201 protein-coding genes, 3 tRNA genes, 1 other RNA gene and 1 pseudogene (2 of these 206 only partly in view) are annotated in these 229974 nt (G+C 67.2%); 118 read left to right on the top strand and 88 right to left on the bottom strand.

Translation table 11 applies throughout. The features are described from left to right. The 3 genes from HLH36_RS02050 to HLH36_RS02040 all read left to right on the top strand — a co-directional run. Positions 1–244, top strand: partial view of an LOG family protein gene (locus HLH36_RS02050; RefSeq protein WP_182984802.1) — the final stretch only. Its footprint begins 338 nt before the window's first position; only the last 244 of its 582 coding nucleotides appear in the window; the start codon falls outside the window, past its left edge; its stop codon occupies positions 242–244. A 119-nt stretch (positions 245–363) separates the two neighbouring features. After that, positions 364–440: transfer RNA gene (locus HLH36_RS02045), tRNA-Pro, on the top strand. Positions 441–655: 215 nt separating this feature from the next. Next, complete coding sequence (locus tag HLH36_RS02040; protein ID WP_338030371.1) at positions 656–1825, top strand: glycosyltransferase family 61 protein; 1170 nt, start codon at positions 656–658, stop codon at positions 1823–1825. A gap of 20 nt (positions 1826–1845) precedes the next feature. On the opposite strand, the gene HLH36_RS02035 is transcribed toward HLH36_RS02040, so the two are convergent. Together HLH36_RS02035 and HLH36_RS02030 are read right to left on the bottom strand one after the other, a co-directional pair. Further along, the gene (locus HLH36_RS02035) at positions 1846–3324 is read right to left on the bottom strand and encodes a sodium:solute symporter family protein (protein ID WP_182984801.1); all 1479 of its coding nucleotides are present in this window, start codon (positions 3322–3324) and stop codon (positions 1846–1848) included. After that, positions 3324–3500 (bottom strand): DUF3311 domain-containing protein, encoded by a 177-nt coding sequence (locus HLH36_RS02030; RefSeq protein ID WP_182984800.1) that lies wholly within the window; start codon positions 3498–3500, stop codon positions 3324–3326. The genes HLH36_RS02035 and HLH36_RS02030 overlap by 1 nt, the downstream gene beginning before the upstream one ends. Positions 3501–3766: 266 nt before the next feature. Here HLH36_RS02030 and ppdK point away from each other — a divergent pair, with 266 nt between their 5' ends. From ppdK to HLH36_RS02010, 4 genes are all read left to right on the top strand, one after another. Further along, the gene (gene ppdK, locus HLH36_RS02025) at positions 3767–6451 is read left to right on the top strand and encodes a pyruvate, phosphate dikinase (RefSeq protein ID WP_182984799.1); all 2685 of its coding nucleotides are present in this window, start codon (positions 3767–3769) and stop codon (positions 6449–6451) included. A 139-nt stretch (positions 6452–6590) separates the two neighbouring features. Further along, positions 6591–7442 (top strand): pyruvate, water dikinase regulatory protein, encoded by an 852-nt coding sequence (locus HLH36_RS02020; RefSeq protein ID WP_182984798.1) that lies wholly within the window; start codon positions 6591–6593, stop codon positions 7440–7442. Between the two features lie 100 nt (positions 7443–7542). Next, positions 7543–8139 carry a hypothetical protein gene (locus HLH36_RS02015; RefSeq protein WP_182984797.1) on the top strand — a complete coding sequence of 199 codons (597 nt, stop codon included), beginning with the start codon at positions 7543–7545 and terminating at the stop codon, positions 8137–8139. 155 nt (positions 8140–8294) lie between these two features. Next, positions 8295–8660 carry a hypothetical protein gene (locus HLH36_RS02010; RefSeq protein ID WP_182964739.1) on the top strand — a complete coding sequence of 122 codons (366 nt, stop codon included), beginning with the start codon at positions 8295–8297 and terminating at the stop codon, positions 8658–8660. Between the two features lie 46 nt (positions 8661–8706). On the opposite strand, the gene hemH is transcribed toward HLH36_RS02010, so the two are convergent. The 3 genes from hemH to mutY form a co-directional block, all read right to left on the bottom strand. Then, positions 8707–9744 carry a ferrochelatase gene (gene hemH, locus HLH36_RS02005; RefSeq protein WP_182984796.1) on the bottom strand — a complete coding sequence of 346 codons (1038 nt, stop codon included), beginning with the start codon at positions 9742–9744 and terminating at the stop codon, positions 8707–8709. Positions 9745–9836: 92 nt separating this feature from the next. Continuing rightward, on the bottom strand, positions 9837–10010 hold the full coding sequence (locus HLH36_RS02000) for a hypothetical protein (protein ID WP_182984975.1): 174 nt from the start codon (positions 10008–10010) through the stop codon (positions 9837–9839). Between the two features lie 174 nt (positions 10011–10184). After that, entirely contained in the window at positions 10185–11249 is a 1065-nt protein-coding gene (gene mutY / locus HLH36_RS01995) for an A/G-specific adenine glycosylase (RefSeq protein ID WP_338030370.1), read from the bottom strand. A 9-nt stretch (positions 11250–11258) separates the two neighbouring features. Here mutY and HLH36_RS01990 point away from each other — a divergent pair, with 9 nt between their 5' ends. Both HLH36_RS01990 and HLH36_RS01985 read left to right on the top strand, forming a co-directional pair. Next, a complete protein-coding gene (locus tag HLH36_RS01990) occupies positions 11259–11756 on the top strand; it encodes a DciA family protein (protein ID WP_408871828.1) in 498 nt (165 codons plus the stop codon). Between the two features lie 171 nt (positions 11757–11927). Then, positions 11928–12299: a hypothetical protein gene (locus HLH36_RS01985; RefSeq protein ID WP_182984793.1), complete on the top strand. Its 372-nt coding sequence runs from the start codon at positions 11928–11930 to the stop codon at positions 12297–12299. Here the strand turns inward: HLH36_RS01985 and HLH36_RS01980 are convergent. The 3 genes from HLH36_RS01980 to HLH36_RS01970 are packed head-to-tail and all read right to left on the bottom strand — an operon-like array spanning position 12284 to position 13984. Continuing rightward, entirely contained in the window at positions 12284–12931 is a 648-nt protein-coding gene (locus HLH36_RS01980) for a phosphoribosylanthranilate isomerase (RefSeq protein ID WP_182984792.1), read from the bottom strand. The two genes, HLH36_RS01985 and HLH36_RS01980, sit on opposite strands and share 16 nt — an antisense overlap. A 4-nt stretch (positions 12932–12935) precedes the next feature. After that, entirely contained in the window at positions 12936–13643 is a 708-nt protein-coding gene (gene pyrF / locus HLH36_RS01975) for an orotidine-5'-phosphate decarboxylase (RefSeq protein ID WP_182984791.1), read from the bottom strand. Continuing rightward, on the bottom strand, positions 13640–13984 hold the full coding sequence (locus HLH36_RS01970; RefSeq protein ID WP_182984790.1) for a LapA family protein: 345 nt from the start codon (positions 13982–13984) through the stop codon (positions 13640–13642). The genes pyrF and HLH36_RS01970 overlap by 4 nt, the downstream gene beginning before the upstream one ends. 140 nt (positions 13985–14124) lie before the next feature. Between HLH36_RS01970 and HLH36_RS01965 the strand changes: the two genes are divergently transcribed. From HLH36_RS01965 to HLH36_RS01945, 5 genes are all read left to right on the top strand, one after another. Next, the gene (locus tag HLH36_RS01965) at positions 14125–14415 is read left to right on the top strand and encodes a hypothetical protein (RefSeq protein WP_182984789.1); all 291 of its coding nucleotides are present in this window, start codon (positions 14125–14127) and stop codon (positions 14413–14415) included. A gap of 256 nt (positions 14416–14671) precedes the next feature. Next, positions 14672–15163: a protein-export chaperone SecB gene (locus tag HLH36_RS01960; RefSeq protein ID WP_182984788.1), complete on the top strand. Its 492-nt coding sequence runs from the start codon at positions 14672–14674 to the stop codon at positions 15161–15163. A gap of 96 nt (positions 15164–15259) precedes the next feature. After that, a complete protein-coding gene (locus HLH36_RS01955) occupies positions 15260–16690 on the top strand; it encodes a dipeptidase (protein ID WP_182984787.1) in 1431 nt (476 codons plus the stop codon). A gap of 1 nt (position 16691) precedes the next feature. Beyond that, the gene (pdxA, locus tag HLH36_RS01950) at positions 16692–17678 is read left to right on the top strand and encodes a 4-hydroxythreonine-4-phosphate dehydrogenase PdxA (RefSeq protein ID WP_182984786.1); all 987 of its coding nucleotides are present in this window, start codon (positions 16692–16694) and stop codon (positions 17676–17678) included. Next, complete coding sequence (locus HLH36_RS01945; RefSeq protein WP_182984785.1) at positions 17675–18427, top strand: pyridoxine 5'-phosphate synthase; 753 nt, start codon at positions 17675–17677, stop codon at positions 18425–18427. The genes pdxA and HLH36_RS01945 overlap by 4 nt, the downstream gene beginning before the upstream one ends. A gap of 55 nt (positions 18428–18482) precedes the next feature. On the opposite strand, the gene HLH36_RS01940 is transcribed toward HLH36_RS01945, so the two are convergent. Next, the gene (locus HLH36_RS01940) at positions 18483–19994 is read right to left on the bottom strand and encodes a DHA2 family efflux MFS transporter permease subunit (protein WP_182984784.1); all 1512 of its coding nucleotides are present in this window, start codon (positions 19992–19994) and stop codon (positions 18483–18485) included. Between the two features lie 201 nt (positions 19995–20195). Between HLH36_RS01940 and HLH36_RS01935 the strand changes: the two genes are divergently transcribed. The 9 genes from HLH36_RS01935 to HLH36_RS01895 all read left to right on the top strand — a co-directional run bounded on the left by HLH36_RS01935 (position 20196) and on the right by HLH36_RS01895 (position 34866). Continuing rightward, on the top strand, positions 20196–20681 hold the full coding sequence (locus HLH36_RS01935; protein WP_182984783.1) for an FUSC family protein: 486 nt from the start codon (positions 20196–20198) through the stop codon (positions 20679–20681). Between the two features lie 25 nt (positions 20682–20706). After that, positions 20707–22014 (top strand): DUF1800 domain-containing protein, encoded by a 1308-nt coding sequence (locus tag HLH36_RS01930; RefSeq protein ID WP_182984782.1) that lies wholly within the window; start codon positions 20707–20709, stop codon positions 22012–22014. A gap of 2 nt (positions 22015–22016) precedes the next feature. After that, a complete protein-coding gene (locus HLH36_RS01925; protein WP_182984781.1) occupies positions 22017–23219 on the top strand; it encodes a DUF1501 domain-containing protein in 1203 nt (400 codons plus the stop codon). Positions 23220–23337: 118 nt separating this feature from the next. Further along, positions 23338–24324 carry a lysophospholipid acyltransferase family protein gene (locus HLH36_RS01920; RefSeq protein WP_220792658.1) on the top strand — a complete coding sequence of 329 codons (987 nt, stop codon included), beginning with the start codon at positions 23338–23340 and terminating at the stop codon, positions 24322–24324. Positions 24325–24623: 299 nt separating this feature from the next. Further along, the gene (locus HLH36_RS01915; protein ID WP_182984780.1) at positions 24624–26117 is read left to right on the top strand and encodes a cytochrome P450; all 1494 of its coding nucleotides are present in this window, start codon (positions 24624–24626) and stop codon (positions 26115–26117) included. A gap of 341 nt (positions 26118–26458) precedes the next feature. Continuing rightward, entirely contained in the window at positions 26459–28984 is a 2526-nt protein-coding gene (locus HLH36_RS01910; protein ID WP_182984779.1) for a TonB-dependent receptor domain-containing protein, read from the top strand. A 123-nt stretch (positions 28985–29107) separates the two neighbouring features. Beyond that, on the top strand, positions 29108–30979 hold the full coding sequence (locus HLH36_RS01905; RefSeq protein ID WP_182984959.1) for a CocE/NonD family hydrolase: 1872 nt from the start codon (positions 29108–29110) through the stop codon (positions 30977–30979). A 96-nt stretch (positions 30980–31075) separates the two neighbouring features. Beyond that, the gene (locus HLH36_RS01900) at positions 31076–32107 is read left to right on the top strand and encodes a redoxin domain-containing protein (RefSeq protein WP_182984778.1); all 1032 of its coding nucleotides are present in this window, start codon (positions 31076–31078) and stop codon (positions 32105–32107) included. 320 nt (positions 32108–32427) lie between these two features. Further along, positions 32428–34866, top strand: coding sequence for a TonB-dependent receptor (locus HLH36_RS01895; RefSeq protein WP_182984777.1), 2439 nt, complete (start codon positions 32428–32430; stop codon positions 34864–34866). A 147-nt stretch (positions 34867–35013) separates the two neighbouring features. Here HLH36_RS01895 and tldD read toward each other — a convergent pair whose 3' ends face one another. Continuing rightward, positions 35014–36474 carry a metalloprotease TldD gene (gene tldD, locus HLH36_RS01890; protein WP_182984776.1) on the bottom strand — a complete coding sequence of 487 codons (1461 nt, stop codon included), beginning with the start codon at positions 36472–36474 and terminating at the stop codon, positions 35014–35016. Between the two features lie 232 nt (positions 36475–36706). Between tldD and treA the strand changes: the two genes are divergently transcribed. Beyond that, positions 36707–38512 (top strand): alpha,alpha-trehalase TreA, encoded by a 1806-nt coding sequence (gene treA, locus HLH36_RS01885; protein ID WP_456305448.1) that lies wholly within the window; start codon positions 36707–36709, stop codon positions 38510–38512. A gap of 195 nt (positions 38513–38707) precedes the next feature. Here the strand turns inward: treA and HLH36_RS01880 are convergent, their stop codons facing one another. Further along, positions 38708–39808 (bottom strand): COX15/CtaA family protein, encoded by a 1101-nt coding sequence (locus HLH36_RS01880; protein WP_182984775.1) that lies wholly within the window; start codon positions 39806–39808, stop codon positions 38708–38710. A 164-nt stretch (positions 39809–39972) separates the two neighbouring features. Between HLH36_RS01880 and HLH36_RS01875 the strand changes: the two genes are divergently transcribed. The 4 genes from HLH36_RS01875 (at position 39973) to HLH36_RS01860 (ending at position 45309) form a co-directional block, all read left to right on the top strand. Beyond that, positions 39973–40665 (top strand): TVP38/TMEM64 family protein, encoded by a 693-nt coding sequence (locus tag HLH36_RS01875; protein WP_338030368.1) that lies wholly within the window; start codon positions 39973–39975, stop codon positions 40663–40665. 178 nt (positions 40666–40843) lie between these two features. Further along, positions 40844–42175 carry a multidrug effflux MFS transporter gene (locus HLH36_RS01870; RefSeq protein WP_182984774.1) on the top strand — a complete coding sequence of 444 codons (1332 nt, stop codon included), beginning with the start codon at positions 40844–40846 and terminating at the stop codon, positions 42173–42175. 149 nt (positions 42176–42324) lie between these two features. Beyond that, complete coding sequence (locus HLH36_RS01865) at positions 42325–42855, top strand: adenine phosphoribosyltransferase (RefSeq protein ID WP_182984773.1); 531 nt, start codon at positions 42325–42327, stop codon at positions 42853–42855. 225 nt (positions 42856–43080) lie between these two features. After that, the gene (locus tag HLH36_RS01860) at positions 43081–45309 is read left to right on the top strand and encodes an FUSC family protein (protein ID WP_182984772.1); all 2229 of its coding nucleotides are present in this window, start codon (positions 43081–43083) and stop codon (positions 45307–45309) included. A gap of 152 nt (positions 45310–45461) precedes the next feature. Here HLH36_RS01860 and accC read toward each other — a convergent pair whose 3' ends face one another. Genes accC through aroQ form a run of 3 tightly spaced genes read right to left on the bottom strand, consistent with a single transcriptional unit; the run spans position 45462 to position 47717 of the window. After that, positions 45462–46814 (bottom strand): acetyl-CoA carboxylase biotin carboxylase subunit, encoded by a 1353-nt coding sequence (accC, locus tag HLH36_RS01855; protein ID WP_182984771.1) that lies wholly within the window; start codon positions 46812–46814, stop codon positions 45462–45464. A gap of 1 nt (position 46815) precedes the next feature. Beyond that, entirely contained in the window at positions 46816–47262 is a 447-nt protein-coding gene (locus HLH36_RS01850; protein WP_182984770.1) for an acetyl-CoA carboxylase biotin carboxyl carrier protein, read from the bottom strand. Beyond that, positions 47259–47717, bottom strand: a complete 459-nt coding sequence (gene aroQ / locus HLH36_RS01845) for a type II 3-dehydroquinate dehydratase (protein WP_182947759.1) — start codon at positions 47715–47717, stop codon at positions 47259–47261. Before aroQ ends, HLH36_RS01850 begins: the two co-directional genes overlap by 4 nt. 315 nt (positions 47718–48032) lie before the next feature. On the opposite strand from aroQ, the gene HLH36_RS01840 reads away from it, so the two are divergent. Further along, positions 48033–48686: a septal ring lytic transglycosylase RlpA family protein gene (locus HLH36_RS01840; protein ID WP_246376296.1), complete on the top strand. Its 654-nt coding sequence runs from the start codon at positions 48033–48035 to the stop codon at positions 48684–48686. A gap of 77 nt (positions 48687–48763) precedes the next feature. On the opposite strand, the gene HLH36_RS01835 is transcribed toward HLH36_RS01840, so the two are convergent. Then, positions 48764–49678 carry a YihY/virulence factor BrkB family protein gene (locus tag HLH36_RS01835; protein WP_246376350.1) on the bottom strand — a complete coding sequence of 305 codons (915 nt, stop codon included), beginning with the start codon at positions 49676–49678 and terminating at the stop codon, positions 48764–48766. 327 nt (positions 49679–50005) lie between these two features. Here HLH36_RS01835 and HLH36_RS01830 point away from each other — a divergent pair, with 327 nt between their 5' ends. Together HLH36_RS01830 and HLH36_RS19990 are read left to right on the top strand one after the other, a co-directional pair. Beyond that, a complete protein-coding gene (locus tag HLH36_RS01830) occupies positions 50006–51136 on the top strand; it encodes a type III PLP-dependent enzyme (protein ID WP_182984768.1) in 1131 nt (376 codons plus the stop codon). Positions 51137–51658: 522 nt separating this feature from the next. Next, positions 51659–51790 carry a hypothetical protein gene (locus HLH36_RS19990; RefSeq protein ID WP_275943743.1) on the top strand — a complete coding sequence of 44 codons (132 nt, stop codon included), beginning with the start codon at positions 51659–51661 and terminating at the stop codon, positions 51788–51790. A gap of 201 nt (positions 51791–51991) precedes the next feature. Here HLH36_RS19990 and ccmB read toward each other — a convergent pair whose 3' ends face one another. After that, a complete protein-coding gene (gene ccmB, locus HLH36_RS01825; protein WP_182984955.1) occupies positions 51992–52672 on the bottom strand; it encodes a heme exporter protein CcmB in 681 nt (226 codons plus the stop codon). A gap of 11 nt (positions 52673–52683) precedes the next feature. Beyond that, on the bottom strand, positions 52684–53370 hold the full coding sequence (ccmA, locus tag HLH36_RS01820) for a heme ABC exporter ATP-binding protein CcmA (RefSeq protein WP_456305450.1): 687 nt from the start codon (positions 53368–53370) through the stop codon (positions 52684–52686). 212 nt (positions 53371–53582) lie between these two features. Here ccmA and acnA point away from each other — a divergent pair, with 212 nt between their 5' ends. The 4 genes from acnA to HLH36_RS01800 all read left to right on the top strand — a co-directional run bounded on the left by acnA (position 53583) and on the right by HLH36_RS01800 (position 59625). After that, positions 53583–56276, top strand: coding sequence for an aconitate hydratase AcnA (gene acnA, locus HLH36_RS01815; protein WP_182984766.1), 2694 nt, complete (start codon positions 53583–53585; stop codon positions 56274–56276). 100 nt (positions 56277–56376) lie between these two features. After that, positions 56377–57096, top strand: coding sequence for an amino acid ABC transporter ATP-binding protein (locus HLH36_RS01810; RefSeq protein WP_182984954.1), 720 nt, complete (start codon positions 56377–56379; stop codon positions 57094–57096). 11 nt (positions 57097–57107) lie between these two features. Beyond that, on the top strand, positions 57108–58598 hold the full coding sequence (locus HLH36_RS01805; protein WP_182984953.1) for an ABC transporter substrate-binding protein/permease: 1491 nt from the start codon (positions 57108–57110) through the stop codon (positions 58596–58598). Positions 58599–58737: 139 nt separating this feature from the next. Further along, positions 58738–59625, top strand: coding sequence for a LysR family transcriptional regulator (locus tag HLH36_RS01800; protein WP_182984765.1), 888 nt, complete (start codon positions 58738–58740; stop codon positions 59623–59625). Between the two features lie 94 nt (positions 59626–59719). On the opposite strand, the gene HLH36_RS01795 is transcribed toward HLH36_RS01800, so the two are convergent. Genes HLH36_RS01795 through HLH36_RS01785 form a run of 3 tightly spaced genes read right to left on the bottom strand, consistent with a single transcriptional unit; the run spans position 59720 to position 62609 of the window. After that, complete coding sequence (locus tag HLH36_RS01795; protein WP_182984764.1) at positions 59720–60715, bottom strand: hypothetical protein; 996 nt, start codon at positions 60713–60715, stop codon at positions 59720–59722. 26 nt (positions 60716–60741) lie between these two features. Further along, on the bottom strand, positions 60742–62010 hold the full coding sequence (locus HLH36_RS01790; protein WP_182984763.1) for an AAA family ATPase: 1269 nt from the start codon (positions 62008–62010) through the stop codon (positions 60742–60744). Further along, complete coding sequence (locus HLH36_RS01785) at positions 62007–62609, bottom strand: hypothetical protein (protein WP_182984762.1); 603 nt, start codon at positions 62607–62609, stop codon at positions 62007–62009. Before HLH36_RS01785 ends, HLH36_RS01790 begins: the two co-directional genes overlap by 4 nt. Positions 62610–62783: 174 nt before the next feature. Here HLH36_RS01785 and rimP point away from each other — a divergent pair, with 174 nt between their 5' ends. The 5 genes from rimP to rbfA are packed head-to-tail and all read left to right on the top strand — an operon-like array spanning position 62784 to position 68742. Next, positions 62784–63392, top strand: coding sequence for a ribosome maturation factor RimP (gene rimP / locus HLH36_RS01780; protein ID WP_182977952.1), 609 nt, complete (start codon positions 62784–62786; stop codon positions 63390–63392). 18 nt (positions 63393–63410) lie between these two features. Continuing rightward, positions 63411–64937 carry a transcription termination factor NusA gene (nusA, locus tag HLH36_RS01775; protein WP_182984761.1) on the top strand — a complete coding sequence of 509 codons (1527 nt, stop codon included), beginning with the start codon at positions 63411–63413 and terminating at the stop codon, positions 64935–64937. A 32-nt stretch (positions 64938–64969) separates the two neighbouring features. Next, the gene (locus tag HLH36_RS01770; protein ID WP_182984760.1) at positions 64970–65611 is read left to right on the top strand and encodes an RNA-binding protein; all 642 of its coding nucleotides are present in this window, start codon (positions 64970–64972) and stop codon (positions 65609–65611) included. Positions 65612–65623: 12 nt separating this feature from the next. Then, complete coding sequence (infB, locus tag HLH36_RS01765; protein ID WP_182984759.1) at positions 65624–68308, top strand: translation initiation factor IF-2; 2685 nt, start codon at positions 65624–65626, stop codon at positions 68306–68308. Then, complete coding sequence (gene rbfA / locus HLH36_RS01760; protein WP_182977714.1) at positions 68305–68742, top strand: 30S ribosome-binding factor RbfA; 438 nt, start codon at positions 68305–68307, stop codon at positions 68740–68742. Before infB ends, rbfA begins: the two co-directional genes overlap by 4 nt. A gap of 136 nt (positions 68743–68878) precedes the next feature. Here rbfA and HLH36_RS01755 read toward each other — a convergent pair whose 3' ends face one another. After that, positions 68879–69856 carry an MlaD family protein gene (locus tag HLH36_RS01755; protein ID WP_182984758.1) on the bottom strand — a complete coding sequence of 326 codons (978 nt, stop codon included), beginning with the start codon at positions 69854–69856 and terminating at the stop codon, positions 68879–68881. A gap of 156 nt (positions 69857–70012) precedes the next feature. Here HLH36_RS01755 and truB point away from each other — a divergent pair, with 156 nt between their 5' ends. From truB to HLH36_RS01735, 4 genes are all read left to right on the top strand, one after another. Then, positions 70013–70933 carry a tRNA pseudouridine(55) synthase TruB gene (gene truB, locus HLH36_RS01750; RefSeq protein ID WP_182984757.1) on the top strand — a complete coding sequence of 307 codons (921 nt, stop codon included), beginning with the start codon at positions 70013–70015 and terminating at the stop codon, positions 70931–70933. Positions 70934–70957: 24 nt separating this feature from the next. Then, positions 70958–71227 carry a 30S ribosomal protein S15 gene (rpsO, locus tag HLH36_RS01745; RefSeq protein ID WP_182984756.1) on the top strand — a complete coding sequence of 90 codons (270 nt, stop codon included), beginning with the start codon at positions 70958–70960 and terminating at the stop codon, positions 71225–71227. Positions 71228–71541: 314 nt separating this feature from the next. Beyond that, complete coding sequence (pnp, locus tag HLH36_RS01740) at positions 71542–73683, top strand: polyribonucleotide nucleotidyltransferase (protein WP_182984755.1); 2142 nt, start codon at positions 71542–71544, stop codon at positions 73681–73683. A gap of 111 nt (positions 73684–73794) precedes the next feature. Beyond that, on the top strand, positions 73795–75213 hold the full coding sequence (locus tag HLH36_RS01735; RefSeq protein WP_182984952.1) for an NAD(P)H-dependent flavin oxidoreductase: 1419 nt from the start codon (positions 73795–73797) through the stop codon (positions 75211–75213). Between the two features lie 140 nt (positions 75214–75353). Here the strand turns inward: HLH36_RS01735 and rdgB are convergent, their stop codons facing one another. Continuing rightward, the gene (gene rdgB / locus HLH36_RS01730) at positions 75354–75971 is read right to left on the bottom strand and encodes an RdgB/HAM1 family non-canonical purine NTP pyrophosphatase (protein ID WP_182984754.1); all 618 of its coding nucleotides are present in this window, start codon (positions 75969–75971) and stop codon (positions 75354–75356) included. Next, entirely contained in the window at positions 75968–76717 is a 750-nt protein-coding gene (rph, locus tag HLH36_RS01725) for a ribonuclease PH (RefSeq protein ID WP_182984753.1), read from the bottom strand. Before rph ends, rdgB begins: the two co-directional genes overlap by 4 nt. Before the next feature lie 243 nt (positions 76718–76960). Between rph and hrcA the strand changes: the two genes are divergently transcribed. The 11 genes from hrcA to HLH36_RS01670 all read left to right on the top strand — a co-directional run bounded on the left by hrcA (position 76961) and on the right by HLH36_RS01670 (position 90449). Beyond that, a complete protein-coding gene (gene hrcA, locus HLH36_RS01720) occupies positions 76961–78028 on the top strand; it encodes a heat-inducible transcriptional repressor HrcA (protein ID WP_182984752.1) in 1068 nt (355 codons plus the stop codon). A 142-nt stretch (positions 78029–78170) separates the two neighbouring features. Beyond that, positions 78171–79058, top strand: coding sequence for an aldo/keto reductase (locus HLH36_RS01715; RefSeq protein ID WP_182984751.1), 888 nt, complete (start codon positions 78171–78173; stop codon positions 79056–79058). Positions 79059–79163: 105 nt separating this feature from the next. Next, positions 79164–81917 (top strand): penicillin-binding protein 1A, encoded by a 2754-nt coding sequence (locus HLH36_RS01710; protein ID WP_182984750.1) that lies wholly within the window; start codon positions 79164–79166, stop codon positions 81915–81917. Between the two features lie 70 nt (positions 81918–81987). Then, positions 81988–83119, top strand: a protein-coding gene (gene prfB, locus HLH36_RS01705; RefSeq protein ID WP_182984749.1) for a peptide chain release factor 2 whose coding sequence is annotated in 2 segments (ribosomal slippage) — positions 81988–82056 and positions 82058–83119 — 1131 coding nt in all. Because the reading frame shifts where the segments join, the coding sequence is not laid out codon by codon here. Positions 83120–83707: 588 nt separating this feature from the next. Then, on the top strand, positions 83708–84367 hold the full coding sequence (locus HLH36_RS01700; protein ID WP_182984748.1) for an energy transducer TonB: 660 nt from the start codon (positions 83708–83710) through the stop codon (positions 84365–84367). A 92-nt stretch (positions 84368–84459) separates the two neighbouring features. Continuing rightward, a complete protein-coding gene (locus HLH36_RS01695) occupies positions 84460–85494 on the top strand; it encodes a MotA/TolQ/ExbB proton channel family protein (protein ID WP_182984747.1) in 1035 nt (344 codons plus the stop codon). A 2-nt stretch (positions 85495–85496) separates the two neighbouring features. Beyond that, the gene (locus HLH36_RS01690; RefSeq protein ID WP_182984746.1) at positions 85497–85922 is read left to right on the top strand and encodes an ExbD/TolR family protein; all 426 of its coding nucleotides are present in this window, start codon (positions 85497–85499) and stop codon (positions 85920–85922) included. Between the two features lie 147 nt (positions 85923–86069). Further along, the gene (locus HLH36_RS01685) at positions 86070–86504 is read left to right on the top strand and encodes an ExbD/TolR family protein (RefSeq protein ID WP_182984745.1); all 435 of its coding nucleotides are present in this window, start codon (positions 86070–86072) and stop codon (positions 86502–86504) included. 4 nt (positions 86505–86508) lie between these two features. After that, a complete protein-coding gene (locus HLH36_RS01680; protein WP_246376295.1) occupies positions 86509–87756 on the top strand; it encodes a tetratricopeptide repeat protein in 1248 nt (415 codons plus the stop codon). A 166-nt stretch (positions 87757–87922) separates the two neighbouring features. Further along, positions 87923–88717 carry a response regulator transcription factor gene (locus HLH36_RS01675; RefSeq protein ID WP_246376293.1) on the top strand — a complete coding sequence of 265 codons (795 nt, stop codon included), beginning with the start codon at positions 87923–87925 and terminating at the stop codon, positions 88715–88717. Between the two features lie 379 nt (positions 88718–89096). Beyond that, a complete protein-coding gene (locus tag HLH36_RS01670) occupies positions 89097–90449 on the top strand; it encodes an ATP-binding protein (protein ID WP_338030367.1) in 1353 nt (450 codons plus the stop codon). On the opposite strand, the gene HLH36_RS01665 is transcribed toward HLH36_RS01670, so the two are convergent. Further along, complete coding sequence (locus HLH36_RS01665) at positions 90407–91435, bottom strand: YncE family protein (RefSeq protein WP_182984743.1); 1029 nt, start codon at positions 91433–91435, stop codon at positions 90407–90409. The genes HLH36_RS01670 and HLH36_RS01665 overlap by 43 nt on opposite strands. 347 nt (positions 91436–91782) lie before the next feature. Between HLH36_RS01665 and HLH36_RS01660 the strand changes: the two genes are divergently transcribed. From HLH36_RS01660 to HLH36_RS01645, 4 genes are read left to right on the top strand one after another with little or no spacing between them, the layout of a single operon-like run. Next, the gene (locus HLH36_RS01660; protein WP_182964797.1) at positions 91783–92346 is read left to right on the top strand and encodes a NifU family protein; all 564 of its coding nucleotides are present in this window, start codon (positions 91783–91785) and stop codon (positions 92344–92346) included. A 35-nt stretch (positions 92347–92381) separates the two neighbouring features. Beyond that, positions 92382–92966, top strand: a complete 585-nt coding sequence (locus HLH36_RS01655) for a malonic semialdehyde reductase (RefSeq protein ID WP_182977698.1) — start codon at positions 92382–92384, stop codon at positions 92964–92966. An 18-nt stretch (positions 92967–92984) separates the two neighbouring features. Then, entirely contained in the window at positions 92985–93662 is a 678-nt protein-coding gene (tsaB, locus tag HLH36_RS01650) for a tRNA (adenosine(37)-N6)-threonylcarbamoyltransferase complex dimerization subunit type 1 TsaB (protein WP_338030366.1), read from the top strand. Next, the gene (locus tag HLH36_RS01645) at positions 93659–94144 is read left to right on the top strand and encodes a GNAT family N-acetyltransferase (protein ID WP_338030365.1); all 486 of its coding nucleotides are present in this window, start codon (positions 93659–93661) and stop codon (positions 94142–94144) included. Before tsaB ends, HLH36_RS01645 begins: the two co-directional genes overlap by 4 nt. 28 nt (positions 94145–94172) lie before the next feature. On the opposite strand, the gene HLH36_RS01640 is transcribed toward HLH36_RS01645, so the two are convergent. Beyond that, positions 94173–94415, bottom strand: coding sequence for a sulfurtransferase TusA family protein (locus HLH36_RS01640; protein ID WP_182984741.1), 243 nt, complete (start codon positions 94413–94415; stop codon positions 94173–94175). 89 nt (positions 94416–94504) lie between these two features. Between HLH36_RS01640 and HLH36_RS01635 the strand changes: the two genes are divergently transcribed. From HLH36_RS01635 to HLH36_RS01615, 5 genes are all read left to right on the top strand, one after another. Next, positions 94505–94909 carry a MucR family transcriptional regulator gene (locus HLH36_RS01635; protein WP_182977695.1) on the top strand — a complete coding sequence of 135 codons (405 nt, stop codon included), beginning with the start codon at positions 94505–94507 and terminating at the stop codon, positions 94907–94909. Positions 94910–95000: 91 nt separating this feature from the next. Next, positions 95001–95492: a Fur family transcriptional regulator gene (locus HLH36_RS01630; RefSeq protein WP_246376292.1), complete on the top strand. Its 492-nt coding sequence runs from the start codon at positions 95001–95003 to the stop codon at positions 95490–95492. After that, positions 95489–96334 (top strand): GNAT family N-acetyltransferase, encoded by an 846-nt coding sequence (locus HLH36_RS01625; RefSeq protein WP_182964802.1) that lies wholly within the window; start codon positions 95489–95491, stop codon positions 96332–96334. The genes HLH36_RS01630 and HLH36_RS01625 overlap by 4 nt, the downstream gene beginning before the upstream one ends. A gap of 121 nt (positions 96335–96455) precedes the next feature. Further along, positions 96456–97946 (top strand): apolipoprotein N-acyltransferase, encoded by a 1491-nt coding sequence (gene lnt / locus HLH36_RS01620; protein WP_182984949.1) that lies wholly within the window; start codon positions 96456–96458, stop codon positions 97944–97946. 158 nt (positions 97947–98104) lie between these two features. Continuing rightward, the gene (locus tag HLH36_RS01615; RefSeq protein WP_408871832.1) at positions 98105–98650 is read left to right on the top strand and encodes a helix-turn-helix domain-containing protein; all 546 of its coding nucleotides are present in this window, start codon (positions 98105–98107) and stop codon (positions 98648–98650) included. 90 nt (positions 98651–98740) lie between these two features. Here the strand turns inward: HLH36_RS01615 and HLH36_RS01610 are convergent, their stop codons facing one another. The 6 genes from HLH36_RS01610 to HLH36_RS01585 all read right to left on the bottom strand — a co-directional run bounded on the left by HLH36_RS01610 (position 98741) and on the right by HLH36_RS01585 (position 104376). Beyond that, positions 98741–99403, bottom strand: coding sequence for a protein-tyrosine phosphatase family protein (locus tag HLH36_RS01610; RefSeq protein WP_182984740.1), 663 nt, complete (start codon positions 99401–99403; stop codon positions 98741–98743). 125 nt (positions 99404–99528) lie between these two features. After that, a complete protein-coding gene (locus HLH36_RS01605) occupies positions 99529–100311 on the bottom strand; it encodes a succinate dehydrogenase iron-sulfur subunit (protein WP_182984739.1) in 783 nt (260 codons plus the stop codon). Positions 100312–100338: 27 nt separating this feature from the next. After that, positions 100339–102150 carry a succinate dehydrogenase flavoprotein subunit gene (gene sdhA, locus HLH36_RS01600; RefSeq protein ID WP_182984738.1) on the bottom strand — a complete coding sequence of 604 codons (1812 nt, stop codon included), beginning with the start codon at positions 102148–102150 and terminating at the stop codon, positions 100339–100341. Positions 102151–102273: 123 nt separating this feature from the next. Beyond that, positions 102274–102696, bottom strand: coding sequence for a succinate dehydrogenase, hydrophobic membrane anchor protein (sdhD, locus tag HLH36_RS01595; RefSeq protein WP_182984737.1), 423 nt, complete (start codon positions 102694–102696; stop codon positions 102274–102276). Position 102697: 1 nt separating this feature from the next. Then, entirely contained in the window at positions 102698–103159 is a 462-nt protein-coding gene (gene sdhC / locus HLH36_RS01590) for a succinate dehydrogenase, cytochrome b556 subunit (RefSeq protein WP_182984736.1), read from the bottom strand. A gap of 188 nt (positions 103160–103347) precedes the next feature. After that, positions 103348–104376, bottom strand: a complete 1029-nt coding sequence (locus HLH36_RS01585) for an aspartate-semialdehyde dehydrogenase (RefSeq protein WP_182984735.1) — start codon at positions 104374–104376, stop codon at positions 103348–103350. Between the two features lie 307 nt (positions 104377–104683). Between HLH36_RS01585 and zwf the strand changes: the two genes are divergently transcribed. Further along, a complete protein-coding gene (gene zwf, locus HLH36_RS01580; RefSeq protein WP_182984734.1) occupies positions 104684–106228 on the top strand; it encodes a glucose-6-phosphate dehydrogenase in 1545 nt (514 codons plus the stop codon). 121 nt (positions 106229–106349) lie between these two features. Here zwf and HLH36_RS01575 read toward each other — a convergent pair whose 3' ends face one another. The 4 genes from HLH36_RS01575 to HLH36_RS01560 form a co-directional block, all read right to left on the bottom strand. After that, positions 106350–106829, bottom strand: coding sequence for a Spy/CpxP family protein refolding chaperone (locus HLH36_RS01575; RefSeq protein WP_182977687.1), 480 nt, complete (start codon positions 106827–106829; stop codon positions 106350–106352). Between the two features lie 60 nt (positions 106830–106889). Then, the gene (locus HLH36_RS01570; RefSeq protein WP_182984733.1) at positions 106890–107276 is read right to left on the bottom strand and encodes a hypothetical protein; all 387 of its coding nucleotides are present in this window, start codon (positions 107274–107276) and stop codon (positions 106890–106892) included. A 112-nt stretch (positions 107277–107388) separates the two neighbouring features. After that, positions 107389–108036 (bottom strand): 2OG-Fe(II) oxygenase family protein, encoded by a 648-nt coding sequence (locus tag HLH36_RS01565; protein ID WP_182984732.1) that lies wholly within the window; start codon positions 108034–108036, stop codon positions 107389–107391. A gap of 106 nt (positions 108037–108142) precedes the next feature. Continuing rightward, positions 108143–108487, bottom strand: a complete 345-nt coding sequence (locus HLH36_RS01560) for a carboxymuconolactone decarboxylase family protein (protein ID WP_182977684.1) — start codon at positions 108485–108487, stop codon at positions 108143–108145. Positions 108488–108619: 132 nt separating this feature from the next. Here HLH36_RS01560 and zapE point away from each other — a divergent pair, with 132 nt between their 5' ends. The 4 genes from zapE to lpdA all read left to right on the top strand — a co-directional run bounded on the left by zapE (position 108620) and on the right by lpdA (position 116445). Beyond that, positions 108620–109807 (top strand): cell division protein ZapE, encoded by a 1188-nt coding sequence (gene zapE, locus HLH36_RS01555; RefSeq protein ID WP_182984731.1) that lies wholly within the window; start codon positions 108620–108622, stop codon positions 109805–109807. 526 nt (positions 109808–110333) lie between these two features. After that, positions 110334–113207: a 2-oxoglutarate dehydrogenase E1 component gene (locus HLH36_RS01550; RefSeq protein ID WP_182984730.1), complete on the top strand. Its 2874-nt coding sequence runs from the start codon at positions 110334–110336 to the stop codon at positions 113205–113207. A gap of 177 nt (positions 113208–113384) precedes the next feature. Then, positions 113385–114626, top strand: a complete 1242-nt coding sequence (gene odhB / locus HLH36_RS01545; protein WP_182984729.1) for a 2-oxoglutarate dehydrogenase complex dihydrolipoyllysine-residue succinyltransferase — start codon at positions 113385–113387, stop codon at positions 114624–114626. 73 nt (positions 114627–114699) lie between these two features. After that, positions 114700–116445 carry a dihydrolipoyl dehydrogenase gene (gene lpdA / locus HLH36_RS01540; protein WP_182984728.1) on the top strand — a complete coding sequence of 582 codons (1746 nt, stop codon included), beginning with the start codon at positions 114700–114702 and terminating at the stop codon, positions 116443–116445. A 96-nt stretch (positions 116446–116541) separates the two neighbouring features. Here lpdA and HLH36_RS01535 read toward each other — a convergent pair whose 3' ends face one another. The 3 genes from HLH36_RS01535 to HLH36_RS01525 are packed head-to-tail and all read right to left on the bottom strand — an operon-like array spanning position 116542 to position 118543. Further along, the gene (locus HLH36_RS01535; protein WP_182984727.1) at positions 116542–116868 is read right to left on the bottom strand and encodes a zinc ribbon domain-containing protein YjdM; all 327 of its coding nucleotides are present in this window, start codon (positions 116866–116868) and stop codon (positions 116542–116544) included. Between the two features lie 56 nt (positions 116869–116924). Beyond that, positions 116925–117914, bottom strand: a complete 990-nt coding sequence (locus HLH36_RS01530) for a FecR family protein (RefSeq protein WP_182984726.1) — start codon at positions 117912–117914, stop codon at positions 116925–116927. Further along, positions 117911–118543 carry a sigma-70 family RNA polymerase sigma factor gene (locus tag HLH36_RS01525; RefSeq protein ID WP_182984725.1) on the bottom strand — a complete coding sequence of 211 codons (633 nt, stop codon included), beginning with the start codon at positions 118541–118543 and terminating at the stop codon, positions 117911–117913. The genes HLH36_RS01530 and HLH36_RS01525 overlap by 4 nt, the downstream gene beginning before the upstream one ends. 332 nt (positions 118544–118875) lie before the next feature. Here HLH36_RS01525 and HLH36_RS01520 point away from each other — a divergent pair, with 332 nt between their 5' ends. Beyond that, the gene (locus tag HLH36_RS01520; RefSeq protein ID WP_182984724.1) at positions 118876–121710 is read left to right on the top strand and encodes an outer membrane beta-barrel protein; all 2835 of its coding nucleotides are present in this window, start codon (positions 118876–118878) and stop codon (positions 121708–121710) included. A 77-nt stretch (positions 121711–121787) separates the two neighbouring features. Here the strand turns inward: HLH36_RS01520 and purD are convergent, their stop codons facing one another. Continuing rightward, positions 121788–123071, bottom strand: a complete 1284-nt coding sequence (purD, locus tag HLH36_RS01515; protein ID WP_182984723.1) for a phosphoribosylamine--glycine ligase — start codon at positions 123069–123071, stop codon at positions 121788–121790. Between the two features lie 70 nt (positions 123072–123141). Between purD and xseA the strand changes: the two genes are divergently transcribed. From xseA to HLH36_RS01500, 3 genes are all read left to right on the top strand, one after another. Then, on the top strand, positions 123142–124611 hold the full coding sequence (gene xseA, locus HLH36_RS01510; protein ID WP_182984722.1) for an exodeoxyribonuclease VII large subunit: 1470 nt from the start codon (positions 123142–123144) through the stop codon (positions 124609–124611). A gap of 98 nt (positions 124612–124709) precedes the next feature. Beyond that, the gene (locus tag HLH36_RS01505; RefSeq protein ID WP_246376288.1) at positions 124710–125087 is read left to right on the top strand and encodes a BA14K family protein; all 378 of its coding nucleotides are present in this window, start codon (positions 124710–124712) and stop codon (positions 125085–125087) included. Positions 125088–125192: 105 nt separating this feature from the next. Next, on the top strand, positions 125193–125678 hold the full coding sequence (locus HLH36_RS01500) for a MerR family transcriptional regulator (protein WP_182984721.1): 486 nt from the start codon (positions 125193–125195) through the stop codon (positions 125676–125678). A 97-nt stretch (positions 125679–125775) separates the two neighbouring features. Here HLH36_RS01500 and HLH36_RS01495 read toward each other — a convergent pair whose 3' ends face one another. Next, positions 125776–126201 (bottom strand): hypothetical protein, encoded by a 426-nt coding sequence (locus tag HLH36_RS01495; RefSeq protein ID WP_182984720.1) that lies wholly within the window; start codon positions 126199–126201, stop codon positions 125776–125778. Between the two features lie 190 nt (positions 126202–126391). Between HLH36_RS01495 and HLH36_RS01490 the strand changes: the two genes are divergently transcribed. Further along, on the top strand, positions 126392–127126 hold the full coding sequence (locus HLH36_RS01490) for an OmpH family outer membrane protein (protein WP_182984719.1): 735 nt from the start codon (positions 126392–126394) through the stop codon (positions 127124–127126). A 133-nt stretch (positions 127127–127259) separates the two neighbouring features. On the opposite strand, the gene ybaK is transcribed toward HLH36_RS01490, so the two are convergent. From ybaK to metH, 6 genes are all read right to left on the bottom strand, one after another. Beyond that, positions 127260–127751: a Cys-tRNA(Pro) deacylase gene (gene ybaK / locus HLH36_RS01485; protein ID WP_182984718.1), complete on the bottom strand. Its 492-nt coding sequence runs from the start codon at positions 127749–127751 to the stop codon at positions 127260–127262. Between the two features lie 31 nt (positions 127752–127782). Beyond that, a complete protein-coding gene (locus tag HLH36_RS01480) occupies positions 127783–128493 on the bottom strand; it encodes an SDR family NAD(P)-dependent oxidoreductase (protein WP_182984717.1) in 711 nt (236 codons plus the stop codon). A gap of 39 nt (positions 128494–128532) precedes the next feature. After that, entirely contained in the window at positions 128533–130068 is a 1536-nt protein-coding gene (gene purF / locus HLH36_RS01475; protein ID WP_220792656.1) for an amidophosphoribosyltransferase, read from the bottom strand. Positions 130069–130143: 75 nt separating this feature from the next. Continuing rightward, entirely contained in the window at positions 130144–130674 is a 531-nt protein-coding gene (locus tag HLH36_RS01470; protein ID WP_182984716.1) for a CvpA family protein, read from the bottom strand. 180 nt (positions 130675–130854) lie between these two features. Beyond that, on the bottom strand, positions 130855–131283 hold the full coding sequence (locus tag HLH36_RS01465) for a phosphoribosyl-ATP pyrophosphatase (RefSeq protein WP_182984715.1): 429 nt from the start codon (positions 131281–131283) through the stop codon (positions 130855–130857). Positions 131284–131352: 69 nt separating this feature from the next. Next, positions 131353–134859 carry a methionine synthase gene (metH, locus tag HLH36_RS01460; protein ID WP_182984714.1) on the bottom strand — a complete coding sequence of 1169 codons (3507 nt, stop codon included), beginning with the start codon at positions 134857–134859 and terminating at the stop codon, positions 131353–131355. Between the two features lie 183 nt (positions 134860–135042). On the opposite strand from metH, the gene HLH36_RS01455 reads away from it, so the two are divergent. The 7 genes from HLH36_RS01455 to HLH36_RS01425 all read left to right on the top strand — a co-directional run bounded on the left by HLH36_RS01455 (position 135043) and on the right by HLH36_RS01425 (position 144561). Beyond that, positions 135043–135771, top strand: a complete 729-nt coding sequence (locus tag HLH36_RS01455) for a response regulator transcription factor (RefSeq protein ID WP_182984713.1) — start codon at positions 135043–135045, stop codon at positions 135769–135771. Next, positions 135768–137138, top strand: coding sequence for a sensor histidine kinase (locus tag HLH36_RS01450; protein WP_338030364.1), 1371 nt, complete (start codon positions 135768–135770; stop codon positions 137136–137138). Before HLH36_RS01455 ends, HLH36_RS01450 begins: the two co-directional genes overlap by 4 nt. A gap of 295 nt (positions 137139–137433) precedes the next feature. Next, positions 137434–138489 carry a YncE family protein gene (locus tag HLH36_RS01445; protein WP_182984712.1) on the top strand — a complete coding sequence of 352 codons (1056 nt, stop codon included), beginning with the start codon at positions 137434–137436 and terminating at the stop codon, positions 138487–138489. Between the two features lie 218 nt (positions 138490–138707). Next, positions 138708–141347, top strand: a complete 2640-nt coding sequence (locus HLH36_RS01440; protein WP_182984711.1) for a TonB-dependent receptor — start codon at positions 138708–138710, stop codon at positions 141345–141347. A gap of 141 nt (positions 141348–141488) precedes the next feature. Then, positions 141489–142754: an alkaline phosphatase family protein gene (locus tag HLH36_RS01435; protein ID WP_182984710.1), complete on the top strand. Its 1266-nt coding sequence runs from the start codon at positions 141489–141491 to the stop codon at positions 142752–142754. Further along, complete coding sequence (locus HLH36_RS01430; protein WP_182984709.1) at positions 142754–144022, top strand: cytochrome-c peroxidase; 1269 nt, start codon at positions 142754–142756, stop codon at positions 144020–144022. The genes HLH36_RS01435 and HLH36_RS01430 overlap by 1 nt, the downstream gene beginning before the upstream one ends. A gap of 5 nt (positions 144023–144027) precedes the next feature. Beyond that, on the top strand, positions 144028–144561 hold the full coding sequence (locus tag HLH36_RS01425) for a cytochrome b (RefSeq protein WP_182964838.1): 534 nt from the start codon (positions 144028–144030) through the stop codon (positions 144559–144561). A 10-nt stretch (positions 144562–144571) separates the two neighbouring features. Here the strand turns inward: HLH36_RS01425 and HLH36_RS01420 are convergent, their stop codons facing one another. Continuing rightward, on the bottom strand, positions 144572–145003 hold the full coding sequence (locus HLH36_RS01420) for a c-type cytochrome (protein ID WP_182984708.1): 432 nt from the start codon (positions 145001–145003) through the stop codon (positions 144572–144574). 436 nt (positions 145004–145439) lie between these two features. On the opposite strand from HLH36_RS01420, the gene HLH36_RS01415 reads away from it, so the two are divergent. Then, a complete protein-coding gene (locus HLH36_RS01415; protein ID WP_182984707.1) occupies positions 145440–145865 on the top strand; it encodes a hypothetical protein in 426 nt (141 codons plus the stop codon). Between the two features lie 53 nt (positions 145866–145918). Here the strand turns inward: HLH36_RS01415 and HLH36_RS01410 are convergent, their stop codons facing one another. Then, entirely contained in the window at positions 145919–146731 is an 813-nt protein-coding gene (locus HLH36_RS01410; RefSeq protein ID WP_182964841.1) for a hypothetical protein, read from the bottom strand. Between the two features lie 199 nt (positions 146732–146930). Between HLH36_RS01410 and HLH36_RS01405 the strand changes: the two genes are divergently transcribed. From HLH36_RS01405 to HLH36_RS01375, 7 genes are all read left to right on the top strand, one after another. Then, the gene (locus HLH36_RS01405) at positions 146931–147326 is read left to right on the top strand and encodes a hypothetical protein (protein ID WP_182964842.1); all 396 of its coding nucleotides are present in this window, start codon (positions 146931–146933) and stop codon (positions 147324–147326) included. Positions 147327–147442: 116 nt separating this feature from the next. Beyond that, the gene (locus HLH36_RS01400; protein WP_182984944.1) at positions 147443–149623 is read left to right on the top strand and encodes a peptidase domain-containing ABC transporter; all 2181 of its coding nucleotides are present in this window, start codon (positions 147443–147445) and stop codon (positions 149621–149623) included. Continuing rightward, on the top strand, positions 149620–151056 hold the full coding sequence (locus tag HLH36_RS01395; RefSeq protein ID WP_182984706.1) for an HlyD family type I secretion periplasmic adaptor subunit: 1437 nt from the start codon (positions 149620–149622) through the stop codon (positions 151054–151056). Before HLH36_RS01400 ends, HLH36_RS01395 begins: the two co-directional genes overlap by 4 nt. Positions 151057–151344: 288 nt before the next feature. Further along, positions 151345–153114 carry an SEL1-like repeat protein gene (locus HLH36_RS01390; protein ID WP_182964844.1) on the top strand — a complete coding sequence of 590 codons (1770 nt, stop codon included), beginning with the start codon at positions 151345–151347 and terminating at the stop codon, positions 153112–153114. Positions 153115–153117: 3 nt separating this feature from the next. Further along, positions 153118–156135: a glycosyltransferase gene (locus HLH36_RS01385; protein WP_338030363.1), complete on the top strand. Its 3018-nt coding sequence runs from the start codon at positions 153118–153120 to the stop codon at positions 156133–156135. After that, positions 156135–157367, top strand: a complete 1233-nt coding sequence (locus HLH36_RS01380; RefSeq protein ID WP_182984705.1) for a hypothetical protein — start codon at positions 156135–156137, stop codon at positions 157365–157367. Before HLH36_RS01385 ends, HLH36_RS01380 begins: the two co-directional genes overlap by 1 nt. A 58-nt stretch (positions 157368–157425) precedes the next feature. Then, a complete protein-coding gene (locus tag HLH36_RS01375) occupies positions 157426–158652 on the top strand; it encodes a glycosyltransferase family 4 protein (RefSeq protein ID WP_182984704.1) in 1227 nt (408 codons plus the stop codon). A 41-nt stretch (positions 158653–158693) separates the two neighbouring features. Here the strand turns inward: HLH36_RS01375 and ppa are convergent, their stop codons facing one another. Further along, on the bottom strand, positions 158694–159221 hold the full coding sequence (gene ppa, locus HLH36_RS01370) for an inorganic diphosphatase (protein WP_182984703.1): 528 nt from the start codon (positions 159219–159221) through the stop codon (positions 158694–158696). A 160-nt stretch (positions 159222–159381) separates the two neighbouring features. Here ppa and HLH36_RS01365 point away from each other — a divergent pair. The 3 genes from HLH36_RS01365 (at position 159382) to HLH36_RS01355 (ending at position 161932) form a co-directional block, all read left to right on the top strand. Further along, positions 159382–159455: transfer RNA gene (locus tag HLH36_RS01365), tRNA-Ile, on the top strand. Between the two features lie 82 nt (positions 159456–159537). After that, positions 159538–161217 (top strand): energy-dependent translational throttle protein EttA, encoded by a 1680-nt coding sequence (gene ettA, locus HLH36_RS01360; RefSeq protein ID WP_182984702.1) that lies wholly within the window; start codon positions 159538–159540, stop codon positions 161215–161217. A gap of 160 nt (positions 161218–161377) precedes the next feature. Next, complete coding sequence (locus tag HLH36_RS01355) at positions 161378–161932, top strand: GNAT family N-acetyltransferase (RefSeq protein WP_182977938.1); 555 nt, start codon at positions 161378–161380, stop codon at positions 161930–161932. 35 nt (positions 161933–161967) lie between these two features. Here HLH36_RS01355 and HLH36_RS01350 read toward each other — a convergent pair whose 3' ends face one another. Next, entirely contained in the window at positions 161968–162594 is a 627-nt protein-coding gene (locus HLH36_RS01350; protein WP_182984701.1) for an MlaC/ttg2D family ABC transporter substrate-binding protein, read from the bottom strand. Positions 162595–162608: 14 nt separating this feature from the next. Next, complete coding sequence (locus HLH36_RS01345; RefSeq protein ID WP_182984700.1) at positions 162609–163424, bottom strand: MlaA family lipoprotein; 816 nt, start codon at positions 163422–163424, stop codon at positions 162609–162611. A gap of 385 nt (positions 163425–163809) precedes the next feature. On the opposite strand from HLH36_RS01345, the gene HLH36_RS01340 reads away from it, so the two are divergent. Further along, a complete protein-coding gene (locus HLH36_RS01340; protein WP_246376286.1) occupies positions 163810–164676 on the top strand; it encodes an MOSC domain-containing protein in 867 nt (288 codons plus the stop codon). On the opposite strand, the gene thyX is transcribed toward HLH36_RS01340, so the two are convergent. Further along, the gene (thyX, locus tag HLH36_RS01335) at positions 164665–165615 is read right to left on the bottom strand and encodes an FAD-dependent thymidylate synthase (RefSeq protein ID WP_182984699.1); all 951 of its coding nucleotides are present in this window, start codon (positions 165613–165615) and stop codon (positions 164665–164667) included. The two genes, HLH36_RS01340 and thyX, sit on opposite strands and share 12 nt — an antisense overlap. 64 nt (positions 165616–165679) lie before the next feature. Between thyX and ssrA the strand changes: the two genes are divergently transcribed. The 6 genes from ssrA to mgtA all read left to right on the top strand — a co-directional run bounded on the left by ssrA (position 165680) and on the right by mgtA (position 172462). Continuing rightward, positions 165680–166019: a transfer-messenger RNA gene (gene ssrA, locus HLH36_RS01330) on the top strand. A gap of 181 nt (positions 166020–166200) precedes the next feature. Then, positions 166201–166752 (top strand): SspB family protein, encoded by a 552-nt coding sequence (locus HLH36_RS01325; protein WP_182984698.1) that lies wholly within the window; start codon positions 166201–166203, stop codon positions 166750–166752. Between the two features lie 103 nt (positions 166753–166855). Then, the gene (locus HLH36_RS01320) at positions 166856–168520 is read left to right on the top strand and encodes a fumarate hydratase (protein ID WP_246376284.1); all 1665 of its coding nucleotides are present in this window, start codon (positions 166856–166858) and stop codon (positions 168518–168520) included. Between the two features lie 46 nt (positions 168521–168566). Next, complete coding sequence (locus tag HLH36_RS01315; protein ID WP_182984697.1) at positions 168567–168959, top strand: VOC family protein; 393 nt, start codon at positions 168567–168569, stop codon at positions 168957–168959. Positions 168960–168961: 2 nt separating this feature from the next. After that, complete coding sequence (locus HLH36_RS01310) at positions 168962–169867, top strand: MIP/aquaporin family protein (protein ID WP_338030362.1); 906 nt, start codon at positions 168962–168964, stop codon at positions 169865–169867. A gap of 63 nt (positions 169868–169930) precedes the next feature. Next, complete coding sequence (gene mgtA, locus HLH36_RS01305) at positions 169931–172462, top strand: magnesium-translocating P-type ATPase (protein WP_182984696.1); 2532 nt, start codon at positions 169931–169933, stop codon at positions 172460–172462. A gap of 146 nt (positions 172463–172608) precedes the next feature. On the opposite strand, the gene HLH36_RS01300 is transcribed toward mgtA, so the two are convergent. Genes HLH36_RS01300 through HLH36_RS01290 form a run of 3 tightly spaced genes read right to left on the bottom strand, consistent with a single transcriptional unit; the run spans position 172609 to position 175074 of the window. Beyond that, positions 172609–173256 carry a methionine ABC transporter permease gene (locus HLH36_RS01300; RefSeq protein WP_182984695.1) on the bottom strand — a complete coding sequence of 216 codons (648 nt, stop codon included), beginning with the start codon at positions 173254–173256 and terminating at the stop codon, positions 172609–172611. After that, positions 173237–174271, bottom strand: coding sequence for a methionine ABC transporter ATP-binding protein (locus tag HLH36_RS01295; RefSeq protein WP_182984694.1), 1035 nt, complete (start codon positions 174269–174271; stop codon positions 173237–173239). Before HLH36_RS01295 ends, HLH36_RS01300 begins: the two co-directional genes overlap by 20 nt. Next, the gene (locus HLH36_RS01290; protein ID WP_182984693.1) at positions 174265–175074 is read right to left on the bottom strand and encodes a MetQ/NlpA family ABC transporter substrate-binding protein; all 810 of its coding nucleotides are present in this window, start codon (positions 175072–175074) and stop codon (positions 174265–174267) included. The genes HLH36_RS01295 and HLH36_RS01290 overlap by 7 nt, the downstream gene beginning before the upstream one ends. Positions 175075–175509: 435 nt before the next feature. Between HLH36_RS01290 and HLH36_RS01285 the strand changes: the two genes are divergently transcribed. Continuing rightward, positions 175510–176031, top strand: coding sequence for a DUF1269 domain-containing protein (locus HLH36_RS01285; RefSeq protein ID WP_182984692.1), 522 nt, complete (start codon positions 175510–175512; stop codon positions 176029–176031). 46 nt (positions 176032–176077) lie between these two features. Continuing rightward, positions 176078–176506, top strand: coding sequence for a hypothetical protein (locus HLH36_RS01280; protein WP_182984691.1), 429 nt, complete (start codon positions 176078–176080; stop codon positions 176504–176506). A 75-nt stretch (positions 176507–176581) separates the two neighbouring features. Here the strand turns inward: HLH36_RS01280 and HLH36_RS01275 are convergent, their stop codons facing one another. The 8 genes from HLH36_RS01275 to hisG all read right to left on the bottom strand — a co-directional run bounded on the left by HLH36_RS01275 (position 176582) and on the right by hisG (position 181478). Then, positions 176582–176836, bottom strand: a complete 255-nt coding sequence (locus tag HLH36_RS01275) for a DUF2171 domain-containing protein (RefSeq protein WP_182984690.1) — start codon at positions 176834–176836, stop codon at positions 176582–176584. A 170-nt stretch (positions 176837–177006) separates the two neighbouring features. Beyond that, positions 177007–177082 (bottom strand) — tRNA-Phe (locus tag HLH36_RS01270). Positions 177083–177141: 59 nt separating this feature from the next. After that, the gene (locus HLH36_RS01265; protein WP_182977636.1) at positions 177142–177369 is read right to left on the bottom strand and encodes a DNA gyrase inhibitor YacG; all 228 of its coding nucleotides are present in this window, start codon (positions 177367–177369) and stop codon (positions 177142–177144) included. Continuing rightward, entirely contained in the window at positions 177362–178477 is a 1116-nt protein-coding gene (locus HLH36_RS01260; RefSeq protein ID WP_182984689.1) for a ribonuclease E/G, read from the bottom strand. The genes HLH36_RS01265 and HLH36_RS01260 overlap by 8 nt, the downstream gene beginning before the upstream one ends. Beyond that, entirely contained in the window at positions 178474–179085 is a 612-nt protein-coding gene (locus HLH36_RS01255) for a Maf family nucleotide pyrophosphatase (RefSeq protein ID WP_182984688.1), read from the bottom strand. Before HLH36_RS01255 ends, HLH36_RS01260 begins: the two co-directional genes overlap by 4 nt. 11 nt (positions 179086–179096) lie before the next feature. Then, positions 179097–179315, bottom strand: a complete 219-nt coding sequence (infA, locus tag HLH36_RS01250) for a translation initiation factor IF-1 (RefSeq protein ID WP_003622234.1) — start codon at positions 179313–179315, stop codon at positions 179097–179099. 142 nt (positions 179316–179457) lie between these two features. Next, on the bottom strand, positions 179458–180771 hold the full coding sequence (hisD, locus tag HLH36_RS01245) for a histidinol dehydrogenase (RefSeq protein WP_182984687.1): 1314 nt from the start codon (positions 180769–180771) through the stop codon (positions 179458–179460). After that, positions 180768–181478 carry an ATP phosphoribosyltransferase gene (hisG, locus tag HLH36_RS01240; RefSeq protein WP_182984686.1) on the bottom strand — a complete coding sequence of 237 codons (711 nt, stop codon included), beginning with the start codon at positions 181476–181478 and terminating at the stop codon, positions 180768–180770. The genes hisD and hisG overlap by 4 nt, the downstream gene beginning before the upstream one ends. Positions 181479–181708: 230 nt before the next feature. Here hisG and HLH36_RS01235 point away from each other — a divergent pair, with 230 nt between their 5' ends. Genes HLH36_RS01235 through eat form a run of 3 tightly spaced genes read left to right on the top strand, consistent with a single transcriptional unit; the run spans position 181709 to position 185152 of the window. Next, entirely contained in the window at positions 181709–183085 is a 1377-nt protein-coding gene (locus tag HLH36_RS01235; RefSeq protein ID WP_182984685.1) for an ethanolamine ammonia-lyase subunit EutB, read from the top strand. Continuing rightward, positions 183078–183827 carry an ethanolamine ammonia-lyase subunit EutC gene (gene eutC / locus HLH36_RS01230; RefSeq protein ID WP_182984684.1) on the top strand — a complete coding sequence of 250 codons (750 nt, stop codon included), beginning with the start codon at positions 183078–183080 and terminating at the stop codon, positions 183825–183827. The genes HLH36_RS01235 and eutC overlap by 8 nt, the downstream gene beginning before the upstream one ends. After that, positions 183824–185152, top strand: coding sequence for an ethanolamine permease (eat, locus tag HLH36_RS01225; RefSeq protein ID WP_182984683.1), 1329 nt, complete (start codon positions 183824–183826; stop codon positions 185150–185152). The genes eutC and eat overlap by 4 nt, the downstream gene beginning before the upstream one ends. 123 nt (positions 185153–185275) lie before the next feature. Here eat and murA read toward each other — a convergent pair whose 3' ends face one another. The 5 genes from murA to HLH36_RS01200 all read right to left on the bottom strand — a co-directional run bounded on the left by murA (position 185276) and on the right by HLH36_RS01200 (position 188903). Then, positions 185276–186538 (bottom strand): UDP-N-acetylglucosamine 1-carboxyvinyltransferase, encoded by a 1263-nt coding sequence (murA, locus tag HLH36_RS01220; protein ID WP_182968608.1) that lies wholly within the window; start codon positions 186536–186538, stop codon positions 185276–185278. Positions 186539–186548: 10 nt separating this feature from the next. After that, positions 186549–187103: a dCTP deaminase gene (dcd, locus tag HLH36_RS01215; protein WP_114725515.1), complete on the bottom strand. Its 555-nt coding sequence runs from the start codon at positions 187101–187103 to the stop codon at positions 186549–186551. A 79-nt stretch (positions 187104–187182) separates the two neighbouring features. After that, positions 187183–187377 (bottom strand): hypothetical protein, encoded by a 195-nt coding sequence (locus tag HLH36_RS01210; RefSeq protein ID WP_182984682.1) that lies wholly within the window; start codon positions 187375–187377, stop codon positions 187183–187185. A 25-nt stretch (positions 187378–187402) separates the two neighbouring features. Beyond that, on the bottom strand, positions 187403–187648 hold the full coding sequence (locus tag HLH36_RS01205; protein ID WP_182968611.1) for a hypothetical protein: 246 nt from the start codon (positions 187646–187648) through the stop codon (positions 187403–187405). After that, a complete protein-coding gene (locus HLH36_RS01200) occupies positions 187638–188903 on the bottom strand; it encodes a glycosyltransferase family 4 protein (RefSeq protein ID WP_182984681.1) in 1266 nt (421 codons plus the stop codon). Before HLH36_RS01200 ends, HLH36_RS01205 begins: the two co-directional genes overlap by 11 nt. A 381-nt stretch (positions 188904–189284) precedes the next feature. Between HLH36_RS01200 and HLH36_RS01195 the strand changes: the two genes are divergently transcribed. The 3 genes from HLH36_RS01195 to infC all read left to right on the top strand — a co-directional run bounded on the left by HLH36_RS01195 (position 189285) and on the right by infC (position 193054). Beyond that, complete coding sequence (locus HLH36_RS01195) at positions 189285–190187, top strand: glycosyltransferase family 9 protein (protein ID WP_182984680.1); 903 nt, start codon at positions 189285–189287, stop codon at positions 190185–190187. Between the two features lie 41 nt (positions 190188–190228). Further along, positions 190229–192172, top strand: coding sequence for a threonine--tRNA ligase (gene thrS / locus HLH36_RS01190; RefSeq protein WP_182984679.1), 1944 nt, complete (start codon positions 190229–190231; stop codon positions 192170–192172). A 360-nt stretch (positions 192173–192532) separates the two neighbouring features. After that, a complete protein-coding gene (infC, locus tag HLH36_RS01185) occupies positions 192533–193054 on the top strand; it encodes a translation initiation factor IF-3 (protein WP_114725527.1) in 522 nt (173 codons plus the stop codon). Between the two features lie 55 nt (positions 193055–193109). Here infC and HLH36_RS01180 read toward each other — a convergent pair whose 3' ends face one another. The 7 genes from HLH36_RS01180 to hrpB all read right to left on the bottom strand — a co-directional run bounded on the left by HLH36_RS01180 (position 193110) and on the right by hrpB (position 200927). Continuing rightward, complete coding sequence (locus tag HLH36_RS01180; RefSeq protein WP_182984939.1) at positions 193110–193613, bottom strand: YaiI/YqxD family protein; 504 nt, start codon at positions 193611–193613, stop codon at positions 193110–193112. Between the two features lie 91 nt (positions 193614–193704). Next, entirely contained in the window at positions 193705–194451 is a 747-nt protein-coding gene (locus HLH36_RS01175) for an SIMPL domain-containing protein (RefSeq protein ID WP_182984678.1), read from the bottom strand. Continuing rightward, the gene (locus tag HLH36_RS01170; protein ID WP_182984677.1) at positions 194448–194777 is read right to left on the bottom strand and encodes a hypothetical protein; all 330 of its coding nucleotides are present in this window, start codon (positions 194775–194777) and stop codon (positions 194448–194450) included. The genes HLH36_RS01175 and HLH36_RS01170 overlap by 4 nt, the downstream gene beginning before the upstream one ends. Before the next feature lie 20 nt (positions 194778–194797). Then, positions 194798–196357 (bottom strand): sensor histidine kinase, encoded by a 1560-nt coding sequence (locus HLH36_RS01165; RefSeq protein ID WP_182984676.1) that lies wholly within the window; start codon positions 196355–196357, stop codon positions 194798–194800. A 22-nt stretch (positions 196358–196379) separates the two neighbouring features. Then, positions 196380–197060 (bottom strand): winged helix-turn-helix domain-containing protein, encoded by a 681-nt coding sequence (locus tag HLH36_RS01160; RefSeq protein WP_182968620.1) that lies wholly within the window; start codon positions 197058–197060, stop codon positions 196380–196382. 111 nt (positions 197061–197171) lie between these two features. Continuing rightward, on the bottom strand, positions 197172–198293 hold the full coding sequence (locus tag HLH36_RS01155) for a S1C family serine protease (protein WP_246376280.1): 1122 nt from the start codon (positions 198291–198293) through the stop codon (positions 197172–197174). Positions 198294–198368: 75 nt separating this feature from the next. Then, positions 198369–200927 carry an ATP-dependent helicase HrpB gene (gene hrpB / locus HLH36_RS01150; RefSeq protein WP_182984675.1) on the bottom strand — a complete coding sequence of 853 codons (2559 nt, stop codon included), beginning with the start codon at positions 200925–200927 and terminating at the stop codon, positions 198369–198371. A 171-nt stretch (positions 200928–201098) separates the two neighbouring features. On the opposite strand from hrpB, the gene HLH36_RS01145 reads away from it, so the two are divergent. Next, a complete protein-coding gene (locus HLH36_RS01145; RefSeq protein ID WP_246376337.1) occupies positions 201099–203204 on the top strand; it encodes a protein-disulfide reductase DsbD family protein in 2106 nt (701 codons plus the stop codon). 40 nt (positions 203205–203244) lie between these two features. On the opposite strand, the gene HLH36_RS01140 is transcribed toward HLH36_RS01145, so the two are convergent. The 6 genes from HLH36_RS01140 to HLH36_RS01115 form a co-directional block, all read right to left on the bottom strand. Continuing rightward, complete coding sequence (locus HLH36_RS01140) at positions 203245–204129, bottom strand: hypothetical protein (protein ID WP_182984674.1); 885 nt, start codon at positions 204127–204129, stop codon at positions 203245–203247. A gap of 68 nt (positions 204130–204197) precedes the next feature. Then, on the bottom strand, positions 204198–205157 hold the full coding sequence (gene hslO, locus HLH36_RS01135) for an Hsp33 family molecular chaperone HslO (protein WP_182984673.1): 960 nt from the start codon (positions 205155–205157) through the stop codon (positions 204198–204200). A gap of 43 nt (positions 205158–205200) precedes the next feature. After that, positions 205201–205521 (bottom strand): hypothetical protein, encoded by a 321-nt coding sequence (locus tag HLH36_RS01130; protein ID WP_182984672.1) that lies wholly within the window; start codon positions 205519–205521, stop codon positions 205201–205203. After that, the gene (gene argF, locus HLH36_RS01125; protein ID WP_182984671.1) at positions 205518–206513 is read right to left on the bottom strand and encodes an ornithine carbamoyltransferase; all 996 of its coding nucleotides are present in this window, start codon (positions 206511–206513) and stop codon (positions 205518–205520) included. Before argF ends, HLH36_RS01130 begins: the two co-directional genes overlap by 4 nt. Continuing rightward, positions 206510–207712, bottom strand: a complete 1203-nt coding sequence (locus HLH36_RS01120) for an aspartate aminotransferase family protein (RefSeq protein ID WP_182984670.1) — start codon at positions 207710–207712, stop codon at positions 206510–206512. Before HLH36_RS01120 ends, argF begins: the two co-directional genes overlap by 4 nt. A 236-nt stretch (positions 207713–207948) precedes the next feature. After that, a complete protein-coding gene (locus HLH36_RS01115) occupies positions 207949–209439 on the bottom strand; it encodes a carbohydrate porin (RefSeq protein WP_408871831.1) in 1491 nt (496 codons plus the stop codon). Positions 209440–210603: 1164 nt separating this feature from the next. Between HLH36_RS01115 and HLH36_RS01110 the strand changes: the two genes are divergently transcribed. Together HLH36_RS01110 and HLH36_RS01105 are read left to right on the top strand one after the other, a co-directional pair. After that, a complete protein-coding gene (locus tag HLH36_RS01110) occupies positions 210604–213009 on the top strand; it encodes a membrane-bound PQQ-dependent dehydrogenase, glucose/quinate/shikimate family (protein WP_246376278.1) in 2406 nt (801 codons plus the stop codon). A gap of 216 nt (positions 213010–213225) precedes the next feature. Next, positions 213226–213912, top strand: coding sequence for an extensin-like domain-containing protein (locus HLH36_RS01105; RefSeq protein WP_182984667.1), 687 nt, complete (start codon positions 213226–213228; stop codon positions 213910–213912). A gap of 27 nt (positions 213913–213939) precedes the next feature. Here HLH36_RS01105 and HLH36_RS01100 read toward each other — a convergent pair whose 3' ends face one another. Beyond that, the gene (locus HLH36_RS01100) at positions 213940–214281 is read right to left on the bottom strand and encodes a hypothetical protein (RefSeq protein ID WP_182984666.1); all 342 of its coding nucleotides are present in this window, start codon (positions 214279–214281) and stop codon (positions 213940–213942) included. Here HLH36_RS01100 and HLH36_RS01095 point away from each other — a divergent pair. Next, positions 214280–214774 (top strand): VOC family protein, encoded by a 495-nt coding sequence (locus HLH36_RS01095; RefSeq protein ID WP_182984665.1) that lies wholly within the window; start codon positions 214280–214282, stop codon positions 214772–214774. The genes HLH36_RS01100 and HLH36_RS01095 overlap by 2 nt on opposite strands. Before the next feature lie 141 nt (positions 214775–214915). Here the strand turns inward: HLH36_RS01095 and HLH36_RS19670 are convergent. Together HLH36_RS19670 and HLH36_RS01085 are read right to left on the bottom strand one after the other, a co-directional pair. Continuing rightward, positions 214916–215059 (bottom strand): annotated as a pseudogene (locus tag HLH36_RS19670) (hypothetical protein); the annotation flags it as partial. 5 nt (positions 215060–215064) lie between these two features. Beyond that, the gene (locus HLH36_RS01085; RefSeq protein WP_338030360.1) at positions 215065–216558 is read right to left on the bottom strand and encodes a carbohydrate porin; all 1494 of its coding nucleotides are present in this window, start codon (positions 216556–216558) and stop codon (positions 215065–215067) included. A gap of 585 nt (positions 216559–217143) precedes the next feature. On the opposite strand from HLH36_RS01085, the gene HLH36_RS01080 reads away from it, so the two are divergent. Then, entirely contained in the window at positions 217144–217770 is a 627-nt protein-coding gene (locus HLH36_RS01080) for a hypothetical protein (RefSeq protein WP_182984663.1), read from the top strand. 6 nt (positions 217771–217776) lie between these two features. Next, positions 217777–218088, top strand: a complete 312-nt coding sequence (locus HLH36_RS01075; protein WP_182968309.1) for a winged helix-turn-helix domain-containing protein — start codon at positions 217777–217779, stop codon at positions 218086–218088. A 33-nt stretch (positions 218089–218121) separates the two neighbouring features. Here the strand turns inward: HLH36_RS01075 and HLH36_RS01070 are convergent, their stop codons facing one another. Together HLH36_RS01070 and HLH36_RS01065 are read right to left on the bottom strand one after the other, a co-directional pair. After that, positions 218122–220008: a CocE/NonD family hydrolase gene (locus HLH36_RS01070; RefSeq protein WP_182984662.1), complete on the bottom strand. Its 1887-nt coding sequence runs from the start codon at positions 220006–220008 to the stop codon at positions 218122–218124. 26 nt (positions 220009–220034) lie between these two features. Then, complete coding sequence (locus HLH36_RS01065; protein WP_246376276.1) at positions 220035–222476, bottom strand: TonB-dependent receptor; 2442 nt, start codon at positions 222474–222476, stop codon at positions 220035–220037. Between the two features lie 131 nt (positions 222477–222607). Between HLH36_RS01065 and HLH36_RS01060 the strand changes: the two genes are divergently transcribed. From HLH36_RS01060 to HLH36_RS01040, 5 genes are all read left to right on the top strand, one after another. Next, positions 222608–223501 carry a LysR family transcriptional regulator gene (locus HLH36_RS01060; RefSeq protein ID WP_246376274.1) on the top strand — a complete coding sequence of 298 codons (894 nt, stop codon included), beginning with the start codon at positions 222608–222610 and terminating at the stop codon, positions 223499–223501. A 114-nt stretch (positions 223502–223615) separates the two neighbouring features. Next, positions 223616–225031 (top strand): DUF2252 domain-containing protein, encoded by a 1416-nt coding sequence (locus HLH36_RS01055; protein WP_182984660.1) that lies wholly within the window; start codon positions 223616–223618, stop codon positions 225029–225031. A 3-nt stretch (positions 225032–225034) separates the two neighbouring features. Next, positions 225035–226807 carry a SulP family inorganic anion transporter gene (locus tag HLH36_RS01050; RefSeq protein ID WP_182984659.1) on the top strand — a complete coding sequence of 591 codons (1773 nt, stop codon included), beginning with the start codon at positions 225035–225037 and terminating at the stop codon, positions 226805–226807. A gap of 95 nt (positions 226808–226902) precedes the next feature. After that, the gene (locus HLH36_RS01045; RefSeq protein ID WP_182984658.1) at positions 226903–228204 is read left to right on the top strand and encodes a sensor domain-containing diguanylate cyclase; all 1302 of its coding nucleotides are present in this window, start codon (positions 226903–226905) and stop codon (positions 228202–228204) included. A gap of 46 nt (positions 228205–228250) precedes the next feature. After that, entirely contained in the window at positions 228251–229198 is a 948-nt protein-coding gene (locus HLH36_RS01040) for an EamA family transporter (RefSeq protein ID WP_182984657.1), read from the top strand. A gap of 18 nt (positions 229199–229216) precedes the next feature. Here the strand turns inward: HLH36_RS01040 and HLH36_RS01035 are convergent, their stop codons facing one another. Together HLH36_RS01035 and HLH36_RS01030 are read right to left on the bottom strand one after the other, a co-directional pair. Continuing rightward, complete coding sequence (locus tag HLH36_RS01035) at positions 229217–229714, bottom strand: GNAT family N-acetyltransferase (protein WP_182984656.1); 498 nt, start codon at positions 229712–229714, stop codon at positions 229217–229219. Between the two features lie 31 nt (positions 229715–229745). Beyond that, positions 229746–229974: the 3' portion of a hypothetical protein gene (locus HLH36_RS01030; protein WP_182984655.1), read on the bottom strand. Its footprint extends 41 nt past the window's final position; 229 of the gene's 270 nt are visible here — the last part of the coding sequence; the start codon falls outside the window, past its right edge; it ends in the stop codon at positions 229746–229748.

Here is a 229974-nt window from a genome sequence, read left to right as displayed (position 1 = left end):
CGACGAGACGATCGAGATCATGACCTGGCGGCAGTTGAAGCTGCATGACAAGCCGATCTTCATCGTCAATGTGGCGGGCTGGGCCGACCCGATGCTGGGCATGCTGCGGGCGGCGGTGGAAAACGGCTTTGCCGAGTCCAGCGCGCTGGATCTGTTCGAGGTCGTGCCCGACGTGGCTACCACGATGGAACGGCTGGGGGCAGCGATCCGCAGCCCGGTCGTCGATGATGCCAGCCGGTTGTAAGGGCTGGCCGGCAACCCGGATATGACGGCGGCATGACAAAAAACGGCCGCCCGGGCGATTAGTTCGCGCGGGGGGCCTTGCGGAGAGGCGGGAGGGCATGTATAGCCCCCACACGAGTTCGGAGTGTAGCTCAGCCTGGTAGAGCACTGTGTTCGGGACGCAGGGGCCGGAGGTTCGAATCCTCTCACTCCGACCAGACTTCCAAGATGTCAGCGGGCGAATACCACCGCAAAGCGGTGATGTGCCCGCGTCATCGGGTATTTTCCGGAATATGAGCGATTATCTCACGCCCAGATCATATTTGATCCGGTCGGGGCGGGAGTGGCTTGACGCCAGCGTGGTTTCTGCAGCGGCCCTCTTAAGGGGCGGTCAATCTCTTGCTGTCATGCTGGCAGCCGGCGCGGTCGGACCGTGCCTGTCCTGCATGCGGTTTCCGGCACGATCATGGTCTTCTCGCTGCTGCGGCGCCTGCGCCGTTCCCGACCTCCTCCCGGTCGTGTCCAACTGGCGGACATTGCCGAATCCTCGGTGCTGCTCGAAGCCTGTCCGGCGCGTGCCGCGCGTTTTGCGCCGGCCGATGCGCGGCGCAATGGCACTGCCAACCCGTTTCTTGATTGGGTCAGTACGCCGGTCGGGCTGACGGCCCATGTCCTGCGTGATGTCGTATATGACGTGGACAGCCGGGTACTGATCAAGGACGGAGACCTGGTGGCGGAGACCTGCTACCTCCAGCCGCCCGAGTTGCTGGCGGCGTTGCGGGTCGATCGGGCCCGCCTGATCCGCCATGCGGTGCCGGGGGTGGCGGTGCCGTGCAGCGACCACTGGCCGGGCAATTACTATCATTGGATGGTGCATGCCCTGCCGGTGATGGCGGCCTTGTCGGACCGGCCGGAGATTCGCCGCCGGGGGCGGCTGTCCTGGCTGCTGCCCGACCTGTCGCCGTGGCAGCGCCAGACACTGGATCTGCTGGCTGCGGATGGCGGTGGCCGGCTGGTACTGGCGGCCGGGCGCCAGTACCGGCTGGATCGCGTAGTCTACTGCAATATCGTGGCCGGGGCGGCCGATTTCGCGCTATCGCGGCTATGCCAGTCGGTTTTTCCGCGCATGGCGGCGCGCGTGCCGGTCACCCGTCGGCGGGGGCTGCGCCTGTATGTCGATCGGGGCGGGGCGGGCAATCGGGCGATCCCCAACGAGGCCGCGCTGGCGGCGGCGCTGGCGGCGGAGGGGTTCTGCGTGGTGCGGCCCGAGCGGATGCCGGTCGCTGAGCAGATCGACCTGTTCCGGGCGGCGGCGATGGTGGTGGGGCCCCTGGGGGCCGGCATGACCAATATCGGGTTCTGCCGTCCCGGTACACTGGTCTACGAGCTGGTGCCCGATCACCATGCCAATCCGTGCTTCCTGGCGATGGCGATGCGCGGACATCTGAACTACTGGGCGGATCTGTATCCGACCGGGGCGACGGGACAGGATCATGTCGCCCGTTGGGAGGCCGGGATCGACGTGGCGCGGGTGCTGCGCCGGGTGTCGGGCCTGTGGTCGTGCGGTACGCGGCCGGTTCTGGTGTCGGACGGCGCCGCGTAAGGCACCGCCCGACGGTCTGTTCAGGCGGTCGTGGCCCCTTTCCGGCTGCGGCCGGGGACCAGCAGGCTGACCACCACCACGGTGCCGATATTCACCAGCAATGCCAGCAGGCCGGTCGAGACCAACTGGTGCATGCCGCCGATCGAGAGCATGTGGGTGGGCTTCAGCCCGTCATGGAAGCAGATATAGGTGCCGTACAGCGTGCCCACCGCCCAGCCAGCCAGCATTGCCGGGGCGGAGAAGCGCAGCTTGGTGATACCCAGCACCAGTGCCGGAAATGTCTGCAGGATCCACAGACCGCCCAGAAGCTGCAGGTCGATGGCGAAATGGGCGTTCAGGAACAGCACGCAGGCCAGCGCGCCCAGCTTGATGCCAAGGGCGATGAGGCGCGAGGCGCGGACATTGTTGCGCAGGCCGGGCGAGATGTTGCTGGTCACCAGGTTGGCGGCGCCGATCGCCATGACGGCGGCGGGGACCAGAGCGCCGACGGCGATCGCGGCGAAGCAGAAGCCGGTGAACCAGTCGGGGAAGATCGCCATGAACAGGTTGGGGACGATCGAGGACGTGTTGGTGGTCACGACCCCGGCCGCATGGGCCATCAGCCCCAGCATGGCGATCAGGCCCAGCAGCAGCGTATAGGCCGGCAGCATGACCGCGTTCTTGCGGATCGTGTCGGCCGAACGCGCGGCCAGCACGCCGGTCAGCGTATGCGGGTAGAGGAAGGCCGCCAGCGCCGACGACAGGGCGAGGGTGGCATAGGGCACGCTCTGGCCCGGCATCAGGGCATGGCCCTCCGGCGGGTGGGGCAGGTGCTGCGCCGCGGTGGCGAACATGGCGCCGTAGCCGCCCAGATGCAGCGGAATGACCGTGACCGCGGCCAGGACCGCGATATAGATCATGATATCCTTGATGAAGGCGGTCAGCGCCGGCGCATGCAGGCCGCCCAGCCATGTATAGGCGGCCAGCGAGATGAAGGCGACGATCAGCGGGATTTCGCCCGGCAGGCCCAGCGCCTCGATGACCGTGCGGATGCCGATCAGCTGCAGTGCGATATAGGGCATGACCGCGATCAGGCCGCTGGCGGCGATGGCCAGTTCCAGCGCCCGGCTGCCGAAGCGCGCGCGGACGATGTCCGCCGCCGTCGCGTGCCTTCCGTCATGGGCGATCTGCCACAGGATGGGCATGACCAGGAACACGAACGGATAGACGATGATCGTATAGGGCAGCGCGAAGAAGCCGAACGCGCCGGTCGCATAGACCAGGGCCGGCACCGCGATGACGGTATAGGCGGTGTAGAAATCGCCACCGACCAGGAACCAGGTGATCCAGGTGCCGAACTGGCGGCCGCCCAGGCCCCAATCCTCGGACCCGTGGGCAGCGGACTGGCCCTTGTGACTCCGGCCGCGCCACCAGGACACCGTGCTGCCGAGCACGATGGTCATGGCGAAGAACAGGATGAAGACGACCAGTGCGGGGGCGGAAGGAACGTGCGATGCCATCAGCGTGCGTCCCGCTTCCAGACGACCCACACCAGCAGGGACGTCGCCGGCACCCAGGCGAGCTGGTACCAATAAAAGAAAGGGAAACCCAGCAGGGTTGGTTCCGTTCGGTCATAGAACGGAAGCCATAGCAACCCGACAAAGGGCAGCAGGAGAGCCAGGTACAGCGTTTTCATCCCGATTGTGGCCTTATTTTCTTGATTGATTGCGGGCATCGAACGTTGAGGTTGCCTATCCCCGTCAGCATGTCAACCGGCAGCTTTCGCCGGGCTTGTGCGGATTGGCTGCGCGAAAAAGGATCGTAATTGGTGCGTCTTCCAGCTAGAAGGACCCGGTGGGGGCCGGACTGACAAGATCAAGAAGTAACAAGAACGAGTATGCGGCGTCGGGCCAGGAGATGTTCACGTTCCACAGTAGAATGGACGGGGCAGAGGAGAGAGCTATGACAAAGTGGGTCTATAGTTTCGGTGGCAGCGCGAATGAAGGCGGTGCCGGCATGCGCGAGTTGCTCGGTGGCAAGGGCGCCAACCTGGCGGAAATGGCGGCGATCGGCCTGCCCGTCCCGCCCGGCTTCACCATCACGACCGAGGTTTGTACCGCGTTCTACGACAATGGCCGCGCCTATCCCGAGGACCTGCGCGCGCAGGTCGAGGCGGCGCTGGCGGGAATCGAGGATGCGCTGGGCCTGCGTTTCGGCGATCCGGCGGCGCCGCTGCTGGTGTCGGTCCGTTCGGGCGCGCGCGTGTCCATGCCGGGCATGATGGATACCGTGCTGAACCTGGGCCTGAACGACGAGACGGTCGAGGGGCTGGCCGCCAATTCCGGCGATGCGCGCTTCGCCTGGGACAGCTATCGCCGCTTCATCCAGATGTATGGCTCGGTCGTGCTGGGCGTGTCGCACCATCGCTTCGAGGACCTGATCGAGGAAACCAAGCGCGGCGCCGGCGTGCAGGACGACACCCAGTTGACCGATCAGGACTGGCGGGACGTCGTGGTGGGCTACAAGGAGATCGTGCAGCGCGAGACCGGCGCGCCGTTCCCCATGGACCCGCATGCGCAGCTGTGGGGCGCCATCGGCGCGGTGTTCGGATCGTGGATGAACCCGCGCGCCAATACCTATCGCCGCCTGCATGACATTCCCGCGAGCTGGGGCACCGCCGTCAACGTGCAGGCGATGGTGTTCGGCAACATGGGCCAGGACTGCGCCACCGGCGTCTGCTTCACCCGCGATCCCTCGACCGGCGAGAACGTCTTCTACGGCGAGTACCTGATCAACGCGCAGGGCGAGGACGTGGTGGCGGGTATCCGCACGCCGCAGCCGATGTCCGAGCAGCGTGCCCGCGAGGGTGAGCTGTCGATGGAACGCGCGCTGCCCGAGGCCTACGCCGAGCTGCTGTCGGTGCGCGATATCCTGGAGCGTCACTATCGTGACATGCAGGACATCGAATTCACCGTCCAGAACAACCGTCTGTACATGCTGCAGACCCGCACCGGCAAGCGCACGGCGGCCGCTGCCCTGCGCATCGCCATCGCGATGGCCGAGGAAGGCCTGATCTCGCACGAGGAAGCGATCCGCCGCGTTCCGCCCTCGTCGCTCGATCAGCTCCTGCATCCGACGCTGGACCCCAACGCGCCGCGCACGATGCTCAGCCGCGGCCTGCCTGCTTCGCCGGGTGCCGCGGCGGGTGCGATCGTCTTCAGTGCCGAAGATGTCGAAATCCGTGCCGCGCGGGGCGAGGACGTGATCCTGGTCCGGATCGAGACGTCGCCCGAGGACGTGCATGGCATGCACGCCGCCCGTGGCGTGCTGACCACCCGTGGCGGCATGACCTCGCACGCCGCCGTGGTGGCGCGTGGCATGGGTCGCGTCTGCGTGGCCGGTGCCGGCGGCATCCATGTCGACTACAAGGCCAAGACGCTGTCGGTCGGTGCGACGGTGCTGCATGAGGGCGAGTGGATCACCCTGGATGGCGGCACGGGCGAGGTCTTCGCCGGTCAGGTGGCGACCATCGAGCCCACCCTGTCGGGCGATTTCTCCACCCTGATGGGGTGGGCCGACAATGTGCGCCGGATGAAGATCCGCGCCAATGCCGAGACGCCGGACGACGCGCAGACCGCGCGCCATTTCGGTGCCGAGGGCATCGGCCTGTGCCGGACCGAGCACATGTTCTTCGCTCCGGACCGGATCGGCTTCGTGCGGCAGATGATCATGGCCGGCGACGCGGCGACGCGCGTCCGCGCCATCGACGCGCTGCTGCCCTTCCAGCGCCAGGATTTCCAGGACCTGTTCCACATCATGGCGGGGCTGCCGGTGACGATCCGCCTGCTGGACCCGCCGCTGCACGAGTTCCTGCCGCATGGCGAGGCCGAACTGGCCGAGGTCGCGGCCGCCATGGGTGAAAGCCTGGAAGCGGTGGCGGCACGCAAGGCGGCGCTGTCCGAATCCAACCCGATGCTGGGTCATCGCGGGTGCCGGCTGGGGCTGACCTATCCGGAGCTGTACGCCATGCAGACCCGGGCGATCATCGAGGCGGCGATTGCCGTGTCGGCCGAAACCGGCCAGCCGGTGGTGCCGGAGATCATGATCCCGCTGGTGGGCATGGAAAGCGAACTGCGCCGGACCCGTACCATCGTCGAACAGGCGGCGACCGAGGTGCTGGCCGCGACGGGTGCCAAGCTGGACTACAGCATCGGCACCATGATCGAGCTGCCGCGCGCGGCGCTGACGGCCGACCGGATCGCGCAGCAGGCCGATTTCTTCTCGTTCGGGACCAATGACCTGACGCAGACGACCTTCGGCTTCTCGCGCGACGACGTGGGCACGTTCCTGCCCTTCTATCTGGAGCATGACCTGATCGCGCGCGATCCGTTCATCTCGATCGATCAGGAGGGCGTGGGCCAGCTTGTTTCCATGGGCGCGGAAAAGGGGCGGAGCGTCAAGCCGGGCCTGAAGCTGGGCGTGTGCGGTGAGCATGGCGGCGATCCGGCGTCGATCGGGTTCTTCGAATCCGTCGGGCTGGATTACGTGTCCTGTTCGCCGTTCCGGGTGCCGATCGCCCGTCTGGCGGCGGCCCAGGCCGCGCTGGCCGCGCGTGACGCACTGGCGCCGGCCGCGCAGGTTCGCTGACCGTCGTTCCGGCCCTGCCGCGCCCGCATCGTTCGCGGGGCTGGCAGGGCCGGCTTTTCTGATTGTTCCATTCCTTTTGTTCCATTCTTTGGGATGGCTTGGGCCGCCCGGAGACCGATGGCGGAGCCTGCTTGCCCCCATGCCGCATCACATCGTGCTGCATCTGGTGTCGGATGCGACTGGACAGACGCTGGATTCCGTCGTCCGGGCCTCGATCGCCCAGTTCAGCCATGCCGAAGTCACCTGCCATCGCTGGAACCTGATCCGTACCCGCTCCCAGTTGCGGCGGGTGCTGGAGGCCATCGAGCAGGATCGGGGGCCGGTCCTGTCCTCGGTGGTCGATCAGCGGCTGCAACATGAGCTGACGATCGGCTGCGCGCATATCAAGGTGCGGCTGGTTAACGTGCTGGACCCGGTTACGGCCGTGCTGCAGGACGAGCTGGGCGAGAAGGCGATCGGCCGCCCGGGCGGCCAGTATGTGATGGACGACGCCTATTTCCGCCGGATCGACGCCATGCATTTCGTGCTGGCGCATGATGACGGGCAGGAGATTGGCGGCCTGTCCCATGCGGATGTCGTGCTGGTCGGTATCTCGCGTGCCTCGAAGACGCCGACCTCCTTCTATCTGGCCAATTGCGGGGTCAAGGCGGCGAATGTGCCCCTGATTCCCGATCTGCCGCTGCCGGATGAGTTGCTGCATGTCCAGCGCCCGATCGTGGGGCTGACCATCGATCCCGACGTGCTGATCAGCATTCGCCGCCATCGCCTGGATGTGATGGGCGACCGCCGGTCCGAACTGCTGCTGCGAGCCGATAATCCCTATATCGACCCCGAGCGGGTCGAGGAGGAGGTTCGCTGGGCCCGGCGCCTGTGCGCCCGCCATGGCTGGCCGCTGGTCGATGTCAGCCGTCGCTCGATCGAGGAAACTTCGGCCGCGATCATGGGCCTGATGGCCGACTGGGAAGAGCGCCGCGCCGAAACCCGGCCATAGCCACCGGGCCTGCGACCGGCATTACATATCGATACCTCTCCGCTCTGAAAAACACCCTCCTTGATGCCTATATGGATCGGGAACGCGGGAGATTCGGCACATGCGGCGATTTCTGATGTTGGGGGCGGCCACGCTCATGCTGGGTGTGGCGGTGGCGCCGGCAGGGGCCCTGGCTCAGCACGGCGGCGGTGGCGGGCATGGTGGTGGCCATGGCTTCGGTGGTGGCGGCGGCTACCATGGCGGAGGAGGCGGCTGGCACGGCGGCGGCTATCGGGGCGGCGGAGGCTACTATCGCGGCGGTGGCGGCTATTACCGCGGGTATGGCGGCTATGGTGGTTACCATGGCGGCTGGGGTGGCTGGGGCTATCCCGGCTGGGGTGGATATTACGGTGGCTGGGGTTGGCCGCTGGCGTTCGGCACGATGTTCGGCTTGGCCGCCGGAGCTGCTGCTTATGGTGCGTACGACGATGGGGACGGCGCGGATTACGATGATTACCCTCCGCCGGCGTACGAGGGCGGTGCCTATCCGCCTGCGGACTATGGCTACCCTTATCCGGCGCAGCCTTACCCCGCGCAGCCTTATGCGGCCCAGCCCTATGCACCGCCTGCGCCTCCTCCACAGGCGCCCTCGCCTGCCGTGACCTGCACGGGTGGCCGGTTCTTCAATCAACTGACCGAAAGCTGCGACAGCCCCTGACGTGCCGATGAGGCGTGCGGAGGCGCGATTCCGGCAGGAGATTCTTGAGCGCGAACGCTGACGTCATGATCATGACATACTATGTCTTAGACTGGAATTGCCGGGGAAGGATGGGCGGTTTCCATCCATCCGGCATTGGAGCATGGACAGGACTGATGAAGAAGATCCAGACGCGCGGCATGGTGATGCTGCTGACTGCCGGCCTGCTGTCGACCGGTCTTGCCGCAGGGGCGCATGCCGAACCGGGCGGGTGCCTGAAATATGGCGCGGTCGGTGCGGTCGGCGGTCATGTGGCCAACCATCATGCCGTGCTGGGTGCGGTCGGGGGCTGTGCCGCCGGCATGTATACCCGCCATGAATATCGCAAGGGACTGCGGGAGAAGGCGGCCCTGTATGACAAGGAGCATCCGGTCGATCCGCATCTGAGCATGATGGAGCGCTATCGCCAGCGCAAGACGGACGAGCAGAAAGCCACGCTGTGGGACGCGGAACATCCGCAGGCGCCTGGCGCCCCGCACTGAGGCTTGGGCGCGACCGGGACCGCCCGATAGCGGTCCCGGTCCGCGGTTATGCCGACCGCGCCGGCAGCCAGCCCGCCAGTTCCTGCCGTGTCAGGGCCTCCAGCAGGTCGATGGCGGCGGGGGCGGCGTTCAGGCAGGGAATCAGCGCGAAATCGGTGCCGCCGGCGGCCAGGAATTCCGCCCGGACCTCGTTGCCGATTTCATCCAGCGTCTCGATACAGTCGGCCATGAAGCCGGGCATGATCACCGCCACGCGCGTGATGCCCTGCGCCGGCAGACCGGCTATCAGCGGTGCGGTATAGGGTTCCAGCCAGCGCGCGGGTCCGAACCGCGACTGGTAGGTCAGCGGCATTGCCGTCTCATCCATGTCCAGGGCCTGCCGGAGAGCGGCCATGGTGCGGGTGCATTCCTCGGCATAAGGGTCGCCGCGTTCGACATAGGCGCGCGGCAGGCCGTGGAACGAGGCCACGATCCGCTGCGGGGCAAAGGGCAGGCCGGCCAGCGTCTCGCGGACGGAGCGGGCCAGCGCGGCGATATAGAGCGGATGGTCGGGAAAGGCCGGCACGGTGCGCACCGCCGGCTGGTTGCGCAGGCGCATCAGCGCGCGGAAGGCCTGATCGTTGGCGGTAGCGGTGGTGGTGGCGCTATACTGCGGGTAAAGCGGCAGCAGCAGTACCCGTTCGCAACCCCGGCGCAGCAGGGTGGCAATGCCTGATGCGATCGAAGGGGTACCATAGCGCATTGCCCATTCCACCGCCACGCCATCGGGCGCCAGGCGCTGGGCCAGGGCTTCGCCCTGCGCCCGCGTGTACGTACGCAGCGGGCTCTCGTTCCGTTCCTCGTTCCAGATACGGCGATAGGCGCTGCCGGTGCGGCGTGGACGCAGGGTCAGGATCGGCCCGCGCAGGATCGGCTGCCAGAGGGCCGGATGGGCCTCGATGATCCGCCGATCGGACAGGAATTCGGCCAGATAGCGCCGCACGGCGCCATAGCCGGTATCATCGGGCGTGCCGAGATTGGTCAGCAGGACGCCGATACGGGACGGGGCGACGGAAGCGCCCGGGCGGACGGTGAGGAAGGTCATCGGGCCGGGATGTTACAGGACCCGTCCGATGCTGGCAAAACGAACCCGGACAGAACTGATGCCGGCGGAACGGATCGCGGTGACGCGCGTAATCAGCGACGGCGCGAACGGACGCGTACGGGAACCGGCTGGGGCGTCGGGGCGTTGCGCCATGCAAGCAGTGCGGCACAGCCGGTGGCCAGGCACAGGCCGAGGACCGGCAGGGATGACGACAGAAACGCGGTAATGACGGTCATCATGCTCTCCATCCCTTCCGGAAACGGCATGCCGCCGAGGAATCCTGGCGGTTTTCGCTTGCCGGAAGGCACTCGCGGCGGGATCGGACCCTGGGAACAGGCCGTCCGGACCGCCTGATCAGTCAAGCTTGCCGCTTCATGAATCGTCAAGAAAAAATGACAGGCGAGTGACGGAACGGCCGCGGCAGGAGCCCTGCGCTTTTATCAGGTCGCGCGTTCGGGCCATGCGGCGGCCACGCATTTGCGCATCAGCGACGGCAGGGCCAGCGTATCCAGATCGGCATGGGGCACGGCCATGCCGCCGATGCGGGCGACGGTGTTGGGGAAATGCCCGACATGGGCGGCGTAGACGTCCACATGCAGGGTGAAATGAGTGAAGACGTGCGTGATGCGCCCGGCCGCGCGCCAGTCGGCGCGGGCCGGGGCGAAGGCCATGGCTTCGGCCTCGCGCCAGGGCGTGGGGCGCCATTCGGTGCCCGGCAGTTCCAGCATGCTGCCCAGCAATCCTTTCTCCGGCCGGCGCCGCAGCAGGATCTGGCCGCCCGCGTCGGTCAGCAGGAAATGCGCGCCATGGCGCACCGGGCGGGCGGTGCGCGGCGCCTTGGCCGGCAGGCTGGCGGCGATGCCCCGGCCGAGGCCGGCGCAGGACTCCCGCCACGGGCATAGTGCGCAGGCCGGCTGGCGTGGGGTGCAGATGCCCGCCCCGAGGTCGAACAGCGCCTGGGCGAAATCGGAGGGCCGTGCCCGGGCCTCGGCGGAATCGTTCAGCGTCGCGGCGTGCCGGGCGATGGTCTTGCGCGATCCGGGCAGGGGATCGGTCAGGGCGAACAGCCGGCTGGTCACGCGCTCCACATTGCCGTCGACCGGCACCACCGGCTGGCCGAACGCGATGGCGGCGATAGCGGCGGCGGTGTAGGTGCCCACCCCCGGCAGCGCCAGCAGGCCGGCCATGTCGCGTGGAAAGCCGCCGGCCGCTGCCACGGCCCGGGCGCAGGCATGCAGGTTGCGCGCCCTTGCGTAGTAGCCAAGACCCGCCCAGGCGGCCATGACCGTGTCGGATTCGGCCCGCGCCAGGTCGCCGACGGTGGGAAACAGGTCGAGAAAGCGGTGGTAATAGGGAATGACCGCCGCCACCGTCGTCTGTTGCAGCATGATTTCGCTGAGCCAGACGTGATAGGGATCGGCTGTCCGGCCGGGCAGGGCCCGCCAGGGAAGGGTCCGGCGATGGCGGTCGTACCAGCGCAGCAGGGCGGCGGAAGAAGGAGGCACGGGGCGCTTATGGCGAAGGATCGGACCGACGGCAAGCGCGCGGGCATGGCCGCACCCAAGCCCGAACCGCGGCGCGCGCTGACGATGCGCAGCCTGGGGGCGTTGATTCCGGCTGTGGCCCGCCCAGCCTTTCGCCGGCATCCGGCCGCGCTGGCGCAGGTGATGACCGATTGGGCGGAGATTGTCGGCCCGGATCTGGCCCGTTGCACCGTGCCGCGCCGCCTGTCGGCCGGGGTGTTGACGCTGGGCTGCGCCGGACCGGTAGCGATGGAATTGCAGCATCTGGCGCCCGAACTGATCGCCCGCGTCAACCGTTCCTGCGGGCATGGCACCGTGCGGTCGCTGAAACTGGTGCAGGACCTGGTCGCAGGCGCGGCCCCGCCCCCGCGACCCGCGCCGCGCGATCCGCCTCCGCCGGTGCCGATTCCCGACATGGAGGATGGTCCATTGAAGGATGCGCTGGCCGCCCTGGGGGCACGTATCCGCGAGCGTGCCGGACGGCGCTGAGGGCTGGCGCGATTGCCACAAAAAGGCCGGGATCGGGGTGCCGGATGGCCCGTGTACCGACAGGAAGGCGGACCGCGATCCCGTGATCGTGCATGCCGGACGGGTTTACCATGCCGCCTGTCCTGCCGACATGATGACGTGACCTATTTCCTGCTGGAAGGGAGAATTTCGATGCGCAAGATGGCTTTCCTGCTGGCGGCGGCATTGGCCGTGGCGGGACCATTATCTTCGACCTCGGCCATGGCATGGGGGCATGGCGGCTGGGGCTGGCACGGTGGCGGTGGCTGGGGACGCGGGCCGGGCTGGGGGGGCGGCTGGGGCTGGCGCGGGGGCGGCTGGGGGCCGCGCTGGGGCTGGGGACTCGGCGGGTTCGGGGTCGGGGTGCTGGCAGGTTCGGCGCTTGCCTCGCCCTATTATGGTTACGGATACCGGTACCGCTATTATCCGCCGGCATACGCCTATCCCGCCTACCCGGCTTATCCGGTCTACCCCGCCTATCCGTACCCTGTGTACGGCTATCCGTACGGTTACGGACGCTGGTGAGCGCCCTGCCGGGCCGCCTGGATGAAGCGCGCGATCAGACGCGCGTCCTTGCGGCCCGGCGCGCTTTCCACGCCGGATGAGACATCGACCGCCGGGGCGCCGCTCAGGGCGATCGCGCGGGCGACGGTCTCGGGCGTCAGCCCTCCGGCCAGCATCCAGGGAACGGGGGCTTGCCAGTTTTTCGTGATGGTCCAGTCGATCGGCTGCGCATTGCCGCCGGGCCGGTCCGCCCCGGCCGGAGGGCGTGATTCGATCACCAGCCCGTCCAGAGGCGTCGTGGCCGGCAGGTCCTCCGCTGTCGTGACGCCGTTTGCGTGCCAGACGGGCAGGCGGAATTTTTCGCGGATTTCCAGCGCACGCGGCATGGGGGCGTAGATCTGCAGCCCGTCCAGCGCGACCGCATCCAGCGTTGCCGCGATCGCATCGTCATCCGGTGCCACGAACAGGCCGATGCGGCGCGGGCCGCCGGATGGCACGCGGGCTGCCAAAGCTGCTGCCTGCGCCGGCGTGACGGCGCGGGGCGACCGCGCGAAGAAGACGAACCCCACCCAGTCGGCACCATGGGCGATCGCGGCGTCCAGCCCCTCGGGCTCGGTCAGGCCGCAGATCTTGATGCCGATGGGTTGGGCCATCGGGTCAGCCGGCCAGCTCCGCCGCCACGGCGGCGGCGGCGGCGGCGGGGTCGGCGGCGGTGGTGATCGGGCGGCCGACCACGATCCAGTCGGCACCGGCATGGCGGGCCTGGGCCGGGGTCATGACCCGTTTCTGGTCGCCGGTTGCGGACCCGGCGGGGCGGATGCCGGGCACTACCAGCACCGGCGCGTCGCCCAGCCGGTCACGCAGGGGGGCGATCTCGTGCGGCGAGCAGATCAGCCCGTCGGCGCCGGCCGCCATCGCCAGCGCGCCCAGGCGCAGCACCTGCTGGCACGGGTCGTCATGAACGCCGATTTCGCGCAGGGCGTCGGCATCCATGCTGGTCAGTACCGTCACCGCCAGCAGCAGCGGGCGGGCATCGGCCAGGAAGGCGCGGTCCACGGCGGCGCGGGCGGCCGCGATCATGGCGCTGCCGCCCTGGGCGTGGATCGTCAGCATCGCCGGGCGGGTCTCGGCCAGGCTGCCGATGGCCGAACCGACCGTGTTGGGGATGTCGTGCAGTTTCAGGTCCAGGAACAGGCTGTGCCCGTCCGCGACCCGGCGCACCGCGTCCAGTCCCCGCGCATAGGTGAATTCCAGCCCCAGCTTGATGGCGCCGGCACTGGCGGCGGTCTGGTCGCGCCAGCGCGCGGCCTGGGCCTCGTCCTTGGTGTCCAGCGCCACGATCAGGCGCGTGCGGCGGGTGGTCATGCCAGGGGGGCCTCGTGCGATGCCGGCAGGACGGTGGTGGTCACTGGCGCGGGGGGCGGGTTATAGGTTTCGGCCTGCTGGCGGCGCAGTTCGGTCACCTGGTCCTCCAGCGTGCGGACCTGCTGTTCCGCCCGGCGGGCGCGTCCGCGCTGGCGCAACTCGGCGAACCATACCGCGATCGCGCCCAGGATGAAGAATGCGGCGGCGACGATCAGCGTCAGCACGCCAACCGAGGATTTCCACCCCCAATCCAGGAACCACATCTGGATCGGGTCCTGGTTGCAGGCGCTGAAGACGATCAGCCCCAGCAGGAAAGGCAGGGTGACAAGTAAACGCAGCATGGGCAGCCTCCTACCGTTTCGCGCGATGTCCGGCAAGGAAATCGGGACATTGCCGTGCGGCGAGCCGACGCCCGCAGATCGGCCTTGATTCCCACCGCGCCGGCATGGTGTCGTTTGCCGGATCGGGGCGGAGCAGGCTCTTGAGTGAAATCATCGCGTTTCAGCGCGCCGGGCGCAAGGACGACGTGGTCTGGGCCGTTGTCGCGACCGTCGGCCGGGCCCTGCGTATTGCGGAGATCTATCCCGCCCGCCCGGCCGCGATGGCCGACCGCGACTGGCGGGAACAGCAGGTGCGGGCCTATGCGTCCTTCCTGCGCCAGACCCGCCAGCCGGTGCCCCGATACAGCGTGGCGCCCATCCGCCGCGCCGATCTGCCGCGTGCGTGGCGCCCCCTGCCCGCGCTGGGCTTCCTGCGCGGACAATTCATCTGAAAGCCTGACCGTAAATGCGCGCTGGCGGCGCGTCCTGTGCGCGTTTCCTGCGCTTCGGTGCTCACTTCCATCAAGGCCGCTCCGCTCCGATGCTCGGAAACCCACGCCGGGCGCGGCCCTCTGGGCCGCTCTCGCTCACCAGCGCACATTTCCGGTCAGGCTCTGAGACATCCGAGAAAAACAGCGCCGGATAAACGCCTCGTTCATCTTGCCTGCAGCACAGTCGCGGCTTCACGATCCGGAGTACGGGACCAAGATGCAGGATGGAGACGCCACCGCCACGATTGCCGGGGCGGTGGGTGGAACGGCCGCGCCGCGCGCGGAAATCGTCAGCCAGTATGTCAAATCGGTGCGTCTGGCGGTGCCCGGCGCGCCGGCGGTCCATGCCGCGCCGAAGGAACTGCCGAGGCTGCATCTGGACCTGGATGTCGATGCGCGGCAGGTCGCCGACGGCTCGCCGCTGTTCGAGGTCGCGCTGGTGTTGCGCTGCCAGGGGCGGACGCCGGGCGAGCAGGTGCTGTACGAGGCCGACCTGGCCTATGCCGGGCTGGTCAGCCTGCGCATGGCCGGGGGGATCGCCGCGCCGGAGGTGCTGGAGCCGCTGCTGCTGATCGATATCCCGGCCCTGCTGTTTCCGGCCGCGCGCAATCTGCTGGCGGACCTGACGCGGGATGCCGGATTTCCGCCGGTGCTGATGCAGGCGGTGGATTTTGCCGCGTTGCAGCGTGCGCGGCGGGCGGCTGCCTGACGCGCACGCCCACCCGGCGCGCATTGCATTTCCCGCGTCCTGTTCGCACATTCCCGACTGAGTCGCGGCGCGTGCCGCATTCCGGATCGAGGATGGATGACGATGACGAACGGACGTGACCTGGCACCGGTGCTGGGCAGGGTGGACCGCACGCTGGAGGCCAGTCTGGAGCGGCTGTTCGATTTTCTGCGCATTCCCAGCATTTCCGCCCAGCCCGCCCATGCCGGCGACTGCCGCCGGGCGGCGGAATGGCTGCGCGACGAGCTGACTTCGATCGGGCTGGAGGCCTCGGTGCGCGAGACGCCGGGCCACCCGATGGTGGTGGCGCACGACCGGTCGGCGGATGAATCCTCCGGGCGGCTGCCGCATGTGCTGTTCTATGGCCATTACGACGTGCAGCCGGTCGATCCGCTGGAATTGTGGGAGACGTCGCCGTTCGATCCGCGCGTGGTCCGCGACGAGGCCGGGGGGCGGATCGTCGCGCGCGGCGCGTCCGACGACAAGGGCCAGGTCATGACCTTCGTCGAGGCACTGCGGGCGCTGAAGGCCGAGCACGGCACGCTGCCGCTGCGCGTGTCGCTGGTGATCGAGGGCGAGGAGGAAAGCGGCGGTGCCAACCTGCTGCCGTTCCTGCAGGCCAATCGCGAGGAACTGCGCGCCGATGTCGCGCTGATCTGCGACACCGGGATGCTGGATGGTGGTGTGCCGGCCATCACCACCGCGCTGCGCGGCATGGTGGGCGAGGAAATCACGATCCATTGCGCCAATCGCGACCTGCATTCCGGCATTTACGGCAACGCGGCGCGTAACCCGCTGGAATTGCTGAGCTGGATTCTGGCCTCGGTGCGCGATCATGACAGCGGGCGGGTGGTGCTGCCCGGTTTCTATGACGGGGTGCAGGACCCGCCGGCCGAGGTGCGCGACCAGTGGCGTGCCATCGCGCCCTCCGACGCCGAATTCCTGGGGCCGGTCGGCCTGTCGGTGCCGGCGGGCGAGCGCGGCTATACTGCCGTCGAGCAGACCTGGTGCCGCCCCACTTTCGAGATCAACGGCATCAGCGGCGGTTATGCCGGTGACGGGTTCAAGACCGTGCTGCCGGCCCAGGCCTCGGCCAAGGTGTCGTTCCGGCTGGTGTCGGGCCAGGACCCGGTCCGCATTCGCGCGGCGTTCCGTGCCCATGTGCAGGCCATGCTGCCGGCCGACTGCACCGTTTCCTTCGCCGCCCATGGCGGGTCTTCGGCCAGTGTCGTGCCGGCGGACGGGCCGGGGCTGGGCGCCGCGCTGGCGGCGCTGGGCGAGGAATGGGGCCGTCCGGCGGTGACGATCGGCAGCGGCGGCTCGATCCCGGTAGTATCGGAAGTCCGGCAGGCGCTGGACATGGATTCGCTGCTGGTCGGCTTTGCGCGGGATGATGACCGTATCCACTCGCCCAACGAGAAATACGACCTGGTCTCGTTCCACAAGGGTATCCGCTCCTGGGTGCGGGTGCTGGAGGCGCTGGCGCGCGACCGCCGGTTCGCCGCCTGAGATGGAGGGCGGCGTGCCGCAGGTGCTGGCCCTGACGATGGGCGATCCGGCCGGGATCGGGCCGGAACTGACGGCGGCCGCCTGGCAGGCCCTGCGCGCGGGCGGGCCGGCCTTTATGGTGCTGGGCGACCCGGCATTGTATCCGGGCGTGCCGGTGCGTGTGGTGGCGGATGCGGCACAGGCGGCCGCGGTATTCGCCGAGGCGCTGCCTGTGCTGCCGGTCGGGCTGGCCTGCGCCGCGCGGCCGGGTGCGCCGGATGTGGCCAATGCGCCGGCGGTGATCGGCAGCATTGCCCGTGCGGTGGAACTGGCACTGGGCGGGCAGGCCGGGGCGGTGGTGACCAATCCGATCAGCAAGCTGGTGCTGAAGCAGGCCGGATTCGCCCATCCGGGCCATACCGAATATCTGGCCGAACTCTGCGGCGTGCCGGGGCGGGAGGTGATGATGCTGGCCTGCCCCGAATTGCGGGTCGTGCCGGTGACGATTCATGTGTCGCTGCGTCGGGCGCTGGATGGTTTGACCACGGACGAGATCGTGCGGTGCGGGCGGACGACCGCCGAGGCGTTGCGGCGCGATTTTGGTATTTCCGCCCCCCGTCTGGCCGTTGCCGGGCTGAACCCGCATGCGGGCGAGGGCGGGGTGATGGGGGGGGAGGAAGGGGAGATCATCGTCCCTGCCATCGCGGCGCTGCGGGGTGAGGGGATCGACGTGACGGGGCCTTGGCCGCCGGATACGATGTTCACGCCCACCGCCCGCGCCCGGTATGACGCGGCGCTGTGCATGTATCACGACCAGGCGCTGATTCCGCTGAAGACGATCGACATGGCGGGCGGGGTCAATGTGACGCTGGGCCTGCCGATCGTGCGGACCTCGCCGGACCATGGCACCGCCTTCGATATCGCGGGACAGGGCGTGGCCGACCCGTCCAGCCTGATCGCCGCCCTGAAGCTGGCCCGCGACATGACCCGGAACCGGAGCGCCGCATGACCCTTTCCTCCGCCTCTCCCGCGCGGGCCCTGCGCCTGGGGGTGAATATCGACCATGTCGCCACCGTGCGGAACGCGCGTGGCGGCACCCATCCGGACCCGGTGGCCGCCGCCATCGCCGCCGTGGCGGCCGGGGCGGACGGGATTACCGCCCATCTGCGCGAGGACCGGCGCCATATCCGCGATGCCGATCTGGCGCGCCTGCGGGCCGAGATCGCGGCGCCGCTGAACATGGAAATGGCCGCGACGGATGAAATGGTGGCCATTGCGCTGGATCTGCGTCCGCATGCGTGCTGCATCGTGCCCGAGCGCCGGGCCGAGATCACGACCGAGGGCGGGCTGGATGTGGCGGGCCAGGCGGCGGCGCTGGCCCCGCAGGTGCGGGCGCTGCGCGAGGCCGGTATCCGGGTTTCGCTGTTCGTCGATCCGGACCCGGCCCAGATCGCGGCCTCGGCCGCTATCGGCGCGGCGGTGGTGGAACTGCATACCGGCGCCTATGCCGAGGGCCGTGCCGGCGAGTATGAGCGCCTGCGCCGGGCCGCCGCCCAGGCCGATGAGGCCGGGCTGGAAGTGCATGCCGGCCACGGCCTGACCTATGACAATGTGGGGCCGATTGCCGCCCTGCCGCAGGTGGTGGAGCTGAATATCGGACATTTCCTGATCGGGCAGGCAATTTTCGACGGGCTGGCCGCGACCGTCGCGCGGATGCGGCAGTGCATGGACGTGGCCAGGAACGTTCCGGAACGTTGAAGGAAGAACCAGGGCTCTGCCCTGGACCCCGATCCCTAGCCAGGAGGCGGCGCGGTCATTCCATGGCCGACAGTGCCGCGCCTTCATCGGGCCGGATGCGGCTCTTCCTGCGTGGCAGGAAGAGCGCGGGGCCGACGGCCAGGAAGACGATCCCGAACGACCACAGGAAGGTGTGGCCGAATGCCGCATTGAGCGAGGCGGCCAGACTGGCCTGCGTGGCCGGGGCCAGGCTGCTCATCGCCGCCAGCCCGCCCTGGGCCACCACCGGGGAGATGCCGGAGATCTGATGGCTCAGCACCACCGCGAGCAGCGCGGTGCCGATCGAGCCGCCGACACGCTGCACCACATTCAGCCCGCTGGTCGTCCGGGCGATCTGGTGCCGTTGCACCGTGCTCATCGCCGCACTCATCGACGGCATCATGGTCGAGCCCAGCCCGAGGCCGATCGTGAACAGGACCGGTTCGATGACCCAGAATGGCGTGGTGCTTTCGATGCGGCTCAGGGCCAGCATGCCGGCCGCCACGCATCCCAGGCCCGTCAGGACGACTTTTCCGGGCCCGAGCCGGTCGGTCATGCGGGCTGCGAGGGGCATGGAGATCATCGCGCCGATGCCCTGCGCGGCCAGGAGCAGGCCGGCATCGAAGGCCGGCTCTTGCCTGACGATCTGGAAATAGAGCGGCAGGACGAGGGACATGCCGAAAAATGCGGTTCCGAACAGGAAGGTCGTCAGGGCGGAGGCGCCGATCGTCCGCTGGCCGAACATCCGGACGTCGATCAGCGGGGCGGGATGGCGCATGGCGTGGAAGACGAAGGCGGTCACGAGCACCAGGCCCGTCGCGGTGGCGATATCGCCGGCGGGCGCGCTGAAATTGCCGGCCGCCGCGATCCTGGCGAGGCCGAAGACGAAGATCGCCAGCCCGGGGGACAGCAGCAGCAGGCCCTGCCAGTCCAGGGTATGGTGCGGCCTGGCTTCGTCCGGTTCCAGGACCCGCAGGGCGGCGTAGAGCGCGATGACGCCCACCGGCAGGTTCACGAAGAAGATCCAGCGCCACGACACGTCATCGACCAGCCAGCCGCCCAGGATCGGGCCGCAGATCGGCCCCAGCAGCATCGGCACGCCGATGATGCCCATCAGCCGGCCTATGCGCCGGGGGCCGGCGGCATGGCTCAGGATCGTCATCCCGGTGGGCATGATCATGCCGCCGCCCAACCCCTGCAGCACGCGGAACAGGATCAGCGAGGGCATCGACCATGCCGCCCCTGACAATGCGGAGCCGCCGAGGAACAGGAGGATCGAGGCCATGTACAGCCGCTTGGTGCCGTAGCGGTCGGCCGCCCACCCTGTCAGGGGAATGACGGTCGCCAATGCCAGCATGTAGCCGGTCGAGATCCATTGCGTCGTGGCCAGCGAAGTCCCGAAATCTCGTGACAGGTCCCGGACCGCCACGTTGATGATCGTCGTATCGAGGATCGACATGAAGGTGCCGAGGACGACCACCGCCGCGATCCGCAGCAGTTGCGGGTCCAGCCTGTCGTCATCCGGTCGCGATGCGCTGGTGGCATTCATGAGGCGGCCTTCCGTGAAGGGGCGGGTTTCCGCTGCGCGCGGGCGGGAGCGTGCATGGGCGGGGATGAAAGTGGGGCGCCGATGTCTTTTTGCGTCTTTTTCCTCGGAAAAAGAAGCGGTTCGACCTCGGATGAGCGAATCTTTAAGGAGATTGTTCCGTGCTGCTCGTCCTGCCAGTTTCCGCTCCGGCTCTCCGTCCTGATGGCGCTGACGCTGTCGATGGATGCGCTCTGGCCGGAGCGGCATCTCCTATGGGCGGCCTTGACCGTGGCGCTGCTGTGCAGGCGACCGTTGGACCCGGTTCCGGTCCGGGCCTCGCAACGTGCGCTTGGCGCATCGCTGGGCGTGCTGCTGTCGTGCGCCTTCCTGTTTCATGATCCCTCGCGGGAGGAATTCATGCTGTTCCTGACCGGACTTGGCGTTGCGGGCATGGTGGCCAGGAAACAGAACTACATGCTCTACAGCATGGTTACGACGCCGCTGATCATGATTCTGGTCGGGGGGAAGGGCATCGGCGAATCGATCCTGGTCGACCGCCTGATCGCCACGATCGTTGGTGCGGGGTTGGTTGTCGTGGTGAATATCGTCGTTGCAAGAATGATAAGATCTTGTGAAAACAGGATATCCGGCCCTCGGGGCCCTGACGGCCGGGTTCCGGCCATAAAGCGGCCCCACGCTGTAGAGTAGAGAGACGTGGAAGCGGGAGAGTGTCATGCAGCTTTCCGGTGTCATCAACCGGTTCGGCTGGGGCGAGCGCGGCCTGGTTCTGCCGCAGGAGGCCTCGCGCGACTGGCTGGCCGCCCAGCTCCAGGGGCCGGATGAGGCCCGTTTCACGGGGGTTGGCGATACCGCCGACGGCCTGATTGCCCTGCGTACGCAGCGGCAGGAGAAGCTTCAGGGCGATCCGCTGGTCAAGCCGATTCTTCGGGCCGAGATTGCGACACAACTGGACGGCCTGCTGATGACCGGGCAGCCGTTTCGCGAGCGGCTGGCATGGTTCTGGTTCAACCATTTCACCGTCAGCCTGCGCCAGGGCAGCACGCGCGGCGTGGTGGGCGCCTATATGCGCGAGGCGATCCGCCCGCATGTGACCGGGCGTTTCGAGGACATGCTGCTGGCCGTCATGCGGCATCCGGCCATGCTGATGTATCTGGACAATGCGTCTTCCATCGGGCCGGACAGTCCGGCCGGGCGGAAGAGCCACAAGGGCCTGAACGAGAACCTGGCCCGTGAATGCCTGGAACTGCATACGGTCTCGCCCGCCGCCGGTTATACCCAGGCCGACGTGACGGCGTTCGCCGCCATCCTGACCGGCTGGGGCATCGACATGCATGCCGACAGGCCGGGCTTCGTCTTTCGCGGCAAGGCGCATGAACCCGGTGCGAAGACCCTGCTGGGGCAGGTGTTTCCCGAAGGCGAGGAAGGCGGCGTGCAGGCGCTGCATGTCCTGGGCACGCATCCGGCGACCTATCGCCACATCGCGACCCAACTGGTCGGCCATTTCATCTCCGACACGCCGGCACCGCGCGATGTCGCCCGCATCGTGTCGGTATTGCAGGCCAGCGGGGGCGATCTGGGCGCGGCATCGCTGGCGCTGGCCGACCTGCCCGATGCCGGCCGGCCCGGCGGCAAGTTCCGTGCGCCGATGGATTATGCCACCGCGGTCATGCGCGCCCTGTCGCTGGGCGGTGCGCCAAGCGGCCCGGACGACCCGCATGCCCCGGCGCATAGTCTGCTCGATGCCTTCGCGAAGCTGGGCCAGCCGCTGTGGACGGCGCCGCTGCCGAACGGATGGAGCGACCGGGCGGCGGACTGGTCCGCCCCGGCCGACATGCTGGCGCGCACCGACTGGGCCTGGCGCATGGCGGCGCATGTCCGTTCGGGCGATCCGCTGGATATCGCCCATGCCGCGCTGGGGCCGGCCCTGCGCCGGCCGACCGTGCTGGCGATGCGTCAGGCGGGATCGCGGCAGGACGCGCTGACCCTGCTGTTCTCCTCCCCCGAATTCCAGAGGCGCTGACCATGATGCTCCGTCGCCGTTCCGCCCTGCTGGGGCTTGCCGCAAGCTGGACCTGCGGGCGGGCCTCCCTGGCCCTCGCCGGTTCGGGCGGCGGCCCGGACGATCCGCGTCTCGTCGTGATCATCCTGCGCGGGGCGCTCGACGGGCTTGCCGCCGTCACGCCCTATGGCGACCCCGATATCGCGACGCATCGGCGGGATCTTCTGCTGCCCCAGCCGGGGCGGGAGGGGGGATTGCTGGACCTGGGCGGCTTCTACGGGCTGCACCCCGCGCTGGCGGGAATGCACGATCTGTATGGCGCGGGGCAGATGCTGCCGATCCACGCGGTGGCCGGGCATTATCGCAGCCGGTCGCATTTCGAGGCCCAGGATTACCTTGAAAGCGGCGCGGACCGGCGGCTGGACAGCGGGTGGCTGAACCGCGCCGTTGCCGCCCTGCCGGGGCGCGGCCGCCGCCCGGACGGCTACGGGCTGGCCATGGGCCTGTCCGTGCCGCTGATGCTGCGCGGGCCCGCGCCTGTCGGCACCTTCGCCCCGGCCGGCAGCCAGCATCCGGACCCGGCACTCTACAGCCAGATCGCGGCGCTCAACGCGGCCGATCCTGTTACGGGGCCGGCCTTTCGCGACGGGTTGAGGGCGCGTGGCTTCTCCGATTCCGTCATGGAGGCGGTCGCGCCGGCTTCGGGCGACGGGCGCAAGCCGGATGCGTTTTCCGTCCTGTCCGCCGCGGCGGGCCGCATGTTGACGGCCCCGAACGGTCCCCGTGTCGCGGCGCTGGAGATCGGCGGCTGGGATACCCATGCCGGCCAGGTCGGTCGCCTCAAGGGGCCTCTGAGCCAGCTCGATCGCGGCGTGCAGGCGTTGCGCGGGGCGCTGGGGGCGGATTGGAGCCGGACGGTCGTGCTGCTCATGACCGAATTCGGGCGGACCGTGCGCATGAACGGTACCGGCGGCACGGATCATGGCACGGCAACCGTCGCGCTGCTCATGGGCGGGGCCGTCGCCGGGGGGCGGGTCGGCGGCACATGGCCCGGCCTGCGGCAGGATCAGCTTTTCGAAAACCGGGACCTGGCGCCCACGACCGACCTGCGTGCCGTCGCGGCCGGGGTGCTGTGCGACCATCTGGACGTGCCCGGCGGCGCGCTGGCGCGGATCTTTCCGGGGACGGGGGGCGAGAGGATGCATGGGCTGGTGCGGGCCGCCTAGGAATTGTTTTTCTATGGAATTGTTTTTCTATCGTGACGGAATGACAAGGACGGTATGATCGGGCTCGCCGACATATATTGCTTCCGACTCTTCCTTCCGATGCACAGGTCCTCCACCCATGTCCCTGATGGTGCCGCCTTCGCCGCCGAGCAAACGCAAGGCGTGGACATACCAGCCGGCTGCGGCGCCGTCGTTGGTCGATCTGCTGGCCGGCGGCGAGGCCCGTCGGCGTTTCCTGCGCTACTGGGTGCGGGATAATCGTGGAAATATCTTTGACCTGACGTTCTTTTTTACATTCAGGCTGGTCCCGGCCACGTTATGTTCGCATTTTGGCGGGTGGCTGGGGCGTGTGCTGGTTCCGCGGGCCTATGCCGTCCCCCTGCAGCGTGCGCGTGCCAATCTTGAAACGCTCTTTCCCGACCATGCGCCGGATGCGATCGCGGACATGGTGGATGCCTATGTGGACTCGCAGGGGCGGCAGATGGTCGAATATTCCGCGGTGCCGCGCCTGGCCCGCAGGTCGGGCGGCGTGCGTCGCGTCGGTGTGGATCATTTGAAAACATGCCAGGATGTGCCGGTCATTTTCATGGGGCTGCACCTCAGCAACTGGGAAGTGCTGATGCAGTGCCTGACCGATCTGGGATTGAAGGTCTCGCTCAATTACGATCCGCCGCGCAGTCGGGCCCGGCACTGGATCGTGCGGCATGTACGCACGCGTGCGGGAATCGCGCTCCTGCCGCCCGGGCGCCAGGCCGTGCGGCCCGCCCTGCGGGTGCTGGAAGAAAGCGGGCAGCTTCTGGTGTTCTGCGACGAAGGGTTCAACGGCCAGATTCGGGCGCCGTTCCTGGGCCGGCCCGCCAATCTGCAAACCAATTATGCCCTGGTGGCGCGCCTGGCCCGCCGCACGGGTGCGCGGATCTGCCCGGTTTATCTGACGCGGGAAGCGGGGGTGCGGTTCACCCTGACGATTCTGGAACCTTTCGCGCTGGATGGCGCGGCGTCATCCCTGCTGGACGATGTCGAGCGCCTGAACGGGATTGTGGAACCGCTTGTACGCATGCATGCACCGCAATGGTATTTTGTCGATAATCGCCTCGTATCCTGACGATCCGGTTGCCTGCTCCCGCCGCCGGTGCATGTCCAAACAGGCTCTAAAACGATCGAATTCTCATGGGTTTGACCGGGTGGAGCCTGTCGTTCCAAAGAATTCGCGTAATACGATCCGTGTATGACTTCCTCAAAGGGAGGACGAGGCGCGGATGGATGTTATGAGGAATTCTGATAAAATACACTATTTCTTTTTCGAAATGTGACGGAAATCGGGAAATTCGCCTCATTTATTGACATCTCTGGCAGGTTGTGAATGAATGCTCGATCTCCGCTAGAGGTGTCAGGGGCTTTTTGATGCGCGCACGGTTCCTGCAGCCGGTCGAGATTGTGGAACATGTTTCCGACAACGTCCTGGAGCCGGTACATGCCGCGTATTATGCCGGTCCGCCGGGGAAATATCTGAATCTGCTGCTGCAGGCCCGGCAGGATTTTCTCTCGATATGGCGCGTCGGCGATTATCGGGAAAAGGTGTCGCAGATCCGTATCCTCGGACGACAGATCGTCCTGGTGAATGCGCCCGAGGTGATTCGCGACATCCTGGTGAAACGGCGCGACAATTACGAGCGCAAGAGCCCCCAGATGCGCCGTGCGCTGGAGTATCTGCTGGGCGACGGGCTGTTCATTTCCGACGGCCCGACCTGGCGGCAGCGGCGCGCCCTGGTCTCGGACATCGTGCACAAGGACCGTGTTCCCGCCTTCAGCCCCATCATCGAGCGGACCGCCCTGGAAATGGCGCGGCGCTGGCAGCAGATCCCCGATCGGACCACCATCGACATCCTGCCCGAAATGGCGGCGCTGACGGCGGAGATCATCTCGCGCAGCGTGTTCGGCCAGGAACTGGGCCATGCGGACACGACCGAAGTGTCCGAAAGCTTCACGCAATATCAGGCGCTGGTGGACTCGACCAATCCCGGATATTTCCTGGGGCTGGACGAGGGGCTGCCGATGATGCGCACGCCGGCCCTGCGGCGCGCGGTGGGGCGCCTGCATCATGTGATCGACCGGATCGTCGAGGATCATCTGGCCGGCCGGGGCAGCCATAATTCGATGATGGAACTGCTGATCCGGCGCCAGAAGCGCAACCCCGAGCTGGGGCTGGACGCGGTGGCCCTGCGGAACGAGGCCGCCACCATCTTCATGGCCGGGCACGAGACGACGGCGGCGACGCTGACCTGGGTATGGTATCTGCTGGCGCGCGCGCCGTGGGTGGAGCGGGCGGTGCATGATGAAATCGCCGCCGTGTGCGGCGACCGGGCCCCGACGCTGGAGGATTTGCCGCGCCTGCGCTGGTGCCAGGCGGTGATCGAGGAAGCCCTGCGGCTTTATCCCCCCGTGCCGATCCTGGCCCGCCAGAATCGCGACGCGGACCAGATCGGAGATGTCGCCGTCCGCCCCGGATCGCTGATCCTGATCGTGCCGTGGCTGCTGCACCGGACCGAGAGCCTGTTCGAGGCGCCGCACGAATTCCGGCCCGAACGCTTCATGGACGGGGCCCGGCCCGAACCCTACAGCTACATCCCCTTCGCCAGCGGTCCGCGCGTCTGTCCGGGCCAGCATTTCGGCATGACCGAGGCCATTCTCTGCCTGGCCATCCTGGCGCAGCGGTTCCGCATCGTCCTGCCGCCGGGCCAGAAGGTCGTGCCGCAATGCCGGCTGACGCTGCGGCCGCGCGATGGCCTGCCGGGGATACTGGTCCACCGGCAGCGAGGCCCCGCTGGCCATGTCGCGACTTTCCCGCCCGTGCGGGCGAGAGAGAGTGCGGCCGTCGGCTGTCCTTACTCCGCCTGACCGGCGGCCGGACGGCGTTATCGGTTCCATGGGAGCCGTATCATTGATGTTCTGACCTGGAACAGGTCAGCGATGCCGGCGCCTGCCGCCATCCGTGCATTCATCATCAACGGCGCATGTCCCTGCCGCGCGCGGCAGGAGGGCTTTCAAGGTCGTCTCTTAACCTCAGGTTATGAGAGATGGTTGTTTTTGATCATTGACGGTCAATATTATTGAATCGTAACATTGCAGTAATCTAACAAAGTCGATTCAGACAAATAGTTGACGCGGCATGGCTCATCCGGCGTCGGGCCGGGGGAGTGCTGTGTCGGCATGTTGCGCATCTGGCAGGAGAAGACGAAATGACTGTTCGGCGGTGGTCGACGCAGGGCCCGCGTATCAGGGCCAGGTTGCTTCGCACAACGGCGATCGCGGGCCTTGCGGTGGTTTCGGTCGTTTCCTCGGCGGGCGCCAAGGTCGTGACGCCTGCCCATAAGCAGCATGCGAAGAAGGCGCATCCCGGCACGGCGGCGCAGCCTGCCACGTCCATTGCCATGCGGCCTGCTGCCGTGCAGCATCCCCGCCGTGCCGCGCCGGTTCATGAAGACCCGGAAGCGATCCAGGTCGAGGCATCGCGCGTCCGCAGCCACGGCGCCGAGGTTGCCGTCACGCGTGCGGTGATGGATCGCTTCGTTGCCGGCACGAACCCGATGCAGATTCTCTCCCTGACGACACCGGGGGCCAATTTCGCTTCGACCGATGCCTTCGGCCTGGATACGTACGGCAATACGTTCTACGTGCGCGGCTTTACCCAGATGCAGATCGGCGCGACGCTGGACGGCATTCCGCTCGGCACCCAGGGCTTCGCCAATAACAACGGCGTGTCGATTACCCAGGCAATGATCCAGGACGATCTAGCGGGCATGACGATGTCGCAGGGGGCCGGCGCGCTGGATTCGTTCTCGGCGCAGAATCTCGGCGGCGCGATGACCTACACGACCTCCGACCCCAAGGACAAGGCCGGCGGCAAGATCAGCCAGACATTCGGCAGCTATAATGCCTATCGCACCTATGGGCGCGTGGACAGCGGCATATTGAACCCGACCGGCACGAAATTCTATGCCTCCTTCGCCCGCACCAATACGAATCTGTGGAAAGGGCAGGGCTATCAAAGCGAATTGCAGGCCGATGCCAAGGTCGTACAGCCGGTCGGCGACCGGGGCAGGATAACCGCCTTCTTCGGCTACGGTAATTTCACGCAGGGAAATTACCTGACCATGACGAAGAACATGTGGCAGAAGATGGGCCGCTATTCGACCTATCTGAAGCCGGATTACGAAAAGGCCAAGCTCTGGGCCTATTATGCGCAATATACCAGTGATGTCCCGCCGGGGTACGAGGGTATCCTGTCCAATGACGAGATCGGCGATTATGCCTGGGATGCGTCCCAGGTGCAGCGCACCTATCTCTCGGCGGTCACGGGACATTTCGACCTGTTCAAGAATGTCGCCTCCGACACGGTCGCCTATGGCGATATCAGCAGCGCCATCCATGGCGGCACCAATAATTTCGTGACCTCGCCCAGCTACGGGGTGCCCGCCCTGCTGGCCGACGGCACGGTTTCGGGCGTGCCGATGGCCTTGCAGATGGCCCATGCCGCCATGCGCCGCCTGGGCTTCACGCAGAAATTCTCGATCGAGGCGCCGCACAACAACCATATCGATACCGGCCTGTGGTACGAGAACAACCAGTGGATCTATAACCAGCGCCTGTATGAGGATTATCTGCACGACGCGCATAACTGGAACTCGGACTTCAAGCCCAGCCAGGCCCATACATGGTATGACGATACGTACAACACCAATACGTTCCAGTTCTTCCTGCAGGATCGCTGGACGATCATCCCCGGCATGACCCTGCTGGCCGGGTTCAAATCCCTGACCCAGACGACCCATGGCGGCACGAAGAAGGATTTCACCAGCCAGCTCGATGCCGAAGGCTGGAACACCTATTATCGTCATGCGGCAACCGGAACGCTGACCGCGTCGTCGGCCTTCCTGCCCCATTTCAACTTCGATTACCATTTTCTCGATCATCACGAATTCTACTGGGATATCGCCGAGAATATGCGGGCTTACGATTATTACTCGCAGTCGGGGAGCGGCACGGCGTGGGGCGGCCTGGGAAATGCCAAGCTGACCGCCCAGCAGGTCTTCGATGCGAATACGAAGGTGCTGCGGCCGGAACGGACATGGAACTATATCGTCGGATACCGGTATGATTCGCGCATCTTCTCGGGAACGGTCGATTTCTATCATACCGATTACTACAACCGCCTGGCCTCCATCACCGAAGGCAGTTCCGCGACGGCGCACAGCGCGTATCTGAATGTCGGGCGGGAGACCATGAACGGGGCGGATGTCATGGCGACGGTCCGCCCTGTGCGGGGGCTTGAAATCACCAACAGCTTCAGTTGGAACGACGCGCAATATCAAAGCCGTTCCATCAATTATGGCGGTACGACATACAGCCTGAAGGGCAAGCACCAGGTCTATTATCCGAAGTTCATGTACAAGGCGAACCTGAACTATACCTGGCGCCAGGTGATGTTCAATTTCAACGCGAATTATATCAGCTCGCGCCCGATGACCTATCTCAACGACCAGTATATCCCGGCCTACTGGGTGACGAACCTCAACCTGGCCTATAATTTCGGCCGGATCGGCTTCGCGCAGAATCTCAAGGCCACCCTGGGGGTCACCAACCTGTTCGACAAGAATTACATCGGCGGTGTCTATGGCGCGGCGTCGGTGTCGGGCGATGACAATGCCAATCTGTTCGTCGCGGCGCCGCGCGAATATTATGGCACCATCTCGGCTGAATTCTGATGCCGGTCGCAGGCCGGGCCCGCATGGCCCGGCCTTCTGTCCCTGCCTGCGCCCGAGGATGAGCGTCGCGTGAGAAAGATCCTGCTGCTTTCGGCCTGTCTTGCCATCCTGCCATGGGCGGCCATGGCGGGGGAGCCTTCCGCCCCCGGCGGCGGTATCGCCCCCGACATGCCGGACCATTTCCAGGTGGAGGATGCCAGCTTCGATCATGTCCGCCGGGATGTGATGATTCCCATGCGGGACGGCGCGAAGCTGCATACGGTCATCATCATTCCCAAGGGGGCCCATGGTGCGCCGATCCTGCTGACGCGCACCCCCTATAATGCCGACCACATGGTCGCCTTCGCCTCCAGCGGCAATATGGGGCCGATGCTGGAAGGCTATGACAACATGCCGGATGTGATCGCCGATGGCGGGTATATCCGCGTCATCCAGGATGTGCGGGGCAAATACGGGTCGGAGGGGCGGTATGTGATGAACCGCCCGCTGCGTGGCCCGCTGAACGGTAGCGCGGTCGACCATGCCACCGACACCTGGGACACCATCGAATGGCTGGTGCATAACCTGCCTGAAAGCAACGGCAAGGTCGGCATCATCGGCGTATCCTATGACGGCTATACCGCCATCACGGCGCTGTTCCATCCGCATCCGGCGCTGAAGGTCTCGGTGCCGATGAACCCGATGGTCGATGGCTGGATGGGCGACGACTGGTTCCATAACGGCGCGTTCCGCGAGGAAATGCTGCCCTATATCTACGAGCAGGACGGCACACCGAAGAATACGGCCACCTGGTGGGCCAGCCAGTACGATTCCTACGACGTCTTCCTGCGCGCGGGGTCGGCCGGGGCGGCGGGCCGCGTGCGCGGCATGGACCAGATCGGCTTCTTCCGCCAGATTCTGGCCCATCCGGCCTATGACGATTGGTGGCAGCAACAGGCGCTGGACCGGCTGCTGCCGCGCGAGGGGCTGACGGTGCCGACGCTTCTGGTCCATAGCCTGTGGGACCAGGAGGATAATTACGGCGCCATTGCCCTTTATCATGCGTTGGAAAAAGATCCGGCGGCGGCGTCGCGCCTCTGGCTGGCCGTCGGTCCGTGGAACCATGGCGGCGAGATCCGCGAGGCCAGCACGCTGGGGCCGGTCAAGCTGCGGTCCGACACCGGCCTGTATTTCCGCAGGAATATTCTGGAACCGTTCCTGGCCCATTACCTCAAGGATGGCAGCGTCCCGCTGCCCGCGCGCGTCACGGCGTTCCGCACCGGTGACAATATATGGGAGAACGCGGACGCGTTGCCGCCACGGGACTGCGCTTCGGGCTGTACCACGCTGCATCTCGAACCCGGCCAGGGGCTCGGCGCGCAGGCGCCGGGCGCCGATGCGGGGGTTGCGCGCTATGTGTCCGACCCCGATCATCCGGTGCCCTATGTGGCGCGCCCCATCGTCTCGAAGGGGCGTCCGGGCTCGAACTGGCGGGACTGGCTGGCGACCGACCAGCGCAACATGGCCGCGCGCCCCGATGTGCTGAGCTTTACCTCGCCGGTGCTGACGGCGCCGTTCGTCGTCCGTGGCCAGCCGCATATGCATCTGACGGCCGCCACCACGGGCACCGATGGCGATTTCGTCGTGAAGCTGATCGACGTCTATCCGGATGAAGTAGCCGATCAGCCCGAAATGGGCGGGTATCAGCTCATGATCAGCGCGGATATCCTGCGCGGCCGCTATCGCGAGAGTTTCGCGCAGCCGCATCCCATTCCGGCCAATGTCGCGCAGGCCTATGACATGGTGCTGCCGCTGGCGAACCATACGTTCCTGCCGGGGCATCGGATCATGATCCAGATCCAGTCGAGCTGGTTCCCGCTCTATGACCGTAATCCGCAGACCTATGTGGAGAATATCTTCCTCGCCCCGAAGGAGGCCTATCGTCCGGCCACGGTCAGCGTCGATCTCGCCCGGAGCTGGCTGGAGGTTCACGGGGCCCCGGTGAAGGGGCACTGATCGTTCGCCGCCTCGGGGGCGCTTTTTCTCTCTTGTGCATCCGGTGCCGCTTCGCGCAGATTTCGTGCCTGCGGGTTCGCGGCGAAGGATCATGGCATGAACAGGCGGTTCCTCGCCCCCGGTGATCCGGCTCCGTGGTTCACCCAGCGCTGCACCACGCCGTCGGGCCGGTACAGTTTCGACATGGCGGCCGGTCGTTACAACCTGCTCTATTTCTTTCCATCCGCCGCCGGTGCCGATATCGGCGAGCGCCTGGAACATCTGGCCGGCGATCCTGTCTTCGACGGGGTACGCTGCCAGCTCTTCGGCGTCAGCGCCGATTCGGACGACGAGCTGTCGGGGCGGCTGCACGCGCAGCCGCCGGGGGTACGGCATTTCCTGGATGCGGACCGGCTGGTCGCCGGCCATTATGGCGTGCCGGCCGGCGGCAGGGGGCTGGTGCTGGTGGACCCCATGCTGCGGATCGCCGCGATCGCGGACGATGAACCCTCCTCGGTCAGGCAGGTCTTGTCCTTCCTGCGGCACCTCCCGGACGCCCTGGCCGTGCAACGGCAGGTACCGACGCCCGCCCTGATGCTGCCCGGCGTGCTGGAGCCCGCGCTCTGCGAGATGCTCATCCGCTATTTCCATGGGCAGGCCAGCGTGCAGTCGGCCATCTTTACCGAGCCGGAACCGGGGCGGTCCCTGCCCGTGACGGATATCGGCTTCAAGAGCCGGCGGGACTGCGTGCTGCGCGATCCGGCGCTGGTCGCCCAGCTTCAGCATCGTGTCATACATCGTATCGTTCCAGAAATATCAAAATATTTCCAGTTCCAGGTCACGCGCATGGAACGCATGATCGTGGCCTGTTATGACGCCGCCGACCATGGGTGCTTCGGCCCGCACCGTGACAATACGGTTACGGCCACGGCCCATCGCCGCTTCGCCGTCTCGATCAATCTCAATGACGATTTCGAGGGGGGCGGGCTGAGCTTTCCGGAGATCGGTCCGGCGCGATATACCGCCCCCCTGGGCGGGGCGACCGTGTTCTCCTGCTCGGTCCTGCATGCGGTCGCCCCTGTGACGCGGGGCTGCCGCTATGCCTGCCTTCCCTTTCTCCACGACGCGCCGGGGGCTGCGAGGGCCTGACCGGAAATGCGCGCTGGTGGCGATCCGACGCGCGTTTCCTGCGCTTCGGTGCTCGGAAACACATGCCGGGTGTGCCGCTTCGCGGCACTCTTGCTCACCAGCCCACATTTCCGGTCAGGCTCTCATCCATAATGATGCAAATTTGCAACATGATTCGGTCAAGGCGATCGACCATGAGAATGGCAGTTGCTTGCGAAAGCTGGCTGCTGATACGAGCTTGACGGAGTGGTCAGGTTCTCCGGAATTATTGTGAATTTTCGATGATTCCGGGGATTTTTGTTTCCTCTTCCCTTCATGACAAGAAAAAGGCCGTCCTGTACATGGTCACACGTCTTCGCCTGAGTGTTCTTCTTGCCAGTACTGCCGTCGCCGGTCTGACCGGTGTGGCGGCGCGCGCCCAGACGACCAGCGTTGCCCCCAGCGCCACGGCAACGGCGTCGACGCCTGCCGCTTCGGCGGCCACGCCGGTCCAGGGCGAACCGAAGACGGAGGTCGTCAACGTGACCGGCCGCACCGCGCTGACCCGTTCGCCCGGCGCAGGCCTGATGCGGGTGGAAAAGGACCCCAAGGCGATCCAGACCATCACGCGCGACTTCATCTCGAAACAGTCGCCGACCACGAACATCCAGCAGATCCTGAAGATGCTGCCCAGCGCCAACGTGATGGATCAGGATTCCTTCGGCCTGTATTCCGGATCGACGATGGTGCGCGGCCTCGACCAGACCAATATCGGCTGGACGCTGGACGGCATGCCGCTGAACGATATCGGCGGCGGGCAGTTCTATTCGAACGAGGTGCTGGAGGCCGAGGATCTGGAGACGGTTTCGCTGCTGCCCGGTTCGGTCAATCTCGACAGCCCGATCGTCAGCGGTGCCGGCGGCCTGGTCGAGGCGACGATGAGCAATCCTTCGCACAAGATGGGTGGCCTGCTCGATATCTCGTTCGGTTCGTTCGACATGACGCGCCAGTTCCTGAAGCTGAATTCAGGCGATATCGGCAATAGCGGCGTGCGGTTCATGTTCGCCTTCAGCCATACCAAGGCCAACAATTATCGCGGCCCCGGCCTGTCGGAGAAATTCCATTACGACTTCAAGCTCGTGAAGGATTTCGAGAATGGAAGCCATACCGGGCTGACCGTTTCCTACAACGACCAGGTCAATGATTCGTTCCTGAACCCCAGCCTGTCGCAATATCGCACGACCGGCTACAGCACGAACTACGATGCCAATTACGGCGGCATCAAGGATACCAACTACTACCGGCTGCACGTCAATCCGTTCCGCAATGTCGTGGCCATCCTGCCGACCCATATCGTCATCAACTCGCGTCTTTCGATCGACGATTCGGCCTATTTCTGGCATGGTATCGGCAACGGCACCGGGGCCAGCACCCTGACCGAAGGCAAGACCTATTACGGTGGACAGTATGTGCCGGTCGACCTGACCGGGGACGGGCGGGTGACGAACGGCGCCAGCTATCTGGCGCTGACGCCGTCGAACCAGGAGCAGTTCCGCCCCGGCAATACGATCAAGGTCAATTACCAGCTCGGCAGCCATCATCATCTGACGGCCGGCTGGTGGTACGAATATGCCAACCTGCTGCAATATTCGCCCGTCGGCAGGGTCGATCAGGCAACCGGCGAGCCGTACAATATCTGGGGTACCAATGCCCTGGTCAAAATGCCGAACGGCCAGCCCTACAATTATCGCGACTTCCTGAGCCTGTCGCAGGTCAACATGCTGTTCATCGGCGACAGCATGGATTATTTCGATCGCAAGCTGCATATCGACCTGGGCTTCAAGGAAGCCATGGTGACGCGGCGGGTCTATAACTACGTCACCGGTCCCGGCGGCACCTATAACCGCAACCTGCATGTGGCCGAGCCGCTGCCGCAGATCGGCATTGCGTGGAACTTCAACCGCCACCATCAGATTTTCGTGGATGGCGCGACCAACTTCAAGGTGCCGTCGAACACCTCGCTGGTCGATTATTACTCCAATACCTCGGCGGCGCGTACTCAGCGCGGCGGGGCTTCGGTGCCGCAATATTCGATCTCCGAGGAAATCGGCTATCGCTATAATGGCGATACGGTCATCGGCAGCGTGTCCTTCTTCAACTACAACATGACCAACCGCCTGCTGACCCTGACCCAGTATGACCCTGGGAGTGGGCCGGGTGGAGCCAGCTACAGCCAGACCGTCAATGCCGGTGGCCAGACGTCGCGCGGCGTCGACGTGCAGGTGTCGACGCGTCCGATCCTGTATCATCTGCGCCCCTATGCCTCGTTCGAGTATCTGAGCGCGCGGATCGACAACAATATCGGGACGACGGGTATTCGCAATGGCGTCCCCATCGCCGATTACCTGCCGACGAAGGGCAAGAACCAGATCAACAGCCCGAAAGTGATGGCGGCCCTCGGCCTGGATTATGACGACGGGCGCCTGTTCATCGGCGCGCAGCTGAAATATGTCGGCAAGCAGTACGCCACGCTGATGAACGACAGTTCGATCCCGAACTACATCACCGATGCCGTCAATATCGGCTATCGTTTCGGCAGCCTCGGGTTCCTGAAGTCGCCGCAGATCCAGCTCAACATGACCAACCTGACCAATGCGAAGTTCCGCAGCGGCGTCTACACGTTCCAGAACACGCTCAATGGGGTGACGGGCGTGAGAGGCAGCACCATTGCCGGTGCGCAGCCTGTCTATTACCTCCAGACGCCCTTCACGGCGGTCGTGACGGTCTCGACCGGCTTCTGATCCATGCGGCGCCCTTCGGGGCGCCGTTCAGGGAAGTCTGGGTTCTGAAAAAGCCTTTCAGCGAACGGGTTCGTTGAAAGGCTTTTTCATGTCCGACAGGCGCGGAAAAGCGTCATCCTGCTCGTCCTGCGCCATGAAGATGTCTCCTTATTTTCCCGTGCCGCCTACCGTGAGGCCGGTCATCTTCAGGGTCGGCTGGCCGACGCCGACCGGCACGCCCTGTCCGCTTTTGCCACAGGTGCCGATGCCGGGGTCCAGGGCCATGTCGCCGCCGATCATCGACACCTTGGTCATCGCGTCGGCGCCGTTGCCGATGAGGGTGGCGCCGCGCACCGGGGTGGTCACGCGGCCGTCCTCGATCAGATAGGCTTCCGAGGCCGCGAAGACGAACTTGCCGGAGGTGATGTCCACCTGGCCGCCGCCGAAATTGACGGCGTACAATCCGCGCCGGGTGGAGCGGATCATCTCCTCGGTCGTGGCGTTGCCGCCCAGCATGATGGTGTTGGTCATGCGCGGCATCGGCGCGTGGGCGTAGGATTGGCGCCGCCCGTTGCCGGTGGGGCGCACGCCCATCAGCCGCGCGTTCATCCGGTCCTGCAGATAGCCGGTCAGGATGCCGTCCTCGATCAGCACCGTGCGGCCGGAGGGGGTGCCCTCGTCATCGACCGTCAGGCTGCCGCGCCGCTCGGGCAGCGTGCCGTCATCGACCACCGTCACGCCCGGGGCGGCGACGCGCCGGCCCATCAGCCCGGCGAAGGCGGAGGTGCCCTTGCGGTTGAAATCGCCTTCCAGCCCGTGGCCCACGGCCTCGTGCAGCAGGATGCCCGGCCAGCCGGCGCCCAGCACCACTTCCATCTCGCCGGCCGGGGCGGGGACGGCATCGAGATTGACCAGGGCCATGCGCAGGGCCTCGTCCACCGCGCCCTTCCACACCGCCTCGTCGAGCAGGCGGGTATAGGCATAGCGCCCGCCCATGCCGTGGCCGCCGCTTTCGCGCCGTCCGTCGCGCTCCACCACCACCGACACGTTCAGCCGCACCAGCGGGCGCAGGTCGGCGACGCGGGTGCCGTCGCCCCGGACGATCTGCACCGCCTGCCATTCCGCCGCCAGCGAGGCCGAAACCTGCACCACGCGCGGATCGCGGCCCCGGGCGTAGGTGTCGAGCGCCGACAGGAGGGCGGCGCGGGACGCGAAATCGGTGTCGCCCAGGGGGTTGGCGTCGCCATAGAGGCGCTGGTTGGTGGCCTGCGGGGCCGCCGCCATGGTGCCGGAGCGGCCGGCGCGCACCTGCGTCACCGTGTCGGCGGCACGTTTCAGGGCGGATTCGCTCAGCTCGTCGGAATGGGCGAAGCCGGTTTCCTCGCCCAGGATCGCGCGCAGGCCGAAGCCCGACGAGGTGTCGAAGGTGGCGGTGCGGATCACCCCGTCATCCAGCGAGATGAATTCGCTCTCGCGATATTCCAGGAACAGTTCGCCGTCATCCATGCCGTCCAGCGTGCGGCGCACCAGCGCCTCGGTCCCCGACCGGTCGAGCGTGGCGCCCGCGCGGTCGAAGAACAGCCGGTCGGTCGCCGTCAGCGGATTCAGGATCTGGTCGGTCAAGGTCATCGGGGGCGGACTCCGGACGGTGCGCGGGAACGGGAGGGCAGGGTGGGTGATGCCCTGCCGGAATTCATAATCGTATTCCGATGTGGGACGAAAGCGCGCGCTTGACCAGTGCCGCCATCGTCCGTCCGTGGGATGAACTTCACGCCATCCGGGTCGTTTTTCTTATGCGCCTTCGGCACCGCAGGGCATTCTGTCCTGCCAACATGCTGACCGAACGAGGATTTCCTGCCTGGTGACGCTACATCTTCCGGTGCGACGCGCCATCCGGCCCGGTCGCGGTTCCGCCATGCCCCGCCGCCACCGCCGCGCGATGTCGCGCGGGGGGCTGCTGCTGGCCGCCTGGCTGGCGCTGCCGGTCATGCAGCCGGCGTCGGCGGAGCCTGTCGTCATGGCACCCGCGCCCGCGTCGGCGCCCGCGACGCTGCCTGTCACCGCACCGGCCGCCGGCCTTCTGCCGCCCTCGATCGCACTGGGCGGGCTGTTTGCCGCCGTTTCCGCCGCCCATATCTTCGCCGATGCCAAGACGGCGGCCGATGCCGTGCCCGACCGCGCGCCGGGCGACCTGCTGGCGGCGTATGAGCAGGCGAAGGCGCAATCGGGGTTCGACCTCAACAGTTTCGTGGCCCAGCATTTCTCTGTGCCGCAGCAGCGCCTGGTGTCTTATCGCCGGCATCAGGACGAAAGCGTGCGCGAGTATATCGACGGCATGTGGGATGTGCTGAGCCGGCCGCCGGACCGGCCGCCCGCCTATTCGTCGCTGCTGCCGCTGCCTCAGCCCTATGTCGTGCCCGGCGGGCGGTTCCGCGAGCTTTATTACTGGGATTCCTATTTCACGCTGATCGGGCTGTCGGAAAGCGGGCGGTTCGACCTGCTGCGCGGCACGGTGCGCGATATCGCCTCGTTGATCGACGGCTATGGGCACATGCCCAATGGCAGCCGCACCTATTATCTCAGCCGGTCCGAGCCGCCATTCTTCGCGCTGATGGTCGACCTGCTGGCGCGGCATGACGGACCGGCCGCCTACACGACTTTCCTGCCGCAATTGCAGCGCGAATATGAGTACTGGATGGAGGGGGACGATGGGCTGGCGCCCGGCACCGCCCATCGCCGCGTGGTATGCCTGCCGGACGGCACGGTGATGAACCGCTACTGGGACGACCGGGACACGCCGCGCGACGAGAGCTATCCGCAGGATATCGCCACGGCCGCCGCGTCCGACCGGCCCGCCGCCGAGATCTATCGCAACCTGCGTGCCGGGGCGGAAAGCGGGTGGGATTATTCCTCGCGCTGGCTGGCCGATGGCCATACGCTGACCACGATCCATACCACCGACCTGCTGCCGGTGGACCTGAACAGCCTGATCGCGCATCTGCAACAGACGCTGGCCCATGCCTATGGCCTGCGGGGAGACCAGGCGCGGGCGCAGCGCTACGCCCAACTGGCGACCGAGCGGGTCGCCGCCATCCGGCGCGTCTTGTGGGACCCGGCCCAGGGTGCGTTCTTCGATTACGACTGGAAAAAGCAGGCGCTGTCGCCGGTCCTGTCGGTGGCGACGATGGTGCCGCTGTTCCTGGAGGCCGCGACGCCCGAGCAGGCGCGCATGGTGGCGGCGACGGCGCGGGCGCGGCTGTTGCGGGCGGGCGGGCTGGTGACGACCGAGCAGGCCACCGGCCAGCAATGGGATGCGCCGAACGGCTGGGCGCCGGAGGAATGGATGGCCATCATGGGGCTGGCCCGTTACGGGCAGGACGATCTGGCGCGGGAGATCGCCGCCCGGTGGACGGCGCGGGTGGTCACGACCTACCAGAAATCGGGCGTACTGCTGGAGAAATACGACGTGGTGGACCCGTCGGTCAGCCCGATGGGTGGGGCCGGGGGCGGCGAATATCCGATGCAGATCGGCTTCGGCTGGACCAACGGCACGCTGCTGGGCCTGATGAACCGCTATCCGGCCATCGTTCCGCCCTCGGTGCCGGTGCCCGATACGCCGCCACCCAGCGTTGCGTCATCCAACGCCCGGTCTTCAGAGCATGACTGAAAATGCGGGCTGGAACGTGGGCGTGGCAGGAAGAGCCTGGGCGGAAATGTGGGCTGGTGAGCGAGAGTGCCGCGAAGCGGCACGGCCGTCGTGTGTTTCCGAGCATCGGAGCGGAATGGCCTTGATGGCCATGAGCACCGAAGCGCAGGAAACGCGCGCCGGATCGCCACCAGCGCGCATTTTCCGCCCAGGCTCTCAGACGCGGCCGACGCCGCGCAGGCGGTGCAGCGCCACGATGGCGACGGTCAGCAGGACGGCACCCCAGGTCTGGTGCACGGTGCCGGCCCAGGCGGGCACGACCAGCAGCAGGGTGGTGACGCCCAGCGCGTACTGGATCAGCACCGCCCAGCCCAGGAGCATCAGGATGTCCTGCGCGGGCTTGCCCAGTTGCGGTGTGCGCAGGCCGCTCAGCACGGTGGCGCCGATGACCAGCGCGGTCACGGTGGCCAGCAGCCGGTGGTCGAACTGGACGGCGGGAATGTTGGCGAACCAGTTCAGCCAGAACGGCGACAGCTTGGCATAGCCCTGCGGGACCAGGTGCCCTTCCATCAACGGGAAGCTGTTGTAGGCGAAGCCCGCATGCGTGCCGGCGGTGAAGCCGCCGGCGATGATGGTCAGGCCGATCAGGAACGTGGCGCCCCAGACCAGCCGCCTGGTGCGCACCACCGCGACCGTGGCGGGAATGAAGGGGGCGACCGGCGTGCGCACCGACAGCGCCGTCCACAGGATCGCGATATAGAGGGCGAAGGCGCAGCACAGATGCAGCACCAGCCGCACCGGCTCGACCGCCGTGCTGTTCTGGTCGAAGCCCGAGGCGACCATGAACCAGCCCACCGCCCCTTGCAGCCCGCCCAGCACGAAGAACAGCAGCAACCGCGCGATCAGGCCGCGCGTCAGCGCGCCCGTGACCGCGAACCAGATCAGGGGCAGCAGCAGCACCAGGCCGATCAGCCGGCCCCAGAACCGGTGGGTCCATTCCGCCCAGAAGATCTGCTGGAACCCGGCCAGGCCGAACCCGTCATGCAGGATCTTGTATTGCGGGATGGTCTGGTACAGCGCGAACTGGCGCTCCCATTCCGCATGGGACAGCGGGGGGATGATGCCCGTCACCGGCCGCCAGTCCATGATCGACAGGCCCGAGCCCGTCAGGCGCGTATAGCCGCCCAGCGCGATCATGCCGATCAGCATGAAGCAGATGACGAACAGCCAGGTGGAGATGCGCTGCCGGTTGCGGGACGAGAGGGACGAGGCCCCGTCGCGGCGGGCGGCGGATTGCGGGATGGTGTGTGCGGACATGAGGTGGATTTAGACCCGCCTTGCCGCCGGTCGCAAGCCGATGCTAGTGCATGGCCCATGCGTTGCCCGCCGGGGCGCGGCGCCTCCCGTCACGCCATGAATGATTCCAGCATCGGACCTGACGCCGTGGCCTCTTTCCTTCCCTGTCCTGACCGGCGCCCTGCGTGACCGATCGCCTCGTTGCCCCGTCTTCCCGTGCCGATGGTCTGGCCGTGCTGGCGCGACCGGCGCTGATGGTGGCCGCCTGCGTGGCGGTGGGGATGGCCCTGCGCTACGCGCCCGGCCTGCGGGGCGTGCTGGGCGATACCGCGCTGCTGCGCGACGGCATGGGCGGGCGGCTGGTCTTTCTGCTGGCCGGTTCGGCGATCTGTGCCGTGGGGCTGCCGCGCCAACTGGTCTGCTTCGCCGCCGGCGTGTCGTACGGCGCGGCCGAGGGCATCGTGCTGGCCAGCCTTGCCACGCTGGCGGGGGCGGTCAGCGGGTTCGGCTGGGCGCGCGGAGTGGGGCGGGCCAGCGTGCGGCGGCGCCTGGCCGGGCGCCTGGCCCGGCTGGACGGGTTCGTCACGGCGCATCCCTTCACCGCCATCCTGACCATCCGCCTGCTGCCCGTGGGCTCGGCCCTGATGCTCAACCTGCTGGCCGGGGTTTCGGGGGCGGGGTTCGTGCCGTTCGTGCTGGCGACGCTGCTGGGCAGCCTGCCGCAGACGGTGGTGTTCGTGCTGCTGGGCGGCGGGGCGCGGATCGGCCATGGCTGGCAGGTGGCGCTGGCGGCGGTGCTGTTCGCCGGGTCCGGCGCGCTGGGCCTGTGGCTGGCGCGGCGCATGGCGTCGCGGGACAATGCCCCGGAGGTGCCGTGAACGCGCCACTTTGTAGCCCTGTTCCGCCCGTCTGATCCGGGGATACGAGCCGCCTTGCCGGGGCTGTTGCGCGTATGCACAGCGTCCGGCGAAATGCAGCCTTACAGTATTTATATGATGAAAAACGGTGACACGCTGAGATAGTAGGTCCCGACGATCTCTACATGGAGTGCCGCTGATGGCGCCATCCGCGATAGCCGCGAGATCCGACGATGCCCCTGCCACCGCCTCCGCTTCCCGGCCCATGAACTGGATCGCCATCCTGCTTGGGTTTCTGACGGCTGTGGGGCCGGTATCGACGGATATCTACCTTCCCGCCTTCCCGGCGCTGGAAGCGTCGCTGCACGCCCCGGCGGGCTCGGCGGAAATGACTCTGGCGATCTGGTTCGTCGGCCTGGCGATCGGGCAGATCACGATGGGGCCGCTGTCCGACCGGTTCGGGCGGCGCATGCCCATGCTGCTCGGCACGCTGGTCTATACGCTGGCCTCGGTCGGCTGCGCCATGGCGGGCGATATCTGGACCTTTTCCAGCTTTCGCCTGCTGGCGTCGCTGGGGGCGTCGGCCAGCCTGGTGATTCCCAGCGCCTGCGTGCGCGACATCTCCTACGGCAACGAGGCCGCGCGCCTGATGTCGCGGCTGGTGCTGGTCATGGGGGTGGTGCCGGTGCTGGCGCCGACGCTCGGCGGCTTCGTGCTGTCGTTCACCTCCTGGCGGTCGATCTTCTGGGCCTCGGCGGTCTATGGGCTGGTCTGTACCGTGCTGGTGGCGCGGGTGCTGCCCGAAACCCTGCCGGAGCGCGAGCGCAGCATTCTCTCCCCGCTTGCGCTGGCCACCCGTTATGTGACGCTGGCGCGCGACCGGGGGTTCATCACCAATGCCATGATTGCCGGATTCGGTGCTTTCATGTCGTTCACCTACCTGTCGGCGGCGCCGTCGGTCTTCATCCATCTGTTCGGCTTTACGCCGGCCGGGTTCGGCATGCTGTTCGGGGTGTTCGCCGCCTGCATGATCGGGGCCTCGCAGCTCAATGGCGTGCTGGTGGGGCGGATCGATGCCGGGCGGATTCTCGGCATGTCGGTGGGTACCGCCGTGCTGGGCACGGTGGGGATGCTGGCGGTGTCGGTCGTCATGGCGTTCGCGATCCGGGGCGGGGCGGTGCCGCACGGGATCGCCCTGGTGCCGCTGATCCTGGCGATGATGGTCGCGCTGGGCACGACCGGCATCATCGGGCCGAATGCGGCCGTGGGGGCGATGGCCGACCATCCGCGCCAGGCGGGCAGCGCCTCGGCCTTCATCGGCACGCTGCAATATGTGCTGGGTGCCCTCGCCGGCGCCTTTGTCGGCATGCTGCCGCGCACCACGCCGGTGCCGATGGCGGGCGTGATGCTGATGGGGGCCGTCATCATGCTGCTGATGGTCCTGCTGCGGCCCGCGCGCCCGGCGGGCGAGGCGGCCGGGACGGTCCATATGGATGGAGAGGCACCGGGCGCCCCGCCCCTGGTCCATTGATATCCATTGATGCCGGCCGCCGCCGGGCTTGCGGGCGATGGCGGCGGCGGGCTAGCTACAGCACGGCGGTTTTTCCGGCCCGGACGACAGGTCCTGGCCGGCTTTCGCCATGGAATTCGGTTTATTACGGGATGGATTTGGACACGGACATGACGACCGCCACGATGGACCTGAAGCAGCACATTCGCGGCATTCCGGATTTTCCGAAGCCGGGTATCCTGTTCTACGATATCTCCACCCTGATGCGGAACGCGGATGCGTGGCAGGTGGCGATGGGGCGGGTGACGCATGCGGTCGCCCCCTGGGCGCCGGACATGCTGGCCGCCATCGAATCCCGCGGGTTCCTGACCGCCGCCCCGCTGGCCAGCCGGCTGGGCTGCGGCCTGGTGATGCTGCGCAAGCCGGGCAAGCTGCCGGGCGAGACGGTATCCCACTCCTACGAGCTGGAATATGGCAGCGACACGCTGCACATCCAGGCCGATGCCATCGTGCCCGGCCAGCGGGTGGTGGTGATGGACGACCTGCTGGCGACCGGCGGCACGCTCGCGGCCTCGATCGCGCTGCTGCGCAAGGTCGGCGCGAATGTCGTGGGGGCCTCGGTGCTGGTGGAGCTGACCGCGCTGGGCGGGCGGGCGCGGCTGGATGTGCCGGTCAAGGCCCTGGTCTCGTACGACGAATGACGCTGCCCCCGGCCGCTTCGGCGGCCGGGGGAATGCGGTTTCGTGACCTCTGTTATTCGGTTCCCTGTACTGTCGGCGGATGGCGCGGTGATCTAATGGTGATTGAGGAGCCTGACCGTAAACGCGCGCCGGATCGCCGCCAGCGCGCATTTTCGGTCAGGCTCCAGGAGAGGACGTGAAACCGCCGTCCGGCGGCGGGTGCAGTGCAGGAGCATGGATGCCGGGATGAATAGTCGCGAGCCGTCGCTGACCCCTGATCTGGCCCGGCTGCGCGATCTCTGGTCCCAGCTCTGGTCGGGGGTTCCCCGCCGGCAGGACCATCTGCGCTGGCTCTTCGCCCCCGACCTGCTGACATTCGGCTATGCGCTGCGGACCACGATCACTTCGCTGATCGCCCTGGGCATCGCGCTGTGGTGGGAACTGGGCAGCCCCCAATGGGCAGCCCTGACGGTGTGGATGGTCGCACAGGGCACGCGCGGCAAGAGCGTGGCCAAGGCACGCTGGCATCTGTTCGGCATGGTCGTCGGCACGCTCTTCGCCGTGGCGCTGGTGGCGGCCTGCCCGCAGCAGCCGCTGCTGTTCATCCTGCTGCTGGCGGTCGGGATCGGGTTGTTCTGCTTCGTGGGCACGCTGCTGCCGGGGCCGGCCACCATGACCAACTATCGCATCCACGGGATGCGGGCCAGCGGCTTCACCTACGCCATCATCGCGCTGGATGGCATTGCCGATCCGCAGCATATCTTCGCCATCGCCATGGCGCGCGCGACCTATATCGTGCTGGGCATCGTGCTGGAAAGTTCGGTCTCGTCGCTGTTCCAGTTCCGGCTGGGGGAACGGGCGCGCGACCGGCTGTCGCACAATTTCCTGACTGCCATCGACGGCGCCGCCCGCGCGCTGTCGGACCTGCTGGGGGGCGACGGGCAGGCCCTGACGCGCGCGCGGGGCGTGTTTTCGACCATCACCACCTTGAGCGACCAGATCGAGTTCGCCGAGGTGGAACTGGGGCGCCATCACGGGCATGAGGGCGACCATGCCCGCGCCGCGCTGGCGCGCGTGGCGGTGCTGCTGTCACGCGGGCTGGACCTATCGGCGCTGCTGCACATGCCTGGCCATGTGCAGGGCGATGTCTTCAGCACGACGGCCGCATCCGTGCGGACGTTCCTGCTGGCCCTGCCCGCGCGGCTGCAGGCCGGCGATGTCCAGCCCAGCCTGCTGCAACTGGCGGGATTGCGCGCCACCTGCCGGCAGGCGATCGCGGATTCGCTGGGCGAGGAGATGGGCAGCGACAGCCGGGCCCCGGCGAGCGAGGACGAGGCGCGCGGCCTGCAATGGCAGCGCATGCTGCATCATGCGCTCGATGCCATGCTGGAGGATCTGGAAGGGGCGATCACCCAGTTCGAAGCCAGCATGCATCCCTTGCCGCACGATCATTTCCACTATCGGATCAAGACGTTCCGCGACTGGCGGCTGGCGGGCGCCAACAGTCTGCGCGCCTCGATCACGATCTTCGGGGCCGGGGTGATCTGGATTGCGACCGGCTGGTCGGTCGGGCTGCTGTTCCTGATGTTCGTCTCGATCGTGTGCAGCCTGTTCTCGACGCTGGAGAAGCCGGCGCTGGCGACGCAGGCCTTCCTGACCGGGGCGCTGTGGGCGGTGGGGATATCGGCGGTGCTGGTGCTGTGGACGCTGGCGACGCCATCGACCTTCGAAGTCCTGGCCCTGTGCCTCAGCCTGCCGATGCTGGCGGGCGGGCTGGCGTTCGCCTATCCCACTATCATCCTGGCCGCCGTATCCTACAATTTGTTCCTGCCCATCCTGATTGGCCCGGACAATCAGGGGCGACTGGACGAAATCACCTTCTTCAATACCGCCATGCCGCTGATCCTGGCGCTGTGGTACGCGATGTGGTCGTTCCGGCTGGTGCTGCCCAACGACACCAATGCCATGCGCTGGCAGATGCGCAGCGAGATCCTGAAGGGGCTGCGGCATGTGGCGCGGGCGCCCAGCCTGCCCACCACCATCTTCGTCGTCGAACGGAACGTGGACCGTTTCGTGCGGCTGCTGACCAATGCCGGCGAGACGCCGGAGCCGGTGATCGACGCCTATCTGCAAGGCACGCTCTCGGCGATGACGATCGGCCTGAACATCATCCGCCTGCGCCGCATCCTGGCGCGCAACCTGCTGCCGGTCGCCGCTACCCAGGTGATCGAGGCCATGATGGGCCGCATGGAGCAGTTCAGCGGCCGCTATGGCGGCCATTACGGCCGCACCGCGCGCGCGGCCAAGCTGGCCAGCCAGCGGATCGCGGCCCAGGCCGGGCACGAAGACAATCTGGGCGTGCGGATGGAAATGGACCGCGCCCTGGCCAGCCTGAACGTGATTTCCTACGAGCTGGACACCAATCGGATGTTCTTCGACGCGTCGAGCCCGTATCTGGACACCGCTTTCGGGTAGTTTCGCCGAAAGACCGGCGTTGCCAAGGGCGCGTTGCCCTTGACCCACCAAAGGGCAGATGCCGTTTGGAAACCCATTCGTTATCAAATGATTGTGGTGCAGGGCCTCAGGCCCTGCCGGGTCCAGGGCAGAGCCCTGGGTATGCCTCAATCTTAAAGCGATCCGGCCTGGGAGGCGACGAAGCGTTCCAGCCAGTGGATGGTGTAGTCGCCCTTCTGGAATTCGGGATCGTCGAGGATCTTGCGGTGCAGGGGGATCACCGTCTTGACGCCGTCGATCACGAATTCGTCCAGCGCGCGGCGCATCCGTGCGATCGCCTCGGCCCGGGTGGGGGCGTGGACGATCAGCTTGCCGATCATGCTGTCATAGTAGGGCGGCACGCGATAGCCGGCATAGAGCGCGCTGTCGATGCGCACGCCCAGGCCGCCGGGCGGGTGATAGACCGTCACCGTGCCGGGGGTGGGCATGAAGGTCGCCGGGTCCTCGGCATTGATGCGGCACTCGATGGCGTGGCCGCTGAAGCGGATGTCCGACTGCTCGTAGCCCAGCGGTTCGCCGGCGGCGATGCGGATCTGCTCGCGCACCAGGTCGACGTCGCAGAGCATTTCCGTCACCGGATGTTCCACCTGCAGGCGGGTGTTCATCTCGATGAAGCAGAACTGGCCGTCCTGATACAGGAATTCCAGCGTGCCGGCGTTGCGGTAGCCCAACTTGCGCAGCGCCGCCGTGGCGGTGGCGCCGATCGCGTCGCGCTGCTCGGCGGTCAGGGCCGGCGAGCCGGCTTCTTCCAGCAGCTTCTGGTGGCGCCGCTGGAGCGAGCAGTCGCGCTCGCCGAAATGCACGACGTTGCCATGGGTGTCGGCCAGGATCTGCAGCTCGATATGCCGGGGCCGGTCCATGTATTTTTCGAGATAGACCTCGTCATTGCCGAAGGCGGCGCGGGCCTCGGTCCGGGCGACGCTCCAGGCCTCGGCCAGCTCGTCGGCGGTCTGGGCGACCTTCATGCCGCGCCCGCCGCCGCCGGCGGCGGCCTTGATCAGCACCGGATAGCCGACCTGCTCGGCCACCACGCGGGCCTCGTCCAGGCTGGCCAGCGCGCCGTCCGAGCCGGGCACCAGCGGCACGCCCAGCGCCCGCATGGTCGTCTTGGCGGTGATCTTGTCGCCCATCATGCGGATGTGCTGGCCGGTCGGCCCGATGAAGGCCAGGCCGTGGGCCTCGACCGTCTCGGCGAAATCGGCGTTCTCGGACAGGAACCCGTATCCCGGATGGATCGCATCCGCCCCGGTGATGGTCGCGGCCGACAGGATGGCGGCGACGTTCAGGTACGAGTCACGCGAGGCCGGCGGGCCGATGCACACGGCTTCGTCCGCCAGGCGCACATGCATGGCGTCGGCGTCGGCCGTGGAATGGACCGCGACCGTACGGATCCCCATTTCGCGGCACGCGCGCAGGACCCGCAGGGCGATTTCGCCACGATTGGCGATGAGGATCTTGGAAAACATCTTACTCTATGATGGCCAGGACTTCGCCGAACTCGACCGGATCGCCCGACACGACCAGCAACTGCTTCAGCGTGCCGGCGCGGGGGGCCTTGATCTGATTGAAGGTCTTCATCGCCTCGATCAGCATCAGGGTCTGCCCGGCGGTGACGCTCTGCCCTTCGGTGACGAAGGGGGGCGCGCTGGGATCGGGCGTCAGGTAGGCCACGCCGACCATCGGGCTGGTGACGGCGCCCGGATGCTTGGCCGGGTCGGCCGGCGCGGCGGCGGCGGCCGGGGCCGGGGCGGCGAGGGGAGCCGCCGCCGGCACGGCATGGACCACGCCGGGCGCGGCGCGGGCAACGCGGATGCGGTTGTCCTTCTCCGCGATCTCGATCTCGGTCAGGCCGGTTTCGGTCAGAATTTCAGCCAATGCCCGAATGGCATCCGCGTCCACGAGCAGTCGGCTCATCGATCGTTCTCGTCCAGAATCATGTCTGTCATCGCCTGAAGCGCCATTGCATAGCCACGCACGCCCAGACCGCAGATGATTCCTGCGGCGGCCCGGGAGCAATAGGTATGATGGCGGAATTCTTCGCGGCGGTGAATGTTGGAGATATGGACCTCGATCACCGGCAGCTCGACGGCCAGGAGCGCATCGAGCAGGGCGATTGAAGTGTGGCCGTAGGCGGCCGGATTGATAACGATCCCCTGCGCGCGGTTGCGGCATTCCTGCACCCATGACACCAGCTCGCCCTCGCCGTTGGTCTGGCGGAAGTCGATGGCGACATCCAGGCGCTCGGCGGCCTGGATGCAGATCTGTTCCACGTCGTCCAGGGTCGCGCGACCATAGACTTCGGGCTGGCGCATTCCGAGCATGTTCAGGTTGGGCCCGTTCAGGACCGCGATCAGAGGGCGCTTTATCATCACAGGCGCCGTAGCACGACCTTCGGCCGGTTCCAAGAGAATGATCATGGCCGGGTGCGGCGGCCCTGCCGCAGCCCTGTATCAGGGGCGGCAGTAATGAAGGCTGAAAATTGCCATAATTGACGGTGCAAATGCCGACGGCACGGGAAAACCGGGGCGGCGCCGAATCTTCTCGGACTGTTGCACCGGTATCGTGATGGAAAAAACTGGACTCAACGGTCGCGGGACTGCTTTATTGTAACCCGATACTGGCCGATTGATCCGAAGAGGACTGAAAACGCATTGGAACTGCACCGGACACGACGAGGAATGCGAATGGGTGGCCAGGCGATGCTGTCGCTGCTCTGCCTCGTTTTCTTCGTGTCGGCCGCCTCTGCCCATGACGGGACGGAGGGGGCGGATACGGTGCCGGTGCGCGCATCGTCCGATACCGCGATGTCCGATGCCCAGGCCCCTGGGGCCGATGGCCGCCCCGTGACGGCGTGGGCGGCCTCGGTCCGCGCGGCGCTGGCGCGGCGGTCGCACGCGCTGGCGGCCGCCAGCCGGTCCGCGCTCGCCTGGTCCGAGCAGGGGGTGGCCAGTTGGTACGGCCATGCGCGCCGTCCACGCCACGAGGTGGCGCGCCGGACCTCGTCGGGCAGCAATTTCGACCCCAGGGCGCTGACGGCCGCGCATCCGACCCTGCCGATGGGGACGCGGGTGCTGGTGCGCTCGCAGGATACCGGTCGTTCGGTGGTGGTGACGGTGAATGACCGTGGCCCGTTCCTCGGTCGCCGCATTATCGACCTGTCCCCTGCCGCGGCGGCACAATTGGGGATGCTCAATGCCGGGACCGCCCATGTCGTGATTCAACCGGCTTCGCCCGTTGAAGTCGCGCAGGCCGAAGCCTCGGACAGCAGCGCGGATGCCATTGCCGCCGCCGGGCCGCATGCGGCGCGCCGCGTGACGGACGCTGCCCACCGCCGCTGACCGGTTGGGACTGGTCGTCGGCGGGCCGGCCTTGCCGCCGCCAGCGGGGCTTTTGAAACCGCCTGTTGCCGGGGCGGTTACTGGGGCTTGGCGGAGCGGGCCTGTTCCATTTCTTCTTCCAGCCCCGCGTTCAGTTCCGCGCCCAGCATGACGACATAGGCGGTCACGAAGAACCACATCATCGTCGCCACCACCGCGCCTAATGGCCCGTACGTGGCGTTGTAGGTGGCAACGGTGCCGATATAGTACGAAACCCCGACCGAGGTGACGATCCAGATCAGGGTTGCCGCGCAGGAGCCGGGCAGGATGCGGCGCCAGGGGGCGGCCGGGCGGCTGGGTCCGAGCCGGTAGAGCAGCGTGCAGGCCACGAGGACGAACAGCAGCAGCAGCAGCGGGCCGCCCATCTGCACCAGCAGTTCGATCGACCAGGGCGGCGGTGCCAGGCCCAGCCGTTCGGGGATGAAATTGATCAGGACCGGCAGTGCCACCATGACCGCCAGCGTCAGCACCGCGCCGCAGATCGCGCACAGCGTCATGCCCAGCGCCACCATCTGGAACCGGATGAAGCCCCGTGTCTCGGTGGTGCCATAGGCGATATTGACGGCGGCGATGATCGAGCGCGTGGCGGCCGAGGCCGACCATAGTGCGATGGTGGTGGATATGATCAGGTTGAGCGTCAGCGAGGAATGGGGTTCGGCCGCCAGCGTGTGGATCCGTTCCCCGATCAGGGTGAAGGCCGAGGGCGGCAGCAGGTGCCGCAGCAGGTCGAGCTGCGGCTCCACCGTGTCCGGGTCCAGCACCAGCCCGTAGATCGAGATCAGGGTGCTGATGGCCGGGAACAGGGACAGCGTCGCATAGAACGCGCACCCCGCCGCGGCCAGGGTGATCTGGTCCGATGTCAGGTTATGGAGCATGCGGCGCAGGACCGGCCGCCAGAGTCGCCTCAGATCAGGGGTCGTATCGGCAAGATGATCGGGTTTGTCTGGCTGCAGGACGATCAAGTTCGCTCCGTCGGTCCGGTGTGGGGCGGCGTGCGCCCCGTGGCGGGCGGCCATCGCCCGGCGGGTTTGCACTACCTAGCGAAAAAACATGCGCAGGGGACGATTTTTCTGTTGCGCGCAAGGTGCTTTGCCCCCATATGCGCTCTCCACGCAACAACGCACGTGCCACTGGCCCTCTGAGGTTACGCAACGACGTCAAGCGTTCTGGCAATTGGGGGCCCTTCAGGGCCCGGTTCTGGTCGCTGGTCCGTTAGACCGTTTCGCAACACCTGTCCGGCGCAAGTTCCGGGTAGATTTCACAGAAGGGATTTGGGTGCGATGACTCCCAAAATCGCCCATTTTCTGGCGGAGCATGCTCCTGCCACGCCCTGCCTCGTCGTCGATGTCGACCGCGTCGAGGCCCGCTATCGCTCGCTGCACGACGTGCTGCCGCTGGCGCGCATCTATTATGCCGTGAAGGCCAATCCGGCGGAAGCCATTCTGCGCCGGCTGGTGTCGCTGGGCTCGGCCTTCGACGCCGCGTCGTGGGAAGAGATCCGCATGTGCCTCGATGCGGGTGCGCAGGCGCAGGACATTTCGTTCGGCAATACCGTCAAGAAGGTATCGGCGATCGCCAATGCCCATGCGGCCGGTGTGACGATGTATGCTTTCGACTGCATCGAGGAACTGGAAAAGCTGGCCCGCCACGCTCCGGGATCGCGCGTCTATTGCCGCCTGATCGTCGAGAACGAGGGCGCGGAATGGCCGCTGTCGCGCAAGTTCGGCACCACGCTGGACAGCGCGCGCGACCTGATGCTGCGCGCCCGCGCGCTGGGGCTGGACCCGTATGGCCTGTCGTTCCATGTCGGCAGCCAGCAGACGACGACCGATGCGTACGAAGCCGCGATCGCGCGGGTCGGCATGCTGTTCACCGACCTGGCCGCGGCGGGGCTGAACCTGCGCATGGTCAATCTGGGCGGCGGCTTTCCGATCCGTTACCGCGAGGACGTGCCCGAGATCGACCGGTTCGCACTGGCGATCAGCCATGCGATGACCGAGCATTTCGGCAACGACCTGCCGGAGATGATCGTCGAGCCCGGGCGCTTCATCGTCGGCGATGCCGGCGTGGTGTCGTCTGAGGTCGTGCTGGTGACCCGTCGCGGGCTGAAGGACGATACGCGCTGGGTCTATCTCGATATCGGCCGTTTCGGCGGCCTGGCCGAGACCGAGGGCGAGTCGATCCGCTACGGCATCCGCACGCCGCATGATGGTGGCGCCACGGGTCAGGTGGCGATTGCCGGCCCGACCTGTGACGGTGCGGACATCATGTACGAAAAGGCACCCTACGCCCTGCCGCTGGACCTGGCGTCGGGCGACCGGATCGAACTGCTGTCAACCGGGGCTTATGTTTCGACCTACTGCTCCACCCGGTTCAACGGTTTCGCGCCGCTGACCGAGCATTATATCTGAATATCTGACGATTGCGGATGCGCCTCTTCCGGGGGTGCTCCGATGGTCGGCCCGCTGCTGAAACCCGTCGCCCTTCGCGACGGGTTTTCTGTTTTCAGGATGATCGTCCCCGGCGCGTGGGCCGACATGATTCGTCGTCCATAAGCCATAATGAAACCATCGTTACGGGTCTATCTAGGCAAGGATGGCTGGGGTGACCTGATGGGCTTGGGCAAGTCGAAACAGGACCGGAGCGGTCTTGTTTTATATTCTCACGCCACGAAGCGGGCAGGAGCACGATCGCTTCCCGCTCGATCGGCCGTTTTTTGCTGATCGATGCCGGGGCGTGCGTGTTGCCGATCCGGAAAGCGACGGCCCGGCATGGTGTGCGGCTCTCTCTCTCATGACGAAACGGCTTGTGGATCATCATCAATGTTCAAGGCAAATGCGCGGGAGGAATCGCAGCCGAGTGCGCGGAAGAAGGTCAGTGTCCGGGCGATGGCGCATTCTCTGATCGCTGTATGTGGCGCTGGTGCGCGCGGCATGACGATGCGTCATATCGCCCGCTGCCTGGAGGAGGATCGGCCCGATGACGTCATGTTCTGGCTGAAGGTCCGTAACCAGATCGACTGGCTCATGCGGACCAGCCGGCGCGAGGGCGACAACATCCAGTAGACAGGTCGGCTGATCGGTGATCCGTACCGTCGTGTCTGTCATGTGTATGCGCCCCGGCCTGAAGCCACATCCGAAGCCGACGATTGGCCGGCGTCGAGACCGGCCTGTCGGTCAACCACCCCAGTAGCCAGGACAGGACGAAGGCCGGGGCGATCCCCGGGTTCCGGACGGGGCGGCGGCCATGGGTGCGGTGCTGCCGCCTTACTCGACGGCGGCGCGCAGGCCGGCGCCGGCCGCCAGTGGGCAGAGCGGCAGCGCGCCGGCCAGGAAGGCACCCAGCAGTTCGAGGTCCGGCCGCCAGGACAGGCCCGTTTGCGCCGCGTCCAGTGCTGCCGCGCCGAAGATCAGGGCCGGGGTGGCCAGGGGCAGCACCAGCAGCGGCAGCAGCACGCCGCCCCGGCGCGCGCCCAGCACGATCGACGCCGCCATGCCGCCGATCAGCGACAGGATGGCGGTCCCCAATGCCAGTCCCGCGAGCAGGATCGGCAGCACCGGCATCGGCAGGCCCAGCATGATGGCCAGCGGGCTTGCCGCCAGCAGCAGGGGCAGGCCGGTGGTCAGCCAGTGCGCGATCATCTTGGCCAGCGCCACCAGCGCCGGCGGCAGGCCGGACAGCATCAATTGGTCCAGCGAGCCGTCTTCCAGTTCCGATCCGAACAGCCGGTCCAGCGGCAGCAGGGCCGCCAGCAGGGCGCAGACCCAGACGATGCCGGGGGCCATCCGGCGCAGCAGCTCCGGCGAGGGGCCGAGCGCCAGGGGAAACAGCGCGCCCGCGAGGATGAAGAACAGCACCGCGCCCAGCGTATCGGCGCCATGGCGCAGCGCCAGCCGCAGGTCGCGCCCGATGACGGCCGCCAGCAGGGCGGGGAGGGAGGCCTGCATGCCCTCGGCCTTCATGACCACGACTCCATGTCCATCTCTTCCATGGTTTCCAGGCCGCTCGCGCCCGGCAGGGCCAGGGTCCGCGCATTGGGGAGGGGCAGGGGAACATGGGTGGTTGCGATGATGATTCCGCCAGTCTCGCGATGGGCGTGAAACAGGGCTTCCAGCAGCCCGATGGAGCTTGTGTCCAGCCCCAGGCTGGGTTCGTCGAGCAGCCAGAGCGGTGCGCGGGCCAGCATCACGCGCGCCAGCGCGGCGCGGCGCTTCTGCCCGGCCGAGAGCATGCGGGCCGGCAGGTCGGCCAGTGGCAGAAGATCGAGTGCCTTCATGGCCTGTTTCGGGGCCTGTTTCGGGTCCGACCCCGCGGCGCGGGCGGGCAGGGCGAGGTTTTCGCGCAGGGTCAGGCCGGGCTTCAGCGCGTCCTGATGGCCGAGATAGGCGACCCGCGCGGCATGGGTTGTCCGGTCGGCCAGGGCGTCGATACCCGCCCATAGCACATGGCCGCCTTCCGGTTTGCGCAATCCTGCGAGAACGCGGAGCAGGGTCGACTTTCCTGCGCCGTTGGGCCCGGTCAGCAGCAGGGCCTCGCCGGCGTCCAGCCGCAGCCCGACACTGTCGAGAACCAGTCTTTCCCCTCTGAAAACAGAGATGTTTTCGACATTCAGCAAGGGGCTGGCGAGGGGGCAGGGGGCAGGAATGGCGATCGTCCTCGGATTGGGGTCGGCGGCGGCGGCGGCGTGTTCCCGCGTTCTTGTTACCGGGGCCAGCTTGTGTCGTTACCGCGTCCGGGTATGTTCTACGACCGTTGGGAGATCAAGCCGGTTGTCCAGAGAGGGAACACACCGCCTCCATATGCGGAGCACGTGCCCCAATTGGATAATCCGTTGCTGACGCCACGGAGGAAAAACCAATGAAGTCGGTTGGGCACGATTCAATCAAGACAGGCCGTACGCTGAATGTCGACGGCAAGACGTACCATTATTTCTCGATCCCGGAAGCTGAGAAGACCATTGGCGATGTGACGCGCCTGCCGGTGAGCCTGAAGGTGCTGCTGGAGAACATCCTGCGCTTCGAAGACGGCCGGTCGTACAGCGTCGACGATGCCAGGTCGATTGCCGGCTGGCTGCCCGCGGGCAGCAGCACGAAGGAAGTTCCTTTCAAGCCCGCGCGCATCCTGATGCAGGACTTCACCGGCGTGCCCGCCGTGGTCGATCTGGCCGCGATGCGCGACGGTATCCTGAAGCTGAATGGCGACCCGCAGAAGGTGAATCCGCTGGTGCCCGTCAACCTCGTCATCGACCACTCGGTGATGGTGGACGTGGCCGGCACGCCGGACGCGCTGCAGAAGAACGTCACCATCGAATTCGAGCGGAACGGCGAGCGTTATGCGTTCCTGCGCTGGGGCCAGGAAGCGTTCGAGAATTTCTCGGTCGTGCCGCCGGGCACGGGCATCTGCCATCAGGTGAACCTGGAATATATCGCCCAGGTCGCGTGGACGGCCGACGTCGACGGCAAGAGCTACGTCTATCCGGACACGCTGTATGGTACCGACAGCCACACGACGATGGTCAACGGCCTGGGCGTGCTGGGCTGGGGCGTGGGCGGTATCGAGGCCGAGGCCGCGATGCTGGGCCAGCCGATCGCGATGCTCATCCCCGACGTCATCGGCTTCAAGCTGACGGGCAAGCTGCCCGAGGGCGCGACGGCCACCGACCTGGTGCTGACCGTTACCCAGATGCTGCGCAAGAAGGGCGTCGTCGGCAAGTTCGTCGAATTCTTCGGCCCGGCGCTGGACCATCTGCCGGTTGCCGATCGCGCGACGATCGCCAACATGGCGCCGGAATATGGCGCGACCTGCGGTTTCTTCCCGGTCGACAATCTGACGCTGGATTATCTGCGCCAGACCGGCCGTGACGAACACCGCATCAAGCTGACGGAAGAATATCTGAAGGCCCAGGGCATGTTCCGCACCGCGGAATCGCATGAGCCGGTGTTCACCGACACATTGGAACTGGACCTGTCGACCGTCGTGCCGTCGCTGGCCGGCCCGAAGCGCCCGCAGGACCGCGTGACGCTGAAGGACGCGACCAGCGCGTTCGAAACCGAGCTGACCGGCAGCCTGGGCGTGCCCGCCGCCGATGCGCACAAGAAGGCCAAGGTGGCCGGCACGAACTACGAGATCGGCCACGGCGACGTGGTGATCGCGGCCATTACCTCGTGCACCAACACCTCCAATCCGGCGGTGCTGATCGCGGCCGGCCTGGTGGCGAAGAAGGCGCGCGCGCTCGGCCTGAAGCCGAAGCCGTGGGTGAAGACGTCGCTGGCGCCGGGTTCGCAGGTCGTGACCGACTATCTGGACCGCGCGGGCCTGACGGAAGAACTCGACGCGATGGGCTTCAACACCGTCGGCTATGGCTGCACGACCTGTATCGGCAATTCCGGCCCGCTCGAGTCCCACATCGTGGATGCGATCGAAGGCAACAAGCTGGTCGCCGTGTCGGTGCTGTCGGGCAACCGGAATTTCGAAGGCCGCATCTCGCCCAACGTGCGCGCCAACTATCTGGCCAGCCCGCCGCTGGTGGTCGCGTACTCGCTGCTCGGCACGATACGCGAGGACATCACCACCGCGCCGCTGGGCACGTCGGCGGACGGCAAGCCGGTCTATCTGAAGGACATCTGGCCGACCAACAAGGAGATCGCGGACCTGATCGGTTCCTCGATCACGCGTGAAGAGTTCATCAAGCGCTACAGCCAGATCAGCAAGGGTACCAAGGAGTGGCAGGCCCTGAAGGTCGCGACCGGTTCCGAGACCTACAAGTGGGACCCGACCTCGACCTACGTGCAGGACCCGCCGTATTTCCAGGACATCACGCCCGAGCCCAAGCCGAAGGGCGACATCGTGGGGGCCCGCGTCCTGGCCCTGCTGGGCGACAACATCACCACCGACCATATCTCTCCGGCCGGCTCGATCAAGGAAAGCTCGCCTGCCGGCGTCTACCTGAATGAGCATCAGGTTTCGGCGAAGGACTTCAATTCCTACGGTTCGCGTCGCGGCAACGACCGTATCATGGTCCGTGGCACCTTCGCGAACATCCGCATCAAGAACGAGATGCTGCCGGGCACCGAAGGGGGCCTGTCCAAGCACTTCCCCGACGGGAAGGAAGGCTCGATCTACGATGTCGCGATGGAGTACAAGGCCGAGGGCGTGCCCCTGGTCGTCTTCGGCGGCAAGGAATATGGCATGGGTTCGTCGCGCGACTGGGCGGCGAAGGGCACCCTGCTGCTGGGCGTTCGCGCCGTGATCGCCGAGAGCTTCGAGCGCATCCATCGTTCCAACCTGGTCGGCATGGGCGTGCTGCCCCTGCTGTTCAAGGACGGCACGACGCGCAAGTCGCTGAACCTGAAGGGTGACGAAATCATCGACATCAAGGGGCTGGAGACCATCACCCCGCGGATGACGATCGACATGGAAATCACTCGCGCCGACGGCACCAGGGAAACGGTGCCGCTGCTCTGCCGCGTCGATACGCTGGACGAGGTCGAGTATTACCGGCATGGTGGCATCCTCCAGTATGTGCTGCGTGGGATGACCAAAGCTGCCTGAACGGTCTCTTCTTTCGTTTGATGAGTCTGGCGCCGGCCCGGGTTTCCCCGGGCCGGCGTTTTTTGCTGAGTCCGTCGTGCGGGCCGATCAGGTGCGCAAGATGTTCGACGGCCACGCGGTGCTGCGCGGCATCTCGCTGGACGTGACGCGCGGCGAGCTGATTTCGATCATCGGGCCGTCGGGCTGCGGCAAGTCGACATTCCTGCGCTGCCTCAATTTTCTTGAAATTCCCGATTCCGGGACGGTGGATATCGCCGGCGTGACGATCACGCGCACGGGCGGACGCTGGACCCGCCAGGAGGAGGACGCCGCCCATCGCCTGCGCGCGCATGTCGGCATGGTGTTCCAGTCCTTCAACCTGTTTCCCCACCGCACCGTGCTGGACAATGTGATGCTGGCGCCTGTGCGCGTGAAGCGCATGCCGGCGGACGAGGCGCGGGCCGAGGCGCTGGCCCTGCTCGACAAGGTGGGCCTGTCCGCCATGGCCACGCGCTATCCCGACACGCTGTCGGGCGGCCAGCAGCAGCGCGCGGCCATTGCACGGGCGCTGGCGATGCGTCCCGACGTGATGCTGTATGACGAACCGACCTCCGCGCTCGACCCCGAACTGGCCGAAGAAGTGCTGTCGGTGATGCGCACCCTGGACAATGAGGGGATGACCCAGCTTGTAGTCACGCATGACATGCGCTTCGCCCGGGCGGCGTCTGACCGCGTGGTGTTCATGGATGGCGGCGAGATCGTCGAGGCCGACGACCCCGACCGGCTGTTCGTGGCGCCGGAAGACGCGCGCACGCGGCGGTTCCTGAGGTCCGTGCTGTGAAGCCCGGCCTGATGGCCCTGCTGCTGGCGTTGGTGATGTTTCTGCCCGTGGCCAGCCATGCCGCGCCCCTGCGCTGGGCGTCGGATGCCGAGGCCAATGTGCCGTTCGTGTTCCACGATCCGGCCGATCAGTCCCGCCTGACCGGCTATGAATACGAGATCGCGCAGGCGATCGCCCGCCGCCTCGGCCGGCAGACCCAGTTTGTCCAGAACGACTGGGACGGGCTGATACCCGGCCTGCAGCGCGGGCTGTACGACATGGTGATCGACGGGATCGAGATCACCCCCGAACATGAACAGGGCGTGCTGTTCAGCCGCCCTTATTACATGACGACCGAACGCATCACCGTGCGGCGCGACCAGCAGGGGCTGGACACGCTGGCGGCGCTGCACGGGCATGTCGTGGGTACGCTGAAGGACACCACGGCCGAACGCATGTTGCAGGCCGATCCGTCGATCCGCATCCGGGCGTACGAGGAAGAGACCAACGCCTATACCGATCTGAAGAATGGGCGGCTGGATGCGGTGCTGCTGGATGGTACCATCGCGCTTTATTATGGGTCGCCGGACCCGGACCTGAAGCTGGCGGGCGCGCCGATCGGGCAGGTGGCGTATGGCGTCGCCTTCGCCCAGGGCAATAGCGTGCTGCGCGACCAGGTGAATGCCGCGCTGGACGGCATGATGCGGGACGGCGAACTGCACCGCATTCTCGCGCGCTGGAAGTTATGGACGCCGGCCATGGCCGCCCTGACCGGCGATGCCTCGACGCCGGAGATTGCGCCGGAGGCCTGGGACCATTACCGGGCCGCCACCGCGCCGACGGCCGGCTGGGGGGCGCGGTTCGATCGCTATGTCAGCTTCCTGCCGCTGCTGCTGCATGGCGCGCTGCTGACCTTTGCGGTCTCGGCCTGCGCCATGGTGCTGGCGGTGGGGCTGGGGCTGGCCCTGGCACTGATGCGCCGGTATGGCCCGCGCTGGCTGGGTGCGCTGGCGACGCTCTATGTCGAGATCGTGCGCGGTACGCCGCTGCTGATCCAGATCCTGTTCATCTTCTACGCCCTGCCGGGCATCGGCCTGCGCCTGTCGCCGTTCGTGGCCGGCGTGCTGGCGCTGGGCATGAATTATGCCGCCTATGAGGCCGAGAATTACCGCGCCGGACTGCAATCGGTGGCGCGCGGCCAGATCGAGGCCGCGATCGCGCTGAACATGACGCATTTCCAGGCCCTGCGCTTCGTCGTGGTGCCGCAGGCGGTGCGGATGGTCATTCCGGTGATGACCAACGATTTCATCTCGCTGCTCAAGGATTCGTCGCTGGTCAGCGTGATCACGCTGACCGAACTCAGCCAGACCTATGTGCGGCTGTCTTCGACCTATTACGATTATTTCGGCACCGGCCTGCTGATCGGCGTGGCCTATCTGCTGCTGGGCCTGCCGTTCGTTCGGCTGGCCCGCCTGGCCGAGGCGCGGTTTCATACCGGGCGCCAGCGGCAGGGGCATATCTGAGGACCCGGGCTCCCCCTCCGATGCCGGGCATATGGTTGATGCGTCTGGCACATGTCGGTGCTGTTTTGTGTCACGTTGTGCATAAATGGTGGGAAGCCTAAAGAAAACCAGTCGAAGACAACCCGAACGTCATGTGGTCATGGATCTGCTATCCGCTCTGCACAGCTTTGTTCGCGTCGCTGCCACCGGGTCGTTTTCCGCGGTTTCGCGGGAAACCGGCGCCAGTCAGCCGACAATTTCCCGCCATATCGCGCTGCTGGAGGCGCATTATGGCACCACCCTGTTCGCTCGGACGACGCGCAGCCTGATGATGACCGAGGATGGGCGTAGCCTGCTGCCCCATGCCTACGAGGTGCTGGAAATTCTGGAAACCGCCGAAACCGCGCTGGGCCGCCGCCGGGCGTCGGTGTCCGGTTTGGTACGGCTGGGGGTCACGACGGCTTTCGGCCTGTACATGACGGGCCGGCTGGGCGAGTTGCTGGACAAGCATCCGGACCTGGCGGTGGAACTGATCATGCGCGACGGGTTCGGCGATCTGGTCGAGGAAGGGCTGGATCTGGCGGTGCGCGTGGGCGAGATCGCGGAAGGATCGCTGATTGCCCGTCGCCTGGGGACCGTCAAGCGGATCGCGGTCGCCAGCGGGGACTATCTGGCCCGGCGCGGCGCGCCCCCCCATCCGCGTGACCTGCTGAATCATCCCTGCATCGCCTATACCTATGGCGGCACGCGCCATGACTGGCATTTCGAAGGCAATGGCGAGGAAAGCGTGGTCGCCGCCAGCGGTCCTTTTCGCGCCAACAGCAGCGAGGCGGTGCTACAGGCTACCCTTGCGGGGCTGGGGATCGGTTTGCTGCCGTCTTTCCAGGTGAGGGAAGATATTGCCGCCGGCCGGCTGATCCGCCTGTTCCCGGAATGGACGGTGCCGGAGCTGCCATTCTACGCCGTGCATACCGGGCCGCGTACATTGCCGTTGCGGACGCGCACGGTGCTGGATTTCCTGATCGATATTTCGGATGTGCTGCGGTAGCCGAAGGATCTTCTTTTTCTGAAGAAAAAGAAGCAAAAAGACTTTTGTTCGTTCAGGAACCTTGGCTTGAGCAAGCGCAAGGTTCCTGAACAGATCACTCGCCCGGCAGGACCGAGGCCGGATCGCGGCTGGCGCGGACCAGTTCGGGGCTGCCGTTCGTCAGGTCGCCATGGAAGCCGCGCCGCAGCATGGTCGTCCAGCCGTCCATCCAGCCATTGGCGGCGTTGACGAAGCGCTCGGCGCCCGGGTTCTGCGGCAGGGCCTGTTTCAGCCACTGTTCCGGCGGGGCGGGCAGCGTCATGGTGCCCTTGCGGGCCGGGCTGAGCAGGATGGTTACGTTCTCGATATTCGCACCGCGATCGGTGGCGGCTTCGGCATAGTTCCAGGTCGCGACCAGCATGACGTACGGGATCGGGAAACCCAGCACGTGCAGGCGGTTGAACGCGGTCTGGATGTCCACGCTGTCGCTCAGCGGCTGGCCTTCGATCTGGACATGGCTGGTAAACCAGCATTCCATCACTTTCGATGCGCTGGGGACGATTTTGGACAGGTAGTTCCGGTCGTCATGGCAGCCATTATTCATCGAATCGACGGTCGAGAGCGGCAGCGATTGCGTGCTGGCGCGCGCGATGATCACCCCGGTCACGACGCCGCCTTCGGCACGCACCAGCACGTTGCTGAGCAGTTCGCCGTGCGGGCCGCTCTGTGTCGTCAGCACCGGATGCCAGGTGCCGGCGGGCAGGGGCAGGATGCGTCCGGCGAAGGGGATGGCTCCTGCCAGGTCCGAAGTGATGGGGGGGGCCGCCAGTTGCGGGCCGCCCGCCGTCTGCTGGCCATTGTCCGGCGCGCCGTCCACCGGTGGCGCCGGCGGTGCGGCGTCGGGCGCGTCGGGGGAGGAGGACGGTGCGGGCGGGGGCATCGTGCGGCCCAGGGTGCGATTGATCCGGTCGAACACCGGCCGCAGGGCCGGGACCGCACGCGTCAGGTACGCCGGCGGGTAGAGCAGCGTCAGCGCCGTGAAGAGGGGGATGCAATAGAGCATCGCGCGCCAGATCGGCGCGCGATGCCAGAGGCGGGAAGCTGCGGACATTCAGGTCGCCGTACGGGAAAAGCGGGTCAGCGCAGGACGCGGGCCCGCTGGGCCTCGGTATCGTTGGCGATTTCGGCGGTCACGCCGTTCTCGCCGGAAATGACGCGCACCATCTTCGCCCCCTGCTGGCGGGCGGAAATCAGCGAGTCGCTCATCATGTCCTCGATCGACCGCACCAGGTCGCGGGCGCTGGCGGCGGCACCCATCTTGCTCTGGCGGCGCATGACCTCGAACAGCAGCGATGCGTCGATGCCGCCGGTCTCCACCCTCAGGCCGTAGCTTTCGATCATCGCCTCGATCTCCAGCGCCGCGACGCGGGCCACGTCCAGGCCGGTCAGGGCACGGAAGACGAAGATGCGGTCCAGGCGGTTCAGCACTTCGGGCGCGAAGCCGGCCTGGCGCAGGGCCTCGACCGACTCGGCGCGCATGCGGTCGGGTTCGTCGGCCAGGCGGTCGGCGATCTCGGACAGGGCATCGGTCGCGATGTTCGACGTCAGCACGAAGATGGCGCGGACGGTGGAAATCTGCTGGCCGGTGGAGGCCTCGGTGACGTGCCCGTCATTCCACGCGGTGAGGAATTTCTTGAAGACGTCGGGATGCGCCTTCTCGATTTCATCGAGCAGGACGACGGCGTCGGGCTTTTCCTTCAGGCCGCCGGTCAGCTTGCCGAACGTGTCGGAGCCGACATAGCCCTTGGGCGAGCCGAAAAGCTGCGTCGCGGCATGCGGCGAACTCATCTGCGTCATGTCGAAATGCAGCAGCGGGCGGTCGAGCTGCCGGGCCATCTGCTTGGCCAGATAGGTCTTGCCGGTGCCCGGCGGCCCAGCCAGCAGGAAGATGCCGACCGGCTTGCCGCGCACCTGCAGCGCCATGCGGCGGCGGAGCTGGGCGGCGATGTCCTCGCAGACCTGGTCCTGCCCGATTACCCGCGCGCGCAGGCTGGCCGCCAGTTCCTCGGCATCGATCACCGTTTCTTTCTGTTCGCGCGCCAGCATTTCCTCCAGCGCGGTGCGATTGGTCAGCCTGGCCAGTACATCCATCATCCACCCCCGTCGGCGCCGTAGCCCCTTGCGCGCCAGCCGTTCGGCGCGGGTCTCGAACATCAGTCCCGCCAAGGCCAGCAGGCTGCTCCCGCCCATCAGCACCGGAAAGGCCGGCGCACACCATTCCATGAAATGCGTCAGGCTGGCGAGTGAAAGATGGAGCGAGGCCGCGGCCTGCAGGCTGGCCAGGATCAGGAAAACGACCATCATGACCGGCATCAGCCGGTTGAGGGCGGGCAGGAGAGCCTTCATTGGACGATCACATCCAGAACAAGCATCTGGTCCCGGTGAATGACCGGCAGCGGCGTCGGCCCCAGGACCGTGATGGCTCCCGGCGCCACGCCGGTGGGGCCAGGATCGGAAACCGGCGCGATATCGACCTCGCCGGATATGCGGATGGGCAGCAGCACGGTGCGCGGCTTGGGGGTCAGCGGTACGGTCTGGGTGATGCCGCCCGAACTGACGGTCACGATGCCGCCCGTGCCGCCCTCGTCATAGAGCGGCATCTGGACCAGCCGGTATTCCCGCTTGCGGATGCCGGCCAGGATCCGGGCCTGCTGGTCGGGCGTCAGCCCCGATTGCTGCAGGGCGCGCGGCGCGTTGTCGGGCGCGATCATGGCGAATTGCTGGGTGCTTGTCAGGGTGCCGGCCCCGGCGGCGGCGCTGTGCGCGGCATCGCCGACGATCGGGGCGGGCGCCGGGGCCGGGTGGTCGCTCTGGCTGGCCATGCGGGCGCTGAAACCGGCCACGACGATCATGCCCGCCGCCAGGCCGTACCATAGGGGCCGGCCTTTGCCGGGTCCGGCCTCGTCGGGCGCGGCGCGTGCTTCGGGGTCGGGCGTCTGCCTCATGTCCGCATCATGCGTGTGCCTCATGCGGTTGGGCAAGCATGCAAACGAGGACGTGATTGTAATGTAATGTAGCCCCTGGGGACCGCCCGGGTGCTGCCGGCGCATGCACCTTGCGGCGGCATGCGTTATCGCCTATATCAGCTGCATTCCTTCATCTTCCGCTTTTCTTGGGGGGTGGCCTTGCCGGCCGCCTTTTTTGTTTTGGACGCAGACCTGCCCTACCTCACTGGCCTGGACGCCAAGGTGGCCGCCCTCGTGGCGCCCGTTCTGGCCGATATGGGATTCGAACTGGTCCGTGTGGCGATCCTGGGCCGGGAGAGCCCGACGGTGCAGATCATGGCCGACCGTGCCGATGGCAGCCTGATCGCGATCGAGGATTGCGAACAGATCAGCCACGCGGTGGGCGCGGTGCTGGATATCGAGGACCCGCTGCCGGGCGCCTGGACGCTGGAAGTCTCGTCGGCCGGCATCGACCGCCCGCTGACGCGGGCGAAGGACTGGAACCGGTTCGCCGGGCATCTGGCGAAGGCCGAGGTGAATATCCCGATCGATGGCCGCAAGCGCTTTTCGGGCATCCTGCTGGGTGCCGCGGACGGGGTCGGGCGGCTGCGGCTGGAAGATGGAACCGAAGTGGCGCTGCCGCTGTCGGATATGCGTCGCGCGCGACTGGTTCTGACCGATGAACTGATCGCCGCCAGCGCTCATATGATGGGGGTCTCCGACGACGGAGACCCGGAAACCCCTGTCCCGCCCGGCGAGAAGCCGGCGCGGAAGACTCATTAAGACGTCCTGGAGGTTCTGATGGATACGTCCGTTTCCCGTCCCGAGCTGCTGCTGGTGGCGGATGCCGTCGCGCGCGAGAAGGCGATCGACCGGGAGGAAGTCCTGGAGGCGATGGAGCAGGCCATCCAGAAGGCCGGGCGTGCCAAATATGGGCATGAGAAGGATATTCGCGCGACCATCGACCGCAAGACCGGCGATGTCCGCCTGTCCCGCTGGACCGAGGCCGTCGAGGTGGTGGAGAATGAGGAAACGCAGATTCCGCTCCACATCGCCCGCAAGTTCAAGCCCGAGATCCAGTTGGGCGAGCATCTGGTCGACCCGCTGCCGCCGATCGATTTCGGCCGTATCGCGGCGCAGACGGCCAAGCAGGTGATCGTGCAGCGCGTGCGCGAATATGAGCGCAAGCGCCAGTACGAGGAATTCAAGGACCGCGTGGGCGAGATCGTGAACGGCACGGTCAAGCGCACGGAATACGGCAACCTGATGGTCGAGATCGGCAGTTCGGAGGCGCTGCTGCGCCGTGACGAGCTGATCCCGCGCGAGAGCTTCCGCAATTCCGACCGCGTGCGCGCCTATATCTATGACGTGCGCGACGAGCCGCGCGGGCCGCAGATCTTCCTGTCGCGCACCCATCCGGCCTTCCTGGCCAAGCTGTTCGCCCAGGAAGTGCCCGAAATCTATGATGGCATCATCGAGATCAAGGCCGTGGCCCGCGATCCGGGGTCGCGCGCCAAGATGGCGGTGATCTCGCGCGATGCCTCGATCGATCCGGTCGGCGCCTGCGTGGGTATGCGCGGATCGCGCGTGCAGGCCGTGGTGCAGGAACTGCAGGGCGAGAAGATCGACATCATCCCCTGGAGCCCCCAGGCGGCGACCTTCGTGGTCAACGCCCTGGCGCCGGCGGAAGTCACCAAGGTGGTGATGGACGAGGAAGCCGGACGCGTCGAGGTGGTGGTGCCGGACGAGCAGCTCAGCCTGGCGATCGGCCGGCGCGGGCAGAATGTCCGCCTGGCCAGCCAACTGACGCGCTGGGATATCGACATCCTGACCGAGGCCGAGGAATCGGAACGCCGCCAGGAGGAATTCCGCCGCCGCAGCGGCCTGTTCGTCGAGGCGCTGGACGTGGACGACGTCATCGCCGGCCTTCTGGTGACGGAAGGCTTCCATTCGATCGAGGAACTGGCCTATGCCGATCCCGACGAGCTGGCCGGGATCGAGGGTTTCGACGAGGATGTGGCCAGCGAGCTGGTCCGTCGCGCCGAGGGCTTCCTGGCGCGCCGCGAGGACGAGCTGGACGAGAAGCGCCGTGGGCTTGGCGTGTCGGACGACATCGCGGTCCTGGGCGTGTTTTCCAACCAGATGCTGGTGACGCTGGGTGAAAAGGGTGTGAAGACCCTGGACGACCTGGCCGACCTGGCCGGCGACGAGCTGGTCGAGTTCCTGGGTGGCGACGTCATCGACGAGGAAGCGGCGAACGAGATTATCATGGCGGCGCGTGCCCACTGGTTCGAGGGTGAGCAGCCGGCCGACGCGCCGGAGGCCTGAGCCACGGCGTGTCGGAGCAGGCGAGGCGGGATATGACGGCGGACGCCGAACACGAGCCGGACGATGACGAGCGGGGGCCGCTCCGCCGCTGCATCGTCACGCGGGAGCGTGCGGCGCCTGAGACGATGCTGCGTTTCGTGGTCTCGCCGGACCGCGTTGTGACACCCGATCTTTCCGCGCGTCTGCCCGGACGGGGAATCTGGTTGAGCGCGCGGCGGGATGTGCTAGAAACGGCGCGGACACGGGGGGCGTTCTCACGCGCCGCCCGCGGTCAGGTCGTTGTTCCGCCCGACCTGGATACGATCCTGGAAGCCGGCCTGGTGCGCCGGATGCTGGAGACGGTGGGACTCGCACGACGGGCCGGTCAGGTGACATACGGTTTCGTCAAGGTGCGGGAATGGATAGAGGGCGGTCGCGCCGGTCTGGTGATACAGGCCGAGGATGGCAGCCCTGACGAGAGGACGAGGTTATTGTCCGGCGCACGGGATCTGCCGATAGCGGTTGTTCCTACGGCGGCGGGTCTGGGGGCGGCATTTGGCCGTGACCATGTCGTGCATGCGGCGATGTCGCGTGGCGAACTGGCACGGCGCGTCCGCATTGATAGTGAACGTTTTGCGGGGCTGTCCGGCAGGGCGGTTCCGGGTTCGTCGGACCAATCCGGCGAACTTGGGTGAACAGGCGGGTACATGAGCGAAGGCAACGATCAGGATCAGGGTAAGGGACGCTTGTCCCTGCGGCCGGCGGGCCGGAGGGAGGTCGGACGGACGGTTGACGCCGGTTCCGTGCGGCAGAGTTTCAGCCATGGTCGTTCGAAGGTGGTGCAGGTCGAGGTGCGCAAGAAGCGCGGCCCCGGTCCCGCCCCTGCGGGCAGCGGTTCCGGTTCGTCCGGTGGCGGCCGGGCTGGCGGGCGCGGTGGCAATGGCGGCCGCGCGCTGACCGCCGCCGAACTGGCCACCCGCCAGCGCGTACTCGAGGAGCAGCGGGCGGAAGCCGTTCGCCGCGAGCAGGAGCGGCGCGAGCAGGAAAAGATCATGATCCTGTCCGCCGCCGAGGAAGCGCGGCGGCGCGAGGAAGAGGCCCGGCGCGCAGCCGAGGAAGAAGCCCGCGAGCAGGAGGAGGCGGCCCGCGCCCGCGCCGAGCAGGCCGCGCACCCGGCCCCCGAGCCGGCGGAAGCCCCGACGGCGGCCGGTCCCGTGGTCTCGGCCGTGCCGATCCCCGGCGAGGTCACGCTGGCCCCGCCGATGGAGCGCCTGCGCCCGCTGGCCGAGCGCGCCATCATGCCGGCCCGTCCGGTCACGCCCACCCGTCCGGCCCCGCAGGCCGCGACGCCGGCCCAGCCGCAGGGCGAGACCCTGCGCCTGCGCACCGGGCGTGGTACCGACACGGAAGAAGAACGCCGTGCCCCGCGTCGCCCCGGCGTCGTGCCCAGCCGCAAGCCGAGCGGCGCGCCGGCGAAGAAGGGTGGTGACAACCGCCGGTCCGGCCGCATCGACGTTCAGGCGGCGATCGAGGGTGACGACGACAAGACGCGTTCGCTGGCCTCGGTCCGGCGCCAGCGCGAGCGTGAGCGCCGGCAGGCGGAGCTGGAGCGCCTGCGCTCCGACCAGGTCCGCGTGGTGCGCGACGTGGTGCTGCCCGAGACGATCACGGTCCAGGAACTGGCGAACCGCATGGCGGCCCGCCAGGGCGAAGTCATCAAGGCCCTGATGAAGATGGGCGTGATGGCGACCGTGACCCAGTCGCTGGATGCCGATACGGCCGAGCTGGTCATTCAGGAATTCGGCCATCGCGTCCGCCGCGTGGCCGACAGCGACGTCGAAATCGGCATCGAAGGTATCGAGGATACGCCGGAAGACCTGCTGCCGCGTCCGCCCGTCGTGACGGTCATGGGGCATGTCGACCACGGCAAGACCTCGCTGCTGGATGCTCTGCGCACCACCGACGTGGCCGCGGCCGAAGCCGGTGGCATCACCCAGCATATCGGCGCCTATCAGGTGACGCTGCCTTCGGGCGCCAAGATCACCTTCATCGACACGCCGGGCCATGAGGCGTTCACCGCCATGCGTGCCCGTGGTGCCTCGGTGACCGACGTGGTGGTGCTGGTCGTGGCGGCGGATGACGGGGTCATGCCGCAGACGATCGAGGCGATCCGCCATGCCAAGGCGGCGAATGCGCCGATCGTGGTTGCGATCAACAAGTGCGACAAGCCGGGCGCCAACCCCGATCGCGTGCGTCAGGAACTGCTGTCGCATGAGATCGTGGTCGAATCGATGGGCGGCGACACCCAGGATGTCGAGGTCTCGGCGCTGAAGCGCACCGGGCTGGACAAGCTGGAGGAAGCCATCCTGCTGCAGGCGGAAATCCTGGACCTGCGCGCCAACCCGGACCGGGTGGCCGAAGGCTCGGTGATCGAAAGCCGGCTGGATCGCGGTCGTGGTCCGGTGGCGACGATCCTGGTGCAGAAGGGCACGCTGCGGCGTGGCGACATCGTGGTGGCCGGTGCCGAATGGGGCCGTGTCCGTGCGATGCTGGACGACCGCAACCGCCAGATCCAGGAAGCGCTGCCTTCGACCCCGGTCGAGATCCTGGGCATTGCCGGCGTGCCGGGTGCCGGCGAGCCGTTCGTGGTGGTGGAGAACGAGAACCGCGCCCGCGAGATCTCGGAATTCCGCCAGCGCGTGATCAAGGACCGCATGGCCGCCGGCCAGACGGCCGCGCGCGGCACGCTGGACCAGATGCTGGCGCGTATCCAGGCCGGCGCCCAGAAGGAAGTCGCCGTGCTGATCAAGGCCGACGTCCAGGGTTCGGCCGAGGCGCTGCAGACCACGGTGCTCAAGCTGGAGCATGAAGAGGTCAAGGTGCGGGTGCTGACGGCCGGTGTCGGCCAGATCACCGAAAGCGACGTGCAACTGGCCAAGGCGTCGGACGCGGTGATCATCGCCTTCAACGTCCGTGCCACGACGCAGGCGCGGGAACTGGCGCAGCGCGAAGGGGTCGATATCCGCTACTATTCGATCATCTATCAGGTCGCGGACGACGTCGAACAACTGGTCAAGGGCAAGGTTGCGCCCAAGCACCGCGAGAAGTTCCTGGGTTATGCCGAGATCCGCAAGGTGTTCGACATTACCAAGGTGGGCAAGGTTGCCGGTTGCTACGTCACCGAGGGCGTGGTCAAGCGTGGGTGCGGTGTGCGCCTGCTGCGCGACAACGTCGTCATCCACGAGGGCGATCTCAGCCAGCTCAAGCGCTTCAAGGACGATGTCAAGGAAGTGGCGCGCGGGTATGAATGCGGCCTGTCCTTCGCCGGCTACAACGACCTGCGTGAAGGCGACGTGGTCGAGTGCTACGAAATGGAACTGGTTCCCGCATGAGCCGCAACCCATCACGTGGGAAGGTGAATACGGCTGGGCCGGCGGGGAAACTCGCCGGTCTTGCCGCTTCCGGCCCCAGCCAGCGCCAGTTGCGCGTGGGTGAGGAAGTGCGCCGCGTGCTGGCCGACCTGTTTGCCCGCACGGAATTCCGCGACCCGGAACTGGTCGATGCCCGCATCACCGTGACCGAAGTGCGGTTGTCGCCTGACCTGAAGCACGCCACGGCCTTTGTGGCGCGGCTGGGGCGTAGCGATGTCGACGCGCTGATGCCGGCGCTGCGGCGGGTGGCGCCGTTCCTGCGGTCGCGCATGTCTGGCAATCTGCGGCTGCGAGTGGTGCCGGAAATCCATTTCCAGCCCGATACGGCGCTGGATTATGCGATGGAAGTCAGTGCGCTGCTGAGCCAGCCCGACGTGGCGCGGGATCTGGATTGAGAGAAGCTCTCTTCTTTTTCTGAAGAAAAAGAAGCAAAAAGACTTTTGATCGGTTCAGGGGCATCGTGTGTTCCCGGCACAAAACTCCTGAACGAATCAGAGTTTTTTGGTTCTTTTTTTCAAAAAAGAACGAAGATTATTGCGTCCCCAGCAACAGCACCCCCGGCGCCTGTCGGATCTCATGCGCCGCGTCATGCAGCGCGGCGCCGCCGGCCGCGATATCGCGCCGCGTGGCCTCCAGGTCGATTTTCAGCGCAGCGTCGGGTGTGCGCAGGTCGGAGCGGAGCTGCCGGGCGGCTGCCATGGCCGTTTCGCTGTCGCGGGTGAGGGCGTGGATGTCCGCGCCGCGATCATGGATCTGCTGGTGGGCCGTGGCCCGGCCCTGCGCGATTGCGGTGCGGGTGGCGTGCCAGGCGCTTTCAGTCTTTTGCCGGGCAGTTTTCGCCGTGGCCGAGGCCGTCCGGAGGGCTGATGCGGTGGCCGTCAGGCTGGTACGGACGGGCGGCAGGCTGGCATCCAGAGCCTGTGCTATTTTTTGGCTTTGCTGCATGGCCTGTCGCCATTCCGCCGCCATCTTGTGGATCGGCAGAGTGGTCAGGGTGCGGCGCAGGATCGCCAGCCGGGATTCGTGGGCCGGGATTTCCACCAGGTTCGACAGGCCGGGATGCGGCTGCGGGACACGGCCGGGGACGATATCCAGATCGATGCCGATGCGGCCGGTGACCAGGCTGGCGGTATGGAGTTCGGCCTGCAACCCGTCACGCACCAGCCGGGCCAGGGGCCGGCGGGGCGACGAGGCGTCTGTGCCGGCCATCATATGAATCCGTTCGGGCTGGATGCGGATAATGACGGGGATCAGTGCGCGGCCCTGCTGCGGATCGGCGTCGAGGGCGACCTGCTCGACCCGGCCCAGCATCACGCCGCGAAATGTGACGACCGCGCCGGGGTGCAGGCCGCCCACCGGATGGTCGAACACGATCATGGCCCGTTCGGTGCGCGCCAGCAGGCCGAACTGGCCGAACGAGCCCAGGAAGGCGCAGCCCAGCGCGATCCCGCCGGCGACGAAGAGCAGGATGGCCGCCCATCGGGCTGTCTGGCCCGGATGCATGCTCATCGGCCGCGGGGACGAAGAAGGGTGATCATCGGCTTTTATTCGGGCCTCTGCGGCCTGATGAGAAAGCAGGCATCGCACAATCCGGCATTGCTCCTCATTCAGGGCTCGTCTACACGCACGCCTCTTCCAGGATTCTGATCAAGAAGGTTTTGCCCCATGCGACGCAAGCGCGGACGTCCGATCGATGGCTGGCTGGTCATCGACAAGCCGACGGGGATGACATCGACCGATGTCGTCAACCGGGTGAAGCGTCTGTTCGATGCCGCCAAGGCGGGGCATGGCGGTACGCTGGACCCGCTGGCGACCGGGCTGCTGCCCATCGCCTTCGGCGCGGCCACCAAGACGGTGCCCTACATCATGGACGGGACCAAGCGCTACCAGTTCACCCTGCGCCTGGGCGAGGCAAGGGACACGGACGATGCCGACGGCGTGGTGACCGAGACCTCGCCGGTTCGTCCCTCGGACGATGATTTCCGCCGTGCATTGCCGGCCTTTCGGGGCGACATCATGCAGGTGCCGCCCGTCTATTCCGCGATCAAGGTGGCGGGCGAACGGGCCTATGACATGGCGCGCGACGGCCGCCCGCCCGAGCTGCCGCCCCGGCCGGCGCGGATCGACCGGTTCGAACTGGTCGCACGGCCTGATGAGGACACCGCGATTTTCGAGGTGGAATCCGGCAAGGGCGTCTATATGCGCTCGCTCGCGCGCGATATCGCCAGGGCCTGCGGCACGGTCGGCCATGTGGCCGCCCTGCGCCGCCTGCGGGTTGGCCCTTTTGCCGAGGAAGACGCGATTCCACTGGACAAACTGGCGCCAAACGACGACAACGCGCCTGCCTCACCGGATCTGCTTCTTCCGGTCGCGACCGCGCTGGCCGACATCCCGGCGCTGGCCTTGACCCACGAGGAAGCAGAGTCCCTTTCGCACGGGCAGGCGATCAGCCTGCTGGGGCTGATGGGACGCATTCCGGACGCCGCCGATCCCGAGCAGGGGATCGTCCGGGGGATGGACGGGGGGCGCGTGATCGGGCTGTGCCGGCTGGAAGATGGCTGGCTGCGCCCGGACCGCATGCTTTAACCGAATCTGAATGTGGAGAACCCGATGTCGATTACTGCTGAACGCCGCACGGCGCTGATTGGCGAATACCAGACCGCCGCCCAGGACACCGGCTCGCCGGAAGTCCAGGTCGCTCTGCTGAGCGAGCGGATCACGAACCTGACCGAGCACCTGAAGACCCATGCGAAGGATTTCCATTCGCGTCGCGGCCTGCTGGTGATGGTCGGCAAGCGCCGTGGCCTGCTGGACTATCTGAAGCGCAAGGACGAGGCCCGCTATCAGGCCCTGATCGGCCGCCTGGGTCTGCGCCGCTGAGATGACACGCGACCCGGTCCGCTGCCGCGCGATGCGTGGCAACGGACCGGGTCGCGTTGGTGCGTTCCGCCGACGGGATGGCGTGGCCACCCCGTTGTCGCGGGGCCGCCATTGCCCGACGCCCAATCCTGGGCCGGGTCACACGCTGCCCCCATGTCGGTGGAGACATCCGGACCGGGTCGCAGCGTTTCAGGCCACATGGTGTTCTGGCGGGCCACCGTCATCGCTCCATGCCGTCCGAGACGCTGTCCTTCATCCCCTTGTCCGGACCCCTCCCATCCGTTCGGGGCGGCTTTCGGACAGGGAGTGTCTGAATGTTCAATTACTACCGCAAAGAGATCGAGTGGGGCGGCCGCACGCTGGTGCTGGAGACGGGCAAGATCGCCCGCCAGGCCGATGGCGCCGTGGTCGTGACCTATGGCGACACGGTCGTGCTCTGCACCGCCGTCGGTGCCCGCAGCGTCAAGCCGGGCCAGGATTTCTTCCCGCTGACGGTCAACTACCAGGAAAAGGCCTATGCGGCCGGCAAGATCCCGGGCGGCTTCTTCAAGCGTGAAGGGCGCCCGTCGGAGATCGAGGTCCTGAATTCGCGCCTGATCGACCGTCCGATCCGTCCGCTGTTCCCGGAATCCTTCCGCAACGAGGTTCAGGTCGTCGCGACCGTGCTGAGCCATGATCTGGAGAACGATCCGTCGATCGTGGCCCTGATCGGCTGCTCGGCGGCGCTGACCCTGTCGGGCATTCCGTTCTTCGGCCCGGTCGCGGCCTGCCGCGTCGGCTATGAGAACGGCGCCTATGTGCTGAACCCGACCCTGGCGGAGCTGAAGACCAGCGCGCTGGACCTGGTGGTCGCCGGCACGTCGGAAGGCGTGCTGATGGTCGAGTCCGAGGCGGGCGAGCTGAGCGAAGAGGTGATGCTGGGCGCCGTGACCTTCGGTCATGAATCGTTCCAGCCGGTCATCGACGCCATCATCGCGCTGGCCGAGCATGCCGCGAAGGCGCCGTGGGACCTGGCCGAGCCGTCGGCCGAGGAGCTGGCGCTGCGCAAGCGGGTCGACGAGCTGGGCCGCGCCGCGATCGCCGAGGCGTATCAGGAGCGCGTGAAGCAGGCGCGTTACAAGAAGGTCGGCGCGGCGAAGGACGCCGTGCTGGCGGCGCTGACGGAAGAAGGCCTGGACGCCAATGCGGCCAAGCCGATCCTGAAGGACCTGGAAGCCGACGTGGTGCGCAGCGCGGTGCTGGATACCGGCCTGCGCATCGACGGCCGCGACCTGAAGACGGTGCGCCCGATCGTGTCGGAAGTCGGCATCCTGCCGCGTGCCCATGGCTCGGCCCTGTTCACCCGTGGCGAGACCCAGGCCCTGGTGGTCGCCACCCTGGGCACCGCCCAGGACGAGCAGGTGATCGACGCGCTGGAAGGCGAGTACCGCACCAACTTCATGCTGCACTACAACTTCCCTCCCTACTCGGTGGGTGAGTGCGGCCGCATGGGCTCGCCCGGCCGTCGCGAGATCGGCCATGGCAAGCTGGCCTGGCGCGCGGTGCATCCGCTGCTGCCCGGCAAGGACACCTTCCCGTACACCATGCGTGTGGTGTCCGAGATCACCGAGAGCAACGGTTCGTCCTCGATGGCGACCGTGTGCGGCACCTCGCTGGCGCTGATGGATGCGGGCGTGCCGCTGAAGCGGCCGGTGGCGGGTATTGCCATGGGCCTGATCAAGGAAGATCGCGGCTTCGCCGTGCTGTCCGACATCCTGGGTGACGAAGACCATCTCGGCGACATGGACTTCAAGGTGGCGGGCACCGAGCAGGGCGTCACCGCGCTGCAGATGGACATCAAGATCACGTCCATCACGCCGGAGATCATGAAGATCGCCCTGGGCCAGGCGCGCGACGGTCGCCTGCATATCCTGGGTGAGATGTCCAAGGCCCTGACCGAGGGGCGCAGCGACGTGTCCTCGACGGCGCCGAAGATCACCACCATCACCGTGCCCAAGGAAAAGATCCGCGATGTGATCGGCCAGGGCGGTAAAGTGATCCGTGAGATCGTTGAATATTCGGGTGCCAAGATCGACATCAACGATGACGGCACGATCATGATCGCGGCGTCGGCCGAAGAGCAGGCCAACAAGGCGATCGAGCGTATCCGCGGCATCGTGGCCGAGCCCGAGGTGGGCGCGATCTACACCGGCAAGGTGGTCAAGACCGCCGATTTCGGTGCGTTCGTGAACTTCCTGGGCGCGCGCGACGGTCTGGTCCATATCTCGGAACTGTCGCAGGGCCGGGTTGCCAAGACCACGGACGTCGTCAACCAGGGCGATGTGGTCAAGGTGAAGGTCCTGGGCTTCGACGATCGCGGCAAGGTCAAGCTGTCGATGCGCGTCGTCGATCAGGAGACCGGCGCCGACATCACCGAGAATGTCGGAGCCAAGCCCGCTCGGCCGCCGGCGCGCTGAAGCCGGTCGGCGGTGGGGCAGCCTGCTCCACCGCCGCGGCCCCGCGGGGTGCGGGGCACGTATGGACGAGACGCCGGTCCGTTGGGACCGCGCGAGGACGATAGGGTAGTGATGAAGGCGATCAATGCGATCCGCATGGGCGGGGTGGATGTCCTGCCGCTGATCGAAGGTGGAAAGGGCGTGTCGGTTTCGACCGGCATATCGTCCGGACATTGGGCGGCGGCGGGTGGCGCCGGCACGGTGTCGATCGTCAATGCCGATTCCTATGACGCCGAGGGACGACGCGTCCCGCAGGTCTATCATGGCCGCAACCGGCGCGAACGGCAGCAGGAACTGATTGCCTATGCCATCAATGGCGGCATCGCGCAGGCGAAGATCGCGCATGATCTGGCCGGTGGGCGCGGACGTATCCACGCCAATATCCTGTGGGAGATGGGCGGCGCCGAGGACGTCATTACCGGGGTGCTGGAAGGTGCGCCGGGGCTGATCCATGGCCTGACCTGCGGCGCGGGCATGCCCTATCGCCTGTCGGAGATCGCGGCGCGGTTCGGCATCCATTATTATCCCATCGTCTCGTCCGCCCGGGCCTTCAGCGCCCTGTGGAAGCGGTCGTTCCACAAGAACCCCGACGGGCTGGGCGGGGTGGTGTACGAAGACCCGTGGCGGGCCGGCGGGCATAACGGCCTGTCGAACACCGAAAATCCGCTCAACCCCGAGGACCCGTTCCCCCGCGTGCTGGCGCTGCGCCAGACGATGCGCGGCTTCGGCCTGCACGAGACGCCGATCATCATGGCCGGCGGCGTGTGGTGCCTGGAGGAATGGGAAGACTGGATCGACAATCCCGAACTCGGGCCGATCGCCTTCCAGTTCGGCACCCGGCCGCTGCTGACGCAGGAAAGCCCGATCCCCGATGCGTGGAAGCGCAGGCTGCTGACCCTGAAGAAGGGCGATGTCTTCCTGAACCGCTTCTCGCCGACCGGATTCTATTCCTCGGCGGTGAACAATCCGTTCCTGCTGGAACTCCAGGCGCGGTCCGAGCGCCAGGTTGCCTATTCCACCGAACCGGTGGGCGAGCATACGGCGTCCTATGGCGTGGGTGCGCGTGGCCGGCTGGTCTTCATGACCGAAGCCGACCGCGAGCATGTCCTTCTGTGGGAGCGCGAGGGCTATACCGAGGCCATGCGCACCCCGGATTCCACCCTGATCTTCGTCGCACCCGAGAAGGCGCGGGAGATCCTGGCCGACCAGGTGGCGTGCATGGGCTGCCTGTCGGAATGCCGCTTCTCGAACTGGAGCCAACGGGGGCCGGACTATTCCAACGGTCACAAGGCCGATCCGCGCTCGTTCTGCATCCAGAAGACGCTGCAGGCCATTGCCCATGCCGGCCCTGAGGGCGCGGACGCGGTGATGGACAATAACCTGATGTTCGGCGGCACGAATGCGTGGCGCTTCGGCACCGACCCGTTCTACGCCAACGGGTTCGTGCCGACGGTCGGCCAGTTGGTCGATTGCATCCTGACCGGACGCTGACACGGCGCATTGCCGGAACGGGCCCCATCGGGGCCCGTTCGCGTTTCAGGCGACCAATTATGATAATCTGCTGATAACGAACGGGTTTCCAAAGGGCGCTGCCCTTTGGTGGGTCAAGGGCAACGCCCTTTTCCCCTGCCTCATCCGGGAGGGAGGCAGGCGGTGCGGAAGGCGGCGAAGGCGCGGGCGCGGTGGCTGATGGCGTTCTTCTCGGCTTCCGGCATCTCGGCGAAGGTTCGGGTCTCGCCGTCCGGCGTGAAGATCGGGTCGTAGCCGTGGCCGTGGGCACCACGGGGCGGCCAGGCGATCTGCCCGTCGATCCGGCCTTCGAACATGCGGACGGTGCCGTCGGGCCAGGCCAGGCACAGGACGGAGATGAACCAGGCCGATCGGTCCTCGTCCGTGCCGATGCCTTCGTGGATGCGGGCCATGGCGCCGGGGAAATCCTTGTCGGGGCCGGCCCAGCGGGCGGAATAGATCCCCGGCGCGCCACCCAGGGCGGCGACGCACAGGCCGGAATCGTCGGCCAGTGCCGGCAGGCCGCTGGCCTGCGCCGCCGCCACGGCCTTCAGCGCCGCGTTGCCGGTAAAGCTGTCGGCGGTTTCCTCGGGCTCGGGCAGGCCAAGCTGGCCGGCCGAGACGATGGTGATGCCATACCCGTTCAGCAGGGCGTCGAATTCCGCGAGCTTGCCCTTGTTGTGGCTGGCCAGGACCAGCCGTTCGCCACCGGCCAGGCGGCGTGCCTCCGCCCCGCTCACGATGCGTCGCTCCGCGCGGCCAGCGCGGCATCCACCGCCGCGCGCTGGACGGCGAACAGATGCTGCGTGCCGTCCTGCGCCAGGCGCAGCAGGGCCTCGAACTGCGCCTGCGAGAAGGGGGCCTGCTCGGCCGTGCCCTGGATCTCGACGATGCCGCCGGCCTCGGTCAGGACGAAATTGGCGTCGGCGGCGGCCGCGCTATCCTCGTCATAATCAAGGTCCAGCACGGCCCCGGCCCCGGTCAGGCCGCAGGAGATCGCGGCGACCTGCGCCGTCAGCGGCACGCGGGCCAGGACGCGGTTGCGCACCAGCTTTTCCAGCGCCAGCCGCAGGGCGACCCAGGCGCCGGTGATCGAGGCGCAGCGGGTGCCGCCATCGGCATTCAGCACATCGCAATCGACGGTGATCGAGATTTCGCCCAGCGCGCTCAGGTCGGTCACGGCGCGCAGCGAGCGGCCGATCAGGCGCTGGATTTCCTGCGTGCGGCCCGACTGCTTGCCCTTTGCGGCCTCGCGCGCGCCGCGCGCGTGGGTGGCGCGGGGCAGCATGCCGTATTCCGCCGTCACCCAGCCCTTGCCCTGGCCGCGCAGGAAGGGCGGCACGCGCGGTTCGACGCTGGCGGCGCACAGTATCTCGGTCCCGCCCATGCGGATCAGGGCCGATCCCTCGGCGTGGCGGGCGAAGCCCGTTTCGATGGAGACGGGGCGCAGCGCGTCGGGAGCGCGGCCCGAGGGGCGGGTGGTCATGGGCAAACGATACTCCGCATCGACAGGTATTCCGGGGCGGGCCGCCGAAAAGGCGGGCATAGCCCGAGCCGGGGGATAATGGCCAGCCCGAGGCTTGTCATCGCCTGCCGGTGCCTCCAGATTCCGGTGCAGCGGTTGCCCGCGCGCCACCTGTTCAGGCGGCATCGAAACTTTGGCGGCAACCTCGTATAATGCTCAATTCATCCGGTATTTCCGGCTGCGAACGTGGAGGCTTCAAGCAGGATGAATCCCGGCACGCTGTCTTCCCGTCCGGCCCTGCCGCCGGGGCTGGATGCCCGTTCGGCGGCGATCCTGCGCGAGATCGTCGAACAATATGTCGAGACCGGCGAGCCGGTCGGCTCGCGCACCCTGTCGCGGCGCCTGCCGCTGCCGCTCTCGCCCGCCACCATCCGCAATGTGATGGCGGACCTGACCGAGGCCGGTCTGCTGTTCTCGCCCCACGCGTCGGCGGGCCGGCTGCCGACGGAAAAGGGGGTGCGGCTGTTCGTCGACGGCCTGCTGCAGTTCGGCAGCCTGAGCGAGGATGAGCGCGAGACCATCACCAACTCGCTGGAGATGCGCGGGCGTTCGTTGCAGGACACGCTGGCCGAGGCGTCGTCGATGCTGTCGGGCCTGTCCTCGGCCGCCGGGCTGGTGCTGGCCCCCAAGAGCGACGGGGCGGTGAAGCATATCGAATTCGTGGCCCTGGGCCCCCGGCGCGCCCTGGTGATCCTGGTGGGCGCGGACGGGCAGGTGGAAAATAGGGTGATCGAGACCCCGATCGGCCTGCCGCCCTCGGCGCTGGTCGAGGCGGGGAACTACCTCAACGCCCAGTTGGCGGGCCGTTCGCTGGAGGATCTGCGCGCGCATGTCAGCGCGGATATGAGTGCCAATCGCAGCGAGCTGCACCATCTGACGGCCGAGATCGTGGCCAGCGGGCTGGCGACGTGGAGCGATGTGGACCGTGGCGGCACGCTGTTCGTGCGCGGCCAGGCGCGCCTGCTGGCCGATGTGACGGAGATCGAGCGCCTGTCCACCATCCAGATGCTGTTCGAGCGGCTGGAAACGCAGGAGACGATGCTGCGCCTGCTGGAACTGGCCCAGGAATCGGATGGTGTACGGATTTTCATCGGGGCCGAAAGCGGCCTGTTCGGCCTGTCCGGCACCTCGGTGGTGGTGGCGCCGGCGCGGACCGAGAGCAATCGCATCGTGGGTGCGATCGGCGTGATCGGCCCCACGCGGCTCAATTACGGGCGTATCATACCGGTGGTGGACTACACGGCGCGGGTTATCGGCAGAATGCTCGGCTGAATCTCCGCCCGGACACGCGCGCTGGTGGCGATCCGGCGCGGGCGTGAAAGGCCGGACTGCCTTGGTGCCGCCATCTTCCTGCCCTAGCTGCCGGGACGGTGCGTTCGTCTCCGCCCGGCGCGCATGTTCGAGGAGAGCCTTCATGCCCCGTCCCGATGCACGCCAGGCCGGCACGTTCCTGATCGGTGGCGACCTGCCGGTCGTGCGCCTGGGGTTCGGCGCCATGCGCATTACCGGGCGCGGAATATGGGGCGACCCGCCCGACCGCGAGCGTGCGCTGGAAACCCTGCGCCGCGCGGTGGCCTGCGGGGTTACCCTGATCGACACTGCCGACGCCTACGGCCCTTATGTCAGCGAGGATCTGATCCGCGCGGCCCTGCACCCCTATGCCGGGCTGCATATCGCGACCAAGGGCGGCCACACCCGCCATGGACCGGACATCTGGCGCCCGGTGGGCAATCCGAACTATCTGCGCCAGTGCGTGCTGATGAGCATGCGCCGCCTGGGCGTGGAGCGGATCGATCTGTGGCAGCTGCATCGCGTGGGGCCGGACTGCCCGCCGGAGGTGCAGTTCGAGGTCATCGCCGCGATGCGCGCGGAAGGGTTGATCCGTCATGTCGGCCTGTCCGAAGTGTCGGTGGAGATGATCGAGCGGGCCCAGCGCTTCTTCCCGGTCGTGACGGTGCAGAACCGCTATAATCTGGTCAACCGCGCGTCCGAGGACGTGCTGGATTATTGCGCCGCGCGCGGGATCGGCTTCATTCCCTGGGCGCCGCTGGCGGCGGGCTCGCTGGCGCGGGAAGGCGGCGTGCTGGATCGGACGGCGCGCGATATGGGGGCCACGCCGGGACAGGTGGCGCTGGCCTGGCTGCTGCGCCGCGCCCCGGTGATGCTGCCGATCCCCGGCACCGGCAGCCCCGCGCATGTCGAAGAGAATGTGGCCGCCGCCGGACTGGCACTGGACGATGCGACCTTCACCCGGCTGGAGCAGGAGGGGCGCGCGGAATGGCGCCGTCAGGCGGATGGTTGACGCCCCTGCCCGGGGGGCGACGCCGCGGCCCGAGAATGCTAGGAGAGGCGTCCTTGCCCGTCATGACGGATCTCGTTCCCTTGCCCCTCGCCCATTGGACCCTGGATGATTTTTCGTAACGGATCAGGCCGTGACGGCCGGCTGCTTGTCACCTCGCGCGTCGGGGGCGATGTCGTCGAAGGCGCGGCCTCGGGCCAGCCCCGGCGTGGCTTCGGCCTGACCGGGCCGGGTGGCGGCCCGCGCCGGCCGCGCTTCCGGCTGATCCGCCGCCTGCTGGGTGGGGGGGCGGCCGTGGTGCTGCTGGTGACGCTGGCGGGCGGGCTGGTGGCCTGGACGAAATACGAGCAACTGGTGGCCGACCTGCCGACGGTGGACGGGCTGCGCACCTATCAGCCGCCGGTCATGAGCCGCCTCTATTCCGGCGATGACAAGGTGATGGCGGAGCTGGCGGCTGAACGGCGCATCTTCGTGCCCTATTCGGCCATTCCGGCACGGGTGAAGAATGCCGTCATCGCGGCCGAGGACCAGAAATTCTATACCCATGGCGGCGTCGATCCGTTCGCGATCATCCGCGCGGGACTGAGCGACCTGACCGTGCATCGGGGCCACCGCCCGATGGGGGCCTCGACGATCACCCAGCAGGTGGCGCGCATCATGCTGCTGGGATCGAAGCAGACCCTGTCGCTGGAACGCAAGGCGAAGGAAGCCCTGCTGGCGATCCGGATCGAGCAGACGCTGCCCAAGGAGAAGATCCTCGAGATCTACCTGAACGAGATCTATCTCGGCGCGGGTGCCTATGGCGTGGGGGCCGCGGCCCAGACCTATTTCAACAAGCCGCTGGACCAGGTGGACGATGCCGAGGCCGCGTTCCTGGGCGCGCTGCCGAAATCGCCCACCAACTACAACCCCTATCGCTTCCCCGAGGCCGCCAAGGGCCGACGCGACTGGGTGCTGCAACGCATGGCCGAGATCGGCGCCATTTCCGATAGCGAGGCCCGCGCCGCGCAGAACGAGCCGCTGGTGCCGCAATCCTTCACCCGCCCGGGTCCGGTCCCCGGTTCGGAATGGTTCGGCGAGGAGGTGCGTCGCCAGCTGATCGAGCGATACGGGCAGGACACCACCATGCAGGGTGGCCTTCTGGTCCATACCAGCATGGACCCGCATCTGCAGCAGATCGCCACCGCGGCGGTGCGTGACGGGCTGATGGCCTATGACCATGATCATGGCGGCTGGCGCGGGCCGGTGGGGCATCTGGACGGTGTGGCGAACGCCGGCCAGTGGGTCCCCGCCCTGGCCGCTGCGGCGCGGCCGCCCGGCATGCTGGACTCCTGGCGCCTTGGGGTCCTGCTGTCGCCGTCGACGGGCGAAATCGGCTGGCTGGAAGGGCCGGCGGCGCGTGCCGAACCGCGCACCGGCCGGTTGCTGGGGCGCGACATGGCCTGGATGCGCCGCATGCGGGCCCCGCACGCGGGCGACCTGCTGATGGTCGAGCCGCAGGCCGAGGGCGGCGGGGTCGCGCTGCGCCAGGTGCCGAAGGTCGAAGGCGCGCTGGTGACGATGGACGTGCGGACGGGCCGGGTGCTGGCGATGGTGGGCGGCTGGTCGTTCGGCCAGTCGCAGTTCAACCGCGCCACCCAGGCGCTGCGCCAGCCCGGATCGTCCTTCAAGCCGTTCGTCTATCTGACGGCGATGGAGCAGGGGATTTCGCCGTCGCAGAAATTCGACGATTCCCCGGTCTCGTACGGCACATGGCACCCGAACAATTACGAGAAGGATTTCTGGGGCCCCACCACCCTGCATGACGCGCTGCGGGAATCGCGCAACCTGGTGACCATTCGCCTGGCGGCCCATATCGGCATGAAAGCGGTGGCGAACATGGCCACGTCGCTGCAACTGGTCGATGCCATGCCCCATGTCCTGCCCGCCGCCCTGGGCGCGGTGGAGACGACCGTGCTGCGCGAGGCCGGGGCCTATGCCACCATCGCGGCGGGCGGGCGGCTGGTGACGCCGACCCTGATCGACAATGTGCAGGACCGCGACGGCCATGTGCTGTGGCAGCCGCCGGGCCTGGGCTTGCAGGCGGCGGCCACGCCCGGTCCCGCCACGCCCGCATCTGGCGCCCCCGCGTCTGCCGTTGCGGCGCCGCAATCGGCCTCCGCGGGTGGCCAGACGCCGGCATTGGCACAGGCGGCGATGGCGGCGGCGACGGCCGCGCCGGCCGATGGGCCGGTGCTGGTCGATACGCGGCCGCAGGTGGCCTCGCCGGCCAGCGCGTTCCAGATCGTGACGATGATGCGCGACGTGATCCTGCGCGGCACCGGGACCCGGGCGGGGCAGGGGATCGACCGCCCCATCGCCGGCAAGACGGGCACCAGCCAGAATTTCAACGATGCGTGGTTCGCCGGTTTCTCGCCCGATATCGTGACGATCGTCTGGATCGGGTTCGACACGCCGCAGACCCTGGGCAAGAACGAGACCGGCGGCACGATCGCCGGCCCGATCTGGAACCGGGTGATGAAGGCAGTGCTGGCCGACCGGCCGAAGCTGGATTTCCCCGTGCCGCAGGGGGTGACGCTGACGCGTTACGATACCGGGATGGGCATGGCGATGGACGCCTTCAAGCCCGACCAGGTGCCGGGCATCAGTGCCGACCTGAACGCCACCGCGACCGGCGCGCTGACCGCCGAGGATACCGGCGCCGAGACGATGCCGGATTCCGAGAGCGACATGGCGGCATCGCCCTCCGCCGCGCCGGCAGGCGGCCCCGCGACCGGCCCAGGCGCCGTGCCGGGCCAGCCCGTGCCGTCGGCCGCCGCCCCGGCCGCCGGGGGTGACATCGGCATGGGCGGCCTGTATTGACCCCGTTTGCATTTCCTGTCGGGCAGGCCGCCGGTCGGCTGCCCCTCTTGACCGATGGAGTTCCTGTTCCATGTCCGCCGAGACCGAGGCTCTCAACGACCAGATCAAGCAGTCGGTGGCACTGCTGAGGAGGCATCTTTGACTGGGATGTCGCACTTGGCCGCCTGGCCGAACTGAACAACCGGGCGGAGGACCCGGATCTGTGGAACGATCCGGATGCCGCCCAGAAGCTGATGCGCGAGCGCACCCTCCTGGCCGGGCAGGTCGAAGGGGTGCAGCGGCTGGAAGCCGATGTCCGCGATACGCTGGATCTGATCGAACTGGCCGAGATGGAAGGCGACGAGGCCGTCCTGAAGGACGCCACGCGGATGCTGCGCGACCTGGCCGACGAGGCCAAGCGCCGCGAGACCGAGAGCCTGCTGTCCGGCGAGGCCGACAGCAATGACTGCTACATGGAAGTCAATGCCGGCGCGGGCGGTACCGAGGCCCAGGACTGGGCCGAGATGCTGCTGCGCATGTACACGCGCTGGGCCGAACAGCATGGCTACAAGGTCACGCTGATGGAAAGCTCGGAGGGCGAGCAGGCGGGGCTGAAATCGGCGACGATCCAGGTGTCCGGTCCCAATGCCTATGGCTGGCTGAAGACCGAGGCCGGCGTGCATCGGCTGGTGCGGATTTCGCCCTTCGACGCCGCCGCGCGGCGGCAGACCTCGTTCGCCTCGGTGTGGGTCTATCCGGTGGTCGATGATTCGATCGAGATCGAGATCAACGAAGCCGACCTGAAGGTCGATACGTTCCGTGCCTCGGGCGCGGGCGGACAGCACGTCAACAAGACGGAATCCGCGATTCGGATCACCCATATTCCCACCGGCATCATCGTGGCCTGCCAGACCGACCGGTCGCAGCACCGCAACCGGGCCACGGCAATGACGATGCTGAAGGCCCGCATGTACGAGCAGGAACTGCAGCGGCGCGAAGCCGCCGCAGCCCAGACCGAGGCGGCGAAGACCGATATCGGCTGGGGGCACCAGATCCGTTCCTACGTGCTGGCGCCCTACCAGTTGGTGAAGGACCTGCGGACCAATGTCGAGCGGGGCAATCCCGGCGCCGTGCTGGATGGCGACCTGGACGATTTCATGGCGGCGGCCCTGGCCGCCCGGGTGGGAGCCACCCGGTCCGAGGCCAGCGCCTCCGCACAGTGATCGCGGGTTATCCCCGGCGGCAGGAAAGGGTGGCTTCGGCCGCCCTTTTTTTTGGTCGTCTCCATGGGGCGGTTCGGTGCCGCGCGATGGATTCGAACCTGGTCCCGGCCTCCTGCGTTGAGGCTTCGTCAGCGCGGTGAACGAGGCCGCGTGGCGCCGGTCGGGTATCGTGTCGGATTCGCAACGGAATCGGACTCGGCGCGAAAAATGGCAGAAAAATGGGCACGATCTAAAAAATCGCCAGTTTTTGGCCGTTTATGACAGGTTGTTAATATGGCCATTTTTTGGGCCACTGATGACAAATTACTCGTTTCAAATTCGATAAATATCTTGCTTGACATCGGATGGGCGCAATAGCCCAATTCGACGGCTTGGCGGCATTTCGATGTCTGTCCGGTCAGGTCGGAACGCAGGGGATGCACGATCCCGATGTAGTCTGTTGCGCCCTTCCGCACGTGTCCGTGGTTCGCGCCACGGCATGGCCCGGGTTTGCCCGGGTGGAGGGTCGGACGCTGCGCAGTGGTCCTGATTTGTTGTGGTTTTGAGTGCCGAAACCGGCGTGGACGAGAGGGTTAAGGAGGTTTCGACATGAACTACGCAGAACAACAACGCAGTCCGACGAAACATATCATCGGCATAACTGTCGTTGTTCTCCTGCACGTGGTTCTGATCTGGGCGTTGATGAACGGGCTCGGGGCGAAGATCGTCCAGGAGCTGCATCCGCCCATCCAGACCAAGATTATTACGGAGCCAAAGCCGCCGCCGCCGCCGCCACCACCGCCGCCGCCGCCGGTGATGACGCAGCCGCCGCCGCCGTACATTCCGCCGCCGAAGATCCAGATTCAGCCGCCGCCGCAGCAGGTGATCAAGCAGGTGACGCATACGCCACCGCCGAAGCCTGTGCCGCCTTCGCCGCCTGTGCCGCCGTCGGCGCAGAACGCGCCGGTCGGGCCGCCGGTTCCGGATCATCTGGCGGGTGCGCGTCCGGTCAACAACGTCAAGCTCGAATATCCCGAGGAAATGCTCGAGGAGAATCGGGAAGGCCGCGTGACCGTGGTGTGCGACGTGGAGCCGGACGGGTCGACCAGCAACTGCGCCGTGACGAGCGTGCAGGGTGGGCAGGCTTTCTCCCAGGCCGCGTTGGATTACGTCCGCCGCGCCCGGTATCAGCCGGCGGTGAAGAATGGCGTGCCCATCAAGGAGTTCCGCCATCCGTATACGATTACCTTCAGGCTCAGCAACGACTGAGGGTCACCTAACGACCGGGGCCGGCCGGATGTAGGTCCGGCGGCTCCGGGGTTCCGGTAAACGGGCCATTTACCACAGAGGATTTGGAGTACATGACCAGACTGCACCGTGTTCCTGTCGTTGCCGCGTCGGCCCTGGCTGCCATTCTGAGCGTCTCGTCGCCCGTGATCGCGGTGGCTCAGGACGCACAGTCCACCGCTCCGGCCGCCGCTCCCGCTCCTGACGCGTCGGCCCCCGCCGCCACGGCGCCGGCCGCTCCGGCGCCCGACGCGTCGGCCCCCGCCGCCGCTCCGGCCGCGCCGGCCGACGGTTCGGCCCCTGCCGCTCCGGCCGCCGATGCTGCTGCCCCGGCTCCCGTGACGCCGCCGGCGGAAGATGCCGCCCCGGCCAAGCCGGCGGGCAACCCGTATGGCCTGGATGCGCTGTGGCGCAATGGTGACATCATCGCCCGCGGCGTCCTGCTGATCATGGTCGTCATGTCGCTGGGCACGTGGTACATCATGATCACGAAGTTCTTCGAACAGATGCGTATGTTCTCGGCCGCCAAGGAAGCCGCGACGACCTTCTGGACCAAGTCCTCGATCCAGGAAGGCGCCGCCGCGCTGAAGCCGTCCTCGCCGTTCCGCTACATCGCCGATACCGGCATCGTCGCGGCCGAGCACCATGAGGGCACGATGCAGGAATCGATCGACCTGCATACCTGGACCTCGATGTCGATCCAGCGCGCCGTCGACACCATCCAGGCGCGTATGCAGGGTGGCCTGGCCTTCCTCGGCACCGTGGGTTCCACCTCGCCGTTCGTCGGCCTGTTCGGCACCGTCTGGGGTATCTATCACGCCCTGACCGCCATCGGCATCGCCGGCCAGGCGTCGATCGACAAGGTTGCCGGCCCGGTCGGTGAATCGCTGATCATGACCGCGATCGGTCTGGGCACCGCCGTTCCGGCCGTGCTGGGCTACAACCTGCTGGTCCGCCGCAACAAGGGCGCCATGGACAAGGTCCGCAACTTCGCCGCCGACCTGCAGTCGATCCTGCTGGGTGGCTTCCGTCATGGTGCCGCGCCGGAAATCGTGGTTCATCCCGATAACTCGCCGACCACCACCACGACCTCCAACCGGGTTGCCTGATCATGGCGATGCAAGTCGGAGGCGGCGGCGATGAAGACGAGGTGGTGTCCGCCATCAACACCACTCCACTTGTCGACGTCATGCTGGTGCTGCTGATCATCTTCCTGATCACCATCCCAGTCGCAACACACACGATCAAGGTGAACCTTCCGAGGGACGCCAACCAGCCTACTCAGACCAAGCCCGGCAACGTGGTGCTGGCGGTGACGGAGAACGGACAGATCTACTGGAATGAAATCGCGATCAAAAGTCGCGCTGACCTTCTGGACAGGCTTGAGAAGGTGGCGGTGATCAAGCCGCAGCCCCAGATCCAGATCCGTGGCGATGCCAAGTCGCGCTACGAATCCGTGGGGCGGGTGATCGCCACCTGTCAGGAAGCCGGGATCTACCACGTCGACTTCATCACCGAGCAGCCGCACTCGGACTGAACGACGGGGAACAAGGGGCCGGCGTGAGCCGGCCCCGGACTTCCGGGAATCTCACATCAGGGCGCCGCGTCCGCCCGTCCGCACCGGTTCAGGGGTGGGCGGCCTGAACGGTCCGGCAGTCCGCGTTTTTTTAGAGAGTACACCGCCATGGGCATGAGTGTCGGCTCCGAGAGTACCCACGAAGACGAAGGCATGGTCGATATCAACACGACGCCGTTGATCGACGTCATGTTGGTGCTGCTGATCATGCTGATCATTACCATTCCGCTGCAGACCCATTCGGTTGCGCTGGACCTGCCCCAGGGCAACCCGCCGCCTTCGACCGACGTGCCGAAGGTCGTGACGCTCGCGATCGATTTCGACAACAGCATTTCCTGGAATGGCGAACCCATCGGGGACGAGGGATCGCTGCTGGCGCATTTCCAGCAGGCTGCCGCCGAGCCCGACCAGCCTGAAATGCATATCCACCCCAATCGTCTGGCCGACTACAAGACGGTGGCGCATGTCCTTGCGGATGCCCAGAGGCTTGGCATTACCAAGCTGGGTATCGTAGGTCAGGATCAGTTCATGGAAGGACAATGAGCTGATGTCGTTACGTCTGTTCCGCGCCGGCCTGCTTGCCGGCGTGATCGCCGCCGTTCCGTTTTCCGTCTCGCCGGTCGGGTCCGCCCTGGCGGCCGATGCCCTGAGTGCCAAGGTCGGCAAGCCCTTGCAGCAGGCGCAGGCCGCCCTGGCCGCGCACAGCTACGCCAAGGCGATGGCCGCCGTCGACGCGGCCGAGGCCGTGCCGGGCAAATCGGACTATGAAGAATATACCATCACCCAGATGCGCGCCGCCATCGCGGCGCAGTCGGGCGATGTGGCGGCGGCGACGGCCGCCTATGACAAGCTGATCGCGTCCAGCCGCACTCCCAAGGATGCCAAGCTGCAGATGATGATGGCGGAGGCCACGATGGCCTACACCGCCAAGGATTATCCCCGGGCCGTTGCCGGGACCGAGCAGTATCTGAAAGCCGCCGGCAGCAACCCGGCGATGGAAACGCTGCTGATCCAGTCCTATTACCTGCAGCAGGATTACAAGAACGCGGCGCGCGTCCAGCAGGCGCAGATCGATGCCGCGCTCAAGGCCGGCAAGGTGCCCGCCGAGTCCCAGTTGCAGCTTCTGGCGGCCTGCCAGACGCAGCTCAAGGACCAGTCGGGGCTGAACCACACCTATGTGACACTGGTGTCCTATTATCCCAAGCCGGAATATTGGGCGCTGATCCTGCATGGGCTGATCACCAACCCCAAGGTGGCACCCGGCCTGCAGCTTGATGTCTATCGCATCCGGTTGGCGGCGGGTGTGCTGACGGCGCCGTCCGATTTCATGGACATGACGGAACTGGCCATGCAGGCGGGCCTGCCGCAACTGGCGCTGGACCTGATGAACGCCGGTTACGCCAGCGGCGCCCTGGGCAAGGATGCGGGGGCCGCGCGCGAGGCCAAGCTGAAAGCCATGGTCGTGAAGGCTGTGGCCGACAAGAAGGCCACCATCGCGGCGGACGAAGCGGCTGCGGCCAATGCGCCGACGGGCAATGCTCTGCTGACCGTGGGTTACAATTACGTGACCTTCGGCCAGGCGGACAAGGGCCTTGCGGTCATGCAGCAGGGGCTGACGAAGGGGCCGCTGGACCCCAATATCGGCAAGCTGCATTACGGGCTGGCGCAGGCGGCGGCCGGGCATACCGCCGACGCCATCGCGACGCTCAAGACCGTTGCGGGCGAAAATGGCGCCCGGGATATCGCCCAGCTCTGGATTCTCAAGCTGGCCCCGGCAGCCGCCGCCCATCACTGAGCGGTAGCCGGGCATGAACAGCCCGGCATGATGACCCGGCATACGGCGAGGCCGGGCGGATCGTTCCGCCCGGCCTTTGCTGATTGATGGGGTTCTTTTCGCCGATGCCGATTTTGCGGTATCTTTCCCTCATCCCGGCCCGATCCGGCGGCCGGTGTTTTCAGGAATGACGATTCACCTCGTGACGATGTCCCAGACTGCCCCAGATTCCGACCTGCCTGCCCGCATTCTGGTCGTCGAGGACGATCCCGGCATGCGCACCCTGCTGGTAAGGGCCTTGCAGGCCGATGGTTATCGCGTGCGGGGCGTGCAGGACGGGCGCGAGATGTGGGCCGCGCTGGCGGCATCACCCGCCGACCTGATCGTGCTGGACGTGATGCTGCCGGGGACCAACGGGCTGGATCTCTGCCGCTCGCTGCGGCGGGGCGGCACGCCGGGTAGCGAGGCCATCCAGCCTGATCGGCACACGCCCGTCATCATGGTCTCGGCCCGGGGCGAGGAGCTGGACCGCGTGCTCGGCCTCGAACTCGGGGCTGACGATTACGTGGCCAAGCCCTTCAGCCAGAAGGAATTGCTGGCACGGGTCCGCGCGGTGCTGCGGCGTGGCAGCGGTGGCGTGACCGGGGTTCAGCCCAGCACCCCGCGCCGTGAAACGCTGAAATTCGCCGGCTGGACGCTGGATCTGCGCCGGCGTGAACTGACCGACCCCTCGGGGGCGGTGGTGGATATTTCCGGCGCCGAGCATGATCTGCTGGCCAGCTTCCTGGACAATCCACAACGGGTGATCGGGCGCGACCGGTTGCTGGAACTGTCGCGCACGCGTCTGGGCGATGTGTCCGATCGCAGTGTCGACGTTCTGGTCAGTCGCCTCCGCCGCAAGCTGGGCAACGATTCCGAAGCCCTGATCCGGACCGTCCGGGGGTTGGGGTATATCTTCACCGCCCCCGTAGAACGCCTCTAGTGTGTGCGCGGAAACGCGCGCTGGTGGCGATCCGACGCGCGTTTCCTGCGCTCCGGTGCTCACGGCCATCAAGGCCGCTCCGCTCCGGTGCTCGGAAACACACGACGGCCGTGCCGCTGCGCGGCACTCTCGCTCACCAGCCCACGTTTCCGCGCACACACTCCCGGCCATATAGGCCGTTCCGCGCCGGTGCTCGGAAACACACGACGGGCGCGGCCCTGTGGGCCGCTCTCGCTTACCAGTCCACGCTTCCGCGCACACACGCCAGGCCATATGCGCCGGTGGCGATCTGGCATGCGCCCCGGGTCGGGCGTTGACTGTCGGGTCTTCGCCTGGGGTGCGGCGGATCACGCTCTGGCCGCGGGGATTGGTCGGGCGGGTGACGTTTGTGCTGCTGGCGGCGGTGGCGCTGGTGTTCCTGGGCAGTTCGGCGTTTTACGAAGAGGCTGAGACCTATACGGTCGATGATGCGCAGTTGGACGCCATCGGCGAGCGGCTGGCGGTCGATGCGCGGGTACTGGCGGCCACGCCGCTGTCCCAGCGGCCGATCCTGGCGGCCATGCTCTCGACCGGCGACCTGACGCTCGACTGGCGGCCGCCTGTGGCGGGCCGGCCCATGAAACCGGAGCCGGCGGCGCTGCGCGACCTGCATGACAGGCTGGTGGCGAACCGCGAAGCCCTGCGTGGGGCGGTTCTCAACCTGTCTCCGACCCAGATCGGCACCTCCGACGTGCGCGGCATCGTGCGGCTGCCCGATGGCAGCCGGCTGGGCTTCGTGGCGCCGGATATCCTCCAGCCGCACCATATGACGCGGGGCCTGGCCTCGGCCGCCATTCTGGCCGGGGCGGTGCTGCTGGCGGCGGCGATGCTGGTGCATACGCTCAGCATGCCGCTGCGGGCCCTGGCGGATCTGGCGGACGGGGTCGGTTCAGGCCGCTGGGTGCCGGTCGAGGAGAAGGGGCCGCGGGAGGTCCGTCACCTCGCGCGGGCGATCAATGCCATGCAGGATCGCATCCGCCGGCTGATCGCCGACCGGACCGAGGCGCTGGCCGCCGTGTCGCACGATTTGCGCACGCCCCTGGCACGCCTGCGCCTGCGGGCCGGCTTTCTGAGCGATCCGGAAGCGCAGAGCGCGATCGAAAGCGATGTCGCGGAGATGGAGGCGATGGTCGGCGGCGTGCTGGCCTATCTGTCCGGCGAGAATGACCCCGAAGCCGCGCGATCGGTGGATCTGGTCTCGATCCTGAGGACATTGGCCGACGATGCGGCCGACCAGGGGCGGGATGTCGTGTATGACGGCGTGGAGCACTGCCTGGCGAAAGTCCGGCCGCTGGCGATGAAGCGCGTCTTCGGCAATCTGATCGACAATGCGGTCAATTATGGCGGCGCGGCGCGGGTGGGCCTGTCGGTTGTGCCCGACGGGCTGCGGATACGGGTCGATGACGATGGGCCGGGCCTGCCCGAAGCCGAACTGACGCGGGTGCTGGCGCCCTTCTATCGCGTGGAGGGATCGCGGTCGCGGTCCACGGGCGGTCTGGGGCTGGGGCTGGCGATCGTGAACCGCGAGGTGGCGCGTGAAGGGGGCCGGTTTACCCTGGCGAACCGGCCCGAAGGCGGATTGCGGGCCGAGATCCTGCTGCCCCGCTCGCAGGCCCAGAATGGGGGCAAGGCTCAGGGCGCGGGCAAGCCTCAGGGTGTCGGCAGGGCGGGGCGGTCGGCCAGCGACAGGTGAAGCAGGGGCTGGTTGGTGTTCAGCCAGATCCCGTGTGGTGAGCGGCCGGTGCGGATGGTGCCGGTGATCTCGCCGCTCGTGGGGTCGATGATCGCGACATGCTGCCGCCAGCGCAGCGTCGCCCACATCTTGCCGTCGGGCGCGAAGACGATGTCATCCGGGCCGCCCGCCACGTGGTAGGACTGCACAACGTTCAGCGTATCCCAGTCCAGCCGTTCGATGATGCCCGAGGCGCGGCAGGTCACATACAGGTGCTTCTGGTCGGGCGACACGAACAGATTGTGCGGACCCGGCGCCATTTCGATCTTGCGCGCGATATGCCCGTCCGTCGGGTCCACGGCCGCGACATAGCTGGTGCCCATCACGCCGACCAGGATCTGCCCGTTATGCCACAGCACGCCGGCGGGCGTGGACCCGACATCGGATGTCCACAGCACGTTGCCGGTCGCCGTTTCGATGGCCGTCAGCTTTCCGGTATCCTGCAGGCTGACATACACCACCGAGGAATCCGGCGCGTAGTTCATGTGGCTCGGCATCGCGTCGACATGGATGCGGTGCAGCAGGTGATAGTCGGCGGCGTCGTAGATATCGACCTGGTTGCGGGCCAGTCCGGCGACGGTGAAGAAGCGGCCGTCGGGGCTGAACTGAAGCTGGTAGGGATCGGCAACGGGGATCTGCTTCACCCGTGCGCCGGTGACCGCATCGAGAAAGAACAGCATGTTGCCGGCGGTATCGCCGACCAGCAGATATTTGCCATCGGGCGTCGGCGCGGTGTGGTGCGGCTCGCGCAGGACGGAGACGCGGCGGATTTCCTGATGGGTATCGATATCGAATTCGCTGATCGTGGCGTCGGCGGAATTCAGCACGAAGGCCAGGCGCTCGGCCCGCGCGGCCCCGGCGGAGAGAACGGCCATCGACGCGCATGCCATCATCAGCATGCTGGCGCGGCGGACAAGGCGGGTAGGGCTGAGCGGGACGGAACGCATGGTGGATTCGGTGCCTCGGCTGGTCAGAACAGGCCCTCGCCGTGGATCGCACGTCCCTCGCCGGGCCCGGGAACCTGACCGAAAATGCGGGCCGGCTCCCACATCATGCAAGGCCAGAGCCCTTTCTGTGTGTCAATGCATTTCGGACATCGGGCGCTGCTTTCGCCATGACTTCGCGCAAGGACAGATTGCGTTTCCGTCATCTCCGGCGGCCGGTCCGCAGGTGGGGGCATGCCTCCATTCCGCCATCAGGGGCTTGTTTCGCCGCGCGTCTTGGCACATCTGGACAGTAACCGGACCGCCACGGTCCGCCTTGCGCTGCCCCCAGCCGGATAAGGTCCATATCGATGTTCATCGAAACCGAAGATACCCCCAATCCCGCGACCCTGAAATTTCTGCCGGGCCGCACGGTCATGCCCGGGCGCAGCACCGCGGATTTCGTCAGCCCGGACGCGGTTGCCGGCCGGTCCGCGCTGGCGGAAACCCTGTTCGACCAGCCCGGCGTGGCACGGGTCTTCCTGGGTGGCGATTTCGTGGCCGTGACCAAGGACGAGACGGTCGAATGGTCGGCGCTGAAGCCGCAGATCCTGTCGGTCCTGGTCGATTTCTTCGTCTCCGGCCGCCCGGTGGTCGAGGAGGATACGGCGGTCGAGGAAGAGCTGATCGCGCCGGAAGATGAGGAAATCGTCCGCCAGATCAAGGAACTGCTGGACACGCGCGTTCGCCCGGCCGTGGCGGGCGACGGTGGGGACATCGTGTTCCGCGGTTATCGCGACGGTGTGGTGCGCCTGACGATGCAGGGGGCCTGCTCGGGCTGCCCGTCCTCGCGGGCGACGCTGAAGCATGGCGTCGAGAACATGTTGCGGCATTATGTGCCGGAAGTGGTGTCGGTCGAGCAGGTGGACGCCTGACCTTCCGGTCACCGTTACGCAAGGTGGGAGACGACATGGTTCTGGACGAAGCCGGGCTGGACCTGCTGTTCCGTACGGCGCGCACGCCCGAGCGCTGGCGCGACGAACCGGTGACGGACGATGTGCTGCATCGCCTGTACGACCTGGTGCGGCTGGGGCCGACCTCGGGCAATTGCTCGCCCGCCCGTTTCGTCTTCCTGCGCACCGCCGACAATCGCGAAAGGCTGCGTGCCACCCTGTCCGAGGGCAATATCGACAAGGTGCTGTCCGCGCCGGTCACGGTGATCGTGGCGCATGATCCGCTGTTCTTCGACCGTTTCGCGACCCTGAACCCCGAGCCGGGCCTGCGGGCTTGGTTCGCCGCCGATGTCGGGCTGGCCGAGGAGACGGCCTTTCGCAACGGCACCCTGCAAGGGGGGTACCTGATCATGGCCGCGCGGGCGCTGGGGCTGGATGTGCTGCCGATTTCCGGCTTCGACGCCTATGCGGTCGAGGATGCGTTCCTGGCCGCACAGGGCTGGCGGGTCAATTTCCTGGTCAGCCTGGGCTATGCCGATGGACAGCCCGAGCGGCCGCGCGCACCGCGCTTGTCCTTCGACGATGCCTGCCTGATGCTCTGACCCCACGTGCGGATTCTGGTGATCAACGCTGCCCCGGCCGGGGCGGAGGCGACCGCCCTGCTGGGCTGTGTCGAGGGGGAGACGGGCGCGCTGCATCCCGTGCGGATGCTCGACCTGCCCGGGCGCGGGGGGGCGGAGGCGATGCCCGCTCATTGCAGCGCGCTGCTGGCGGCCTGCGGATGGCGGCCGGCGGATCTCGACCTGATCGCGGTGGTCGTCGGGCCGGGCTCGTTCACCGGATTGCGGGCGTCGCTGGCTCTGGCGCATGGTCTGGCGCTGGGGACGGGCTGCGCCCTGGCGGGTATCACGAGCGGCGAGGCCATGGCGCGTGCCCTGCGGGAAGAGGCCGGGCCGGGGCGGGCGGTGCTGTGCCTGTCCTTCGCGCGGCGTGGCCGCATCTTCGTCGAGCAGGATGGCGTGGTTCGGGCCGCGATGTGTGACGATTTCGTCTTTCCGCCCGGCAGGCTGCTGCTGGCGGGCGACGCGGCGGCCGGCATGTTGGCGGCACGCGGCGCGGGGCGGGCCGATATCGTGCTGTCATCGCGAACCGTACCCGATGGGGTGATGATCGCGCAGGCGGCCCTGGACCGCCGGGCAGCCGGACTGGCGGCGCGCGAGATCCTGCCGCTTTACGTCGATCCGCCCGAGGCGAAACTGCCTGCGGCGGGGCTGCGCCCGGCCCCCGGCGCATTGTGACCGGGGAAGCGGGACCCGTCATCGGCCCGGGTGGCGGGCATGTGGGGGCGCTGCTCGCCGCCCTGCACCGCACCGCTTTTCCATCCGCCGAATGCTGGGACGCCGCCGCGATGGAGGCGGTGCTGGCGATGCCCGGCGTGCTGGTGGGGCTGGGGCGGATGGGGGACGAGCCGGTGCCCGACGGGTTCATCATCGGCCGGGTCGCGGCCGACGAGGCCGAGATCCTGACCCTGGCCGTCGCGGGCCCGGCGCGTCGGCGGGGTATGGGGCGCGCGCTGCTGGACTGGATGGAAGGGCAGGTGGCGGCCCGGGGGGCGGCCCGGCTGATCCTGGAAGTCTCGGCGGCCAACGCGGCCGCCCAGGCGCTGTATCGGGGGGCGGGATTCAGCGAAATCGGTCGGCGCCGCGCTTATTATCCCGATGGTGCCGATGCGCTGGTGCTTGAGCGGGCGTTGATGGACGGAATGCCTCCGGCGCCGTGACGCGTGAAATTTTCATGACGGGCCGGGATCAGGCAGATGCCTTGACGATCAGGATTTCGTGGATCTCGTTACCGTGATCGGTCTGTGCCGTGATCGCGTGACCCAACTGCCGGACGCTGCGGCTGACATTGTCCAGCGGCACCGCGCCCCGTAGCCGAACCCGCAGACAACCGCCGTTCGGCAGTCGATCGAGCGCCAGGCGCGTGCGTACGAAAGTCATGGGACAGCTCTCGCCAGTAATGTCGAGTGCCGCGCTTTCCAGATCGTTCATCACTATCTCCTTCTGTCCGAGTATGGTTGCGATGGCGTCGGGTTCAATTATATAGAGATGCGTTTATTTTGACTGGCAGGATCTTGGACATGGCCACTGAAATGGCAAACAACACTCTGCGGGACCTGACCGCGCAGATCGCGGCGGCTTATGTCTCGGGCAATGCTGTCGAGGCCGCTGCCCTGCCTGACCTGATCCGGCAGATCTACGGCACGCTGGACGGGCTGGGCCGCGTGGCGCCGGAGCCCGAGCGCCCGGTGCCGGCGGTTTCGCCCAAGCGGTCGGTCTTTCCGGACTATATCGTCTGCCTGGAAGACGGCAAGAAGCTGAAAATGTTGAAACGGCACCTGAAAACGGCCTATAACCTGACCCCGGACCAGTATCGGGAGCGGTGGGGCCTGCCGCATGACTACCCGATGGTGGCACCGAACTATGCGAGCCACCGGTCGTCCCTCGCGCGGAAAATCGGACTGGGTACGAAGCGCGAGGAATGAATATGGGGCGCCCGGCGACGGGTCGGCCCTTGTCGGAGGAGGCGGTAGCTTCGTTGGACCAAACGTCTGAGGTTCGGGCCGGACTGCCGACATGGTAGCGTCGGGCGATGCCATGGAATCGCGCATCGGCCGGATGTGCATAGAGCGGGGCCTGAAAATGACGGGCCAGCGCCGCGTGATCGCGCGCGTACTGTCCGAGGCCGAGGATCATCCGGATGTCGAGGAACTGTATCGCCGCGCGGTCAGCCTCGATGCCCGGATCTCGGTCGCGACCGTCTATCGGACGGTGCGCCTGCTGGAAGAAAAGGGTATCCTCGAACGCCGGGATTTCGGCGGCGGGCGCGCGCGCTATGAGGCGACCGAGGAAGGCGATCATTATCATCTGATCGATGTCGACACCGGCAAGGTCATCGAATTTGAAGATGCGGAACATACGGCCCTGATGCATCGGATTGCCGAGCGGCTGGGCTTCGACCTCGTTTCCCATCGTCTGGAACTGTTCGCGCGTCGCAAGCCGGCATCGCCGGATGACAAGCCGGCCCGGGCCGCCCGTGCGGCAAGCAAGGATGGATCACGTCGTTGAGCCTCGAAAAACCGATCCGGTCGCTGTCGACCCTGGAATTTGAACGGGACGGGTTTCCCGAACTGCGCGGCGGCAATCTGGGTGTGCGCATCGCCGCCAACGATGCCGAACGCGATGCCGCCCAGGCGCTGCGCTATCGCGTGTTCTACGAGGAGATGGGCGCGCGGCCGGATGAGCGGACCCTGCGCACCCGCCGCGATGTCGATGAATTCGACGAATATGCCGATCATCTGCTGGTGATCGACCATGCGATTTCCTCGGGCGCCAAGGGCGTGGTCGGTACCTACCGGCTGTTGCAGGGCGACAATGCGCGCAAGGTCGGACGCTTCTACAGCTCGGGCGAATACGATCTGTCGCCGCTGACCGATTTTCCGGGACGGCTGCTGGAAGTCGGGCGTTCCTGCGTCGATCCGAACTATCGCGGCCGGGCGGCGATGCAGTTGCTGTGGCGCGGCATCGCCTCGTACATCTTCCTGCACCGGATCGATGTGCTGTTCGGCTGCGCCAGCCTGCCGGGAACCGATCCGGCCCCGCTGGCCGACGAGCTGACCTATCTCTATCACAATCATCTGGCCCCGCCCGCGCTCAGGCTGCGCGCGCTGCCGCATCGGCGGGTCGAGATGCTGCGGGCCGATCCGAACCTGCTGGATCATCGCCGCTGCCTCGCCCGGCTGCCGCCCCTGATCAAGGGGTATCTGCGGCTGGGCGGCTATATCGGCGACGGGGCCGTGGTGGACGATCAGTTCAACACCACCGACGTGGCCGTGATCGTGAAGAGCGAATTGCTGGCCGACAAATATTACCGTCATTACGAACGACGGCTGCGTGACGCTCTCGACTAGGGCTCTTGCGGAGGGATCTGCGCCGAATGCGGCTCTGCCCGTTGCGCCGATACCGCCCTTCTGGCTGGGGGGCGGGCTTGCGCGCGTGATCGGGGCCGGCGGATGGCGGGCTGACCTGCTGATGCTGCTGGCCGGCGCGCTGGCCGCGCTGGCCTTTCCGCCGGTCGATCTGTTTCCGATCCTGATTCCCTGCTTCGCCGTGCTGACGGCGGCGATCGACGCCGCCGGCTCGTGGCGGGGGGCCGCGCGGCGCGGCTTCCTGTTCGGGCTGGGGCTTCACACGGCCGGACTGTACTGGCTGACCGATGCGATTCTGGTCCGTGCGGATACGTTCTGGTGGCTGGTGCCGCTGGCCTCTCCCGGCTGTGCGCTGATCCTCGCCCCCATTGCGGCACTGCCGGCCGCGCTGTGCCGCCTGGCCCCCGTAGGCTGGCGGCGCCTGCTGGCGTTCGCCGGCTTGTGGACCCTGTTCGACATGGCCCGCGTCTTTATCTTCAGCGGCTTTCCGTGGAATCCGCTGGGAACGACCTGGGAATTGCCGGGCCGGCTGGGCGACGTGATGATCCAGCCGGCGGCCTGGATCGGCGTCGATGGGCTGACCCTGTGTACCGTCCTGCTGGCGCTGCTGCCGCAGGCGGGGCGTCGCGGCGTGCTGGCGGCCCTGGCCGGGCTGACGGCCTGGGGGCTGGCAGGCTGGAGCCGGCTGGCCCTGACGCCGCCGCCCCCCACCCGCAACCCGACCGTGGTGCTGGTGCAGGGCAACGTGCCGGAAACCGAGAAGATCGATGGCAGTGACAATGTGGCGATCTTCCGCCGCTATCTGGCGCTGACGCGCTCCGGCGTCGCCCGCGCGCTGCCCGAGGCCGGCGAGCGGCCGGTAGTGTTCGTCTGGCCCGAATCGGCGTTTCCGGGCCTGTTGCAGCAGGACGATATCGCCCGACAGATGATTGCCCGCGCCGGCGAAGGGGCTACCGCGGGGCTGATCGGCGCCATGCGTGCCGATTCCGAAGGCCGATGGCGCAACAGCGTGATGGCGGTCACCGGTCCCGAGGGACAGATAGCCGATGTCTACGATAAATCCCATCTGGTGCCGTTCGGCGAATATCAGCCTCGTTTTCTGCCGTTCCACGTCGTCCCCGGCGAGGGCATGGCGGCGGGGAATGGTGTCCAGACCTGGCATCTGCCCGATGTGGCGCCTGTCGGGCCGCTGATCTGTTACGAGGTGATCTTCTCGGGCCAGGTCGTGGATGCGAAGGATCGGCCGGACTGGCTGGTCAATGTCACCAACGACGCCTGGTACGGCGACAGTGCCGGCCCGCGCCAGCATCTGGCGGCGGTGCGCATGCGTGCGGTCGAAGAAGGGCTGCCGGTGGCGCGCGCCGCCAATACCGGCATTTCCGCCGCGTTCGACGCCCATGGGCATGAACTGGCGCGACTGGGCTGGGACCGGCAGGGGGCGCTGGTCGTTTCCCTGGGGGGCCCCCTGCCCGAGACGTTCTTCGGTCGCTGGGGGCGCTGGGTCCCGATCCTGCTGGCAGCGGCAATGCTGCTGCCCGCGCTGGGGGCCTGGGTGCCCGGAATTGGCAGAAGGCCGGTCGCGCGCCGCTTGTAGCTGAATTCCGCACGATTCCGTGGCGATATATAACCATTTCTGGTATTAGATATGCGCTTGCCGTATGGCACAGCCAAGCGTCGATGCCGAGCGGATCGTCTGCCTCATCCATCTTACAGATTGATTGTTGAATTGTCAGTTAGCGGCCTGACAGGATGATGGTAAATGAAATGTTAATGTCGCATTATCCGACCCGTCGCATGCCGGACCACGCTGATGCCAAGGGACAAGAAGATCTGTTGACCGATAAGCTGAGCGCTGGTCCAAAACCTGTGGATGTTCATGTCGGCGGTCGTATCCGGCTCCGCCGTACATTGTTGGGCATGTCGCAGGAGCGCCTTGGCGAGGCGCTGGGCCTCACCTTCCAGCAAGTCCAGAAATACGAGCGCGGAACCAACCGGGTCAGCGCCTCGCGGCTCTATGAGCTGTCGGACGTGCTGGACGTGCCGGTCAGTTTCTTTTTCGACGGGCTGGAGCATGGCCGCCGGCCGGTCGGCCGGGGCGGTGCTGAAGCGCTCGGCTTTGCCCAGGCCCAGGAAGCCTTCGGCGGCTCGTCCGACGGCCCGGTGGCGTCGGTCAGCGAAATGGCCCTGCTGTCGCGCCGCGAGACGATCGAACTGGTGCGCACCTATTACCGGATCGAGGATGCGGCGACCCGCCGGCGGGTGCTGGATCTGATCCGCATGATGGTTCCGCCTGAATAAGGGGGCTTTGGCGGGGCTCTGCCCTGCGCCCCACCAAAGGCGGCGCCTTTGGAAACCGGTCGTTTGGGGACAGGGGCGGGAGCCCTCGCCTCATTCGCGGCGCAGTACCTGGTCGTTGACGAAGGATGCCAGCCTGCCGGCGACGAAATCCTGGCGCAGTTGTTTTTCGTCATACTCGTCGCGCACCCAGTCCAGGAAAGGGATGCGGCCTTCGGCCTGCTGCTGGTAGCGCAGGAAGAACGCGTCGAGGATGCCGGTGCGCGAGCGGTTGAAATGGCCGAACCGCCATGAAAGCTGGCACAGCGCCTGCGCGGCGCTCCCCCCTTCGAACAGGATGACCAGCCCCGAGGCCAGGCCCGCCCGGTCGGCGCCGGATTTGCAGTGCATCAGCATCGGGAAATCGAGCGTCCGATACATCGCGGCGAAGCGCAGGATGCGGTCGCGATGCGGCGCGCCCCGGCTTTCGAAGGCCATGTCCAGATGCATCAGCCCCAGCCGGGCCGCGGCCGCGCGCGACAGGGCGTCCGATCCGCATTTGCGGTGCCCGCGCAGATTGACCAGCGTCCGCAGGTTATAGCGGCGCATGGCAGCCGCCAGCCGGGCCGGGGTCGGGTGATTGCAGCGATAGACCTTGCCCGGGATGACGGGGGCGAGATTGGTCCAGGGGATGCGGAAGATGGCGTGATCGACGAACAGGCTGTCGATCCACGCCCGCCTTCTGCCGCCGGGCGCGGCCAGAGATCCTTCGAACACGGCAGGCGGCTTCCTCGGTCGGGGCAAAAAGAAAGGGCGCCGGATGTGTCTCATCCGGCGCCCCCTCAGTCAATCTCTTCCCGCCTGGCAATCTCCTCCCGGCAGGCGGGATGGGATATCGACGGTCAGACCTTGCGTTCCAGCTGCAGTTCCTTGATCCGGGCGATCGCCTTCGCCGGGTTCAGGCCCTTGGGGCAGGTCTGGGTGCAGTTCATGATCGTGCGGCAGGCATAGAGCTTCAGCGGATCTTCCAGCGCATCCAGCCGGTCGCCCGTATGCTCGTCACGGCTGTCGGCAATCCAGCGATAGGCCGCCAGCAGGGTGGCCGGGCCCAGATACCGGTCGCCGTTCCACCAGTAGGACGGGCAGGAGGTCGTGCAGCAGAAGCACAGGATGCATTCCCACATCCCGTCCAGCTTTTCGCGTTCCTCGATGCTCTGGCGGCGCTCGGAATCCGGCGGCGGCGCAGTGTCGGCCTTCAGCCAGGGCTCGATCGAGCGGAGCTGGGCATAGGCGCCGTTCAGGTCGGGGACCAGGTCCTTGACCACGGGCATATGCGGCAGCGGATAGATCGACACCGCGTCCTTCACGTCCCTGATCGGCTTGAGGCACGCCAGCGTGTTCTCGCCGTCGATATTCATCGCGCACGAGCCGCAGATGCCCTCGCGGCACGAACGCCGGAAGGTCAGCGTCGTGTCGACGTTGTTCTTGATGTGGATCAGCGCGTCCAGCACCATCGGGCCGATCGCGTCGAGATCGAGCTCGTAGGTGTCGACCACCGGATTGGCGCCATCGTCCGGATTCCAGCGATAGATCCGGAAGGGCTTGACGTTCTTGGCACCGGGTGCGGCCGGGAAGGTGCGGCCCTTTCCGATCGTGCTGTTCTTTGGCAGGCTGAATTCGACCATCGTCTCGTTCCTTTTCCGCCGCTTCGCTCAGTAGACGCGCTTCTTGGGGGGGAAGACCTGGACCTCGTCGGTCAGCGTCTTCATATGCACCGGGCGGTAGGTCAGGGTGACGCCGCCCTTGTCGTCCAGATGGGCGACCGTGTGCTTCATCCATTCCTTGTCGTCGCGGTCGGGATAGTCGTCGTGCGCCTGGGCGCCGCGGCTTTCGTGCCGGGCTTCGGCGCCCGCCATCGTGACCGTGGCATTGGCCAGCAGGTTCTCGAACTCCAACGCTTCCATCAGGTCGGTATTCCAGATCAGCGAACGGTCCGAGATTTCCAGATCGGGCACGCCGGTCCAGATGTCCTTGATCTTCTCGACACCTTCCGCGAGGCTCTTGGAATTGCGGAACACGGCGGCGTGTTTCTGCATCGTGCGCTGCAGCGTGTCGCGCATGGCCGACACATGGGTGCCGCCGCGGGCGTTGCGCAGCCTGTCCAGACGGTCCAGCGCGGCCTCGCCGGCCTTGGGCGGCAGCGGCGCGATGGTTTCCAGCGGTTTGATGATCTCGGCGGCGCGCTTGGCGGCGGCGCGGCCGAACACGACCAGATCGAGCAGCGAGTTGGTGCCCAGACGGTTGGCGCCATGCACCGACACGCATGCGGCCTCGCCCACTGCCATCAGGCCGGGGACGACGGCATCGGGATTGTCGGCGGTGGGGCGGATGACCTCGCCATGATAGTTCGTGGGAATGCCGCCCATGTTGTAATGCACGGTCGGCAGGACGGGCACCGGCTCCTTGGTCACGTCGACACCGGCGAAGATGCGCGCGGTTTCGGAGATGCCGGGCAGGCGCTCATGCAGCAGGTCCGCGCCCAGATGCTCCAGATGCATCATGATGTAGTCCTTGTTCGGACCACAGCCACGGCCTTCGTTGATCTCGATGGTCATGGAGCGCGAGACCACGTCGCGCGACGCCAGGTCCTTGGCGGTCGGCGCGTAGCGTTCCATGAAGCGCTCGCCTTCCGCGTTCGTCAGGTATCCGCCTTCGCCGCGGCAGCCTTCGGTCAGCAGGCAGCCGGCCGGGTAGATGCCGGTGGGATGGAACTGGACGAATTCCATGTCCTGCGTCGGCACGCCGGCGCGCATCGCCATGCCGCCGCCGTCGCCGGTGCAGGTATGGGCCGAAGTGCAGGACTGGTACGCACGGCCGTAGCCGCCGGTCGCCAGCACCACCGTCTGCGCGCGGAAGCGATGGATCGTGCCGTCTTCCAGGCACCAGGCGACCACGCCGCGGCAGGCGCCTTCGTCGTCCATGATCAGGTCGATGGCAAAATATTCGACGAAAAATTCGACGTTATGCTTCAGGCACTGCTGGTACAGCGTGTGCAGGATGGCGTGGCCGGTGCGGTCGGCGGCGGCGCAGGCGCGGGGCACCGGGGCCTCGCCGTAATTGCGCATGTGGCCGCCGAACGGACGCTGGTAGATCTTGCCGTCTTCGGTGCGCGAGAAGGGAACGCCGAGATGTTCCAGCTCCTGCACCGCCGGCACGGCCTCGCGGCACATATATTCGATGGCGTCCTGGTCGCCCAGCCAGTCCGACCCCTTGACGGTGTCGTACATGTGCCAGCGCCAATTGTCCTCGGCCATGTTGCCCAGCGACGCGCCGATGCCGCCCTGGGCGGCGACGGTGTGGCTGCGGGTGGGGAAGACCTTGGTGACGCAGGCGGTCTTCAGGCCGGCGGCGCCCATGCCCAGCGTCGCGCGCAGGCCCGAGCCACCGGCACCGACGACGACGACGTCGTACGCATGGTCGATGATGCGGTAGGCATTCGATGATGGAAGAGTGATCGCGTTCATTGTTTGGACGTGTCCCGATGCTCGTCCGGCCCGATGGGCGCCTCAGGCGGCTGCTCCGGGGCCGGAACTGTCCTCTGTGTCACTTGCTTCGTGGCCCCCCGGACACCGTCCGGGGGTGCCCGATCAGGCACCCGCCTTGGTCGACGGAGCCAGCGCCAGCTTCAGGACGGCGATCACCGCGAACAGCCCGATCAGAAGGGCCGCGCCCTTCAGCAGCAGGCTGGCCGGCAGGTGCGCCTTGCCATGCACATAGTCATCGATGATGACCTGCAGGCCCAGCTGCATGTGGTAGAAGGTCAGGATCATCAGGGCCAGCAGCATCGAGGCATTGGCGGGCTTGCCGCCCCATTCCACGACGTCCTGCTGTTCGGCGCCGGCCAGGCGCAGGACCTGCAGCACGAACCAGCCCGACAGGGGGACCAGCGCCACGGCGGACATCCGTTCCAGCCACCAATGGTCGACACCGGTCTTGGCCGAGCCGAGGCCACGGGCCCGGCCCAGCTGGGAGCGCATGACATCGATGCGCGGCGTATGGGACGCGTTCATGTCAGGATGCCTTCTTCTTTCTGGAGCGGCAGGCGGCAACGCCGAAGATGCTGGCGACCAGCACCAGCGTGGCGCCCACGGTCACGCCCACAGCCACCGGGCCGTCCTCGTTGATCTGCTTCTTCTCGAAGCGGTAGCCGGCATCCCATGCGAGATGCCGCAGCCCCGCGACGAAATGATAGACCAGCGCCAGCGTCCACCCCGCCAGGGCCAGCTTGCCCAGCGGATTGCGGGTGACCTTCTGAACCTTCTTGAAGGATTCTGGCCCTTTCGACGCGGCGTTCAGCCAGCAGACGCCCAGGGCGGACCCTGCCGCCGCCGCGACGCCGGCTGCCCGGTTGGCAATCGAAAGAAACATGGAGAGGCGGAAGCGATAGACCTGGAGATGCGGGGACATGGGTCGCCGGGTCAGTGTTCCGTCGCTTCGGTGCCCTATATAGAGCGCATCACGGACATCCTGCATGGTCGTCTCGTCGATTTCCCTGATTATGGCTCCGGTTTGTTCCGTCGCCTTGTGCCTGTTCGGTCCTACGCCGGGGAAAGGGCGCGGTCAACGCAGGGGGGAACACGAGGTCGCGAGACGCCTTGCCGGGGTCCGGTTCGCGGAAACCGGAACGGAGTCGAACCGTTCCGGTTTCGCGGCATTCGGGGTCAGCGGGTGCGCGGGTGAATCAGGTCCAGCGCGATCATGGTCTCGGCGATCTGCACCGCGTTCAGCGCAGCCCCCTTGCGCAGATTGTCCGCGACGCACCAGAAGGCCAGCCCGTTGGGGACGGTGGGGTCGATCCGCAGCCGCGACACGTAAGTCGCGTCCTCGCCAACACATTCGATCGGCGTGACATAGCCGCCATCCTCCGGCTTGTCGTGCAGGATGACCCCCGGCGCGTCGCGAAGGACGGCACGGGCGCGCTCCAGATCCACCTTTTCCTCGCATTCCACCACCACGGACTCGGAATGCCCGATGAAGACCGGCACCCGCACACAGGTAGCGAAAACAGAGATATCAGGGTCGAGGATTTTGCGGGTCTCGACCGCCATCTTCCATTCCTCCTTGGTCGCGCCGTCATCCATGAAGCGGTCGATATGGGGAATGCAGTTGAAGGCGATCTGCTTGGTGAACTGCTCGGGGCTGGCCGGGTCGCCGACGAAGCTGCCGCGCGACTGGGTGAACAGCTCGTCCATGCCTTCCTTGCCCGCGCCGGCCACCGCCTGGTAGGTCGAGACCACCACGCGGCGGATGGTGAACAGGTCGTGCAGCGGCTTGAGCGCCACCACCATCTGGATGGTCGAGCAGTTCGGGTTGGCGATGATGCCGCGCCTGGCCTTCTTCAGCGCGTCGGGGTTCACCTCGGGCACCACCAGCGGCACGTCGGGTTCCATGCGGAAATGCGACGTGTTGTCGATGACGATGCAGCCCGCCTTGGCCGCGCGCGGCGCATGCACGGCCGAGACCGAGGCGCCGGGCGAGAACAGGGCGATGTCCCAGCCGGTGAAATCGAAGGTCTCGAGATTCTGGACCTTCAGTACCTTCTTCTCGCCGAACGAGATCTCCTGTCCGGCCGAGCGGGCCGAGGCCAGGGCGGCAATCTCGGTAATCGGGAACGCGCGTTCGGCCAGCGTTTTGAGCATCTCACGCCCCACGGCTCCCGTGGCGCCTACGACCGCGACGCGGTATCCCATCGAACACAATCCCTGATCTGTGCCCCCGGCCTATCCGGTGGGCCTGCTGGAAACTCCGGAACGGAGACGCTGAGAGGTAGTGCGTGACCGGGCCCGACGCAAGCGAGAGCCGCCGTCAGGCCCGGTTTTTCCCCATTCCGGGCCCCGGGGAGTGCCCCGGGTCCCACGCTTGTGTGCGCGGATGGCGCCGCCGCGCGTTGTCACGACGGCCATGCGGGTGTCAGATGGTGCAGGTCGATCCGGCGCAATGCGTCCGTTTCCGCCGCCGGTCCATGCGCTGGCGGCCTGTCCAGGGGGATGTCCCGTCATGTCGTTCTTTCGCGATATTTCGTCGCCGGCGCGCAGCGCACACGCCATTCCGCCATCGGGCAGCCGGCCGGCGCCGGCCTGCACGCTGGTCATTTTCGGTGCGCGCGGCGACCTGACCAAGCGGCTGCTGATCCCGGCACTGTACAATCTGGCCGGCAGCGGGTTGCTGGACGCCGATTTCCGCGTGCTGGGCGTCGATCGCGTGGCGGGTACCGCCGCCGACTGGCGGGACGGGCTGGCCGCCACGATGCAGGACTTCACGAAGGACCCGGACGGCGAGTTCTATACGCCCACCATCGACCAGGATGCCTGGAACTGGGTTGCCGACCGGCTGGATTATATGCAGGCCGATTTTGCGGACCTGCAGCAGATGCGGGCGCTGGCGGAGCGGGTGAAGGGCAATGCCGTCTTCTACCTGGCGGTGCCGTCGCGCTTCTTCGGCCCGCTGGTCGAGATGCTGGGGCAGGCGGGGCTGGTCGCCCAGCAGGAAGGGGCCTTTCGCCGCGTGGTGATCGAGAAGCCGTTCGGCTCGGACCTGGCGACCGCGCGGGCGCTGAACCGGCAGGTCCTGAGCGTGCTGGACGAACAGCAGATCTATCGGATCGATCATTTCCTGGGCAAGGAGACGGTCCAGAACATCCTGGCCATGCGGTTCGGCAATCTGATCTTCGAGCCGCTCTGGCGGAACGAATATATCGACCATGTGCAGATCACGGCGGCCGAGACCATCGGGGTGGAACAGCGCGGCGCCTTCTACGAGCCCACGGGCGCGTTGCGTGACATGGTGCCGAACCATCTGTTCCAGCTCTTCGCCATGGTGGCGATGGAGCCGCCGGCCTCGTTCTCGGCCGAGACGGTGCGCACGGCGAAGGAGCAATTATTCGAGTCCGTGCGCCCGGTCCGGCCCGAGGACGCGGTGCGCGGCCAGTATCGCGCCGGCACCGTGGAGGGGAAGCCGGTCGTCGCCTATCGCGCGGCGCCCGGTGTCGCCCCCGACAGCGTGACGGAGACCTATGTGGCGCTGAAGCTGTGTGTCGATAACTGGCGCTGGTCGGGCGTGCCCTTCTACCTGCGGACGGGCAAGTCGCTGGGCGGGCGGCGGACCGAAGTGGTGGTGCAGTTCAAGAAGCCGCCGGTGGCGATCTTTCGCGGCACGGCCACCGACAGCCTGCCGCCCAACCGCATGATCCTGAACGTGCAGCCGGCCCAGGGCCTGACGATCGAGATGGCCGCCAAGCATCCGGGCCCGGCGATGGACCTGGCCGGGGTGCAGGTCAGGTTCCGTTATGAAGACGCGTTCGACCTGCAACCCAATGTGGGGTACGAAACGCTGCTGTATGACTGCCTGACCGGCGATGCCACGCTGTTCCAGCGGGCCGACAATATCGACGCGGCCTGGACGGCGGTCGATCCGGTGCTGCAATCCTGGGGGCACGCGGCCGAGGGGCTGGAATTCTATGATGCCGGGGCCACCGGCCCGGCCGGTGCCGACGCGCTGCTGGCCCGCGACGGGCGGGCCTGGTACCCGTTGAACGGCACATAAAGGGACGGGCTCTGCCCGAACCCGACAGGGGGCGCGGCCCCCTGCATCCCAATGCGTTGATATCGAATGGTTTCCAAAGGGCAATGCCCTTTGGCGGGTTTCAGGGCAGAGCCCTGAACGCTTAGTGCGCGGCAGCCTGTTTCGGGTGGTTGTCCGACTGGCGGAACAGGGTGTCGGCGGTTTTCTTCTGTGCGTCGCTCAGTCCGTTATAGAGCGTGCGGAACGCCATGTTCAGCGACTGCAGGTCCTGCGCGCGCTGGGTGATCAGGTCGGCGTAGGATTGCATGTTGTCGGGCGCGCTCAGGGTCGCCAGCTTGGCGCGGCGCTGCTCGATCGTGTCATGGAAGCGTGCCGCATTGTCGCGCATCACTTGCGCGAAGGCATTCCACGCGCTGTCCTGCGCCGGGGTGATGCCCAGTTGCTGATGCAGCGTTGCGATATGGGCTTCAAGCTGGTCCGGCGAGGGATCGTGCGGTGTGTGGACGGGGACGGCCGAGCCCGGGGCGGCGGTGGCGGTCGGGGCCGTGGTGTCGGGCGCCGCCAGCGCGGGCGTGGTCAGCAGGGCGAGGGCGGCAATGAGGGGTAACCGGCGGACGGTCATGGACGGAGGTCTCCGGGAAATCATGGGGCTGAACGGGCCGGGCGTGTCAGGCGGGCGGGTTCAGTAAGGCGGCGGGCCATAGGACGCCTGCGGATAATAAGCCGGCGGGGGCGGCGGCGGTTCCGGCTGAGGCGGATAATAGGCGGCCGGCGGTGGCGCGGCCTGCGAGGCCAGCGCCCCGCCGATCAGCGCGCCCACCGCCAGGCCGGCGACACCGGCGCCGATGGCGGCACCAACGCCGGGGCCGCGACGATAGCCGCGGTCATCGCCGCGCCAGCCGGGGCCGTCGCCCCGGTTCCAGCCACGGTCCGGCCCGTGATCGTGCCAGCCATGGTCGTGGCGGCCACGATCCCAGTGCTCCGCCAGGGCAGGCATCGAGGCTGCGATCGGCGTGGCGCCGGCCAGCAGGATGCCGGCCATCAGAAGGGGGAGTGTGCGGACCCGCATGACGGGACTCCTATAATCTAAAGTCAGTTCGGCCATGGCGGGCCGAATCCTGTTTCATGTCAGGATGATCGGCGCGGATCGTGTCAGAATCAGGGCCGACGCCCGGTGCGGATCAGGCGGCGGGCGACAGGCGCTTTGCCAGGGCCGACAGGCGGTGGCGGCGCAGTTCGCTCCGCGCCTTGGCGTCGTTTTGCATATAGTTGAGCTGGATCGTGTAGCGCCGGCCGACATATTGCCGGTGGCCGTGCCAGGTCGTCGGGCCGTTGGGGAAGATCAGCAGCGTGCCGTCGACGGGCGGGATCTCGGCTGCATAATCCTCGACATCGTCCGGACCGCGCAGCAGGCGCAGGCAGCCCTCCTGCCGGGCCCAGGCCTCGCTGGCCGGGTTGAGATACAGCAGCACCGTCACGCGCTTGGCCACGGAATCACAATGAATGCGCCCGTCCTTGGCCCGCGTGCGGCCACGCAGCGTCAGCATGGTCGGCGCGTCGTCCAGGTCCAGGGCGAATTTGCGGGCGATCGCCTGGCGCAGCACGGGCCCTTCCATCTCCGCGATCAGGCCCTGCGCCAGCGGCGACAGGGTGAGCGCCGAGGGCGGGAACGATCCGCCGGACGACAGTTCGGGCAGCGAGGCCACCAGCGCCGCCAGATCGTCCGGCCGGATGAAGTTCCGGACCACGACATGGGCAAACGGCGTGTCGGAAACCTGGGCGGCTTCCAGGGCGGCGTAATCGGGACGGATGGGCGTGGTGACGGTCATGGAACCTGCACGGGATCGGGATGAGGAAGACCACATCCCGATTCCTAGTGCCGGAGCCGGCGGGAAATCAAGGTGGGGCGGAACGGTGCGTCCCGCCGCGCGGGTGTCAGGCCGCGCCGGCAGCCTTTTCGGCCGCGTCCAGCGCCCGGGTGGAATAGACCGCGGCCGCGCCGGCGTTCAGCGCCACGGCAACGCCCAGGGCCTCGGCGATATCCTCTTTCGTCGCGCCGGCCTGCACGGCGGCCTTGGAATGGACGGCGATGCATCCGTCGCAGCGGGTGGTGACGGCGACGGCCAGCGCGATCAGTTCGCGTGTCTTGGCATCCAGCCGGTTGGTGGTCTTGGGGGCATTGTCCAGCGTCGTAAGCCCTTCGACCGTTCCCGGCGAGAGGGCGGCGAAGGCGGGCACGGCGCGGCCGAGGAAATGGCGGTAGGCGGACCAGTCGATCATCGTGAAACATCCTTGATGTGTGGTCATGGACCGCGACGGAGTTCACCAGATGGAGAGCAGGCCTGTCACGACACGGTTTGGCGAGTGGATGCTCTTGCTGAGAGGCGTTGCCGGCGCTATCGGCGATAGATCATGGAATCCGCGCTGACAGCCTTCGCATCCGATCTGAATCTGCCCCCTGGCTCCGGGCCCCTGGCTGCGTACGAGGCGCGGGTTGCCGCCGGACTGCTGTCCCGCGACCCCGAGCAGGCCAAGGCGGCCACCCGGCTGGACCGGCTGTGGCGCGAACTGCCCGGTTATCACCCCGTGGTGCGGCGCCCGCCGCCGAAGGGGCTGCTGGGCGGGCTGAAGGCCCGGCTGGGCCTGAATGGCGGCGCGGCGGAGGCGCCGCGTCCGCGCGGGGTCTACATGGTCGGGCAGGTCGGGCGCGGCAAGACCATGCTGATGGACCTGTTCTTCGAACTGGCGCCGGTCGAACACAAGATGCGGGTGCATTTCCACCGCTTCATGCAGGATGTTCACAAGCGGCTGCACGACATGAAGCGTCGGAACCCGGACCTGGCCGATCCGATTCCGCCGCTGGCCCGCGCCATCGCGCAGGAAGCCTGGCTGCTCTGCTTCGATGAATTCCAGGTGAACGATATCGCCGACGCGATGGTGCTGGGGCGGCTGTTCGAATATCTGTTCGCCGATGGCGTGGTCGTGGTCGCGACCTCGAACACCGAACCGCAGGACCTGTTCCAGAACCGGCCGGGGGCCGATGCCTTCAAGCCCTTCATCGCGATCATCCAGCGCGAGGTCGATACGGTGGTCCTGGACTCGCCGCGCGATTATCGTCGCGGCGGCATGCGCGGCATGACGACCTGGATTGTGCCGCCCGGCCCCGATGCGACGCAGGAGCTGGATTCGCTCTTCATGCGCCTGGCCGATGGCGCCCCGATCCGCCCCGTGACGCTGGAGGTGATGGGCCGCAAGCTCGCGGTGACGGTCGCGGCCGGCCCGGTGGCGCGCTTTACCTTCTCCGACCTGTGCGGCCGGGCGCTGGGCGCGGGCGACTATCTGGCCCTGGCCATGCGCTTCCCGGCCCTGGTGCTTGACGATATTCCCCGTCTGGGACCCGATAATTTCGATGTTGCCCGCCGTTTCATCGTTCTGGTCGATACGCTGTACGAACAGAAGGTGAAGCTGTTCGCCTCGGCCGAGGACCAGCCGGATGCGATCTACCAGAAGGGCGAAGGCGCGCAGGCCTTCGAACGGACTGCCTCGCGGCTCGAGGAGATGCAGAGTGCCGCCTATCTGGACCTGCCGCACCTGTCCTGATCATGTCCGGCAGGCTCAGCCAAAATCCATGCAGGATCTGCCTTTCTTTTCAGCATTTCCAATGCGGCGGCGCCTCGCCCTGCCAGTGTGTGTTCCGGCGGCGTGCGTCCGGATGCGCCAGCGGCGGTCGGGGCGGTTTGGGCTCGGGGGCGGTCGTTCCCTGCTGTCACGGTATCGTGACGCATATGGCGGTGGTGTGAGCGGCGCGGTGGTAGGCAAGTGGTTCGCTCTTTGCTTGGGTATGGACGGCCCTTCGGGTCATCTGCCGGTGCCGTCGCTGTTCGGTGTGCCGCGCGCCTGATGCCGGTTTCGTGACACCGTTGCGTGAGCAGGTGGAAACGGAAAGGTGAGTATGCGTGCGAAGCAATCCAGCCCGTGGCGAAAGATGGCGGCGGATGGCCAAAGGTGACGCTAGGGTTGGGACGATAAAGGGTGAGGATCGTCTTTTCGCCGTGATCGGCGGAGAGGGTCCGGGTCCGGATAATGACGTGGCCGATCAGGTCATGAACGAGGAGATGTCTTCAAGATGGCGGGCGTAGATATCCTGTCGACCGCGTTCAGCGGAGCCAACACGGCCTATCTGGCCGACCTGTATGCTCGCTGGGTGTCGGACCCCGGCAGCGTCGATCCTTCTTTCGCATCGCTGTTCTCGGCGATGGACGAGGAAGGCGCTGCGATTTTGCATGACGCGGAAGGTGCCTCGTGGGCGCCGCGCCCCTCCAGCATCGATGGCGGCGACGTTGTGGCGGCTCCGGCGAAGGCCGCGCCCGTGTCGACGGCCAGCCTGAATGCGGCGGCCGACGACAGCCTGCGCGCGACGCAGCTGATCCGCGCCTATCGCGTGCGCGGCCATCTGGAAGCACGGCTGGACCCGCTGGGCCTGCAGGTGCCCAAGCCCCATGCCGATCTGGACCCCGCGACCTACGGGTTCGGTCCGCAGGATTTCGACCGTCCGATCTATCTGGGCAAGATCGTCGCCAACCTGATCGGCCCGCAGATGCAGTCGGCGACGATCAACCAGGTGCTGGACGCGCTGCGCGCCGTCTATTGCGGGCCGATCGGCTCGGAATACATGCATGTCCAGGACCCCGAGCAGCGCAACTGGCTGCAGCAGCGGCTGGAAGGCGACAACTGGCGCGCCGGGGCCTCGGCCGAGCAGAAGAAGGTCATCCTGGAGCACCTGACGGAGGCCGAGGGCTTCGAGGCGTTCTGCCAGAAGCGTTATGTCGGCACCAAGCGTTTCGGACTGGAGGGCGAGGACGTCACCATTCCGGCGCTGCACGCGCTGATCGACCAGGTGGCCAAGGACGGTGTGCGCACGGTTGCGATCGGCATGCCGCATCGCGGCCGCCTGAACACGCTGGTCAACGTGGTGCGCAAGCCCTATACGGCCATCTTCAGCGAATTCGCCGGCGCCTCGTTCAAGCCGGACGACGTGCAGGGCTCGGGCGACGTCAAATACCATCTCGGCACCTCGACCGACGTGGATATCGACGGCAATTCCGTCCACATCTCGCTGCAGCCCAACCCGTCTCATCTGGAAGCCGTCGATCCGGTGGTGATCGGCAAGGTGCGCGCCGCCCAGGATGATGACGACCCGCATGTGCGCAGCCGCCACATGGCGGTGCTGATGCATGGCGATGCCGCCTTCGCCGGCCAGGGCCTGGTCTACGAGACCATGGCGATGTCGCAACTGATCGGCTATCGCACCGGCGGCACGGTCCATATCGTGGTGAACAACCAGATCGGCTTCACCACCGTGTCGGCGCATGCGTTCTCCGGCCTCTATTGCACCGACGTCGCCAAGGCGGTGCAGGCGCCGATCCTGCACGTCAATGGCGACGAGCCCGAGGCCGTGATCTATTGCGCGCGTCTGGCGGCCGATTTCCGCCAGAAATTCGCCACCGACATCGTGCTGGACATCGTCGGCTATCGCCGCCACGGCCATAACGAATCCGACGAGCCGTCCTTCACCCAGCCGACGATGTACAAGGCCATCGCCGCCCGTCCGACGATCCGCACGCTGTATGCCGACCGTCTGGTGCGCGAAGGCGTGGTGACCGAAGCCGAGGCCACCGGGCAGTGGGATGCGTTCCAGAACCGTCTGGAAGAGGCCTATCAGGCCGCGCAGACCTACAAGCCCAACAAGGCCGACTGGCTGGAAGGGGCCTGGACCGGCCTGAAGCCGCCGCCGGTCGGCACGGTGGACCCCGAACCCGCGACCGGTATCCCGGTCGAGACGCTGCGCAGGATCGGTGCCGCGATCAGCACCGCGCCGGCCGATTTCAACGTCAACGCGAAGATCGTGCGCCAGCTCAAGGCCAAGGCGGCGATGTTCCAGACCGGCGAAGGCATCGACTGGGCGACGGGCGAGGCCCTGGGCTTCGGTTCGCTGCTGCTGGAAAAGCATCGCGTCCGCCTGTCGGGCGAGGACTGCCAGCGCGGCACGTTCAGCCAGCGCCACGCGGTGCTGATCGACCAGGTCAACCAGAACACCTATGCGCCGCTGAACAATATCGACCCCGCGCAGGGCGTGTTCGAGGTCTATAACTCGCTGCTGTCCGAATTCGGCGTGCTGGGCTTCGAATATGGCTACTCGCTGGCCGATCCGAACGCGCTGGTGCTGTGGGAAGGCCAGTTCGGCGATTTCGCCAACGGTGCGCAGGTCATCATCGACCAGTTCATCGCCTCGGGCGAGACCAAGTGGCTGCGCATGTCGGGCCTGGTGCTGCTGCTGCCGCATGGCTACGAAGGCCAGGGTCCGGAACATTCCTCGGCCCGTCTGGAGCGTTACCTCCAGCTCTGCGCCGAGAACAACATGCGGGTGTGCAACATCACCACGCCGGCGAACTATTTCCATGCCCTGCGCCGCCAGCTCAAGCTGGGCTATCGCAAGCCGCTGGTCATCATGACGCCGAAATCGCTGCTGCGTCATCGTCTCGCGGTGTCCAACCTCGAGGAGTTCGCGTCGGGCACCACCTTCCGTCCGGTGATCGGCGAGATCGATCCGATCGCGTCGGGCGACAAGGTGGAGCGGGTCGTGATCTGCTCGGGCAAGGTCTATTACGACCTGCTGGCCGAGCGGCGGGAGCGCGCGCTGGACAAGGTCGCGATCCTGCGGCTGGAACAGTTCTATCCCTTCCCGGAAAAGCTGCTGGCCGAACAACTGGCGCTGTATCCGAAGGCCCAGGTGATCTGGTGCCAGGAAGAACCCGAGAACATGGGGGGATGGACCTTCGTCGATCGCCTGATCGAGGGCGTGATGACCAAGGCAGGCCGCAAGGGCGGGCGTCCGACCTATGTCGGCCGCGTGGCGGCCGCCAGCCCGGCTACGGGTCTGGCCCGAATCCATGCCAGCGAACAGGCGGCCCTGGTCGCCAGCGCGTTGGGCGTGGCCTGAGGTTGCGTCCCGGCCCGCCGGCCGGGACGTCGAAGGTCGGCCGGCGCGGTATTCCCGCGCCGGCTTCAGTCTGGTTATGTTGAGAATGCACAAGCCGGCAGACGACGGGTGGGGGCGCGGACGATCGTGCCCCGGTCCAGCACGCGGATCTGACCGGCAGAGGGAATGGAAAGAAAGATGTCTGCCGAGATCAAGGTTCCGACGCTGGGCGAGAGCGTGACGACCGCCACCATTGCCAAGTGGCTGAAGAATCCGGGTGACAGCGTCGCCGCCGACGAGCCGGTGGTAGAGCTGGAGACCGACAAGGTCAGCGTCGAGGTCGCGGCGCCGGAAGCCGGCGTGCTAGGTCCGCAGCTCGTCGCCGAAGGCGCCGAGGTCGAGGTCGGGACCATCCTGGCGTCGGTCGAGGCCGGCAGCGGCGCCCCCAAGGGGGCGGCGCCCGCCAAGGCCCCCGCCGGCGTCCAGGCCCAGCCGGTCGCTGCCGGCCCGGTCGCGCGTCCCGCCACCCCGCCATCCGATGTCGCGGCCCAGGGTGCGGCCCATGCCCCGATGCCGTCGGCGCAGAAGATCATGGCCGAGAAGGGCATCTCGACCGCCGAGATCGGCACCGGCACGGGCAAGGACGGAAGGGTGACCAAGGGTGACGTGCTGTCGTTCCTGGCGCAGCCGCCGGTGGCCAAGGCGCCCCCCGCCCCCGCCACGCCGCGCACCGACGACCCGCGCGAGGAACGGGTGAAGATGACCCGCCTGCGCCGGACCATCGCCCGCCGCCTGAAGGACGCCCAGAACACCGCCGCCCTGCTGACCACCTTCAACGAGGTGGACATGACGGCGGCGAAGGAGCTGCGCGCCGAATATCGTGACATCTTCGAGAAGAAGCATGGCGGCACCAAGCTGGGCTTCATGTCGATCTTCGCCAAGGCGGTGATGGCGGCGCTGAAGGAATTCCCGGCGGTCAATGCCGAAATCGACGGCGACGACATCATCTATCGCGAGTTCGTTAATCTCGGCATCGCGGTCGGCGGCCCGAACGGGCTGGTCGTGCCGGTGATCCGCGATGCGGAGAAGCTCAGCTTCGCCGGGATCGAGAGCGCGATCGCCGGTTTCGGCAAGCGCGCGCGTGACGGGTCGCTGAAGCTGGACGAGCTGTCGGGCGGCACGTTCTCGATCACCAATGGCGGCATCTACGGTTCGCTGATGTCGACGCCGATCATCAACGCGCCGCAGTCGGCGATCCTGGGCATGCATGCCATCCAGGATCGTCCGATCGCCGTGGCCGGCCAGGTTGTGATCCGGCCGATGATGTATATCGCCCTGACCTACGATCACCGCATCGTCGACGGCAAGGAAGCCGTCAGCTTCCTGGTGCGCGTGAAGCAGAACGTGGAAGACCCGCGCCGTCTGCTGCTCGAGGTCTGATGCGCCGGGGCGGACCGGGTCTTCGGCCCGGTTCGCCGATCTCCTTCCGACGCAGCGAACGCAGGACAAGAATATGACCATTGAAATCAAGGTGCCGACTCTCGGCGAGAGCGTGACGACGGCCACGATCGGCAAATGGCTGAAGCAGCCGGGCGACAGCGTCGCCGCCGACGAGCCGGTGGTGGAACTGGAGACCGACAAGGTCAGCGTCGAGGTCGCCGCCCCGGCGGCCGGCCGTCTGGGCACGCATGCCGTGGCCGAAGGTGACGAAGTCGCGGTCGGCGCCGTGCTGACGACCGTCGAGGAAGGCGCCGCCGGTGCCGCTCCGGCCGCCAAGCCCGCGCCGGCGGCAGCACCGGCCGCGGCGAAGCCTGCCGAAGCCAAGGCCGCGCCTGCTCCGGCCCCGGCCCCGGCGGGCGCGCCCCCGGCCGAGACCGATTATGACGTCATCGTCATCGGTGCCGGCCCCGGCGGTTATGTCTGCGCCATCCGCGCGGCCCAGCTCGGCTTCAAGGTCGCCTGCGTCGAGAAGCGCGCGACCCTGGGCGGCACCTGCCTGAATGTCGGGTGCATTCCCTCCAAGGCACTGCTGCAATCGTCCGAGAACTTCCATGCCGCCGGCCATGATTATGCGGGCCATGGCATCCTGATCGACAGCGTCAAGCTGGACCTGAAGCGGATGATGGCGCGCAAGGCCGAAGTGGTCGATGCCAACGTCAAGGGCGTCGAGTTCCTGTTCAAGAAGAACAAGGTCACCTGGCTGAAGGGCTTCGGCAAGCTGGAAGGCACCGGTCGTATCACGGTCGATGGCAAGAAGGTGACGGCGAAGCACATCGTGATCGCCAGCGGCAGCGACAGCGCCGGCCTGCCGGGTGTCGAGGTCGATGAGAAAATCATCGTCACCTCGACCGGTGCGCTGGAACTGTCGGCGGTGCCGAAGAAGCTGGTTGTCATCGGCGGCGGCGTGATCGGTCTGGAACTGGGCAGCGTGTGGCACCGTCTGGGTGCCGAGGTCACGGTGGTCGAATATCTCGACCGTCTGGTGCCGGGCACGGATGGCGAGATCGCCAAGCAGTTCCAGCGTATCCTGACCAGGCAGGGTCTGCAGTTCAAGCTGGGCCACAAGGTCACCAAGGCCGAGAAGACCGGCAAGGGCGTGACGCTGACCGTCGAGCCGGCCGCCGGTGGCACCGCCGAGACGCTGGAAGCCGACATCGTCCTGCTGTCGATCGGCCGCACCGCCGCCAGCAAGGGCATGGGCCTGGAGGAGGCCGGCGTGGCGCTGGACAAGCGCGGCCGCGTCGTGACCGATGCCCATTATGCGACCAGCGTGCCGGGCGTCTACGCGATCGGCGACGTCATCGCCGGCCCGATGCTGGCGCACAAGGCCGAGGATGAAGGTGTTGCCATCGCCGAGATCCTGGCCGGCCAGGCGGGGCATGTGAACTACGATGCCATCCCCGGCGTCGTTTATACCTGGCCCGAGGTCGCGACTGTCGGCCGCACCGAGGAAGAGCTGAAGGACGCTGGCGTTACCTACAAGACCGGCAAGTTCCCCTTCACCGCCAACGGCCGCGCCCGCGCCATGGGCATGACCGACGGATTCGTGAAGGTGCTGGCGGATGCCACGACCGACAAGGTGCTGGGCGTGCACATCATCGGCCCCGGCGCCGGCGAAATGATCGCCGAAGCCACGCTGGCGATGGAATTCGGCGCCTCGTCGGAAGATATCGCCCGCACCTGCCACGCGCATCCGACGCTGAGCGAAGCGGTCAAGGAAGCGGCGCTGGATGTGGAAAAGCGGGCGATCCATATCTGATCGCCCGCTCCGGTCCGATGTTCGTTGCGCCCGGCCATTTCGGTGGCCGGGCGTTTTTTTATCCGGGATATCGCCGGGATGTAGCCCCCGGCTCCGCTACGCCTTGCGCAGAAATTCGGCCTTCAGCATGTATCCGCCTGCTTCCACCGCGTGGTCGCCGCCGCGAAGACGGATGTTCTTGATCTTGGTGCCGACCTTCAGCGTCGTCGAAGACCCCTTCACCTTCAGATCCTTGATCACGACGACCGTATCACCGTCGGCAAGCGTCACGCCGTTGGCATCGCGCACGAGTTCGTCGGCCGGTGCCGCTTCGGCAATATCGGCGGGCCATTCATAGCCGCAGGTGTCACAGACATGATGCGTCCCCTCGATATGGGTATCGTCCAGGGTGCATTGCGGGCAGGTGGGAAGGGTGGTGCTCATAAGCGGGAATTAACGCCACGAAGGGCACCCGGCAATCCCATCACCTCCGCTGTCGATCAGGCTAGGACGATCCTGTCGCCGGTTTCCGACAGCCGACAGCGCAGGAGCCTCTGGACCGAGCGGGCGAATTCCACAGGCCGCAGCAGGTCGAAGCTGCCTGTCACGCGGCTGCGGGCAATGCGGTCGCTCTCGATCATGATCCGGGTGCGGGAATAGCGGTTGAACTGCGCTGCGGCGTCCGCCAGGCGCGTGTCGTTCAGCACCGCCTGCGCATCGCGCCATGCCCGGCCGGACAGGATATCGGTCGGTGAAAGCGGGTGCGGGGACAGGGTGGCGTTCATGGCCAGGCTGGGGGCCGAGGGCAGATGGTAGAAGGCGGGCCCCTTCAGCAACATGTTCGTACTGCCGGCTGAAAGCGCGATGGTGCCGGCATAGGCGATCAGCGCCGCCCGACCGTCATCGATGGTCAGATCGAAATCGGCATGGGTCGCCTGCATCAGCAGCGGGCCGGCCGACAGATGAATGGGCATATCGGTGGCCTGCACGCCGATCCGGCCGGACAGAAAACGGATGGCATGTCCCACACGCCCCGTATCAGGCACATAGGCAGCCGACAGGGCGTCGAGTGTAAGCGTGGCGCCGCGCCAGTGATAGCGGCGCGGCGCCTCATGGTCGCGGCGCAGCAGAAAGACCTGATCCGGCGGAACGGGCTGTCCTGCCAGGCCGGCGATGCACGCCGCCGCAGCCCCGACAAGCACGCGTCGCCGACCATGGACCTGGGCGGCCTTGCGGTCCGGGCCCGTCATCAAGGCGGGTGCTGCGGTAGCGGGTGCCGTGTAGTTCAATGTTCTATAGATCGCCTGCGCGCGGACATAGGCGCCGAGATTGCGGCTGTCCGCCTGCAGCCACCGGTCGAAGCGGGCTTGTTCGCCGGGCGTCAGCATCTTCCGGTCCTGCATCGCGACCCACTGACTGGCCTGATCGGTGCGGGAATGTCGTCCCCCGCCGAAACGCGGAAAGAAGACCGGACGGCCAGTATCGGTCATGACCGCTTCTCCGCCCGGATCGGACGGCCGGACTGAGGCCGGTCTTCCAGGTCGCTGTCGGCAGGCGTTTGCCTGGGCCGCGCGGTTTCGTCGTGCGTGGCCAGCCACGACAGGCCATTGGAGACCTGCCGTTCGACCGACCGTTCCGAGATGCGCAGCTTCTGGGCGATCTGTGCATAGCTCAGGCCGTAGACCTTGCGCATGACGAAGACATCGCGACACAGGGCAGGCAGTTTCAGCATCCGCGCTTTCAGATGGTCGATTTCCTGCCGCCCGGCGGCGATACGTTCGGGAGACGGGGCGGAATCGGCGATTTCATCATCCCAATCCAGGCTGCGGTCCAGATAGTGAATGTTCGCCTTGCGGGCCGCTTCGATCATCAGGTTGCGGGCACAGCGAAAGAACAGGGCGCGGCCGTTGCGGATGTCACCCGGCTGGGCTGCGCATAGCCGGGCGTAACATTCCTGCACGATATCCTCGGTGCCGACATCCACCAAGGGGAAACGCCGCAGCCACTGCCGGACAGCATGCTCATGAGGCAGGATCTCGTCCACGATCCAGGATAGGCGCCTGTCATCCGGGACGGTAGTCGCAGGTTTCGCCGGACGGGCTTCACTGTCTCCACTCACGTCGGTACGGACTTTCCTCTGATGACGGCGCGATGGTTCCTGGCAGCATCATGGGGCGTCGTAAAGAGAGGGCTCGGATCACGCCTGTCGGGCGGCGACCATGCCTGGGATGGCAGAAAGACGCTGTTTGGCGGCTTTCCGCATCCGACGGATCGAATGTAACAATATTGAAACACTTCTGACGCAAACTCTTAACCTCTTTCCGATCCCGCAAGGGGAGGGGGAGCAGGTCCGGCGCACGTCTTCCCTCATGCACGCCCTTCTGCATTAGAGGTTTCTGGACAATGCGTCGTTCAAGCGCCCTGGTTTCCGCGCTGTTTGTTGGAACAGTCATGTCGTCGCACCGGGTTATGGCCGCGACGCATTATTTCGATATCTCGACGCCCAGCCTGCCGGCGGCCCTGGCCCAGTATGAGAGAATTACCGGGATCGGTGTCATCGCGTCCGCGAAAAGTTCCGAGAATATCAGGATTCATGCCATCAAGGGGACGATGGACGATCGGGCTGCCCTGTCCGCGCTTCTGGCAGGCACCAGCCTGACGGTTGGCGAGTTCAACGGCCGCAGTGCCGTCATCCGCAGGAAGCCCGATTCAGGTATCGAAAAAAAACAGCGGCGTGTGGACGACGATGAAAAGCTCGACGTCATCGGGCACCGTTCGGTCGTGACCACGAAGCGGAACTCCGATGCCTTGGTCGACAGTATTGCCTATAATGATACATCCAGCCTTGGGGGCGGGGCATCCTCGGTTGCGGATCTTCTGGTCCTGCTGCCGGGTGTGACGGGTATTCAGGATGGGGATCAGCCGCGATATGTCAGCGTGCGCGGCATTTCTCCGGACCTGAACCAGACGACGCTGGACGGCATTACGCTGGCGACGATCGGCGATAACGGCGGTGGCACGCGGCGCGTCAATCTTCAGAATATTCCAGGAGAATTGACGGGCGAAGACAATATTTACAAGACGTTCACTGCCGAGCAGGACGGTGGCGCCATCGGCGCGGTGATCGATATGGTTCCGCGCAGTGCCTTCGATTACAAGGGGCTGTATAAATATTTTACCGCCTATGGTGTCTATTCGACCTACAAGGGTGCAGCGGGATCGAATCGCGTCTCCGGGCAGTCGCCACATCTTGCGCAGGGCGCAAAGGCCGTTCTTGCCGACCGGTTCGGAAAGAATAAGGAATTCGGGGCGATCGTCTCGATCCGATATCAGAACCGCGTTCGCAATTCCTACAAGAACTGGCAGACCGACAGCTATTTCTACGATGACAAGGGCCTGCCGGTCGGTGGCATGAGCAACAACATCCCCAGTCGGGCACAGGGCTGGAATGGATGGGAGGCGCCACAGGATATCGAATATGGAAATTATTCGAATTCGATCACGAATCTCGGTGGTTCCGGCCGGCTGGAGTGGCGCCCGACCGATTCGGGGTGGAGTGCGTCACTGATGGGATATTCCTATGAGCGATGGGAACATTCCATGATGGATCATACCTATCTTCTGCTGGACAACCCTCAGATCTGGAACCAGACGCCCACCAGCGGCCGGGAGCTGATCTATCGTTCATCCAGTTATGTCCGGCAGGATCGCTGGCAGAGCAGCAGCAATGGTGTCCTGGGAAATGTCGGCTGGCATGACAATATCTCGTCCCTGAAGCTGCGCGTCGGTTACACCTGGGAGTCGTATCACAATTATCAGCCTCGCCTGACGGCATATGCCTATCCGAAAAAGCAGGGTCTTTACCCGCTTTATGCCGATTATAATGTCAGTGACGATTTTGCCTCGATGGTCGGGGTCAACGACCCCGACAAGCTGCGGGCCATGAAATATAGTCTGAGCCAGATCCAGCGCTATCATGACGATGCGCGGGAAGGGGTGACGAACGTCCGTCTGGATTATACCCGCAATATCGGGCCGCATGCCCACGGTTTCGGTCTGGCGACCGGGTTCGAATGGCGTTCGCTCAACGTAACCGACCAGATGAATTATGAGGATTACGTCACGGGTGGCGACGCGTCGAGCTACATGTATTTCCCCAACTTCGTGCCGCCGGGCGCACCTTATACCCTGCCCTGGATCGATATGGGAAAATTCCCCTGGTCCAAGCAGAAACTCGATGTCGTGACCAGTCGAAACGATACGCTGGAATCGTTCTATCGCTATCGCGAGCAACTGATCGACGGGTATCTGTCGCTTCATTACAAATGGAAGGATACGTTGCTGATCGCCGGTGTGCGGGCCGATGGCGTCAGCTTCAACAGCCTGCTGCCCGAGGTGCAGAACGGCAACGCGACCGGCAGTCTGGGCACCAATCGAGGCGGCTATTTGCATCCGCTTCCGTCGGTGACCTTCCTGCATGATTTTCCCTATGAGGTCCGCCTGCGCGCGTCGTTCAGCCAGACGGTCGGGCGCCCCATGCCCTCGCAGATTGCTCAGGTGCAGAAACTGACATGCGGCGACGACATGCGGGGCGGGACCGATTGTACGCTGTCACGCGGCAACCCCAATCTGCGGCCACGCCGCGCCAATAACTTCGATGCATCTGTCGAAAAATATTTCAATCATAACCATGGCGTGGTCAGCGTTGCCTATTTCGACAAGATGATAAAGCACGACATTTACACGTTGCTGGATCATCAGATGATCAACGGTATGCCGACATCGGTGACCGAGCCGTTGAACGCCACCAACTCCTCGCTGATGGGGGTCGAAGGCTCGCTGGTCGAAGAAGGGCTGCGGGGTCCGTTCGGGCAGCGTTTCGATATTTCGATCAACGGGACCTGGATGCACGGATCGATGATCTATGCGTCATCGAACGGGTCGTACAAACTCAACCAACTGCCCGACCAGCCCAATTATATCTTCAACGGTGCCGCGACGTGGCATATTCCGCAGATGCGCGGCGCCGTCCGGGCAACCTTGTCCTACACCCCGAAATATCTGACCGACCCGGCGTCACAGCCGTGGGAAAATGTCGGGTATGGCGAACTGCTCAGCCTGGACCTGGCGGCATGGAACGACATCACCGACCATATTCGTCTCAAATACGAGGTCGACAATCTCGTGGGCGCGCATCGTACCTACGTGCAGGGGACGAACCTGCAACGCATCAACGAGAAAGATTATTACGGCCGCAGCATCTATTTCCAGGTTGTCGTCGACTGACGCCCTCGTTGGAAAGCATGCCGGCCAAGGGGCGGCATGCTTTCCGGAGCGTCGCCTGACAGGCTGGCAGAAAGCGATCAGCCCGATGCGGCGCGCAGGGCGCGGTCGCCGATGTCGCGGCGCCATACCGCATCATCCCAGGTGATGGCTTCGATGGCGTGGTAGGCGCGGCTGCGGGCTTCGCCCAGCGTCGCGCCGGTGGCGCAGACCGTCAGCACGCGACCGCCGGCCGCGACGATCTGGTCCTGGTCATTGCGTTTGGTGCCGGCATGGAAGATGCGCACGCCGGGTTCGGCGGCGGCGTCTTCCAATCCCGTGATCACGCCGCCGGCGGCGGGTTTGCCGGGATAGCCGCGCGCGGCCAGCACGATGCTGATGGAGTGTTCGTCGGAGAAGCGGATGTCCGCCGCGTCCAGCGTGCCGGCGGCGACGGAGGCCAGGGCGGGCAGCAAGTCGGATTGCAGGCGGATCAGCAGGGCCTGGGCCTCGGGGTCGCCGAAGCGGACGTTATATTCGATCAGCTTCGGGCCCTCGGCCGTCAGCATCAGGCCGGCGAAGATGATTCCGCGGAAGGGGGTGCCGCGGCGGACCATTTCGGCCAGCATCGGGCGGACCAGCAGGTCGAGCGCCGCTTCCTGTCGCGCGCGGTCGAAGCCGGTGGGGGGCGAGACCGCGCCCATGCCGCCGGTATTGGGGCCGGTATCGCCCTCGCCGATGCGCTTGTGGTCCTGCGCCGCGCCGATCAGCACGGCGGTTTCGTCGGCGCAGAAGGCGAACAGCGACACCTCGTCGCCGATCAGGCATTCCTCGATCACCACCGACTGTCCGGCGGCCCCCAGCGTGGCGTCGTCCATCATGGACCGGATGGCGTCCTCGGCCTCGGCGACGGTCATGGCCACCACCACGCCCTTGCCGGCGGCCAGGCCGTCGGCCTTGATCACGATCGGCGCGCCACGGCGGCGGATGAAATCCAGCGCCGGAGCGGCGGAGTCGAACCGTTCCCACCGGGCGGTGGGGATATGGGCGGCGTCGCAGACTTCCTTGGTGAAGCTCTTGCTGCCTTCCAGTTCGGCGGCGGCGCGGCTGGGGCCGGCGCAGGGGATGCCGGCATCGCGGCAGGCATCGGCCAGGCCCGCGACCAGCGGCGCCTCGGGGCCGGGCACCACCAGGTCGATCCGCTCGGCCCTGGCGAAGGCCACCAGGGCGGGTACGTCGTCGACGGCGATGGCGACATTGGTGCCCAGCGCGGCGGTGCCCGGATTGCCCGGTGCAATGAACAGGGCCTCAAGCGCGGGCGAGCGCGCGATCGCCGCCGCCATCGCATGTTCCCGTCCACCCGATCCGACCAGAAGCACCCGCATCAATTCGTTTCCCTGTTCCTCGTACGCCCCGGGCCTTCCGGGGAGGCCGTCTCTATCATACCCTGTGCCGATGGACGAAACTCTTCGCACTTCCGGCGGCGCTGGACCGGGCCCCATGGCGGGCAACGTGCCCGAATATTCGGTCTCCGAGATTTCGGGGGCGATCCGCCGCACGCTGGAGGGCAATTTCGGCCGCGTGCGCGTGCGCGGCGAGATCACGGAATTCAAACGCTACCCGTCCGGGCATCTTTATTTCTCGCTGAAGGACGAAGGCGGGAAGATTTCGGGCGTGGTCTGGCGCGGGTCGGTGTCGCGGCTGGGGCTGGTGCCGGAAAACGGGCTGGAGATCATCGCGACGGGCAAGGTGTCGTCGTACGGCGAGCGCTCGTCCTACCAGTTGATCGTCGAGCGGATGGAATATGCCGGCGAGGGCGCGCTGCTGGCGCGTATCGAGCGGCTGCGCCTGAAGCTGGCCGAAGAAGGGCTGTTCGACGCCGCGCGCAAGCGGGCGCTGCCGTTCCTGCCCGATGTGATCGGCATCGTCACCTCGGCGCAGGGAGCGGTGCTGCATGATATCCGCACCACCGTGGCCCGGCGTTTTCCCCGCCGGCTGCTGGTCTGGCCGGTCGCCGTGCAGGGCGAGGGTGCTGCGGCGCAGATCGCCGCCGCCATCGCGGGCTTCGATGCGATCGACGGGCGAGGGCCGGTGCCGCGTCCCGACGTGCTGATCGTCGCGCGCGGTGGCGGGTCGCTGGAAGACCTGATGGCCTTCAACGACGAAGCCGTGCTGCGGGCGGTGGATGCCTGCCGCATTCCGCTGATTTCGGCCGTGGGGCACGAGACCGACACCACGCTGATCGATTTCGTGTCCGACCGGCGGGCACCCACCCCCACGGCGGCGGCCGAGATGGCGGTGCCGGCACGGGCCGAACTGGTGGCCGACCTGGCGCATCGCGCCGCGCGCCTGACCAGCGGACTGGCCCGCCTGACGCAGACGGCGCGGCTGCGGCTGGACCGGACGGCGGCGCGGATGCCCGACCTGCCGTCGCTGCTGGGCACGGCGCGGATGCGGGTGGATGATCGGGGCGCGCGGCTGGACCGCGCGCTGCCGGGGCTGATCGAACGGCGGCGCGCCGCCCTGCTGGCGACCGGGCGCATGATGCCCTCGCCCCTGCTGCTGACCGGCCCGGGCCGCGCCCGGCTGGACCTCGTGGCCAGCCATCTGCTGTCGGGCCTGCGGCAGACGCTGCGCGACCGCCGGGCGCGCACCGACCGGGCCCGCCTGTCGGCCGCTCCGCTGGCGGCGATGGTGCGCGAGCGGCGCGCCCACCTGAACGGGTTGGCGGGGCGGCTGGAATCGCTCTCGCCCATGGCGGTGCTGGAACGCGGCTATGTGCTGGTGCGCGATCCGTCGGGCATGGCGGTGACCCGTGCGGCCGACGTGCGGCCGGGCGGGCGGCTGGAACTGACCTTCGCCGACGGCGTGGCGGAGGTCCGTGCCCTGCGGCCCGACGCATCGCAGGGGCAGCTCGATCTTTGACCGTACCAACGATAAGACAGATGATGGCGATGAGGCGGATGATGGATGGGACGGGAATGGCTTGCCCGATGGCCGGCCGGAGCGCACAGGACAGAGCCATGAACGAACGTCCCCGGTCTTCTTTCACCCGGCTCACCGGCCTGTCGGCGCTGTGCGCCATGGCGCTGCTGGCCGGCTGCGCCAAGCCCCCCGCGCCCGTGGCCCCCAAGCCGGTGCGGCATCCGCCCCTGCAGTTCGCGCCCGGAACGGCGGTGGAAGCCCCGCCGCCTGCCAACGAGGCGCAATTGGTGAACGACCCTTCCGCCCCGCTCGACACGCCGCTCTGCGGCGCCGCCGCGCATACGACGCAGGGCATGGCGGCCCGGTTGAATCCGGCCCCGCTGGTATCGGGCAATGCCTGCACGGCCAATGCCTGCTTCGACCCTCTGACGGGCACCTATATCGGTGCGGATGGCGAACGGCATATCTGCCGCTAGCGGACTGTGACCCGCAATCCGGCATAAGCGTTATCCGGAAACGGTCCCGCTGTCGGAGCAGGTTATGATTGACAGGCGGAGCCGTGGGGCAACATCGTCGAGGGAATGAGCGGCCTCACTCCTCCGGATGGCGCCAATGACGGTTTGGCGACCGTTCATGTCTTTCCCCTGCGGCGCATGCTGCCCCTGGCCGATGCTGCCGTCTATCTGGGTATTCCATCGCGGCGGCTGCGCATGCTCGGCCTGCTGCACGCGGGGCCGCGCCCGGCGGCGCGGAACGGGCGGACGCTGATGTATCGGGTCGAGGACCTGGATCGCTATGTGACCCTGCTCTACGGGCGGGCGCGGATTTCGGCGGCCGAAGAAGCGCGGCAGCGGCAGGAATGGCGGGCGCGGGTCGCGGCGCCGGCGGTGTGCGACGCACGGGGGCGGCCGATACGGCCGGTCGACCCGTGCATGCAGGCCCTGACGCTGGATGCGCTGGTGTCGGCGGGTGGCCCGCTGGGGCTGAAACTGCTGTTCGCCTCTGGGCTGGGGCTGATCTTCCTTTCCCATACGCCCGTGATGTGGCGATTGTACGGGATGCTGTAACCAGCGGTGTGACGCCGGGAACATTTGCATCACGCACCGACGTCACACATATAGTCTGATCTGGAATTGCAGCGGAATTATGGCGCGGCCCGCCCCCTCAGCAGGCGCCGGCGCAGGGGGGCTCCGGTGGCGGCAGGGTGCTGCCGGTCAGGCCGGGCGGCCGCATGGAGGGCTCGGGCGCGCGGGCGCCGGGCGGTGGCGGGGGCACGATCTGCGGCACGTTCGGGGGCAGGGACTGCACATCCAGCGGCTGGGCCGGGGGAATGGGCTGGCCCTGATAATAGAGCGGCCCGCGATAGCTCTGCGGCAACTGGGCCGCGTTCAGCCGGTCGACCAGCGAATCGCCGGTTCCATCGGGATAGGCGGAATGCGGCGCCGGCGTGGCAGGTCCTCGTGCGACAGGTCCCCGTGTGGCAGGTCCCCGTGTGGCAGGTCCAGGTGCGGCATGCGCCAGGGGCAGCGCCGGTGGCAGGCACAGGGCGGCGAAGGTGAGGCACCCGGCAAGGTGGCAACGCGGTCTCATGGCGAAGGGCCTTTCGGAGAGGGGGCGTGGAAGGGCGAGTATAGGCCCGATCCTCGCGCGCATGCATGTGTTTGAACGGCCGAGGACTGGTCATGCTCCCGGTGATCGGCTAGGCAGGGCAGCATTGCTCTTTTTGCCGTCTCCGGCCCTCGCGCCGTCGCGTTTGCTCCCTGCCTTACGGATTGCGATCATGACCGATATTTCCCGGACCTCGTGCCGTCGGCTTCTGGCCGGATTCTTCGTTGTGACCGGGATGGGCGCCGTCCTGACCCCTGCCGTCGCGGCCCCCGCGCCGGCTGCGGCACCCGCCGCCACCGACCAGCAGCCCCTGCTGCCGGCACCGCCGGTGCCCGATTTCGGGCCGCTGCCGGCCGGTGCCAAGCCGCCCGCCCCGATCGTCGGTGTGTTCGACACCGATGCGATCATGCGGCAATCCGTCGCGATCCAGGAGGTCGAGAAGGAAATGGGCACGCGGCGCGACGCCCTGATCCGCGACGTGCGGGCCGAGGAGGGGCAGATCCAGGCCCTGCGCCAGCAGATGATGAACGCGCCCCGGCCCGAGGCCGAAGCCCAGCAGCGCAGCCTGCAGCAGCGCGTGGCGGCCGACCAGCGCAAGTTCGGCAACCGCAACCGGATCCTGGAGGAAGATATCCAGATCGCGCTGAACCAGGTCCAGCGCGAAATCGGCCAGGTGGTGAACAGTGTGGCGAAGGCGCGCGGGCTGACCCTGGTGGTGCAGTCGGGCCTGACCGTACTGCATGGGCCGCAGGTCGATATCAGCGACCAGGTGGCCAGCCGGCTGAATGCCATCCTGCCTCATGTCTACCTGCCGGCAGCGAACGAGGACCCGGAAGTGGTCGCGAAATCGGGCAAGTTCCCGACCGCGCCGGTCCAGATGGCCGATCCCTCGCAGCAGCAGGGATAAAAAAGGAAGGCGTTCTTTTTTGAAAAAAAGAACCAAAAAACTTTGATTCGTTCAGGCGTTTTTTTGCGGGGCCACGCGAGGGCCCTGAACGAATCAAAAGTCTTTTTGCTTCTTTTTCTTCAGAAAAAGAAGATCACTCCGCCGTCAGATCCGCCAGCATGGCCTCGCTGGCGCGCAGCGCATCGGCCGGGGCAAGGCGTATCTGCAAGCCCCGCTGCCCGCCATTGGTGTAGAGATAGGGCAGATCGGCCGCCTGCCGGGCGAAAGCCGTGGGCACGCGCTTCTTCTGCCCGAACGGGCTGATGCCGCCGACACGAAAGCCGGTGATGCGCTCGGCATCGGCTGGCTTCATCATCTTCGCGCTCTTGCCGCCGAAGGCGGCGGCCAGCTTCTTCATGCTGACCTCGTGGTCCGACGGCACCACGACGCAGACGGCTTTGCCGTCGATTTCCGCCATCAGGGTCTTGAACACCCGGGCGGGGGGCTCGCCGATCGCTTCGGCGGCCTGTACGCCCAGCCGGTCGGCATCGGGGTCGTATGTGTAGGTCACGGGGGTGAAGGCGATCCCGGCACGGGTCAGCGCCAGCGTCGCCGGGGTGCCGGGTATCTGGGGTTTCTTGGCCATGTCGGTGTCATAACAGGATCGGGCGCGCGCGTCAGGCTCCCGCGGCCACGATCCTCTGCCCGTGAAGCTGCGCGTCAGGACGGCACAGGGCGGCGATGGCCGCGGCGGCGTCTTCGGGCCGGGGCAAGGCGGACAAGTCGGCGGCGGGCATGGCCTGCACCCGCAGCCGGGTGGCCACCGGGCCGGGATCGTACAGATTGACCCGCAATGCCGAATCCGGACCGATTTCATCGGCCCAGGCCAGCACCGCGGCCTCCATCGCCGCTTTCGAGGCCGCCATCATGCCCCAGAAGCTGGCGGGGCGGGCGGCATGCCCGTCGGTCAGGAACAGGGCGCGGCCGGCCGGTGCGCGCTCCAGCAGCGGGGCCGTGGTGCGGATCAGCCGCCAGGCGGCGGTGGCGTTGACCGCCAGCGTGGTGTCCCAGTCGATGTCGCGCATATGGGTGACGGGCGTGAGCACGCCCAGCATGGCGGCACAATGGACCAGCACGTCCAGCCGGCCGAAGCGCGCCGCGATCGAGGGGCCCAGCGCGTCGATCGCCGCCCCGTCCCGCAGGTCCATGGGCAGCAGGGTCGCGTGCCGGCCGGTGCGCCGTGCGATCAAATCGTCGGTTTCCTCCAGCCCGCCCGGTGTGCGGGCGGTGAGGATGCAATGGGCTCCGGCATCGGCCAGGGCCAGGGCGGTGGCACGGCCGATGCCGCGGCTGGCACCGGTCACCAGCGCCACGCTGCCCGTCAGCATGATGGGGGGGCGCCCTGCCGCCTCATGCCCGGCCGGCGGTCACGCGCAGTGCGGGTCGCCGCCGGCGGCCTCGTAATCGACCAGGGCGATCGGGTAGTCACCGGTGAAGCAGGCATCGCAGTAGCGGCCCGCCGCCGCCTCGCGGCCCTCATGGCCCAGGGCGCGGTACAGCCCGTCGAACGAGATGAAGGCCAGGCTGTCGACGCCGATCAGCTCGGCCATTTCCTTCAGATCGTGCTGGGCGGCCAGCAGCTTGCTGCGCTCGGGCGTGTCGATGCCGTAGAAGCAGGAATGCGTGGTCGGCGGCGAGGAGATGCGCATATGCACCTCGCGCGCGCCGGCGGCGCGGACCATGTCCACGATCTTGCGCGAGGTGGTGCCGCGCACGATCGAGTCATCGACCAGCACCACGCGCTTGCCGTCCAGCACCGGGCGGTTGGTCGAATGTTTCAGCTTCACGCCCAGATGGCGGATCTGGTCGGTCGGCTCGATGAAGGTGCGGCCGACATAATGGTTGCGGATGATGCCCAGCTCGAAGGGAATGCCGCTGGCCATGGCATAGCCCATGGCCGAGGGCACGCCGGAATCCGGCACCGGGACGATCACGTCGGCCTCGATCCCGCTTTCGCGAGCCAGTTCGATGCCGATGCGCTTGCGCGCCTCATAGACCGGCATGCCGTCCAGCACCGAGTCCGGGCGCGCGAAATAGATATATTCGAACACGCAGAACCGGCCCTTCTGCTCGCCGAAGGGCTTGACCGAGCGTACGCCGTCATTGTCGATGATCACGACTTCGCCGGGCTCGACATCGCGGACGAATTCCGCGCCCACGATATCCAGCGCGCAGGTCTCGCTGGCCAGCACCCAGGATGGCGGGGCGGACTCGGTCTCGCCGGGGATGCGGCCCAGGATCAGCGGCCGCACGCCCAACGGGTCGCGCACGCCGATCAGCGCGTCGCGCGACAGCACCACCAGCGAATAGGCGCCCAGCACCTGCTTCAGCGCGTCGATCAGCCGGTCGATCACCGAGGCATAGAGCGAGATGGCGATCAGGTGGATGAACACCTCGCTGTCGGTCGTGGACTGGAAGATGCAGCCACGGCGCACCAGCGCGCGCTTCAGGGTCTCGGCGTTCGTCAGGTTGCCGTTATGCGCCACCGCCAGGCCGCCGAACTCGAAATCGGCGAACAGCGGCTGCACGTTGCGGATCAGCGTGGCGCCGGTGGTGGCATAGCGGTTGTGGCCCACCGCCCGGTGGCCGGGCAGGGTGGCCATGACCCGCGCGTCGCCGAACACGTCGCCCACCAGCCCCAGGCCCTTGTGGGTGTGGAAACGCTCGCCGTCATAGGACACGATGCCGGTGGCTTCCTGCCCGCGATGCTGGAGCGCGTGCAGCCCCAGCGCCGTCAGGGCCGAGGCGTCCTTGACGTCCCAGACGCCGAAGACGCCGCATTCCTCATGCGGCTTGTCGTCGTCGTGCCACTGCGGCGGCACGTCGTCGCGGTGGCCCGACGGACACGCGGCGGCCGGGCAACCGTGGGTAGCGGCCTGCGGGACGGTGGGGCGGATCGGCATGATCAGTTCTCTCTTTCCTCGGCGGGCGACCGGGCGGAGACCCCGGGCTGGCACTGGGGAGGCCCCGCTAAGGGGTCATATCGGGGCGTCATGGCGCGTCTGCGGCGGTTGCGCAAGGCGTGCCTGCATGGAAATGGGCAGGAACCCGCTCAGAAAGAAGGCCCCCCGGGCAACGAAAGCCGTTGCCCGCGCATCCTGCACCGGCTGGGGCCATTCCGCCGGAGCCACTTCCGTCCCCACGGCGAGGTAGAGCACGGCCAGGAGAACATAGCCCCGCAGCCCGCCGAACAGCAGGCCCAGCAGGCCGTTCAGCCCGCCCAACGCCGAGTCGCGGACGATCCGGCCGAGAAGCTGGGCCACCAGCGTGAAGACGATCAGCAGCCCGATGAAGGGGAGCACGAAGCCGGCGGCGGACGCGACCAGCGGGTTGTCGATCCATGGCGTGAGCGCCTGCCGCACCGGCTCCATCCAGCGCATGGCCAGGACCAGCGCGCCGGCCCAGGTCGCCAGGCCCAGGATTTCGCGGACCAGGCCGCGCCCCCATCCGAACAGCGCCGAAGCCACCACCACCAGCGCAGCCGCCAGATCCACCCAGGCTCCGTTCATGGACCAGGACCGGCCACCCGGCCGGACGCTGGGGAAAAAGGGACCCGAGACATGGGGGCGGGACTGTCCTTGTGCTGCGGCGGGCCATCCGGCCCGGAGGGCGTGATCGAGGGGCGTTATCCACGGGCGCTTATGCCACCCGGCCCCCGTGGTGCCAAAGGAAAGATCGCATCCGCTCCGTCAGGGCAGCTTGGTGGACTGGATCTTCCATGGGCGGTCCAGGGACCGTCCGGCGGGCCGGCCGGCGCGGCGGCGCTGCGTATTGTTCAGCATCACCAGCAATTCGCCGACCTGGGTGCGCCGGTCCAGCTCGGTCCATACCGCGCCGGCCGAGAGGTCGCGCGCCGCCCAGATCCGCATCAGGCAGGTCAGCACATGGGCGCTCTCGCGAATGAGCTGGCCCTTGTCCTCGGCGATCAGCCCCACCACGCAATGGTCGCCATGCAGCCCGAAGGCGCGGGCCAGGCGGCGGATATCCCGCTCGGTGGGAGGCGGGGCCTGGGCGGCATCCCGCGACAGGGCCTGCCACAGCGCCTCGACCGCCCGCCGTGCGTCGGGCGGCGGGACGGCGCTGTCGTTACCCGGCGGTGGTGGGGAGGTGGATGCCATGGCGCGATGATGCCGGGGGGCGGATCATGCGGTCAACATCGCGCTGGCGCCGTGCATGGCGGTTTGCCGTCAGATCGAAAAATATTTCGCCTGCGGATTGAGGACCACCAGGGCCGAGGTCGACTGCTCCGGGTGCAACTGGTAGCCGTCGGTCAGCGATACGCCGATCCGCTCGGCATCCAGCAGCTTCAGGATCGGTTCCTGGTCTTCCAGCCTCGGGCAGGCGGGATAGCCGAAGGAATAGCGCGATCCGCGATAGCCCTGCTGCAGCAGCTTGGCCATGTCGCGGTCGTCCTCGGCGGCGAAGCCCAGCTCGGCGCGGATGCGCTTGTGGGTATATTCGGCCATCGCCTCGGCCATCTCGACCGAAAGCCCGTGCAGGTAGAGATAATCCTTGTAGCGGTTGGCCTCGAACCATTCGCGGGCCATGTCCGACGCCTTCTGCCCCACGGTGACGACCTGCAGCCCGATCACGTCGCGGGCCTCGTCATCCACGTCGCGCACGAAATCGGCGATGCAGGCACCGTCCTCGCGCGGCTGGCGGGGCAGGGCGAAGCGCGCGACCTCGGTGGTGCCGTCCTCGGCGAACAGGATCAGGTCGTTGCCCTGGCCCGCCGCCTTCCAGTAGCCGTAGGAGGCCTGGGGCCGCAGGATGTCGTGCTCGGCCGCCAACGCCAGCATGCGGCGCAGCACGGGGCGCAGTTCCTGCTTGGCCCAGCCCATGAAATCGTCCAGCGAGCGGCCCTGTTTGCGGAAGCCCCACTGGAATTGATAGAGCGACCGCTCGTTCAGGAACGGCAGCACGGCATCCGGCGTGGCTTCCAGCACCCGCGCTCCCCAGAAGGGCGGGGTGACGACCGGCTCGTCCCGCGTCAGGCGGTGGCGGCGGGCGCGGGCGGCGGCGGCGTCGACGGGGCCGAAGCCGCGCTGCTCCTGCTGTTCCATGTCGCGCGGGCGCGCGCGGGTGGCCTTGCCGGCGCGGCGGGAGCGCACGGCGGCCAGGTAATTGTCGAACTCGCCCTTGGCCACCTGATCCATCAGCGACAGGCCGTCGAACGCGTCGCGGGCATAGGCCACGCGCCCGTCGGTGCCGTAGGCGGCGACGCAATCTTCCTCGACATAATTGCGGGTCAGCGCGGCGCCGCCCAGCAGCACGGGCAGATCGACCCCCTGGCGGGCCATTTCCTCCAGGTTTTCACGCATGATCACGGTCGATTTGACCAGCAGGCCCGACATGCCCACCGCGTCGGCGTTGTGCTCGCGCGCGGCGGTGATCATGTCGGCGACCGGCACCTTGATGCCCAGATTGATCACCCGGTAGCCGTTATTGGTCAGGATGATATCGACCAGGTTCTTGCCGATATCATGCACGTCGCCCTTGACGGTCGCCAGCACGATGATGCCGCGCGCCTGGCCCTCGACGCGCTCCATGTGCGGTTCCAGATGGGCGACGGCGGCCTTCATCGTCTCGGCCGATTGCAGCACGAAGGGGAGCTGCATCTTGCCGGCGCCGAACAGCTCGCCCACCACCTTCATGCCGTCCAGCAGGATGGTGTTGATGATGTCCAGCGGCGGGATGGTGGCCATCGCCTCGTCGAGATCGGCTTCCAGCCCCTTGCGGTCGCCATCGACGATGCGGTCCTTCAGGCGGCCTTCCACCGTCTCGGCACGGACCTTCTTCACCGCGTCGCCGGCCTTGCGGTCGGCGAACAGTTCCAGCAGCTTCTGCAGCGGGTCGTAGCCCTCCGTGCGGCGGTCGAAGATCAGGTCTTCGGCGACCTTCACCTCTTCCTCGGGGATCAGGTGCAGCGGGCGGATCTTCGAGACATGGACGATCGCCGCCGTCATGCCCGCGCGCACCGCGTGATCCAGGAACACCGAATTCAGCACCGCGCGCGCCGCCGGGTTCAGGCCGAACGAGATGTTCGACAGGCCCAGCACGATCTGGATCTCGGGGAAGCGCTCATGGATCTGGCGGATACCCTCCAGCGTCCACAGGCCCAGCTTGCGGTCGTCCTCGACGCCGGTGCCGATGGTGAAGGTCAGCGGGTCGATCATCAGGTCCGACTGCGGCAGGCCGTGCCGGTCGCAGGCGAACTCCACCAGCCGGGTGGCGATGCGCAGCTTGTCCTCGGCCGTCTTGGCCATGCCGACTTCGTCGATCGTCAGCGCCACCACGGCGGCGCCGAACTTGCGGGCCAGGAGCATGCGGTCGGTCGCGTGGCCCTCGCCATCCTCGAAATTGATCGAGTTGATGATCGCCTTGCCGCCATACAGTTTCAGCGCGGCCTCGATGACCGGGGTTTCGGTGGAATCGATCACCAGCGGCGCGTTGACCGAGGCGGTGAAGCGGGTCACCACCTCGTTCATCTCGCGCATCTCGTCACGCCCGACGAAGGCGGTGCAGACATCCAGCGCGTTCGAGCCCTCGCCTACCTGCTCGCGGCCCACGGCGACGCAGCCGTCCCAATCGCCCTCTTCCTGGAGGGTGCGCCATTTCTTGGACCCGTTGGCGTTGCAGCGCTCGCCGATCGAGAAATAGCTGTTTTCCTGCCGCAGCGGTACCTGCGTGTAGAGGCTGGCGACCGAGGGAATCCACACCGGGCGGCGGACGATGGGGGCGGGGCGGTGGCGGCCGGTGCCCTCGGCGCGGCGGCGCAGCATGGCGTCCAGCGCCGCGATATGCGGGGTGGAGGTGCCGCAGCAGCCGCCGACCAGGTTCAGCCCGTCCTCGGTGATGAAGCGTTCCACCCAGCTTGCCATGTCGGCGGGCGAGAGCGGGTAGTGGGTCTGGCCGTTGACCAGTTCGGGCAGGCCGGCATTGGGCTGGATGGAGACCAGGCCTGGCCAGTTGGTGGCCAGCCAGCGCACATGCTCGGCCATTTCCTGCGGGCCGGTGGCGCAGTTCAGCCCCATCAGCGGTACGTCCAGCGCGTGAATGGCGGTGGCCGCCGCCGCGATGTCCGGCCCGACCAGCAGCGTGCCGGTGGTCTCGACCGTCACCTGCACGAAGATCGGCGTGTCGGTGCCCATCTCGGCGCGGGCGATCTTGGCACCGTTCACCGCCGCCTTGATCTGGAGCGTATCCTGGCAGGTTTCGATCAGCAGCGCATCGACGCCGCCTTCGATCAGGCCCCGGCACTGCTCGGCGATGCCGGCTTCCAGCGTGTCGTAATCGATATTGCCCAGCGAGGGCAGCTTGGTGCCCGGCCCGATCGAACCGACGACATAGCGGTGGCGGCCGTCGGCGAAGCTTTCGGCGGCCTCGCGCGCCAGGTGGGCGGCGGTGCGGTTGATCTCGCGCGCCCGGTCGGTCAGGCCGAATTCGCCCAGCGTGATGGGCGAGCCGCCGAAGGAGTTGGTTTCGACCATGTCCGCGCCGGCTTCGAAATAGCCGCGATGGATCTCGCGCACCAGTTCGGGGCGGGACAGGTTCAGGATCTCGGTGCAGTTCTCCTGCCCCCAGTAATCGCGCTCGACATCGAGGTCGAGCACCTGCACGCGCGAGCCCATGCCGCCATCGCAGAGCAGGACCTGGTCACGGAGGGCATCGAGAAGATGGGGGCGAGCGGTCATCGTGTATAGTGATCCGGCATGGAGGGCAGGGTAAAGGCTGGAGTTATTCCCATGGCGTCCTCCCCTGTCCAGCCCGTTGTGAGCCGACGGGACAGGTCGGTAGGGAAGGATGGTTAAAAAATCCCCATATCGTCGATGTCCTGCTTACGCTCGGGGGGCGGCTGCCGCTATTGTCGCGCCGGCATGAGCAAAAAATATTCCCCGATACGATTGCTGCTGGTCGAGGACGACGCGGACATGGCGGCCTATATCCGCGAAGGTCTGGCGCAGTACGACATTGCGGTGACATGCGCCTTCGATGGAATGGAAGGGCTGATCCATATCCTGCGCGAGCCCTGGGACGTCGTCGTGCTGGACCGGATGCTCCCGGGCATGGACGGCATGCAGGTGCTGACCCGGCTGCGCAAGGAGGAGATCCGCACGCCTGTACTGGTCCTGACGACGATGGACGGCGTGTCCAGTCGGGTGGAAGGGCTGCGCGGCGGGGCGGACGATTATCTGGTCAAGCCTTTCGCCATGCGCGAACTGGCGGCGCGGGTGGTCGTGCTGGTGCGTCGCGCGGGCCCGGCGCGCGCTGCGACGGTTCTGCGGACAGCCGGCATCACGCTGGACCTGCTGTCACGCGACGTGACGCGTTTCGGCGTGAAACTGCAGTTGCAACCCCAGGAGGTCAAGGTCCTGGAATATTTCATGCACAATCCCGGTGTCATTCTGTCGCGGAAGATGCTGCTGCATTATGCCTGGAACGTCGATTTTCCCGTTCATACCAATCTGGTCGAAAATCATATCAGCCGCCTGCGTGACAAGCTGGGGCCTGACGGGCGGCAGTTGATCCGCACCGTTCGTGGCGCCGGCTACATCATGGTGTCCCATGATTGGTCCTCCTCCGATCAAGCGGATACGGCCCCGTGAAGCTCGGGCTGGACAGGCTGTACCGGATCGCGTCCAGCCTCTCCTTCCGGATCGTGCTGCTGTTTGCCGGGCTGCTGATCGCGTCCGGCCTGTTTGTCGTTCTTCTGGCCGCCCTGCATAGCCAGCATTCCATGGAACAGCAGATCCGCCGGGCGGTGACTGCGGAAGTGGCTGAGATCCTGTCATCCGCCGGGGGACGCAACCTGGCGGATATCCAGCCGGTCATCCAGAGCCTTGTGCGGCATGAACCCGAATTCTTCTATCTCCTGCAGGACGATTCGCAGCGCGTGGTCGCCGGTAACATGCTGCATCTGCATCCATGGCCCGGTCTGCGCTGGCTGTCGCACGAACATCGGCGGCCATCCGGCGAGCGGACCCAGATGATCTTCGGCGAAGGGGTCCTGTTGAAGGACGGCTATCTGTTTGTCGGCCTCAATGCGCGCTCCCTGACCGAATTGCGGCGTGATGTCTGGATGCTGCTCGGGTGGGGTGTCATCGGCTTCGCTGTCCTGGGGGTGGGCGGCGGTACGCTGCTCAGCGCGGTCATCCTGGGGCGGATCGAGACGATCAGCGTCACCGCGCGGCAGATCATGAATGGCGATATGTCCCGGCGCATTCCCTATCAGGGGGGTGACGACGAATTCGACCATCTGTCGCACAGCCTGAACGCGATGCTGGAGAAAAACGAGCAATTGATCGCCAGCCTGCGCCAGGTATCGAACGATATCGCGCACGACATGCGCCGCCCGCTGTCGCGCCTGCGCCAGAGGCTGGAGACGGCGGCGGCGTTCCCGAACGTGCCCGCCGAAGGACGGGACATGATCGAGGGCGCGCTGGACGATCTGGACGGAGCGCTGGAAATCTTTTCCTCTCTTCTTCGCCTTTCCCAGATCGAAGCCCGGATCGCCACCGATGTGCTGTCGCCCGTCCCGCTGGACGTTCTGGTGGGCCAGATCGTGGAAATGTATCGCCCTCTGGCCGAGGACCGGGGCCAGTCCCTGGCGGCTGGCGATGCCGCGCCGATCACTGTACGGGGGGATATCGTCCTGCTGTCGCAGATGCTGTCCAACCTGGTGGAAAACGCGATCAACCACACGCCGGCCGGGAGCATGATCATGGTCACGCGGCAGGTGCGCGACGATTGCGCGATCCTGGTCGTTGCCGATAATGGAGCCGGTATTCCACCGGAGAGTCGCGAGAAGGTCTTCGACCGGTTCGTGCGGCTGGATGCCAGCCGGTCGGTGCCGGGCAGCGGCCTGGGGCTGAGCATGGCGCGGGCGATCGCGCGGCTGCATGGCGGCACCATCGTCCTGTCGGACAACGATCCTGGCCTGCGCTGCACCATTGCGATACCCCGCGGTTCGTGACGGAACGAAGTTTGGGAATTACTTAAACGCGCTGACCCTGTTCACCACGCCCGTCGTCTATCCGTGCATGAAACATATGCGCCAGCGCACCTGGCTGGCATCAGCGATTGCGGGTAGTCTAAAAAATTTCCAATGTTTTAAAAATTCAGCCGCAATTGTTCTTCATAACCTTCACGCAGGTTTCCAATACGCTCGACTATAACACCGCCATTCATTTCGCAGTTGATCCGCCGTTGTCGCGGAGACCGCCTTTTCCGGTGGTCCATGACTGCCGAACGGATGGGATGTTGTAGAAATGAGAAAATTCTTCCTTCTTGTGGGCACGGTTCTGGTCGGTTGCGGAACGGCGATGGCCGCGCCGTTGAATGCCGATAGCGGCCCGGTGCAATTCCTGCGCAGCACGCCATTGCCCGAAATCACCGAAGGCGGTTTCGATCATTTCGCCGTGGACAAGAAGGATGATCGCCTTCTGATCATGGCGGAAAAACATGCGACGGTTGAAATGTTCCGCCTCAGCGACGGGGCGCACCTGGCCTCGGCCGGCGGGTTCGGCTTGCCGCATACGCCCGCTTATGTCGCCGGCCAGCATCAGATGTTCGTTTCGGACGACAAGCTGGGCTGCGTCGTGGTCGACGTGCCGTCGCTGAAGATCGCCAGGATCATCCCCCTGCGTCAGGGCGCCGATGAAGCCGTCTTCGACAAGAAGGCGGGTCTCTTCTATATCGGCAACGGCGGCAAGAAGGACAAGTCCGACAACTCGTCGATCAGCGTGATCGACGTCAAGACTTACAAGGAAGTCGCGCGGATCGCGATTCCGTCGTCCAATATCGAGATGATGGCCATCGATCACGCGCGCGGCGTGATGTTCGCCAACCTGCGCGACAAGAACCAGATCGCCGTCATCGATCTGGCGACGCGGACGCTGAAGACGATCTGGACCGTTCCCGGCCTGAATCTGATCACGCCGATGGCCTATGACGGCAAGACCCAGCGCCTGTTCGTCATCGGCCGCAAGCCGGGCAAGCTGTCGGTGATCGATGCGACCGATGGTACGCTGCTCTCCACCGCCGGTTCGGTGGATACGGCCGACGGCATCACCTGGGACGGCGGAAATGCCCGTCTGTATGTCAGCGGCAGCGAAGGGTTGAGTGTCTTTCATCGCGACGATGCCGATCATTTCACCGAAATCCAGCGCATCGACACCAAGACCGGCAAGGTCTCCGTCTATGTCGACAAGCTGAAGCAGCTTTATATCGCCCACGCCAAGACACCGGACGGTCCGGCGGCGCTCGACATCTACTCCGTGGCGCCCGATCCGGTCGCCCAGGTCGCCGCCAGGAAGAAGCCCTGACATCCCGTTCGCCGCACCCCGTTCCGGGGTGCGGCGGCCCCGATATCCCGATCTTTCCCCGTCAAATCCAGCGAGGCCGCCCAGCGTGCCCGCACCGCCTGGAGTCGTCATTTTCGATGCGTATCCATCCGATGCTATGCCGCAGCACGCTTCTATGCCTGGCGACCGCGTTGGCCCCCGTCGGGGCTCCCCTTCTGTATGCCCAGGATGTACAGAAGGTGGAAAAATCCCATCATGACGGGAAGAAGCACAAGGAAAACAAGAAGCACCATGGTGAGCGGGCGTCGCATGCCGATGCCGAGCGATCTCATGGCAGTGACGCCGGACGTGGCGCGCGGCACGCGGACGCGGCGCGCTCCTCCGCCCCGGAGCATCTCCAGGTCGTGGGTTTCAAGCGCCCGCCCAAGGCCAATGCCCTCGGCACCATCGAGGAAGCGCGCCTGGTCCAGAAGAACGCGCCCAATATCGTCGTTCTGATGCCGCAGTCGGAAATCGAGAAGATTCCGAATTTTGTTCTGGGTGATGCGATGCGCCGGATGCCCGGAGCCTCGATCATCTTCAAAAGCGGCGAATCGCGGGCGCTACAGATACGCGGCCTGGATTCCAGCCTCAACGGCGTGATGTTCGAGGACGTTCTGCTGCCCGCCGGCTCGATGAGCGGCTCTGGCCGCGCCATGCCGCTGGATTCCATGCCGGCATCGCTGGCCGGGGCGCTGGAACTTACCAAGACCAACCGCCCCGAGCAGGACGCTATCGCGCTGGGCGGCCAGATGAACATCCTGTCGCGCGATATTGGCGAAAATCAGGACCCGTTCCTGAAATTCCACCTGGCGGGCGGCTATCGCGACCCCAGCGCGACGCCGGTTTTTCAGGGCACCCTGGCGGGCGGCATGCGGTTCGGCCTGCATGGCGACCCCTTCAATCCCCATGCGTCGGGCGACAGGCCGTTCAGCGTATCGTTCTTCCTCAACGGCTTGACCGATTGGTTGAACATGGGGGACCTGCAACAGAAATTCGCGCCGGGCGATCCGGTCGGCAGCCAGGCGAACAAGGTCGCGCAGGCATCGCAGGTGATGTATGCGGGGCACAAGGTGCGTTATTCCTACGGCGGCACGCTGGGCTGGGATATCGACCATCATAACAAGATCTATCTGAAAATGTTCGAATCGGCGATCTATGCGCCGGTCGTCAGGAATCAGTTGATCTACGCGTTCAGCCCCAAGACCGGGCTGGGCGATCCGGGGCAGGAGGGGACGGCAAGCCTGACGCAGGGCGTGACCAATACCAAGACCACGGATATGGAACGGGTTTACAAATTCGGCGGCGACAGCAGGCTGGGCCGGTTCAAGCTGGATTATTTCGGTGCCTGGGCCGCGAACAATGTCGACCAGACCTCGTCCTATGTCTCCAATTTCGCTGGCCCGAAGAATGTTCCGGTCAGCTATGACAATGTGACCAATCCCCTGCGCCCGATGGTCACGGTGCTGAACGGGGTCAACCCGCTGAATTACAATGCGTACAAGCTGTCCTCCTTGAGCAACCAGATCCAGCATGACAAGGATTATGAATGGACCGGCCATGTCGGGGCGTCGACGGAACTGAACCTGTTCCGCGAGCTCAAGGGCATGCTCAGCTTCGGCGGCGGTCTGCGCATGGCGCATATCCAGCACTATGACCCGACCTATACCTACGCCAACCTGCCCGGCGTCACTGCCGGGCAGCTTGCGGGCAGCGACCGATGGACGTTCTTCGACGGGCTTTACAATATCGGCTACCCGGCCGGCCCGCACCAGGTCAGCCAGTTGGCGAACGGCGCGATCTATCCACATGTTACCAGCTCAGCCGGTACGACGGCGCAGCAGCAATATATCAACGATAACGAGAACGTCTATAATACCTATCTGCAATACCAGGCGACCTGGCGTCGCTTGGGGATTCTTGCCGGTTTCCGCTACGAAAAGACGGATGGTGTCTATCGTGGTACGCAGACGGTTACGCAGGGCGGTGTCACCACGCTCTCACCGCGCGCGGTGGGGCAGGAATATGCCAATTTCTTTCCGACCGTACAGTTGCGCTACAATATCACCGATAATCTGATCGCCCGCGCCAATTGGTCCACCGCCGTTGGCCGGCCCGGCTTCAACCAGGTGACGGCCAGCCAGACGGTCAATACGTCCACGAACGCGGTCAGCATCGGCAATCCCGGTCTGAAGCCGACCACCGGCAATAATTTCGACGTGTCGATGGAATATTACCTGCCGCATGGTGGCATCATCTCCGGCGGCGCATTCTACAAGCTGTTCAAGAACTATGTCGTCAATTACACGAATTATTGCACGGGGTGCTACAATCTGCCCGGTCAGGCCACCGTCAGCACCTATGCCAATATCCCCGACGCCTACGCCCGCGGATTCGAACTGAACTACCGGCAGCAATTCGAATTCCTGCCCGGCCTTCTCAAAGGGTTCGGGGTCGGCGGCAATATGACCTATGTGAATTCGCGCGGCCAGCAGCGTAACGGCACGCAGGAGACGTTGCCCAACACCACAAGCCATATCTGGAATTTCGAAGCCTTCTATAATTACGGACCGGTCAACGTGCAGTTCAACGGCAATTACCAGGGACTGACCATGACTGGCCTGGGTTCGGACCCGTCACTGGACAGCTACGTGCAGCCGTTCCTGAATTTCGATATCGGCGCGAGCTACCGGATCAATCGTAGGGTCAGCGTCAATTTCCAGGCCCGAAACTTCACCAATACGATGCAGAACGCGACACAGGGCATCTCCGCGAAAAGAATGGTCGAGCTGCAATATTTCGGTTCGGCCTACATGTTCGGTGTCGATGTCTCTTTGTAAATTCCAGTCAATAATGTCCGAAAAAGTTCATGCTGGAAGGGCGTTTTCGTCCTTCTGGCGGTCCGGTCGGGGCAGTATGACGGAATCCTGCAAGGAAACATGTTCCCCGGCCGTGTTTCACGAATGAAAAACAAGGTAGTCATGACCAAGCGATCGATCTTCAGCCGTCTCGGGGCTACTCTGCTCGTGACTTCGGCGCTCGCGGCGGGCCAGCAGGCTCATGCCGCGCATCACGCAGCTCCGATGCTGGAAGGCGTGCCGCATTACGACAATATCATCGTCATCGAGATGGAAAATCGCCAGTATGGCGAAATCATCGGTGCCGATCCGGCCAGCTCGCCCCATATGACGGAACTGGCGCGAACTTATAATTCGGCCACGTCCTATTACGGGATCACCCACCCCAGCGAACCGAACTATATCGCCATGATGGCCGGCGATCAGGAAGGTGTCCTGGATGACGATGGCTGGTACTGCCAGGCCGACGGCACGTCGCTGCCGGCCGACAAGGCGATCGTGGCCGGCAAGCCGGATATGGCGCCGATGAACCGGCCCTGTAACGGCATCAAGAAGAACAAGGCCTATGTCGCGCACCATTTCACGGTGCCGAATTTCTTTGCGCAACTGAACAAGGCTGGCATTTCCTGGTCGATGTACAGCCAGAGCATGCCCACCAATCCGCAGACTGGCGAAAGCATGCCGGAAATGCCCACCTATCCGGCATCGGACGATACCACTGCCGACGTGCGCGGCCTGTATGCGTCCAAGCATAATCCATCGGTCAATTTCGACGATATCCGCGAGGCGGCGGATTTCCACGCGCACAATCGCGGCGAGCAGGCCTTCTTCAACGACCTGGCGACGGGCAAGCTGCCGCGTTTCGCCTATTTCGTGCCTGACCAGTGTCATGACGATCATGGTCCGTCCGGCCCCATGAACGACCACCCCGAGTGCAAGGGCCGTGGCTACGGACCGTCGCCGCTGCTGACGACAGGCGACAATTATGTCCAGACCCTGGTGGATCATATCCAGGCTTCGCCCCAATGGAAGTCCAGGATGAATGTGGCGATCGTGGTCACGTTCGACGAGGATGACAGCGGTGGCGCCGGCATACAGGGCTGCTGCGGCTATCATCCGGTCGCTGCCGGACAGCCGCACAAGGGCGTGGTCAATCAGGGTGGCGGACGCATTCCCATGCTGGTGATCACCAATCACGGTGTGCGCGGCGTGCAGGACGACACGCCCTATAATCACTATTCGCTGCTGCGCACGATGGAGGATGCGTTCGGCATCGCCGAGCATATCGGCCATGCCAATGACGGAACGGCCGTCCAGCCGGCCGATGGCGCGTTCGTGCAGACGCCGGTCGTGCCGATGGTCAGGATGTTCGCCCTGGCGGCACATTGATGGCAGGCGGGCGGGGACGCACGGGTAAGGCGAGCCGGTCCGCCGGGCGGATCGCCGGGTGGTGCGTGCTGGCTATCCTGCTGTCCGCGCCCTGCGGCGCCGGTACCGTGCGGGCGGCAGGCGGGCTGTCGCCTGCTGCCCTGCTGGGCCGACAATTATTCTTCGATTCCGGACTGTCGGCCTCCGGCCGGCAATCCTGTGCCAGTTGCCATGATCCGGCCAATCATTATGCACCCGCCAATGCCCGGCGGGTGCAGATGGGAGGCGCGGCCCTGGATCGGGCCGGAATCCGGGCCGTCCCGACCCTGACATACAGGGATGAAAATCCGGATTTCTCGGTGTCTTTGGAGAATCCGGATGAATCGGCCAGTGGTCCCGGTGGCGGCTATGATTGGGACGGTCGCATGCCATCGGTGGCGGCGCAGTCGGCCAGCCCGCTGACTACCCCTTTCGAAATGGCGAACCCCGACCTCGCGGCGGTCCGCGCGCGCGTGCGGCGCAATCCGGACTATGTGCAAACATTTACCAAATTATTCGGCGCGGACATATTCGCCACGCCCGATCGCCTGGTCCAGGCGATGGGGACGGCGCTGGCGGCTTTCCAGCATGAGGATACGTCCTTTCACCCCTATAGCAGCAAATATGATTTCTATACGCGCGGCCAGGCGACACTGAGCGCGCAGGAACAGCGGGGCATGGCGCTGTTCAACGATGCCGACCGTGCGAACTGTGCATCATGTCACACGGCCGGCCAGGGGCCGGGACGCGACGGCGCGACATCGGTGGGTCAGTTCACCGATTTCTTCTTCAAGGATATCGGTGTTCCCGCCAATCCGGATAACGCACCGGCCGGCCACAGGGGCTACGACATGGGGCTGTGCGGCCCGCTACGCGCCGACCTGACCCTGGCGCGCGACCCGGCCAATCGGGCGTATTGCGGGCTGTTCATGACGCCGACTTTGCGAAATGTTGCCAGCCGGCATGTCTTCTTCCATAACGGGGCGCTGAAAAGCCTGCGCGACGTCGTCGAATTCTATGTCACCCGTGATACCGACCCCGATCGATGGTATGGACGGCAGGATGCGGCGCTGCCCTATGACGGGCTGCCGCCCGATCTGCGCGGAAACGTGGACCGAGCGGACATGCCTTTCGCCGCCCAGACACGCGGTGGCAGGCCGATTCTTTCGGAACGCGAGGTCGATGACCTGGTGGCCTTTTTGAAAACCCTGACCGACGGCTATCGGATTCCGTCGGTCCAAGCGAAATGATCACGATGCAGAATCCTCCCTCTCTTTCCTACGATCCTGTGACGCGCCGGCTGCACTGGATCACCGCCGCCATCGTGATCCTGCAATTCGCCATGGGCGAAAGCTGGGGCTGGTTCGGGCCGGTCTGGAAAGCGACGGCCCGCAATATTCATACCAGTGTCGGGGTGGCGTTCGCGCTGCTTCTTCTGGTGCGTCTGTATTGGCGCTGGACACGCCGGACCGGTATGCCGCCCCTGCCTGGCCGGCTGGTGCCGGGGGTTCATGCGCTGTTATACGGCCTGCTGATTGCCGAAGTGATCGATGGGGTCGCCTGGCGATTGACGGGCACCCATCCGCTTTACGTCTTTGGCGCCAACATAAGCTGCGGCGCCTGCCGGCTGGATCGGTCCTGGCATAATGCCCTGGCCTGGCTGCATCATTATGGTGCGTGGGCCATCATCGTGCTGGCATGCGGCCATGCCGGCGCCGCCCTGTGGCATCATCTGGTGAGGCGCGACGATACGCTGGGGCGGATGCTGCCGCGTCTCCGCCCCCGGTGACGGGTGCCGATCATTTCCTGTCGGACAGGCTGTCCAGATAGGCCACGATATCCGCCCGGTCCCGATCATCCGTGATGCCGTCAAACGCCATGCGTGTGCCCGGCGCGAAGGCGGCCGGGTTTTTCAGCCAGGCGGAGAGCGTGTCGACGGTCCAGACTTGCGATTTGTGCGCGAGCAGGGCAGGCGAAAAATTGAAATCGGCCATGGAGGCGACCGGGCGGCCTTGTATGGCATAAAGGTTCGGTCCGATCATTGCCGCGCCGCCGCGATCGAAATTATGGCATTCGGAACACATGCCGTCCGCCAGGTCGCGGCCGCGCGCACGATCGCCATGTTGCACCAGGGTGGCGAATGGTGTCTCCGCGGCGCCGCACATGGTGATCACGGGGAGTCCGCCCGTCAGGGTCGACAGGGTCAGGAACAGGAACATTCTTTTCGACATTGCGCGTCAGCCTTTCGATTTTGTATCGGAAGTGTAAATGGGCGCATCGGGCATCGCGAGAACATGGTTTCGGATACAAGCGATATTCAAAAAACATTCACGAAATATGGTCGTTGGACGATCCTCCGTTTTGGATGGTTCCTCTGGAAGGTGTCGTCGTGATAATGTCTTTATTGGAGATTGAAAATTCTCATATTCGAATCCATTTCGGGATTTCAGATTATAATTTTGCATAGATTGTTTTCTATAAAGCAAATTTAATAATTATTGTATCTTGTCGATGGTAATGCATGCACGCCGTCCGGCGGCAGGTGTGGGCCATACGCCTGTCCCTGTCGTCGATACGGCCATATTTCCGTATTCAAAAAAAGGTCTTCGTCTGATGAAATCAGCATACATCGCGTTTGCGTTCACGTGCCTCGCGGCCGGTGCGGCCATGGCGGATACGAAAGCGCCGGTGCATTACGATCCGGTCCATGCCCCGACTGCGCAGACGCTGGTGCAGCAGATCGCCATGCGGCATGACGACATGGTGCTTCTGGGCGTGCATGCGACGGTGCCGGGCAGCAAGAACAATGTCATCATCGCCTGCAACGATCAGGCGCGGATCGGCAAGCCGTCCAGCAAGGGCGACCTGGCACTGATCGGCAAGCCCAAGATCATGGTGGCGCGCCTGCCGCAGAAGAATGTCTATGAAGTTGCCATGACGTTGAACGATGCCCAGGGACGGACCGTCGGTATGATGGTCGACCAGATGCGGCTGAATGCGGTGCCCGATGAGGTCGAGGCCCTGAGGCGCGCGCTTGAGGTCCGTTCGGAACTGGAGAAGAACATTCCCAGCGAAGGCGCGCTGTTCGAGTAAAGGCGGAGCCAGGGGGGAGACGGCCGGGTTCCGATCGTCTCCCCCGAAGGGATTCAGCCGCCGGCGATCAGATCCGCGATCATGACGGCCTTTTCCGTGCGGATATGGCCTTTGCCGGCTGCCCTGGCGGCCCAGTCGGGGTTCGCGTTCAAGGCCTTGCGGGTGGCGGCGATGACGTCATTGCGTCGGTCCAGCCCGTTATCGCCGTGATAGGCCAGCACCAGCATCGACATCCAGTTCCGGCCGGCGCCATAGCGGGCGACGTAGAGCTGGTAGGCATTCAGGGCACCGGCCGCGATCCACCCGTCGGTCTGCGGAAAGACATAGGAGCGGGCATAGGCGACGTAATCCTTCGTCGGCACGAAATAATCGTAGGGAACCACCATGTAGACCGGGTCCGGGCCATCATCGGCAGAGCCGCCCTTGCCGACCGGATCGGAGGGGGTGCTTTCCACTGCCGTTACGTTCGCCAGGTCTGTCGCGGCCAGCCCGGCCGGTGTTTCCGCATCGACCGCCCGCCAGGAGGCCGCCTGCGCACTGGTGCGGAAATCGAGAATCAACAGCGCGTCCCAGCTATTCGCATCGGCAAGGCGGCTGAACAGGATGCGATAATGCGTCAATCTGCCCTGGGCCTGCAATGTATGCAGGCGGGGTGCCAGTTGGGCGCGCAGCGTGCGCAGCAGGGCTGGCCGTCCGGCTGGCGTGCTGCGATAGGAAACGATCAGAGACGATTGTGTGGGCCGGGCGGCGGCGTCGCTGTCGGCTGCGGCCGCGTCATGCATGGCCGCCATGGTTATCGCGAGCAGGGCCGCCGCTATTCGGGCGCCCCAGGTCGTTCTGGTCTGGATGGGTGTGCGGTCGATCATGCAAGCGTCCTTCATTTCGCTCATGTCCTGTGACGTGCGTGAACAGGCCATGAAAATGGAAAGCCATGAATTAAATAGTTTGTATGCTTCTATCGGTTTTTCATGATGCCTCGGAAAGCCGGGGCGACGGGCGGCCTGCCAGATGGCGACTCGGGGGGCGATCGGCTATCATGACGACGAATGGCCAGGGAGGAGCATCATGCAGCGCGGTGACGGGCTGATCCCGCTGGAACTGGTGGATGACGCGATGTTTGCCGACCTGCCCGGCGATGGCGCGACACTGGTGCTGCGCGTGGGAGGCGCGGGCGATGATGGCGGCAAGGGCGGTCAGTGGCTGGGCATCGTCGCCATGCCGGCGCCCACGCCCTTCGGTCATGGCGCGAATTGTGTCTGCTGCACGCCGGACGGGGCGATCGCCGCCATGCTGGCCGATCTGTTTCGTGCCCGCGTCACCGGCCAGCGCCCGTGGTTCGACCGCGTGATGGTGGTGGTGCCCGCGGCCCTGCGCGAGGGGACGCGGCAGGCGCTGGAGGAAAATCGCGTGGTCGTGGCGCGTTATCGCTCCGTCCGGCATTCCATCGACGCGGGGCATTAACCGTCCATTCGTCTTTCGGGCCCTAGGATCGTGCCATCGGGACCAGCGAAGGACGATCCGTGGCGCAGCCAGATCAGGGAACAGATCAGGAGACAGGGGCGCGGCCGACGCCGACGATGATCCGCCTGTATGCGGCGGTCGCGGCGGCGCGCTTCCATGGCCTGTCGATGGATGTACGCGATTTCATCGCCGAACCCGGCGAGGTCACGCCCTCGCCGGCGTCGTTGGCGCGCTGGCTGAACGACCAAGGCGCGGTGGCGCGCGGCATGCGCCTGCGCTGGCGCGACCTGGTGCGGCTGCGCAGCGTGCCGCCCATGGTGCTGATGTTCCGTGACGGCTCGGCGGGGCTGATGGTGGCGGGCGACCCGGACCGGGGCGTCGTGTGGCTGCGCGACCCGCTGGGCGATGAAGGCACGCCCCCCGTGCCGCTGGACGAACTGCGCCTGGCGCAGGTCTGGACGGGCGACGTGCTGCTGGTCAAGCGTCGCCGCGACCAGAGCGAGGCCGATGCGCCGATCGACGCCGCGTGGCTGGGCCGCGTGGTGCTGCGCGAGAAGCGGATGATGCGCGACATCCTGCTGGCCTCGATGGTGCTGAGCGTGCTGGCGATCTTCCCGCCGCTGATCGTCATGCAGGTGATCGACAAGGTGGTGAGCTATCATTCCTTCGCCACCCTGATCTCGGTTTCGGCGATCCTGGGCGTGATGAGCTTCTACGAGATCCTGCTGACCTATGCGCGGCGGGAACTGGCGCTGGTGGTGACGACGCGGCTGGATACCAGGATCTCGCTGCTGGTGTTCGACCGGCTGCTGTCCCTGCCGCTGGAATTCTTCGAGCGCGAGCAGGCCGGGCAGGTGATCGGCCGGGTATCCGCCATCTACAGGGTGCGCGATTTCATGACCGGCAAGCTGATGAACACGGTGCTGGACCTGTTCACGCTGGTCGTCGTGCTGCCGTTCCTGTTCTATTTCAGCCCGCCCATGGCCTGGATGACCATTTGCGCCGCCGGGATGATCGGCCTGGTGGTGTTCGGTTTCATGCGCCCGGTCGGGCAACTGGTCGGGCGCAAGATGGCCGCCGACATGGGGCGCGGCGCCGTATTGTATGAAACGGTGGCCGGAATCCGCACCGTCAAGACGCTGGCGCTGGAACAGACGCGGCGCCAGTTGTGGGACGAACGCTCGGCCGAGGCCGCCTTGTGGGGGCTGGCGGCGGGGCGCATGGGCAACATGGCCGCGACCGTGGCCCAGCCGTTCGAGCTTTTCATCAGTCGCGGCGTCCTGCTGGTGGGGGCGTGGCTGATCCTGACGCATCGCGGTGACATGGGCGCCGGGGCGCTGATGGCCTTCATGATGCTGGGCGGCCGCGTCGCGTCGCCGCTGGTGGGACTGGCGCGGCTGCTGGACGATTTCAGCGAGGTGCGCACCGCGCTGGCCGAGGCCGGCCATGTGCTGAACCAGCCGACCGAGCGCCAGGCCCTGACGACCGGCCTGCGCCCGGCCATCCGGGGCGCCCTGTCGTTCCAGGAGGTTTATTTCTCCTATCCCGGCGCCACCACGCGCGCCCTGTCGGGTGTCAGCTTCGAGATTCCGGCGGGCAGCACGCTGGGGCTGGTGGGGCGCAGCGGGTCGGGCAAATCCACCATCACCCGCCTGCTCCAGGGCGTCAGCCGGTCCTATACCGGCTATCTGCGGCTGGACGGGGTGGACCTGCGCGAGATCAACCTGATGCATCTTCGCCGCTCGCTCGGCGTGGTGCTGCAGGACAATTTCCTGTTCCGGGGCACCGTGCGCGACAACATCACCGCCGGGCGGCCGGGCCTGACGCTGGATGACGTGATCCGGGCCGCCCGGCTGGCGGGAGCCGAGGAATTCATCGAGCGCATGCCCGCCGGGTATGAAACCTGGATCGAGGAAGGATCGACCAACATCTCGGGCGGCCAGCGGCAGCGGCTGGCCATTGCCCGCGCGCTGATCTGCGACCCGAAACTGCTGATCCTGGACGAGGCGACCTCGGCCCTGGACCCGGAAAGCGAGGCCGTGGTCAACGCCAACCTGCAACGTATCGCGCGCGGGCGCACCATGGTCATCGTCTCGCACCGCCTGTCCTCGCTGGTCGATTGCGACCGGATCTGCGTCATGGACCGTGGGCAGGTGGTCGACATCGCCCCGCATGCGGTCCTGCTGGAACGCTGCGCGATCTATCGCGCGCTGTGGCTGCAACAGAACCGGCATGAATCGGGCGCGCACGCGCACGCCCATCCGGCGGCGATGCTGGCCGAGGGGGACGCGCCATGACCGCCACCCCCCTGGTGCCGCCCGATTCCGACGCGGTCGAAGCCTATGTTCTGCCCGAAACCACCGACCGCGACATGCCGCGCGCCCTGCTGGAATTCCATTCGCCCAGCCTGGCGCTGATCGACCTGCCGCCCACCGCTTCGGCGCTCTATCTGGTCTGGATCATCTCGGCGCTCGCGATCATGGGGGTGATCGTGATGTCGGTCTTCCCGCTCGACCAGGTGGTGACGGCGCAGGGGCGGATGGTTTCCACCGAAGCGACGCTGGTGGTCCAGCCGCTGGAAACCGCGATCATCCGCACCATCGACGTGCATGAGGGCGATTTCGTCCACAAGGGCCAGATCCTGGCGCGGCTGGACCCGACCGTGACCGGCGCCGATGTCGAGGATATGGGGCAGCAGGCCAGCGCCTATGCCGCCCAGGTCGCGCGCCTGACGGCCGAGGCCGACGGGCGGGAATATGCGCCCAACCCCGGCGACCCGGCCGCGATGCAGGAAGCTGCGGCCTTCGCGCGGCGGCGGGCCGAACTGACCGCCCGGATCGAGAATTACGACAAGCAGATCGCCGGCGCCCGCAGCGACATGCAGGGCAATCTGGCCGATGCGGCGATGTATGGCGCCCGTGCCCGCGTGGCGGCCGACGTGCTGGCCATGCGCCAGCGCCTGCAACGCGACCAGGTGGGCAGCCGCCTGTCCACCCTTTCGGCGCAGAACGACCTGATGGAAGTCGAGCGCGCCCAGATCGCCGCCCATCAGGCCGCCGACAGCGCCCGCGCCAAGCTGGAGGCCGTGACGGCCGAACGCGACGGTTTCGTCCAGAACTGGAAGGCCACGGTCTATGAGGATCTGGCCACCGCCCAGCACCATCTGGCCGATGCGCGCGACGAATCCCGCAAGGCCGGGCTGCGGCACAGCATGGTGGTGATGCGCGCCGACCGCGATGCCGTGGTGCTGGGCATCGCGGCCCTGTCCGTGGGGTCGGTGATGCAGTCGGGCACGCAGCTGATGACCCTGGTGCCGGTCGATAGCGGGCTGGAGGTCGAGGCGGCGATCCGGGGCTCCGATGTCGGCTTCATCCGGGCGGGGGACCACGTGCTGCTGAAATTCGCGACCTTCCCCTACACCCAATATGGCGGGGCCGAAGGCGTGGTGCGCGTCATCAGCGCGGATTCCTTCGCCCCCGGCGAGAGCGGGCGCGGCGCCCCGGGATCGCCGGCCCCGGCCCAGCCGGCCGATGCCGCCGGCGGGATGGACGCCTATTACCGTGCGCGGGTACGGGTCGATCGCTACACGCTGCATGGCGTGCCGCCCTTCTTCCACGCGCAGCCCGGCATGCCGGTCGAAGCCGATATCCATGTCGGCCGCCGTACCATCATGCAGTATCTGATGAATCATCTGGTGCCGGCCATGACCAATGGCATGCGCGAACCCTAGTTTGGGCCCGCAAACGCGCGCTGGTGGCGATCCGACGCGCGTTTCCTGTGCTCCGGTGCTCACGGCCATCAAGGCCGCTCCGCTCCGGTGCTCGGAAACGCACGCCGGACGCTGCACTCCGTGCAGCTCTCGCTCACCAGCCCACGTTTGCGGGCCCAAACTCCGCAGCCCAACCCGATCCGGGGCGCGTTTCGGGCGTCGGGTGTTCGTGGCGGATAAGGCTGCTCCGCTCGGATCTTCCGAAACACTTATTGTCTGTTCTGGCGATTGTCTGATCCGGGGTGGGGCGTGAGGCGGGTTCTTTCCGCGCTGGGGGCGCGGTTTTCTTCACGGGCGCGTCTGGCGCATGCCTTGCGGTTGATCGAGGACGGGGATGTGGTGGCCGGGGTGGCGCTGCTGGGCAGCGTGGCCGAGGCCGGCATGCCGGAGGCCCAGTTTCGGGTCGGGCGGGCCTATCTGGATGGCACCGGCGTGCCGCCCAGCCTGGTGGAGGGCGCGCGCTGGATGCGTCGCGCGGCCGAGGCCGGGTGGGTCGAGGCCCGCATGGTGCTGGGCACGCTCTATCTGTTCGGCCTGCCGCGCGAAAGCGCGGAGGGACAGGGCGTGCGCCTGGTGGCCGAAACGCCGGGCGACCGGGTGCCGGACCCGGTCGAGGCCGCCCGCTGGGCCCGTCTGGCGGCCGAGGCCGGATCGCCCGACGCGCAGGCGCTCTATGGCTATATCCTCGCCGACGGGCCGGCCGACATGCGCGATCCGGCGGCGGCGGAGGGCTGGTTCTCCCGCGCCGCCGCCGCCGGCTGTCCGCAGGGTCATCTCGGCCTCGGGCTGGTCTGGATGCGGGCGGCGACCGATGAGGCCGGGCATGCGCGGGCGGCGGCGTCCCTGCGCCTGGCGGCCGATGCCGGGTTGGGGTCGGCGCAGTTCCTGCTGGGGGCGCTGACCGAACAGGGGCGCGGCGTGGCCCGCGATAGCGCGGCGGCCACCGCGCTGTATGGGCGCGCGGCCGAGGCCGGGGTACGCGCCGCCCAGGCGCGGTTCGGTCTGGCCCTGCTGGAGGGGCGGGGTTGCGCGCGCGATGCGACGCGGGCGGAAAGCTGGCTGCGCCGTGCCGCCCTGGCCGGCGATCGCGAGGCGGCATCGCTGCTGGGCGATCTGTATGCCAGCGGCGGCGACCTGCCGCCGAACTATATCGAGGCCGCGCAATGGTATCGCCGGGCTGCTGCCGCCGGCCATGCGGCCTCATGGCGGGCGCTGGGGATGCTGGCCCTGACCGGGGCCGGCCAGCCCCGCGATGTGACCGAGGCCGTGCGCTGCTTCCGTCAGGCGGCGGCGCTGGGCGACGGGCGGGCGGGCGCCGATCTGGGCAACCTGCTGCTGGACCAGGATGTGTCGGAGGATGACCGGCGCGATCTTGGCCGATATTTCGCCCATGCGGCAGAGGCCGGGGACCCGGTCGCGGCCTTCAATTTCAGCATCTGCCTGTCGCAGGGGCTGGGGATGGCGCGGGACGAGCAGGCGGCGGCGGGCTGGATGCTGCGCGCCGCCGACGGGGTGGTGAATGCGCAATACTGGTACGGCCGCATGCTGCTGGACGGGCGCGGCTGCGCGCCCGACGCGGCGGCGGGCCGAAGCTGGATCGCACGGGCCGCCGAGGCCGGCATGGCCGATGCCCAGGTCGCACTGGCGCAATTGATGCTGACCGGGCGCGGCGGTCCGCGCGACCATGCGGCGGCGGCCGTGCTCTATCGGGCGGCGGCCGAACAGGGGCAGGTCGATGCCATGTTCTCGCTGGGCGCGCTGCTGGGCGGCGGCCACGACGTGCCGGTGGATCGACCGCAGGCCCAGCACTGGTTCCGCATGGCGGCCGAGCGTGGCAACGCGCTGGGGCAGTTGATGCTGGGGCGCTATCTGCTGCGCGGACTGGCTGGCGTGACCGACCCGGCCGAGGCCCGGCAATGGCTGGAACGCGCCGCCGCGCAGGGCGTGCCGGACGCCGCGGCCGAACTGGCCCGGCTGGGGGCAGGGGCGGGCCCGGCCGCCGGCGCCGGGGCGGGCTGAGCGGTGGCAGGGCATAGGGTGCAGCCCGCGCGCGGCCGGGTCACGCCGCAGGACCGCGCGGCCTGGCAGGTCTGGGCCGACGCCCAGGCCCAGTCGGCCTTTCGCCGTGCGCGGGAGAGCGAGGATGCCGCCGACCATGGCAGCGCCTGGGCCTGGTACGAGCGCGCCCATCGTCTGGCACCGGACAGTATCGTGGTCGCCTTTCCGCTGGCGATGGCGCGGCTGCGCGGCGGCGATGGTGCGGGCGCCGCGCAGCTTCTGCGCACGCTGACCGGGCGTTTCGATTTCCGCGAGGGCTGGGTCGCCCTGGCGGCCGCCCTGCTGATGGCGGGAGAGGACAGCGTCGCCATCGCCGCCGCGCAGCATGCCCTGTCCCATCATGCGCCGCCCGACGACATGCAGCCCCTGCTCGCGCGGCTGGCGGCGCGGGCCGGCCGGCCGGGCTGGTGCGGCCTGTCTGTGTCCGGGCGGCTGTGCCTGGGGGCAGGGGCGTCGGTGGTGACGGTCCTGATCGACGGCCGGCCTGTCCCCGGTGCGCAGGATGGGACCGTACTGCCCGCGCGGTGGCGCCGCGCGCGGCGGGTGGAGGTCCTGGCCGGCGGTGCGAATCTGCTGGGCAGCCCGCTGGACCCGGCGGCCCTGCAACGGACCGACGGGCTGGTCGAGGCCGGGCCCGATGGGCTGTCGGGCTGGGCCTGGCATCCGTCGGACCCGGATCAGGTACCGGTGCTGCACATCCGCGACGCGCGGGGGCGCATGATCCGGCGCGTCCTCGCCGCCGATCCTGCGCCGGGGGCGGAGAGCATGTTCCCGCTGGCCCGGCCCCGCCGCTTTGCCCTGGCAGCGGCCGACCTGCCGCCCGGCCCGCTGCATGTACTGGGGCCGGATGGCAGCGACCTGACGGGCAGCCCGCTGACGGTGCGCCCGGTTACGCCCTCCGACGTGGAACCGTCCACGCATCCGCCACCGTTGGAGCCGCCGGTCCGGTCCGGTCCGGCCATCGTCATCCCGGTGCATGGTGATGGCGCCGCCACCCTGGCGTGCCTGGATTCGGTGCGGACCAGCGTGGGGGACGCGGTGCCGGTGATCGTGGTCGATGATGCGACGCCGGACCCGGTTCTGGCCGCCGAACTGGACCGGCGGGCGCGAGAGGGGGCCATTCGCCTGATCCGTCACACACGCCGTCTGGGCTTTCCGCAATCGGCCAATGACGGCATGCGCGCGGCGGCGGGGCACGATGTGCTGCTGCTGAACAGCGATACGCTGGTGGCCGGCGGATGGCTGGAGGAACTGGCCGACATCGCCTATGGCGCGCCCGATATCGGCACCGTCACGCCGCTGTCCAACCGGGCCAGCCTCTTCTCATGGCCCGGCCCGGATGCGCTGCCGGGCGACGCGCCCGCGCCGATGCCCGATCTGGCGACGGTGCAGCGCCTGATGGCGGCGGCGCGGGCGGCCAATCGCGGGCAGGCGGTCGATGTCCCGACCGGGCATGGATTCTGCCTGTTCATCCGGCATGACTGCCTGGCCGCCACCGGCCCGTTCCGCGCCGACCTCTTCGCCCAGGGCTATGGCGAGGAGAATGAATTCTGCCGGCGCACTGCCGTGGCGGGCTGGCGGCATGTCGCCGCGCCCGGCGCGTTTGTCGGTCATGCGGGGTCCGCCTCCTTCGGCGCCGCCCGCCCGGCGCTGCTGCGGCGCAATCTGGCGATCATGGATCGGCTGTATCCCGATTACGGTGCGCTGGTGGCGGCCCATGCCGTCGTCGATCCGCTGTTCGCGGCCCGCAGGCGGCTGGATCTGGTGTGCTGGCGAAGGGGCGGGGCCGGCTGGCGCCACGCGGTGCTGCTGGTCACGCACGATCAGGGCGGCGGGGTGGAACGGGTGGTGCGGGACCGGGCCCGGATGTGGCGCGCGCGGGGCGCGCGGCCGGTGGTGCTGCGCCCCGCGCCGGATGGCTGCCGGCTGGAAGATGCGGCAGGGGGCGCCTGGTCCGCCAGCCCGCGCTTCCACCTGCCGGCGGAACTGGATCTGCTGCTGGCGGTGTTGAGGGCATCGGGGGTGGACAGGCTGGAATGGCATCACGGGCTGGGGCTCGGGATCGACGCGCCGACGCTGGCTGCCGGGCTGGGTGTGCCGTACAGCGTGCATATCCATGATTATGTCTGGTTCTGTCCCCGCGTCGCGCTGGTGGACCCGTCCGGCCGGTATTGCGGCGCGCCCGGGCCGGCGGGATGCGCCGCCTGCCTGCAGGCGGGCGACAGCCTGCTGAAGGGCGCCGGTCCGGTGCCTGGGCGCCTGTCGGCCTATCGTGCGCGGTCCAATGCCGTGCTGCGCGGAGCGGGCGCGGTGATGGCCCCCTCCGCCGATACCGCTCGCCGCATGGAACGGGCCTTTCCCGGCCTTGCGGTCGGCGTGGTCGCGCTGGCGGACGATCCGGCGGATGCGCCGCCGGCGGTGGCGGCCCGTGGTCCGGCAGCGCGGATACGGGTGGCGGTGCCCGGCGCGATCGGGGTCGAGAAAGGGTACCGCGTGCTGCTGGAAGCGGCGCAGGATGCCGCCGCCCGGGCGTTGGATCTGGAATTCATCGTGGTGGGGCATACGCCGGACGATGACGCGCTGATGGCCACCGGCCGGGTGTTCGTCACGGGTCCGTACGCGGAAGGCGACGGCGCCGCGCTGCTGGCGGCGCAGCGGGCGGACCTGGCCTTCCTGCCCTCGATCTGGCCCGAGACCTGGTGTTTCGCCCTGGGGCTGGCGTGGCAGGCGGGGCTGGATGCGGTGGTGTTCGATCTGGGTGCGATGGCGGAGCGTGTGCGCCGGACCGGTCGCGGGGCCGTGCTGCCGCCCGGTCTGCCGATTCACGAATTGAATACGTTTTTGCTGTCTTATGGGCGGATCGGGGCGGCCAGCACGTGTCGCCGGGAGAAAAGGGAGATCCCGACCTTGCATCCAGTCGACTGCCTGCCGGCGCAGGACACTGCCTCTTGTTCCTCCACCCCACGACGGAAAGCCCGCTGATGCCGGACAGCATGACGACCGACAATCCGGGCCGGCTCATGGACCTGAAGGTCTCCGGCCGCCTGATGACACTGGAGCCGGGACTGTACTGCATCTTCCATGCCGCCGGGGGCGAGATGCCTGCTGGGGGGGCGGGCGAAGACCTGCCTGGCGTGCGCATCTCGCGCGCTCCGGGGCCGGGCGGCGTTGGGGTCGGGATCGCGACCTTCGATGAAGATGGCTGGCTTGGGGCGGCACGCAATGCCGCACTGGTCCGTGTGCCGGGGGCGGCCGGGCAGATCCTGATCACCATCTATCAGGACCCGGCCCAGATGGCCGAGACGCCGCGCCTTCAGGTGGTGCGTCTGGCCGATGCGCCGGCCGCCGGCCCGGCGCCCGCCATGGCGTCGCCCCGGCCGGCCCCCGGTGCCGCGCCGCCCTTTCCGCTACCGCCCGCGTCCGCGGAGCGGCCGACAGGGGATCGCCCGGCCGGGAAACCCACCACCGGCGAGCTGACGGCCCACATCCAGCGTCGCGGCGATGTGGCGACCGCGATGGCCGAGTGGATGGGCACGCCCGGCAGCCGGAACTGGATCGAGGGCTTCGCCATCGCGCCTACCCGGCTGATCACGGCCGAGGAGATCGAATATCAGGCGGTGCTGGGGCGCGGCTGGCTGTCGCCCTGGGCCTCGGGGGGGCAGTTCTGCGGCAGTCGCGGCATGGCGCTGCCGATCCTGGGCCTGCGCGTCCGGCTCAAGCCGCAGGCCGCCGGCCGGTATCGGTGCCGCGTCTGGGCCAGCTTTACCGATGGCAGCCGGGTGGGGCCGGTGACGGAGGGCGGGGTGGCGGAGGCTGAAAGCGCGGCCCCGCTGGAAGCCTTCCGCATCGAGATCGTGCCGGTGACGGAATCGGAGCTTCCCGACGAAGGGGAAAAGGCGCTGCTGGCCAGCACCATGGCGGCGGAGAAAAAAACCCGTCGCCCCCCGAAACCCGTGACGGCTCCCCCGCCGGTGGCGGAGGCGCCCGCCGGGACGGTCCGGAAACGCCGGGCCGGAGCCGCCGATCCGGTCCAGGACGCGCCAGCCAAAATCGCGGGGAAGCCTCGGCGCAAGGGTGCCGAACCGGCCGAAGACATTGTGTCCATCGATGCCCTCCGGCCGGGCCGGGGGCGCAAGGCGCAGGGGTCGCGCCTGGGCCTGCTGAAGGCGCGCCGGCAGATGGCGTCGCGCCGCCGGTCCCGACAGGAGCCGTGACCGGCGGCCGGCGTGCGCCCGCCCCGTTTCCGTCCCACAGGGCTGCCGGGATGATGTCTTGAGATATCTGTTCGTTCACCAGCATTTTCCCGGCCAGTTCCTGCACCTGCTGCGACATCTGGGCCAGGACCCGGGGAACGAGATCGTCTTCATCAGCGAGCCGAACGACAATCAGGTTCCCGGGGTGCGCCGCGTGGCCTATCGCCTGCCGCGCGGCGGGCTGGACGGCGTGCATCCGGGCGCGCGGGAGTTCGACCTGGCACTCCTGCGAGCCGAATGCGTGGCGCGCGCGGCCGCCAGCCTGCGCGATCTGGGCTATCGCCCGGATATCGTGATCGGCCATCACGGCTGGGGGGAATTGCTGAACCTGGGCGACGTGTTTCCCGGCGTGCCGCTGCTGGGCTATTTCGAATTCTTCTACCATGCCGACGCGCTGGATGTGGGGTTCGATCCGGAATTTCCTTCGCCCGAGAGCATCCGGCCGACCATCCGCGCCAAGAACGCGGTCAATCTCCAGGCGCTGGCGCTGGGCGCACACGGCCATACCCCGACCCGCTTCCAGTGGATGACTTATCCCGACTGGGCGCGGGAGCGGATCGCCCTGCTGCCCGAAGGGGTGGATCTGGAGGCCTGCTCCCCCGATCCCTCGGCCTTCCAGCGGCCCCTGCATGTCGCCGGTACGGTCATCGCGCCGCACGACCGGCTGGTGACCTATGTGGCGCGGGACCTGGAGCCCTATCGCGGCTTTCATGTCTTCATGCGCGCGCTGCCGCGCATTCTGGCGGCGCGGCCGGATGTGCGGGTGGTGCTGGTGGGCGGCGATGGCGTCAGCTACGGCGCCAAGCAGCCGCACGGTGCGTGGCGAGCGCGGATGATGGCGGAACTGGCGGGGCGGATCGATCCGGATCGGGTCCATTTCGCGGGACGGGTCGATTACGAGACGTTCCGCGCGCTGCTGCGCCGATCCGACGCGCATGTCTACCTGACCTACCCGTTCGTGGCGTCCTGGTCATTGCGCGAGGCGATGGCGATGGGCTGTGCCATCGTGGGCAGCGACACCATGCCGGTGCGCGAATTCCTGGCCGATGGCCGCACCGGCCGGCTGGTGCCGTTCCTGGACCCCGACGGCATCGCCGAGGGCGTGCTGGAGGTGCTGGAGGATGCCCGCCTGTCCGCCCGGCTGCGCCGGGGCGCGCGCCGGCAGGCCGAACGCACGCTGGACATGGCGGATTACATGGCGCGCTATCGCGCCCTGATCGACCGGATAGCCGGCCGGGGTGCCTGAAGGTCCCTCCTGCCGCCCCGGAGCGACAGGAGGGGAGAGAATCAGGCCTTTTGGGCGGCGGCCAGTGACGCCTTGATGATCTCGCCCGCTTCCTCGCGGCCGGCCCAGCCGGTCACCTTCACCCACTTGCCCTTTTCCAGGTCCTTGTAGCGGGTGAAGAAATGCTCGATCGCCTGGAGGGTGATCTCGGGCAGGTCTTCCAGCTTCTCGACCTTGGAATAATGCGGATGCACCTTGTCGTGCGGGACGCAGATGATCTTCTCGTCTTGGCCGCTTTCGTCTTCCATGCGCAGCATGCCGATCGGGCGCGCGCGGATCACGGCGCCGGGTACCACCGGGGCCGGGATCAGCACCAGCGCGTCGGCCGGGTCGCCGTCGGCGGCCAGCGTGCCGGGAATGAAGCCGTAGGCGGCCGGATAGGCCATCGGCGTGAACAGGATGCGGTCGACGACGACGGCGCCGCTGTCCTTGTCGATTTCGTATTTCACCGACGACCCCTGCGGGATCTCGATGACGACGTTGATATCGAACGGCACATCCTTGCCGGGCGAGATTTTCGACACATCCATGGCGGCGCTCCATACTCTTGGAAACAGGAACAGAATGGCGCTGAACCTATCGACGCCGCCGGCCGTTGCCAAGCGTCGTTTCGATGGCGGGAATCGCCGGTACGGGCCAATGTGCATCTTGCCAAAAGCCCGCACATGCGCGAAGTGAGGACCGGCCTGCGCGCCCGTAGCTCAATTGGTTAGAGCGGGCCGCTCATAACGGCTTGGTTGCGGGTTCAAGTCCTGCCGGGCGCAGGCCGCAGCCCGCGTCGCGCGTCGCACCGGGGAACGCCGGCCGTTCGCTTTCTTTTACTCTGGATCATCGGGAGCCTTCGTCATGGCCGCCACGCAATATGTCTATGTGATGAAGGACCTGACCAAGGCGTATCCGGGTGGGCGCGAGGTCTTCAAGGGCATCACCCTGTCCTTCCTGCCCGGGGTGAAGATCGGCGTGCTGGGCGTGAACGGCGCCGGTAAATCGACCCTGCTGAAGATCATGGCGGGGATCGAGAAGGAATATGGCGGCGAGGCCTGGGCCGCCGAAGGCACCCGGATCGGCTATCTGGAGCAGGAGCCCAAGCTGGACGAGTCCCTGACCGTCGGCGAGAACGTGGCGCTGGGCTTCGGCGACCTGAAGGTGGCGGTCGACCGCTTCAACGAGATCTCGATGAAGTTCGCCGAGCCGATGTCCGACGACGAGATGACGGCGCTGCTGGCCGAACAGGCCGAGCTTCAGGAAAAGATCGACGCCGGCGACGGCTGGGAACTGGACCGCAAGATCGACATCGCGCTCGACGCCCTGCGCTGCCCGCCGGCCGACAGCCCGGTGACCAAACTGTCGGGTGGTGAGCGCCGCCGCGTGGCCCTGTGCCGCCTGCTGCTGGAAAAGCCCGACCTGCTGCTGCTGGACGAACCGACCAACCATCTGGACGCCGAGAGCGTGGCGTGGCTGGAGCGGACCCTGCGCGACTATGAAGGCACGGTCATGATCATCACCCATGACCGCTACTTCCTGGACAACGTCACCAACTGGATCCTGGAACTGGAGCGTGGCCGGGGCTATCCGTTCCAGGGCAATTACTCCTCGTGGCTGGAACAGAAGCGCAAGCGCCTGGCCCAGGAGGAAAAGGAAGAGAGCGCCCGCCAGCGCGCCCTGGCCGCCGAGCAGGAGTGGATCGGCTCCAGTCCCAAGGCGCGCCAGGCCAAGAGCAAGTCGCGTATCGCCCGCTACGAGGAAATGCTGGCCCAGAACGCCGAGCGCGCGACGGGCACGGCCGATATCGTCATTCCGCCCGGCCCCCGCCTGGGCGGCACGGTGATCGAGGCCGAAGACCTGCGCAAGGCGTTCGGCAACCGTCTGCTGATCGACGATCTCAGCTTCAAGCTGCCGCCCGGCGGCATCGTCGGCGTCATCGGGCCGAACGGCGCGGGTAAGTCGACCCTGTTCCGCATGATCGTGGGCCAGGAGCAGCCGGATTCCGGCACGCTGAAGGTCGGCGACACCGTCAAGCTGGGCTATGTGGACCAGTCGCGCGACAGCCTGGACGACAACAAGACGGTCTGGGAGGAAATCTCCGGCGGCACCGACGTCATCTATCTGGGCAAGCGGGCCGTGCCGTCGCGCGCCTATGTCGGCGCCTTCAACTTCAAGGGCGCGGACCAGCAGAAGAAGGTCGGCATCCTGTCGGGCGGCGAGCGCAATCGCGTGCATCTGGCCAAGATGCTGCGGCAGGAAAGCAACGTCATCCTGCTCGACGAACCGACCAACGACCTGGACGTCGATACGCTGCGCGCGCTGGAAGACGCGCTGGCCGAATTCGCCGGCTGCGCCGTGATCATCAGCCATGATCGCTGGTTCCTGGACCGTCTGGCCACGCATATCCTGGCCTTCGAGGGCGACAGCCACGTCGAATGGTTCGAGGGCAATTTCCAGGCCTACGAAGAGGACAAGCGACGCCGACTCGGTCCGGATGCGACCGAGCCGGGACGGATCAAGTACCGCCCCCTGGCGCGCTGAACCGCCGGGGCGGCCATGCACGTCCCGATCGTCCTGCCGGGCCCCCGTGACGCGTCCGCCGCGCGGCATTGACGGGCCGGACCCCGCCGGGGCGCGGCATTTGCGCCGTGGCCCGTGGGGGTTGCCCGCCGACCGCACCGAACGGGCGCCCTATCCCCGGATCACGGGCGGGTCGATCCGCACGCCGCGCCTGGTGCTGGAACCGGTCTCGTGGCGGGACATGGACGACATGGCCCGGCTGAAGGCCGATGCCGGGGCGTTCGGCATGATGCTGGGCGGCGTGCGCAGCCGCCAGCAGGCCGAGGCCGACATGGCCGACGACATGGCCTGCTGGGCACGGCGCGGGGTCGGAATCTTCATCATTCGCGAGGATGGCCGCTTCATCGGCATGACCGGCCTGCACGAACGCCCGGATGGGCGTGGGCTTGGCCTGCGCTTCGCGCTCTGGCCGTGGGCGGCCGGGCGCGGCCTGGCGCGCGAGGCCGCCTCGGCGGCGCTGAGCTTCGCCCATGATGCAGGGATTCGCCGCGTGATGGCGGTGACGCGCGACACCAACATCGCCTCGCGCACCATCCTGGGCGGGATCGGCATGACCCAGTGCGACAGTTTCGAACGCGATGGCCACCAGATGCTGGTCTATGAAAGCATCCGCGACGTCGCGCCCGAGCCGCTGCCCCCCCTGCCGCCGCGCCGCCCGGTCAGGTTGCCGGAATAGCGCGCCGGATCGCCGGCGCGCTATTCCGGCAGGTTTTACGGGGCAGGCGAGGCGTGCGCCTCTACCTGATGGTCCAGCGCATGCAGCAGGGCGTCGATGCTGCCATTATGCCGGCCGAGGAAGGACGCATAATCCTGCCGCGTGGTCAGGCGCAGGCTGGGGCCTTCGGCCATCACGTCCACCACCATGGGCTTGCCGCTGCTGAAGCTGACGATCCATTGCGCGTTGAAGGCCGGCTGTTCGGGGCGGCTGATCACCGTATCCACCGCCTGATCGGGGCCGGAGGAGGCGACATTGCCGATCGTGAAGGTCACGCCCCGATAATCGCCGATCTTGTCGGTGATGGAATTGACCAGGATCTGGTGGAACAGCGCCAGGAATCGTGTCTGCTGTTCCGGCGTGGCGACCCGCCAGTAGCGGCCCAGGCAGTAGCGGCCCATGGCGTCCATGTCGACATGCTCCTGCAGCAGAGGCAGGATCGCGACCTTCTTGTCGGCCAGCGAGTGGTCGGAATTGACGATTGCGATCAGTTGCTGGCCGAAACTGCTGACGAATGCGCGGGCATCGCCGGCGGAAGCGGCGCGGGCTGGTGCCGCAACCCGCAGGGTGGCGGCCGCGGCGACAAGACCCAGCGCATGACGACGGGAGAGGGCTGTCTTCATCTCTGTGTCCCTGTTCAGTTGTACCAGTCGGGTACGGTGGCGCGGTGATCGTTGCGGATGGCTTCGGCCTGGGCCTTGCGCTGCTGCTGGTAGGCGCTGCGGATGGTGGCGTAGGGGTCCAGCGCGTCCTTCTGCAACTGGTCCAGCGCGTCCAGATGGTCGGCCCGCCCGTTGATCATGCCCATGATGTTGTAGGCCCAGTTGAATGTCAGCAGCCCGTAGCCCCTGGGAACGTAGTTGAAGGGTTGCAGGCCGGTATCGATGCCGTAGCCGATCCCGTCGCGGATCGATGACGGGCCCAGCATCGGCATGAACAGATAGGGGCCGGACGGCACGCCCCATGTCGCCAGCGTCAGGCCCGCATCATTGTCGTGGTGCGGATAGCCCGCATATTTCGCGACATCGACCAGCCCGCCGACGCCGGCCACCATGTTGATGCACCAGCGCACGAAGGCATCGCCCGCCCGGCGGGGCCTGCCGGCGCCGACATCGTTGAAGAACACCACCGGCTCGTTCATCGTCTGGACCATGTTGCCCAGCGACTGCCGCACGCGATAGGGCACGGCCCAGACATAGGCCTTGGCCACCGGACGCATGGAATATTTGTCCAGCGTCATGCTCAGGTCGTACATCTTGCGGTTGAGGGATTCGTACGGATCGTTGGCCTCGCGATATTCGGCCAGCGCGTCCGGGTCCTTGGGGGGCGGGGCCGCGCAGCCGGCCAGTGCGGCCAGCCCCAGTCCGGCGAAGAGGCGGGTGATCCGGCGCGGGCGGCGGGCGGGAGTACATGACCGGGATGGCTGTAAGTTCGATCCTGTCACTGCACGCATGCTCGTTCCCGTTTCCCTGGTCTGCCGTTCCCGAACGCCACTCATGCGCGGGAAGCCAATGGATGCCGCGGGCGTCGACGCGTGTCCGCGAACCCTCTCTCTAGCATGGGACGCGGCGTGTGCAATCGTCGCCGTTGACCGACCGGTCATGCGCCTGGGGAGCGGGCGTGGGGACGGCAGGGGTTTTCAGGCCGCCTTCGGCATGTCAGGCCTGTTCCCCCACCGGAACGGTCCGGTTCGTCATCGCGCGGAACAGCCCGGCGGGGCCGATGCGGCCAGCACCCGCACCGGGGGCGCGGGATGCCGTCAGGCGGAGTCGTTCACGTTCCCGTGATTGACCGGTGGCGGCCTGCGGCGGCATCCTGTCGCGAAGCCAGGGAGAAGAATGATGCAGGATAGGACGGACCCGGCGGCCGGGGCGTGCGTGGCGCGGGTCGTGGCGCTGCATGTCCATCCCGTCAAGTCACTGGGCGGGATCGCGGTATCGGCCGGCCTGCTGGGGCCGTGCGGGCTGGAGGATGACCGGCGCTGGATGGTCACCGACCCGGATGGCGCTTTCCTGACCCAGCGCCAGCAGGCGCGGATGGCGCTGGTGACGGTGGCGCGCGGCACCGATGGGCTGGTGCTGGCGATGGAAGGCCACGGCGCGCATGCGGTCGCCCGTCCGCCCGTCGACGGCACGCGGCGGATCGTACGGGTGTGGAAGGACAGCGTGCCGGCCGTCGATGCGGGCGATGCGGCGGCCGCCTGGCTCGGTGCCGCGCTGGGCCGCCCCTGCCGGCTGGTCTACCTGCACGATACGGGGGCGCGGCCGGCCGATCCGGCCTTCGCGCCGCCGGGCGCCACCGTGGGGTTCGCCGACGGGTTTGCCGTGCTGCTGGCCAGCCGGGCATCGCTGGACGCCCTGAACCGCGACCTGCCGTCCCCGGTGCCGATGGACCGTTTCCGGCCCAATCTGGTGCTGGAAGGGGCGGCACCCTGGGCCGAGGATGGCTGGCGCCTGCTGGCGGTGGGCGAGGCGCTGCTGCGGGTCGTCAAGCCCTGCTCGCGCTGCATCATGACGACCATCGACCAGCGGACGGCCGAGAGTCCCGACCCGCGCGAACCGCTGGCGACGCTGGCCCGCACCCGCCGCGCCCGGGGCGGCGTGATGTTCGGCCAGAACGCGGTGGTGGTGCGGCCGGGCCGGATCGCCGTGGGCGATGGGGTGCGGGTGCTGGAAGAGGGGCCTTCGAACCTGTTACCGGCCTAGACGGGGCGCGATCTCGGGCAGCAGGCCGATCAGGTCCGTGACCTCGCGCTTCGACAGGCCGGACGCCTGCAGATCGACCTCCCGCCCGGCCAGCACGTCGCGCAGGGCCCGCAGCGCGGGGCCGGAGAGCAGGGCCGCTTCCTGCATGTAGTCGCGGAAGGCCTCGTAGGTCAGCGGCACCCAGCGTTCCACCAGGCTCAGGATCGTGTCGGCATAGGCGCGGATTTCGTACTGCGCGTGGGCATCGGCCCGCAGCCGCAGGAAATGCAGCAGGTTCCACAAATTGAGCTGCCAGTAGAACTGCGTCATCACATTGACCGGCAGCGTCATGCGCGCCAGTTCGCGCGCCACCACCGGGCGGTCGGGATCGACGACATTCCCTTCCTCGTCCTGGTTCAGCATTTCCAGGTAATGGTCGTAGCAGCGGGTGGCGTCCTCGCGCAGCAGGTCCAGCACGTGCCGGGCGGCATCGGGGGGCAGGCTGTCGCCGCGCCCCTGCTTGTTGCTGGCCGACTGGTGGGCGATGTCCTCGGGGCGGGGGAAATAGAATTCCTTCTCCAGCACCGAATAGCGGGCCGAATATTCGTTGATGCTGGCCGTGCGGTGGCGGAACCACTGGCGGGTCACGAAGATCGGGGCACGGACGTGGAACTTGGCCACCGCCAGTTCGAACGGGCTGGTGTGCCGGTGGCGCATCAGGTAGCGGATCAGCCCCCGGTCGTCGGAGGTGCTGCGCGTGCCCCGCCCGTACGAGACGCGCGCACCCTGCACGATGGCTTCGTCGCCGCCCATATAATCGACCAGCCGGACGAATCCGGTGCCCAGCACGGGCTGGGGCTCGTACAGCGCCTCTTCGACGGCGGGGACGACCGTGCGGCGCGTCTGGGCCCAGTCGGCGCGGGCCGCGTCGATTTCCGATTTCTGGTCCGCTGAAAACATTGCCGCGCTCCGTTCCTGCCGCTGAGTCCAAGGGGCGCATACCACGAATCCCCGGCCGCGGACACGGCTTGCGCCCATGATGCGGCATCCTTATATACCGGAGTGCCGGAGGGGCTTGCTCCTTGGCTATGGCGATAAACGGCACGTGGAATAAGTGTAGTGGACCCGGGGGCAGTACCCGGCGTCTCCACCAGAACTCTCCCCGCCATGACCCTTCGGGGCAGGGGAGCATGGGGACGAAACAGGCTCGACACGCATGGTAAAGACCTGCCTTTTGCCCGGCATTGTACCGCCGTCATCGGGCTAACTTACAAGTGCCAACGATAACTCTGAGGTGCTCGCTGTCGCTGCATAAGTGACAAGCGCGGTTCGGGAGGGCACCGGGCAACAGAAGCCCTCCCACTTCGCCGCCAAATCATGCCATTATTCCTGCGGTTGTGATGTCTGACCTGCCGAGGCGGCCCTTGTGCCCTCACGCGGTTTGACGCATGGCTGAAGGCTGTGGCAGGGCGTGGCGCGACCCACACGGCCATCATGGCCCGGCCGACCCCCGACGGGGCGGCCGGACGGTACGGAGTATCCCGCATGTCCGACGATCGCGACGAGGAAAACGGTTTCGACACCACGATTCCCGAAAGCCTCCTGCCCTATGATTCCTGGATCGAGGACGCGTATCGCGGGGTGATGCTGCGCGCGCTGGACCATGTGGGGCGCGAGGGACTGCCCGACGGGCATCATTTCTACATCACCTACCGCACCGACTGGCCGGGCGTGGTCCTGCCCAACCGGCTGCGCGCCCAGTATCCGCACGAGATCACCATCGTGCTGCAGCACCAGTTCTGGGACCTGAAGGTGGATGAAGACGCGCAGACCATTTCGGTCGGCCTGTCCTTCGGCGGCGTGGGGTCGACCCTGGTCATTCCCGTCGACGCCGTGACCGCCTTCGCCGATCCCCATGTCCGGCTCGCGCTGCGCTTTACCCCGCCCGAGACGCCGGTCGAGGAAGACGAGGCGCCCGCCGCCTCCGACCTGGCGGCCCCGGCGGATGAGGCCGCGGAACCCGTGGAGGAAGCGCCGTCCTCGCCACAAGTGGTCAGCCTGGCCGCCTTCCGCAAGAAGGGTTCCGGTCCGGGCTGAACCGTACACCATCCGGGGGGCCCGGATGCGGCCGGGCTCTCCGTGCATCGCCACCACCCGGAACCAATCCGGGGGAGACAGGCACACAGAGGGAGACTGTCCATTGAACGCCTCATCCACCCCCCCCAAGCCGCCGTTGAAGCCATTCGTCTACGGTCCGCTCTTTCCGCTCCATGACGATGACACGCCCTATCGGCGGCTGGAGATCGAAGGGGTCCACACCACGGTCTGCGACGGCCGCACCGTGCTGCACGTCAAGCCCGAGGCGCTGAGCGAACTCGCCGCCCGTGCCTTCCACGACATCGCGCACCTGCTGCGCCCCGGCCACCTGGCCCAGCTTGCCAAGATCCTGAAGGACCCCGAGGCGTCGGACAATGACCGCTTCGTGGCGCTGGACCTGCTGAAGAATGCCTGCATCGCCGCCGGCGGCGTGCTGCCGATGTGCCAGGATACCGGCACCGCCATCGTCTACGGCAAGAAGGGCCAGCGCGTCTGGGTGGACGGCAACGAGGAAGAGGCCTTCTCGCGCGGCGTCTACGACACCTACACCCGCACCAGCCTGCGCTATTCGCAGATGGCGCCGCTGTCGATGTTCGAGGAAGTGAATACCGGCACCAACCTGCCGGTGCAGTTCCACATCTCGGCCACGCCGGGCGACTACCATGCCGAGCAGATGGACCTGATGTTCGTCGCCAAGGGCGGCGGGTCGGCCAACAAGACCTTCCTGTTCCAGGAAACCCGCGCCCTGCTGTCCACCAAGGAAAACCTGCTGAAATGGCTGGACGCCAAGGTGCGCACGCTGGGTACCTCGGCCTGCCCGCCCTACCATCTGGCGGTGGTGATCGGCGGCATGTCGGCCGAACAGACGCTTGAGACGGTCAAGCTGGCCTCGACCAAGTGGCTGGACAGCCTGCCGACGCAGGGCAGCCCGCAGGGCCATGCCTTCCGCGACCTGGAGATGGAGCAGGAGATCCTGAAGCTGACCCAGGGCCTGGGCATCGGCGCGCAGTTCGGCGGCAAGTATTTCTGCCATGACGTGCGCGTGGTGCGCCTGCCGCGCCATGGCGCGTCGCTGCCGGTGGGCATCGGCGTGTCCTGCTCGGCCGACCGGCAGATCAAGGCCCGGGTCACCGCCGACGGCTTCTTCCTCGAACAGCTCGAGACCGATCCCGCGCGCTTCCTGCCCGAGACCACCGACGAGCATCTGGGCGGCGAAGAGGTGCTGATCGACCTCAACAAGCCGATGACCGAGATCCGCGAGCAACTGTCGCAGTACCCGGTCAAGACCCGCCTGTCGCTGACCGGCACCGTGGTCGTGGCGCGCGACATCGCTCATGCCAAGTTCCGCGAGCGGCTGGAGCGCGGCGAGGGCCTGCCGCAGTACCTGAAGGATCATCCGGTCTATTATGCCGGTCCGGCCAAGACGCCGGACGGGCTGCCGACCGGCTCGTTCGGCCCCACCACCGCCGGGCGCATGGACAGCTATGTCGACATGCTCCAGGCTGCCGGCGGGTCGTTCGTCATGCTGGCGAAGGGCAACCGGTCGAAGGCGGTGCGCGAGGCGTGCCACAAATATGGCGGCTTCTATCTCGGTTCGGTCGGCGGCCCGGCGGCGCGGCTGGCCAAGGACTGCATCCGCAAGGTCGAGGTTCTGGAATATCCGGAACTGGGCATGGAAGCGGTCTGGAAGATCGAAGTCGAGAATTTTCCGGCCTTTATCGTCATCGACGACAAGGGCAATGATTTCTACGAAGGCCTGACGGGCTGAGTCGGGGCGCCGTCCCGCCATCCGTCTACAAGGAGATCCCCGTTCCATGCGCTTTACCGTCGATCGGCTGGACCATGTCGTCATTACCGTCCGTGACCTGGAGGTCTCGGCGTCCTGGTATCAGCGGGTTCTGGGCATGGAGCGGGAGGAATATGGCCGCAACAACCGCACGGCGCTGAAATTCGGCGGCCAGAAGCTCAATCTCCGCCCCCATGGGGCGGAAGGCTGGGCCACGGCCACCGATGCGCTGCCCGGCACCAACGATCTCTGCTTCATCACCGCCGTTTCCAGCGCCGACGTGGTCGAGCATCTGGAAGGGTGCGGCGTCCGCGTCACCGACGGGCCGGTCGCCCGCCTGGGGGCGCTGGGCCCCGTCACCTCGGTCTATTGCGAGGACCCGGACGGCAATCTGGTCGAGATCGCATCCTACCAAGGATAGCAGTGGCCGGGTCCGTTTCCATTCCCCCGGCGGCGCCTGGTCCCGCCTGTTATCCTCATCCGCAGGACCGGCCGCTGGCCGGGGCGCCGCATCCGGGACGGCTGGCGCATCCCCGCCTGTATGCCTGCGAGTGCGCGGGGACCGTGCTGCTGATGATTTTCGGTGTCGCCACCAATGTCCTGCTGGGTGCCGCCGGCAGTCCGGCGGGGCGGCTTCTGATGGCCCATCCCGCCTTGCAGGTGGCGTTGCAGGGGCTGTTCTTCGGCATGGGCGGCACCATCGCGGCCCTGTCGCCCTTCGGCCGGGTCAGCGGCGGGCATGTCAGCCCGTCGGTGACGCTGGCCTTCACCCTGATGGGTCGCCTGGCGTGGCGGGACATGCTGGGCTACATGGCCGCCCAACTGACGGGCGCTGTTCTTGGCACCGGGCTGGTCGCGCTGGTGGGGCTGCTCTGGCCGCGCTGGGCGGCGTGGTCGCGGGTCACCCATTTCGCCGCCACCATTCCCTCGGCGGCGGTGCCGCTCTCCTGGCCCTTCCTGGGCGAGGTCTGCACCACCGCGCTGCTGATCGGGACCCTGCTGTTCACCGGCGGGACCGCCGGCCTGCGCTGGGTGACGCCGCTGGTGGCCGGTCCGCTCTTCTTCACGCTCAATCCGTTCGAGGCCTGGCTGTCGGGCGACAGCACCAACCTGGCCCGCAGCCTGGGGCCGGCACTGTTCTCCGGCCAGTGGCGCAGTTTCTGGATCTATGGCGTGGCCCCGTTCACGGGTGCGGCGCTGACGGTGGCGCTGGCGCGGCTGGGCGCCCTGGGCGCGATCGAACTGTACGAGGCGCGGGTGGCCCATTTCGGCCACCATGGGCGCGCGCCCTATCTGCTACCGTGGCGGCGGCGGTCCCACACGGAATAACGTCACCCGGCCGGAGCCGCTTTCGCCGTCCTTCCGGGTCGTCACAGGGCAGAGGGGAGGGGGATGGATCATCCGCCGCGCGCAACGAAAGCCTCGGTGCCGTTCTGGACCCAGCCGCCGGACGCGATATTTGCCGCGGTCTCATCCGGCGCGCAGGGGCTGACGGGCAGCGAGGCAGCAGCCCGTCTGGCCAGTATCGGCCCGAACACCGACCGGCCCGTCCGCAGGCTCTCGCCCGTCATCGCGATCGGCCAGCGGTTTCTGGAGCCGCTGATCCTGCTGCTCCTGTTCGCCGCCGGGGTGTCGGCGGGCATGGGCGACGTGGCCAGCGCCTGCATCATCGCCGCCATCATCATCGGCTCCATCGCGCTGGACGCGATCCAGGAAGGCCGTGCGGCCCGTGCGGCCGAGGCGCTCAGGCAATCGGTGGCGCTGTCGGCGGAAGTCAGGCGCGACGGAAAATTCGTCAGCATCCCCACCGCCGGAGTCGTTCCGGGCGATGTCTTTCGCGTGCGGACCGGCGATGTCATTCCGGCCGATGCCCTGGTCCTGGAAGTCGCCAGCTTTACCGCCAACGAGGCGGCGCTGACCGGCGAGCCCTACCCGGTGGAAAAGCGCCCCGGTCCCATTCTCTCCCGCTCGCCCGCCGACGCGGCGAACGCGCTGTTCCGCGGGGCGATCGCGCAGACGGGCGAGGCGACCGCCCTGGCGGTGGCCACCGGGCGCAAGACCCTGTTCGGCGCGGTCGCGTCCGTGCTGGCCGAGGACACCGCACCGTCGCCGTTCCAGCGCGATCTGCGCGCCCTCGGCCTGGTCGTCGCGCGCGCGGCCGGCGTCCTGTCCGTCGCGGTGCTGGCGGTCAACCTGCTGTTCGGGCGGCCCCTGATCGAATCCCTGATGTTCGCGGTGGCGCTGGCGGTGGGACTGACGCCCGAACTGCTGCCGATGATCACCACCGTCACCCTGTCGCGCGGCGCCGTGCGGATGGCCCGGCGCCGGGTGATCGTCAAGCGTCTGACCGCGATCCACGATCTCGGCGCCATGACGGTTCTCTGCACCGACAAGACGGGCACCCTCACCTCCGCCGAGATCGTGCTGGCCGGCAGCCTCAATGCCAATGGCGAGGACGATCCGCATATCGCAACGCTGGCCGGCCGGTGCGCCGAGCTTGCGGGCGATCGCGGCGCCATGGATGGCGCGCTCGCCACCGCCGCGCCACGGGCCGCCGAGGGCTGGACCGCGCAAGGCCGGATCGGGTTCAATTACGAGCGGCGGCGTGGCTCCGTGCTGGCGGCGCAGGCCGGGGCGTGCGTGCTGATCTGCAAGGGCGCGCCGGAAGCGATCCTGGCGGTCTGCGATCGGCGACGGGCGGGCACGGACGCACCGGTCCTCGACGACGCGGCCCGTGACGCGATCACGGCCCGGCTGAACGGCCTTGCCGCCCAGGGTCTCCGCGCCATCGCGGTGGCCACCAAACCCTGGGCCACGCCCGCCAATGCGCTGGCGCCCGAAGATGAGGCGGATCTGATCTTCGAGGGGTTCTGCACCTTCGCCGACCCCCCGAAGGAGAGTGCAGCCGCCGCCCTGAAACGATTGGCGGCGGCTGGCGTGCGCGTGAACGTGCTGTCGGGAGACGACCCGCTGGTGGTCGCGCGGATCGCGGGGCTGGTCGGATTGAACGCAGATGCCGTCCTGGCCGGCCCGGAACTGGAGATGCTGAGCGACGAGGCCCTGGCCGCGCGGGTCCAGGGTGTCGCGCTTTACGGTCGCCTGACCCCCGACCAGAAGGTGCGCGTGGTCCGCGCCCTGCAGGCCAGGGGCGAGACCGTCGGTTTCCTCGGCGACGGCGTCAACGACGCGCCGGGTATCCGCACGGCCGATGTCGGGCTTTCCGTCGATGGCGCGACCGGCGTCGCGCGCGCGGCGGCCGACATGATCCTGCTGGCTCCGGACCTGAATGTGGTGGCCGATGGCGTGGCCGAGGGGCGGCGCACATTCGCGAACATCCTCAAATATGTCCGCATGGGGTCCAGCTCCAATTTCGGCAACATGCTCTCGATGGCCATGGCGTCGCTGTTCCTGCCCTTCCTGCCCCTGCTGGCGACGCAGATCCTGCTCAACAACCTCCTCTACGACCTGTCGGAAATCGGCATCCCGTTCGATACCGTCGATCCGTCCGATCTCGGCCGTCCGCAACGCTGGAGCATGCGCGGGATCGTCCGCTATGCCGGGATCATGGGGCCGCTCTCCTCGGTCTTCGACGGGATTACCTTTGTCGTGCTGCTCCATGGTTTCCACGTCGCGGCGCCGGAATTCCGTACCGCCTGGTTTGAGGAATCCATCGCGACGCAGATCCTCGTGGTCTTCCTGATCCGCACGCGCGGCCTGCCCTGGCGCACCCCACCCGATCCGTGGCTCCTGGTTTCCGCCCTGTGCGCCCTGGGCGTGGCGCTGGTCCTGCCTTTCACCATCGCGGGGCGCTGGCTCGCTTTCGCCGTGCCCGGCGCGGGCGTACTGTTGGCGATGGGCGGGATCACGGCGGGTTATCTGGTCGCGGCGCAGTTGGTGAAGGGCATGGCGGCGGGGAAGAACTGAGCGGGGATCGGTTTCTGTTCTTTTTTGAAAAAAAGAACCAAAAAACTTTGATTCGTTCAGGTGTTTTTTGCTGGGGCACGCGATGCCCCTGAACGAATCAAAAGTCTTTTTGCTTCTTTTTCTTCAGAAAAAGAAGAGACCTTCCTTCACCGCAGCCGCCGCGCCAGCCCGTTACCGACAGCCTGCATCAAGGTCACCAGCGCGATCAGCACTGCGACGACCGAAAGCATGATCGTCGTATTGAAGCGCTGGTACCCATAGCGGATCGCCAGGTCGCCCAGCCCCCCGGCGCCGATCACGCCCGCCATGGCCGAGGCCCCGACCAGCGTGACGAGCGTGACCGTAAGGCCGGAGATCAGGCCGGGCAGCGCCTCGGGCAGCAGGACGAAGCGGATGACCATCCAGCGCGTGCCGCCCATCGCCCGCACGGCATCGACCAGGTTGCGGTCGACCTCGCGCAGCGACACTTCCGCGATGCGGGCGAAATAGGGCACGGCGGCGATCGAGAGCGGCACGATGGCCGCCCCGGTGCCCAGCGCGGTGCCCGCCACCAGCCGCGTCACCGGAATCAGCAGCACCAGCAGGATCATGAACGGCACCGCCCGTGCGGCGTCGATCACCAGCCCCAGCGCGCGGGAGAATGCCGGCAGGGGCAGGATGCCGCCCGGCGCGGTCGCGATCAGCAGGATCGCCAGCGGCAGCCCGCCGATCACCGCGATCAGGCCGGACGCCAGCACCATTTCCATGGTCTCGACCGTGGCGTGCAGGATCAGATCAAGAATCAGCCGGGACATAGCCCAGTACCTCCATCGACGGGCTGGCCTGAAGCAGAAAACCCATGGCCCCGTCATCGTGTCCCGACAGGCGCACGACGCATTCCGCCCGCATGTGCGCGCTGCCTTCGGCCATGCCGGCCTGCAGGATCGTGGCGTCGATCCCGTGGCGGCGCGCCAGGATCGACAGCACGGGCGTGCCGGTCGCTTCGGCATCGAGCGTCAGGCGCACCACGGGGGCACCCCCGGCAAAGGGGTCCGGGCGCAGCCGGGCCAGCAGGGCGTCGGGCAGGCGCGCGGATTCGCCATGCAGGAAAGCCCGCGTGACATTGTGCCGCGCCCCGCCGCGCAGGACCTGCGCCGTCTCCGCGTCCTCGACCACGCGGCCGTGATCCATGACCAGAATCCGCTGCGCGATGCGGCGGATCACATCCATCTCATGCGTGATCAGGATGATCGTCAGCCCCAGCCGCCGGTTGATGTCGCGCAGCAGGTCCAGGATGGAGAGCGTGGTTTCCGGGTCCAGCGCCGATGTCGCCTCGTCGCACAGCAGCAGCGCCGGATCTGCCGCCAGCGCCCGCGCGATGCCTACGCGCTGCTTCTGGCCGCCCGACAACTGGCCGGGGCGCTTGCCGGCATGGCTCGTCAGTCCCACCAGTTCCAGCAATTCGTCGGCGCGCGCGCGGCGCTTGTCGCGCGGCACGCCGGCAATCTGCAGCGGCAGTTCGATATTGCCGGCGACGGTGCGGGAATTCAGCAGGTTGAAATGCTGGAACACCAGCCCGATCCGCCGCCGCACCTGCACCAGTTCGCGCTCGGGCAGGGTGGTGATGTCGCGGTCTTCGATCAGGATGCGCCCGCTATCGGGCCGCTCCAGCCCGTTCAGGCAGCGCAGCAGCGTGGTCTTGCCCGCGCCCGACCGGCCGATAATGCCCAGGATCTCGCCGGGCCGCACCTGAAACGAGACATCATCCAGCGCCGTCTGGCCGCCGAAGCGGCGGCAGGCATGTTCGACCCGCAGAAGGCTCGTCACCATGCCGGGACGATCGCGTTGTGATAGATGTCCAGGATGGCCTGCCGCACGTCCGGCTGATGGACGGCATTCATCAGCGGCGCGATCCACGCCGCCTTGGCGTCTTCCGCGTTGACCGCGACGAAATTGACATACGGGTTATTGGCCAGCGTTTCCTGCCCGATCCGCTGCTTGTCGACCTGGATGCCCGATTTGAACGCCCAGTTGGTATTGACGACAGCGGCATCCAGGTCGGGCAGGGTGCGGCCGACGATCCCGGCATCCAGTTCCTTGACCGACAGGTCGCGCGGATTGTCGGTGATATCCAGCGCGGTCGGCAGCAGGCCGGCCGAGGGTGCCAGCTTGATCAGCCCCAGTACCTCCAGCAGGCGCAGGGCGCGGCCTTCGTTGCTCGGGTCGTTCGGCACGCCGATCACCGCACCCTTCGGCAACGCCGCCACCGACGGCCAGCGGGTGGAATACAGCCCGATCGGCGAGAAATAGGTATTGCCCACCGGCACGATACCATAGCCGTGCGCGGCTTTCTGGGCCTCCAGGAACGGACCGTGCTGAAAGGCGTTGGCGTCCAGCTCATGCTCCGCCAGGGCCTCGTCGGGCGCGTTATAGTCCGAAAAGGTCACGATCTTCAGCGTCAGGCCGGCCTGTGCGGCATGGGTGGCGATCAGGCGCCAGATATCCTCGTCCTCGCCGGACATGATGCCGATGCGCAGGGTCTTCTGCTCGGCGGCACGGGCAATCCGCAGCAGCGGCGCCGTCGCCAACAGGCCCAGAAAGGCACGGCGGGGCTGGGATAGGAGAGAAATCATCGAGGGGACCTGATCAGGAGAAGAAATATACGCATTCCGTGCGTTGTATATGGTCGGGTGATCTCCCGATCAAGACGGGGATTTGCATGAAGAAGCAGGAGGGCGCCCCTACCTGTATTCCGCTCGCACGCTGTCGGGGATGAAAATATCCGGCAAAAGAATTATTTATATACAATATGTTGAATGAACGATGTGCGACAGAAGAAGGCAGATAGGTGTTATCGAGGCGATTGTCGCGTGCGATATTTATATCACGATCTTAATATGAAAAATTCCTTTCCCGTGGATGATGGTCCTGCGTTCGCGCACGTTCAGGCGAGCCGCCGGCCCGGCCGGTGCGCTTGGTCTTGCGGGCCACGGGGAATGGGCGTCTTCTCATGTGGCGAAAAACCAGGCAGCGGGGCAAAGCCCCCCGCGTGACGAAGGAGGCAGGACATGTCCGATCTCGTGGTTCTTGGCTTCGATACGCTCGACGGCGCTACCCGCGCCCGCGCGGAAATATGGAAACTCGAAAACGCGTATCTCGTTGATGTTGATGACGCGGTTGTCGTGCGCCGTACCGATGACGGGCGGCTGCATCTCGACCAGTCGGTTCATACGGTGGCGCTCGGTGCGCTGGACGGATTCTGGAGTGGGATGCTGCTCGGAACATTGGTGGGGCTGGTCTTCATGAACCCGCTGGCCGGTTTCGCCGTCGGGGCGCTGACGGGTGGGGTCGCGGGCGCCGGAGGGGGCGCGCTCTTCGATTATGGAATCAACGACCATTTCATCAGGGAAGTGGGCGCCAACCTGAAGCCCGGGACATCGGAACTGTTCGTCCTGGTGCGGAAGGTCCAGCCGGGAAAGGTGGTGGACCATCTGCGCGCGCTCGAAGGCAATCCCCAGATCGTCCAGACGTCCCTGTCGCCCGAGGCGGAGCAGAAGCTGCGCCAGGCGTTCCTGGCCGGCACCGGCTGACAGGGCGGGCGCCATATCACCGAGCAGAAAACGGGAGAGAGAGATCGTGGCCAATATTTCTGATCAGGTCGAAAAGCTCCGGGCCGATCTTCATGCCCTCGGGGAAGATCTTCGGGAGACGGACAAGGCCCTGCGGACCGAGTTCAAATCCTGGGGCCTGCGGAGCGGGGCGACCGCCCTGCGCCAGACCGCCAAACAGTTGCAGGAACTCGGCGATACCGCGGTCGGCCAGGTGAACGAGCTGAACACGAAGGTTCTGGAAAAGGTCGGCAATTCCAAAGAGCGCGCGGAGCAGGCCGCGACATTGCTCGGCCAGGTCGCCGACCGCGCGCAGGGCGCGCTGGCAAAGCTGGAAAGCGGGCAGGTGCCCGCGCGTTCGATTGGGAATATGAGTCCGCTGGTCCGTACCGTGGCGGCCATCGCCGTCGTGGCAACCGGCGTGGTGATTCTGAAGAAACTCTGCCGCAAGTCGTAAACGATATGACGAAGGGCCGCCCCGGAGTGTCCCGGGCGGCTCTTGCGTCACGATGCCGATGATGGTTCCGACCGTCTATGTCGTGTTCTCGCCCGCCGGCAGATCCTTGTCGAAGAGCGTGCGTGCGATGGCTCCCGAACAATCGAGATGCACCTGATCGGTGATCTCCACGATATGGCTCGTGGGCAGGTAATGCGTATCCCCGTCCGCCAGCGTGGTGTCCTGGAGAAGGAGCCGCGTCGCGCCTTCCACGGCACGGATTCTGCCGACCGGCTGGCCGTCTGAACCGACGACATGCATGCCGACATGAATATCGGATAGCGCGATCATGAGATTCTGCTCCTTGTTTCGCCGCCCCGGCAAAACAAACGGCCCGGCCTCCGGAAGGATGCCCTGTGATCTTTTTTAAATGCATGTTCGATGGAATTCCGCCTCGAACGCACATCGTGCGGGTCGAGGCCCGAAACCAGGATTTTGATTTGAAGGTATTTTTATGGAAATGGTGCCCAAGACCGGAATCGAACCAGTGACACTGCGATTTTCAGTCGCATGCTCTACCAACTGAGCTACTTGGGCACCGGGCCGAGACCGGCGCGGGCGGTGCGATCGGGATCGTGCCGCCGTGGGGGTGTGATCTATCCCACCTCGTCATCGGGATCAACCCGTCTCGGATCGTTTTCGTCGAAGTTTTGTCCGCCTTCGCTCTGGTCGGGCACGCGGTAGCTTTCCGAGAACCAGCGGCCCAGGTCCACGTCGCTGCAGCGCTTGGAACAGAAGGGGCGGAACGCCGCCTCGCCCGGCCGGCCGCAGATCGGGCAAGGGGGCAGACGGGCGGGGGTGGCGGGTGCGGTGGGATCAGACATGGTCGAGCGTCCAGCTCAGGGGGGACAAGGACGGGTCCAGCCGCCAGGCCGGCTGGTGGCCCGATAACTGGGCGGTGTCGGCGATGGCGCCCGGGTCATGGTCCAGCGTCCGGGCCAGATCGGTGCCGACGCGCAAGGCAGGCGCCCGGCCCGGCTGGCCCGTGACCTGGCGCGCCCACGCATCGAGCATCCGCAGCATCTGGCCCGGCGCGTCCGACAGCAGCGCATGCAGCGGCGGGCGGATGCGCGGGCGCATGATTTCGGCCAGGCCGAGGGCGCTGAAGCCGAGGAAGCGCGGGCGCAGCGGGTCCTGCGCCAGGGCGGCCTCGATCGTCTCGCGCAGGGCCGGGCGCTTGCGGATGGCCAATCCCGCGACGTCGATCACGATGGCGCCGGAGAGGTTGCGCAGGCGGATCTGGTGCAGCAGGGCCGGCAGGGCGTCGCGGTTGGCGGCGAACTGCGCCGTCTGCTTGGCGCGCCGGTCGCTGCTGGCAGTGCCGCCATCCATGTCGATGGCGACCAGCGCCGGGGTGGGGGTGACGGTGGCCCGCAGCCCCCCCGGCAATGCCACCGAGGGCTCGGCCAGCGCCGCACAGGCGGCCTCGGTCTCGGCATCGAAGGCATGGCGTTCCCGCCGCACCCGGCCGCGCAGCCCGGCGGGCAGGCGGGCCGCGAGGGCGGCATCGTCGATCACGATGGGCGCGTCGGGCCAGGCGGCGGCCAGGGTGTCCAGTGGCGTCGGGCCACGTGCCAGCAGGGCGGGCGGTCCGGATGGGCTCTGGCCTTCGGGCAGGGCCAGGCCGGTTGCCGTCAGGCGCGCGCCCTTGCCGTCCTGCGGGGCGCGCACGATCCGCACCAGCACGGGGTCGCCCTCGGCCAGCGGGCCGGGCGTCGCCGAGTCGGGCAGGAAGCCGGAGGCCCCATCGGCCAGGTCGACGAAGGTGCCGCCCATGGCCGTCAGCCGCGCGCCCGCGCGGCCGCGATGCAGGTCGCCCACGCCATCGGGCCAGCCCGGGCGCCACAGCGCGTAATCGCGCAGGCCGGCGGCATCGGTGACCGCGATGCGGATCTCGCCCGGCGCGCTGGCGGCGAGGATCCGCGCCGTCACGGCAGCCAGGCCCCTTTCTGGCCGCGCAGCAACTGCGCGACCTCGAACACAGGCAGGCCGATCACGGCGGAGGGCGAGCCCGACAGGAAGCGGATATGCGACGCCGCATGGCCTTGCAGCGCATAGCCCCCGGCCTTGCCTTCCCAATCGCCGGCATCGAGCAGCGCCTCGATCTGCCGCTCCGCCAGCCGGGCGAAGGTGACGGTGCTGACGACCGTGCGCTCGGCGGGCCGCCCTTCGGCCCACGCGGCGGTCGGCCGCACGGCGATGGCGGTCAGGACCGTATGGCGCCGGCCCGACAGCAGGGACAGGCAGCGGCGGGCGGTCTCCCGGTCCTCGGCCTTGGGCAGGATGCGCCGACCCAGGGCGACCACCGTATCGGCGCCCAGCACCAGGGCGGGTTCGTCGAGCATGGCGGCGACATGCGCCGCCTTCTCCCGCGCCAGACGCTCGGCGTAGGGGCGCGGCAGTTCGCCGGCGAGGGGCTGTTCGTCGAGATCGGCGGCGACGATCCGCCGGGGCACCAGTCCGATCTGCGCCAGCAGGTCGCGCCGGCGCGGCGAGGCGGAAGCCAGGATCAGCCCTGGTCCCGTGGCACTGTCGGACACAGGCTTGTGCCTTACTTGAAGCGGAACGTGATGCGACCCTTGGAGAGATCGTACGGGGTCATTTCGACGTTCACCCGGTCGCCGGCCAGCACGCGGATGCGGTTCTTGCGCATCTTGCCGCTGGTGTGGGCCAGGATCATGTGCTCGTTATCGAGCTTCACGCGGAACATGGCATTGGGCAGCAGTTCGGTCACCGTACCGCTGAATTCGATCATGTCTTCTTTCGACATTGTATCCTTCGATCATGCTGGTTGGCCGGCATCGGGCCGGAAATAAGGAAGCAGGCGTGGCCGCGGGCCCGGCCTATTGGGGCGGCCCCGCGGCCGGTCGGATGAAATGCAGGCGGATATGTGCGGTCTGTCGGGGCCGCGGTCAAGCTTTGTCCGCGCCCGAGCGTTGCGCGTCCAGCCGGGCCGACACGCTCAGGGCATGCGCATCCAGCCCTTCGGCCCGCGCCAGGGCCACCGCCGCCGGGCCGATCCGCAGCAGCGCATCCGGCCCCGCACCGATAAAGGTGGTGCGCTTGAGGAAGTCGAACACCGACAGGCCGGAAGCAAAACGTGCCGTCCGGCTGGTCGGCAGCACATGGTTGGGGCCGCCCACATAATCGCCGATCGCCTCGGCGCACTGATAGCCCAGGAACACCGCCCCGGCATGGCGCACGCGCGCGAACAGCGCCTCGGGCTCGGCCAGCAGCAGTTCCAGGTGCTCGGGTGCGATCTCGTTGATCAGCGCCGCCGCCTCGTCCAGGTCGCGTACGAGGATGATGGCGCCATGCGTCGTCCAGCTTGCCCCGGCGATGGCGGCGCGCGGCAGGGTGCGCAGCTCGGCTTCGACCGCCGCCGCCACCCGGTCGGCCAGAGCGGCATCGGTGGTGATCAGGATCGACTGGGCCAGCGCGTCATGCTCGGCCTGCGCCAGCAGGTCCAGCGCCACGATGCGCGCATCGGCGCCCGCATCGGCCACCACCACGACTTCCGACGGGCCGGCGATGCTGTCGATGCCCACCCGGCCGAAGACCTGGCGCTTGGCCTCGGCCACATAGGCATTGCCCGGGCCGACCACGCGATCCACCGGCTGGATGGTGGCGGTGCCATAGGCCAGCGCCGCCACGGCCTGCGCCCCGCCGACGCGATAGATCTCGCTGACGCCGGCACGGCGGGCGGCGGCCAGCACCAGCGGGTTCAGCACGCCGTCGGGCGTCGGCACGCACATGGCCAGCCGCTCCACGCCCGCCACCCGCGCCGGCACCGCATTCATCAATACCGAAGACGGATAGGCCGCCGTGCCGCCGGGCACATACAGCCCCACCGCATCCAGCGGCGTCCAGCGCATGCCCAGCTCTACGCCCTCGGCATCCGTATAGCGCAGGTCGGCGGGCAACTGGGCGCGATGGAAGGATTCGATGCGCGCGGCGGCCACGTCCAGCGCCCGGAGCAGGTCGGGCGAGACCTGCGCGCAGGCGGCCTCGATCTCGGCTTCCGTCACCCGCAGCCGGTCAGGCGTGATCGGCATGCGGTCGAACCGCTCGGTATAGGCGCACAGCGCGGCATCGCCTTCGGCCCGTACGCGGGCCAGGATCTCGGCCACGGGGGCATCGACGCGGGCGGTATCGCCCTCGCGGTCGGCCAGCAGGCGGGTGAAACCGGCGCGGAAATCGGCGTGGGTGCTGTCGAGGCGTTTCATGCGGGCAGGGTCTCGGCGGTGGCGGGCGCGGCCAGTGCCTGGCGGAAGCGCGCGATCAGCGCGCCGATCCGCTCCGGCTGGGTCTTCAGCGCCGTGCGGTTGACGATCAGCCGGCTGGTGACGTTGGCGATCGTTTCGGTTTCTTCCAGCCCGTTGGCGCGCAGAGTGGACCCGGTATCGACCAGGTCCACGATCAGGTGCGACAGGTCCAGCACCGGGGCCAGTTCCATCGCGCCATGCAGATGCACGATGTCGGCATTGATGCCGCGCGCCGCGAAATGGCGGCGGGTGATGGCCGGATATTTGGTGGCCACCCGCACCCGCGACCAGCGGGCGGGATTGTCGCCCTCGCCCTGGCCCTTGGGGCGGGCGACCGAGACGCGGCAGGCACCGATGTGCAGGTCCAGCGGCGCATAGATTTCGGGATAGTCGAATTCCATCAGCACGTCGGCACCGCAGATGCCCAGTTGCGCCCCGCCGAAGGCCACGAAGGTCGCGACGTCGAACGAGCGCACGCGCACCACGTCCAGCGTCGGGTCGTCGGTGGGAAAGCGCAGCCGGCGGCTGCCCTCGTCCAGGCAGTCCGAGGCCGGCAGGATACCGGCGCCGGCCAGCAGCGGGGCGGCGGCCTTCAGGATGCGTCCCTTGGGCAGGGCGAGGACCAGCTTCGTGTCCTGAGTCGTCGTTTCCTGAACTGGGGCGGTCATGCGAACTCCGGCTACAAGCGCGCCCCCATTGCGGTGGCGGCTGGGCCGCCAGGGCCGCGTCCAGGCGCCAGGTGCGCTGCGGCTTATCACATTCCGCCCCGCGACAGGAAGGGCGCACAGCCGTGACTGGCGGAATACGGCGCTTGCCGCCTGCGCGACCGGCCGCTTACACAGGAACGAGAGGGCCTTCCGCCCTGCCAGACCCGCTCTCTCGACGACGGAACGGCCCCATGGTGTTTTACGCGACCCTCCAGGGCGAACGCTATCGGTTCGACGATCTGCGCACCCTGCTGGCCCGGGCCTCGCCCCTGCGGTCGGGCGACGAGCTGATCGGCGTGGCTGCCGCCGATCCCGTCGAACGGGTGGCGGCGCGGGAGGCGCTGGCCAACGTGCCGCTGCGGGCCTTCCTGAACGAAGCCGTCATTCCCTTCGAACAGTGCGACGTCACGCGGCTGGTGGTCGAACGGCACGACGCCGCCTCCTTCGCCCCGATCGCGCATATGACGGTCGGGCAATGGCGTGACTGGCTGCTGGGCTACGAGGCCGACGAGGCCGCGCTGGCCGCCATCGCACGGGGCCTGACGCCGGAAATGGTGTCGGCCGTCAGCAAGCTGATGCGCAACCAGGACCTGATCGCGGTCGCCCGCAAGGTGCGTGTCGTCACCGCCTTCCGCAACACGCAGGGACTGAAGGGGCGGCTGGGTGCGCGCCTCCAGCCCAATCACCCGACCGACGACGCGCGCGGCATCGCGGCCGCGCTGCTGGACGGGCTGCTGCTGGGGGCAGGCGATGCGGTGCTGGGCATCAACCCAGCCACCGATTCCATCGAAACCGGCATGGTGCTGGTGCACATGCTCGACGAAATCCGCCGGCGCTACGACATCCCGACCCAGAGCTGCGTGCTGACCCACATCACCAACACGCTGGCGATGATCGAGCGCGGGGCGCCGGTCGATCTGGTCTTCCAGTCCATCGCCGGCACCCAGCGCGCCAATGAAAGCTTCGGCGTCTCGCTGGCGCTGCTGGACGAGGCGCATCAGGCGGCGCGAAGCCTGCGGCGCGGCAGCGTGGGCGAGAACGTGATGTATTTCGAGACCGGGCAGGGGGCCGCGATTTCCGCCGATGCGCATTTCGGGGTCGACCAGCAGACGCTGGAAGTGCGCGCCTACGCGGTGGCCCGGGAATATGCGCCGCTGCTGGTCAACACCGTCGTGGGCTTCATCGGCCCCGAATATCTCTATGACGGCAAGCAGATCATTCGCGCTGGCCTGGAAGATCATTTCTGCGGCAAACTGATGGGCCTGCCGATGGGCTGTGACGTCTGCTACACCAACCATGCGGAAGCCGACCAGGATGACAGCGACGACCTGATGATGTTGCTGGCGGCGGCAGGGGTGAATTTCCTGATCGCCGTGCCGGGGGGGGATGATGTGATGCTGAATTACCAGAGCCTCTCCTACCACGACATCCTGACCGTCCGCTCCGTCTATGGCACCGCGCCCGCTCCCGAATTCGAACGCTGGCTGCAACGGATGGCCCTGCTGGACGGCAGGCGCCGCCTGAACGCCAACGCGCCGCTGGCCCTTCCCGGCTTCCTGGATGAGTGAGAGCCGGCCAGATCCCGCCCGCGACCCGTGGATCGCGCTGCGTGGCCTGACGCACGCCCGCATCGGCCTCGGCCGGGCCGGCGACGCGCTGGCGGGGGCGGATGTGCGTGCCTTGCAGGCCGCGCATGCGGCGGCCCGGCGGGCAGTTCATGCCGCGCTCGATCCGGCCCGGCTTTCCCTCGCCGAGCCGTTCCTCGAAGTGCGCAGCCGCGCGCCCGATCGCGGCGTCTTCGTGCGTCGCCCCGATCTGGGGCGGCGGCTGTGCCCGCTGGACGCGGCGCGCCTGCCGCAGGCACCCTGCGACGTCCTGTTCGTCATCGCCGACGGGCTTTCGGCGCTGGCGGCGGCGCGCCAGGCGCCCGGCGTGCTGGAGGCCGCGCGCGCGTCCCTGCCGGGCTGGTCCATCGGCCCCCTCATCGTCGCGCATAATGCGCGGGTCGCGCTGGGGGACGAGATCGGGACTCTGGTCGGTGCGCGCTGCGTGGTCATGATGATCGGCGAGCGCCCGGGCCTGAGCGCCGCCGACAGCCTCAGCCTCTACCTGACATGGGACCCGAAAGTCGGCCGCATGGATTCCGAACGCAACTGTCTCTCCAACATCCACGCCCATGGCGGCATGGCGCATGACGAAGCCGCCTTCCGCCTCGCCTGGCTGCTACGCGGCGCGCGTACGCTGGGGCGCAGCGGCGTTGCCCTCAAGGATGACAGCATGACCGCACGATTGCCGCCGCCCACGCCATGACCAGCCGGACCGACGCGCTGCCCCGCCATCTGGGCGTCATCCATCTCTGGTCCATCGCGGTCGGGCTGGTCATCTCGGGCGAGTATTTCGGCTGGAGCTACGGCTGGGCCAGTGCCGGCACGCTCGGCTTTCTGGTCGCGACCCTCGCCGTCGCGCTGATGTACCTGTCGCTGATCTTTTCCTACACCGAGCTGACGACCGCCATGCCGCGCGCGGGCGGTCCGTTCGTCTATGTCACCGCCGCGTTCGGGCGGCGGGCGGGCCTGATCGCGGGCATCGCCTCGGTCATGGAATTCGTCTTCGCGCCGCCCGCCATCGCGCTGGCGATCGGCGCCTACCTGCACGTGCAATATCCATGGCTGTCGCCGACCATGGCGGCGGCAGGCGCGTTCTGCGCGTTCATGGCGCTCAATATCGCCGGTGTGCACCTGGCGGCACGGTTCGAACTGTTCGTGACGCTGGCGGCGATTATCGAGCTTCTGATCTTCATGGCCATCGTCTGGCCCGGCTTTTCGATGGCGCGCTTTACCGATGGCGGCTGGGCGGGCAGCGGGCACCTCTCATTCGCCACCTTCGGCGGCATCGCGCAGTCGGTGCCATTCGCCATCTGGTTCTTCCTCGCCATCGAGGGCGTGGCGCTGACCGCCGAGGAAGCGCGCGACCCGCACCGCACCCTGCCGCTGGCCTATGTCGCCTCGATCTTCACGCTGGTCACCCTCGCCCTCGGCGTGATGGTACTGGCCGGCGGGGTGGGCGACTGGCGCGCGCTTGCCGACCGCAACGACCCGCTGCCCCAGGCCATGCGTATCGTCGTCGGCCCGCATAGCGGCTACGTCCACATGCTGGTCTGGCTCGGCCTGTTCGGGCTCATCGCCTCGCTGCACGGTATCATCATGGGCTATTCGCGGCAGATCTACGCACTGGCGCGCGACGGCGGCCTGCCGCACCTGCTCGCACACCGCCACCCCCGGCGCGGCACGCCCTGGGTCGCCACCCTCGCCGGGGGCATAATCGGCATCATCGCCATCCTCTGCGACGATTTCGCCAGTTTCGGCGGCCAGTCTTTGACGGCCTCGCTGGTGACGCTATCCGTATTCGGCGCGCTGATCGTCTATGTGCTGACCATGGCCAGCCTGTTCAGGCTGCGCCGGCGCGACGGCAGTGCGCATCTGGTGTGGAAAGTGCCGGGATTTCCCTATGTCCCCGCCTTCGCCCTGTTGGCGGCATCCGGTGCGCTGGTCCTGATGGGGGTCTTCCATCCGGTCGCGCTGGGGATTGCTGTCTTGTTCGTCGGCGGTGCCATCGCGCTACCGGGCGAGGCTTGATGTTCTTTTTTGCAAAAAAGAACCAAAAAACTCTGATTCGTTCAGGAGCTTTTTGCCGGGGCATGCGACGCCCCTGAACGAATAAAAGTCTTTTTGCTTCTTTTTCTTCAGAAAAAGAAGGCCTTAATCCCGCACCCGTTCGATCTGCGCCCCACACTGCGCCAGCTTCCGCTCTACGGCCTCATAGCCACGATCCAGATGATAAACCCGGCTCAAGATCGTCTCGCCATGCGCCGCCAGCCCCGCCAGGATCAGCGAGAACGAAGCCCGCAGGTCGGTCGCCATCACCGGCGCGCCCGACAGCGAATGCACGCCGCGAATGATGGCGGATGAGCCATGGACGTTGATGCGCGCGCCCATGCGGTTCAGTTCAGGCACATGCATGAAGCGGTTTTCGAAGATGGTCTCGGTCACCATCGACGCCCCTTCGGCGACCGACAGCAGCGCCATGAACTGGGCCTGCATGTCGGTGGGGAAGCCCGGATAGGGTTCGGTCATGATGTCCACGCCGCGCAGCGCCCCGGTGCGGCGCACGCGCAGGGCGTCGTCCTCCTGGAACACCTCCACGCCCGCCTCCTCCAGCGCGCGGACGACCGCACCCAGATGATCGGCCCGGCCGCCGATCAGGCGCAGTTCGCCGCCGGTGATGGCGGCGGCGCAGGCATAGGTGCCGCATTCGATCCGGTCGGGCATCACGCTGTGCGTGGTGCCGTGCAGGGCTTCCACGCCCTCGATCGTCAGCGTGCCGGAGCCCGAGCCGGTGATGCGCGCGCCCATGCTGTTGAGGCAGGCGACCAGGTCGGCGATTTCCGGCTCGCGCGCCGCGTTGATGATCTCGGTCCGCCCGCGCGCCAGGCAGGATGCCATCAGCAGGTTCTCGGTCGCTCCGACCGAGGCGAAGGGCAGGACGATGCGATCACCCACCAGCCCGCGCGGGGCGCGGGCGTTGATATAGCCGCCTTCCAGCGAAATCTCGGCGCCCAGCGCCTCCAGCCCCTTCAGGTGCATGTCCACCGGGCGGGTGCCGATGGCGCAGCCGCCGGGCAGCGAGACGCGGGCCTCGCCGCAGCGGGCCAGCAGCGGGCCCAGCACCAGGATCGAGGCGCGCATCTGCGACACGATGTCGTAGGGTGCCACCGTGTTGGTGATGCTGCCGCCGACGGCCAGCGTGCCGCCGTCGCCTTCGATGTCCTCCACCGTCACGCCATGCTGTTCCAGCAGGCGGCGCATGGTCGTGATGTCGGCGATGCGCGGCACGTTGCGCAGCACCAGCCGTTCCGACGTCAGCAGGCCGGCGACCAGCAGCTTCAGCGCCGCGTTCTTGGCGCCGCCGATGACGATGTCGCCGCGCAGCCGGTGGCCGCCGTGAATGATGAAACGGTCCATGGCCTGTGTCCTACATCCGGGGGGTGGCGACGCCGCGCTGGCCCATATATTTGCCCGCGCGGTCGGCATAGCTGACCTCGCAGGGGGAAGCGCCCTGGAAGAACAGGAACTGGCAGATGCCTTCATTGGCGTAGATGCGCGCCGGCAGCGGGGTGGTGTTGCTGATCTCGATCGTCACCTGGCCTTCCCATTCGGGCTCCAGCGGCGTGACGTTCACGATGATGCCGCAGCGGGCATAGGTCGACTTGCCCAGGCAGACCACCAGCGTGTCGCGCGGAATGCGGAAATATTCCACCGTATGCGCCAGCGCGAAGCTGTTGGGCGGGATGATGCAGGTCGGCCCGGTGCGGGTGACGAAGCTGTTGGACGCGAAATCCTTGGGGTCGACCAGGGCGTTGTCGACATCGGTGAAGATCTTGAATTCCTCGGCCACCCGCGCGTCGTAGCCGTACGATGACAGGCCGTAGGAAATCACGCCCTCGCGCTTCTGCTGTTCCACGAAGGGTTCGATCATCCCGCCCTCCTGGGCCATGCGTCGAATCCAGCTATCGGGCATAATAGGCATGTACGGTCCCTTGCGTCGCGTGGGGCGAATGTCTTCTCGTATCTGCCCGACCACTAGCGAAGGCCGGGCCCGACCGCAATCAACTCCCGCTGTTTGTCGTCCCGGCGGGGGCGGGCACCGCCTCGTCGCCGGCAGTGTCGGCGCGGGCGCGGGATTGCTGCTTGCGGCGGCGCAGGTTTGCCCGCAGGGCCGCGGCCTCGCGCGCCAGGCGCTCCTGCCGCGCAATCTCGGCCTTCTCGGCCTTGGTCAGGGGAGGGGGGGAGGAATCGGTCATTGAAAATGGTCCGTATTCGGAGAGGTCAGCGGCTGCGGCGTCGGCTGGTCCACAATATGACGAGGGATGCCGCCATCAGCAGCGCGCCGGCGATATCCAGCCCCAGGATCGGCCAGCCCCGGCCCAGCAGCGGCCAGTGCCATTGCGATTGCCCGACTTCCAGCAGGATGCTGGCGCCGAAGCAGAACAGGGCGGCACTCTGGGCCCACGACACCAGGCGCGGCGTGGGGTGCTTGCGCGGCGGGGCGGCGCGGAACGGATCATTCGACATCGGTCTGTAGGGTCGCTTCCTGTAGGGGGGGCGTCTCGTGAAGAGCGTCCCCGGCCGGCTGGGTCCCCTGCCAGGCGAACCAGTCCGCCAGGCTCGAGCCCAGGATCTCATCATAGACCGCCAGCGTCGCCTGCTGCATCGCCCGGGTGGTATAGCGGGCCAGCACATGGGCGCGGGCGGCGGCCCCCAATGTTTCGGCCTCGTCCGGCGTCAGGCGCAGCATGGCGCCGATCGCCGCCGCCAGCGCATCGGGGTCGCCGGGCGGTACCAGCAGGCCGGTCTGTCCGTCCACCACGGTTTCCATCGCCGCGCCATGGGCGGCGACCACGACCGGGCGGCCCATCGCCTGGGCCTCGACCACCACCCGGCCGAACGGTTCGGGCTCCAGCGAGGGCACCACCACCACGTCCGCCATCGCCAGCGCCGCCGGCATGTCGGCGCAGTGGCCGGCGAAGAACACCCGCCCGCGCAGGGCCGGATAGGCCTGCGCCATCTGTTTCAGGCCGTCGCCGAACCGGTCGCGCCGGCGGGCCGGGCCCACGAAGACGCACGCCCAGGGGCGCCCGCAGCCCCCCTGGGCTTCCATCCGCGCCAGGGCTTCCAGCAGCAGCGCCTGGCCCTTCCAGCGCGTGAGCCGGCCCGGCAGCATGATGATCGCGGCCTCCTCGGGCAGGCCCCATTGATCGGCCAGCGCCTGGATGCGGGGGCCGCGTACCACGGCCGGGTCGAAGCGCACGGTATCGGCGCCGCGCGGAATCACGCGCAGCCGGTCGGGCCCCACCCGATAGTCGCGGGCCAGGCGCCGCGCGATGAAGGCGCTGATGGCGATCACCCGCCGGCCGGACGCCATGACGGCATTATAGCGCCGCTTGCCCGGAACATTCTCGCGATAGACGCCATGCCAGGTGGTCACCAGCGGCACGCCGGTCAGCCGGCAGGCCAGCGCCGCCGACCAGCCCGGCGCGCGCGAGCGGGCATGGACCAGATGCACGCCGCGCTCGCGGATCACCTGCGCCAGCCGCCGCGCGTTGAGCAGGATCGAGACCGGGTTCTTGGGCCGCAGGTCCAGCGGCACATGGACACCGCCGGCATAGGCCAGGCGCGGCAGCATGCGGCCGCCGGCACAGGCCGCGAGCGCCACGCCCCCGGCCTGCGCAATGGCCTGGGCCATGTCGACCGTGCCCTGTTCGATCCCGCCGGCATCGAGCGCGGGCAGAACCTGAAGAATGACAGGGCGGGCGACAGGCATGTCCATCCTGCCTCTCTAGCACGAACGGATCGGTCACGCATCGGCCGGGGAAGGCGGCTTTTTCGGAATTATCACGATTACGTGATATGTGATCGTGTAACATCGACAGGGGCATCGTCCTTGGGTATAGAGAGGGTCAAGAGGCCGAAGCGCCTCCAAGAAGAGAGAAGAACAAGAAGAATCAAGAAGAGACGGAAACCTTCATGAAGAAGGGCCAGCATCTGCTGTCGTCCCTTTTCCCGGCGCCGCCCTGCCTGTGACCGACCTGTGTCGGCTTCCGGGGGCGGTGCCGGGCTATCCCCTGTTTCCTCCCCCGCGCCCATCCCGCTCGCCCTGCCGCCGCCCGGTGCTGTTTGCATCCCGGACGTTCTGGATTAATCAGGGCGCATGACGCGCGTTCTCGTGATCAAGCTTGGGGCGCTGGGCGACCTCGTCCTGGCCTTCGCGCCCTTCGCGGCCATCCGCGCGCGCTATCCCGATGCCGACATCACCCTCCTGACCACCGCCCCGTTCGCGGCGCTGATGGAAGCCGCCCCATGGTTCGACCATGTGGTGGTGGATTCGCGCCCTGCCTGGCGGGACCTGCGCGGCCTGCTGCGCCTGCGCCGGCTGATGGCGGGGTTCGACGCGGTGTACGACCTCCAGACCTCCGGCCGCTCCTCGCGCTATTTCCGGCTGGCCGGCCGCCCCCGCTGGTCGGGGATCGCGGCCGGCGCCTGCTGGCCGCACGACAATCCGCAGCGCGATTTCATGCACACCCGGGCCCGCCAGCGCGACCAGTTGCGCCGCGCCGGGATCGATCATGTGCCCGACCCCGATCTGTCCTGGCTGGCCGAAGGCGGCCCGGTTCTGCCCGGCCCCTATGCACTGCTGGTGCCGGGGGCGGCACCCCACCGACCCGCCAAACGCTGGCCCGCCGAACGGTTCGGCGCCCTAGCCCGCCTGCTGGCGGCGCGTGGGCTGACGCCGGTCGTGGTCGGCACGGCGGGCGAATCCGCCCTGGCCGCCACCATCCGCGCCGCCTGCCCCGAAACCGTGGACCTGACAGGCCGGACCAGCCTGGTCGAACTGGCGGGGCTGGCCGCGCGGGCCGCGCTGGCGGTGGGCAACGATACCGGGCCCATGCACCTGGCCGCCGCCATGGGCTGCCCCAGTACCGTCCTGTTTTCGCGCGACAGCGACCCGGCCCGCACCGCGCCGCAGGGCCGCGCGCCCGGCCAGGTGCGGGTGCTGCGCGTTGACGATCTGGCCCTTCTGAGCGTGGATAGGGTTGCGGCCTCGGTCGCCTGACGCCATTACAGGCTCTTCCTGTTTATCGGAGCATCGACATCATGCCTGCCATCACCCTGCCTGACGGATCCGTTCGCCATTTCGACGGGCCGGTGACGGGTACGACGGTGGCGGCCTCCATCGGGCCCGGCCTGGCCCGCGCCGCCCTGGCGATGGTGGTCGACGGCAAGGACATGGACCTGTCGCGCGAGATCGCGCACGACGCCTCGGTGCGCTTCATCACCCGCAAGGACGATGCGGCGCTGGAGATGATCCGCCACGACGCCGCCCATGTGCTGGCCGAGGCGGTGCAGTCGCTGTGGCCGGGCACCCAGGTCACGATCGGCCCGTCGATCGAAAACGGCTTCTATTACGATTTCTATCGCAACGAGCCCTTCTCGCCCGAGGATTTCGCGGCCATCGAGGCCCGGATGCGCGAGATCGTGGCGGCCAACGCCCCCTTCGAGCGCGAGGAATGGCCGCGTGAGGAGGCGATCCGCTTCTTCGAGGCCAAGGGCGAGCGCTTCAAGGCCGAACTGATCCGCGACCTGCCGGAGAGCGAGACGATCTCGATCTACCGCCAGGGCGAATGGCTGGATCTGTGCCGTGGCCCGCATATGCGCGGCACCGGCGATATCGGCACCGCCTTCAAGCTGATGAAGGTGGCCGGCGCCTATTGGCGGGGCGACCATCGCAACCCGATGCTGACGCGCATCTACGGCACCGCCTGGCGCGACCAGAAGGAGCTGGACGCCCACCTGCACCGGCTGGAAGAGGCCGAGCGCCGCGACCATCGCCGCATCGGCCGCGAGATGGACCTGTTCCATATCCAGGAAGAGGCCGTGGGCTCGATCTTCTGGCACGCCAAGGGCTGGCGGATCTACACCGCGCTGCAGGACTATATGCGCCGCGCCCAGATCCGTGGCGGGTACGAGGAAGTCCGCACCCCGCAGCTCGTCGACCGCGCGTTGTGGGAGGCCTCGGGCCACTGGGACAAATATCGCGAGCACATGTTCATCGCGACCGTCGAGGACGAGGACAAGACCCTCGCCCTGAAGCCGATGAACTGCCCGTGCCACGTGCAGATCTTCCGCCACGGCCTGCGCTCGTACCGCGAACTGCCGCTGCGCATGGCGGAATTCGGTGCCTGCCATCGCTACGAGCCCTCGGGCGCGCTGCACGGCATCATGCGCGTGCGCTCCTTTACCCAGGACGATGCGCACATCTTCTGCACCGACGACCAGATCGCCGCCGAGACCGCGCGCTTCGTGCGCATGCTGGCCGAAGTTTATGCCGATCTGGGCTTCGACAGTTTCCGCGTGAAGTTCGCCGACCGTCCGGAACAGCGCGCCGGCAGCGACGAGACATGGGACAAGGCCGAGGGCGCGCTGATCGAGGCCTGCCGCCTGGCCGGCGTGGAGTATGAATATAACCCCGGCGAGGGTGCCTTCTACGGCCCGAAGCTGGAATTCGTGCTGCGCGACGCCATCGGCCGCGACTGGCAGTGCGGCACCTTGCAGGTCGATTACGTTCTGCCCGAACGTCTGGACGCCAGCTATGTGGGCGAGGACAGCGCCCGTCATCGGCCGGTGATGCTGCACCGGGCCATCCTGGGCTCGTTCGAGCGCTTCCTGGGCATCCTGATCGAGCAATATGCGGGCCGGTTCCCGCTGTGGCTGGCGCCGGTTCAGGTGGTCGTGGCCTCGATCGTCACCGATGCCGCGCCCTATGCCGAGCAGGTGGCGGCCGAACTGCGCGCAGCGGGCCTGACGGTCGAGACCGACACGCGCAGCGACAAGATCAACGCCAAGGTGCGCGAGCACAGCCTGGCCCGCGTGCCGGTGATCCTGGTCGTGGGCCGCAAGGAAGCCGAGGACGGCACGGTCGCCATGCGCCGCCTGGGCGGCGCGGCGCAGGAGGTCCTGTCGCTGGACGCGGCGGTCGAAAGCCTGGCGCAGGAAGCCCTGCCGCCGGACTTGCGTCGGGCGGCCGCGCCCGCGGCATAAGCCGGACTTTTCGTCCCGGATGCGGCCCGCCAGGGCCGCATCCAGCGAAAGGGGGAATGGCGGATGCGGGTCGTCTGCTGCCCGCGCATGGCTGAATCGAACGCCCATGCGACGAGAATGCTTGATCTGGATGGCCTCTTTGGGTCAATAACGGCCAGTCCGGAAAGCCATCGCGCCGTTCCGGCCTTATAGCTGGAACAGGCCCTGGGGATGGATACCGCCCGGGGCGCGCGGGATGCGGTCACGCTTCATTCCGCGGACGCGGGCGCGGCAGGCGAACGCGCCGGTCCTGGCGGGCTCGGGCGACAGATGCTCCGGACATGAAGACAAATACAGGAGCCGACCATAGCCAGACCTCCGATGCCCACTCCGCCTAACCGCGAGGGCCCCCGTGTCAATGAGGAAATCCGCGTTCCGCAGGTGCGTCTGATCGACGCGGAGGGCGAGATGCTCGGTGTCATGCCCACGCGTGATGCTCTGGCACGTGCTTATGCCGTTGGCCTCGACCTGCTGGAAATCAGCCCGAACGCCGAACCGCCGGTCGCCAAGATCCTCGACTACGGCAAGTTCAAGTACGAGCAGCAGAAGAAGCGGAACGAGGCCCGCAAGAAGCAGAAGGTCATCGAGATCAAGGAGGTCAAGGTCCGGCCGAACATCGATGAAAACGACTATCAGGTGAAGATGCGCGCCATGAAGTCGTTCATCGGCGAGGGCGACAAGGTCAAGGTGACCCTGCGCTTCCGTGGCCGCGAGATGGCTCACCAGGACCTCGGCATCAAGGTGCTGGAACGCATCCGCACCGAGATGGACGAACAGGCGAAGGTCGAGCAGATGCCCAAGCTCGAAAACCGCCAGATGATCATGGTGCTCTCGCCCCGCTGAGCGGGACGATCCCCTGACCAGCGAAAAAGCCCGGACGGCCTGTCCGGGCTTTTTTTTATGGCGTGTCGGCGTCCGGAAGCGGTCTCCACTGGGGCCGCACGGTGCCCGCCCCGCGCTTCTTGGCCCGGACCACGGCGGTATCCAGCGCCGAGAGGAAGGCCGAGCGATCCGCGCGGGTAAAGCCGCGCCCGCCCTGCATGATCGCCCCGGCGGAGCGCAGATCCTCCATCAGGTTGCGCATCGCCAGCGCCATGCCGATCGCGTCGGCGTCCAGAATCCGTCCGCGCGGGTCCAGCACGCAGGCCCCCCGCGCCACGCACCGCGCCGCCAGCGGAATATCGGCCGAGATGATGATATCGTGCGCGCCCGCCTGTTCGGCGATCCAGTCATCGGCGACATCCATCCCCTGGGTCACCACCACCCGCTCGATCAGCGGAGAGGACGGAATGGCGATCATCCGGTTCGACACCACGAATGTGTGCAGCCCATGCCGCACCGCCACGCGATAGGTCTCGTCCCGGACGGGGCAGGCATCGGCATCGATGAAAATCCGGGTCACATGCAGGGGCAAACGATCGTCAGTCCGGTCGCGATGGTTTCAGAAGGGTGACGGGTGCGAGAAACATGCCCGAACGGCCACGACCATGCCCTCAGGGCGTGAGCATGAAGGTCGCCGAGGCACTGGCCGAGACATCCTGCTCTTCGGCCGGCGCGCCAGGTGCCACGGGTGCCGAGGCGGCGCGGGCCATCATCATCATCGGCATCGGGCGCGGCATGCCATGGTCGGACAGCGTGATGGAGCGGATCGAGGCGATCTTCAGCCCCAGCACCTTCGCCGCCGCTTCGGCCCGCTGCCGCACATCGGTCAGGGCGCCGGCCTCGGCCTGGCGGGTCAGGCTCCGGCGCCGGTCGGACGACAGCGACCAGTCGAGCCCGCTCAGGGCCAGCCCCTTGGCCTGGAGCTGCCCGAGCAGGGCCAGCAGCGCCGCGCCGTCGGCGCCGGTCAGGCGGACGGTCTGGCGGGCCGTCCAGGCCGGTGCCTTGCCGCCCTCGTTATGCTCGGCCGAATAATCCTCGGTCACGGTCGTAATGCCGCCGGCCGCCTTGGCGGCGTCGATGGCCGTGCCGGCCAGGGCATTCACATGCTCCTGCGCCGCCGCCGCGCTGGCGGCGCCGGCTTCGGCAAACAGCGTGGCCGTCAGCCGGTCGGGCGCGGCATGGACGGTGCCGGTGCCCGACAGGGTCAGCGCGGTGCCGGCCGGGGCGTGGCGGGGCAGCATCTCCGGCATGCCCGGCCCCGGATCGGACGGCATGTCCTGGGCTGAGGCGGCGAGGGGCAGCAGGATCGCGGCGGTCAGGGCAAACGCCCCAAGGGCAGGAAGGCGGAACTCGGTCATGAATGCGTGTCTTCCTTCAGCGCCATCAGGGCCCGGCGCAGTTGAACGATGCCCGAACGCACCTTGCCTTCATGGCACAGATGCGTGCCCTGGGCACGCAGATCGTCGACCTCGTGCCGCAGGGGCGGCCCGTAGGCGTCGATGACGGCAGCCAGCCGGTTGCAGAATGCGCGGCTGTCGCTGGTGATGATGACGGGGTGGTTGGGGTCGTCCGCGCCCCGGCCGCCCGTGGCCAGCGACGCGTCCATGTCCGGCGGCGGGGCCATGCCGCACAGGCACAGGCCCATGACCGCCAGTGCCGTGATCGAAAGAGGCTGTGAATTCATGGACGCGAGCCTAGGGTTCGTCATGTGTCGCCCTCGTGGGGCGATCGTGAAGTCTGCGTCACCCGGGTCGGGACCTGCGTGGGGGCGGCGGCGCGCCGGGGCTGCCGGCCGGCCTTGGGGGCTTCGCGCGGCACCGGCATCACCATCCGCACCGCCAGCCCCGGCTGGCGCGGATACAGGCGCAGCGTGCCGCCATGCAACTGGACGATCGCCTGCACCAGCGACAGGCCCAGCCCGGCACCGGGCGTATTGCGCGCGGCTTCGGCGCGGAAGAACCGGTCCGAGGCACGGGCCAGGTCGGCCTCGTTCATGCCGATCCCCTCGTCGGTGACGGCGATCGAGACCACGTCGCGCGTCGGCGTGCCCAGGGTCAGCCCCGGCAGTGCCGGCCCCAGGGCGGCGGCCAGGGTCACGGTGCCGCCTTCGGGCGAGAATTTGATGGCATTGTCCAGCAGGTTGGCCACCGCCTGCTGCATCATCGCCCGGTCGCCGTAAAAGGGCAGGCTGGGCGGCAGGCGCAGCACCAGGTGGATATGCCGCTCTTCGGCCACGGCTTCGTACAGGTCGCCGATATCGGTCAGCAGCGGCACCAGGTCGAACGGCGCGAAGGCCGACCGGCGGGACCCGGCCTCGATCTGCGCGATGCGCAGCAGGGCCTCGAACACGGCAGTCACATTGTCCAGGTCGCCCACCGCGCGCTCGACGGCCGCGCGCAGCTCGTCCGTGTCGCGGGCATGCAGGGCGGCATCTTCAAGCTGGGTCCGGGCACGGGTGATCGGCGTGCGCAGGTCGTGGGCAATGGCGTTGGAGACCTGCCGCACGCCATCCATCAGCCGCACGATGCGGTCCAGCATCTCGTTGATCGCCTCGGCCACCTGGTCCAGCTCGTCGCCATTGCCCACCAGCGGCATGCGGCGCGACAGGTCGCCATGCGCGATGGCCTGCGTGGTCTGGGCCACCGACTTGATCATGCGGCGGAACATGCTGTGGACCAGCGCGGCACCGCTGATCGCCAGCAGCGTGACCATCATCCACGCCCATAGCAGCGAATCCGTCAGCAGCCGGCGCAGCACCGCGCGCGCCCGCACATCGCGCCCCACCAGCAGGCGGAAGCCCCCGGGCAGGCTGAAGGCATGGATCTGCGCCGTGTCGCGCATGCCCGCACGCGTGACTTCCAGCGAATACCACCGGTCGTTGCGTATCACCTGCGCCGGCCATTCCGACAGGTTACCCGCCAGGCGGCGGCCGGTCGGGTCCACCATCAGGTAGATCGCATCGTCGTCCAGGTTCTGTTCCAGCCGGTCGTCGATCGTCAGCGCCAGCGTCGGCAGCCCGCCCTCCGCCCAGCGCTGGCTCAGCGCCCGCGCGTCGGCATTGATCGCGGTTTCCACCTGCCGCTCCAGAAAGCCGATCGTGCCCCACCAGATGAAGGACATGAACAGGATCGACGACAGGGCGAACAGCAGCCCATAGCCCAGCGAGAAACGCAGCCCGGCCGAGCGTGGCAGGCGGAATCGCCGCTGTGGCCGTTCCGCGCCGCCCTGGGGCTTGGCTGGAAGCGTCTGCGGGGCAGAGGACATGGCCAGTTCGTGCGTTCCCGCCCTAATCCGCCCGCAGCATGTAGCCGGCATTGCGGATGGTGTGGATCAGCGGCGTGTCGAAGGGCTTGTCCACCTTCTGCCGCAGGCGCGAGACATGGACGTCGATGACGTTGGTCTGCGGGTCGAAATGATAGTCCCACACGCCTTCCAGCAGCATGGTGCGGGTCACGACCTGGCCTGCGTGGCGCATCAGATATTCCAGCAGCCTGAATTCGCGCGGCTGCAGGTCGATCCGCTGGCCGCCGCGCCGCACGCTGCGCGACAGCAGGTCGATCTCCAGGTCCGCCACGGTCAGGCGCGTCTGCGGCGCGTTGTCGCTGCGCCCGCGACGCGACAGCGCCTCGACCCGCGCCAGCAATTCGCTGAAGGCGAAGGGCTTGGTCACGTAATCGTCGCCGCCCGCCTTCAGGCCCTGCACCCGGTCGTCGACATCGGCCAGCGCCGACAGCAGCAGGACCGGGGTGGTGTTGTTCTGCGCGCGGATGGTCTCCAGCAGGCGCAGCCCGTCGATGCCGCCGGGCAGCATGCGATCCAGGATGATCAGGTCGAAATTCTCGCTGACCGCCAGGAACAGCCCGTCCTTGCCGTTGTCCACCGGCTCGACCAGATGCCCGGCCTCGCGCAGGCCCTTGGCGACGAAATTGCGTACGGTCGGATCATCCTCGACGACCAGGATATGCATGTCGGTCCCGCTCCGCTATGGCTTCGCATCGGCACGGCCGAAGCACGCTTCTCCGCACCAAACGAGGACCTTACCCCGCATGCGGGGGGGCTGGCCAGAGCGGCAAGGTTGCTAGTCGTCCATGTCCGCCGGGCGGTGGCCGACGATGACCGGTACCGTCATCTCGGTGGCACGGCGGCGGATATGCACCTGCACGGTCGATCCCGGATGTTCCGCCGCCACCGCGCGGATCAGCGTCCGCGCGCTGTCGACCGGTTCCTCGCCCACCGTCAGCACGATGTCGCCGGTCCGCAGCTTCGCCTTTTCCGCCGGGCCGCCCCGGTCGATGTCGGTGATGCGCACGCCGGCATGCCTGTCCCCGTCGGCCAGGGTCACGCCCAGCCAGCCGCGGTCGATATGCCCGCTGCGGCGCAGTTCGGCCACGATGGGCGCCACGATTTCCGACGGAATGCCGAAGCCGATGCCCACCGATCCGCCGGTGGGCGAGACGATGGCGGTATTCAGCGCCACCACCTGCCCGCCCAGATTGAAGGACGGCCCCCCCGAATTGCCCGGATTGATCGGGGCGTCGAGCTGCAGGAAATCGTCGAACGGGCTGGCGCCGATATCGCGCCCCCGTGCCGAGACGATGCCCGCCGTGACCGACGAGCCGAGCCCGAACGGGTTGCCCGCCGCCATGATCCAGTCGCCGACATTGACCTGCCGGCTGTCGCCCCAGGTGACGTAGGGCAGCGGATTCGGCGCCTGGATGGAAATGACCGCGATGTCGGTCAGATCGTCGCTGCCCACCAGCCGGGCCGGATATTCGGTGCCGTCGGACAGCGAGACGGTGATGCGGTCGGCCTCGCCCACCACGTGGGTATTGGTCACGATCACGCCGCCAGGGTCGATGATGAAGCCCGACCCGGCGCCGATCATCTCCTCGCCGCGCGAGCGCATCCGATCGCGGAACCGGTGCTCGAAGGGCGTGCCCTTCACGCCCGGCGGCACGGGCTGCCGCTTGGCCCGATCGTCCGCATCCTGCGTCACCGCGATATTGACCACCGCCGGCACCACCTTGCGCACCAGCGGCGCGAAGGTCAGCGGCCCAGAGGTGACGATTGCGGGCACGGGGGGCGCGAACAGCGCCGTGTCGTCGGCCCGCGCCGGGCCGGCCGGAAGGGCAACGGCCAGGGCGGACGCAGCCAAGGTGGACGCCGCGAGGAAAAAGGGCCGGCTAGCCATCCGCCGCATGGGCTGGGAATCCTGATCAGGGCGCATGGTCGGCGCGTTGTGCTGGGTCCACGATACCGCAGGATAACGTCGCCGTCATGATCGTCCGCCCCGCCGCGCGCCTGCCGGCGGCGCGGCCTCGGCCGGGTTCTCGGGCCAGTCGTGCCGCGGGTAGCGGCCGCGCATGTCGCGGCGCATGTCCGCCCAGCCCCCGGTCCAGAAACCGGCCAGGTCCGCCGTGATGGCCTGCGGCCGCCCGGCCGGCGACAGCAGGGCGATCAGCAGCTTCACCTGCCCGTCCGCCAGGCGCGGCGTCGCGCGCAGCCCGTAGAAGGTCTGGGCCCGCGCCGAGGCCGTGGGCACCGGCTGCGTATAGTCGATCGGTACCCGCCCGCCCGGCAGGTCCAGCGCGGTGGGCAGGGCCCGGTCCAGCCAGGCCAGGCGCTGATGGTCCAGCCGCGCCCGCAGCATCGCCAGTACATCCAGCGCCGCGACCTCGGACAGGCGGCTCAGCCCGCCCAGCCACGGGGCCAGCCACGTCGCGGCCTCCGCCGCCAGCGCGCTATCGGACAGGTCGGGCAGGTCCTCCTGCCCCGGCAGGGCGCGGGCCAGCGCGACACGGGCCTGGAACTGCCGCGCCGCCGGCGTCCAGCCCAGCGTGGTGTCCAGCCGGTCGGCCGCCTGCCGCAGCAGCAGATCCGCCACCTCGTCGGCCGCTGCCGTTACCGTGCGGTCGCGCAGCACCAGCGCCCCCAGCCGCAGGCGCCGCCGTGCCAGCACCGCGCCGGTCGTCGGGTCCAGCGTCGTTTCCACCTGTTCGGTGGCGCGGCGGCGGATGGTCTCGGGCAGATTGTCCGGGTCCAGCTTCGCGGCCAGCCGGATTTCGGCCGCCGTGCGCACATGCAGCGTGGCCACCGCCAGCAGGCCGGAATCCGCCAGCCGGTCGGCGCGCCCCAGCTTCGCCCCACCGCCGCCCGACAGGCGGAAACTGCCGGCCTCGCCCCGCCGTTGCGCGATGCGGTCGGGGAAGGCGGCGGCCAGCAGCGCCCCCGCGTCGCCCTGTGCGACGGCATTGGCGCGCAGCCCCAGCCGGCGGCGATACTGGTTCGCCGCCTGGCGGATACGCACCAGCGCCCCGCGATCGGCATCCGGATGGTCGCCGCCCGCGATCAGTTCCAGCCGCAGGGCAATGTCGGCGGGCGGCACGGCGGGGGCGCCGCCCTTCCCTCCCGATGCAGGGCGCGCGCGCAGCGGGTCGCGTTCCTCCAGCAGCGCGGCCAGGTCGGCGGCCAGCGCGGCCTCGCCCGTGTCGCGGGCCGACAGCATCATCGCCGCCAGGCGCGGATGCGCGCCAAGGGCTGCCATCCGCTCGCCTTCCCGGGTGACACGCGCATCCTCGTCCATCGCCCCCAGGGCCGTCAGCAGGGCGCGCGCGGCCTCGAAGGCGCCGTTGGGCGGGGCGTCGGGCAGCGGCAATTGCTCGGGCGGCGTGCCCATGGCGGCCTGCCAGGCGGCGGTGTCCAGCCGCAGGCCGGTCAGTTCGGCGTCCAGGATCTCCGGCCGGTCATGCGGGGCCATGCCGCGCCCGGTGGCCTCGCTCCACAGCCGTATCCCCACACCCGCCGACTCGCGCCCGGCGCGGCCGGCGCGCTGGGTGGCGGCGGCGCGCGAGATCCGCACCGTATCCAGCCGCGTCAGGCCGGTGCCGGGGTCCAGGCGCGGGCTGCGCCGCCATCCGCCATCCACCACCACCCGCACGCCCGGCACGGTCAGCGAGGTCTCGGCGATCGAGGTCGCGAGGATCACCCGCCGTCCGGTCCCCGGCCGGGGGCGCAGCACACGGTCCTGCTCGCCCGGCGGCATCTCGCCATACAGGGGCAGGATCTCGGCGGGCGCCCCCGCCAGCGCCGTCTGGGCGCGGCGGATCTCGCCCACCCCGGGCAGGAAGGCCAGGATATCGCCCTCATGCTCGGCCAGGGCGGCGCGGATCGCGCGCGCCATGGCGTCGGGCAATTCGCGCAGATGGGTGATGTCGCGCGGCGCGTGATGGATGGTGACCGGAAAGGCCCGGCCCGCGCTTTCGATCAGGTTGGCGCCCATCAGCGCGGACAGGGCGGCACCGTCCATGGTGGCCGACATCGCCACCAGCCGCAGGTCGGGCCGCAGGCTGCGCTGGGTATCGAGGCAGAAGGCCAGCGCCGCGTCGGCGTCCAGCGAGCGTTCGTGGATTTCGTCCAGGATCACGCAGGCCACGCCGTCCAGCGTCGGGTCGGACAGCAGGCGCCGCACCATCAGCCCCTCGGTCACCACCTCGATCCGCGTGCGGTCCGAAACGGCGGATTCCAGCCTCGTGCGGTAGCCCACCAGCCCGCCCGCCTCCTCGCCGATCAGGGCCGCCATGCGCTGGGCCGCCGCGCGGGCGGCCAGCCGGCGCGGCTCCAGCATCACGATCCGCCCGTCGCCGCGCCAGGCCGCGTCCAGGAGTGCCAGCGGCACCGTGGTGGTCTTGCCCGCACCGGGCGGGGCCACCAGCACGGCGGACGGGGTTTCCATCAGGCTGGCGCACAGCTCGGGCAGGATCGCGCTCACCGGTAGTTCGGCCGGAATCGACAGCCGGGGATGGGCGGGGCTTTGCAGGGCGGGGTCGAATTCCATATCCTGCTTATGCGTCCATGGCCTGGAACCGGCAATCCACCGGCTTGCACCGCCGTTCCGCCACTCGCCCTTCCTGATTTTCCGGAGCCTCCGTTCTTGATCCTGTCCCGGTTCATGTCCGCGTTCGCGGCGCCTTGCCACCCCCGCCCGCTGCCGTCGTGGCTGGTGCCGATGCTGGTCGTCCTGTCCCTTGCCCCCGGCGGGACCCACGCCCTGGCGGCCGAAAGTGCCGCGCAGACGAGCGAACGCGATATCGCGACCCTGGTGACCGATACCGACCATTATCGCCCCGGCACGAAGCTGCATGTCGGCCTGCGGCTGCGGCTGAAGCCCGGCTGGCACACCTACTGGATCAATCCCGGCGACGCGGGCGAGGCGCCGACGCTCTCGGTGCAGGCCAGCGGCGGCGCCTCCGGGGCCTCCGGCACCATCGCCTGGCCGGCGCCGGAGCGCCTGCGCGACGGGCCGCTGATGTCCTACGGCTATACGGGCGACGTGCTGCTGCCCGCCGAATTGCAGCCCTCGGGCACCGGCGACGCGCCGATGGTGCTGAAGGCCACCGCCGAGTGGCTGGTCTGCGCGGCCGTCTGCGTGCCCGAACAGGGGCAGTTCACCCTGACCCTGCCGGCTGGCGATCCGGCGCCTTCGGCCGAAGCACCGCTGTTCGCGCGCGCGGCCCAGGCACGCCCCATGGAATCGCCCTTCGCCGCCACCATCGCGCCCGACGGAACGCTGAGCCTGACCGGCGCGGGCCTGACCCCGGCCGCCGTGCGCGAGGCATGGTTCATGCCCCTCACCACCGGCGCCATCGACCAGGACGCCGACCAGCCGATGAAGATCGCGGACGGCACGCTGACCCTGGCGCTGAAGCCCGGCGACGCCTTCCATGCCGCCCCGACGCTGGACGGCGTGCTGGTGCTGAAGGACCCGGCGGGCGAGACGCGCGCGCTGTCGATCGCGGCCCGCCCGGGCCCGGCGATGGCCGCCCCGGCCGCTCCCGCAGGCGCGCCGGCCATGGCGCTGCCCGTGCCGGAGGGCGCGGCGGGCGGCCTGCGCATGCTGCTGCTGGCCTTCGCGGGCGGGCTGATCCTGAACCTGATGCCCTGCGTGTTCCCGGTCCTGATGATGAAGGCCATGGCGCTGACCCGTCTGGCCGGCGCGCATACCATGGCCCGTCTGGCCGGGGCCGGCGCCTATGCCGCCGGCGTGGTGGGTGCCTTCATGGTGCTGGGCGGCATCATGCTGACCCTGCGCGCGGCCGGGGCAGTGGCCGGCTGGGGCTTCCAGTTCCAGTCCGCCGCCTTCGTCGCCGCCGTGTGCTGGCTGCTGTTCGCCGTGGCGCTGAACCTGCTGGGCGTGTTCGGCATGGGCAACGGCATCGCGGCCCTGGGCGGTGCCGGGGTCACGCGCGGTGGCTATCTGGGCGACGCGATGACCGGCGTGCTGGCGGTACTGGTGGCTACGCCCTGCACCGCGCCGTTCATGGGGGCGGCCATCGCGGGGGCGCTGACGGCGCCGGCCTGGGTGGCGATGGCGGTGTTCATCGCCATGGGTGCCGGGCTGGCCGCGCCTTACCTGGTCCTGGCCGGTGTGCCGGCACTGGCACGTTACCTGCCGCGTCCGGGGGCATGGATGGATATCCTGCGCCAGGGGCTGGCCTTTCCCATCCTCGCCACCTGCGTGTGGCTGATGTGGGTGCTGGCCCTGCAGGCCGGCGCGACCGCCATCGCGGTTCTGGGCGCCGGGCTGGTACTGGTCGGGCTGGCGGCGTGGCTGACCGGGCTGGCCCAGGGCATGGCCATGCGCGACGGTCCGGCGCGGCAGATCCGGCTGTGCCGCGCCCTGGCCCTGGTGGCGCTGGCGGTGGCCATGGCGATGCTGCCCGGCCTGCGGGCGGGGCGGGCCGGTGCCGATGCGGGCCTGGTCGCCTCCGGCCCCGCGGGCACCGAGGCCTTTTCGCCCACCCGGCTGGCGGCGCTGCGGGCGCAGGGGCGGCCGGTCTTCGTCGACATGACGGCCGCATGGTGCATCTCGTGCCTGGTGAACGAGCGGGTGGCCCTCTCATCCGCCCCCGTGCAGGCGGCCTTCCGCGACCGGCACGTGGTCTACATGAAAGGCGACTGGACCAATCGCGACGCCACCATCAGCGCCTTCCTGGAAGCGCATGGCAGGGCAGGGGTCCCGTTCTACGTCTATTACGCGCCGGGCGATGCGCAGGGCCATGTCCTGCCGCAGATCCTGACCAGCGGGCTGGTCCTCGACGCGCTGAAAGGATAGGCGCGGCGGGGGCGGATCGTCTCCGCCCCCGTCCCTCGGCTCAGTAGCCGTTGCTGGCGTTGGGCGCGCTGGTCGCGGTTCCGGACGGCAGGGTCAGGTAGCCGGGCTGGGGCGACTTCACGCGCGGCGCCGGGGCGGCGCTGCCGTCGGTGGCCGGGCCGCCGGTCGGGAAGATCGCGTTGGGTTCGCTGGGAACCACGGCCGGCGCCGGTGCCGCGGGTGCAGGTGAGGCCGGGCCGGCAACGGCCGCGGCGGCAGTCGGGGTGGCCGCGAGGGAAGCCGTGGCCGGAGCCGTCGCCCCGGGGCTGCCGGGCAGGCCGAGCTGCTGCTGCTGGATCGCCCTGGGCGTGGTGCCGACGGCATCGACCAGCCAGTCCGCCAGATGATGCCGGACCTGGAACTCCAGCTCGACATTCATGTCCTTCATCATCTGCGACGTGATCGCATACAGGTTGGCCGGCGAATCCGCGTTGCCGTCGCTGTCCGAAGCCGTCGAGCTGAAGGTGCGCCGGACATGGGCCTCGGCATAGCCCTGGCGCTGGCCGTTGGGGCTGGAGACGTCGAGATGCACGTCCATCTGCCCCTCCAGCGTGCCGCCCGGCTGGTGCAGGATCGAGGCCCGGTCGATGGTGAAGACGGCGCCGCCGGTGCTGCCGGCCGCCATCAGCCGGTCGGTGGCCATCTGGTGCAGCGCCTGGTCGGGCGGCGTGGGCGCGCGGCCGGAAACATCGCCCGGCACCGTGCCCGGCTGCCCGTTATCGACGATGTTGATCGTCGCCACATTCAGGCGCAGCACCGGCAGGTAGTCGTAGCGCATCGGCGCGAAATTGGGCGGCGGCGCGTCGCTGCACGCCGCAAGCGGCAGGAGCGGGCAGGCGAGCAGGAGCAGCATGGGCAACCGGGCGGCCCGGCGGGACGGACGCATGAAGGAGTTCTCCGACGGTGGGATCGATACAGGACGTCGGAGAAAACTGCCGCTCCAGCCCTGTCCGGTCAATCCGTTACGGGGCCGCCCACCTCGTCGCGACCGAAGCGGAAGCTGATATTGCAGAACGCGCAATGCATGCTGATGGTGCCGTCTTCGGCCATATGGTCCAGATCCTCGCGGCCGAAGGTCTCCAGGATGCCGGACAGCCGCGCCCGGCTGCACCGGCAGCCGAAGGCCAGCGCGCGGGGACGGTCGGCACAGACATCCTCGGAATGGAACAGGCGATAGAGCAGGTCGTCGGACGACAGATTATCGTCCAGCAGTTCCGCGTCGGTCACCGTCGCCGCCAGCGTGACGGCGGTGGACCATGTCTCGTCCTCGTCGCTGTCGGGCGGGGTTTCGGCCGCGATGCCGCCTTCGGTCGCGATGCGTTCCAGCACCAGGGCCGACGCGCGCCAGCCGGCATCGGTGTGCGCGCAGGCCAGCCGTACCCAGCAGGCATGCTGCTCGCTGGTTTCGAAATAATGGGCGGCCATGTCCGACAGCGACGCACCGGCAATCGCGACGATGCCCTGGTGCAGATCGGTATCCGGCCCCTGATCGACCGTAAATGCCAGATAGCCGCTGCCCAGCAGCCGGGCCGCATCGGCATCCGGCTCGCTTACCGCCAGCGCCGCCACCGCATCGTCGTCGGAATGGGCATGGAAGCGCAGCGCACCGGCATTGGTACAGTCCGCCACCAGCAGCGAGACCGGGCCGTCCCCCTTGGCCTGGAGCGAGAACGAGCCCTGGAATTTCAGCGCGGAGGCCAGGCCGCCCACCAGCGCCAGCGCCTCGCCCGCCAGGCGCAGCACGATGTCGGGATTGTCGTGCCGGCTCAGCAGCGCATCCGCCAGCGCCCCCAGCCGCACCAGCCGCCCGCGCACCGGCCGCCCGGCCAGATAGAACGGCGTCACCCCCTGCGGGATCACCAGGTCGGGTACATCCGGTCGATGGGCGTCGAGAAAGGCAGGGGTATCGATCATGGCAAGTTCCGGATAGGGCAGAAGGGGCGTGTCAGGCCGCCTCTTAAATACGGGCGCTGATCTCGGCTTCCACCGCTTCCAGCCGGGTCTCGAAGGCGCGCAGCGCCTCGGGGCCGATTTTTTCCCGCGCCGCCAGCGCCTTCAGCAGCGCCTGCCGGCAGCGGTCATGCGCCGCGTCCAGGTCTTCGGTGCGGGGCGTGTTGGCCAGGCAGTCCAGATAGGCGTTGCGCAGCACCATCACCCCCGGCCCGGAACAGGGGAGGGTGGCGAAGGCGGCCTCGACGCTGCCTTCCACCCAACCGGGAGTGGACGGGACATCCTCGGTCGCCGTCGGGTGGGCTGGCGTCTCGGCCGGTCCGGTCATCGCGATGGTTCCTCTTCTCCGTAATCCTGCCACTGCGCGCCGCCCAGCGCCCAGACCAGCAGGCCCTTCTGCGCGTGCAGGCGGTTCTCGGCTTCGTCGAACACCACCGAACGGGGGCCTTCGAACACGTCCTCGGTCACTTCCTCGCCGATATGGGCCGGCAGGCAGTGCATGAACAGGGCATCGGATGCGGCCAGCGCCATCAGCCCCGCCGTGACCCGGTAGGGATCGAAATCCAGCAGGCGCTGCGCCGACCCGCTGTCGGACATGCTGACCCAGGTGTCGGTCACGACGCAGTCCGCCCCCGCCACGGCCTCGCGCGGGTCGGTGGTCAGGGTGATGTCGGCACCGCCCTCCCGGGCCCAGGCCACGGCCTCGGCCGACGGCGCGTGGCGGTGGGGCGTGGCGAGGCGCAGGCGGAAGCCGAACAGCCGCGCCGCCTCGATGAAGGAGGTGGCGACATTGTTGCCGTCCCCGATCCAGGCGATCGTGCGGCCGGCGATCGGCCCGCGATGCTCCTCGAACGTCATGATGTCGGCCAGGATCTGCACCGGGTGCGAATGCGGCGTCAGACCGTTGATGACCGGCACGCTCGACCAGTGCGCCAGTTCGCGCAGCGCCGTCGTGTTGCCGGTACGCAGCACGATGGCATCGACGAAACGCGACAGCACGCGGGCGGTATCGGCTATCGTCTCGCCGCGCCCCAGTTGCATGTCGGCGGGCGACAGCAGGATCACCTCGCCGCCAAGCTGGCGCATCCCGACCTCGAAGGACACGCGGGTCCGGGTCGAGGGCTTGGACAGCATCAGCCCCAGCGTGCGGCCCAGCAGCGGCAGGCGCGGGTGCAGCGGTCGCGCCCGTCCATGCTGCATCCGCTTGATGCGGCTGCCCAGGTCCAGGATGGCGCGCAGGGTCGCGCCATCGAAATCGCGCAGGTCCAGAAAATGGCGCGGCGCGGGATGCGTGACGGGGGTGGCAGGCAGCGCGTTCATGCCGCGTCCTCCGCCGAAGCGGCCAGATGCGCCCGCACGCGCAGCGCCGCACGGCGCAGCCGGCGCCCGGCCTCGGCGCAATCCTCCTCGGTCAGCACCAGCGGCGGCACCAGGCGCAGCACATTGTCGCCGGCGGTGACGCTCAGCACGCCTTCGTGCATCGCCGCGTCCTGCATCAGCGCGACCGGCGCGATGCAGCGCAGGCCCAGCAGCAGGCCGATGCCGCGCCACTGGGCGAACAGGTCGGGGAACTCACCGACCAGCGCATCCAGCACCTGCCCCAACTGGGTGCCGCGTGTCTGCACCTGGTCCAGGAAGCCCGGGGCCAGAATCACGTCCAGCACCGTGTTCGCGGCGGTGCAGGCCAGCGGGCCGCCCCCGAACGTGGTGCCGTGCGAGCCCGCCGTCAGGTATTTCGCCGTCGCCTCGGTGGCCAGGATGGCCCCCATGGGAAAGCCGCCGGCAATGCCCTTGGCGGTCGACAGCACGTCGGGCGTCACCCCCGACCATTCATGGGCGAACAGCCGGCCGGTCCGGCCCATGCCGCTCTGCACCTCGTCCATGCCCAGGAACAGGCCGAATTCGTCGCAGGCGGCGCGCAGCTCCTGCAGAAAGCGCGGATCGGCGACGTTGACGCCGCTCTCACCCTGCACCGGCTCGATCATGACGCCGGCGGTCTCGGGCGTGATCGCGGCGCGCAGGGCGTTCATGTTGTTCATCGGCACATGGTCGAACCCTTCGACCACTGGTCCGAACCCGTCGAGATATTTCGGGTTGCCGGTGGCCGACAGCATCGCCAGCGTGCGGCCATGGAAGGCGCCGTTGAAGCAGATGATCCGCGTGCGTTCCGGATGGCCGCCATGGGCCTGCGCACGGCGGATGATCTTGACCATGCCTTCGTTCGCCTCGGCGCCCGAATTGCAGAAGAAGACGCTGTCGGCAAAGCTGGCGGCGACCAGCCGCGCGGCCAGCCGCTCGGCCTGCGGCACCCGGTACAGGTTCGACACATGCATCACCCGCGCCGCCTGCCCGGCAATGGCCGCGACCAGCTGCGGATGGTCATGCCCCAGGGACGAGGTCGCGATCCCCGCCCCGAGATCCAGGAATCGTCGCCCGTCCGCCGTGTACAGCCAGGAGCCTTCGCCCCGCTCGAAAGCGAGATCGGCACGGTTGTAGGTGGGCATCAGGGCGGGAATCATGGAGGTCTGAACCTTATCGTTTCGTTGTCCGGCTTCGTCGGATGTCCGTAGGGTTGATGATGTCGAACGCGAAATGGCCCACGCGCCGCGGCGGGTGGGCCATTTCGCCTCCACCCGCATGATGTGGGTGGGCGCGCCTTCAAGTCAAATTCTCTGTGGGCCGCCGGCTGCGGAACGGCCATGCGGCGGACGAAAGACGCGTGCCGGGCGACGCCGGCGCGCGTTTCAGCAATCTCCTACAACGATGCGGCCACTTTGAGGCCAACCAGCGCGGCGTTGGGAATATGAGAGGTTTCGCCAGGATGGATCATGTACTGGAATTCGGGCTGGATGACCAATCCCGGACAGGTGTCTATCCCATAGTAAGCCTCGATCACCTGGGAATTCGTCTGCGGGCCACGTACCTGGCTACCTAGGGAGAGGCCGGCATCCTGGGCGATGACCTGCCCCTGCCTCTTGCGATCGCTGACGTGGTACCACGAATACAGGATGCCCAGGCGGTCCTTCGCGCGTCCGGGAATCACGCCGTTGAACGAGAGACCGCCGTAAGCCTCATCGGAGATCGAGGCGACATGCGGTGTATTGTGGACATAGCCGGCCATCAGATAGCCTCCGGACATCTGGCCCGGTCCGCCCAGGCGATAGATCATCTGCTCGGTTTCGAGCCAGAACATGTCCATTGGCGCACTGCGCTCACGCCTGGCCTGTGCAACCAGCGCGGCTGGTTTCGTTCCCAGGGCGTCGGGATAGCGCGTGGTGTCGTGGGCATAGCCTATGACATAATGGCCCGGCAGCTTGTTGTGCGTAAGGAAAGGTTCCCATGTGAATTCGGCAGGCAGCATCAGGCCGGTGGCGTTCTCGCTGGCCCAGGCCCAACCGCTGGGACCGTCGGCGAGCGGCTGGACTTCGTAGGCGCCGACCTGGATGGCCGTGTCGCGGGTGGGGCGGAAGCGTGCCCGTGCCCCCCATGTGGCCTTGGGATACACGGCGAAAGCCGGATCGACTTTCAACGCAACAGGTGCCGAACAAGTGACCATGAACGAGCAAAGCAGGGGAGAGGTCGCGAATACATGGGTCAGGGCCATGCGGCCGAAAGCGACATCGAGGCGATTATGGAATGCTTTCTTCTGAGCGTAGAAATCGACGAGATGCGCCACGACATGGCCTGACAGGCCGTAGACCTCCATCAGGTTGACATAGTAATCGCCGACCAGATCGTGTGACACTTCCCGTCCCGCCCGATTCATGACCAGCGTATGGACGGTCCAGCCGTCAAGAGCGTGCGACATCTTGCCCAGATCGAAAAGCATCTGGAGCGTGAACTCGTGCACATAGTCCATGCCGCGCCGGATGCCGCCATCGATATCGCCCATGGCTTCGGCTTTGTAGGTCAGCGAAAAGGTGAAGCCCTTCTTTTGCAGGCGCTCGCGGAACGGCATGATCTGCGGCAGCAGATGCCCGGCGGCACCGGTCGGCACGTAATAGGGGTCCGCCATGTCGGTGCGGCGCTGCGCGTCCACTTCGGAGGGCAGCAGCCACGACAGGCCTTCCTGGTCGGTCAGGGCGTCCAGTTCGATCGCATGGTGATGATTGCTGCGATCATACCCATTCGCGGCGCGCGCGTTCGATGCGGCCGGGCCGGGCGTTTTCGCCGACACGGTGCCCTTCGGCTGGATCAGGACGCCCGGACGGGACGGATCAGTGCCGCTGTCGATCCCTGTCCTGATGGTGGGGGCAGCACCCTGCGTGGCGGCATGCGCGGCGGAAAGGGCTCCGGCTTCACCGGCCAACCCGACAAGAGCGGCCAGGCAGACACCGCCGACAGTCAACCGGCGGAACGAATGGGGGAATAAAGTTTCGCCGTTTGTTCTGGTAGTGAAAGTTGTCACAACGACGAGGCTCCATTATTGTTATATATTAACCTAACTAACGATAACAAGAACACGATGCTCCGCCTTTTTTCAAGGGGAGGTCCCGTTACATGCCTTGTGCAGGCTTGTTATTACATAAAAGCGACCAGTAGGGCCGCAATAATGTCGGCGCAATGCGGCCGACGGCCCTGTGCAGGCCTGATGCTGACAGGATCGCGATTTTTTCAGAGTGGGGGCAGGTGCACGTGCCCGGATCGAACCGGCATGAAAACGAAATACCGACGCCGGAATCGTGCCGGGCAGGGGACTGCCTTGCGCGGTTCCAATTAATTTTTGTTCATAATTTTATAACAAAAAATGAACTAAATGTAATTTCCTTTCCCACCCTCCCGGGCCATGCTCCCATCGTGATGCGGGAGGCGCCTGACAGGCATGACGCGACGAAAATTGCCCCTGTGACGCAGAAATCCTGTTGTTCCTGTTCCAAAAACAAAGCAATCCGACACCGGTGTAAAATACTTAAACCGTCATCCATCAATACCTGATCGGTATCGATGGTCGCGGCGGCATCTTGCCGCGACCCGGAAGCCATCCGGAGAAAAACTAAAAAATATTATAAAAACAAGATGATGCTTTGAAATTCCTTGCGGGGTGCCAAGTGGGCAGGCCATCGGCGCGGCCCCGCATGGTACTGGAAAGCCGGTTATCACAAGCATGTGAGAGGGACCGCCAATCCCGTGGATGCCCTCGCCGCGACCGGACGAGGCAATGCGTCGCGCGTAAAAGGAGGACGATCAGGTATCAATTAAAAAGTTTTAATGAAAATCGTAACAATGTTTCTCTTCCCGTTATGGAAAGAGCACGGGAACGGGCGTAGACATCCCGAACATTATCGGGTGGAGGATGAACGCATTCCCATGCGTCCGCTCCCGATCCGGCTTGGCCCGAACGCGATGCGTGTGACAGCGAAGCCTGCAACCTTGGAACGATAGAATGGACAATACAGTAAATCAGCGATCTATGATCAGTGACGGATGCCGGATTGCGTTCGTCCTGATCAGCCTGGCCGTCGGACTGGCCCTTGTCGCCGGCGGGTTCCAGCTCGCCACTCTTGGCGGCTCCTTCTATTATTTTCTGGCCGGCATCGCCTATGTGGCGCTGGGCGCGCTCTTCCTGGTCAGGAGCCGGGTCTCATGGGCGCTCGCCCTCTCGGTCGCGATCTTCGTCGCAACGTTCCTGTGGGCGCTCCAGGACGCGCCGCAGCTTGCCTTCTGGCCGCTGCTGCCGCGCCTGATGGTGCCTGCCATCCTGTTCATGCTCAGCCTGCTGCTGACGGCGATCCTGCCCTATGTGCCGTCGTCCACCCGGCGGATCAGCGCGGGCGGCGGCCTGGCGCTGATGCTCGGAGTGGTCGTCACCCTGGTCGAAATGTTCTCGCCCCATGGCGGAATCCAGGGCGAGGCGCTGGACAAGAACGCGCGCGTCGCCTCCGCCGTGCCGCCCCAGCCGGACGACTGGCAGTTCTACGGGCGCAATGCCAGCGGCACGCGCTACGTGCCCTATACGCAGATCACCCCGCGCAACGTCGCCGACCTGAAGGTGGCCTGGGTGTATCATACCGGCCGCCGCACCAAGGGCCCCGGTGCCGGCGTCGATGAAAACACGCCCGCGCAGATCGGCTCGGTCCTGTATTCCTGCACGCCGGAAAACGTGATTTCCGCGATCGATGCCGACAGCGGCAAGCAGATCTGGAAATTCGACCCGCACGCCCACACCGCCGAGCATGTCTCGTGCCGTGGCGTCGGCTATTACGACATCACCAAGGATGACAGCCTGACCGACGCGGACAGGCAGGAAGCTGCCGACCAGCCCTGCCAGCAGCGTATCCTGGTCTCGGCCGTCGACGCCCGCCTGTTCGCGCTGGATGCCCATACCGGCCAGCTCTGCACCGGCTTCGGCGAAAACGGTTATGTCGACCTCAAGAAGAACATGGGCCCGACGGAAAACGGCAAGCGCTATCACCCGACGGCGGTGCCGGTCGTCATGGGCCATCTGGCCGTGATCGGCGGCTGGGTGCGTGACATCGTGCATGGCGAACCCTCGGGTGTCGTTCGTGCCTATGACACCCGCACCGGCGCCCTGGTCTGGGCGTGGGACGTCGGCAACCCCGACAGCCCGGTTCCCCCCGATGCCGACAGGCAGTTCACGCTGGAAACGCCGAATGTCTGGGCCGTCCCGACCTATGACAAGGCGCTGAACCAGGTCTACCTGCCCACCGGCAGCGGCCCGCCGGATTATTGGGGCGGCGACCGTGATGCGGTGAAGAACAAGTTCGGCGCGGCCCTCGTCGCCGTCGACGCCGCGACCGGCAAGACCAAATGGGTCCGCCAGCTGATCCATCACGACGTCTGGGATTTCGACCTGCCGTCGCAGCCGGTGATGTATGACGTGACCAACCCGCAGGGTGAGAAGGTCCCGTCGCTGATCCAGACCACCAAGACCGGCCATATCTTCGTCATCGACCGCCGCACGGGCGAATTCGTGACCCCGGTCGAAGAGCGGCCCGTCCCGACCTCTCCGGCCGCGCAGGACGAGCACCTGTCGCCGACGCAGCCTTTCTCGGTCGGCATGCCCACCATCGGCGCCGATCCGCTGTCCGAGCAGTCGATGTGGGGCGTCAGCACCTTCGACCAGCTCTATTGCCGGATCATGTTCAAGAATTCGGTCTATGAGGGCCCCTTCACGCCGCCTGGCGAGAAGCCCTATATCGAGTGGCCCAGCCTGCTGGGCGGCATGAACTGGGGCGGCATTTCGATCGACGAGGCGAACGACATCATGTTCGTCAACGACATGCGCATGCCGCTGCGGATGATGCTGGTGAACCATGAGGACGCCAAGCACTACAAGATCTCGACCGACGAGGTCCCGGGCTTCATGGGCACGCTGCGTCCGCAGATCGCCGGCCCCTATTCGGGCGTGCGCATCGACATCCTCCAGTCGCCGCTGCAGGTGCCGTGCAACACGCCACCCTTCGGCACCATGAGCGCCATCGACCTGCGCACCAAGAAGCTGCTGTGGCAGGTGGCGATGGGAACGGCCGAGCAGCTCGGGCCGATGGGGATCAAGAGCCACCTGCCGATGCCGATGGGCATGCCCACCCTGGGCGGCCCGACGACGACGGCCTCCGGCCTGCTCTTCTTCGCCGGCACGCAGGATTACTATCTGCGCGCGCTGGACAGCATGACCGGCAAGGAACTGTGGAAGGCCCCGCTGCCCGCCGGCGCGGTCGCGGCTCCGCTGATCTACAAATCTCCCAAGACGGGCAAGGAATATGTCGTGATCTCGGTCGGCGGCGCCAGCCATTCGCCCGACGTGGCCGACGACGTGATCGCCTATGCCCTTCCCGAGGGAACCACGGCCCAGTAAGGCGAGAACAATCGCGCCTTGATCTGAAAGAGTACAGACTTCGCCCCGCCGCACCTGCGGCGGGGCTTTTTTTGTCGACGATGCCGTTGCGGGCAGGACGAATTGCGATCCATTCGCCGATTTTTTCAAGGTCGAAGCTTCAGTGAATGAAAAATCGCAACAAAAGGGCGCGATGGCCCGTTAGCCCTGCATGCAGGGAGCGGGCGAGAACGCACCATGAGAACACGGCGTCTCATCTTATTGTTTTTCGGCCTCGCCCTGATCGTCCTTGCCATATTCCACCGGCGCTGGCTGCCGGCGGCCTATGATCCCACCCGGCCGCTCGATCTCAGGGCGGGCTGGACCTTCATGACGCCCGTAAAGCTCCGCCTGTTGTCCCATTCGCCAGAACTGTGCGATGCGGCCTTGCGCACATCCGCCCTGCATGTTCGGGAACATGCACTCAGCGGTACCGCCGCCTGTCCGCTGCATGACGCCTTCACGGTCAGCGGCCAGGACGTTCCCCTGCACCCCGCCAGCTTTCTGGCGTCGTGCAATCTCGCGGTGCGCTGGTCCCTGTTCGAAACCCGGGTTGCCGAACCGGTGACACGGGATGTGTTCCATACCGGCCTCGGGCGCATCCAGCATGAGGGCAGCTTCGCCTGTCGCGACGTCCGCGACCGGCCCGGTTCCCAGAGCAGCCATGCCACGGCCGACGCGATCGACGTTTCGGCATTTATTCTTGCCGACGGGCGGGAAATTCCGATCAGCGCCTGGAACGAGGCCGGGACCCGCGGCCTCTACCTGCATCGGATGCGCGACAGGGCCTGCCCCATTTTCGGGACCGTCCTGTCGCCCGATTATAACAGCCTGCATGCCGGGCATTTCCATCTGCAGGCCACTGGTTTCGGCCTCTGTCGCTGAGGAAATCCTTCCTGCACGAAGCCATCTTCACGTTTCTGCGGGTACCGGCGCAGCCTGCGCAATCCGTTTTTCCTGCTCCAGATCGCTCCGGAACGCGGATGGAATCGCGACCTCCATCGATTGCGTGCGCCGGCCCGCATTCGGCGCGGGGAGCGCATTCCGGGTCACACGCCCCAGCGTGGGCGTGACGTCCCCCGCATGCTGGGCATCCTGCGCGTGGGCGCTCCGGAACACCAGGACCGCGGCACGGTATCCGTTCCCCGATCCTGAGCGGACGGACGAACGGCCCGGCCTTGAAACAGGCCCATGGCGCTCCATGTCCTGACTGTTCGCACCGATGGTGCGGTGGGGCTCGGGGAGAATATCCATGCCCGGAAAGATCGTGACCTGCCTCTGGTTCGACCATGGCGAGGCGCGCAAAGCGGCGGAATTCTACGCGGCCACCTTTCCGGACAGTCATATCGGGCAGACGCTTCGATCGCCCGCCGATTATCCGGGCGGACAGGAGGGCAGCGAGCTGACGGTGGAATTCACCGTGCTGGGCCAGGCCTTCGTCGGCCTGAATGGCGGGCGCGGCTTCATGCCGAACGAGGCGGTGAGCTTCCAGGTCATGACCGAAGACCAGGCGGAAACCGACCGCTACTGGGATGCCATCGTCGGGAATGGCGGCTGCGAGAGCGCCTGTAGCTGGTGCAAGGACCGCTGGGGCTTTTCATGGCAGATCGTGCCCCGCCTCCTGCTGGCCGCATTGCAGGACCCGGATCGCGCAGCCGCGAAGCGGGCGATGGAAGCCATGATGACCATGGGCCGGATCGACATCGCGCGGATCGAGGCCGCCCGGACGGGTGCCGCCACTGCCTGACGCCCCATGGAGAGCCGCCGGGCCTCGGTTGGCAGGGTGGCTGGCCGCCGCGCCACCCTTGTTGCCCGGCGCCCATGCCGAATAGACATCGGCGGTATCGATCGCATCGAACCCGTGATCGACGAAGGCATCCAGCACGTCGAAACGCGCCTTCTCGTCGATCGTCCAGCCGAAGACACTGCCGCCGAAGAAGACATTGCCGCCGAAGACGATCGGCGCGATCTCGAAGCCCGCATGGCCGCCCGCATGGCCATGGGGCCGGGCGGTTTCCGCTCCGGCCCGCACAGGCTTCAGAACAGCACGTTCAGCGCGGTGCTCAGGACCACGGCATCCTTGAACACCGTCGTTCCGCCGACATGGTTGACATACTGGAAATCGGGCTGAAGCGACACGCCGGTCATCAGATGGGCCGAATAGAAGGCCTCGTAGATGTCCTCATGCCCCTGGATGCCGTAGGGCGTGCCGAAATTGGCACCCCGGAACGGCAGCCCATAGGCCACCGCCGCTTCCTGCGACAGGGTGGCGCTGCGGCTGAAATTGGCCCACTGGAAGTTGATGCCGACACTGTCCAGCGGCCGGCCCCACAGATAGCCGGTATCCAGCAGGGCGGCGACCAGGTGATGGTTCATCTGCGACGTCCGGCCGTCGGCATAGGAATATTGCCCGGCCAGCACCAGCCCGTTCATCTCGCCCGGCCCGTGGCGGATCAGCATCTGGTCGGCCATGACCCAGGCCGATGTCTGCCCGCTGTGCCGGCGGGGCGCCAGGCCGCTCACGATCCACGGCCGGCCGTTCACACCCTCGTACAGATCGTCATAGCGCGAATTGTCGTAGAGGAAGCCGACCTTGTAATGGCCGACCAGCCGGTCGGGCCCGAATTCCGGAATCCAGCCGATCTCGACCTCGGTACCCAGCTTGCCCAGATTGTCCTGTCCCCAGGCCCAGCCAGAAATGCCGCCATTATAGGAATGCGGCGATACGGCAAACAGCCCGCCCATGACATAGAAATGGCGGGTCGGCATCAGGCGCAGCACGGTGCCGATATTGCCCGACGGCCAGTCGCGCCCCGCTGTCAGGTATTTCGTCGGCGTCACGTTGCCGCACAGCCAGACATTCATGAAGCTGCATACCCAGGGCGAGTTGTTGAAGAACGTGCCGGTCGGAATCCAGCCGGCAGCCAGGTCGACCTTGTGCTGAAACCACGATTTCTCGAAATAGGCCCAGACCAGATGCGCCACCACGTTGCCGCGCGCGCCATAGATCTGCTGCACCTGGTTGCCGTTGTCGCCGAACAGCCGGCTGAGATTCTGCCCGTTGCCGTTCACCGCCAGCACATGCAGCCACAGATCGTTGGACCATGCGCCCGCGCCCAGCAGCTTCTGCCAGTCGATATCGACCGTGCCGCCGACCTGGCCCGCCAGCGTGTAGCTCTGCGTCTTGCCGCCCGAGACATTGCCGGAAATGCCTTCATAAAGGGCGAGGGCGACATAGACGCCGTGCTTCTGCAGCCAGGGCTGCGCGCCGCCCCAGTCACCCAGCGCATGGGTGGTGCCATAGGGCGCGCCGAATGACGGCGGCCCGTAGGGCGATTGCAGGAAACCGGGGATCGTCTGTTCCAGATTGCCGGCCGGCTGGGTATCCGCCGCCGCCTGGCTCGGCCGGGCGAAGGGCGACGTGGCCGGGGCATCCGGGTCGGCGGCCCGGGCCGGAAGGGCGCCCGACGCCACGAAGGCGGCCGCCAGCGCCAGCGCGCCCAGGGCTCGGGCTCCGGGAAAATTGATCACGCTCTCGCATCTTGTCGGGGCGGATAAGCCAAAACGACAGTCCTTTTCAAGGGAAACGGGGAAAGAGGGGATGGCGGATGGGGCTTTGCCACGTGATTTTGTCCACATCGTCGATATTTTTATGTATTTTTATTGCGGAGTTCTAGCTCAAACCTCCGGCACGCCACGTTTTTCCTTGTCAGGCCTGGCACAGGCTCCACGGTACGACATTTTATGTTGTACGGCGCAGAGATTGGAAAATTCTTATCTTTGTGGCCAGTCCTGAGGAATATCATTTTCGTTCGCCCGTGCCATGCACATGAAAGCGTGATTCCGACGCAGGAAAGGGAAACCGGCGCCTGCGCGTCATAAACATGCACGGAGGGGCGCGGTTCCGCATGGCCCCGCACCCGGCCCCTCCCGGCCCGGCGCCATCCCTGTCAGAGACGCAATGACCGGGCGGCCCGCGCGTCGTTCAGCGCTGCAAGGCTGGCGGGAGAGAAAAATCTTCATAAAAAATAACTTTGAAATAGAGAGTAGTTTGCCTATGCTCCGTCTTGCCGGGGCGAGTGCGATGCGCCCCTTAACCTTCAACCCGAGGCCCCCATGACCACCCGAACCGAAACGTCGCTGCATGACGACCTGACCTTCCTGCGCGGCCTGGCCGAGGCCGGGCGCAACGCGCCGCTGACCAGCGGCCCCTATTTCCTCAGCGCCGGCCTGCTGTTCGGCCTGACCAGTTTCGCCGCCTGGGCCGTCGCGACCGGCCGGACGGTCCTGCCGCCGCAGGCGCAGGTCTGGGTGTGGCTGGCGGCGACGGTCGCCTACCTGCCGGTGATCTGGTTCCTCAACCGCGCGCAGCCGGGCCGCCCCGGCAGCGTGGTGATGGTCAACCGCGCCATCGGCATGATGTGGAGCGGGCTGGGGACCGGGATCGGCGTGATGTTCGTCGCCGGCATGATCCTGGCCTGGCGCTGCGGCACGCCAATCGTCTGGGTGATGTTTCCGTCCCTGGTCCTGGCGCTGTACGGGGCGGGATGGAGCGCCACGGCCTTCATCTCCGGCCAGGCATGGCTGCGGGCGGTGGCGGCCGGGGCGTTTGCCGGCGCGCTGGCCGTGGCGGCTGCGATCGACAGCCCCGCCATCCTCCTGCTCTACGGGCTGCTGATCCTGCTGCTGGTGGCGCTGCCGGGCTGGGTCCTGCTGCGCCGCGAAGGCCGGGCGGCGGCGTGACGGATCATGGATAATTTCGATATCGGGCAGATCGACGACGTGATCCACGGCCGCGTGCGGCTGGGCATCATGGCCTATCTGTCCTCGGCCGGAATGGCGGATTTCACGGCGCTGCGCACCCATCTGGGCGTGACCGACGGCAATCTGTCGACCCATCTGCGCAAGCTGGAGGATGCGGGCTATGTGGTGCAGGACAAGGGCTTCGCGGGCCGGCGCCCCCTGACGCGGCTGATACTGACAGACAGCGGCCGGTCCGCCTTCATCGCCTATCTGGATGCGATCCGGCGGCTGGTGGACCAGAACGCGCCGGGGGACTGAGGCCCGTCCCCCGGCGCCGCGCACCGGGCGGCGTCAGTCCTGTGGCGGATGGTCCGCGCCGTCGCCTGCGATTGTTGCCGGCAGGACGGGCAGGATGACCGACGAACGGTGCGTTGCGTCATGCCAGATGGTCTGGTTGGCGATCACCGCCGTGCGCGCCGTGGCGAGCGGCTCCCCTGTATTGGGGTTGGGCGCGAACTGCGGATAATCGCTGGAGGAAATTTCCAGCCTTATCCGGTGGCCCGGCTTGAACAAGTTGGAGGTCGGCCAGACCTTGATGTGATATTCGTAGACCTTGCCGGGAACGATCGGGGTCGGATGACTGAGCGAATCCCGGTAGGCGGCGCGGATGATGCCGTTGTTCAGGTTGATCGCCCGGCCATCGGGCAGGACGTCGATCAGCTTCGCCGTGAAGTCGGTATCCTTCGCGTCCGTCGCCGCGAACAGGTCGACCGTGATCGGGCCGGTGACATCGAGCGCCTCCTTCAGGGGGGCGCTGGTATAGACCAGGATGTCGGGACGCTGCTCGATCGCGGACTGGTCGAACTGGCCCTGCGGCCCCGACGTCCAGGCGCAGCAGGAATGACCGCCCAGGCTGGGAACGGGGTTCGCGGGATTGTAGAGGAAGTGATCGGACGGGGAGCCGGCGGGTTTGTCCGGCGTCAGGCTGCCGTCGCCCATCGAGGAATTCGCCCGTCCCTCGCTGCCCAGATACCAGGTGCGGTACTGCGTGCCCGCGACGGGGAAGGACGTTGCCGTGTGCCACCGGTTTTCGCCCATCGTGAAGTAATCGACGCGCGGACCGTCGGTGTAGCCGTTATCCCTGCCTTTCAGCACATGGTCGAGGAAGCGGACGGTCAGTTCGTTGACGGGGCTGTTGGCGACGGGGCCGATATCCTTCAGCATGGGGCTGACGACCGCGTCGGGGCGTCCCCAGCCGATATGTTCCCACGGGCCGAGCACGAGGCGCTGGTTGGCGCGCGCCCGCGCGCTGCCGCCCGACATTCTCATGCCGTTGAAATTGTTGATGGCGCCGGTCAGGAACGAGTCATACCAGCCGTCGAAGGCCAGGACGGGTACCGTGACGCGGTCGTAATGGGTGCGGATCTGGAACGCCTCCCAGAAACTGTCGCGTGTCGGGTGGGCGACCGTATCGTAGAAATAGGGGGCGACCTCGGGCCTTTCCGGATGGAGCGGCGGGAAGGCAGCGTAGGGCGTGAAGGACAGCCAGGTAGACGGGTTCTTGCCGTCGGCGAAGAGCGCCTTCGACAACTCCTTGTCGCCGCGATTGGCGGCGGCGGACGAGGCGATGGTCTCCATCATCCAGGGCGTGACGAAGGCCAGGCGGAAGGCGCCGTCCTCGTAGCTCCAGCCATCGTAATAATCGTCGCCCGTGTTGGAGGGGATGATGGCCTTCAGTGCCGGCGGCGTCGCGGTGGCGGCCAGCCACTGGGTCGCGCCGACATAGGACGAGCCGTACATCGCGACCTGCCCGTCCGCGCCCGGCAGCGCGGCTGCCCATTGCACGGTGTCGTACCCGTCGTCGCGATCATAGCGATATTCGTAGAACGTACCGCCGGATTTTCCCTGTCCCCTGATGTCCTGGACAACGACGATGTAGCATTGCGACGCGAACCAGGCGGGTGACTGGAAGCGCGAAGGCTGCACCTGCGCGGCCTCCTTGCCGTACTGGGTGCGCATCAGCAGGACGGGCACCTTCCCACTGGTGGCCGGGGTGTAGACATCCGCGCGGAGAATGGTGCCGTCGCGCATCTTCGCCGGAACGTCCGATGTCTTGGTGACGGCGCAGGCTCCGCGCCCCTCACTGGTCGGCCAGGGGCCGGACGCGGCCAGGGAGGGGGTGGCGAGGGCGGTCGAGGCCAGCATGGTGGCAAGGCCCAGGAAGGAAAATCGAGACATGGTGCGTCTTGAACCCTTGAATGAAATCAGAAGCCGGTGCTGAGCGAGGCGATGGCGGCCACGCCGCCGGCGCTGAGGTAAAGCGGCGAGGAACCGGCAATGGTGGTGCCGTAAATGCCCCGGGTGGCTTTGGCGTTGGTGGAGATGCTCTGGAACCCGGACAGGTAGTTCCTGGCTCCGATATTGACGACGTTGAGCTGGAACTGCGGATGCTCGGCGAACCACAGTTTGCGCATGCGATAGCCGAGCGTGATGTTGGCGGTCTCGTAGCCGGGGATCTTCTCGTCGTTCATGATCGTGGAATATTGGGAGCCCACGTAATTGAACGCAAAGTTTCCGAAGACCGAACCATCGTCATACGAAATCCCGACCGCGGCCGAGAATTCGGGGCTCTGCACGGCGCGCTTGCCGCGCGTGGGCAGCAGGTCGTTGCCCTTCATGATATTGTTGTCCGTCGTCGCGTGCAGGTACTGGGCAGAGACATAGGGGCTCCAGTGATGCCAGGGGCGCAGGCCGATTTCGCCCTGCGCGCCGCGCGACGTCTTGCCACCCGCCTCGATCGGCGAGGGAAGGGGAATGCCGTTGATATATTGCGACGAGGTAATCTGGTTGTTGGTGATGTTGTAGTTGAACAGCGAAAGGGCGACGTTGACCGTCGAATAGTGGCGATAGCCGATTTCCTCGCCGATCGCATATTCGCCCTTGAGCGACGATTGCTTCGAGGCCGGATTGGGGCTGGAGGTGGAAAAGACCTCGCCATAGACCTGAACGGAGGCAGGCGCGCGGTAGGAGGTCGTTCCGTCGATATAGATCTGGTCGTTGGGCGTGATCTGGTAGCTGGCGGAAAGCTGGGGCAGGGGCTGGGAATAGCTGCCACCGACATTGTAGTGGGTGACGCCGGGGATCAGGTTGGTCGCCCAGCGGGTGATCATCAGATAGCGCAATCCGGCATCCAGCGTCAGCCGGCCTCCCAGAAGCTTCAGCTCGTCATCGATGAAGATCTCGTTCATCTGATGCTTGAAATTCATGTCGAGCGTTCTGTACTCGCGGCCATCGGGAAGGGTGACCATGTATCTGCTATATCGGTTGGCGATGCTGCCGTCATAACCGACGGGCGCGTAGTAGATGGGCTCTTCCAGGGCGATATAGCTGTAGATATATCCGGCGCGGAAAATGTTGGTTCCCGCCTTCCACGTCAGGGCCGCGTTGAGGAATCCCGTCTTCTGCGGGACGGGGTTGATGCTGGAGGCGGTCATGACGCCATGGGTCTGGTAGGGCAGGTTCAGGTCGGGAATGGCCTGGTTCCCGAAATACGATCCCCTGTTCTTTATGGTGACGCCGCCGAAGTAGAATTCGGAATAGTTCATATAGGCAGGCGTGACGTCCAGCGTCGTGGAGCGGCTCAGCTTCAGCTTGATGGGGGCGATCAGCACGGTCGAGCGGCGCTGGTACTGCTGCAGGCCGATCCAGTTCGTATTTCCCGGGAAATATTCCTTCGTATAGTTGAAGGATGTCCCATACTGTTGCCACTGTGCCAGCGTTACGGGGCGATAATTGCCCTGCTGCCAGTTGTCGTAGGAAAAGGTCAGGCCCGCGCTGCTGCCTTCGCCCCAGCTCTTGATAAGTTTCGAATCGACATGATATTTCCTGAAGACGCCCGATCCGCGCCACTGGTCGTTGGTGGTGGAGGAGAAGGAGGCGAATGCCTTGACCCCGCTATGGCCGATCTCGCCCGTGTCGTAGCGGATATATTCCCGCTGCAGGGATTTCGAGCCGAAGCTGAAATCGACCATGCCGCCCCGGTGATCCTGCGGGCCGCGCAGGACGACGGTCACCAGGCTGCCGACATCGTTATAGACCGGCGCGCCGATATCGGGCGCGCCCTGGGCGACCGTGACGGACTGGATGTTGTCGGTATCCACCATCGCCTGTGTATAGGGCGTGTAGTTGATGCTGTCGTTCAGCGGAATTCCTTCATAGACGAAGCCGATTTCCGCCTGCTGCAGGCCACGGATCGACATGGCGGTGTTCGATTGGCCCAGCGGGTCGGTGCTGGCGGAAATGACGCCCGGCAAGGCGGCAATCATGGCGATCGCGTTGCCGGTCGGCGCCTGCTTGGCGATGAAGTCGCGCGTCACCGTGCTTTGCGAGCGTGCCAGGGTCTGCCGCGCCATCAGGCCGCCGCCGGGCGTGGTGTTGGTCACGCCGTTGGCCGTGCGCATGCCGCCGGTGACTGAAACGTCTTCGCCCCTGGCAGCCTGGATACCGGCGGGCAGCTTATGCGCCGCCGCCGCCGCCGCCGGGGCCGTTGCCGTCGCCGCCGCGGCGGTGGCCGGCGTGGCGTGGCGTGAAAGCGGATGAGGGGGCGCGTGCCTGGAATCGTACGGCACGCGGGCCTGCGCCGTGACGGAAATCAGGGTGGTCGAGACAAGGAGCAGGGCAAGGAGGGGGCTGGGCGTGCGGGACAAGGGAAGGTCCTCCTTCTGGCGGAACGGGCGGGCAGGTGAGAATTTTTCCGTCGCATACTGTTTTGATTTCGAAAGGGATCGTCAAATAACGAGTTTTCTGCTTTATTATAAATCTTATGAATATCTCGCGGATGGACCTGAATCTGGCCCAGGTGTTCCTCGCCCTGTGGCATGAGCGCAGCGTCAGTCGCGCGGCGGTGCGGCTGGCCCTGACCCAGCCGGCCGTCAGCGCCTCCCTGCGGCGCCTGCGCGCCCTCTGCGGTGACGAGCTGTTCGTCAGGACGCGCTACGGCATGCAGCCGACCTCCCGGGCGACGACGATGGCATCGGTCCTGGAGGAATGCGTCGATACGCTGCGCGGCGCGCTGGGGCAGCGGGGCGAGTTCAATCCGGCGTTTTCGTCGCGCAGCTTCGTGGTCGGCTGCGATGGCGGCCTGGATTATGCGCTTGGACCGTACCTGATGGCCAAAATCAGGGAGGTGGCGCCCAATGTGACGCTGACGGCCCGGGCCGTTCCGGCCGATACGATGAACCTGACGCTGGAGCGCCGGGAAATCGACCTTGCCGTCACGATCTATCCGTTGACGCGGCCTGATTGCGTCGCGCTGTCCCTGGCGTCATACGGCATGGTGTGCGTGGGGGACCCGGAATTCGTCACTCTGCCCGAGATCCTGCGGCTCGAGGAACTCTGCCAGTGGGATCAGATCCTGATCGAAGGCGCGCGGCAGCACAGCGTGTTCGACCATGCCCTGCGCAATCTGGGATTCAGCCGGACCATCCGCGCGGTGGTGCCGTCTTTCGGGCATCTTCCGTTGTTTCTGCGAAAGGCGCGGACGGTGGCCGTGGTGCCCGAATATATCGCCCATGCGTTTCGCGAGATGACCGGGCTGTGTGTTGCCGGCCTGCCCGATATCGTGGGGCCGCGCGAGATCCGTCTGCTGTCCCCCGTCGCGAACAGGAACGATGCCGGGCTGTGCTGGCTTCAGGGCCTGGTTCTGGACGCGCGGCATGTCTGGTCCGTCTGAAACGAAGGGCCGGGCGGACCGTTCGAAACGACATGATGACGGGTTGCTGGTTGCGGACGAAGGGGCGCGGTTTTCGCACGTGACGGGGGCATTGCGACCTGCAAGGATCGGGAAATGATTGTCTATCCTGCCGATTTCCCGACCCTGAACCGGGCCGCCGCCCTCTCCACCCGGCGCGAACGCCATGCCGGCGGCCGCGCCCTGCGGCATAGCCTGCCGCGCGGCGCCCATGCCGACTGGACGCCGCCGCCCGGCCGCGCCGACCCGGTCGCGATCCTGGAACGGCAGGGGGCGGACCGGATCGCCGGCCTGCTGCCCATCCGCCATCAGCGCATGGCGGCTTCGCCCTTCGCCTTCCTGCGCGGCGCGGCGGCGGTGATGGCGGCGGACCTGGCGCAGACGGTCTGGACCGGCCCGCGCGTGCAGGGCTGCGGCGACTGCCACCTGGCCAATTTCGGCGCCTATGCCTCGCCCGAGGGCGCGCCCGTCTTCGATATCAACGATTTCGACGAAACCCTGCCCGCCCCCTTCGAATGGGACATCAAGCGCCTGGGGGCATCCCTGGTGCTGGCGGGGCAGGAGGCCGGCCTGTCGGACAAGGCGGCGCGCGCGCTGGCCGTTCTGGCGGCACAGGCCTACGCCACCGAGATGGCGCGCCTGGCCCCGCTGACGCCGCTGGAGATCTGGACCAACCGGATCGACCTCGCCGCCGCGATCGCTTCATTCGACGATAAACGGGCGCGGCGGCGCGCGGGGACGCTGCTGGCCGAACGGATGGACAGCGCGCGCCGCCATTTCGGGCTGGTGGCCGACAATGGCGGCACGCCGTCTCTGCGCGAAAAGCCGCCGCTGGTGATGCGCCTGCCCGAGCATGACGAGATCGTGCGCGGCGCCTTCGCCCGCTATGTCGCCACCCAGCCGCCCGAGCGCGCGATCCTGCTGGCGCAGTACCGCCTGCGCGATGTGGTCTTCAAGGTCGTGGGGGTGGGCAGCGTCGGCACGTTCTGCGCCATCGGCCTGTTCACCACCGCCGATGGCGACAGCCTGCTGCTGCAGATCAAGGAGGCACAGGATTCCGTGCTCGCACCCTTCGCCGGGGTCTCGGCCTTCCGCAACCAGGGGCAGCGGGTGGTGGCCGGCCAGCGCATGATGCAGGCGGCGTCGGACGTCTTCCTGGGCTGGACCCACACGCAGGACGAGGCCGAGGATGCGCATCACGATCTCTCGGGCGCCGGCCGGCAATTCTATGTCCGCCGCCTCAAGGATTCCCGCCTGGCCGCCATCGGTACCGAAGTCGCGCAGGATGGGCTGGCCGATTACGCGCCGCTCTGCGGCCGCACGCTGGCCCGCGCCCATGCCCGCACCGGCGATGTGGTGGCGCTGTCGGCCTATCTGGGCCGGGGCCGCGCCTTTGCCGATGCGATCGGCGGCTTCTCGCTGCTCTATGCCGCACAGACCCACCGCGACTGGGCGGCGTTCCGGGCGGCGATCGCCGCCGGGCGCCTGCCGGCGGGGAATGGAGGGGTCTGAATCATGACGGCCGGAACCGGGCCGGGAGACAAGGCCGGGCCGCGAGACGAGGCCGCGCCGCCTGGGGGCCTGCTGGCACGCCTGCGGGCGCAGGGGCCCAAGACGCAGGAGCCCAGGGCGGCGGCGGCCCTGCGCGCGCCCGGCGGGTGGCACGACGCGCTGGCCGGGCTGACGCTGGCCTCGATGAACATTCCGCAGGTCCTGGGCTATGCCGCCATCGCCGGCATGCCGGCGGTCACGGGCCTGTATACGGTGCTGCTGCCGCTGGTGGCCTTCGCCCTGCTGGGGTCGTCGCGGCATCTGGTGGTGGCGGCCGATTCCGCTACCGCCGCCATCATCGCCAGCGGGCTGGCGGGCATGGCGGCGGCGGGCAGCCCGCGCTACGTGGCGCTGGTCGGCGCGGTGGCGTGGCTGGTGGCGTCGTTCCTACTGGGGGCGCGGCTGTTCCGGCTGGGCTTCCTGGCCGATTTCTTCTCGCGTACCGTGCTGGTCGGCTTCCTCACCGGGGTCGGGGTACAGGTCTGCATCGCCATGTCGCGCGACATGCTGGGCGTGGCGGCCCCGGCGCATAATCCGCTGGCGCAACTGCTGCAGGTCGTGCGCGGGCTGCCGGGGGCCAGCGTCCTGTGTGCCGGGCTGTCGCTGCTGGTGGTGGCGCTGATCCTGGCGGGCAGCCGCCTGCTGCCGCGCGCGCCGATGGCGCTGGTCGCGGTGGTGGGCGCCATCGCGGCCAGCCGGGCGCTGGACCTGGCGGGGCACGGGGTGGCGGTCATCGGCCCGATCGCCGGCGGCCTGCCGTCGCTGCGCCCGCCGAACGTGACGTGGAACCAGATGCTGGCCCTGCTGCCGGTCGCGGGCTCCTGCGTGGTGGTGATCATCGCGCAGAGCGCCGCCACCTCGCGCGCCTTCGCCCTGCGCTGTCATGAAGAGGTGGACGAGAACGCCGACATACTGGGCCTGTCCGCCGCCAATGCCGCCGCCGCGCTGACCGGAACCTTCGTGGTCAATGGCAGCCCCACCCAGACGGCGATGGCGCTGCGGGCGGGCGCGCGCAGCCAGCGCGCGCAGCTTGTCTTCGCGCTGGCCACGCTGCTCGTGCTGCTGGTGCTGACCGGGCCGTTGCGCGACCTGCCGCGCTGCGTGCTGTCCGCCATCGTCTTCGCCGTCGCGGCGGGCATGATCGACTGGCGCGGCCTGCTGGATATCCGCCGCGAGAGCCCCGGCGAATTCCAACTGGCCCTGGCCACCGCCGCCGCCGTGGTGGGGGTGGGGGTGGAACAGGGCATTTTCCTGGCGATCGCATTGTCGCTGTTCCGCCATGTCCGCCACAGCTACCGCCCGCACAGCATGGTGCTGCTGGTGGATGACGCCACCGGCATGCTGGAGCCGGTACCGGTCGGCCGGGGCATGCAGACCGAGCCCGGACTGATCATCTATCGGTTCGGCGCCGACCTCTTCTATGCCAACTGCTCCCGTTTCGCGGACGATGCGCGGCTGCTGGCCGACAGCGCGCCCGCCCGGCTGCGCTGCCTGATCGTCGATGCCAGCGCGATCACCGATCTCGATTTCTCGGCCGCCGGCACGCTGCGCGACCTGCTGGCGGAACTGCACGGGCATGGCGTGCGCGTGCTGTTCGGCCGCGTTTCGCCCTATCTGCGTGCCGACATGGACCGGCACCGGATCACGGCGGTCGCCGGAGCGGACGCCTATTTCACCGCCCTGCATCCCGCGATCCGTGCCGGCCGCGCCATCGTCCGGGCGGCGGAGGGGGCCTGATTGTTACCGTAGCCGGACATGGCTGCCACCCGGTTCCCGAGGCGGCCAAGGTCGGCTATGAAAGTTAACGGGGGATGGACGGGGTTTGATGGCGCATGGTGGACGATTTTCATGACGTCATGGCACTGGCGATCGAGGGGAGCGGGACCGGCATATGGGACCGCGACGTCATCGCCGGTACAATCAGGTATTCAGCCGGCTGGGCCGAAATACTCGGCTATGCGCGCGACGAGATCTCGGCACGGGTAGAGGACAGCTACAGCCGCGTGCATCCCGACGATCTGGCCTATGTCCAGGCGACCCTGCAGGATCATTTCGACGGACGCACATCGGTCTACGAGGTCGAGCACCGGCTGCGCTGCAAGGATGGCAACTACAAATGGGTGCTGAGCCGCGGCATGGTCATCAGCCGCGATGAACGGGGCCGGGCGCTGCGCATGGTCGGCACGACCGCCGACATCACGTCCACCCATCTCATGTCCGAGCGGCTGCGGCAGACGACCGACCTGGTTGCCAACCTGACCAACAAGATCCCCGGGCTGATCTTCGAGTCCCGGCGCGCGCCCGACGGCGCGGCCCGCATGACCTATGTCAGTTCCGGCATCGGCGAGATCTTCGGGCTGACGGCCGAAGATGTGGCGATCAGCACCGCGGCGATTCATGATCGTATCCATCCCGACGACCGGGCGATGTATCATGCGTCGCTCGATGCATCCCAACGCGATCTTGTGTCCTGGCAATGCATCTTCCGTGTCGACTTGCCGGTGCGGGGACTTTGCTGGCGGCAGATCGACGCCCGGCCGGCCCGGCTGCCGGATGGCGACACGCTGTGGCACGGGCTGGTGACGGACGTGACCGAGCGCATGGAAATGGAGCAGCAGCTTCACGACCTGGCCCGGCTGGACCATCTGAGCGGCCTGGCAAACCGGCGGGCTTTCCTGGAACGCATGGAAAAGACCTGGTCCGCCCTGGTGCAGGAACGGCACGAGCGGGTGGCGGTGATGATGATCGACGTCGATCATTTCAAATCGATCAACGACCGGTACGGCCACGCGGCGGGCGACGAGGTGATCCGCCATGTCGCCGCCATCATGTGTTCCGTCCTGCGCTCCAACGACATGACCGGGCGCATGGGGGGCGAGGAATTCGCCGTCTGCCTGCCCAATCTCGGCATGGAGGAAGCCGGCCGCATCGGCGACCGCCTGCGGGCCGAGATCGCGGACACGCAGGCCTGGTTCGAGGACATTGCCATTTCGCTGACGGTCAGCATCGGCATTGCCCCGATGCTGCCCACCGACAGGAACGGCGAGCAGGTTCTGGCGCGGGCGGACAAGGCTTTGTACGCGGCCAAGCAGGCGGGCCGAAACCGGCTGGCCTTCGCCGAGAACGCGGACTGAGCGGCGGCATGGGGCAGTGTTGCAGGCGGCATGCCGGGGGCGGGTCGTGACGACCGGACTCGGGGCAGGGCTGGGATACGGCGTGGCGGCCGGTGCGTTCTGGGGGCTGGCGTTCCTGGCACCGGCGCTGGCGGGCGATTTCACGCCGGTGCAGATCTCGATCGGCCGTTATCTGGCCTATGGCGCGTTCTCGCTGCTGGCGCTGGCGCCGCGCTGGCCGACGGTGCGCGCGATGGTCGGGGCGCGGGAAATCCGGGCCCTGTTCGTGCTCGGCCTGCTGGGCAACATCCTCTATTACGTGCTGCTGTCCTATGCGGTGCGGCTGGGCGGGATCGCCGCCACCTCGCTGATCATCGGCCTGCTGCCGACGGTGCTGACGCTGATCGGCAGCCGTGACGACGGCGCTGTGTCGCTGGGGCGGCTCGCGCCCTCGCTGCTGTTCAGCCTGGCGGCGATAGGCTGTATCGGCTGGGGGACGATCGGCATGGCTGGCCCGGCGCCGGGGGCGTCCCTGCTGGGCTGGCTGTGCGCCCTGGGCGCGATGCTGTCCTGGGCGGCCTATGCCGTCAGCAACCAGCGCTGGCTGGCGCGGCTGGGCCACATCTCGGCACAGGACTGGAACCTGCTGACCGGGGTCGCCACCTTCATCCTGGCGGTGCTGGCCGCGGGGCCGGCCTTCCTGCTCGGGGTGCCGGGCACGCCCGGCGGATGGGACTGGACGCGGTTCGTGGCCGTGGCGGCCGGCAGCGGCCTCCTGGTGTCGATCGTGGGCAATGCCTTCTGGAACCGCATGAGCCGCCTGCTGCCGCTGACGCTGGCGGGACAGATGATCCTGTTCGAAACCCTGTTCGCGCTTCTCTACGGTTTCCTGTGGGACCAGCGCCTGCCGACGGCGCTCGAAATCGCGGCGATGCTGCTGGTCTGCGCCAGCGTGCTATCCGGCATGGCCGTCCACCGTCCGGCCGCCGGCATGCCAGCTCCCGAACCATCCTGATATTTCAAAGGCTTCTTTTCAAACAGCCTGATCGTCCAGTTGGCGGTACATCACATGACAGTCCACCGGCCCCAGCGTGGCGTGGCGATAGGCGCCGGGCAGGGTGCCGACGATCAGGAATCCATGCCGGCGCCATAGCCGCACCGCAACCTGGTTGCTGGCCACCACCATGTTGAACTGCATGGCGGCAAATCCCATCCGCGCGGCCTCGGCCAGCGAATGCGCGCACAGCGCGGCCGCCACACCCTGCCCGCGCGCCGCCGGCGCCACGATATAGCCGGCATTGCAGACATGGTCGCCCGGCCCGGCGGCATTGGGCTTGATGTAGTAGCTGCCCAGAATGGCCCCATCGCGCTCGGCGACGAAGGTGGCGCGCGGCGCCTCGCCCCACAGGGCCCAGCCCGCCGCGCGGTCCAGTTCGGGGTCCAGCGCATAGGTTTCGCGCGCGCGGGCAATGTCGCGCAGGACGGGCCAGACCGCATCGAAATCGGCCGGGATCATGGGGCGGATCAGCATGGTCTTCCATCGCGCCCTTTCCCCCCGGGCGTCAAGGCGGGGCGGGCGGTTCGTCTCCCCTCCGCTCGGGCAGGCGGCAGGTAGCGAAATAGCCGCGTTTCTCGTCGTCGCGATAGGCGGCCAGCAGGCAGAGGACGATCGACAGGCCCAGCACCGCAAAATAGACGATCGAGCCCGGCAGACCCGGCAGGACCGGGGCGGCGGTGCCCAGCGCCAGATAGACCGGCGGCAGCAGGGCGGCGGCCAGATTGCCGATCATC

The sequence above is a fragment of the Gluconacetobacter aggeris genome (assembly GCF_014174395.1).
In the GTDB taxonomy this organism is placed as follows: domain Bacteria; phylum Pseudomonadota; class Alphaproteobacteria; order Acetobacterales; family Acetobacteraceae; genus Gluconacetobacter; species Gluconacetobacter aggeris.
Note: the sequence above shows the minus strand (reverse complement) of the source record. Positions and strands in the feature narration are given on the sequence as shown.

Coding starts and splice junctions, on each gene's coding strand:
- HLH36_RS01120 (WP_182984670.1), bottom strand. CDS start 207,712: ATGATTCCCGCCCTGATGCCCACCTACAACCGTGCCGATCTCGCTTTC.
- HLH36_RS01690 (WP_182984746.1), top strand. CDS start 85,497: ATGGCGATGCAAGTCGGAGGCGGCGGCGATGAAGACGAGGTGGTGTCC.
- ppdK (WP_182984799.1), top strand. CDS start 3,767: ATGACAAAGTGGGTCTATAGTTTCGGTGGCAGCGCGAATGAAGGCGGT.
- HLH36_RS01400 (WP_182984944.1), top strand. CDS start 147,443: ATGATCCGCCTGTATGCGGCGGTCGCGGCGGCGCGCTTCCATGGCCTG.
- HLH36_RS01290 (WP_182984693.1), bottom strand. CDS start 175,074: ATGATTTCTCTCCTATCCCAGCCCCGCCGTGCCTTTCTGGGCCTGTTG.
- HLH36_RS01900 (WP_182984778.1), top strand. CDS start 31,076: ATGAACAGGCGGTTCCTCGCCCCCGGTGATCCGGCTCCGTGGTTCACC.
- ybaK (WP_182984718.1), bottom strand. CDS start 127,751: ATGGCCAAGAAACCCCAGATACCCGGCACCCCGGCGACGCTGGCGCTG.
- HLH36_RS01205 (WP_182968611.1), bottom strand. CDS start 187,648: ATGTCGAATGATCCGTTCCGCGCCGCCCCGCCGCGCAAGCACCCCACG.
- HLH36_RS01695 (WP_182984747.1), top strand. CDS start 84,460: ATGACCAGACTGCACCGTGTTCCTGTCGTTGCCGCGTCGGCCCTGGCT.
- HLH36_RS01680 (WP_246376295.1), top strand. CDS start 86,509: ATGTCGTTACGTCTGTTCCGCGCCGGCCTGCTTGCCGGCGTGATCGCC.
- HLH36_RS01935 (WP_182984783.1), top strand. CDS start 20,196: ATGGCGCTGACGCTGTCGATGGATGCGCTCTGGCCGGAGCGGCATCTC.
- tldD (WP_182984776.1), bottom strand. CDS start 36,474: ATGACCTTGACCGACCAGATCCTGAATCCGCTGACGGCGACCGACCGG.
- HLH36_RS01960 (WP_182984788.1), top strand. CDS start 14,672: ATGCAGGATGGAGACGCCACCGCCACGATTGCCGGGGCGGTGGGTGGA.
- metH (WP_182984714.1), bottom strand. CDS start 134,859: ATGACCGCTCGCCCCCATCTTCTCGATGCCCTCCGTGACCAGGTCCTG.
- HLH36_RS01275 (WP_182984690.1), bottom strand. CDS start 176,836: ATGATCGCGCTATCCGATATTCATGTCGGCATGCATGTCGTCGGTTCA.
- rph (WP_182984753.1), bottom strand. CDS start 76,717: ATGACCACCCGCCCCTCGGGCCGCGCTCCCGACGCGCTGCGCCCCGTC.
- HLH36_RS02010 (WP_182964739.1), top strand. CDS start 8,295: ATGAAGAAGATCCAGACGCGCGGCATGGTGATGCTGCTGACTGCCGGC.
- HLH36_RS01785 (WP_182984762.1), bottom strand. CDS start 62,609: ATGAGGCAGACGCCCGACCCCGAAGCACGCGCCGCGCCCGACGAGGCC.
- HLH36_RS01990 (WP_408871828.1), top strand. CDS start 11,259: ATGGCGAAGGATCGGACCGACGGCAAGCGCGCGGGCATGGCCGCACCC.
- lnt (WP_182984949.1), top strand. CDS start 96,456: ATGCTGCTGGCCGGCGCGCTGGCCGCGCTGGCCTTTCCGCCGGTCGAT.
- hisG (WP_182984686.1), bottom strand. CDS start 181,478: ATGACCGCCCCAGTTCAGGAAACGACGACTCAGGACACGAAGCTGGTC.
- HLH36_RS01575 (WP_182977687.1), bottom strand. CDS start 106,829: ATGACCGTCCGCCGGTTACCCCTCATTGCCGCCCTCGCCCTGCTGACC.
- argF (WP_182984671.1), bottom strand. CDS start 206,513: ATGAACGCGCTGCCTGCCACCCCCGTCACGCATCCCGCGCCGCGCCAT.
- HLH36_RS01050 (WP_182984659.1), top strand. CDS start 225,035: ATGACGGCCGGAACCGGGCCGGGAGACAAGGCCGGGCCGCGAGACGAG.
- hrcA (WP_182984752.1), top strand. CDS start 76,961: ATGAATCCCGGCACGCTGTCTTCCCGTCCGGCCCTGCCGCCGGGGCTG.
- HLH36_RS01455 (WP_182984713.1), top strand. CDS start 135,043: ATGAGCAAAAAATATTCCCCGATACGATTGCTGCTGGTCGAGGACGAC.
- nusA (WP_182984761.1), top strand. CDS start 63,411: ATGGATACGTCCGTTTCCCGTCCCGAGCTGCTGCTGGTGGCGGATGCC.
- HLH36_RS01235 (WP_182984685.1), top strand. CDS start 181,709: ATGGTGTTTTACGCGACCCTCCAGGGCGAACGCTATCGGTTCGACGAT.
- HLH36_RS01430 (WP_182984709.1), top strand. CDS start 142,754: ATGGCAGGCGGGCGGGGACGCACGGGTAAGGCGAGCCGGTCCGCCGGG.
- HLH36_RS01465 (WP_182984715.1), bottom strand. CDS start 131,283: ATGGCATCCACCTCCCCACCACCGCCGGGTAACGACAGCGCCGTCCCG.
- ccmB (WP_182984955.1), bottom strand. CDS start 52,672: ATGCAGGCCTCCCTCCCCGCCCTGCTGGCGGCCGTCATCGGGCGCGAC.
- HLH36_RS01505 (WP_246376288.1), top strand. CDS start 124,710: ATGAACGAACGTCCCCGGTCTTCTTTCACCCGGCTCACCGGCCTGTCG.
- zapE (WP_182984731.1), top strand. CDS start 108,620: ATGGAATCCGCGCTGACAGCCTTCGCATCCGATCTGAATCTGCCCCCT.
- HLH36_RS01140 (WP_182984674.1), bottom strand. CDS start 204,129: ATGCGTCCGTCCCGCCGGGCCGCCCGGTTGCCCATGCTGCTCCTGCTC.
- HLH36_RS01495 (WP_182984720.1), bottom strand. CDS start 126,201: ATGAGACCGCGTTGCCACCTTGCCGGGTGCCTCACCTTCGCCGCCCTG.
- HLH36_RS01295 (WP_182984694.1), bottom strand. CDS start 174,271: ATGGTGACGAGCCTTCTGCGGGTCGAACATGCCTGCCGCCGCTTCGGC.
- HLH36_RS01345 (WP_182984700.1), bottom strand. CDS start 163,424: ATGCGTGCAGTGACAGGATCGAACTTACAGCCATCCCGGTCATGTACT.
- HLH36_RS01985 (WP_182984793.1), top strand. CDS start 11,928: ATGCGCAAGATGGCTTTCCTGCTGGCGGCGGCATTGGCCGTGGCGGGA.
- accC (WP_182984771.1), bottom strand. CDS start 46,814: ATGTTTTCCAAGATCCTCATCGCCAATCGTGGCGAAATCGCCCTGCGG.
- HLH36_RS01880 (WP_182984775.1), bottom strand. CDS start 39,808: ATGTCCGCACACACCATCCCGCAATCCGCCGCCCGCCGCGACGGGGCC.
- xseA (WP_182984722.1), top strand. CDS start 123,142: ATGGACGAAACTCTTCGCACTTCCGGCGGCGCTGGACCGGGCCCCATG.
- odhB (WP_182984729.1), top strand. CDS start 113,385: ATGTCTGCCGAGATCAAGGTTCCGACGCTGGGCGAGAGCGTGACGACC.
- HLH36_RS02020 (WP_182984798.1), top strand. CDS start 6,591: ATGCCGCATCACATCGTGCTGCATCTGGTGTCGGATGCGACTGGACAG.
- thyX (WP_182984699.1), bottom strand. CDS start 165,615: ATGTTTTCAGCGGACCAGAAATCGGAAATCGACGCGGCCCGCGCCGAC.
- HLH36_RS01840 (WP_246376296.1), top strand. CDS start 48,033: ATGGGTGGCCAGGCGATGCTGTCGCTGCTCTGCCTCGTTTTCTTCGTG.
- HLH36_RS01910 (WP_182984779.1), top strand. CDS start 26,459: ATGACTGTTCGGCGGTGGTCGACGCAGGGCCCGCGTATCAGGGCCAGG.
- HLH36_RS01445 (WP_182984712.1), top strand. CDS start 137,434: ATGAGAAAATTCTTCCTTCTTGTGGGCACGGTTCTGGTCGGTTGCGGA.
- HLH36_RS01930 (WP_182984782.1), top strand. CDS start 20,707: ATGCAGCTTTCCGGTGTCATCAACCGGTTCGGCTGGGGCGAGCGCGGC.
- HLH36_RS01075 (WP_182968309.1), top strand. CDS start 217,777: ATGGATAATTTCGATATCGGGCAGATCGACGACGTGATCCACGGCCGC.
- HLH36_RS01800 (WP_182984765.1), top strand. CDS start 58,738: ATGGATCTGCTATCCGCTCTGCACAGCTTTGTTCGCGTCGCTGCCACC.
- HLH36_RS01340 (WP_246376286.1), top strand. CDS start 163,810: ATGATGCAGGATAGGACGGACCCGGCGGCCGGGGCGTGCGTGGCGCGG.
- zwf (WP_182984734.1), top strand. CDS start 104,684: ATGTCGTTCTTTCGCGATATTTCGTCGCCGGCGCGCAGCGCACACGCC.
- HLH36_RS02030 (WP_182984800.1), bottom strand. CDS start 3,500: ATGAAAACGCTGTACCTGGCTCTCCTGCTGCCCTTTGTCGGGTTGCTA.
- HLH36_RS01520 (WP_182984724.1), top strand. CDS start 118,876: ATGTCGTCGCACCGGGTTATGGCCGCGACGCATTATTTCGATATCTCG.
- HLH36_RS01640 (WP_182984741.1), bottom strand. CDS start 94,415: ATGAACGATCTGGAAAGCGCGGCACTCGACATTACTGGCGAGAGCTGT.
- HLH36_RS01980 (WP_182984792.1), bottom strand. CDS start 12,931: ATGGCCCAACCCATCGGCATCAAGATCTGCGGCCTGACCGAGCCCGAG.
- HLH36_RS01155 (WP_246376280.1), bottom strand. CDS start 198,293: ATGCGGCGGATGGCTAGCCGGCCCTTTTTCCTCGCGGCGTCCACCTTG.
- HLH36_RS01970 (WP_182984790.1), bottom strand. CDS start 13,984: ATGCTGCGTTTACTTGTCACCCTGCCTTTCCTGCTGGGGCTGATCGTC.
- HLH36_RS01055 (WP_182984660.1), top strand. CDS start 223,616: ATGATTGTCTATCCTGCCGATTTCCCGACCCTGAACCGGGCCGCCGCC.
- HLH36_RS01605 (WP_182984739.1), bottom strand. CDS start 100,311: ATGGTCGAATTCAGCCTGCCAAAGAACAGCACGATCGGAAAGGGCCGC.
- HLH36_RS01130 (WP_182984672.1), bottom strand. CDS start 205,521: ATGACCGGACCGGCCGAGACGCCAGCCCACCCGACGGCGACCGAGGAT.
- HLH36_RS01770 (WP_182984760.1), top strand. CDS start 64,970: ATGACGGCGGACGCCGAACACGAGCCGGACGATGACGAGCGGGGGCCG.
- HLH36_RS01470 (WP_182984716.1), bottom strand. CDS start 130,674: ATGAACGGAGCCTGGGTGGATCTGGCGGCTGCGCTGGTGGTGGTGGCT.
- purF (WP_220792656.1), bottom strand. CDS start 130,068: ATGCCGATCCGCCCCACCGTCCCGCAGGCCGCTACCCACGGTTGCCCG.
- ettA (WP_182984702.1), top strand. CDS start 159,538: ATGGCCGCCACGCAATATGTCTATGTGATGAAGGACCTGACCAAGGCG.
- HLH36_RS01795 (WP_182984764.1), bottom strand. CDS start 60,715: ATGTCCGCAGCTTCCCGCCTCTGGCATCGCGCGCCGATCTGGCGCGCG.
- HLH36_RS01380 (WP_182984705.1), top strand. CDS start 156,135: ATGCCGGACAGCATGACGACCGACAATCCGGGCCGGCTCATGGACCTG.
- HLH36_RS01315 (WP_182984697.1), top strand. CDS start 168,567: ATGCGCTTTACCGTCGATCGGCTGGACCATGTCGTCATTACCGTCCGT.
- HLH36_RS01045 (WP_182984658.1), top strand. CDS start 226,903: ATGGTGGACGATTTTCATGACGTCATGGCACTGGCGATCGAGGGGAGC.
- murA (WP_182968608.1), bottom strand. CDS start 186,538: ATGGACCGTTTCATCATTCACGGCGGCCACCGGCTGCGCGGCGACATC.
- dcd (WP_114725515.1), bottom strand. CDS start 187,103: ATGCCTATTATGCCCGATAGCTGGATTCGACGCATGGCCCAGGAGGGC.
- eutC (WP_182984684.1), top strand. CDS start 183,078: ATGAGTGAGAGCCGGCCAGATCCCGCCCGCGACCCGTGGATCGCGCTG.
- HLH36_RS01490 (WP_182984719.1), top strand. CDS start 126,392: ATGACCGATATTTCCCGGACCTCGTGCCGTCGGCTTCTGGCCGGATTC.
- HLH36_RS01685 (WP_182984745.1), top strand. CDS start 86,070: ATGGGCATGAGTGTCGGCTCCGAGAGTACCCACGAAGACGAAGGCATG.
- HLH36_RS01165 (WP_182984676.1), bottom strand. CDS start 196,357: ATGTCCTCTGCCCCGCAGACGCTTCCAGCCAAGCCCCAGGGCGGCGCG.
- HLH36_RS01405 (WP_182964842.1), top strand. CDS start 146,931: ATGCAGCGCGGTGACGGGCTGATCCCGCTGGAACTGGTGGATGACGCG.
- HLH36_RS01100 (WP_182984666.1), bottom strand. CDS start 214,281: ATGGATATTCTCCCCGAGCCCCACCGCACCATCGGTGCGAACAGTCAG.
- HLH36_RS01350 (WP_182984701.1), bottom strand. CDS start 162,594: ATGAAGACAGCCCTCTCCCGTCGTCATGCGCTGGGTCTTGTCGCCGCG.
- HLH36_RS01860 (WP_182984772.1), top strand. CDS start 43,081: ATGAATAGTCGCGAGCCGTCGCTGACCCCTGATCTGGCCCGGCTGCGC.
- acnA (WP_182984766.1), top strand. CDS start 53,583: ATGAAGTCGGTTGGGCACGATTCAATCAAGACAGGCCGTACGCTGAAT.
- pyrF (WP_182984791.1), bottom strand. CDS start 13,643: ATGACCACCCGCCGCACGCGCCTGATCGTGGCGCTGGACACCAAGGAC.
- mgtA (WP_182984696.1), top strand. CDS start 169,931: ATGGATCATCCGCCGCGCGCAACGAAAGCCTCGGTGCCGTTCTGGACC.
- HLH36_RS01585 (WP_182984735.1), bottom strand. CDS start 104,376: ATGGGATACCGCGTCGCGGTCGTAGGCGCCACGGGAGCCGTGGGGCGT.
- pdxA (WP_182984786.1), top strand. CDS start 16,692: ATGGAGGGCGGCGTGCCGCAGGTGCTGGCCCTGACGATGGGCGATCCG.
- HLH36_RS01790 (WP_182984763.1), bottom strand. CDS start 62,010: ATGAAGGCTCTCCTGCCCGCCCTCAACCGGCTGATGCCGGTCATGATG.
- HLH36_RS01395 (WP_182984706.1), top strand. CDS start 149,620: ATGACCGCCACCCCCCTGGTGCCGCCCGATTCCGACGCGGTCGAAGCC.
- HLH36_RS01810 (WP_182984954.1), top strand. CDS start 56,377: ATGTTCGACGGCCACGCGGTGCTGCGCGGCATCTCGCTGGACGTGACG.
- HLH36_RS01945 (WP_182984785.1), top strand. CDS start 17,675: ATGACCCTTTCCTCCGCCTCTCCCGCGCGGGCCCTGCGCCTGGGGGTG.
- HLH36_RS01865 (WP_182984773.1), top strand. CDS start 42,325: ATGACGACCGCCACGATGGACCTGAAGCAGCACATTCGCGGCATTCCG.
- ppa (WP_182984703.1), bottom strand. CDS start 159,221: ATGGATGTGTCGAAAATCTCGCCCGGCAAGGATGTGCCGTTCGATATC.
- HLH36_RS01570 (WP_182984733.1), bottom strand. CDS start 107,276: ATGCGGGTCCGCACACTCCCCCTTCTGATGGCCGGCATCCTGCTGGCC.
- rpsO (WP_182984756.1), top strand. CDS start 70,958: ATGTCGATTACTGCTGAACGCCGCACGGCGCTGATTGGCGAATACCAG.
- pnp (WP_182984755.1), top strand. CDS start 71,542: ATGTTCAATTACTACCGCAAAGAGATCGAGTGGGGCGGCCGCACGCTG.
- HLH36_RS01805 (WP_182984953.1), top strand. CDS start 57,108: ATGGCCCTGCTGCTGGCGTTGGTGATGTTTCTGCCCGTGGCCAGCCAT.
- thrS (WP_182984679.1), top strand. CDS start 190,229: ATGCCTGCCATCACCCTGCCTGACGGATCCGTTCGCCATTTCGACGGG.
- HLH36_RS01635 (WP_182977695.1), top strand. CDS start 94,505: ATGGCCACTGAAATGGCAAACAACACTCTGCGGGACCTGACCGCGCAG.
- HLH36_RS01325 (WP_182984698.1), top strand. CDS start 166,201: ATGTCCGACGATCGCGACGAGGAAAACGGTTTCGACACCACGATTCCC.
- hisD (WP_182984687.1), bottom strand. CDS start 180,771: ATGAAACGCCTCGACAGCACCCACGCCGATTTCCGCGCCGGTTTCACC.
- HLH36_RS01170 (WP_182984677.1), bottom strand. CDS start 194,777: ATGAATTCACAGCCTCTTTCGATCACGGCACTGGCGGTCATGGGCCTG.
- HLH36_RS01035 (WP_182984656.1), bottom strand. CDS start 229,714: ATGCTGATCCGCCCCATGATCCCGGCCGATTTCGATGCGGTCTGGCCC.
- HLH36_RS01145 (WP_246376337.1), top strand. CDS start 201,099: ATGCTGGTCGTCCTGTCCCTTGCCCCCGGCGGGACCCACGCCCTGGCG.
- HLH36_RS01500 (WP_182984721.1), top strand. CDS start 125,193: ATGAGCGGCCTCACTCCTCCGGATGGCGCCAATGACGGTTTGGCGACC.
- HLH36_RS01410 (WP_182964841.1), bottom strand. CDS start 146,731: ATGATCGACCGCACACCCATCCAGACCAGAACGACCTGGGGCGCCCGA.
- HLH36_RS01755 (WP_182984758.1), bottom strand. CDS start 69,856: ATGAGCATGCATCCGGGCCAGACAGCCCGATGGGCGGCCATCCTGCTC.
- HLH36_RS01830 (WP_182984768.1), top strand. CDS start 50,006: ATGACTCCCAAAATCGCCCATTTTCTGGCGGAGCATGCTCCTGCCACG.
- HLH36_RS01615 (WP_408871832.1), top strand. CDS start 98,105: ATGGTAAATGAAATGTTAATGTCGCATTATCCGACCCGTCGCATGCCG.
- truB (WP_182984757.1), top strand. CDS start 70,013: ATGCGACGCAAGCGCGGACGTCCGATCGATGGCTGGCTGGTCATCGAC.
- HLH36_RS01175 (WP_182984678.1), bottom strand. CDS start 194,451: ATGACCGAGTTCCGCCTTCCTGCCCTTGGGGCGTTTGCCCTGACCGCC.
- HLH36_RS01655 (WP_182977698.1), top strand. CDS start 92,382: ATGGTTCTGGACGAAGCCGGGCTGGACCTGCTGTTCCGTACGGCGCGC.
- HLH36_RS01920 (WP_220792658.1), top strand. CDS start 23,338: ATGTCCCTGATGGTGCCGCCTTCGCCGCCGAGCAAACGCAAGGCGTGG.
- purD (WP_182984723.1), bottom strand. CDS start 123,071: ATGCGGGTGCTTCTGGTCGGATCGGGTGGACGGGAACATGCGATGGCG.
- HLH36_RS01560 (WP_182977684.1), bottom strand. CDS start 108,487: ATGATCGACTGGTCCGCCTACCGCCATTTCCTCGGCCGCGCCGTGCCC.
- eat (WP_182984683.1), top strand. CDS start 183,824: ATGACCAGCCGGACCGACGCGCTGCCCCGCCATCTGGGCGTCATCCAT.
- HLH36_RS01105 (WP_182984667.1), top strand. CDS start 213,226: ATGAGAACACGGCGTCTCATCTTATTGTTTTTCGGCCTCGCCCTGATC.
- infB (WP_182984759.1), top strand. CDS start 65,624: ATGAGCGAAGGCAACGATCAGGATCAGGGTAAGGGACGCTTGTCCCTG.
- HLH36_RS02000 (WP_182984975.1), bottom strand. CDS start 10,010: ATGCCGTTTCCGGAAGGGATGGAGAGCATGATGACCGTCATTACCGCG.
- HLH36_RS01265 (WP_182977636.1), bottom strand. CDS start 177,369: ATGTCTGATCCCACCGCACCCGCCACCCCCGCCCGTCTGCCCCCTTGC.
- HLH36_RS01210 (WP_182984682.1), bottom strand. CDS start 187,377: ATGACCGATTCCTCCCCCCCTCCCCTGACCAAGGCCGAGAAGGCCGAG.
- hslO (WP_182984673.1), bottom strand. CDS start 205,157: ATGATCGATACCCCTGCCTTTCTCGACGCCCATCGACCGGATGTACCC.
- lpdA (WP_182984728.1), top strand. CDS start 114,700: ATGACCATTGAAATCAAGGTGCCGACTCTCGGCGAGAGCGTGACGACG.
- rbfA (WP_182977714.1), top strand. CDS start 68,305: ATGAGCCGCAACCCATCACGTGGGAAGGTGAATACGGCTGGGCCGGCG.
- infC (WP_114725527.1), top strand. CDS start 192,533: ATGCCCACTCCGCCTAACCGCGAGGGCCCCCGTGTCAATGAGGAAATC.
- HLH36_RS01425 (WP_182964838.1), top strand. CDS start 144,028: ATGCAGAATCCTCCCTCTCTTTCCTACGATCCTGTGACGCGCCGGCTG.
- HLH36_RS01160 (WP_182968620.1), bottom strand. CDS start 197,060: ATGCATATCCTGGTCGTCGAGGATGATCCGACCGTACGCAATTTCGTC.
- sdhA (WP_182984738.1), bottom strand. CDS start 102,150: ATGAACGCGATCACTCTTCCATCATCGAATGCCTACCGCATCATCGAC.
- HLH36_RS01095 (WP_182984665.1), top strand. CDS start 214,280: ATGCCCGGAAAGATCGTGACCTGCCTCTGGTTCGACCATGGCGAGGCG.
- HLH36_RS01565 (WP_182984732.1), bottom strand. CDS start 108,036: ATGACCGTCACCACGCCCATCCGTCCCGATTACGCCGCCCTGGAAGCC.
- HLH36_RS01630 (WP_246376292.1), top strand. CDS start 95,001: ATGGTAGCGTCGGGCGATGCCATGGAATCGCGCATCGGCCGGATGTGC.
- HLH36_RS01700 (WP_182984748.1), top strand. CDS start 83,708: ATGAACTACGCAGAACAACAACGCAGTCCGACGAAACATATCATCGGC.
- HLH36_RS01550 (WP_182984730.1), top strand. CDS start 110,334: ATGGCGGGCGTAGATATCCTGTCGACCGCGTTCAGCGGAGCCAACACG.
- HLH36_RS01435 (WP_182984710.1), top strand. CDS start 141,489: ATGACCAAGCGATCGATCTTCAGCCGTCTCGGGGCTACTCTGCTCGTG.
- HLH36_RS01195 (WP_182984680.1), top strand. CDS start 189,285: ATGACGCGCGTTCTCGTGATCAAGCTTGGGGCGCTGGGCGACCTCGTC.
- HLH36_RS01895 (WP_182984777.1), top strand. CDS start 32,428: ATGGTCACACGTCTTCGCCTGAGTGTTCTTCTTGCCAGTACTGCCGTC.
- sdhC (WP_182984736.1), bottom strand. CDS start 103,159: ATGCAGGATGTCCGTGATGCGCTCTATATAGGGCACCGAAGCGACGGA.
- HLH36_RS01415 (WP_182984707.1), top strand. CDS start 145,440: ATGGCGGATACGAAAGCGCCGGTGCATTACGATCCGGTCCATGCCCCG.
- HLH36_RS01905 (WP_182984959.1), top strand. CDS start 29,108: ATGGCGGGGGAGCCTTCCGCCCCCGGCGGCGGTATCGCCCCCGACATG.
- HLH36_RS01285 (WP_182984692.1), top strand. CDS start 175,510: ATGTCCGATCTCGTGGTTCTTGGCTTCGATACGCTCGACGGCGCTACC.
- HLH36_RS01665 (WP_182984743.1), bottom strand. CDS start 91,435: ATGCGTTCCGTCCCGCTCAGCCCTACCCGCCTTGTCCGCCGCGCCAGC.
- HLH36_RS01110 (WP_246376278.1), top strand. CDS start 210,604: ATGATCAGTGACGGATGCCGGATTGCGTTCGTCCTGATCAGCCTGGCC.
- HLH36_RS01735 (WP_182984952.1), top strand. CDS start 73,795: ATGAAGGCGATCAATGCGATCCGCATGGGCGGGGTGGATGTCCTGCCG.
- HLH36_RS19990 (WP_275943743.1), top strand. CDS start 51,659: ATGACGATGCGTCATATCGCCCGCTGCCTGGAGGAGGATCGGCCCGAT.
- HLH36_RS01940 (WP_182984784.1), bottom strand. CDS start 19,994: ATGAATGCCACCAGCGCATCGCGACCGGATGACGACAGGCTGGACCCG.
- hrpB (WP_182984675.1), bottom strand. CDS start 200,927: ATGGAATTCGACCCCGCCCTGCAAAGCCCCGCCCATCCCCGGCTGTCG.
- HLH36_RS01660 (WP_182964797.1), top strand. CDS start 91,783: ATGTTCATCGAAACCGAAGATACCCCCAATCCCGCGACCCTGAAATTT.
- HLH36_RS01715 (WP_182984751.1), top strand. CDS start 78,171: ATGCCCCGTCCCGATGCACGCCAGGCCGGCACGTTCCTGATCGGTGGC.
- HLH36_RS01925 (WP_182984781.1), top strand. CDS start 22,017: ATGATGCTCCGTCGCCGTTCCGCCCTGCTGGGGCTTGCCGCAAGCTGG.
- HLH36_RS01915 (WP_182984780.1), top strand. CDS start 24,624: ATGCGCGCACGGTTCCTGCAGCCGGTCGAGATTGTGGAACATGTTTCC.
- HLH36_RS01530 (WP_182984726.1), bottom strand. CDS start 117,914: ATGACCGATACTGGCCGTCCGGTCTTCTTTCCGCGTTTCGGCGGGGGA.
- hemH (WP_182984796.1), bottom strand. CDS start 9,744: ATGACCTTCCTCACCGTCCGCCCGGGCGCTTCCGTCGCCCCGTCCCGT.
- HLH36_RS01200 (WP_182984681.1), bottom strand. CDS start 188,903: ATGGACATGCCTGTCGCCCGCCCTGTCATTCTTCAGGTTCTGCCCGCG.
- HLH36_RS02035 (WP_182984801.1), bottom strand. CDS start 3,324: ATGGCATCGCACGTTCCTTCCGCCCCCGCACTGGTCGTCTTCATCCTG.
- HLH36_RS01420 (WP_182984708.1), bottom strand. CDS start 145,003: ATGTCGAAAAGAATGTTCCTGTTCCTGACCCTGTCGACCCTGACGGGC.
- aroQ (WP_182947759.1), bottom strand. CDS start 47,717: ATGATAAAGCGCCCTCTGATCGCGGTCCTGAACGGGCCCAACCTGAAC.
- HLH36_RS02015 (WP_182984797.1), top strand. CDS start 7,543: ATGCGGCGATTTCTGATGTTGGGGGCGGCCACGCTCATGCTGGGTGTG.
- HLH36_RS01080 (WP_182984663.1), top strand. CDS start 217,144: ATGACCACCCGAACCGAAACGTCGCTGCATGACGACCTGACCTTCCTG.
- HLH36_RS01060 (WP_246376274.1), top strand. CDS start 222,608: ATGGACCTGAATCTGGCCCAGGTGTTCCTCGCCCTGTGGCATGAGCGC.
- sdhD (WP_182984737.1), bottom strand. CDS start 102,696: ATGAACGCGTCCCATACGCCGCGCATCGATGTCATGCGCTCCCAGCTG.
- HLH36_RS01710 (WP_182984750.1), top strand. CDS start 79,164: ATGATTTTTCGTAACGGATCAGGCCGTGACGGCCGGCTGCTTGTCACC.
- HLH36_RS01675 (WP_246376293.1), top strand. CDS start 87,923: ATGACGATTCACCTCGTGACGATGTCCCAGACTGCCCCAGATTCCGAC.
- HLH36_RS01300 (WP_182984695.1), bottom strand. CDS start 173,256: ATGTCCCGGCTGATTCTTGATCTGATCCTGCACGCCACGGTCGAGACC.
- HLH36_RS01955 (WP_182984787.1), top strand. CDS start 15,260: ATGACGATGACGAACGGACGTGACCTGGCACCGGTGCTGGGCAGGGTG.
- HLH36_RS01870 (WP_182984774.1), top strand. CDS start 40,844: ATGGCGCCATCCGCGATAGCCGCGAGATCCGACGATGCCCCTGCCACC.
- HLH36_RS01850 (WP_182984770.1), bottom strand. CDS start 47,262: ATGAGCCGACTGCTCGTGGACGCGGATGCCATTCGGGCATTGGCTGAA.
- HLH36_RS01535 (WP_182984727.1), bottom strand. CDS start 116,868: ATGAGCACCACCCTTCCCACCTGCCCGCAATGCACCCTGGACGATACC.
- HLH36_RS01070 (WP_182984662.1), bottom strand. CDS start 220,008: ATGTCTCGATTTTCCTTCCTGGGCCTTGCCACCATGCTGGCCTCGACC.
- HLH36_RS01480 (WP_182984717.1), bottom strand. CDS start 128,493: ATGCTGACGGGCAGCGTGGCGCTGGTGACCGGTGCCAGCCGCGGCATC.
- infA (WP_003622234.1), bottom strand. CDS start 179,315: ATGTCGAAAGAAGACATGATCGAATTCAGCGGTACGGTGACCGAACTG.